Consider the following 230686-nt stretch of genomic DNA (forward strand, 5'->3'; position numbering starts at 1 on the left):
TTTCAATTCTTCAACAGATAAAACAACTGTTTTACCATCTTCTTGAAGTTCTGCACCATCTACATCTTTATAATCTGAAAGATCATAGTTACCTTCATCTTCAGCTGTTTCTGCGTCAAGAGCTGTGTTGAATTCAACAACAACTTCAACTAGGTTAGTAGCACTAACTGATTTCACAGAAAGTTCTTTAGCTGCTTCAGCTAATTCTTCTGCTTTTTCGTTAGCAACATAAGCACCTTCAACTAAAACTGTACGAGTAGCATCAACAGTGTAATCGTCTTGCTCAGCGATTAAACCTGCTTCTAAAGCAAATGCTACATATGGCTGCGCCCAAGCACTTACATTTTCGCTATCTACAGTTGCTTCCATGTCGATTTCCATGTCAGTCAATTCTGCATAACCAACTGCTATTAACTTAGCGAATTGCTCAACAGTTACATTTGCTGTTGGAGCAAAAGTACCGTCACCCATTCCTTCGATGATTCCAGCTGCTACAGCTGCTTCTACATACTCATAAGACCAACGATCAGCAGCTACATCAGAAAATGATGCTGTTGCTGGAGCGTCTAAATCAAGTTCAAAAACAAGTGCAATAATTTTTGCTGCTTGCTCACGAGTCATATTGTCTTCTAAATGCGGAAGACCATCATCATACCCACTAAAAATATCTTTGTCTTTCAATGCTTCAAATTTCTCCTCAGCTGTCATAGCTTCTTCAGCTGCTACTGCAGAAGCGAAAACTGAGAATACCATAGCAAATGCTAATAATATAGATAAACTCTTTTTCATAACCTTTGTTTCTCCTCCTCGGAATACGTTTGTTTGTTTAGTTTTACTAGATTGAGTTATTGAATCATTTGAGCTCTTTTCTCTCATCTCGATTCACCCCCTTCCTAGAGTTGAGCTGTCATTGTCTTATATTTAATGTCCGTAACATATAGTTACAGAAACTAGCAAATAATACTAGACAAGTTCGCCACTCTAAATATTATACATGGGTGGTGTCTTGTCGTAAAGATATTTTTTGGTAATTTAATTATTTTGTAGATTATGTATAAAACAATGTACTAGTAGTTAAACGCATAAGTTTTAAAAAAGTTGCGATACTTAAAAAAAAAAAAAAAAAAATATCAATATATAAAAAAACCCCGCGTTGTTAAACACGAGGTCTTTAATCATTTCAAAGTATTTATTTAATGATGAATTAATTTGCTGGGATAGCAGCTACATCGTCTGCCCCTTCAAATTTGTTGCCTTCTTCATCTTCAAGAATATCTTCAGCGATAGTAATTTCACCATATAGATCTTCAGTATCTTCTGAAGCTACTAATACTACTGTATTCTCATCTACAACATACGCATTAGTTGGTTGTTCTCCATCAATAGTGAAGTCACGTTTGTTTACTGAACTATCATCAATTAATTCCGTGAACTCAATTACTACGTTATTTCCATCTACAGTGATTTGTTCTACTTCCTCTGCATCAACAGCAATTTCTGGTGCGATAGCATCTGCTACAGTTCTTACTGGGTGTTCTGCATCACTTCCGTCAAATGCTACTGGAGCTTTACCAAATGCATTTGCAGTTGAAGCATCTTCATCAGCATCAACAAATGCTACTGTTACACCTTCACCTGTTGTACCAACGATATCATTTTCAAGAGTAAGCGTTACTAAAGTACCATCATCGTTATAATCAATTTCAACACCATCGATTACGATTACGTCACCTTGGATTACTGTGAAATCTTCTTGTTCAACATCAGTTAATTCTTGGTTGAATTGAACTGTGATTTCATTTTTGCTTATCATTTCAATATCTTCCGCTACTGCACCTACAGGCTCAGTAATTGTTGCAGAAATTTGGAACTCATCTAATTCATTTCCGTTTACATCTACAATGTTTGATGCATATAATTTAATTCCATCTTGTGTTGCCATAGCAGTAGTAATTGCAGTAACTTCTGCATCAGTTAATTCGATAGCAACTGTTTTATCATTTCCAAAGAACTCTAATTCACCTTCAAATTTTTCATTACCATAACGGTAGTTGTCAATATCAAGAGCAGAATCAGTTACTTCTTCATCAAAGATTACATATAACATATCATCATTAATTTCTACTCGATTTAATCCAGCAAAGCTAGAATCATCAATTGTTAATTCTGTTGAGTATTTTTCCATTTCGTTCTCATATAAAGTATCATCTACAAGATCAGAAATTTCTAATACGAAAGAGTTACCTTGTTGATCTTCGTCAAGTTCTAATGTTACAGATTCTTTATCAGTTGCAGGTGCTACAGTGATTTTAACGTCAGCTTCTTCGCCATCTTCATCTAATAAAGTATAAGTTCCATCTTCTAAGTTACCAATTGCTTCACTGAAAGTAACTTCGATTTCAGTTCCAGATTCAACTTCAACACCTGTTACAGTTGGAGCTTCACGATCTACAGATACGTTTAATACATAAGTTGTTTCTTCAAATACGTTACCCCAGTTATCAGTGATTTCATCACCATCATAGTCACCCATGATTGTGAACTCAACGTCACCAGATGGTAAAGCATGATCTTCATCAAATTTTACAAATACAGTTGTTACTTTATCGTCTGCTGTTACAGCATTTTGTAATGCAGAGTCAGTGTAAATACCTGCTGCTTCCCAAGAAGAATAAGTGTGGAAGAAGTGGTTTACTGATAATCCAGATACTGGCTTATCAAATTCTACTTCAACAACTTGTTGGTCAGCATCTACAACTGTTGCAGTTGGAGCATCAGTGTTTTCTTCATAAGTGTGAGTTTCTTTATAACTTACGTTTGAATATCCAGCAAAGTCTTTCACGTTGTTAATAGAAACTTCATAATCGTCACCATCGTCAAACTTAGAGTAAAGTTCGACATTTACTTCATTTTCATTATTCTCATCTACTACTGCACTTTTTACAGATAAGCTCTTAGAACCTTCTTTAACAGTTACATTTTCTTTGTCAGCTGTTTGAACTGGCTCAGTGAAAGTTACTACGAAAGATTCAGGACCTGTAAACTCGATACCTTCAACTTCTGGTAAATCTGCATCAAATACGTTGATTTCTGTAGAGTAGTCAGCTAATGTGCTTCCACCAACGCTCATTACACCATCAATTTCAAGTGTATAAGTTGTTTGGTTTTCTACATCAGAAACTGTTAATACTACTGTAGAACCATCTTCTTGAACTTCAGCTTTATCTACGTCAGCAGAATCTGAAAGATCATAGTTACCAGCATCTTCAGCTGTTTCTTCGTCTAATTGAGCGTTAAATTCAACTGTGATTTCACGTAAGTTGTCAGATGTTACAGAACGAACGTTTAACTCAGCGTTTTGATCGATAAATGCTTGTACGTTGTTATGAGTTGTATAAGCACCTTCAACTAAGATATAACGATCAGCATCAACAGTGTAATCTTCTTGCTCAGCTACTAAACCTTGCTCTAATGCAGCAGCAACATAATGTTGTGCCCAAGCACTGATGTTTTCAGTGTCCACTGTAGCTTCTTCATCTAAAGTAGTACCTGTGAAGAATGCATAACCTTCAGCTAACATTTTAACAAATTGCTCAATTGTTACGTTAGCAGTTGGATCAAAAGTACCGTCACCCATACCATCGATAATACCAGCATCTACTGCTGCTTCGATGTACTTAGTAGACCAGCGATCAGAAGCTACATCAGAAAATGTAGATTCAGCTGACTCATCTAAGTCAAGTAAAAATACTAAAGCGATAATTTTTGCAGCTTGCTCACGAGTCATATTGTCTTCTAAGTGAGGCAATCCATCTTCATATCCATCAAAAATTTCTAATTCTTTTAATTCATTAAACTTTTCTTCAGTTGTCATTTCCTCAGCTGATGCCACAGATGCGAACATTGAGAACACCATTGCGATTGCAACTAATAATGATAAACTTTTTTTCATAACCTTTATGTCTCCTCCTGGATGTTGTTTTTTTGTGTGGTTATTCAAATTACTGTCTTGAGATATTGAATCATGTGAGCTCGTTTTCCTCATTCACGATTCACCTCCTTTCCAGAGTATGAGCTTAATTATTAAAGTTAGGTAGAAAAACGATTGATACGAATACTAGTTGATATATCGTGTTATGCGATTTAGTATATCAATTGGTGTGTATTTGCGTCTATCAATCGGCTACAGGACTTAGTATATCTTAAATTATTCATGAAGTCATTGATAAAGATTTTCCAATAAAACAGCAAAAAAAACCACCTCATACTAAAATCCATATATAATGCTAGTTCTAGCATATTGATGAACCATAACGTCATTCTTAGAAACATATTTACTTCATTTCTGCCCTAAAATGTGAACAACATCACTCGCTCCCACATACTGGAATTGCAAGAATATAAATAAAAGCAAAGCACTATGAATAAGTGCTCTGCTTTTTTGAAACCATAATAATTATATTGAATTATAAATTCGGTATTTTCTTTTCGTTTAATAAAATACGCATAACGATGGCTGCTGCCTCTGCTCGCGTCATATTAGCTTGAGGATCAAAATAATACGTTTCATTGGCATTTGAATCAGAGATTACTTGTTTACCTTGAATGATCTCTTCTTTATATACACCTAAAACAGATGCCCTAGCATAGCTGTTTATATCTTCTGCATCAACAAACACTTTATTCAAAGCGGTGTTTACTTTACTTTCATTCGTATCTAACCTTAGATTCGCTGCTCGTGCAATTATTGTGGAAGCATCTTCACGAGTTAAATTGAGGTCAGGTAAAAACTGATCATCAATCTTACCTCGTACAATCCCGGCTCTCGCTGCAGTTTCAATATATTTGTATTCATACAAGCCATCCGAGGAAGAGGTTCGTTTCCTTACATCTGAAAACGTTCGATCACTTTCAGGGCCTGCATAATTTAACGGAAGATCAAATGCCTTTACAATTAAGGATGTAAATTCACCTCGACTGATTGGTTCATCAGGCTCAAATAGCTGCGTGCTTGAAGCCCTGTTAGTCATAATTCCTTTTGAATACAAAGTATCTAGATAATTTTTAGCCCAAGGATGACCAATTACATCATCAAAAGACTCGTTCATGTACATCACAACATAGTAACCAAATTCAGTAAATGGAACTGTGATTGTGTTTTTCTTCTCGTCAACTTCTCCTCCAAGATTAACCCATTCATATGACTCATTATCCATATAATCTACATTGTAACCATAATGGTATACTGTCACATATCTCCATGCAGAGTCCACTACATTTGGATCATACTTCAAAGTTAATTCACCAGGATTGGAAGGAACATATTGTTCGTCTATTTCTGATACATCTCTATCATAAAACTCTTGATCTCTTTCATATGGATACATACCGCTTCCATATAATATTTCCTCTTGATCTTCTATAGAAGATACAATTCCTCCATCAACCCAATACAAATCACTAATTGCTCTGTATCTCTCTGCAGGATCGTCAAATATTCTAATAAAATTATCACTCACTGAATCAAACCTAGAGTTTTCTCCAGAGAATGGATGTAATGTTTTGTTTACTCTACCATCCGTTGAATCAGCAATAGCTAATAAGATATCCCTTGTTGGAGATAATACCTGTACTCCACCGTCTGATGCATTGTTTTGCAGCAAAATCGTTCCTTTAGGAAAAGATAATTCAATCGCTTTGTCAAATGCATCTATTTTTGTTTTAGAAATACTTTCTTTATATTCCGCACCTGGTACAGGTGTATCTGCATTAATCAAAATAATTTCCACTTCGTCTTCTTGTGTCCCTCTAACTACAGTGAACTTAATTTTGTTGTCGCCTTTTTTCAAATCACTAATTTCAAATACGAATAAATCAAGTTCGTTATTATCGATCTCTATTTCTTCCGTAGAAGTCACTTCTTCTTTCCTATCATAAATAATTTTATCTGCATTTTCAGCTTCTACATAAATTCTTGTATAATTTCCATTTACAAAACCTGTTTTTGTTACAGGATCAATGGTAGGGTAGTGAACTACAAAAGTTGCCGGGTCTCTCCCAATTTCAATGGTTCTTGTATTTATTAAGTGATTGCTTGTATTTCTTGCAATAATTTCTACCGCAAAAGTTCCAGTGCCTTCAAGATCTAATTCTTCAGAAGTAAACGTAGCCCACCCACTTAAAGAACCACTCGGAGCAGAATCTTCTTCCACATCATCTATAAAATCATCATAATCATAATCAAGATCTTCCTCTTTGCCGTATTTATCTTCATAAACACTTAAACTCATCATGTCAAAATCCTCATGGGTGTCATCCCATTCATAGAGCACTCTCTTCTGTTCGTATTCTCCGTCTTCATTAATTCCGCTAAACCTAAATTCTACTTCATTAGCACTTGCTACAGATGTTATAAATTGAAGCTCAGTCTCCTGAGTATAGTATCTATAATCACTTTCCTGTACATAATGATGATCTTCTAAAAATTCACTCTCTACTTCCAATAGTAGAACCTCAGGCAATTCAGAAGTGTAATAAAACATTTCATATTTAAAAGAGGAGATCGGCTCTGCAGCACCAGGATCACCATCAGAACCTAAGGTACCTTGTGGATATATTTCAATGATTAATTCATTTAATCCATTTTGCAGCGCCCAGTCTTCACGATCATGTTTGTCAGTATTATTATTGCCAAAATAAAAACGAAATTCTTCAAAAATACTATTTACTTCATAATGATCTGTGTCTCTAATTTTATCTACTTGATCATTAAATATCACTCTAATATCATCCCACTGACTTGGAGGAATATTCACTGGTTTAATTTGAAAAACTGGACCCGTAAAAGTATCACCATCTGGTTCAATTCCACTTGGTTCATTAGCCGAATCAAAATCTTGAGCTTTTGAGATATTTGTTAAATATACATATGGAGAAGGATTATAATTAATTTCAAATTCCTTAGCCCCCACTTCGAAATCTGTTTGATCCCCGTTATCATCTTTGTACGGTACAAATTTCAAAGTGCTTCTACCTTCAGGCAAATCATCTTTATCTAAGGTTACAATGTATGTAATGGTATCTGTTCCATAATCATCCTCTGTATTTTTAGTTGAAGAACTTGCTAAAAAAGTTTCATCTCCAAAAGAATCTACACTATATACTTTGACACCATCTGCATCTTGTTCGGTAACAACATCTAACAATAAAGTTTCAGTTAAAACCGTAATTTCTATTCCACTAAATAACTTTGTGGAAGAAATGGTTTCATATACTTCTTTGACAAATGGTTGTGTTTCATTTATAAAATAAAAATCAAAATCAAGCGTATTTTGTGAATATCCAGTTTGACTTGGTAGAAATGATACAGTTAGTGTTTGTTCAGTATCACCTGGATTAATGGCAATTCCAGAAATACTTATATCATTAATGAGGTAGTATTCCTCTTCAATCTCAATATCTTCATCTTGGATACCCGTAACTACCCCTCCAATGGAATAACTAGACGTTCCATCCTCATCAACACTGAAAATCACATCATAAGACGTACCTGTCCCTTCTACCTCTACTTTCAAAGTACTATGCGTAGGCTCTTCTTCGTTCCTATTTATCTTGACATCAGTCACGAAATCAATTTCATAACCACCTTGACCATTGCTTGCACTAAATGTAGGCTGTTTGAACAGCATCGATTCAGTTGGCGTATCCAAGTTTGTATTCGCAAAAACCTCTGTGTTATATACGAAGTTGTCCCCATTATTGTATACAAAAGTTCGTTTTGTGTTATATGTAGTATCCGCACTTGAAGCTAGAATCTTTAATTCATTATCCCCTGGTCTTAAATGTAAATCTTCACTTTCATCCTCCCCAGCGGAAAATGAGAATTGACCTGTTCCAGAACGGAAAAAACTAGCATAAACTCCTAATGGATCTAACGTTGTATAACCTAAAAGGGAAGTAGCATTAGGTGCAATCCCTTCAATAAAAATCGTATTGTCATCAGTAGATGGATTCTCTAATGGAACAATCATCCCATTGATGAACTGTCTTTCATCTATTGTCAATTCGTTTATCGTTGTAATCTCTGTATAGTTCACCCATGCAGGTAAGGATTGCGGGTTTGTTCCTGAATCAAGTTTAACCGTGATTTTATTTAAACCTTCATATAATTGAACATCTGTGAATTTAACAAATCCTACTCCATCTATTTCAGGAGGATTGTTTTTCACTTCATTAAATACACCTGTATTCACTTCTTCAATGACATAATATAAATCAGATAAGTCCGCATCATCAATTTGAGTGTAACCTACTCTCAGTTCAATTAACTCTTGTATCGTTGAATAGGGATTTGCTGGTCTTTCGGCTGATATTGGGTAACCTTGAATCTCTAAATTGACTGCTGCAAAAGACGTACTTCCGAGTGGTGGAAGCAATGCAAGCAACATGGCAAAAATCATGATCACACTTAATGGACGTTTGAATGATTTCATCTGGGTTTCTCTCTCCTTTAAAGTAGCTCGTACAATTTACGTGTGGCAAAACACACAGATACTATGTATATCGGATAAATCAATTAAAAAATTTAGTGAAAAAAGTAAAATAATGATGGAATATGTTTGATTTTAAACATTCCACTTGCATACCCCGCAAAAGTCACTTATTAAAAGCAAACATATTCCATTGGTGAAAAAGAAAAAAGGTATGGAATTGGCTTGGTAAAGCCAAAAACCTATACCTTTAAATGAATAGATACTTCTTGTAAACATTCTCTCTAGGATTTAAATCCTAGAAGCTGAGTAGTCATATTCAACACTGAGCGAAACATGGTTCTTTCTCTTTGTTGAATTAGACCCAATTTTCGTGCAAGCATTGTTAATAGAATCGTTACAATTGCTGTTAATATAAGAACCCATAATACACCTTGCGATAAAACGATTGCACTGAAACCAAACGTCGTTGCTATTGCATAAATGGCAAGTACAGTTTGTCGATGTGTTAGACCCATTTGCAGCAAACAGTGATGCAGATGGCTTTTGTCTGCCATAGAAATCGGTGCTTTCTTCACAATTCTTCGTACGATTGCAAAGAATGTATCAGATAAAGGTACACCTAGAATTAACAACGGTACAACAAAGGAAACAATTGCTGCTTGCTTAAATCCTAATATGGAAAGAGTTGCCAACACAAAACCTAAAAACAACGCCCCTGAATCTCCCATGAAGATTTTAGCAGGATGAAAATTAAAGTATAAAAATCCTAGAATACTACCTAACAATAAACAGCTTAATATGATAACTGTCACATTCCCCATCATGATGGACAATACTAATAAAGTAGCCGTCGCTATCGCTGAAACCCCTGCTGCTAATCCGTCTAATCCATCAATTAAATTAATCGCATTCGTTACACCAATAATCCAAAACAAAGTAATAAACGTACTAAGCATACCGTTCACGTTGTACGCATCTCCAAATGGCAATGTAAGGAATGATACTTTTAAATCAAAAACAAAAACTACGATACAAGCCGCAATAATTTGACCTAAAAGTTTAATTTTTGGAGATAACTCTACTCTGTCATCCAAGGCGCCAACCAAAACGATGATAGACCCTCCGATTAAAATTGCAAAAACTGCATTATACTGTACATCCACGCCCATTTTTATTAAAATAGGCAACATCATTCCCAAGGTCATCACAAAAGCGAGATATATAGACAAACCACCTAAACGCGGCATTAATGATGTATGTACCTTTCGATGATTAGGTTTATCTACTGCTCCAACTAAAATTGCAAACTTTCGTACAAAAGGTGTCATCACAAACGATAATATGATAGCAATAACCAAAGCTGCAGCAAAAACTAAAATCATAAGTTGGTATTTCCTCCTCTCTCTCTTATCCAAATAAATGTAATCACTATTTTTTTTCTATAATGATATCTTTATCTCTTCTTACTCTAAACACAAATTTAGGTAAATCCAACATTCTTTTATACCGTGAGGGCTGTTGTAGCAAACGATAAAACCATTCAAGCCTTAACTTCTGCATCCATTTTGGTGCACGTTTAAGCTTGCCAGCAATAATATCAAAAGTTCCGCCTACACCCATCATCACAGGAATATTCAACTCTCGTTTATATTTATAGATCCAAGGTTCCTGTGTTTCAACAGATCTAGCAATAAATAAAAGATCAGGTGAAAGTTTACGAATATCCTCAACCACATCCATATCTTCTTTTTCCGTAAAAAACCCATCACGAGCTTTTACGAAATCAATATTGGGATATTGTTTTTTCAACTTCGTTGCACTTTCCTGAATCGCCTCAGCAGTCGTGCCTAACAAATACACTTTCCAACTTTTTTCATTTGCAACCTTTAATAAATCAAACATTAAGTCAAATCCTGGAACTCTTTCCTTTACTGGATGACCAACGTAATCCGCCGCCCACACTAATCCGGTACCATCTGGTACAACCAATTCAGCACTTTGCATCGCTTTTGCAAAAGATGCATCATTCAACGCAGCCATGAACATAATCGGATTCGCTGTAATTACTTGATGTGTTTCTTTATGCTGAACAGCTTCTGTTAAATATTGTACAGTTTCTTTCATATTCATCTTGGATACGTTAATCCCATACATTTTTACAGAAGGAAATTTTGTTTGAGGTTCATTCATTTCACTCACCATCTTTATATACGTAAAAGTTGCCAATATGTTGCGCTGGTTTTTGGGACATTTCCTTTAATTTGTTAATTAGAGGTTTTTTTTCTAATAACCAACCTTCACATTCTATCATAAGGTTTCTTACATTATCAATGACTTTATCTACATCCAGCTGATCTGTACTGCCAGCTGATTTCATCTTCAACTGTGCTAAAAAATGATCAATCTTAGGATCATAAGAAATGCCAACCACAGGTACGTGTTGATTTGCTGCATAGATTAAGGAGTGCAATCTCATACCAATTAATACATCACACGTACTTACCTCTTCCAACATTTTCTTTGGGCTGTCTCCATATACAATTTGAATATCCTCGGGTAATTCCTTTGTAGAAATACCCATTTGCTGAAGGATATATTGAGTCGCTTCTTGATCATGAGGCATATGGAAAGGCAGCATTTTCAATATTACATTTTCTTTTTCTCTAAGCAGCTTCAATGCCACTGCAATTTTATTTAAATCCGATCGATCCTCATTCCAAAAACGAACAGATACACCAATCGTTTTTGGCATAGAAGATGAGTTTTGTGAGTTTAAACCTTGATTTTCTTTTGCATGAGAATCTTCTTCTCTCAAAGAGAGTCCCATCACAGGATCTGGAACTTGATTTATTGCATCCTGTTCCAAGCCCATTTGTTTTAAAAGGTCAAAGGATGCGGCATCCCGAACAGAAATATAATCACAATGCTTGAAAACATTCCTCACCATTTTGTGAAACAATGGTTTATTTATCGGTCCAATTCCTTGTGCATAAATAAAGGTCGGTTTCCCCAACCATTGTGCTAGTTTAAGAATCCCTAAATAATAGGGAATCGTTTTATTACTCGTCACATCCTGCAGTAAACTTCCTCCACCACTAATGACACCATCGCTTTTTTGAATAGCCGTGTACACTTCTTTTGGTTTCATGCGATGTACTGCTTGTACACCATACATCTGAGATGTTTGGATTGGATCAACTGACAATACAACAGGTTCAATTTGTATATTTGTTTGTGAGGCTTGATCTTTTAAAGCTGTTAAAATCGATAACAATACCGCTTCATCCCCACTATTATTAAAACCATAATAACCTGAGATGACTAGTCTTCTAACAGTGGACTCCACTTTTTCCAACTCCTAACTAGCATTTCCCATACAGCAATCATTATCAGTCCGATCATAATTCCAAAAATCAAACCGTATAAAACACGAATGCTTGATATCACCATTGGTGTGTGTAAATGAGCAAATGTATCTATAATAGATAATTGTCCAATTACGCCTATGATAAGCAAGAACAATCCTTTTCTATATTTTAAAGCTAAAAACAATCCTAATAACAACATTGGATGGCCTAATCCAAATTCTTTCAAGCGTGGTCTAACGCCTAATACATTTTCCAAGAAATATCTAAAGAACAATTCAAGCTGTGAAACTTGTCCACCATTTCCCGTTCTAGTTAAATAATAAAAGGCAGTTCCTGCAATCAATACGGCTACGATCACATATCCTACTTTTAAATCCATCATGAATAGTTTTTTTACTTGCTTTAGAACATTTCGAAATCCGCCTTCTTGTCCATAAAACACGTAATAAACAAATGCAAGACCAATCGGAGCAAGGTGGAGCAAGCTGACGCCTCTAAACTGCTCAAGTACTACCATGTAAGTAGCAGCATTCAACATTCCCACAACATAAAAGGCACCGATTAACGAAATTCCAGTTGCAGTGATAAACAAAAGAAAAGTGGACTTAATTGGTGAGACTACCTGCAAAGACTCATCTCTTATTTTTTGAAAAGCAGTAATGATAGCTAATGTAGGTGCACTTATTGCTGCACCTAATGCAGCTGCCTGCAATAAGAGCGAGGAGTTTAAAACATATAATCCCGCTGAACCTATCATGCCAAACACGAATAGCGGTGTTAGTAAAATCGGTATAAATCTTGAAAAAGTAATCGCTATAAGTGCTACTGCTCCAAACCACATAATTAGCTTGGCAAATTTTTGCCAACCTGCGTTCTCATATTCAAAAGGTTCAGAAATTCCGATTTGAAAACCTTCGTTTTCTATTCGTTCTATAGCCCCATTATCTCCAGATAAACTTTCATATATGTTGCCAAGTGAATTTACAACCTCTGCTTTCATCACATCTTTTTGTATATTTACATTTAAATAAAGCATACGTATATTTCGATCTGTTACTGCGAGCAGCAATCGATCTGATATTTTAGTAGGTGCGAACACGGATTCCCCATCTAATAAGGAGTGAAGACGAACAACGTTATAATCTGTTAAATAGGCTAATTGATTTAATCCTTTTTCTTTTGCAGAAAACTCGTTGATTGCAAATCCAATGTTATATTTGTTCATGAGCTCTGACATATGTGTTAATGAAGCTTTATTTTCCTGTTCTTCATACCCAGTAACAGCACTTCCTGTAAAAATAATTCTAGTGACACCTTGTTCGCTGAACTCTTTCAATAATAGTTCCATATGTTCAGGATCATATGGTCGATTATCGGATAATCGGATGACAATTTGAAAGCCTACACTAATTAGTTGATCTATGATCATCGGATCAGGGTCCATTGGTTCTATTAAGGCTTTCTGTTTTGGATACTCAATGACCAATCCTTTTTGATCAAGAAGCTCCCAATCTCGTACATTGATCTCCAGCTGAGCAAAGGCTTGTTCAATAATGGGGCGAATTTTAATATCCGTTAATCGATCAGGGAATAATAAATATGTAAAATTCTCGTTTGGATCAGGTTGAATCCCTTCTACTAATGAAGCCTCATAAGAGGAAAACAACTCTACTCTCCCAATGGACTCTAAGTCTCCCAAACTGCTTTCAAACACAGCAATTGATGTAATACCCGCATCCTTGATTTGTGTTAACTGTTCTTCAATAAAGCTCTGTGGATTAGACTCATATTGTGCTATTTTCAATACATCGTTGTAATCTAATACAACCTCAACTTGGTTGGCTGTATTTTCTGCTGTATAACGAACCACGCCCAATGGAATTGCGGCGATCATCCCGATCACCACAAGAATCCATAGGGCTTTGTTCATGATGGGGTTCATGTTAGTAAGTGTTTTTAGCAAAGAACTCATCTCCCTGTCTAGCCCTTATTTCCGTCTACTTTGTTCATAATCGCTGCTGATAACTGATCTAAAATCGTTTGTGCTTCTTCTTTGGATTGTCTGTTTACTCCGACATATATTTTAATTTTAGGCTCAGTTCCTGATGGTCTTAAACAGAACCAAGAACCGTCCGCCAATTTATATTTCAATACATTTTCTTTTGGCAATCCATCTAAACCTTTTTCGTAATCTAACACTTCAGTTATAGACGTACTTATCAATTCTTCAGGTGGATTTGTTCTCCATCCATTCATAATAGACCCAATTTGTTCCATTCCCGCTTTTCCTTTTAGCGTGCGTGAATGTAATACCTCAAGAAACGTACCCTGTTTTTCATAAATTTCTAACAGCACATCGTACAATGTTTTTCCTTTTGATTTGTAGTAAGCTGCTGCTTCACAAATTAGCATGGAAGCAACGACCGCATCTTTATCACGAGCATGTGTACCTGCTAAATAACCGTAACTTTCTTCATATCCAAATACATAGGTCGCTTCTCCTGTTTTTTCGAACTGGGACATTTTCTCACCGATATATTTAAATCCGGTTAATGTATTTAGGGTTTTTAGACCGTAACTTCCTGCTATTTTTGCGCCCAACTCACTTGTAACAATCGTTTTGATCAATACCCCATTCGCTGGAATATTGCCTTGTTCTTTTAAATTGCTAAGTAGATATTCTAGCATGATTGCTCCTGCTTGATTACCAGTCAGAACTTCATAAGCCCCCTGTGTATTCTTCACAACCGCACCCATGCGATCACAATCTGGATCTGTCCCAACCATAATATCCGCTTGGATCTCATCCGCTTTCGCAATAGCTAATGCAAAAGCATCCTTCTCCTCCGGATTAGGTGATTTTACTGTCGAAAAGTTAGGGTCAGGCAGCTCTTGTTCTTTAACAACATGCACTTCATCAATCCCAATTTCCTTTAGAGCTTCCCTCACTGGAATATTACCTGTTCCATGAAGGGGTGTAAAAACAACCTTAAGTGGATCAGCCATTTGTTTGATTGTTTCTGAATTTAAACTTACAGAGGTAATCGCTTTAATAAATTTATCATCTATTTCTTTTCCAATGGAAACTAATAATTGATCCTTTTCTGCTTCTTCCTTTGAAGCCTTTTTCACTTGATTAAGGGAATCTATAAGTCGAATATGCTGAATGACTTTTTTAGCATCATCTGGTACAAGCTGACCCCCGTCGGAACCATAAGCTTTAAACCCATTATACTCTGGGGGGTTGTGACTGGCTGTAATGACAATACCTGCTGTTGCATTCAATTCACGCACTGCAAAGGACAACTCAGGTGTAGTACGCAAAGACTCATATAAATAAGCTTTAATCCCGTTACCTGCTAAAACTAACGCAGCTTCCAAAGCAAACTCCGGAGATTGATGTCTTGAATCATAAGCGATAACCGCTGATTTTTCTTGATTCGGCTTTTGAGATTCCAATATGTATTGTGCAAGCCCTTGTGTCGCCTTTCCAACTGTATATATATTCATGCGATTGGTTCCTGCTCCAATCACACCTCTTAATCCACCTGTACCAAACTCCAAGTCTTTATAAAAACGATCTTCAATTTCCTTAGGATCATTTTTAATCCCTTGCAGCTCCTCTTTTGTCTCATCGTTAATAAAGGGATCTTGCAACCAAAACTGGTAATTATTGATTGCCTTTGTTTCTAATCCTTGATTTGAACTCATTCTTTATTCCCTCCATCTGCTGGTTCTGGGTTGGATATAGCAAACATAATCTCCCCTTCAGCAACAGTTTTTCCGTCTACAGATGCAGTTGCTTTTCCTTTACCAATACTTCCCTTAGCACGAATGATTTCTACCTCAAGGCGAAGTGTATCCCCAGGTGTTACTTGCCCTCGAAAACGGAATTTATCCAGACCCGCTAGGAATCCGATTTTCCCTTTGTTTTCTTCCATCTTTAAAATAGCAACAGCCCCTACTTGAGCTAAAGCTTCTGTAATTAAAACACCTGGCATAACAGGATAATCAGGAAAATGACCTTCAAAAAAAGGTTCATTCATGGTCACATTTTTAATCCCTATCGCTTTTTTACCTTCTTGAACCTCTAATATGCGATCCACTAATAAAAATGGATAACGGTGAGGAATAATTTGTTGTATTTGATTGATATCTAACATTGTATAGTTTCCCTCCAATAATAATTATATGTTTACTCTTATGAGTTTTCATTGTTCTTGGATTAATGTATAAAAAAAGCTCAAAAAAGTGAAACTAAAAGTAATCCCCTTCATGATCTGCAGTAGTGAAGGTTGATATAACTTGAGCATATTTATAAAACGCAGCCAAATGCGATTGTAAATATGCTCTTTAATTACCAAAAACTTTCTTGGGTATATTCTGATTCAGTGACTTAAACTGAAATATGTAAATAATAGAAGTGATAAAACACATTCGCGGCTTGCCAATGAATAAGCTGTTTCCCCATTCATTATACCTAGCTAAACAAGAAAAGAAAACTCCCTGAGGGGGAGTTTATTTTAAATTTTACATTTTTCACGTTCTCATGCTGTAAAACTCTCTCTTCTTCAAGGGGACAGCATAATTTCACCTGATAAGGTCATCTAACTTTCAGCGGAAGATATAAAAACTCCCACTGAAAGCAAGATTCTCTTTATCTATCCGCAAAAATTAAATTAATTAAATGTTTCCATGTTTCAATATCCAAAACATCGGAGGCTGGTCCGTCCCCAATCGTAACATAACCGATCACGACACCAACATAAAGTGCAATGATACATAAAACAGGAACAAGAAAAAACCTTAATATTTTTAATGTTATTTTTGCAGGCTTAGGCAATGAAGTTTTTTTCTTTTTTTTTGCTGTTTTTGTTGTATTTGCATTCGTATCCATAGCTATTGCTTTATCTCCCTATTGTAGTGTGTTCAAAAAGTATATACTGCTACGGTCAAGACTGCTTTCTGAACGCCGACTATTATTATAGAACAAAAACTCCTATCGGAGTGTCTGAGGTCTAAGATCTTAAATTTGCAGCAAGTTTCATCATTGTTTCTGCATTGCTGTATGCTTTCGAAGTTAATTGGAATGCCCTCTGTGTCATCATCATCTCCGTCATTTCTTCGGAGAGATTTACATTAGACTGCTCCAAAAATCCCTGTAGAACTCTAATATTCGTTTTATCTTCAGGATCCTTAGTTAAATTACCATCTTGGTCGATCTGATATACAAGTGTTGGATCTTCCAATATGTCCTCAGGAAGTGTGTATAAGCTATTTCCCGCTGACTGCATGTACTGTGGGGATAAAATACGTACGACCTTCAATTGACCTAGCTCCAGAGGCTCCTCACCTGGATTTAAGTTATTGTATGCAAAAATCCTTCCCGTTTCATCAATTGTAAAATCATGATTCACAGGAATGGAAACAGGTTCATTGTCTAAGGTCTTTACCAACTGCCCACTGCTAGTTGCTAAATGCATCACTTCTGGGTTGTCAAAGGAAGGTACCAACTGAAATGATCCATTGCGTGTAAAGAGACGCTCATTTCCATCAAGTGTCCCTACTTCAAAAAAACCATCCCCATCGATAGCCAAATCAGTTGAAAGGTTTGTTTCAGTTAATACTCCTTGCTCCATCATAAGGATTGGATTAGAAACTCTAATCCCTACTCCCTCCTGAACACCCAAGGAGGTTTTTCTACCTTCTAGTTGAAAATCATCCACTTGATTTACTCTAGTTGTTAATAAATCTTGAAATGAGGTATCTAATTTTTTATATCCTGTCGTATTCAAATTAGCCACATTATGAGATTGAATATTCAATTTTTGCTGCAACGCCTGCATGGAGACCATAGCGCTAATCATGGAACTATTCATTCATTTCACCTCTAGCATTTACTGTACGCGTCCAATATCATTGACCGTTTTACTTAAGGTCTCGTCTAACATTTTGATCACTTGCTGATTTGCTTCGTACACTCTTAATGCACTCGTTAGATCCACCATAGACTGTGCTGCATCTACATTAGACCCTTCAGCAAATCCTTGAAGAACTTGAATCGGTTGATCTTGGAGTTCATCAAGGACGGTTACAGAAGCTTGATCTTCGTTTGTTATTACATATACACCATTTCCCTCTCGGGTCATATGGTGCGGATTGTTCACTTGAGAAAGTTGTAAAACAATCGGTTGTCCTACAATATCTGTTACCTCTTCCCCATTATATAATAATTGACCATTTTTTTGTATTTGAATTTGTTCTACAGATAAATCATCATCAAATAAAATGATAGGCTGTCCATCTTGACCTAAAAATTGAAAACCTTCCTGTGTTACCAATTGCTTCTGATCATTGATAAAAAGTTTTGCATTTTGTATGTATCTAGTCTCCTCATTTGCATCCCACAAGGTGAAGAAAACCTGAGGTTGATACACCTCTATTCCATCTGGCGTAAGGCCTTTTCCAGATGCATCAAACTGAATTTCAATCAGGTTACCATCCTCATCTGTAAAGGGATTGCCATCTTCATCCACTGGCTGAAGATTCGAGTTGATCATCAAATCTGATGGAAGTCTCGTTTCTATAAATTGTCCAGGTGTAAAGATATTGACCGTTTCTTCAATCATAACACCTGTTTGGAAGCTTCCAATTTCATTGGAAGAACCTTGGTTTATCATAGACATATAAATTTCAGGGAAAGAACGAGAGATGGGTACCGCTTGCTTATACCCAGGTGTATTTAAATTAGTAACATTATTTGTAATCGTGTCGTGTCTTTTTTGTTGTGTAAGCATGCCTGCGGCCGCTGTATAAAGTCCTTTTATCATATACGAAAGCTCCTGTCGCTATCTATCTTTATCTTATCCTAATTTCCTTTTTGATAATTTGTCAAGGTTGTCCAACATGATTCCTGTCCCTTTTACTACACATCCCATTGGATCTTCCGCAATGAGTACAGGTACCTTCAGCTCCTCGGCCATTAATATATCTAAGCCGTGTAGCATAGCACCGCCACCAGTTAGTATAATACCACGATCAATGATGTCTGCTGCTAATTCAGGAGGTGTTTTTTCCAATACATTTTTTGCAGATAAAATGATCGCTGAAACAGGATCCCATAAAGCCTCTTTTACTTCTTTAGCCGTAATTGTAACGGTTAAAGGCAAGCCACTTACCAAATCTCTACCTCGGATATCCATTTCCTCGTTACTTCGCTCAGGATCTAATGTACCAATTGTTACTTTTATATCTTCTGCAGTCCGTTCCCCAATTAATATTTTATATTTATCCTTAACATATTTCATGATTGCGACATCCAGCTTATCCCCTGCAACCTTAAGAGAAGAAGAGGCAACGACATCCCCCATGGATAAAACAGCAATGTCCGTTGTTCCTCCTCCAATATCCACTACCATGTTGCCACTAGGTTGAAATATATCCATTCCTGCACCAATTGCAGCCGCTTTCGGCTCTTCCATAAGAAATACTTCTTTTGCACCACTGCGTTGTGCTGCTTCTCGAATGGCCTTTTGTTCAACAGAAGTAATGTTCGTAGGGGCACAAATTAAAATTCGAGGATGGCTATACCACTTTTTTCCTCCAACTCTAGAAATGAACCTTTTGAGCATCACTTCTGTAATTTCAAAATCAGCGATCACTCCGTCTTTTAAAGGTCGAATGGCTATAATATTACCTGGGGTTCTACCTACCATTTTTCTTGCAGGCTCCCCGACTTCAATTACTTTTTTCGTTTCACTTTCCTGCGCTACAACGGAAGGTTCATTGAGAACTACGCCACGTCCTTTAACATGAATGAGAACATTTGCAGTTCCAAGATCTATACCGATATCTTTATTAAACATAGATAGCTTTTTCCCCCTATGAATTAGTCCAGTGTTTTTTTATTAGATAATATAAATATAATTACATTTTTTATAAAAATTCATGTAATATAAGAAAATCTCTTATCGCTGACTATTCGTAGAGGTTGTTGAATTCTTCATAAGGATAGATTTTCTTGAGGAAGAAAGTATGCCTAAATCTTTATACTTTACTGTCCTTTACAAACAATCGAGTGAATTATTATTTATTTTTTCGATATAGATCCATATAATTCCTTCAATTTTCTCATTTTTATTAATTTTTTTTAATTATTGACGTAATTTTCTATGAAGGTGAGGCAGATTTCGTTTTATTTTTTTTGTACTTGATCTTTGTTGCTTCACCTCCTCTTAAATGGCGAACTGATTTGTGGTACTCTAAAATCTCCTTTACTTGGTTGGCCAATTCCGGGTTTATTTCGGGCAGTCTTTCTGTCAAATCCTTGTGCACCGTACTTTTTGACACTCCAAATTCTTTCGCTATCGTACGAACCGTTTTTTTGGTTTCCACAATGCAACGACCAATTTTAATGGTTCGCTCCTTGATGTAATCGTGCACTCCCCTCGCCTCCCTACTCGAACTAGTTTGGTACATTATATGAGGGGATACCTTAGATATTCTTTGAATACAAGCATGACAAGCTGTTAAATTTACAAAACAGGGGATTTGAACAAAAAATTGAAAAACAGCTGCCTAACAAATTTACAGTCTCAAAGCTGAATACAGCAGGGAGTGTTCACCTTAAAAAATAAACTGATACTTATATTGTCAAAGCAAAAAAAATCCCATTCACTAAAATGGGATTTTTAAATTATTCATGGAAATAGGTTTTCTTACATTCTTTTCTTCATCAGTAATTAGCTTTGAATGAATTCTTCCGGATTTACTGCTACATCATTTTCATAAATTTCAAAATCAAGATGAACTCCAAAATCTTTATCGAGTTCATTTGTACCAGCCTTAGCAATCACATCTCCCTGCTCTACTTCTTGATCGACTTCAACCTGTACATCTGTTAAACTTTGATATACTGTTTTCATACCATCTTCATGCACGATCTCTACTAAGTTTCCAGTTACAGGATGTTTTTCAACTCTAGTAACCTTACCATTATTAGCAGCTAACACATCAAAACTTTCACCATCTGGATGTGCAATAGAAACCCCTACACTAGGTGTCACACTACCTTGAAACTCAACAACTGCATCTAATTTGCTTTCATTGTCGCCATTTTCATCATAGAAATGACGAATAATTTCTAAATCTTCTTTGTTTTCTACAGGCCAGACAATCGTTTCAGCTGTTACAACAACGGGTACATCTAAACCAGTTTCAGAATCAGTTGGTTGATTCATATCCTCAGTAAGCTCTAATCCTATCTCTGGTTCTGTTAAACTAGTTTGATCATTGCTCTGGAAATACACCATGAAACTTACAATTAAAACAACTGCAGCCATATACATGGCCGGAAATACCCACTTCTTACTGAAAAACCTTTTCCATGATCCAGCTTGAGTATGAGAAGCTCCTTCTTTATTTTCAGGAGTTTGTTCAAGCTGTTTCTCTTTATTATTCTCTTTCATATATACATCACCTCAGCAATCATTGTTGCCAGATGATATAGTTTTATACCTATTATTACTAGATTTTTTCTTTTAAAGAGTTGTATTTACCTTTTGAACCTCAATTCCCTGATAATAATGTAATAAAATCTCTTCTGCTGTTCTGCCTTCCTTAGCCATTCCGTTCGCCCCCCATTGACTCATACCAACCCCATGTCCATAGCCATATGATGTAATTTGAATCTCATTCCCTTGCAAATCCATTTCAAACTGTGAGGAAGAAAGACCTAATCTCTCTCTCACTTCTCTACCAGTTAAAACTATATCTCCAAATGCTATTTTTTTAATACGATGTCCTTCAGACCATTCCAGCACTTTAATCAATGTTTGACCTGTGGATGCTGGTTGTGCAGGATTAATGTTTAATTTGTTAAAAAAGTCCTGTGTGGACAACACGATTGTGTTTTTATACTTTGGAGAAATCTCAACATCCCATGGACTTTCTACACTACGTAAATAAGGGAGTTCTATACTCCAATAATCTTCAGAGTTCTCTGTATATCCATTGCTAGTGGAAAAAAAAGTAGAGTTTATTGGATGATTGTCATAGGTCGCAATTAAACCTTTCGTTTCGTTTACGGCACGGTTGATTTTATCCATATTATCCTCGTAGATTACACCTGACCAGCGCTGTTGAAGTTTTTCTTCAGATAAATATACTTGATGACTTACTGTATCTGTCACGTACGCACCTTTCCCTTCAGCAGGCACATTACTAAAATCTTGTTCTACCATTCTTCTAAATATGTAGGTTCTCGCAGCAATGGCTTGTGCTTTTAAAGCTTCCAATTCAAATTCTATTGGCATTTCTGCTGCAATCACTCCTTTTACATAGGTTTCAAGAGGAATAACTTCAACTTTTTTATCCTTTGTCATATAAATAGGAACGTATATGGGCTCCGTTTCTTCTATGACACCACTCTTTGATTCATCTTCCATAAGGCTTATACTCGGACTCTCTTCTTTTTCATTTACTAGAATGACAGGAATGATAAAACTAGCAACTAAAAGTACGCTTGCCCACAAAGCAAACCACAAAATAAAGTGATGTTTATTCATCTACTCTCCTCCGATTAACCAAAACTAACACTATCATATGTTTTCAATAGATAGGATAGAACCAAACGAATCCAAAGTTGAAATCAACATTTTCCATTGAAACCGATCACTTTCTGTGTCGTAATAATAAGTATGTAAATAAATTTTAAGGTGAAAATAAAATGTCAAGTGTAGGCTGAAAAGGAATATGATATTCTTAGTACAGACTTGTAAACATGAACTGGAAGTTAAGTTGTCTTTTAAGGAGGTGAAGTAACATTGGGTACTCGAGTAATTATTTATGAAAAACTCGAAAGTGGAGAGTTGAGTAAATTGGATGAACGTACTTGGACCGAAAACCTACTCAGATCATTAGAGCATGCAAATTACATTACGATTAATAAGACAGAGTATGAAATGGTAGAAGGACGTTTAAACATAGATGAGGAAGTGCTTGAAATTCTAGTCATCTCTTCTAAAAAACCTTAAAAGGAGGTGAATGTTAAATGAAGCAAGATCAAAAGATCGCAGAAAATTTATTTTATAAAGGCAAACCATTAAAAACATTGTCTACAACGTTAGGCATAGCCCTAGTTGCTAACTTAGCCATAACACCGTTTGTTTATGCTGAAGGAGATACAACTGGCGGTCCAGAACCTACGCTTGTAGAGTGGTCATCAGAAGATGTGAAACAATATTTTGATGCAAATATGGATTGGAATATTCCTTTGCTTATTTCGGAAGAACAACCTCTTGAAGAAGAGCAAGAAACAGGTGCTGAAGGCGGCAATCAACCGGTATACATTCATAATGGATTTGGATGGGACGATTTACTGCTTTACCATTTAATATTCAACAGCGGACGTTCCTATTCAACTAAAGGTTGGTATGATTCCAGACCTGTTTACGATGCAAGAACAAACAAAACATATAAACCAAAAGCATTTGAATCTGGTACATTCCAAAACAAACCAGTGGTCAATTCATCTGTAAGGCCAAAAACTGTAAGCAGTGAAGGAAACATTACAAAAAGAGATTCCAATAAGAGCACATCCACTTCATCAGGAAGTATTGGAAATAAATCCAGCAATCTGAGCTCCACGAGCAAATCAGGAGGAAGTTTCGGTGGATAAAAAAGTGTATCAAGTTGTTGGATCACCTCATTCGAATCGGCAAGAAAGAATAAATCAACTCCAAGAATTAGGCTTTACATGGGGAGATTTAGATCACTATTGGATTGATCAAGCAGTAGCGATGGATCATGATATATGGGACGAAATCAAATTGGCTTCCGAAAACCTATGGACTGTATTTGACAAAGCTGCACGATTTACAATCGGTAGAAGAGATCTGTACGCACTCATGTCTATACCAGAAATATTATGGGATGGTTTAGATTCATTGCTTCCTAATGAAGCAGGAAAAATGAGCAGGTACGCACGATTTGATTACTCCATAACAGAGCAAGGAGAAATCAAGCTGTTTGAGCTGAATGCAGATACACCAACTGGTTATGTGGAGTCTTCTGTTGTTACTCCGTGGGTTTGCGATCAAATCGATCTAAATTCTCCCAACGTGAAAATGAAGGATCATGTCCGATTATCATGGGAAAAAGAAAAACCAGAATACGCTACTTGTGTAACTTATGGAGAACATTTAGAGGATTCAGGCACGATAGAGATGCTAGTTAAACATAGCGGATTAGATGTGCAGTGTATTGATACGTTAGATTTGTCTGTAGATGAAGGTATCGTAAAAGATAAAAAACTTCGTCCCATTGATCGAATGTTTGCCCTATACCCCAAAGAATGGATGGCTGTTGATGATGGAGGAGAAGCTTTAGCTTATGCCATTGAATCCAAAAATATTGAGTTATTCAATCCCTTGCATGCGGTAATTCTTCAATCTAAAGGGCTGCAAGCCGTTATCTGGGGTCTGCACGAGCTTGATTCAGATATTTTTACGAAAGAAGAACATGATAGCATTGAAAAATATATGCTGCCAACATACAACAAGCCCATTTTTGATGGCAACTACGTATCCAAATCTATGTTTGGTCGTGAAGGTGGTTCAGTGAAAATTTATGATCATCAAGGCACCTTAGAAACACAAGATGAAGAAGGATATGATACAAGCGTATTATTTGATCGGGTATATCAAAAACGAATTGATCTTCCGAAAATAGAGCTTCACAACGGAACATTTCATTTATTAACAGGTGTTTTTATGATTAATGGAGAGCCATGTGGTCTGCTTGGTCGAGCAGGAGGGTTAATCACAGGTAATTCAAGTCATTTTATTGCGATGGGGGTGAAATAATTTGAATCGGTTATTACAATTTATCATTTTTGGACTGATTTTATTAATTGCGATAACATTAATAGGAAATTTATTTGATCGTGAACCTTCTGAATTTGAAACTAGTTCAAATTCAGAGTCAGCTACAGTTAGTTCTTCTGCAGTGGAAGAGCAGGAAAGTTCAAATACATTACCCTGGGACTATAGAGTGGAAGAAGGAACTGTTGGGGATCTAATCGGTGGAGACATGACCGTTTTACCTGACAATTTATTATTGCCTAATGATGAAAACTACGCAACAGGTGATAAAATTTGGACCCTTCAGTATATGAATGCTCAAATGAAAGTACTTGATAATGGGAGTAATGAGGTCCTTCTATCATCATGGAAAGGCATTAAATCATATAAATCATTAGAAGAAGCTGAAAAAGATTTAGCAGATCTAAAGGTTCAAATCAAAACAGAGGTAGATCTTGTTGGTGTTTACAAAACAGAATTTGAAGGTGAGTTTAGACAGTTTGCAATCCTTACTTTACCTACAGGTCACGATATTAAACAGCCAATTGATGAAGAAAGATACAATAATCTGAAATCTGAAAAAAAAGTAGAGGTATATTTAGAAGAAGTTCATAGTTATACGAATTATGACATGGCAATGGCCAAATTCCGGGGGTGGGTAGAGTGATAATCATAGATTTATTGATTAGTGTTGTTGTTATTACAGTGCTTCAATTGTTAGGCATGGTCATATTTGGTTTAATTACTCCTTTTAACGATTTAGAAGAATTGAAAAAAGGAAATACAGCCGTAGGTTTAGCATTTGGAGGTAAATTTTTAGGAACTGCTATTATTTTGGGTGTTGCTGCATATACAAATACTTCTATCCTTCATATGGCTTTGTGGTTCTTAGTCGGATATCTTTGTTTATTGTTCACGTATTTTATATTCGACTGGGTTACACCAGGCTTGAAGTTATCTGATCATTTGCAGAAAGGCAATGTTGCCATTGGCGTTTTGCTTGCATTTGTTTATATAGGTATAGGTTTTGCAGTGAGCAGTTTAATTATTTAATGTTTTTAATTGGAGGATGCCTCATCAATAGGCAACCTCCAATTTTAAAATGAACTCGTTTATGCAAAGCTTAAACACTGAGAATTTCAGGTGGAGACTTTATTCCATCTGAAATTCATTCAAAATGATTTATACAAAAGAAAATAGGGTGAAGAAAATGAATCTATTTAAACGGATTTCAAATCTTATGAAAAAGCCAGAACCACCAAAACCAGAGAAAACAATTCATACTGCCCAATCAGGCGACTTTGTTGAAGTTTCATTAGTGATGTATGAGATCATAGGAAAAACGACAAACTTGATGCGAAACGAAGCTATGCTCACATTAAAAGATGGAAAAGACATTCGTTACTTATATACAGAAAAACGAGAAAAACCTACTTTTATCTTATACACAGAGATAGATGGCAGGTTGGATTCTTATCATGAGGTTCCTTCAACCATTACGTTGGAAGATACAAAATATTACTTAGAGGAACAATATAACGGAAGGTCTAGTGTACAAGGAAATACGGCATTTCCTAGTGCAGGTGAGCAATCAGTGTGGTTGTTCCAATCAGATGATCGTAAATATTTGCGTATAGAATGGCAGGATGGAAGATTCATGTTTTATGAAGGCGAGGACGTTCTTAGCGGGGATATTGACTTTCTTCAAGGGAAGGAATAAAGTTATAACTAAATAGGTTGTTCAAACTTCCTAGCCACCAATAAGGGGTCATAGAGTTATTCTGTGATTCCTTTATTTTTGCGGGATGTAAAGAAAAATTAATTAGTTACAGGAATTATTATAAAAATATTATTAGTACCATGAAAACTATTTTCTCCTTCTTTCTCCATGGAATAAAGAGCAAATAGTATTGACTTTTCTTCAACAGAAAATTTTTCTGATTTTATTTCTTTTATTATTTTATCTTTATAAACAAAAAAGGGGCTGTTACTATAGTCATTTTTATTATAAATTTTACCCTCTTCAATAATTGAATTCTCTGGATAAATTACAAATTTATAATAACTATCATTTGATAAATAATTGATTAGTACAGAAAAATCAATTTCATCTAATTTTTTGAATAATTTATATAAATTCAAATTAAGATATTTATCTACTGATGTGTCAGATTTATATGTGACATTGGAACTATATATAGTATTATTTCTTAAAAAGATTTTATACTTTGATATCTGTTTATTTTCTTGAAAATTTATTTCATATTTAAAATGATTTAAATTTAATTTATTATCAAAATTAAAATACAAATCATTGTTCGTTAAATTTACAGGATTGTTTTTGCTAATACCATTTTTACTGGAAAATAATTCCCAAGATAATGCGAACTTTTTTTCTACTAAATTACTATATTCAACTACTTCAATAGAATTTTCAGGCTCATCTGTAAATCTTATTATTATTAAAATTAAAATCAATAAAAGTGACAATACTGATAAGAAATAAAATACCGGCTTATACTTCATTACCTAAATCCTCCTTCCAAATATAAATCTACGATGTCAAAAGACTTTCTTATCTTATAAGAAAAGTAGGAGTAATCCTCCAATCTTAGGTTTTATTTGGTCAATTAACCTATATAAAATTAGTGAATCACTCCCATTTTTATGTTACTTATAAAATTAGTTTATTATAATCTAAAATTGCATTAAAGGCGATATGTATTTCACTTTGAGTATTTTGATTACAAAACACTAAATATTAATTTATCTATTACAATTGTTTTTAATAAAAAAATAGCCGAATAATTAAACAGTGAAATAGGGATAATTTAAATTAATTACTTATTTATATATATTAGTATTATAAGATTTTGTTATAAGCTCATCATCGTGTCCATCAGGTTCATGCCAGTATCCATCATAAAAACGCCCAGAACGTTTATTATATATGGTAACAAAATCATTATTAGTAGATTCACTTTGGACAATTAGTGCCCAATTTTGAGTTGATTCTGCCTCAGCGTAATTACTAAACGCATCATATATAAACTTTACTTGATAAATTTCACTAGTACTAGATGTACCACTAGTACTGATTTCTAAGTCATTATCAGTAACTGTATAACTTGCTCCTATACTAGGGGTATTTCCTGAAGCTCCAATATTGAAAGTGATTTGATCTGAACTAGGTTGGTTTTTGGGTCCATACGAGAAAAGTTCATTATCTTGACTAACATCCGCTTCAGTTTTGATTAATAAATAATCCGAAGAAGCATACTTTGACTCATTTGGTATCATTTGAGTACTAGCTGCCATTGCATAATAGTCATCAGATCCATCATTATAGTGAAACTCTGCTTTCCACTCTGCTACATCACCATAAGATCCATACCATTCATATGAATCCCAACCATCGATTATGTCCCAGTCTGGATCTATTTCAAAATCGTCATAATCTGCCGCAGCTACAGTTGAATACAATATAGATTGTAGCTTATTATTTAGAATACCATTTGCGTTTTCATGTGATACTGGACTAGAAAAGTTTATATCATTTTTTCTATTCCATGCTGAACTCAAAATAGCTTCCAATTTTTCATTATCCAATAATTCTTCACTAAAATAACCTCTACCAATAAAGTATTCATCATTATTATTTTGAGTCACATACTGAAAATCTGGAGTATTCCCGTCAACCTCTTCCTCAATTACTTTACTTGATGGTTTAAATATTGAATGTAATAAATTCACATCCTCAGTTCCTATTATATATATTGAAACACCTGATTCTAATAACTTCTCCAACTTATTTTGGTTGTTTAAAAATTTATTCATTTCTTTACTTTCAATCCAGATTGTTTTTAAATCTTCATTTAAATCAACTTTATCGAGTGAATTAATGTTTTTAATATTTACCAATGAGTTTATTTCCTCTGTGACTTTAATATTACCAATAATATTTATTTTAGGTTTTTGACCATTGTTCTTTATAATATCCAATACTTCAGTTCGAGATTTATTCTTCTCAAAAATCTTTTCTGCATGTGCGAAGCCTCCACTACCTATTACAGGAATAAAAACTAGAGACAATACTAAAATACTAAAAAATAAATTACGTGCTTTTTTTAATAGCATAAAAAATCCTCCTTTTAATTTCCTCCCATTTCACTGTTTAATAATTAACTATTTATATTTAAAATAATAATTTACCAACCCCCTCCTTCTATTTCCAATTACTAACATTCAAACTCAGAATAATTGGCTCTTTCGAATATCCTTTTTAAGAAAGCCTATATCTTAAGTCATTTAGGGAAGATATTCGATCTAATCAATCATCCTAATTTTTCAATTAAAAGTAAAATATTTCTAATAATCAACAGAGTATCATTATTGTTATAAATTGTATATAGACATCACAAATTTGTAAAAATTATAAAATTTATGTCATTTTATTGAATAAAAATAAAGTCAAATAGAATATTTCTGATTCTGTTTGACTTTATTTTCCTTTTTTTGACACAAAAAAATCGCCGCTCAATTACAGAGAATCCGTAAACAAGTGGCGTATGTGTCACAACCTTATTTATTAAATTATGTGTAGATGTTAATGTTTTTTACAGTTATCTGATCATGAATTATGATTTCTTAATGCTTAAGCTTTTGATATAAACGAATTCACTACGTCTACTATCTAGTCTCAACCTCAAAACAGCTCTCTCCTGCCTTCTAGCGCCTTGGACAAGGTTACTTCATCCGCATACTCTAAATCTCCACCAACAGGCAATCCATGCGCTATACGCGTTATCTTAATGCCAAATGGTTTCACTAATCGGGAAAGGTACATTGCAGTTGCTTCACCTTCTATATTAGGGTTGGTTGCTAATATAAGCTCTTTTACACGCTCATCACTTAGTCTCGTTAACAACTCAGCAACCCGTATTTCATCTGGTCCAATCCCCTCCATAGGAGAAATCGCACCATGTAATACATGATAATAACCTTGGAATTCCTTCGTTCGTTCCATTGCAACTAAATCCTTCGGCTCTTGAATGACACAAATGACTGAGGAATCCCTATTTTTGTCACTGCATATTCTACATGGGTCAACATCCGTAATATTGCAGCAAACTGAGCAATAGTGCAGATTTCTTTTTACATTGACTAATGCTTTAGCAAAATCAACAACATCTTCTTCTTCCATACGTATCACATGAAAAGCTAGTCTAGCTGCTGTCTTCGCCCCAATTCCGGGCAGACGAGTAAATGAATCAATCAGTTTAGATACTGGCTCCGGATAATACAAACCATTTAACTCCTTTAATTGGTTTTGAACAGAACCCTTTTTATTGCAGACTAAAAGCGATGCAGGGGAAGGCATTGGTTCATAGTTTGACAACCAATCTGTTCATTTTGCCCATAAATAGAAGAAAAGCTCCTTAATGGAGCCCTTCGGAAAGATAAAAATAAACAATCAAATTAGACTTATATCCCAAAAAAACACTATACTTTTATAACAATCCTGGTGGTAAGCCACCTGCAAATTTACCTAAGTCTTCATTTGCCAGCTCATCTGCTTTGTTCAATCCATCATTCAAAGCTGCAACAACTAGATCTTGCAGCATTTCCACATCGTCTGGATCTATAACTTCTGGTTTAATCACTACATCTGTTACTTTTTTATCTCCAGTCACTGTAACTGTAACCACACCGCCACCAGCTGTTCCTTCTACTGTTTTTTCTTTAAGCTCCTCTTGTGCTTTCATCATTTGTGACTGCATTTTTTTTACTTGTTTCATCATTTGATTCATATTGTTTCTCATTGTATAACTTCCTTTCGATATAGTTCATTCTATAGTATTGATTTATTTCTATCGTATGTTTAAACCATGTTTATTTGTTCATTTTTTATTCATCTTCTATTTGTACCAAGTCACTGCCAAACAATTGAACAGCTTCATCCACCCAATCCTTCTGCTTTTGCTCACTTTCTTCATGATCAGGCACTAATTCTAAACTTTCTGGCTGCTCCGCTTTTGCATTAGCTTGAGTTTCGATAGAACCCAATTCATTCCAATCTTTTTGCATTACAGTTTTAAGTTGGATGGGTTCATTATATACCTCATGAATCACTTCTTCAATCATTTGTTTATTCGTCACTTTCTCTGTTGTTTCTCTATGGATTGTATTTTTAAAAGCAACCAATACGGTATTGTTTTTTACAGAAACAGGTTCACCATCAACTAACCATGCATGTACCGTAATTTTCTTCGACTTTACTTTATTTAAAACCTGACTCCATTTTAAAAGTATTCGTTTAAGTGCATCCTCTTCTTTATCTTTTATAAAACCAAGCAACTGTTCCTTTGATTGTGGATTCAATGTCGCTAATGATTGTCTAGGACTTGTCTTTTTTGACTCAAATGATGGTGTTGGTTTCTCTGCAACTGCACCAGATTTCATCCATTTTGCAATCTGTTTTTCCAAATCGTCAACCTTTTGACTTAACGCTAAAATCGTTGACTGGTTAGCATTTGCATGTCCTTTAACTTCTTTTTGGTTTACAGAGGGTTGCTGGATCTGAACTACATTTTGCTTCTCGACATCTAAGGTACATATCTTCATCAAAGCAATTTCTAATAGAGTTTGTGGATTGGAAGCATATTTCATTTCTACTTGGTATTGATTTAATGTATCTATAATATTAAAAATTTCTTCATTTTCATATACTTGAACAAGCTGCGAATAGCTAGATACATCTAACACACGATCCGTCACATCTTGCGCATGATTTACCATCTTTATGACCAATAAATCTCTGTAGTAATAAATTAAGCTCTCCAAACATTTGTCAGCGTTTTTTCCTTCTTGCATCAAATGATGGGTTAGTTCGAGTATTTCACTAACATTTTGTTGTTTTACGGCCTCAGCTAACTTTAAAAAATGACTAGATTCAATACCCCCTGTTGCTTCAATAACGATTTCATAGTTGATATGATCACTTGAGAAAGAAACAATTTGATCCAATAAACTCAGTGCGTCTCTCATTCCACCGTCAGATAATCGTGCAATATATTGAAGTGCATCATCATCTATTGATATATCTTCCTGTTCACATATCAGCTTCATTCTCTTTTCTTGTTCTTCTAAAGCAACTCTACGAAAATCAAATCTTTGACATCTTGATATGATGGTTGCTGGTATTCTATGAGGTTCGGTCGTCGCCAAAATGAAGATCACATGAGCTGGAGGCTCCTCCAACGTTTTTAAAAGGGCGTTGAAAGCTTCTGTCGTAAGCATATGAACTTCATCAATAATATATACTTTATACCGTACTTCTGTAGGAGCATATTTCACTTTATCACGAATATCTCGGATTTCTTCAACACCTCTATTGGATGCGGCATCGATTTCCATCACATCCATAACTGCCCCTTCACTGATTCGTTTACAGGCAGTACATTGATTGCAAGGCTCTTCACTTGGTCCTAACTCACAATTTAAGGCTTTAGCTAATATTTTAGCTGTACTTGTTTTCCCCGTTCCTCGTGGTCCGCTAAACAAATAAGCATGCGTATAGCGATTTTCTCTTAAAGAATTTTGCAGCGTTTGTACGATATGTTTTTGTCCTACGACTTCCTTGAACGTTTGTGATCTCCATTTACGATATAAGGCAATATGACTCATTATTTTCTCCGAGTGATTTAGATTTTTTCTGATTCCTACACTTTATCTCATTATACTATATATGCCTATAGAAGAAAAACCACTCTTAAAAGAACAAACAAGAGTGGTTTACATTTATAATTAAATTTACCCAGCCGGAAGGGGCATGCTAATAATAAAGGTGGTGCCGAAGCCTTTAGAAGAAACTCGTATTGTTCCACCAATATCATGAATAATTCTTTGACATACAGATAAACCTAAACCCGTTCCTTCTTGTTTTGTTGTAAAAAAAGGATCGAATATTTTATCCACTAAAAATGAAGGGATTCCAGGACCTGTATCATGAATTTCAATGCTGACTTGTTTATTTTTTTCATCTATTTTTTCGGTAATGCTTAATGTTCCCCCATCAACCATCGCTTCTATTCCATTTTTACAAATGTTCAAACAAACCTGCTTAATTAACTCTTTATTTGCTAGAATAAATGGAAGGTCATTTGCTGGGTGATAGTGAACCTCCACATCATGTAAGATCGCTTCATTATGTATTATTGGTTTAATCTCTTGCATCACTTTAGTTAAATCTACTTGTTCAAAAACAAAGTCCCGTGGTTTGCTTAACAAAAGAAATTCGCTGACTAAACCGTTAATTCTGTCTATTTCAGTTAACATGATATTCGTAAATTCAAATTCTTGGTTCATTTCATTTTCTTTAAGCGATTTTTTAATCACTTGTAAAAAACCTTTAATAGAGGTGAGCGGATTCCTTATTTCATGAGCTGTGCCTGCCGCGATTTGACCTATCATAGCCAAACGATCACTTCTCTGCACTTGCTCTTCTAGAGATCTTAGATTAGAAACATCTTTTAATATAATGTAAGCTCCCACAGTATCTCCGCTACTGTTCTTTAAAGTATTTGAATCCATAAGCAATTCATATCTTTGGGTTTCATTGATCAAAGATACTGCATGATTCTTCGTTACCATCCCTTCAAGTATGGTGCGCTGCACCAGCTGATACTCTCTTGGGACAGATTTGAAAATCTCATCTAATGATTTGTCGATGACCTCTTCCTTTTCCATGCCAAATATCGTACATGCCATATCACTAATATCGATCAGTTTAAAATCTGTATTAATTAGCAATACACCAAGATTGACATCCTTCATAAAAGTGCCAGAAAAGTGCTGTATTAAATTTACATGATGCAAGTCATATAACATAAATAAATAGCCTTGATTCTTATCATCATGCGTTTGTAATGATAATACTGAAAATGTCGATTCAATAGAGGTTTTATTTTTTGTATTAACCGTAAGTTTCTTGTTATTTTGCAGCGTTTGCGACAATTCATTTAAAGATTCAGTGAAATGAATAATGTTGCGAATTTTAATGCTGTTAAGTTCTTCAATATTACCAAAACCAGTAGCCGATAGAAATACAGAATTACAAAACGTAACCTCTTCTTTCTCATTTATAATCAAGATGGATGTACCTTTCACTTCAAGGGAGTTAAGTAGTTTTTCTATCGTATATGGGAACTTTAACGTAACTGGGGTAGACAAATACTTCAACCTCCCATTCCAACAAATTCCAAAGTATATCATTAGTTAATTCTACCTTAGTATAGAAAATTCCTCCTTATTCTTAAAAAAACCTCACATGGTAACATAATCCAATCTTGTGAAAAGTACTAGAAAACAAAAAAACCACCATTAGGTGATTTTTGCTTAAAGTTTTATGATGTTTTACCGCGCACCTGTTATTGATAATTGCGACATAACCGCTACTTTTATCGTTAGCTCAGGTCAGGCAACCCCTCGGCACATGGAACATCCTACTTACGGCTGCTTTCTTCCGAACCTGACCGGATTCGCAGGCATCCATTGCGAAGGACCTGACCGTCAACACTACGTGTAAAAGGCTGACATTACATCAACAATACCTCTAACAGGAATTCAACCCCGCTATAGCGGATTGCGGGTTACAGGGCACCGCTACCTCCCCGTCTAGCGCGGCAAGATTAAGTATATCTGATTCTGAAGAAAATATCAAGCATCAAGAAAGCATTACCAACTTAACCAGATTTATTACTGCGCACTGTTATGTTATATCTTGGAAGTTGTTTGAATGTAGCTTCATAAACAGATTTTTTTATTTTCTTTACTGCTTCATTGGATGAATCCTTCGGTACTTGAACTGTAATCAACATATTTTCACCATCTGTAATTGTGACCGTAGTACCCAACACACCCTTTATATCTTTTAAAGATTGCTGAACTAACTCTGTATCTTTTCTATAGTTATGAAAAGAAGGATTTGTTGGCAAATTCGGCATTGATTTTGTAAGTCCTAAATATCCATCGTTTTCATATTTCTCCATCTTAACATTGTTATTCTCTACTTGATTGCAACCTGTAAATACACTGAATGCGAATACTGCTATGATGAAAAGAAAGCATTTTTTCCACATAAAAAAACCTCCCTTAGTCATTATCATAACCAAAGAAGGTTTCTATATGCTGTAAAGATTAAACACTAATTTATACTGCTATTATTTCATGCCATATTTTTTCTTGAAACGATCTACACGTCCACCAGCATCAACAAACTTCTGTTTACCAGTGAAGAATGGATGACAGTTAGAGCAAATCTCAACACGAAGATTTTCTTTTACAGAACCTGCTTCGAAAGAGTTTCCACAAGCACAAGTTACTGTAGTTAATTCGTATTTAGGATGAATTGCTTCTTTCATTATGATTACCCCTCTTTCCGCCCTGAATATTTTGCAATCCAGAGTTAAATTGACACATACAAGATCATAACACGTTCATTCAAATGTTGCAACTCTATTATGAACAACCTTACTAATTAAAGGACTTCTTAAGATTTTGGTGTTGCATTCACTTTTCTTTTTGTATTTGAAGAAACAGGCTTCACTAAAGTGGATAAAAATTCTTGATTGGTTTTTGAATTTGCCATTCTTTTCAAGAATGCATCTGTGAAATCTGGGGCATCGTTCATATTTTTACGAAGCAACCATATTTTATCCAATTCTTCTTTTGGTACCAATAATTCCTCACGTCTTGTACCAGACCTACGAATATCGATCGCTGGGAAAATACGGCGTTCTGCCAGTTTTCGATCAAGATGAAGCTCCATATTCCCAGTACCTTTAAACTCTTCATAAATAACATCGTCCATTCGAGAGCCAGTATCAACAAGCGCAGTAGCCAGAATAGTAAGACTCCCGCCCTCTTCGACATTTCTTGCTGCACCAAAAAACCTCTTAGGTCTATGGAATGCTGCAGGATCAATCCCTCCAGATAAAGTACGACCTGAAGGAGGAATAACTAAGTTATATGCTCTCGCTAAACGAGTAATGCTATCCATTAGAATAACAACGTTTTTTTTGTGCTCTACCAATCTAAGTGCACGCTCTAAAACTAGTTCCGCAACTTTGATATGATTTTCTGGCAGTTCATCAAATGTAGAAGCTACCACCTCACCTTTTACTGAGCGCTGCATATCCGTTACCTCTTCTGGACGTTCGTCAACAAGCAATACGAATAATTCCATATCTGGACGATTTGTTGAGATACTATTGGCAATCTGCTTCAATAGCAACGTCTTCCCTGCCTTTGGAGGTGCAACGATCAGTCCTCTTTGACCTAACCCAACTGGAGATAACAAATCTATAATCCGAGTAGAAAGGTGAGTAGGGGTTGTTTCAAGAATGATTTTTTCTTGTGGAAATAGTGGAGTAAGTGCTGGAAAGTGAAGTCTTTCACTAGCTTTATCTGGATCTTCACCATTCACTGCTTCTACCTGCAGCAAACCAAAATATCTTTCATTATCTTTTGGAGGTCTACACTTACCAGAGACTAAATCACCAGTTCGCAAATCAAACTTACGAATCTGTGATGCAGATATGTAGATGTCTTCTTTACTTGGCAAGTAATTGATAGGTCGAAGAAAACCGTATCCCTCAGGTAAGACTTCCAAGACCCCCTGCATGAACATTAGTCCACCTTGTTCTGCTTGTGCACGTAAGATCGAAAATATGAGTTCTTTTTTTTTCATTTGACTATAATATTGGATTTGGAACTTCTTAGCTAAGGTATACAGGTCGTTCAACTTCAATTTTTCTAATTCTGCTAAATTCATGTCCATATAAGTACCACCACATTCTAAAATTATTAAAGCTACTGTTTCTTTACTATTATTCAAAAAACATAGTTTACTGAACTACATATTGTTTCCTTTTTTAATTAAATTTATACAACCGATTATGACTCGCGCCATACGTCTGCGCCTAATTGCTTCAAATTATCAACGAGGTTATCATACCCTCTGTCTATATATTCTACACCCGTAATTTCTGTACGCCCTGTTTTAACCGTAAGTCCTGCAATTACGAGAGACGCACCAGCTCTTAAATCCGTTGCTTTCACTTTGGCAGATTGTAAATCTGATTGCTCTATAACTGCGGAACGATCCTCAAGTTTAATTTTTGCTCCCATACGAATTAATTCTGGGATATGTTTAAAGCGACTGTTAAACACATAATCGGTTAATACACTTACACCATTAGCTTGGGTCAATAAGGTTGTCATAGGGGATTGCAAGTCTGTAGCAAACCCAGGATATACTAGAGCCTTAACATCTATACTATTATAAGAAGGTTTCCCAATCACTCTAATCCCTTCGTCTAACTCGTGGATCTCAACACCCATTTCTTCCAGTTTTGCTGTCAAAGCTTCCATATGTTTTGGGATGATATTATCAACAAGAACATCCCCTTTTGTAGCTGCTGCTGCAATCATATATGTGCCTGCTTGAATACGGTCTGGAATAATGGAATGACGACACCCTTTCAATTCCTCTACACCTTCAATGCGTATAGTGCCTGTTCCAGCCCCTTTAATTTTAGCACCCATTGCATTGAGTAAAGTAGCTACATCAATAATCTCAGGTTCTTTTGCCGCATTTTCTATTATAGTGGTTCCTTTTGCACGGGCTGCTGCCAACATAATATTAATGGTTGCACCATGACTTACTACGTCAAGATAAATCTTATTCCCAACTAATTGTTTTGCTTTTATATGAATGGAACCGTGTTCATTTCTAACCTCTGCACCAAGAGCCTCAAATCCTTTAATATGTTGATCAATAGGGCGAGGTTCAAAATCACAGCCACCTGGCAACCCAATCACTGCTTCACCAAATTTTCCAAGCAAAGCGCCCATTAAATAATAAGATGCACGCAATTGTTTAACGTTATCATCAATCATTTCAATAGATTGTAGAGATGAAGGGTCAATGACCATTTGATCCTCTGAGAAATTAACACGAGCACCTAAGTCTTCTAAAATACTTTTATAAGTTGTAATATCTCTTAACACAGGCATATTATCTAAAACAACAGTAGAATCAGCCATCAAAGCAGTAGGTATGAGAGCAACTGCACTGTTTTTAGCTCCACTGATACGAATAGTCCCTTTAAGTGGTTTGCCACCTGTAACGATCAGTTTTTCCATAGTTATGTATATCCCTCCAACAATCTAAAAAAACGCTAGTTAAATTTTGTAATGCGAACAATTTAGGAAAGGGAAAGTCACCTAACAGGTGAGTTCCCCCTTCTTAAAACATGTATAATTAAGCTTGGTTGTTGCTTCCAAACAATCTAATTTTGGATTTTACAACTTCAACCATTGCTTCTTTACCTGGACCTAAGTATTTTCTTGGATCATAAACACTATCGTTGCTGCTTAATACATTTCTAATTGCATTCGTAAGTGCAACTTGATTTTCAGTGTTAACGTTTATTTTACCAGCACCTGCTTGGATCGCTTTTTTAATCATTTCGTCTGGTACACCAGAGCCACCGTGTAATACAACTGGAACTGGGATATTTTTCGTCACTTCTTCAATAATGTCAAATTTAATATCAGGTTCACCACTGTACATTCCGTGAGCAGTACCCACAGCAATAGCTAAGCAGTCTACACCCGTTTCTTCGTAGAAACGAATCGCTTCATCTGGTTTTGCTAAACTAGCATCAGCCTCATCAACACTAATGTCATCTTCAACTCCACCAATTGTGCCTAGCTCACCTTCAACAGAAACTCCCATAGCATGTGCAGTTTTTACTACTTCTTTTGTTAGACGAACATTTTCTTCATAAGAATAATGAGATCCATCAAACATTACGGATGAAAAACCAGCACGAATACACTTCATAGCTACATCAAAGCTGCTGCCGTGATCTAAATGAAGTGCGATAGGTAATCCTGATTGTTTAGCTGCTGCTTCAGCCATAGCAACTGTGAATTCAATCCCCATATATTTAAGAGCACCTTCACTTACTCCGAAAATAAATGGAGAGTTTTCTTCCATTGCTGCTTGAACAATTGCTTGAGAAAACTCAAGGTTATTCATGTTAAACTGTCCTACTGCAAATTTTTTCTCTTTAGCTGCAGGTAAAAATTCATTCATTGATACTAATGGCATGGTTTCGAGCCTCCTATTTTTTTGAAAATCAATTAAACAACCGTAAGTCATTCTGCACTATTATAGCATTTAAAGGTACAAAAAGTGAAGTGAGCAATTTCACACACTAGAAGATTAAGATGATGAGAGCAAACCGCTTTTACTTAAACAAAAGCTCTTCGAGGTAGTATATTTCTAGCAGACTAAGAAACAAAAATCCTATAGTTTCTTTATTATGTGGTTAACTAAAATTCTTATGTTATGAAAAAAAAGATCCTTTTCAGGATCCTGTTGCACTATGATCGTCTCCGATTACATCATTCACAACCGCACGAATTTCATCAATATCAAACGGTTTGGAAAAATGCCTCATAGCTCCTGCTTCCTTTGCTTCTTTTATCATATCAAGCTCACCGTAAGCAGTCATCATGATCACTTTAATAGAGGCATTTATTTCTTTAATATGCTTTAATATTTCTAAACCATCCATTCCTGGAATTTTCATATCCAGCAATACAAGATCTGGAGGATCATTATTAACATGCTTTAACGCCTGCTGACCATTTGCAGCCGTCAGCGTGTAAAACCCATCCATCTTAAACACTTCTTCTAACAACACTCTAATTCCGTGTTGATCATCTACTATCAATAACTTCCCTTTTTCCAAACGGCTTACCTCCCCGAGCAACACAAATCCCTTTTATGGTAAATATTTATTTCTATGCACAGTCCTTAAATTCCTGCTTAATTTACCATAAAGTTGAAAAAAATCCAATTAAATTTGATTCAAAGCCGCTTTTACAAATCCTGTAAACATTTTTTGTGGTCGGTTTGGTCTTGATGTAAATTCAGGGTGAAACTGTGATGCTAAAAACCAAGGATGATCTGGAATTTCAATCATTTCAACAAGACGCCCATCTGGTGAAGTTCCAGAAACTTTTAACCCTGCATTTTCTAACATTTCTCTATAATCATTATTAAATTCATAACGATGACGATGTCTTTCACTAATTAAATCTGTTCCGTAACTCTCATATGCTAAAGTATCTTTTCCTAATTTACAAGGATAAGAACCTAATCTCATTGTTCCACCTAAATCTTCAATATCCTTTTGCTCTGGCAATAAATCAATCACTGGATAAGGTGTGTCAGGATTGATTTCAGAACTATTCGCACTTTGTAATCCTGCAACAGAACGAGCAAATTCGATCACTGCTACCTGCATGCCTAAACAAATACCGAAGAAAGGAACTTTGTTTTCCCGAGCATATTTAATCGCACTTACTTTACCTTCAATTCCACGATCTCCAAATCCACCTGGAACTAATATGCCGTTTACTCCGCTAAGAAGATCCTGTACATTTTCATCATTGACTTCTTCAGCATTAACCCAACGTATATTAACTTCAGCTTGATGCTCAAAACCTGCATGGCTTAAAGATTCCACAATGCTTAAATAAGCATCATGCAATGCAACATACTTACCTACAATTGCAATTTCAGTTTTATGTTTTAATTGCTTTACTTTGTTAAGTAAATGATTCCATTCCGTCATATCTGGGGATGGTGCTTCTAGCTTCAAATGATTAACAACGATATCATCCATATGTTGATCAAGCAGCATCAAAGGGATTTCGTACAATGTATCCGCATCTCGTGCTTCTATCACTGCATTTGGGTCAATATCACAAAACAGTGCCAGCTTATTTCTCATATCTTCTGATAATTCTTGTTCTGTTCGACAAACAATAACATGAGGTTGAATCCCTAAACTTCTCAATTCTTTCACACTGTGCTGTGTTGGTTTTGTTTTTAATTCACCAGCAGCATTTAAATAAGGAATCAACGTTACGTGAATATACATCACGTTATCTCTTCCGATATCACTTTTAATTTGTCGAATAGCCTCTAAAAACGGCAAACTTTCAATATCACCAACGGTTCCACCTATCTCAGTTATTACTACGTCAGCGCCAGATTCTCTGCCTGCACGAAAAACACGTTCTTTGATCTCATTAGTAATATGTGGGATAACTTGAACTGTTCCTCCTAAGTATTCACCTTTTCTTTCCTTGGTAATCACTGAAGAATAAATTTTTCCTGTTGTAACATTACTATTTTGTGTCAAGTTAATATCAATAAAACGCTCATAATGCCCAAGATCCAAATCCGTTTCTGCACCATCATCTGTAACGAATACTTCCCCATGTTGGTAAGGACTCATTGTTCCAGGGTCTACATTAATATAAGGATCAAATTTTTGGATCATTACTTGTAAACCTCTGTTTTTTAACAATCTACCCAAAGAAGCAGCAGTGATTCCCTTACCTAAGGAAGACACCACTCCTCCAGTTACAAATATATACTTAGTCACTGTGCCTTACCTCCTATAAATTTTAACAAAAAAATAAAGTGACTCTTCAATCAAAGAGGCACTTTTATTATTATTTATACTTTAATTATTTAAAAAAATCTTTAGCCCTTGCAATAGTTTACTCTGTACATAGATGGATGTCAAGAGACTGGAAATTGAAATATTTAATACTTGTCATCTTCATCATCGTTGTCTTCATCCATCTCTTTTTCCATTTCTTCATCCAGACTGATTTCATCGGCTTCTTCATCAAGATCTTCATTCTCTTCAAGATCTTCATCCTCAGCATCAATCGGATCTTCGACATTATTATTATTCACATAAGCGTCATCATCTTCATCCGAAAACATTTCTTTTTCGTCTTCAAGATCATCATCATCGTCATTAATCACTCTTGGTTTATTGGAGATCTCCTCGGCTTTGTCCAAAGTATACCAACGTTTTAATCCCCAAATATTGTTTCCAATACAGGCAAAACGACCATCAATGTTAATTTCAGTATACAGCTGGGCAACAACCTCTTCAACTTCTTTGTCAGATAGATTCTTGACCTTTGCAATTTCACCCATTAAATCACGATAGTAGAATTGTTTGTTTGTTGATTTAAAAATCATAAACGCCAAATCAACCATTGGTATTTCTTTTATTTCCTCAGCGGTAAGATTTATTGTATATTGACTGCTCACACCTAACACAACCTTTCACACAACATAAATCAAAATAATATGTATATTGAACTTTTTATCTTTATCATCATTAAGTAAAACCTATTTTACATAAAAATGCAAGAATACTTCAAATACAAGTTCAAAAAGTTCATGCTCATCACCCTCGATAAAACCTGCATCTAAAGTATCATGACATTGAACTCGGGAAAATGCAATTATCAGCATAACAAAACTATAAGCGAAGAGCAATAAACTCTTCGCTTATGACTGTATCCGCATAGTTACGAAATCGCGTTCATAACCCGGAATAATTAAAGAGAGCTCCCTCTCTTTACTTATCCTATGTCCATAATTTTTTTCTGACATCATCGAATGCCCAATTATTATAAAAAGAGGCATTCCCCCAACGCCAATAGAGCACAAATGACATAAAATAATGCAATATCCAAGTTAACTGCTTATTATAGGGGGGATGACAAATTGAATTTCTCCAGTTTTTTACATTATTTAGATCGTCATATCGTTACAAAGCAGCCTGTATCAAGACAAATCATTCGTTTTCAAAATCGAAAGGAATTTCAGAGCTGCTTGCGTCAATTAAAAAAGCTAAAGCCATCTTTATCTAAGTTGTCACATGTTCAACCCATCGGGATCATTCATGCTATCTCTTGTCCCATACAATCCAGTAAAAATATAATGAAACATCCTGCCATTCGATTTATTGAAAAGGATACAAAAATAAAAATGCATTCCCCAACAACATTTAATCCTGTGCATGTGCCAACTGACGAGTTAACACCTTCAATACCATGGGGTGTAAAAGAAATCAAAGCACCACAGGTTTGGAAGTTTACAAAAGGAGACGGGATTAAGGTTTCCGTTATTGATACCGGAGTTGACTTTAATCATCCAGACCTCAAAGAACAATTGCAAAGAGGATTCAATTTTATATATCCGCACATGCCTCCTTGGGATGATAATGGTCACGGAACACATATAGCAGGTACAATTGCCGCTTCCAACGAGGAAAATGGCATCGTGGGAGCAGCACCAAAAGCACTCTTGCATCCTATTAAAGCATTTGACCACAGAGGAACTGCTTATTCTTCTGATATCATCCAAGCCATTGAATGGAGCATTCGAAATCAGATGGACATCATTAATATGAGCTTTGGAATGAGCAACCGCAGTCAATCCTTGTTAGATGCCATTAAACAAGCTAATGATTTAGGAATCATCACCGTAGCCTCATCTGGAAATGATGGAAAGAAAGAGACAATAGATTATCCAGCAAGATTTACCCCAACTATTTCTGTCGGAGCTTCTTCTTCCAAAAAACGTCTAGCTTCTTTCAGTAATAGAGGAAAAAACATTGACATCTATGCACCTGGTGAAAAAATTTTTTCAACTTGGCCAAACCGAAAATACGTGGAATTAAACGGAACCTCTATGGCTACGTCCCATGTCAGTGGAATTATCGCACTTATGTTATCTATAAACCGAGACTTAAGCCCTGTAAAAATAAAAACCATATTAAAAAAGACAGGTACACCATTAGGCAGCACGAATAAAAAAATGATTGCAAAAGAAATCAATGCAGTGAAGGCTTTAAGATATGTTAAAAAGTTAAAACTAACAAACCACAAAAGCAAGAAGTAAGCTTTTGTGGTTTGTTGAAAAAACTCTTACCGGAGTACATCAAATATGTAAGTAACCGAATCCTTCGTGTAAATATGAAGTGGCTCCGAAAAGTGCCTGGAACTATCCCTTTGTTTCCTTTTCACTTTTTGGGGCAACTCATACATGAGCTGAACTGGGTCTGAACTACGTAGGCTTCCTTCACATTTGTGGTACTCTTTTTTGTTCCGGGGTCCCCAAAAAGTATTCGGATTAAGCTATAACACTTTTCTTCACTTTTTTGATCTCATTTTAATCAGGGCCCCGCAAAAGTAATCGGACTAAACTACGTTGATTGGCTTCACTTTTGTGGGTATTATAGTTACATTTTTTCCGGTGCAGAGATTCCTATGATTTTAAAACAATTTTCAAAAACAACTTTCAAAGCAGCCAAAATAGATAATCTCGCTTGAGTGAGTTTTTCATCATCCTCTAAAATGACTCTCTGAGCTTTATAATAGCTGTGGAAAAGCGAAGCTAATTCATATACATATCGAATGATACGATGAGGTGCATACTGTTCAGTTGCAACTTGAACCTCATTATACAAAGTAGCCACTTTCAACAATAGATTGTACTCCGACTCTTCATCTAGCAAATGTAAATCTACTTGATCTAATGGCATTCTTGCAATACCTTGTTCATCCGCTTGTCGAAAAATGCTGCAAATACGCGCATAAGCATATTGAACATAATAAACAGGATTTTCATTTGAAGTAGAAATAGCCAAATCAATATCAAAATCGAGATGAGAGTCGATTCCACGCATCGTAAAGAAATAACGAATTGCATCCACTCCAACCTCATCCATCAACTCTTTCATAGTGACAGCTTTACCTGTTCTCTTAGACATTTTTACTTTCTCACCATTTTGGTACAAGCTCACCATTTGAGAAACAAGCACCTTTAGTTGATCAGGCTCATAACCTAATGCAGTGATTGCAGCTCTCATTCTTGGAATATATCCATGATGATCGGCTCCCCAAATATTAATGAGTTGATTGAAGCCACGATTAAATTTGTCCTTGTGATAGGCTATATCTGGTGTCAAATACGTGAAAGAACCATCATTTTTGATGAGAACACGATCCTTGTCATCTCCAAATGGTGTAGTTTTAAGCCAAAGAGCACCATCTTGCTCATAAGTGTGTCCCTTCGATTCAAGCTCTTCTAAAACAGCATCTGTTTTTTTATCTTGGTAAAGTGACGTTTCGCTAAACCAAACATCAAATTCCACGCCAAAACGAGTTAAATCATTTTTCAGCTTTTGCATTTCTTTTTCTAAGCCGTAACGTTTAAAAAACTCATGTTTTTCATCACCTTCAAGAGATAGAAGACGATCATGTTCTTCAGCTGCCAACTCTTTTGCAAATTGAATAATATCTTCACCATGGTAACCATCTTCCGGCATTTCCGCTTCTTTTTCAAGCTGCTGCAAGTACCTTGCTTCAATCGATTTTGCCAAATTATCAATTTGATTGCCGGCATCATTAATATAATACTCTCTGGATACATCATAACCAGCAAAATCTAGTAAATTACACAGTGCATCCCCAACAGCAGCGCCACGTGCATGTCCTAAATGAAGGCTGCCAGTTGGATTCGCACTAACAAACTCGACCTGAATTTTCTCATGGTTACCTACAGTAACAGCTCCGTATCTTGCACCTTTCATCAACACATCGGATATGACTTCATGCAGGTACCTTTTATCTAAATAGAAATTTATAAAACCAGGTCCTGCAATTTCCACATTTTCAACACCTGCTTCTGCATAATCAAGCTGCTCTTTTAATTGCTCAGCAATTTGTCTAGGATTCTTTTTCGCAATTCGAGTTAACTGCATAGCAAGATTAGTTGAAAAATCACCAAAGCTTTTATCTTTGGGTACCTCCAAACTGATTTCAGGGAGCTCCTCAACTGAAACTAGTTCAGATTTAACAGCGGAATTTTTAACAGCCTCTATAAGTTTATCTTTTACACTCTCTAAAACACTCACGCCTCATTATCCTCCTGTATTTGGATCTTCAATGCAAAATCCCCTGAATGTTCATCATTTAAAAACAATTCATAAGACCAGGAGATTTGACCATAACCTTGAGGATCCAAATCGATTTTTATTTCCTTTGCTTTGTTTGAAATATTCATTTTTCCTGAAGCTGTATGGTAATAACCTGGCTGCAAGCTATCAAGCTGAAATAATTGCTCTGATTGAATATCTCCATGACGGACTACTTTAATCTCGTTTCCTTTAATTTTTAATGTAGTTGTGATTCTTCCCATATTATGATCAGGTTCTTCGTATCTATAATAAACGGCATCACCTTTATAAAAATATTCGGCAATTACATTTTGAATAATTTGCTGTTCTTCACTGATACTTTCAATGTGCATGGAAACTTTTTTGTTTTCAGACATCGTAAAACACTCCTCTTTTATTTGTTAGTTCATTATATCACATGCTACAGAACTCCCAATTCCTGAACAAAAACCACTATTAGAGTCTCTGGAGGATGTCGTCCAATCCTTTCATTACACTCCGGGTATCCAATAGATGAAGTATCTACAAATTTTAATTTGGGACAAATCCCAACAACATTTCACGAATAAGCTTGGACGCAACAATAGGTGTTTGTTCAGTTGGATCATATATAGGAGCCACTTCTACTACGTCTGCTCCAACGACTTGTACACTGGATCTGGATATTTCATGGATAGCTGCAATTAGTTCTTTAGAAGTGATTCCACCCGCTTCAGCTGTTCCAGTTCCAGGTGCGGCTGATGGATCCAAAACATCAATATCTATAGTTACATACACAGGTCTTCCTGATAAACTAGGCAGCGTTTTTTTCAATGGCTCCAATACTTCAAATGGATGAAAATTCACATGTTCTCTTCCAAATGCAAATTCCTCACGACTTCCTGAGCGAATACCATATTGATAAATGTTGTGCCCTCCCATAAGTTCCACAGCTTTTCTTACTGGAGTAGAATGAGAAAGAACTTCCCCTTCATACTGCTCACGCAAATCAGCATGTGCATCGATATGTATAAGAGCTAGATCAGGATACTTACTGTACATTTGACGAATTATAGGCCAAGTAACTAAATGCTCTCCACCTAAACCAATAGGGAACTTTCCGTCCTTTAGCAATCCTCTTACATACTCGTCAATCATATCCAAACTGCGCGCTGCATTGCCAAACGGAAGCATTAAATCTCCTGCATCAAAATAAATCATATCTTCGATGGATTTATCCAAATATGGACTATATTCCTCCAACCCAATCGATGCTTCGCGAATTCTTGCTGGTCCAAATCTAGAGCCGGGTCTAAAACTCACTGTAAAATCCATTGGCATTCCGTATATTACTGCACGAGCATGATCATAATCGTTAGAGCTGTTAATAAACACTTTTCCAGAATAAGCTTCATTTAAGAGCATGAAAAACACTTCCTTCATTTCATCTATTTCACTGTTATATTAATTCATTAATTTCTTACTTTTTAGGATTCACTAAATCTTCTACAAACTTTGGCAGTGCAAAAGCTGCTTTGTGTAATCTCGGTGTATAATATTTTGTTGGTAATTCAGGGATATTAGTTTCATCCACATTTAACGGATCCACCGTTTTACTACCCATTGTAAATGTCCACAACCCACTTGGATATGTAGGAATATTGGCTTGATATACTCTTACAATTGGGAAAATCTCTTTTACATCTTGATTTACTTTTTGCAATAAATCTCCTTTGAACCATGGGTTGTCTGTTTGCGCAACAAAAATGCCGTCCTCTTTCAACGCATCATAAATCCCTTTATAAAAACCTTTTTCAAATAATTGAACTGCTGGTCCTACAGGCTCAGTAGAATCTACCATGATGACATCATACGTATTTTTATTTTCATGAATATGCATATAACCATCATTCACGATAACTTCTACTCTTGGGTTTTCTAATTCCCCTGCGATTTCAGGTAAGAACTTTTTTGAGTATTCAATTACTTTTCCATCAATTTCAACCAATACTGCCTTCTCTACTTCCGGATGCTTTAATACCTCACGAATAACACCACCATCTCCACCACCAACAACAAGTACATGTTTCGGGTTTGGATGTGAATGTAAAACTGGATGTGCAACCATCTCATGATAAACAAATTCATCTTTTACTGTTGTCATTACCATGCCGTCTAACACTAACATGCGTCCAAATTCAAGTGTATCTATAATCGCCAAGTGTTGAAAATCTGTCTGTTCCTCCACTAGGGTTTTTGTAATTTTCGCAGTGATACCAAAATGGTCTGTCTGCTTTTCTGTATACCATAATTCCATCTGTTTTGTTCCTTCTTTCTCACACAATATTTTCATTCTAGATTGTATTATAGTTTATCCTTTTTAAAAAGCAACAAATTATCCACTTTTCGCTAATATTCATGAATCAACTGAATAGTTTATGTTAAGTTTTTCCATACTAGATAGTAATAGAAGTTCGTCATCTAATTTCATTTCCACAATATATGAACAACGTAGAAAGGAGCGAATTCAATTGATTAAAAAAATGGTATCATTGCTTTTCTCATTATTTATCGTTTGTGCGATTAGCTTGGGTGTATTCCTATTATATCTACGAACTCAAGCACTGCCAGCTACAAATGTGCCTCAAACCTCTCATATCTATGACCTGCAGGGAGAAATCATAGACAGCTTTTATACTGGTGAAAATCGTGAAATTATATCTCTTGATGACGTATCCACCTACGTCATTCAAGCAACCCTTGCTGTGGAAGACCATCGATATTTTGATCATTTTGGTTTTGACTTAAAAGGGGTAACACGTGCAGCCATCGTTAATTTACAAAACATGGATAGAGGTCAAGGAGCAAGCACCATCACACAGCAGCTTGCAAGAAATCTATATTTAACACATGAAAAAACATGGACAAGAAAATTGAAAGAAGCTATATATACAATTCAACTTGAGATGCAGTACAGCAAAAGAGAGATATTAGAGCTTTATTTGAATGAAATTTATTATGGACATGCAGCATATGGAATTCAAGCGGCAGCTCAGCATTTTTTCAGTAAGGATGCAAAGGATTTAAATCTAGCTGAAAGTGCAATTATCGCTGGTATCCCTAAGGGACCCGCTTACTATTCTCCTTTTTTGGATTTTGAAAACTCAAAAAACAGACAATATGATGTATTACAAGCCATGGTTAAGTCAGGATTAATTACGGAAAATGAGGCTAAGACAGCTTACGAAGAAGAATTAATTTTTAACTCTAATAAAAAAACGAGCAAAGCCTTTGCTCCTTATTTTGTGGATTATATTCGTCAACATGCCATCGATAAACTAAATATATCCGAAGAAGCCTTTAATCAAGGTGGATATCAAATTTATACAACTCTAGATGCCAATGCTCAAAAAATAGCGGAGGAAGTCATTGCAGAAAAAATGGAAGAGGAGGAAGAATTGCAGGTCGCATTAATTTCCATCGATCCGAGAAACGGATATGTAAAAGCCATGGTAGGTGGCTCTGATTATGAAAAAAATCAATACAATCGAGTATTTGCAAATACAAGACAACCAGGGTCCGCTTTTAAACCAGTTTTATATTTAACTGCCCTGCAGTCTAATGAACTTACCGCCGCTTCACAATTCAAAAGTGAACCTACAGCATTCACATATGATGATGGAAAAAAATTCTATATGCCTAGCAACTTTGGAGATAAATATCCAAATGACTATATAGATCTTCGTCAAGCCATCTCACAATCTGATAATATTTATGCAGTCCATACGATCATGCAGGTAGGTGCTGAAGAGGTGATTAATACTGCACGCACTTTGGGAATCACAAGTTCCATGCAGCCATTGCCATCCTTAGCATTAGGAACTTATCCTGTCAGTCCTTTTGAAATGGCTTATGCTTTTGGTACAATTGCCAATCAAGGAGTAAGAGCAGAACCCATTGCTATTCTTCAAATAGAGGATACATTCGGCAATGTCCTTTATACAGATGAGTCTTCAACTATGCAGGTGATTGATCCTACATATACTTATATCATGACCAATTTGATGAAGGGAATCTTTGATCCAGGCGGAACAGGCCACCGAGTTTCATACATATTAAATAGACCTGTAGCTGCAAAAACAGGAACTACAAACACGGATGCGTGGATGGTTGGGTTTACTCCTGAGTTATCCACAGCGGTTTGGGTTGGGTATGATAAAGATTTAACCATTAGCCCAGTAGAATCAATGCTTGCCTCACCTATTTTTGCAGAATATACGGAGCGAGCTTTGGAGGCGATCCCACCGAAGTTGTTCCCTGTTCCTGACGATGTAGTCAGCGTATATATTGATGCAGAAACCGGACTATTAGCCACATCTGAATGTCCAAATTCTCGCTTAGAAACGTTTGCAAAAGGAACAGAACCTACACAATATTGCTCTGTGCATCTGAATCATGACGATGATCCTGAACCTATTCAAAAGGAGGCAGAGACAGAGGAATCTTCCTGGTGGGGTGATCTGAAACGCTGGTGGAACAACTAGTATTATTTACCCACAAAAGTGAAGTGAAGCTAAAGAAGTGTATTCCTATTACTTTTGCGGGGCCCTGATTGAAATAAGATCAAAAAGTGAAGTGAAGCTAAAGAAGTATAGCCCTAGTACTTTTGCGGGGCTGATTGAAATTAAGATCAAAAAGTGAAGTGAAGCTAAAGAAGTATATTCCTATTACTTTTGCGGGGCCCTGATTGAAATAAGATCAAAAAAGTGAAGTGAAGCTAAAGAAGCGGAATCCGATTACTTTTGCGGGACCCAGAACTAAAACCCCAAAAAGTGAAGCCAAGCTAAAGTAGTGTAATCTTAGCTTTCAGCACAGGAAGTGCTGATCCTACGTTAGACTTGTACAGGATGTACTGATCCATCGTAGCTGGCTCATGAATGAGCTAGTGCAGGAATGCCAGTTCGTGGGTGAACTGGTGTCAGAATGATCACATGGAAGTGATTGAATAGGATTGACCCATAGGAAGTGGCAGTTAATGACGGCGCATAGTGACTATGAGCAGTTAAAACTCTCTCTTTATTTCTATCGTAAACTTATACCGATCCGCACGATAAGCCGATATTACAAATTCTAACGGGGTTTTATCTTCTAAAAAGGTTTGCTGCTGCATTAGCAACATCGGTGCCCCTTTAGAAATTTTCAAATAAACAGATTCGAATTCTGAAGCAATAGTAGATTCTATTGTCTGTATTCCATCTTGAATTTTATAGTTATATTGTTTTTCAATATATTGATATAATGATTGCTGTTCCATTTGTTCTTGCGTTAAATTAGGTATGAGCTGTGCTGACATATAAACGGTTTCAATGGCAACTGGGTCTTGATCCGCTAAACGAACACGTTTTATTTCATATACAGGGTCATTCTCTTCGATTTTTAAAAAACCAGCTACTTCATCGAAAGCTGGAATAATTTCAAATTGAATCCACCTACTGCTAGGTTCATACCCTTCTTTTTTCATATCCTCTGTAAAACTAGTTAGCTTTCCGACAAATTTATGCTCCAGCTTCTTATTTGATACAAAGGTACCTTTCCCTTTATGTCTATATAAATAACCTTCATTCACAAGATTATTAATAGCTTGTCGCACCGTCATACGACTGATATCATATTGCTCCGCAAATTGACGTTCAGAAGGAATCGCCTCGCCTGCTTGCATATCTCCGTTATCTATATTTAATTTTATTAATTCTGCTAATTGATAATAAATCGGTAGTGGAGAGTTTTTATTAATCATCTCAAAGATTCCTTTCTTACATTCAAAGACATTTTAAATATAACTTAAAGCCAAGGATAGCGCCTCCTCGTCTGCAATCACAGTCACATTGGGATGCAGTTGTAAAATAGAAGCCGGAAATTGCTGACTTACTTCCCCTTGTAACAATTTGTGTATAGCTACACTTTTTTGTCCTCCAGAAGCCAGTAATAAAATTTCTTTGCTTTTCATAATAGACTGAATCCCCATCGTAATCGCATGTGTTGGCACTTCATTCATATGATTAAAAAAATGTTTATTCGCTTGACGAGTAGATTCAGTTAGTCTGACAACATGTACTTTTGAACCAAATGGAGTTCCAGGTTCATTAAACCCAATATGCCCATTTTGCCCTATGCCTAAAATTTGCAGATCGATCCCACCGGAGTCCTGTATTAATTGGTCGTAACGAATACACTCCTCTTGCAATGAAACTGCATTCCCGTTTGGCAAATGTATATTTGATTTCAAAGTATTTATATGATTGAACAAACTCTTGTTCATGTAATAACGATAACTATTGGGATGCTCTTCCGATAATCCTACATACTCATCTAAATTAAAGGATGTTACGCGTCGATAACTCGTATTATTATGCTGAAAATCCGTCACCATGTTTTTATATAAACCTAGTGGGGTCCCCCCAGTAGCCAATCCTAAACGTATTTTGGAATTAGCTTTCACCTTTTCAATAATATACTCTGCTGCTTTTTCACTCATTTCATTATAATCCCTTACTTTAATAACTTCCACTTTCATCCTCTCCTTTTAGATAAAAATCATGATTTTCTTCATCATACAATATAGAATTCTAGTTGTCTATACAAGTTAATATAAATAGATGTTTTACCTTCTTTACACTATATAGTGGCAAACGTATGACAAAAAGAGTCTCATTTCTGAGACTCCTAATTAGGATTCTGAACCAAGCTTTAGATGATTTTGAATAATCACCATTGTTAATTCGATTAGCAATTCTTTTAAAAATCTTTTTCTTCATTCAATTTCAAATTATACAGCTTATTTAGGTTTACTCCACCTTATTTTTCACTTTTCAAACCTTCCTTCAGTTCATCCTTTGAGTTTTCCCACCACTCTTCATTGTGCTCAATCAAAGCTGTGCGCAAAGCTGTTTTTTCTGTATCATCAATTCCATCGAGGATAAATTTGCGTTTTAGCGCTTTATCCATCTTATTCACGTGATCGGCGAGAATCTTCCATCCTCTTTTAGCTTCTTCATCAATCAGCATCTCACAAACTGTAGCTCCTGCATAATAGGAATTACCCTCTTCATCACGATCTACTGCAACCCATGCAATCCAACACGTTCTTCCATTTGGCACATCAGCTTTATCTGTAAGAAATTTGATCCCTTTCTCAACCTTGCTCTTTGCATGAAGGGTACCGACATCTATATAGGCTTTATCACCGTCTATAATTAAACCGGACAACTGACTCAAATTGATTGTACCCGCTCCAAAACCTTTGTGTTCTTTATTGCTTACAACATTTAAGGACAAGTTCTTTTTCCCTTTTTTATCAAAATCCATTCTATTAAACACCGCCTATTCTTCTCTAAAAGTTACCTTCATTTAAGCATACAAAAAATACACAATAGAAACAAACTTTTTTCTTGAATTTGTACGAACACCCAGCATATACATAAACATGTACCCCTTTTCAAAGAAAATATCATTACATAGCGTAAAAGAAATACGAGGTGAAAAGACTTGATCCATATTGTTCGATTTTTAGGGTATTTTTTGCTTCCGGCTTTTTGTTTACTGCTTTTCTATTTCATATTTTTTAGTCAAAGTAATCTAAGCACCTTACAAGTGGATAGCAACAAAAGCTATTTTGAAGAGGAAGACACAATTAGCGCTAACGGAGCGTCTACTCAATTGGAGCAGTTATCTACATTAGAATACTCAGAACCACTTAGTCAACGAATCGTAGATTACAACATTGATGTTGAACTTGATGATAAAGAGAACCAGCTTATAGGATCCCAAACATTAACTTGGGTCAATCCAGGTAAAAAACCCGTGCAAGAATTATTTTTCCATTTATACCCCAATGCATTTCAATCCAAAAAAACAAGCTTCATTGTAGAATCTGGTGGCAGCCTACGAGATGACAATATGAAAAAAAACAGCTATGGAGAGATGATGATACACAAATTGTGGACAAACAATGGAAAAGAACTATCTCAAAACACTTATTTTATTAGACCTGATGATGGAAATCCTCACGATTTCACATTAATGGGAGTAAAACTTCCTGAGCCAGTATTGCCTGGAAAACAAATCACTTTAAATATGACCTTTTCAGTCCAAATGCCATATGTTTTTGCAAGAATGGGATATGTAGAAGACTTTTTTATGGCAGGACAATGGTTTCCGAAGGTTGCAGTCTATGAATTAAAAGGAATGCGTGGTCGAGAAGATGAAGGCTGGAACTTGCATCAATACCATGGGAATTCAGAATTTTATGCTAATTTTGGAACTTACGATGTGTTAATCAAAGTTCCATCAAAATATATTGTAGCTGGGTCAGGAACACTGGCAGGCATGCACGAATCTGACAATATGAAAACCTATCACTTTAGAGCTGCTGATGTTCATGATTTTGCTTGGTCTGCTTCCCCCCATTTCATTGTTGAAGAGGAAGTATTTCACTTAGAAAACGCGAATAATGTCAAAATTAAATTATATTTAGATCCGCTCCATAGTGAGTTAAAACGAAGATATTTCTATGCCGCAAAAGCAGCCCTAGAGAATTTTACTAAGTGGTATGGGGACTATCCATATGATACTTTATCCATCGTTGTTCCTCCTCAAGGAGGAAATGGAGCTGGCGGGATGGAGTACCCAACGCTAGTTACAGCATGGGCAGCTGCAGACAAAGAGCCTGACAGTTCATTAGAGAGAGTGATTATACATGAGATAGGACATCAATACTGGTACGGCATGGTTGCTTCTAATGAATTTGAAGAAGCTTGGTTAGATGAGGGATTCACCTCCTATGCTGAAGATAAGGTCATGGAAAAAGAATATGGCATACGATCAAAAACTTATTTCGAAGCTAGTTATATCACTTCACCCGCAGCGCTTAAACAAAATGCGTGGGATTATAAATACAAGAATGAATATGCTCAGAACGTTTATGTGAGAGGAAAATTAGTTTTAAATGACATTGAAAATATCATAGGAAAAAATCAGATGGATCATGTATTAAAAACATACTTTCAACAATGGAAATTCAAACACCCGTCCACTGAAGATTTTCAAGCTGTGTTAGAAGAAGTGACGAACCAATCATGGGCAGATTACTTCCATGAATTTATATATGGAGATAAGATGGTAGATTATGCGATTGAATCGCTTCAAATTAATGAAATAAGCAATCCAGAAGAACCACCACTATATGAACATAAAGTAACGATTAACAGAAACGGTGCAATACATTACGAGCCAGTATCCATTTTGTTTTCCTTTTCGGATGGCACTTTCATTGAAAAAGAATGGGAAGGAACTGATAAAAACAAACACTTTGACTTCATACATCCATCCACTTTAAGCTGGGCTGCCATTGACCCTGATCATACCATCATTTTAGAAAACCAACATATCAACAATTTCATAAATACATCTGTAAAATCTGATGCAAAAATAAGATGGAATCTATTATTGACCGATTGGATAGAGTCTGTAATAAACTCCATCATATGGTGAGGTGAAGTCATGTTTTTTAAAACGATAAAAGAAGGATGGGATACGACGAATCAATTGATGGGGTATATTTTGCTATTTTCAATGTATCAGCTCATTTGGGGCATTTTCTTGTATCGATGGATTCAATCCATTGTTCATTCCATATCACAACGCATCCCTATCTCCGAAATCAAAGATGCACAACAATTATTTATGATTGAAAGTGGATATTTAATCTCAAATGTAGATTTTATAATAAACCATCTCACCCCTCTCATCATTTTATTGAGTCTTAGATGGGTTTTGTCTCCCTTATTAAATGCTGGACTTTTTTACACCATCCATTATAAACACCAAGAATCAAGCCGTTCATTGTTTTTTCAAGGGATTGTAAAACAAGGAGCTTCGTTTCTGTTTATCTCCTTTGTTCATCTTGTTTTACTTGCTGTTCCTCTATATTGGTTCATTTCTTTCATAAAAAATAAACTTGCAACCCTAACGTCTCTAGAGTCCATCTTTTTTAATTTTGTACCTCTTGTCCTTGTTTTTGTTGTGTATGCTTGGTTCATTCATATTGTTGTTATTTATATGCAGTGGAGAAAAACAACACATAATGCGTTATTGCCTCCCATTTTCTTTATATTTAAACACTTCCTGTTCCTAATAGGTTTTAGTCTGATTATGCTGCTGCTTTTAGGATTGTCAAAAATATTATTTTCTTCAGTTTCGATCTTTTGGGCAGGATTGTTTGCCATTATTATGCATCAAGTCCAATACTATTTCAGCACTTATTTTAAAATTTTGGAGGTTAATATTCAGTACCATTTTTGGACAAAAAATAAGCCCCAATGAGCCATCGGAGCTATTCCAGGTCATTATAAAACTACATTTCGAATTTTTCAGTTAACCCTGGCGGTATTTTTAACATCGTTCCTGGTTCTAGTACAGCATTTAATGGCATATCATTATATTCTGACAGTTCTACCAAATCTGGATCTGTCAGACCGTATTGTATTGCAATACTCGTAAATGTATCGCCTTCTTGAACAGTGTAATAAACCTCTTCTGGTTCCGGCTCTGGTTCTGGTTCAGGAGCCGCCACTGCTTCAGGAATCAAGAGCACTTGACCTACATATAACGTCCTAGGGTCTGTAATGTTGTTTAATCTTGCTAAATCTCTTGCTCTAACATTATACATTCTTGCGATTTGCCATATATTTTCCCCTGGTTTGACAATATGATAAGCCAGACCTTCTTCAGGGAGAACTGGAACCAATAATACTTGACCTACATAAATCATATTGGGATCGCTTATATTGTTAATTGCCATTAAATCTTCTAAGGAAATGCCTGAACGTCTAGCGATTGCCCCTAATGTGTCTCCTGCTTTCACAACATAAGTTCCCATTTCAGGTTCTTCTGGTGCCATCGGGATCACAAGTGTTTGACCTACATATAAGACACTTGCATCTGTAATATTGTTCGCCTCAATTAGATCCGTCACAGACACTCCAAAGTTTTGAGCGATTTTATATAATGTGTCTCCTGGCTGAACTACATACGTTTCTAAACCTGGTTCCATTGGCACAGGTATTTTAAGCTGCTGACCTACATATAACATATTGGGGTCAGTAAGATTATTTAATGTAATGATATCGGATACTGAAACATTATAAGCAGCTGCGATTCCATATAACGTATCACCAGATTTGACAATATACGTGTCAGCTACTCCCCCCACAGGGATATAAAGCCTTTGACCCACATATAGAAAAGCAGGGTCTGTAATTCCATTTACATCAATAAGTTCTTGTACTGATACTCCGTGTTTTGCAGCAATTGCATAAAGTGTATCGCCTGGCTGTACAACATAATTCATAATGTAAAAAAACCTCCTAAATTTATAAATTTTAACCTGCATAAACTTTTCTCAATGATAAGATATGAAAACCCGTGATAAATTGCCCCTGTCAAATGCCCATTTTTTGTGACAAATGACTAGAAAATTCTCCAAACATACTTTTACATCAAACATGAACTGGAGGAGGCAGCTTTAATACTTGACCTACTCTTAATTGGTTAGCATCTTTAATGCCGTTGATTCTCATTAACTCATATCCATTGACTGTGTAATTCCCTGCAATTTTAGATATTGTATCTCCAGGTACAACAACATGATAATCACCTGTTTCTGGAACAATTGGAGCAATTAACATCTGACCCACATAAATTTGATTCGGATCTTCTAAATTATTGATTTTCAACAAAGTTTCCAAAGGTACATTAAATTGACGTGAAATGGAATTTAACGTATCCCCAGATTTAACAACATACACGTTCACAACCGGTGGTTCTGTCGGGAAAAGTGACACATCTGACACAGGTGGAATATACAACCACTGTCCTACATAAATCACACCTACGTCGCTTAAATCATTAGCATCCACGATCTCTTGGACCGTTACCCCATACCTGCGCGAGAGTGAATACAAAGTATCTCCTTTCTCTACTAAATGTCTCGTGCCTCCTGTAGGTATCTTTAATTTTTGACCTACATAAATGTTTGATGTAGTCAGTTGATTGGTCTCCATAAGAACTCGAATTGGAATATTATATAACTGTGCAATACTCCATAAGCTTTCTCCACTTTTTACGATATGATATCCTTCTTCCTCAGAGACTGTAGGTGCTGGGATAAATAGTTTTTGATTGACATAAATGACTGTAGTCGTTAAATTATTGGCTCTCATAAGCTCTTCTACTGTGATTCCATATGTTTGAGCAATTCCGTACAATGTTTCTCCTGATTTCACATAATGGGTTTGTTCAGAAGTTGGTATCTTCAATGTTTGACCTACATATATTACATCAGTACTTTCAAGATTATTTTCCTCTACAATGATATGCATGGGGACACCGTACATTTGTGAAATGTTATACAAACTCTCTCCACTTTTAACTACATGTGTAATCATATTGGTTACCTCCTAAAACTACTCTCTAAGTTAAAGTATGATAAACCGAGACATTTTGACCCCAGACATTCGCCTATATTTTGGGTGAATGTCTAGTATGATTTATTTATAAATTAAAAAATGAAAAATAACCTATAATAAGTTAAGACATATAAACATAGCAAAAAACCATCACAATGATATTTTGCAATGGTCTTTCTAATTTAGATTAGTTTAAATTAAGCTAATCATATTAATGACGTTGTTTACATCTATCATGATCCTATGTTTTTGTTTATCGTAAATCACTGTACCTTGCCCTAAGCTAATTTTACTACTAGAGCCCAGTGCAAAAAATACATCGTCTGTTAAAGTTTTAAGACATTCTTTCTGCTCTGATTCATCCAAACTCAACCAATCTTTTTCATTCATATCTAAGAAATCATAAAATTGCGGGATACCCCCAATCACTTTAGATAAATCTGAAATAATATCATCGTATTCTCTAGCAAATTTAACACCCATTTTTTATCAATCCTTTATTCTATGCTATCTCATGCTGATTACTCATCTATTTTTTTAGTGATCGATACTTCTACTCGTCGATTGGCTTCTCGCCCTACCGCTGTATCATTTGAAGCAACAGGTCTATACTCACTATGACCCGTATAGCTGAAATTCCGAGGATCCAAATGTTCATTATTGAGTAAAATTTTCATGTAATTCAAAGCCCTTGTAGAACTTAACTCCCAATTAGATTCAAATTCAGCAGAATGATGCGGGATATTATCTGTATGTCCAGCCACCAGCACTTGATAATCAGGATAATTTTCAAGCAATGTTGATATGGTCAATGCCAGTTTTCTAGATTCAAACTTTACAACTGCACTACCAGGGTCAAACAAAATATTATCACTAATCGTTAATTTTAATTCGGATTTATTCACTTCAATTTTCAATTGAGAGTTCAATTCATTGTTATTAATATATGCTTGCAGTTCATTTTTTAAGCTTTCTAAATTATATTCACCATAATGAGGTGTGAAATTAGTTTCATCAATCGTAGTTAAATCACCATTATCAAAATCATCGGCTGTTTTCACCTTTGTATCTCCCTCTAAGATGCTAGTACCCCCATCTAAATAAGCATTCAAGGAGCTTGCGAGCTTTTCCATCTTCTTCGCATCAATTTCACTTGAACTAAACAGTACAATAAACAATGCAAGCAACAAAACCAATAGGTCTGCATAGGGTATCAACCAAGATTCATCAATCTTATGACTGTCTTTATCTAATTTCCGCGTATGTCTCACCAGCTACACTCTCCTTACTAGCTTCCCCTTCCTTATTTCGTTCACTTTGAGGAAGAAAAACAGACAGCTTATACTGAATGGCAGCACTTGATATCCCTGATTGAATAGAAAGCAGCCCTTCTACCATCATTAGTTTTAAATCAATTTCTCTTTTTGATAAACGTCTTAATTTATTCGCAAATGGATGCCATAGTACATACCCCGTAAAAATCCCTAATAACGTAGCTATAAAAGCAGCTGCGATTGAACGTCCTAAAATATCCACATCATTTAAAGTACTTAACGCCGCAATTAAACCGACTACAGCTCCCAGTACACCTAATGTAGGGGCGTAGGTTCCTGCCTGTGTAAATATTTGCGCTCCAGTTTCATGTCTGTTTTCAGTGGCAGCAATATCCTCCATCAAAACTTCTCTCACAAAATCTGGATCGTTTCCATCAATAATCATCCTCATTCCGTTTTTCAAAAACGGTTCATCAACCTCATTCATTTTATTTTCTAGAACAAGCAACCCTTCTCTTCTTGTAGTCATCGCCCAATCTTTAAAAATAGCGATCGTTTCTTCTGGTGTCATAAATTTTTGTTCTGTAAAAAGAATCTTAACCAATTGAGGAATTCTTTTCAGTTCATACATCGGAAAACCAATCATAACGGAGGCAATTGTCCCCCCAACGATAATCAGTATAGCTGCTGAATTTACTAATGATGTAAGATTTACTCCTTTTAAAACCATTCCCAAAACTAATGAACCGAGTCCAATTAATAAACCGATAACTGTAGATTTGTTCATATGCTGATCTCCTTAATCTTGTGATAATCAATGTTAATCTTCGGTTTCGACATACTTCACTTTTATTAGTAAATTAAACCATGTTACAACATTCTTCGACAAGAATAAAATAAATTCCTGCATGCTTACATAATTAAAAGTATAGGAGTCCTTTCCTATTAAGGTCTCCTATACTTTCGTTTATAGTTCATATGATCTATGAATTTAATATGATAGCACTGAATTATCTACCTAACAAAATGGAAGCATACGGTGAGTTAATTGGCATCATAATGATCGGTTCACCTTGGAAGGTTGTAATGTAACTCTCCAGCGTACGATACAAGCTATAGAATTCAGGATCTTTTCCATAAGCTGCATTATAAATACTTGCTGCTTCTTGTTCTCCCTCAGCTATGATTTTCTTAGATGTTGCTTGTGCTTCTGCAATAAGCTCCTTCGCTAAACGGTCTGCATTAGAAGTGATTTTGCGATACTCTTCATCACCTTCAGATAGATATCTAGCAGCAATCGCTTTTCTGTCTGAAATCATTCGATTAAAGACACTTTCTTTATTTTCATTCGGTAAATCTGTTCTTTTGATACGTACATCCACAATTTCAATGCCATATTCATCACGTTCTAATACCGTTGCCACTTCATCTGAAATTAGCTTGTTCAAATCCCCACGAGCGGAACCCGTCTCACTAATAATGTCTCCATATTCGATTTCAGACAATTTACGTCTTACGGTATTGTATACTGCGTTGTCTATTCTTTTTTCACCGTTACTTATGATTTGTGCAGTTTGCAAAAATTTCTTAGGGTCTGCAATTCTCCAAACGGTATAGTTATCTACTTCTATTGGTTTTTTATCTTTTGTTAAAATGGGTGTAGGATTGCTGTCATACAACATTTGTCTTTTTGGCAGCGTAGTCACCGATTGGATAAATGGAATTTTAAATTTGATCCCAGGATCATCATAAATTTCAACCGCTTCTCCAAACTGTAATACGACTTTGTATTCTCCTTCATTCACAATGAATAGAGAGGTGAATCCTAAAACAATAATGAGTGCTACAACAATGATTCCTGTTATTAATCCTTTTTGTTTATTCATTGACCCTCTCCTCCTTGTGAAGATTTCGTTGTAGATTTATTCGAGTTTGTTAATTCATTCAGCGGTAAGTATTTTACAGTGTCACCTGAATCATCTGTAATCACAATTTTAGAATTCGGTAGGATTTTTTCCAACGTTTCTATTACTAAACGATTTTCTGTAATTACAGGGTTTTTCACATACTCAGAATGAATGGCATTAAATTTTTCAACGTCACCTTGTGCATTCAGTACACGGGATTTCTTATCAGCTTCTGCATTCTCGATTAAGGCTTGCGCTTCCCCTCTTGCTTTTGGCAAGCGATCATTCATATATTCCTGAGCGTTATTGATTTTCGTATTCTTCTCTTCCCTTGCATCTGTAACGGCTTTAAACGCGGCTTGAACTTCACCTTCCGGCGGCTCAATATCCTGGAATTTAATATCCATCACTTGAATACCTGTAGCATATACATCTTGCAAGTCGATTAATTTTTGATATACATCCGTTTGAATCTGAGTTTTACCTTCTGTAATCGCAAAGTCTAAGTTAGTGGAACCCATCACAGAACGAATGGATGCAATCGCTGAGTTTTTAAGAAATTCTTCTGGATTTTCTATGTTGTACAAATAATCTCTAATATTACTAATTCTCCACTCCACAACTGCGTCTGCGGAAACGATGTTTTCATCCCCTGTAATCATCAAAGCTTCTTCTTCTTTGGCTACAGTCTGTCCATTAATCACATCATAACCAATATAAATTTGCTGTGTTTTTTTAGCCGGTAATTTAATGACCTGTTGAATTGGGTATGGCGCTTTAAAATGCAGCCCAGATTCCTCTACAGTATCCGTATATTTCCCGAATGTTAGAATCGCAGCATGCTCCTGCTCCTCTACGGTATAAAACATAGTAATCCCCGCTAAAACAACTAGAACCAATACAAGCCCAATGACCGCTTTTCTTATTGTTCCAGGCGGCAACGGAGGCATTTGGGAATTAGACGTCTTCCCTTCCCCATTAATCACTTCCATTTAAATATCTCCCCTCTTTTTCTTTCCCTATTATGTATGATAAATGCATTCATTCTATACGTTATTGTAACAGTCTGGTTTCAAATAACCAATAACAATTTTAATTCCATTTATTTCAGTAAGTTAGATGACCTTATTTAATTGAAAACATGCAAGTATCTCCCTCTCAAAAGAGGGAGTATTTCAGAATAAAGAACGCAACAAAATTTACTGATAACTTTTCACATCTAATTCATCCATTCGTTTAAAAGTATATCCTTGCTTACGGGCATCATCAATAATATCACCCAAAGCTTCTGCATTGTCTTGAGACACGGAATGTAATAGAATCACCGCTCCTGGATGAAGCTGTCGCATGACATTGTCATATGCGTATTTCGATCCCTTTTGTGAGTTTGTTTCCCAATCCTTATAAGCTACTGACCAAAAAACATTCGTATAACCTAGCTTGCTGCTGATTTCTAAAACTCGATCATTAAAAATCCCTCTTGGGGGTCTCATATATTCCATTTGCCACTGTCCTGTCACTTTGGCTACTTCGATCTGCACCTTATCTAACTCTTCTTCAATACGATCATCAGAAATCGTGGACATATCGGGATGTCCCCATGAATGGTTACCGATCAAATGCCCTTCCTTCACCATTCGTTTCAATAACTCAGGTTCCTCTTTCACATATTGTCCTGTGACAAAAAAAATGGCAGGCACCCGTTTTTCATTTAATACATCAAGAATTTGGATGGTATTTCCATTTTCATACCCATTATCAAAAGTTAAATATAATTCTTTTTTAGTCGTATCTCCGAGAAAAACAGCACCGTGTGTTTTTAACAATTCCATAAAGCCTTCTTGGCTAATGGATGCTGGTCGTCCATCTCGACTTTTCTTTAATCCAAAATGATAGGCATCATTCGTATTCGCCAACGCACTCTCAGCAATGCTTGTACCCAACACCAAACCGAATATAACACATGTATACAACAATGACTGAATGATCTTTGTTCTCTTCATTGTCATTTCCTCCTAAGTTTGTAATCGTCCACTATAAGAAAACTTTTACATGTGTAATATTCCAAATACGGTCATTGTTTATGCCTATTTACGATGGGTCTCATTATTAAGTTATAAAAAACGTGCTAATGGCGTCGTCTACCACTAGCACGTTTACAATAGAGTTAGAGTATAATTCTTTATTTAGTATTATTTTTTAATTTGATGAACTCCGTGTCCTAACGCACCTTCCGCTGCTTCCATAACGATTTCTCCAAGTGATGGATGCGCATGAATCGTTAAAGAGATATCCTCTAAAGTAGAGCCCATTTCAACCGCTAAACCAAGCTCTGCAATTAGGTTGGAAGCCTCTTGCCCTACAATTTGCCCACCAAGAACAATACCTGTTTCTTTTTCCGCAATGATTTTTACAAATCCATCTGTAGCGTTTTTGGACATCGCACGTCCGTTTCCGCCATAATTGAATTTGTTCATTACGATCTCAATTCCTTTTTCTTTCGCATCTCTTTCCTTCAAACCAACACTCGCCATTTCAGGATCAGAGAAAACAACTTCAGGAATCGCTTTGTAATCAATCACACTAGGTTGACCTGCGATAACTTCTGCTGCAACCTTTCCTTCATAACTTGCTTTATGTGCCAACGCGTAACCTTCTACGATATCTCCAATGGCATAGATGTTAGGTACGCTTGTTTTACATTGATGATCAATTTCCACTAGTCCACGATCTGTCAGCTTGACACCAATATTTTCTAAACCTAATTGATCCGTGTTTGGACGTCGACCTACAGTAACAAGTACATATTCAGCTGTGACCTGTTTTTCTTCACCATTCACTTCAAAGGTTACAGTTACATCCTTGTCTGTTACGGCTGAGCTTTTTGCCATAGCATTGTTATAAACTTCTACGCCTGATTTTTTAAGATTCTTGCTGACAAAACGAGTCATTTCTTTTTCAAAACCAGGTAGGATCGTGTCTGCCCCTTCTAAAACCGTCACCTTCGTTCCGAATTTAGCATAAGTTTGGCCTAGCTCAACTCCAATATATCCGCCACCGATGACAACCATGCTTGTTGGAACTTCTTGCAACGTTAATGCTTCTGTTGAAGAAATGATACGATCTCCAAATGGGAAAGTTTTTAATTCAATCGGTCTTGTACCTGTCGCAATAATACAAGAGTTAAACTTTAATCGTTTTCCCTCTTCATCATTGCTGACACTAGCTACATTCTCTTCAATGAAAAAGACCTCGCCACTTAGAATTTGAACGTCATTTCCTTTAAGTAGAAAACCAACTCCACCCGTTTGTTTTTGAACGATTCCGTCTTTCCAAGCTTGCACTTTTGCATAATCCACACTTACATTATCCGCTTGAATTCCAATGTCCGCTCCATGGCTTAGTGATTCAAATTTCTCTGCTGCTGAAATTAAAGCTTTAGATGGAATACAACCACGATTCAAACATACACCGCCTAGTGCATCCTTATCTACGATCGTTACTTTTTTACCAAGCTGTGCCGCACGAATTGCCGCCACGTATCCACCTGGTCCTGCTCCTACAACTAAAACATCAACCTCTTCCACGAAATCTCCTACTACCATGTTTTACACCTCCATGACTAACAGCTGAGGATCTTCTAACAGCTGTTTAATGTAATTCATTGCAAATTGAGCTGTTGCACCATCGATAATACGGTGGTCAAAACTTAAGGATAATGCCATCATTTTTCCTACTGTAATTTCCCCATCTCTTACAACAGGTTTTTCTGTAATGCGACCCGTTCCTAAAATAGCGACTTCAGGGTGATTGATGACAGGAGTAAAGAACATTCCACCTGCTGAACCGATGTTTGTAATGCTCATTGTACTTCCTTTTAATTGATCAGGTGCAATTTTACCTTCACGAGCCCCTGTTGAAAGGTCTTTAATTTCCTTAGCGATTGTCCAAATGTTTTTCGCGTTTGCATTTTTAACCACTGGAACCATTAAACCATTATCTGTATCAGTAGCAATTCCGATATTGTAGTATTTTTTGTATACAATTTCTTGTTTATCATCATCAATCGATGTATTTAAAACTGGATATTCACGTATAGCTGCAACTAAAGCTTTTACGATATAAGGCAAGTAAGTCACTTTGATGCCTTTCTTCTCCATTAATGGTTTCACTTGCTCTCTGTATTCCACTAGTTTTGTAACGTCTACTTCATCCATAATCGTTACATGTGGTGCAGTATATACAGATTTCACCATCGCATTAGCAATGATTTTACGAACGCCTTTTAGTGGCACTCTTTCTTCTAATCCTTCTGTTCCTGCAGATACAGCTGCTGCACTTGCTGCTGGTGCTTCTGTTTGTCTTGGTTGTTCCGTTTCAACTAAAACTTCAATTGGTGCTGTTTCAGATTGTACTGCTGCTCCTCCACCAGAGAAGGCAAGTACATCTTCTTTTGTAATGCGACCATTTTTCCCAGTACCTTGCACTTGGCTGATCGTTACCCCTTTATCTCTAGCAAGCTTACGAACGCTTGGTGTTGCAAGTACTTCTCGGTTATTTACAGGTGCAGGAGCACTTGCAGATGCTGCGACTGGTGTTTCGTCAACAACAACTTCAACTGTTTTCCGCTCAGTTTCTGCAGGAGCTTCAGCTGCTGGTTCTTCTGCTCCGCCCTCTACTTCACCTTCTACTTCAATCGCAGCCAAAATATCACCTACTACAGCTACTGTTCCTTCTTCTACTTTCAATTCTGCTACTTTCCCGGTCACAGGGGAAGGTACTTCAACGACAGCTTTATCGTTTTGAACCTCCATTAGAATATCGTCTTCATTGATTGTATCTCCTGGAGCTACATTCCACTTTACGATTTCTCCCTCATGTAGACCTTCACCTAGCTCAGGCATTTTATATTGAAAAAGTCCCAACTTAAGAACCTCCTTTAGCATTTTAAAAACAATATATAATTGGATGTGATTGCTTTCAAAAAAGCAATCACAATTTTATCTTCATATTTAGAAATTGATAACTTGATTTACACCAGCAATGACTTTTTTCTCGTTAGGCAGCCATTCTTTTTCGATTTGTCCAAAAGCTACAACCGTATCTGGCGCTGCTACTCTAATGACTGGCGCTTCTAAGTGCAATATTGCTTTTTCGTTGATTTGAGCCATTATTTCCGCTGCTGCACCTGAAGTTTTTTGTGCTTCTTGAACTACAATCGCTCTGTTTGTTTTCTTCACAGACTCCACAATCGTTTCTATATCTAAAGGCATCAATGTACGTAGATCAATCACTTCCGCTTGAACGCCTTGTTTTTCTAATTCTTCTGCTGCTTTAAGTGAAGTATGAACCATTGCACCGTAAGTAATGATGGTTACATCACTACCTTCACGAACCACATTTGCTTTCCCAATCGGTACTGTGTATTCTCCTTCAGGTACTTCCCCTCTGAATGAACGGTACAATTTCAAATGCTCCATAAAGAAAACAGGGTCGTTATCGCGAATGGCAGAGATTAATAATCCTTTTGCATCGTATGGGTTGGATGGGACTACAACTTTGATTCCAGGTGTTTGCATCATTAGACCTTCTAAGCTGTCTGTATGAAGCTCTGGTGCATGTACACCGCCACCAAATGGTGTTCTAAATGTAATTGGGCTGTTGTATTTTCCACCTGAACGGTAACGCATACGAGATGCTTGCGCAGCAATGGAATCCATGACTTCAAATATAAAACCTATAAATTGAATCTCAGCAATCGGACGGAAACCTTGTATACCTAATCCTAATGCTAATCCACCAATTCCTGATTCTGCTAAAGGTGTATCAAAGACTCTATCTTCTCCGAATTGCTTCTGCAGACCCTCTGTCGCACGGAATACACCACCGACATGCCCTACATCCTCACCAAACAACAGTACATTTTCGTCTCTTTCCAATTCAACTCTCATTGCATCTTTAATTGCTTCAATCATTGTCATTTGTGCCATAACTTAATTCCCCTCTTTCTCTAAGTAAGCTTTTTTTTGTTCTTCAAGATGTGACGGTGTTGATTCGAACATGCTGTCTATTAGACCAGGTATTGTCATTTTTGCAGTAGATTCTGCTTTTTTAATTTGATCAGCTACTGTTTGTTTTGCTTCTTCAATTGTTTTTGTTTCATCTTCTTCTGTCCAAAGGTCTTTCGCTTCTAGATATTGACGGAAGCGTACGATTGGGTCTTTCAGTACCCACTCTGATTCTTCGTCTTTCGTACGATATTTTGTCGGATCGTCTCCAGACATAGAATGCGGTCCAAAACGATAAGTGATCGCTTCAATCAATGTAGCTCCTTCTCCATTGCGGCCTCTTTCAGCAGCATCTTGCACAGCTTTGTACATCGCTAGAACGTCCATACCGTCGACTTGCACTGATTTAATTCCCGCAGCCAATCCTTTCTGAGCAATCGTTTCTGCTGCAGTTTGTTTGGATGATGGTGTTGAAATCGCGTAACCGTTGTTTTGCACTACAAATATAACAGGTAACTTAAAAGCTCCAGCGAAGTTCATTCCTTCATAAAAATCGCCTTGTGAGCTTCCTCCATCCCCTGTATATGTAATGACTACATTTTTCTTGCCACGTTTTTTAAGCCCCATCGCTACGCCCGCGCTTTGTACAATTTGAGCACCGATGATGATTTGCGGCATGAGTACATTTACATCTTCAGGAATTTCGCCACCGTGTTGATGTCCTTTAGAATAAAGAAATGCTTGGTACATTGGCAAACCGTGCCATACGATTTGGGGCATGTCTCTGTAACCAGGACATACAAAATCTTCTTTATTTAATGCAAACTCACTTCCGATCATAGAAGCTTCTTGCCCAGATACAGGTGCATAAAAACCTAATCTTCCTTGTCTTTGCAAACTGATTGCACGCTGATCCCAAGTTCTAGTGAAGACCATTCTTCTCATTAATTCTCTAAGCTGATCGTCACTAAGATCAGGCAAAAGATCTTCATTTACTTTTCCATCCAAGGATAGGATCGATAAAGGCATTACTTTGTTTGTACGAACTTCATAGTTCGCTTTTTCCATTACTGAAACATTATCCATAGTGAATTTTCACCTCAACTAAATAATTTTATTGGAGCAAGCGGTACGATTTATCATACCTACTCCTCTTATCGAAATGTAGCAATTTGTATAAACAGACATCTACATCTTAAACTTTTAAACAAACATGATGACCTACAAGCTGCTAAATGGTTATTATTTATAACTGTTACATTAATATTAACAAACTGTTTCAATTAAATAAAGAGGATAAATTGACTATTTTTTAATACTTATCAACATAATTTTAATATAACAGCATATAGTATTATATAATACAGATATGAAATTTTCCATCTTTATGTTACAAATAAATTTAGTTGTTTATTCACATTGTAAAATAAGAAAACCAAATCATCATGTGATGATGGTAAGAACGATGTTGCTGCGTCTGTTTATAAATAGCCAACATCTCCAATGAGATTTCTTTCATCAGATTGTTGTTCCAAACAAGGAGTGTCCAAACAATTTTTACTTATCATGATCATTTTGTGCTGAAATAAATAAAATTACTCTGAATAAATGGAAGGTTGATGGTTATGAGCGATTCCCGATATTACAAAAGAACAATTATGAAGGAACAGATGAATTCCAAAATACTAAATGATACAAGAAATTTAAGAGTATATTTACCTCCAGGATATAACGAATTAAGTTCTTATCCTGTGATATATTGCCAGGATGGAGAACAATTTTTCAATTTTGGAAGAGTTGCTACACACGCAACTCGACTTATTTTAGATGAGGACCTAGAGCCTGTTATCATTGTTGGAATAGATGTGAAACTGGCCAATCGAACAGCGGAATATGCTCCAGATGGTGACCGTTTTCAATTGTACAAGCAGTTTTTCATTGATGAGCTCCTTCCATTTGTGGAAGAAAAATATCCCGTGAGAAAAGATGTAGACAATCGAATTGTTGCAGGGGATTCTTTAGGAGGAACGGTATCCTTGCACTTAGCTCTAGATCATCCTGAACTTTTTCGAAAGGTGATTTCGTTATCCGGAGCATTTTTGGATCGTACACAAGCTCGAGTAGAATTAGAAGATGATTTATCTTGGTTAGACCTCTATATGTTAATTGGCTTACAAGAAGACAAAGTAAAAACAGACCGAGGCACATATGACTTTCTTGAAGCCAATCGAGTAACAAAAGAGATTTTATTAGAGAAAAAAACAAAACTGGAATACGTAGAAAAAGATGGAGAGCATTTATGGGGTTTTTGGCAGAATGAGTTAGATGAGATTTTGGCATATTTTTTGAAGGGGTGAAACGTTCGAAGAAGAAATACGTAAAAGTAAATAAAAATAAACACATATTCTTATGTGTAAAGGAATGAATGACGTTTATATGATTAATCCAATTATTCTGGTAATCGGCACCATTGCCGTCATTTTATTTTGTTTTTTGAGTGCTGTATTATGGTATTCTTATAGCGAAAAATTTTCTTTGTCTGATCATTTAATATATTATGTAATAGGTTTTATAATTGCGATTTTCTATGTAATATTCTCTTCCTTAAATTCAGGCGATTCGTTTTGATGTGTTGGAATTGTTGAAAATGTTCACCAGATATGATGATATAAGGTAAAATCGTAAAGCCAATTATGACTTTAAAAATAGGGGGCAATAGGTCTTATCTTTATTGACCCCTCAAAATCCAACGAATTTCATCTCTTGCTATATACTACTACATGTTCAAGTGTTAACCCTCAAGCTCATTCAGCTCATTCTTTATATCTGGACTCAATCCGATTCATCATCTCTTTAATTTCACTGTTCATTTCGATTCCACTATGTTCAAAAATGTTTGCCTCGGATGAGATATATTTTTTCAAATGATTAACAAAATCTTGGACTGATGTTAATTTGGTTAATTCAGATAAACTAGCAGTACTAGTTGGTACAACCTGAGGATATTCTAATTGTTTAACTTGGTTAAACGCTCTTTTTGATTCTTCAATTTGAATATCACCAGAAGCTATATTATAAAAATCACGCACTAATGCCGCCCGGTCAGAACCGCTTCCTTCTATAACTACAAATGCATGAACGATAAATGATTTTGTTTGTCGTCTTTGTGCAATTCCACAAAACTTGAATCCATCAATACTTAAATCATAATCTCCCGGGCAGTAAGATCCTACTACTTCTCCCTTATTTATATGTTGAGAAAAGTCACGCATTGTATTTTTCATACACTGATACATAATTTCAAAATCATGATGAATGTTAATTTCACCCACTGGTTTGGGTAAGATAATAGAAATATTCAAAACCCCAGCATCTAATGGAACTGCTGCTCCACCAGAATGACGTACCATCACATCATACCCTTGCTGTTTCAACCAATCTACAGCTTGTTTAGAATAAGGCAGCTTCCAATCTCTCATCCCTAATACAAAACCTTTATGATGTCTCCATACATGAATCATTGGAGTTTGGCCGAGCCCAACTTTTTTGCAAGCCATTTCGTCATAGGCAAAAGGATAGATGATATGATCTCTAAGTATGTTTTCTGAATTATTGACTAGCAATAAATTCCCCGGCCATTGAAATACAGTGTTCATAATGATCTCCTTAAAAATAATTCTGAAAGAAAGTTTCTTTATTTTCATCTCATTATACACCAAAACAACATATACAAGTGACGAGGCATCTCCAATACGGACATCGTACAAAAGAAATACCAACATTATATAGAAACTAAAGGTATCAGATAGAACTAAAAATCAATAAATTCAACAGCCCATATAAAAAAATGAGACAGAATCAATTCCTCTGCCTCATTTTTAAGTATTTCTAAGTGAATTTATTTATTTCAATGCTTCAACCATTTCATCTAAATGTTCTAACTTTTTACCTAATGTTTCATTAAGGTCTTCCATTAGACTTACTGTTTGTTCTAAGTATTCTTTTACTTTCTCTGCATCATGATCTTGGTTTGCTTTAATCAAGTCCTTTTTTACAGCCATTAATTCTTTGTGAATTTCCATTACTTTTTTATGCTGTCCTTTTGCTTCTTTCCAATGTTTTTTGGCTGCTTTTAATTTATCTTTGTCATGATCATTTTTTATACATAAATCAATAAACTCATCTTTTTTTTCATTAATTTGCATGTGAAGCTCATGGCTTTGTTTTCTTAAATCATTCAGCTTATAAAGAATTTCTTTATGCTCATTCATTATAGAAGGGGAGTTACTCCCCGCGTTTATATTACTTTCATTGTGCATGCCTTTTTTTAGCTTTTTTTCTTTTTTTATGTCTTCTTCAGGTTTTATATCTTCTTTACCTTTTTTTTCTTCTTTGACTTCCTCAGGCTTTATGTTTCCTTTACCTTTCTTTTCTTCCTTCACTTCCTCTTCAGGTTTTATGTTACCCTTGCCTTTTTTCTCTTCTTTGACCTCTTCAGGTTTTATGTTTCCTTTGCCCTTCTTCTCTCCTTTTTTCTCTTCTTTGACTTCTTCAGGCTTTATGTTTCCTTTACCTTTCTTTTCTCCTTTTTTTTCTTCTTTCATCTTTGGTTTAACTTCTTCTTTGGGTTTTACTTTTTCTTCTGGTTTAACTTCTTCTTTCGGTTTCACCTTCTTTTCAGGTTCAACCTTTTCTGAACGATCATCATCTTTCTCAGTAGTCACCGTTTCATGATTATCTAATAATTGAGCAGAGCTCATGCTCGTCATGCCAAAAAACAGTAAAACAGCCAATAAAATAGCGCTAATTCTTTTCATATGCAATTCTCCATTCATCATAAGATTTGTTATAGTATAAGGATAGGTTGTGTTATTATCTTAAAAAAAATGTATGGATTGGAGAAATAAATGAGTCAGCAAAAGTTCGACTTCACAGAGGGAAGCATTCAAAAAAAGATGGTTTTATTTGCCGGTCCTGTACTGATTGGGAACGTGTTGCAATCCTCATACCAGTTAATAGACAGCCTTTGGATAGGAAATTTAATGGGCTCATATGCATTAGGTGCTTTAACCAATGCCGCTCCGATTTTTTTCGCTATCCTTTCTTTCATGATTGGAATCAACAGCTCTACCCTTACAATATTGTCTCAACAAAAAGGCAGAAATGATGAAGAAGGACTAAAAAAATCATTAAATGCCTTTGTAGTTATTTTAGGTTTTTTATCTATTTTATTTGGTATTATAGGTTTCTTTTCATCACAATTATTGTTACAACTATTAGGTACGCCTGAGGAAATCTTACCTTTAGCAAAAACTTATTTACAAATCCATTTCATTGGGATTATATTTTTGTTTGGATATAATTTCATAGGTACGATTTTAAGAGCATTAGGAGACAGTAAAACACCAATACGTTTTATCATATTAGCGGTGATATTAAACACCATACTTGATCCATTGTTTATTCATGTTTTTGGTTTAGGAATGGAGGGAGCAGCTTACGCAACGGTTATTTCTCAAGCTACGGCCTTCTTATACGGATTATGGTTTTCTATTTATAAAGCGAATGTTCCATTTACAATGCCAAAACTGCCCGAAAAGCGAGACATGACTACTGTCCTGAAATTAGGAATACCAGGCGGATTTCAAATGATCGCTATTTCCAGTGGATTAGTGGTTGTTGTAGGTTTAGTGAATTCTTTTGGAAACGATGTTATCGCAGGTTTCGGGGTAGCACAAAGGATTGAGAATATTATTTTACTTCCGGCTTTCACCTTAGGTTCTGTTGTAACTAGTATGGCAGGACAAAATATCGGAGCTGAGCTTTGGGATCGAGTCAGTGAAATTGCAAAAAAAGGCTCATTTCTCATTGTAGCTTTGACATTACTCATCAGTATATTAGTTTTTTTTGGTGCTGAATTTTTAGTTCGTTTATTTTTAAGAGATGGAAATGAGGAGACAATAACATTTGGAGCTTATTATTTAAAAACAATCGCCTTCTTTTATCCATTTATAGGGATTAATTTTGTACTGAATGGTGTTGCAAGATCTTCTGGTGCAATGTTTCAGGTCTTGGTGTTGAACATTATTTCGTTTTGGGTTTTACGTTATCCGCTTGCGTTATTGTTTTCTACCTTTTGGGGAGAAAAAGGAATCAGTATTGGGATTGGAGTCAGTTTTGTTATCAGTTGTGTGCTGGCTGTACTTTATTACTTTTTCGGAAAATGGAGAGAGGTTGAGATTTTTGAGGACGATAAAAAAGCTGTGGTGTCGTAAGGCGCTTGAACTGAACAGCAGATTAAAATATGAACGCAAGGGTGTTACTCTTATTCGTCCACTTGCATAATTCGCAAAACTCCTTACAAGAGTAACACCCTGCTTAACATCTCACTGGTGTTGATTGATTAATCTAAAAGGGCGCTCCGGAAGTTTTTGTAGTTCAACTGCTTAAACCACTGAGGAGAAGAATAGGGGTAGAGTCCCTCACAAGAGTAACAACCTGTTTTTTATTAACCTGAGCTTAGTTTTTCGTGGAGACTTTCAAGTACTTTGCTTAATAATATTAAGGAGGGGGAGGGAAGCGGGAAAGAACTTTTATTAGTTCCACCTACATACTTCTCACTTCCCCTTCTTAGACCACGTTTATAAAAACCTAAATTTAGACAAAGAGAATTTCTTACTAATATCAAGGTTATCATTAACGATATACGTCCAAGTTGCTGAAGGATGTTTTAAAATGTTCATCTCCAAATCAATTCCTTTTTTAGGATCAATACAATAAAATTGATTCATTATTCCTTGCTCAATCTTTTCGTCTAATTCATTAAAAGCTGAAATGAGTAATTTGTGGAATTCATCTAACGGATTTTTTTTAGCGATACTTTCGAGATGTATTCCTTCCTTAATATATTCAACATAATCTAAATAATCAGCCCAACACTGATCTATTTGGAGGAGTGTAATACGCTTTTCAATCTGATGCATCTTCTTTATTCCTAATTGCTTACATAGACTTTCATATATTTCTGGTTCTTTTGAGGCAAATAAATCCCCCATTGAACGATCCATTAATATTTCGTGACGTTTGTTATTGATCACACAACGTTGTTCTTCTATAATATCCGTATATTTATTTAACGTTTTTCGAATTTCAAAATTTTCTCCATCTATCCTTCGCTGTATATGTTCTATATTTTGAATCATCTTTGAACTTTCTATGGGTACATCTCGTTTCAATGTGTCAAATAGACAAGTCATTAGATTCCTCTACACTACTAGTCCCAATTAGAATAGGGCGGCCTGTAAGATAAACGGATTTAATCTCCTGTACCAAAGCTGTTTGTTTCGCTTCCTTATGTGTAAACACCTTGTATGGGTAATCAATTCTTAAACTTGTTTTATGAGGGCGGATGGTAACCACGTCTAAATTATAGATATCTCTAAATTCATTCATGGATGATTTAGCCGTTGCAGTCATTCCACTTATCTTCGGATATAGATTTAAATAATTGAACAAAGTGATCGAACCTAAGATTCTTCCACTTGAATGATTTGCTAATCCTTCCTTTGCCTCTACTGCAGCCTGCAATCCATCTGGCCAATGGCGCTTGTCTGCAACCCTTCCAGTGAGTTCATCAATTAACTCAACTCTGTCTTCTCGAACAATGTAATGTACATCCTGTTTTAATAAAACTTCAGCGTGAAGGGCAGAGTGGAGTGAAGTCAAAGTATTGACGTTTTCATTTCCATATAAATTTCCACAGCATAGTAATTGTTCAACTTTTTTCATCCCTATTTCCGTTAAATACACATTTCGTTGATCTTCGTCAGTATCATAGTCCAATCCATGTTGTAAATTTCTTGCGATTTGAGCCATTTGTCTCTGATCTTTCTGTAAAGCAGCTTTCTTGTCTGCGATGACAAGAGGAATTCTAGCTTCATCAATAAGAATAGAGTCTGCTTCGTCTACTAGTGCAAAATGAAAAGGACGATGTACTAACAAACTTTTGTCATACGATATGGAATCTTTCAAGTAATCAAACCCTGCCTCTTTAGCAGTCACATAAGTAATATCAGCAGCATACGCTTCTTTTCTAGTTTCGTTATCCATTCCTTCTTTAATAAAACCAACTGATAAACCTAAATAGTGATAAATAACACCCATCCATTCAGCATCTCTTGTGGCTAAATAGTCATTAAAGGTTAAAATGTGCACGCCTTTTCCATGCAATGCGTTTAAATAAGCTGGTAGAACAGCTGCAAGCGTTTTCCCTTCTCCAGTTTGCATTTCAATTATTTTTCCTTCATGCAGAGCAATCCCTGCTATGAGCTGTTCATCAAAAAGTTGAAATCCTAATACTCGTTTTACTGTTTCGTAAACTAATGAATAGGCTTCGACTAATAGTTCTTCCAAAGGTATACCGTTTTTCGCTTGTTGCATTAATGTTAAAGATCGTTGTTTTATTTGATATTTATCCAAGGGTTCAAATCGTGATGTTTTAATCTTATTTATCTTTTCATCATATTTTTTAAGTTTATGTTTATGGTAAGCAAAAGTAATTTTTTCTAAAACAGAATTTTTATTTTTACCCATACTAAAAAAACCTCCTAAATTTGTAACAGCTTTTAGAATAGTTAATTCACTTTTATCAGTTTCAGGTTTATAGCCTTTAATTTCCCTTAAAGAAGAGGGAGTCTTATAGCATGAGAACGTGATAAAAGAGAAGTATTGCTTAGTGCTGTTTGTCGTGATTAAACAGTTGTATACTGTTTTTCACAGAAGGTTTTCAGGTTCTTTATACAATTGATATTTCTTTACAATCATTTTATTATTGGAGCTTAACATGTTTAAGGATTGGACAAGGTGGTTTGAGACCATAATGAAATGGATCCATACTTGAAAATATACATACTCCAATCTTTCAGTCATCTTTTCCATTAATAAAATAAACAAACGGGAACTCTATATCGCAAAGCTCTTATCAAACGTTCAGAAGAACACGATGATATCATACTAATACTAAACATTAAAATGATTAGAGCAATTAGTAAGTTCATATTCTTCCTCCTTAAATGGATTGATGTCAAATTATATTCATCATAAGCGGATGGTTCCAATTTGGAAAATTCCGATGACCTAGTACAGCTAATTAAATGCTAAAGTATTAGATCACGAAAAAATTAATAACCACAAAAAACAAATATATTTGATAGTATAACATAACTTAACTAATACAATACAGATATGGGTATATTCCCCTCATTCAATTTTTGCTCTTCTTGTTAATCTATTTATTTAAGGTTTTCTCAGTAATAATTACTGTTTCGTTGATATTCAACTCTCTTTAAATGCAGTAGCTTCCTTCATTGGTACAACGTGCAAGCCCTCGTCTTGCTGCCACTCTGCAAAAAAGATCTCTTTTACACTGTTTTGGTTTATTTTTTTGAGTTCATCTTGCAACCAGTTTTCATCAAATCCAGTGGCTTTTAGGTTGTCTATCAATGGTTCCCCATCAATAATAAAGGTGACAGGCAAATATGATGGGCGGGGATGCATGTCTAGGTCTTGCTGAGTAGTAGTAGCATATAATGATTTCTTAAGTACTGAAAGTGTTCCATTTGCCTCTAATAAGGCATACTCCACTTCATGTACTGAAAAAACGTCTTTTTGGCGCAATAAGGTTTGAAGCTGATTGATGCTCATTTTGTTTTTTTTTAGTTCGTTTCGATCAACGATACCATTACGTATTACAATAGAAGGATTCCCTTCAAGAAATCCCCGCAGCTTCAAAAATTTCAATTCTAACATTTCTGCTATGTACATTAATAAACCCCACACAAATACAGCAAATAAAATATAGCCAAAACCAATATCCTCATCGTAAATGGCGTTCCCGACAAGTTCACCAAGAACTAAGGCAGATATGAACTCAAATGGAGTGACTTGGTTTATTGAGGTTTTCCCTAAAATTTTGGTCATTAAAAAAAGGAGGAGAAATCCAATGAATAACTCCACAGTAATATCAACAAAATTCATAAAACCCTCATTCTTTCGATCTGTCTTCTCGTTACTTCTGTTCCTAATTCGTGTATTTTCTTATAAATGCCGGACAAAACTGCATCATAGTCGTCATTTTCTTGATCATTATGATAGGCTAGCGCGGGAATAAACGATCTTATAAATGTGGCGTTCTCAGCATCTTCTCTAAAATTAAAAAGCTCTTCAAGCTCTGTTAACTCTTTATTCGATGCATAGATTTCAAACTCATATGAATCCGCTGTTTGATCTTCTAATATGGCACCAGATTGCACTGAAACATAATATTTTTTCCTTTCCATCATGATAGCTCCCCTCAAATATTATTGAAATACATAAATATAAAAGAAATAAGCACCAATGAACATCAAGATACCTATGAACACATAACTTAGCAAAACAGGGTTGAATATAATGGGATGTTTTGTAGATGATTCACTATCTTCTTCTCTTCTTTGTTCTTGAGCTAGTCTAAATGTATAAATTAAAGCTCCGATAGTGATAATTACGATGAGAATCAGCCCAATATTAATGTAATTGCTGTACATGGCATTCATTTTGTTTACCTCCTTTTTACCCTTATAGGCTTTCCCTTTTTAAGGTTTTTTATAAAATAATTGTGCTAAAGTTTGGAATGTAAAACTAATCCATTTTAAGTGCGTATAAACTTAATGATTATGCTTATTTTTAGGAGGTTTTATGGATTGATGAAGAAAAGATATTTGTTATTAACCTATTGTACTCTTATCTTGATCGTCATTTTTACAGGATGTTCTGAAGAAGTAAACAAGGGTGAGCAAGAAAGTCCCACGTTTGCTATTCCAGTTGAATTTAATGATGGTATCAAAGGTGAATATGTGCTGATCGGAGAAGAAGGAAAAATTGGATTTCAAGTTGGGGGTGGTATTGGAGAAGAAATAGAAGCAAATCCTGTTATTCAAGGTAAGGGAAATAAATACATGTGGTATATTTGGGAACAAGAAGACTTTAAAGGAACATTTAAAATTGTTGGTACGCATGAAAATGGAGAGGAGCATAAAATTTTAACCAAAAACGCAGGAACTGCCAGTGAAGAACAAGTGTGGGAATATTCATTTGATCGTATTTCGAGCAATAATAATTTCATACAATTTCCATCAAGTATGGAATTTCCCATAGCAGGTTTATGGAAGTTAGAGGTATTTATGGAAGAGAAACTATTTTCAGAAATTTTTGTGTTTGTAGAATCTGAATAGAGTTAATATTTCATGGTATATGTTATATATAAAAGAGCTAGAAAGTTTGAATTCCTAGCTCTTCTGTGATTGTTCATTTCATAACATAAATTGCGGAAATGAACTCGTCAATTACTCATCTATATTTTTATAAACTGGCGTAACATAGTCATCAAAATAATCAAAATAATCCAACCACGCTTCTAAAACTTCTTCCTCAGTCATTCCAAAAAACTTATTTGCAGCTTCATCTTTTTCACCTTGTGTAATAGTAGCCGATGCTTTGAAATGATCACTGATATATTCCATATAATCATAAATCGTTTCATATCCATACTCTTCTACCAAAAACCAATAAAATGAAAAATAAGCATTGTAATCATTACTACTGTAATCATATAAGTCGTCAAAAGAGTCTAAAGGAGCATCGTCATTCAGCCATAATTCAATACCATAAAGTCCAATTTCATTTTCATCATAACCTTCAAAGGTAGTTTCTGTTCTTAAAGTCGTAGTTTCAGCAAAGTTTTGATAGTTTTCTGATTCGTCATAATCATAGAAAAAATAAGATCCATACTCTGCCCCACCTTCAAACAACCAATTCAAGTCTGATGCATCCCAATAGTTTTCAAAAATCGGCATATTGTCAACTTCATAAAATTCATATTGAAGATCAAAATAATGGACTAATTCGTGTGTTAAATCTACTCTAAAGTCTCCAAATTCAGCTAGTTTAGATCCATTGATTAAAATTTCGCTATATCGATCATCCCAATTGCTAAATGAACCCCATTCATCTGTAGGCAGTAAATCAGAATCATCTGTATAGAAAAATATATCAAGTGTCTTTTTTGAATCTAAATGAGGTGCGATATCTTTATATTGGGAAATAGACTCAATCATATCTCCCACTTCACTATAGGCAAATCCTTCTCCAAATTTTTCGATATAATCATCCGTTACATAAACATCAACTGGATTGCCTTCATCAAAATTAAATTGAAAATGATTTAAATCTCGTATTAATTCATAATTTATAATAAGGGCTCTTACACTTGCCTTTCCTAACTCTATCATTTCGGGACCTTCAACATCTTTAATTAGCTTAGGAGATAGGGGAGTATCAGTTGATTCTGTGGTTTCACTTTGACCCTCTCCAGCATTCCCGATCAATATCGCCTTGGATTCAGCATCCCATTCTACTTCATAATCAAGCGCTTCTGAAACATATCTCAATGGGACATATGTTGTACCGTTATAAATAAATGGTTCTTGTTCTGGCATACTAGATTCATTATTTATCTTTATATCTTTTATACTATAAAATACTTCTATTAAATTACTCCCACTAGCGTACACGCCAATAGAACCAAAAAGCAAAGCCCCAAGTACAAATCCTGTTATAAATTTAAACTTCATTCAAACACCCTTTCTATCATTTAAATAATATAGGAAATAAATTCATACCTTAAAATAACAAAAACTCCTATCGGAGTCTCTCGGAGATGTCGTCGAATCCTTCATTAGAGGTAGTTTTTGTTCAAACTTAGAATTTGAGAATTTTATAAATTCTTAAGTTATAAAGAAAACCGTCCAAAAACATAGGACGATCCTTTGATGTGCAAACCCAAATTTTAACGCCTTATTCAAGAAATAGGTATTGGTCAATAAAAATCACTAATAAACTTATTCCAATATGTAAGCCAGTGCATCTACAGCTTGATCTAATGTCTCTACTACAACCTGTGATTTATTGGATAATTCCTTTAAAGCATGATGGAATTCTTCAGGTCTCACTAAAATAACCGGCTTGCCTAATTGAATTGCTGTTGCAGCGTCCATCGCCGTGTTCCACTGTCTATATTTTGTTCCAAATAATGCAACAACTACATCTGCTTTATTCATTAATACAGACGTTCTTAAATTATTCAGTTCTGAAGCCGCTTCATCTCGATAAATGGCATTAGGCTGTGTTCCTTTAATCAACTCACCTATTTCATCAGAACGATCATGATTTTCCTGCGGTCCTACTGTTTGGATAGAAAGTTTCTTTTCTTTGATTTTATTTCGAAACTGCTCTCTCCAATCATCATGAATTTGACCTGCTAAATATACGACTAATTCCATAATCAAATGCCTCCTTATAAAATACAAAAGTGATTGTTTGAACAAAAGTTGTTATCCTCGAAAATACAGCTAAATCTTGCTATATTGATCATCAAAAATGAAAACATATTGAATATCTTATTTATCACGTTCTACAAGATGTAAAGCTCCCTCTTCTTCAACGGGGTGGTTACATCTTGATCTCACAGAGTTTACATCCCTTCTAAAACTGCCACGTCCATGTGGTAAAAACAGGATCAGTGCATTCTGTACTAGTCTGAAAGCAAGATTCTCTTTAAAAAAATCTCCAATCATAGTATAACATAAGTAAAGGTCTTACCAATATTCAATGCCTTTTTATGGATTCTTCACTCCAGTAAAGGATTTGATCCACATTTGTCGAAATAGGTAGAGAGGATCATGAAAGGAGATTTCATCATGGCTTTTGAAATTCGTCCATATCCAGAGTGGTCTTGGTCGCAATCACGCGATCAAATCTTTAAGGATTGCCAAAGAAAATATTACTACCATTATTACGGTTCTCACAACGGATGGTTAAGAGATGCCTCTGAAGATCAACGGACTATGTATCGGTTAAAACAAATTACAAATTTATATATGATTTTAGGGGATGGCATTCATTTGATGGCAGAAGCCTCACTGAAACAATGGCAGCTTGAAAAATCCCTGCCCGATCAAAAGGAAATTACTGAGGATGTTCGTTTTCATCTCAATCAAGCTTATAAGGATTCTCAAGATATCATGCGTTGGAAGGTTGCACCCAAAAAGCTGAAAATGCTGCATGAACTTTATTACGGTGATGAACTTCCTCCAAAACGAGTGGCACAAATCAAAGAGCGCCTTAACCTTTGCATAACTCATTATTTTGAAAGTGAAACTGTTCAGGATATGATGAACTGCGATGAAATTGAAATCAAGGAAATTGAGGAATTAAACACATTTTTCATCCAAGATCAAAAGATTTATGTTAAATTAGATTTACTATATAAAAAACAGGATAAATGGATCATTGCGGACTGGAAAACAGGAAACGAATCAGAGCAAAATGACAACCAACTTCTCCTGTATGCATTATTTTTACATGATAAATACAATGTTCCTTTTGAACAGATGGAGATTCGGTTAGAATACTTATTATCTGGACAAAGCAAAACAATCTCCATTGATGAAGATGAATTAAACCAGCTTAAAGTTGATATAGTAGAAAGTATGGATCAGATGAAACAGCTGTTAGAGGACGCTGCAATAAACAAACCTAAGCCTATGTCCAGCTTCCCGACTAATCCAAGCAAACTAAATTGCTGGGGATGCAACTATAGAGAATGTTGTGAAGAAATAACGCTTCAAAAGCGGGAAGCATAAATGGAGATATCTAGTTTGCTCACATAGAAGTGATCACTTATGATCGGCTTATACTATAATAAACCGTTGTACCAAACCGTAGGCGAATACAACACCTGCGGTTTCTTTTCATGAAAACAATATTTTTTATATAAACAAGGAGGACAGGACATCATGGAAACTTTACAGATCCAAGATATCATTCATGCTAGTCGGGTGCTCAATCCCGTCATCGAAACTACCCCGCTGCAATACAATGAGCTTTTATCTCAACTGTATGATTGCAACGTATATTTAAAACGTGAAGACTTACAGGTTGTACGTTCTTTTAAAATTAGAGGGGCTTATCTAGCAATACAAAGCTTATCTGAAGAAGCTCGCGATCGAGGCGTTGTATGCGCCAGTGCTGGAAATCATGCGCAAGGAGTAGCCTATTCCTGCAACCGATTAGGGATTCAAGGAAAAATCTTCATGCCATCAACAACACCCAAGCAAAAAATTTCCCAGGTTAAGTTGTTTGGAAAAGAATATGTTGAGGTTATTATGACAGGAGATACATATGATGATGCTTATTCAACAGCTATGCAGTATTGCAACGAACATGACATGGCCTTTATCCATCCCTTTGATGATCCATTAACTGTTACCGGGCAAGGAACGATTGGTATGGAAATTATGAATCAAACGTCAGAAAATATTGATTATGTGTTTGTAACCATTGGCGGAGGGGGATTAGCTGCAGGAACAGGAAGTTACATCAAAAGTGTGAGTCCTGACACAAAGCTTATTGGAGTTGAACCTGAAGGGGCTCCTGCAATGAAACAATCCATCGAGCAGAATCAGGTAGTCACTCTTGAAAATATTAATAAATTCGTAGACGGTGCTGCAGTACAAAAAGTGGGTGAGCTGACCTTTGAAATGTGCAAAAAACTCCTTGATGATATTGTATTAGTGCCGGAGGGAAAAGCATGCACAACTATTTTACAAATGTACAACAATAATGCCATTGTTATTGAACCAGCAGGAGCACTGCCGATCACAGCTTTAGATTTTTATAAAGACGAAATAAAAGGGAAAAATATAGTCTGTATCATTAGTGGTGGAAACAACGACATTGACCGTATGCAGGATATTAAGGAAAGATCTTTAATTTACGAGGGTTTAAGGCATTATTTCATTATCAACTTCCCTCAAAGATCTGGTGCTTTAAGAGAATTCTTAGATGATGTATTAGGTAAAGACGATGATATTATTCAATTTGAATATACAAAAAAAAATAATCGCGAAAATGGTCCTGCACTGGTAGGAATCGAGTTAAAACATAGGGAAGACTATGATGCACTCATTGAACGTTTAGCTAAAAAAGATTTTAAATACATTGAGATTAATAAGGATGAGAAATTGTTTAATTTGTTGATTTGATCTATAGAGAAACTGAAGATATGAAATGACCTTTGGAAATATTATATCCATTACATGAATCCAAAGAGAAAAAACCGTCCTTGCATAAGAAATTGCAAGGACGGTTTCATATTTCTAAAATAACATTACAATTAGTTCATAAATCCTACAAACTGTAAGAAACGTGCTATCATGACTGCAACTTCTGCTCTCGTTGCATTTGCTGAAGGTTCAATCGTATTTTCCGTTTTCCCTCCAATAATACCTGCTTGCGTCATAACTTCTAGTTCATCTTTTGCCCAATCACTCACTGCGTCATAATCGGCAAATTGATTTTTTGCAACTAAGTTTTCGTTCAGCTTCGATTTATCATATTGAACCAATTCCATTGCTCTATAGATCATTGCAGCAGCTTGTTCACGTGTAATCAAATCATTTGGTTTAAAGGTGTTATCTTCGTAACCTAAGATGATTCCTGCTTCTACTGCCGCATTTAATTCATCTACAAACCATTCGTTTCCTTCAACATCTATAAAGGTACTAGAGTAATCATTATTTGATTTTAAATCCAAGCTTCTAACCAGCATAGCTGCCAATTGAGCACGGGTAGTGACATCATTTGGTGCAAACTCAGTTTCACTTACCCCATTCACAATATATTTACTCGCCAGTTTTTCAACTGTCGTCTTATACCAACCCTCGCTATCTTCGAAGGATACTTTATTTTCAACAATTACATATTTACTATTGGAGTTACTTTTTATAATCGCTTCGTTTCCGTCAAATATCGTTGGAATTGGAGAGAATGTTCCGTCTTCATTTAATCGAACTGCAATGGAACGAATAGGGTCAAATCTCTTCTCCCCAACAATCACGCGCTCCACATATTGACCAAATTGTTCAACTTCTAAAGTTTCGTCTCCTGAAGTGACTTCAAAATGAAAATCGTATACATCGGATTCTAAATCTAACTCATTTTGATCCTCAGTTAGTTCAGTATCCTTTACCTTGTTGATCTGAATTGAAACTTTTAATTCATCTGCAGATACACCTAGTTTCTCAGATATATCTTTTAGATCAATCTCTTCTATTGGTAAGCGGTATGCTGCTTCGTCCATCACGATCTCAATCACTGTTTCATCATTTTTATCAGTTACAGAATCGATAATGTCAGAGCTAAGCTCAATATCCAATCCATCCGTTTCAACATTAGATAAATCTATTACAAGCTGCTCCACTTCGTCCACATCATCTAATGCTTCGTTGATGGTTTGTTCGTCTAATTCAAACTTGGTTTTCGTTGATCCATCGGCTTGCTCTTCTGTTTTTGCATCTTTTGAAGCATCTACTTCTACACTCTTAGGGTCATCTGACTCTTCTTCAGATTCTTCTTGTTCAGTTGACTCGGTTTCTTCGTCGTCAGCTGGAGGGGGGGCTGAGCCTCCACCGCTAGGGGAGTCGCCACCGCCGCTTGGAGATCCGCCGCCTGAGGTTCCGCCGTCAGAACCTCCGTTTTCTGGCTCGTTGTCTTCGTCATTGTCTTCTGTATCAAGTTGAAACCAAGCTGATTCTATTAATGGTTCATGACCTGGAACATGAATCGTTACATTATATTCATAATTTCCAGAAGGTAAAGAATCATAAGGAATTTCATAAAAAACTCCATTTGGATTTTCAAAGTTTAGTTCATCTGTAAATACAATTTCTTTATTTGCATTTTTGACTTCTATTAAGGAAGTGATAGCAGACTCACCATTATGCTTATGAACTACATTTTGAAGGTTTAATTGCCCACCTCTTATTTTATGTTCAATCTTCACTTTATCAGATAAGTTAGCAAAATATAGTCCAATTTCAGTTAAATCTGTTGAATACAACTGAGTATCTTCTACAATATCTATGCGTTTATACCATTCCCAATAATATTCCTCTTGACGTTCAACAATGCTAAACCTAACATAATCAGGTGTCATCAAGATTATATTTTCATTTGAAAAAGTAATCTCTGACGATACATGGTTATCCACATTCAAGAATTTAATATCTAATGGCTGATCATTTCTATAAAAAGATACTTCAACAGCTTCTTCTAATTCATGATCAAAAGTAATAATTGGAGTTTGAAGCTCATTCATATTAATTTCTTTGGAAAGCATGACTCTTCTATAATTATCCTCTTCAATCTCTTTTAGAGCTAAGTATCTCAATTCAACATTAAAAATATCTGAAGGCAGCCACAATGTAGCCCCAGAATCATTTATTTGTGTAGTAAATAAAAAAACTTGATCTGGAAAAAATGTAATTTTATCATTCATAAGTTCATCGAGAGATTCAATTTGTAGTTCAGTTAATTCTGTTTCGCCTACCGTAATTTCGGTTAAACCTAAAACTTCATCTCTAGTTAATTTAGCTCGATATAAATATACAATAATATCATCATCATTTTTTAATTCGAATGCCATTTGTAACCAATTTTCATCAGTATCTATTAATTCGGCACGAATATCATTAAATTCATCAAAAGATCGAAATTCAGTTCTTATTAATTGATCCTCATAACTGCTATATAACATTCCTGATTTTAAAAATACCTCATACTGCTCAAACCCATTCGGTAAATTAATTTCAATTGCCTCTACTTCATCATTATCTATTGTAAATTCAACTGATTGTTGCATTAATTGCCCACCAAAATCAACCTCTACATCGTATATATAATTACCAGGTGAAAGCTCTATATCGTCAATGAATAAATGACTACGCCACTCTTCTTTAACTTCAACTAATTCATTTGTATCTTTGTTTTGCAAGGTAAATGAATGTGATATATTTTGCGAATCTGCCCAATCGAGTTCAAAATCTCCACTCTGTAAAATATTTTTTAGTAGTAGTGTTTGTTTTGAATAGTTGTAATTCACATCTACTTCCAGATTGATATCATTTGAAAAAGATAGTTCTGTCTGGGATTGAAAATCAATGAAATCAGTAGACCATAAGTTTTGATCAAGCTCCACGGCTACAAATCTTACTCCTGGTGTTATGGATACTCTATCAACATTTCTAAAAGTACCTCCTGATCTACCGTAATCAATAATGTGAATATAGGGAAAATCTCTATCAAATACTACATCTACTAGATTATCTATTTCTTCATCAAATGTAATTGTAGTGTTTGAACCAATATTTCGATTATTAATTTCTTTTACTATATAAAATGCATCAGAAATCTCATTTGAGTCATCATTACCTTCATATTTAACTAAAAAATTGTCTAGATCAGATGGCAACCATAATTCTACTTTTGATTCGTTGTTAAAATCGTAATTATCAACAACAACTGTATATTCATCCGAGTCTAAAACAACTACGCTTATTAATTCATTGTTGAAATCAGGATTCATTTGAATCTGAAGTTGATTCACCTCATCTCTTGACACATTGACATTATTCAAAATTTTAATTTCATTACCTTTTAACTTTTCACGAAATAAATAATTGATCTTATTTCCTTCATTGTTTTTTAACTTAATAGTAATATTTAAAATATAGTTTGTATCATCATTTAAACCAGTTTTTAAATTTGAAAACTCTTCTATAGACCAAAACACATTATCTTGTTCACTATCTAGCAAATTAATTTCACCAGAAAAATGATAAATCTCATAACCTTCTGGGACTTGAATCTCAAACCCCTCAACTATATCCTCCTCAGCTTGTACATGAACCAAAGGAACTACAGAAGAAAAAATAAGCAAAAAAGATAATAAAGGCAATAATATGTACCTATTGCTAATCGTTCTCATGCTGTCAACCAACCCCATCTTCTTTTTTTTGTAATTTCGTATATATTTTACTATAAATACATCATTTAATTAACTTGTGCATAATGCCAATCTATCCTTATTTCTCCTTCTTTTGTTTAAAAGGCAGTATTAAATAATACCCAAAAGGTTTACATTGTTCTCTCCTTTTTCCTTCACGTAAATTTGTTAAAGCCGCATTAATTTCACCACCGAGAATAATCGTAATGTTAATCAGATACATCCAAATGAGTAAGGCGATTACCCCACCGATACTTCCATACGTTTTTGCAAAGTTGCCAAAATTATTGATGTAAATAGAAAATAACAATGAGACCACAATTAAACCTGTGGTTGTAAAAATAGCCCCTGGAAAAACCTCTTTATATTTAAGTTTTCGATTCGGTGCACTGTGATACAAAAAGACAAAAACAAAAAAGATCACCACTAAAGGAATCAAGTATTGCATCATTCCCCATACCGTGCCAAAATATTGTGGCAGCTCAAAAAAGCTGAACACTTGCCTCCCTATAACCTCTCCAAATACAAGCATAATAAATAAAACCAAGAGCACCAACGCAAGATACAATGTATACAAGATGGAGATGCCTCTTACTACAACATAATGCCGATTTTCTGCTTCATCATAAGCTTTATTAATTCCACGAATGATCGCCATCACCCCTCTAGAGGCTGTCCAAATGGTGGCGATCATTCCTAAAGAAAGTAAGGTCTCACTTCGACTGGATACAGTCTCTGTGATTAAGTTTAAAATCATTTGATCTGTATTTTCGGGTAGTATCCCTGTAATTTCATCCAAAACATCCTGTCTTGAGATCGTAGTGTATGAAAGCAAAGTGATAAGAAAAATAAGAAAAGGAAAAAACGATAAAATCTGATAGTAGGTTAATTGAGCTGCGATGGCATTGACTTCATCGTCTTGAACTCTGCATATCATTTCGTTGAAGAAGGGTTTGATTTTCATGTTGGTCACTCCGGATTTATTTGTAGAAGTTAATTTACAAGTTTGAAAATTTAGTTTTCTTTTCTAAATTTATTGTCATATATTGGAAATTCGATTCAGATATATGTTAGAGCTATTAAATCAAGCCCATTTGTTAGTATGTGGAATTTTTAAAAGGTCTATAACGAAATGTGCGAATAAAATATGATTAATTTAGGTAACTATAATTTTGTCTTTTTGAAGCTTTCTTCTTATTTAAGACTGCCCCTATAATCGTTGCACCTGTTTGTTCAAGTAACTCCTTAGCTTTCTTTACCTGACTTTTATCGGTTTTTCCACTTCTCACGACGAGTAAGGCACCACCACATAAATTAGAAACAATTTGTGCATCTGTAACCGCTAATACTGGTGATGTATCAATCAAAACGATATCAAATTTTTGAAGTGCTTCTTCCATAAAATTCTTCATGTTTTGTGAACCAAGTAATTCAGCTGGGTTGCTTGGAATAGGTCCACATGGAACAATAGATAAATTGTCTACCCCTGTCCCATAAATAATATCTTCGATAGAGGAATAAAAACCAGCTAAATAGTTAGTTAATCCATTTAACTCGGAAATCTTAAATATATTGTGCAATACTGGTTTGCGAAGATCTGCATCAACAATAAGCACACTTTTTCCTTGCTGAGAAAAGGAGATTGCTAAATTAGCCACCGTAGTAGATTTCCCCTCATTTGGAATAGATGATGTTACAACAATTGATTTCTTTGACTGCTCATTAAAATTGAACTGGATATTTGTCCTTATGGATCGATATTGCTCAGATACAATTATTTTTGGTTTGAAAAAAGTTACCATACTGCGCAATCTATTTTTCTCCCTTTTATTTTCACGATTCAAGCGTAATCCCCCTCTCATTTCCCACTTCTATATTTTTCTTTTTTGATGTTTTTTTCTCTTTTAATTTCCCAATTTTATTCACCGTGCCTAGCACCTGTAGATCTAAATGATCAATATCTTGCTCTGTTTTAACTGAATTATCAAAAAATTCTATCAAAAATATAAGTACAAGAGACACTAAAATTGCTGCTGCAATTGAAAGGGCTATATTTAGAATAGGATTAGGACTTACAGGAGAACTTGACTCTTTGGCTTCGGCTAATATGGTTACATTATCAACATTCATTAAATCAACCATATTTTCCTTAAAAACTTGCGCAATTGTATTAGTAAGTTTCGCTGCCATATTACTGTCTTCATCAAGTACCTCGATGGTAAATACTTGTGATTGACTAGCAGTCTCTAAAGTAATTAAACTATTTAAATATCCAGTAGAGTATTCTATCTCTAAACGCTCCACTACTTGTTCTAATATAAACGGACTTTTAATGATATCTCTATACGTGCTTATTAAATCTAAACTAAATCTAATGTCACTTGAATTAAAGGGCTGTAAATCAGAATTTGTAGGTGCCACCAAGATCTGCGCTGAAGATTTATAAGTAGGTGTTAAAACATAGTAGCTAATTAATCCACTGATCAAAGCAGCCACTAAAGTAATGCTAATGATAATCCATAATTTTTTTATAATGATTTGAAGTATTTGTTTTAAATCAATTTCTTCTTCCATATTTTCCTCCTAGGATATTTTTCTATCAAGAAAGATTTATTCTCTATATAAAACTATCTTCATGTCCAGAAACAGCTAAATTATACATTTTGTACTTACTATAACGTGAAGGAAAGTTATGCTCCATATTCTCACCTATGCAAATTCTCACTGGATGCATTGTAAATTGTCCAATTGCAACCTTTTCAACCAATCTGTTATTAAAGTAAATACTAAAGAATCCATTTTCTTCCCATTCAAATATTACTTCTCTTTTACGCTTTGCTTTAAAGCGATTTGTGCTTATTATAATATTGTTACTTTTTCCATCTGTTGATAACCATGTCTTCAACCTTCTCTCACTTACGTTATAAAAACAAAGGAAAAAATTATCTTCTAAACTATCATGAATATTTTGATCCCGAATCATAAGAAAATATATATAGTTGGAATGAGCTAAACCTCTCATCGTTTTCGTATCTATTGTAAATTTAATAGCACCGTTTCTTTTATCTAATTGAATATAGTCAATCGCCTTTCGATTAGGATTATCTATAGTGACACTTTCGAATTCATCTATATTGTATAGTGTTCCATTAAATGGTTTAGCTTGTTGGAAGAAACTAAATAGTTCAACCACCTTATCTAATTGCAGCATACAATAAGTATATAACCGTCGTAAAAATCTTAAATGCTTTCTCATCTTTACATCAACAACCTTTTATTTATTCATACTTTCTCTTTGATCATGATTCGCTCCATAATAGCAAGAAGTGAAGTACTCAAAGATTCGTTCTGCAATGCAAACTCCAATGTAGTTTCAATAAATCCTAATTGATCCCCAACATCATAACGCTTCCCATCAAAATCATATGCAAATACTCGCTGTATTTCATTTAATTTTTGTATTGCATCTGTAAGCTGTATCTCCCCTCCTGCACCAATCATTTGATCATCTAAAAACATAAAAATTTGTGGAGTCAAGATATATCTTCCCATAATAGCTAGCCTAGAAGGTTCCGTACCTAATTTTGGTTTCTCAACAAAATTTCTCACTTGGTAACGTCGACCATTTTGAGAGATTGGATCAATAATTCCATAACGTTCAGTTTCTTCTTCTTGAACTTGCTGAACACCAATAATAGAGGTCTGAGTTTCTTCATATTCATCCATCAACTGGCGTAAGCAGGGAGTATCAGCTTGTACGATATCATCCCCTAACAACACTGCGAAAGGCTCATCCCCAATAAATTTTCTTGCACTCCAAACAGCATGACCTAAACCTTTAGGTTCTTTTTGCCTAATGTAATGAATATTAGCCATATTGGAGGAGAATTGTACCTTTTCTAGCAACTCTAGCTTCCCTCTTTTTAAAAGATTCTGTTCCAGCGCAAAAGCATTGTCAAAATGATCTTCAATCGCACGTTTACCCTTGCCTGTCACAATGATAATATCTTCAATACCAGAAGCTACGGCTTCTTCAACAATGTATTGAATTGTTGGTTTATCTACAATAGGTAGCATTTCTTTAGGCATAGCCTTTGTTGCTGGCAAAAATCGGGTTCCTAAACCAGCTGCAGGTATAATTGCTTTTTTCACTTTTTTTTTCATGTATTCTCTTTCCCTTGTTTTTAATTTAATAGATATAAAATTCTATGTGAGAGTCTATAAGAATATTCCAACATTTTTTTGAAATAGATTTTAAAAACATTACTAGTATCACTTCAGAAAACTCCTATCGGAGTCTCTCGTAAATGTTGTAAAATTCTTCATGTAAAAGATTGTTCAAAATTTGTTATAAAATAAGGCAAGTTTCTCTTAAATGACGTAGAGAATATTTAAACTCAAAAAAATGATCCTCTAGATTTAAGAAGACCATTTATTATATGTAATTCATATTTATTTAAATACTATTTATGATTCGTATAACCCTTTTTCCGATTGCAGGCGATAATTTAAAACCTCCTCCACTCCACCCAGCTGCTAATATCAGACCATCCATACCTGGTACGGCTTCTATTATTCCTTTTTCATGTGGTGTATATCCATCAAAACTTAATCTCCCTCCTGAAAACATGGATTGATCCATCCAGTCAAAACGTTGCTCAGCTATCTCTTTCACTCTTTTTGTTTCATTAAAATGGATAGCTTTTGACTCATCAGGATTGATGTCCCATTCATTCATGGGATAACCAATTAATTGCAGTCCACCTTGCTCTGGTTTACTGTATAAGTCAGTTACATTATCAATAAAAGCTGGAGGGGTGGAGCTAGATTCAGGTCTTTTAAAATATTGAATTTGAATGTGTTTACTTCGAATACTATAATCTAACCCCAGTTGTTTTACAAACTTATCACTCCAAGCACCCGCTGCTAAAATAACGACGTCTGCTTGAATAAAACCAATAGATGTATCAATTCCTACTATTTTTTTATTCGTATGCATAATTTCATTTACTTCAATACCTTCTAGAGCCATGGCTCCTAAGGATCTCCCCTTTTGAATCCAAGCTCTCGTTGTAAGTAAAGGATCAGCATAACCACCATTTGGTTCATGTACTGCGGCACCAATACCATCCCATTTTAGAGAAGGAAATCGCTCTTTTCCTTCTTCAAACGATAAGAACTCTATATTACATCCTTGTTTCTTTAATTCTTCTACCTCATAAAATACTTTTTCCATTCTTGAAGAAGGAACTAGATTTAATAGTCCTGTTTTTATGTAACCACAGGAGCAATCAAACTCTTCATTAAAATTTACGAAAGTCTGAAAGCTATTTCGTGCTAATTCAGTTAAATAAGAGTCTGTATGATAGATCCTGATAAACCCGCCAGATTTAGAGGTTGAGCCACTTGCAAACTGATTTTTTTCTAATAAAGTTGAACTAGAGTATCCGTTTTTAGCCAATTGATATAAAATTGATGCCCCTACTACTCCCCCACCAATCACAACGATATTTCTTTTCATACTTTATTTACTCATTTCGTATTGTGCCAGCTGTTCTTTTATCGGAGTAAAGTAATTGAACCCTTCTTTATTTACTACCAATTCCCCTGACATTAAACTCGGCACATCTTCCCATTCCATTTGCTCTTTTAAACCTAAACTTTCCCATATATGTTTAGAAAACTGAGGCATGATTGGTGTGATTAAAATAGCTAACGTTTTAGCAGCTGTTAATTCAAGAGCTATGCTTGTTCTGAAATCATCGTACTGTGAAGATATTCCTTTATAGCAGGATTCAGCTATTCCAAATGCAGATGCTCTACGAACTAATTCCGAGCATTTTCTAGTAACCTCTTGAAGTGAAAAAACTGCAGGTTCATAAGATAACGATACTTCTTTCACAATGTTCTTCAACATTTCATAAAAAACACGATGTCGGTTTTGCCAGCCTCCGGTATGAGGTGTATTACCTTCAAAATCCACATTGACTTTATCTATTAGTTTTGAAATCCATCCTTGCCAGCAATGAATTAATTCATCATCCACTGTTTGTTCAAATTCATCAATGGAAAAGTTCTCTTGAACCGTTTCTGCTCTTTTATAGGATAGATAAAATCTCAGGACATCAGAAGGTACTTCCTTCAGTAAGTCTTGCCCCCAAATTGCATGCCCCCTACTCGTGGAAAATTTCAACTCTTCTAATCTTAAAAATTCATTGGTTACAAATGCAGTAGGCAAGTTTATTTCTTTATCAAACGCCATATATAAAGCCGGGAAAAGAAGTGCATGGAAATAACTATTATCAAATCCGAAGAATTGAATCACTTCAGCATTTTTATTTTTCCAATATTTTCTCCAATTTGTATCTATCTCATGATTTTTAACAAAATCATCTGTGGCTGCTATATAACCTGGACACATCTCAAACCATACGTATAAAGTTTGATCTTGGTATTGATCTAGTGGAACTGGAATCCCCCAATTCGAAGTATGTGTTACCCTTATATCAGGCAAACCTTGCTCCAGCATCTTTTCACAAAGTGCTCTATGATGAGACCTCATAGAGACATTTTTGATATATCCTTTTAACTCGTTTTCGTATTCGCTAAGAGGAAAATAAATATGTTTTGAATTTATCGTGGAAGGTGTTTTTTCACAATGCTTACAAACAGGTTGAATTAAATCTGCGCAATCATTTGGTTGACCACACTGTTCACACGCATTTCCATCACTATTTTCAAGGCAATGTGGACATTTACCTCTAACATTCGCTTCATGCAAATAAAGATCACAATTATCACAATATAAAGAAGGAGCTTCTTTTTCAAGCAGCTTTCCATTTTTATATAGTGTCATAAAAAAGTCTTGAATAAATTGAACATAATTTTCTGAATTATTTGGACGCAAACAATTCTCTACATTAATATTGTTTAATTTAAAAGTATCTTCTATGATATCTGCAAAATAATTAGATGTTTCTAAAGCTGATTTTCCTAATTGCTTTGCTTTTAAAGATACATAACTTTGATAATCATCCATATAGGTAATATAATGACTTTCCTTGTTTTTTAATTTTAGATAACGATTTAAAATATCTGCTCCAGTATATGGACCAGAAATATGGCCTAAATGTAAATCTCCATTCGGGGTAGGAGGAGAAGCAAAAATTAATGTCTGTTTTGATTCTTGTTTTTGTTTTAAACGAAACTCCTTTTCTAATAATTTAATATCTTCCCACCAAATACCTAGAAACACTAAGTCTTGATCACAAGAACTGTTTTTCAATGTGTGGACTTTAAACGCGGGTAAATAAATTACATCTCCACTTTCTACCTGTTGCTCATCATTATCAACGGAAATCATTCCTTCACCACGAATAATTACAAAAATTTCGCCTTCATGATGGTTATGAGGATCTGTAAAATGACTTGGTTTTACCACACCTAAAATTGATCCAAATGGTGGTTCTTGCAGGTTTTTCCATGGGGATAATCTTTTATAATATGTTCCTGTTACATTAGACAACTCTTTATTCTCTAACTTTTTCACTAACAATTAAAATTTCCTCCCATCCTTATTTTTGAGCAAAAGTGTAACCTTCATGTGTTTCCGTCTTGGATGCTCTGTTTGTAATATCCTCGATAATATCCCTCGCTCTAAATGGAATTGTGGAGAGAAGAGTATCACTTAAACCATGTGTCCTTTCATTGAAACCTTGTAAATAAATTGATGGAGAAAAACTCTCCTTTGTGAACACCCTATGATTTCTCTCCACCTTTAGACTTCCTTCTTCGTCTTTTTCTAGATACGTAAATATATTGTTAAGGACTGATGGGGTTTTTCTTTTATAACCTGTGGCTAAAAAATAGGCGTCTGCATTCAATTCCTCGTACTCATCTTCTCTATTTAAAAACCTGCCTCTAACACCAAGCTCAGTTTCTTCTAATGTCTTAAGTTCCATAAACGGTAATATTTCAAATCTTTGTTCGCCAGATACCTTTTGAAGATATGTTTTTTTATAAATTTCTTTAATCAAATCCAAATCTACTACAGAATAATTCGTATCTTGATAGTTTTTAATAAATGAGCTTCTTTCATCAACCGGCAAATCGTATACAAAATTTGTAATTTCATTATGAAAAATTTCATTTACAAAAGGACTATCATCAGATTGTTTAAATGCGAACTGCTTCATTACTGATTTTATCTTTGCATTTTTATAATGCTCAATTAGATAATTGAAAATTTCAGCAGCACTTTGACCAGATCCTACAACAACAAAATGATAGAATTGGTTTTGATCCGGAAAATTTGTTCTTAGTTTATGTAAAAATTGTTTTGTATGAATAATTTTATTGGATTTTAAATTAATGTGAGCAGGAGTATTAGGTATCCCACCTGTGGCTACAATCACATTTTTAGCTAACACTTCATTAATTGAACCATCCTTCAAATTTTCTACGACCACTTTTGCATATTTTATAGAAGACGTCCCATCAAGAAATTCTGGCTCTATAGATATAACTTTTGTTTGATACTGTACTTGATTAGAAAATTGTTCAGCTACCCAACAAAAATAATCATTGTACTCTATTCTAGTAGGATAAAAGTCTCTTAAATTAATAAAATCATTCAATCGATTTTTAACCTTTAAATAATTTAAAAAAGAATAATAACTCTGTGGATTTCTTAATGTTACTAAATCTTTAAGGAATGAGACTTGCAGCTGCATGTTTTCCATCAACATGTTTTCATGCCATGCAAAATTATTTTGTGTTTCAAAAAACAAACTAGAAAGTTCTAGCTCAGATTCCTCAATTGCAATAGCTAAGGCTAAGTTTGAAGGACCGAACCCTATGCCCACAACATCATAAACCTCAGTGTTTCCATTAAATTCCACACCTTTTTCTATCACTAACTTTCCTCCTCATACGTGTTCATATTATTGAATTGTATGTGATTTTTGGATATATATTCTGAACTATCCTATTTAATCTCCTCTACTATTTTATATGAAATATAATATTTGGATTCAACTCGTAGGAGTTCTTCAATTATTTAACATAGCCAATGGTTTTAATGACTCTTTACCATACAAAATCTCTTTTAACAACTCAATTCTTAATAAATTACAATTAAACCTACAATATTCACCTTCATCAAATACCCATTTTCCACCTACATGTACATATCGCCCTGGAACGCCATTTATATACATTTGACTTGGAGATATGGTTCCAAAACAGACTTGCATTTCATTAATTAAATATTCTCCGTCCATATCTTCAAAAATATCAAAAGACATCGTGGAGATGTTTAATCTTTCACACCATTCTTTTACTAAATTTAATATTTCTTTTGGGGGATCTGTCCAATCACCACGCGATCCAGAACCGCTTCTCAGCCCATTTTTTCCTTTGGCTTTTCTCAAACCAAAATATGATTCACCAATTTTAATAATTCTCCATTCCGTTTTCATTTGTAGAAATTCTTGAATATGAATATAACCTTGACTTCTTTCTGAATAAGGGTAAAAAGACCTTCTCATTTTTTTAAAATACATCCATAAAGGTTTTATGTAAGTTTTAATATACACATTAAAATCAGCTGGACTATGAAAACCTCTAAAAATATTACCTGTAAAAAATGATTTATAAATTTGAAAGATTAGATTTGATCTAGAATTTATTTTCTTTACACCCAGACTGCCACTTCCACCATCACTTTTGACCATCTTAGGAAATGTTTTTGTGCTTTTAGCATATTTTAGCGCTTCTTTTAGATTAAAAAATGTGTTTGATGGTACATGTGGAAGCTCGTTCAATTTATAAAAATCCAACATCATAATTTTTGATTCATAATATAAAATACTTTCTATATCTGGTACACATTTATTTTCAATTCTATCTTTTATTAAAAGGATTCTATTTAGGAACGTAGCTCTCCATAAACTTGTCTTTGTTGGTGGCCTTATAATGTATCCATCACAATCCGCCTTTTCAAATTGCTGAATCCAATCATGGGAAAAAATACCTATAATTTCGTACTGAACATCCAGCTCTTTACAAGCCTCTACTATAGATCTCTCATAGCCCTCAGGAGTTGCAAAAATACCAATTTTCACTTTTATCACCTCTCTCATATAAATACATCTTCTTAATCACTAACACTTCATCATGACTCTGGTAATTTCCTAGAAGTAGTATTAGAACATTTCGAGGGAATTAAAATAATAAAATATTTTATGTTAATCACAATTAGATTATGCTGATATTTTAATATACTGTGTAAATTCTCTTGTGATATATATACATGTAAGTTAAAATCTTAATTTTGAATGTTCTGAATTATTATCGAAGTACTTATCATTCATCCTGCTCACTTACATCACAAGCTATTAATGCAAGAAGTATCCAAATCAATGTATTTCTAATGCCATTATGAGTTAGTCCATAAATCATAATTCCGACAAATAAATAAAACTCTTCCCACTTATTATGTTTAAATACACTAATAATAATGAAACAGAACAAAATAATCCCTATCACACCGTAGCATAATGCTAGATTTCCTAATGTAGAATGAAATTCGTATGTTTTATTGTATCTCCACCATGCCCCTTCTCCTCCCCCAAAAATTAAGTACTGTGGGTACATGATTAATCGGTCATAACCTCTATTTGATAGTTCTTGATCAGAATCTATATTTTTCCCTATGACTCTATTTTTAAATCCATTATAAATATCAGAATTAGTAATCAAACTGCTGCCAGAATCGAACAGTACAGAAAAGCCAGTAACAATCACAATAGAGGTTAAGATTATCCAAATTAATTTCTTCCTCGTAAAATGAATTTTTCTGTTATGCTTCAATATATACCAGATCATAATTAAAATAGAAGCTGCAATAGCTGCCCTCGATAGAGAGATTAATGCAAGGAATAAACATGAAATCAATGCAGAATTGAAAAATGGACCCTTGCTGTACATTTTTTTATTGCAAAAAATTAGAAGACATAAGGAAACAACACTGTAGTAGCCTAATTGATTTGGGTTATTGAAAAAACCAGTGTCTCTTCCTACAGACACTCCATTAAGCAACAGTATAAGTACTGTTTGGACTAATACCGAAATTAATATACCGAAATAAACCGTTTTATATAATCGATCTCCAACTTTTTTATATAAAATAATTACTAGAAGACAGGCCAAAAAGTTAAAAATATAATATAATGTTGGTTTATAAATTGATTCATCTAAAATGATTGTCCAAAGTATATTAATAATAGCAATGTATGAAATTAAAATTAAATTTAATAATAAGAAGCTGTGATGGAATTTATTTATTCTCACTTTTAATCGATTGACAAGAATTGATAGTGAAAGTGCGGCTAGTAATAACATATCACCAATTTGGAGGGTACCACTTGGAAAAACATAAAAAGGTTTTGTAATAAAATATAATATAAATATCCCTAAAATAACTTTATAAGAAGATAAAGTTTTATTATTTCTGCTCTGTATTTCATTCATTACTGTTTCCATTCTAATGTTCCACCTTTTTTATTTAATACGTAGTGATTTGAAGCACCGTTCATTCGACTACATACTTAAACTCCTTCATGGTATCTTGCTTAAATTTGCTTAAAAAGTAACTTCTCCTAATATCTAGCTCCTGCTGATTATATTTTTTTGAAGTATTAAAATTTGTTCTTGCTTGACCACTCATTTCTTCCTTATCAGTTAATAAATCAATCATTTTTATAACTAAGTCATTGACACTTCCCTTACTAAAAATATACTCTTTGTCTACTAACTCTGGGATACCCCCTGCATTTGATCCAATAACAGGGCATGCTCTGCTCATAGCTTCTAACACTGCTCTAGGTAACCCCTCTTGTTTACTAGGCTGTATATAGACATCAATATTGTCCATCCATGAAAAAATTTTATGGTGTGGCACTGCCCCTAAAAACACAAGCTTATCTTCTATTCCTAGTTTTTGAGCGATAGATCTTAAGTAAGTATGATCTCCATTCCCTGCCAACTGATATTCAACATCATACCCCTGTTTACTTAATCTAGATAAAGCTTCTATCACATATTGCTGCCCTTTAAACTTCACATTTACAGCTGCTGCAGTCCCAAACACAATTTTATTCGTTATGCTAAAGGAATTAATTTTCTCTAATCTATCCTTAAACACCTGATCCTCGAAAATATCAATCTTTACATTTGAGCAGCTTATATTCATCCCATTTGTAGGGTATCTATTTTGAAGGAACTGATTGGTTACATACAGTACATAAGGGGCATTTTTGACTATTTTTTTTAATTTATAATATGAAAATGGAGCTAACATTTTTCCTGTTATACGTCCATAATTCCATAAAGCATCCCAAGGACAAGCAACCACTTCAATGACATAAGGTTTGTTTGTTTTCTTCGCATACTCTACCGCAATCGATCCAATTGAACTTGATCTAGCAATGACACAATCTGCTTTTTCTACTTCGCTTTTAATGATTTTCCTAGCCTCAAAAATCTTATGGACTTTTTTAATAGATTTAAAATTTGGAATATTTATGAATTCCACATTTTCCGTAGTAGATAAAGACATTTTATTCGTTTGTTTATTCACTACCTGTTGTCTTGATATGAAATGAACCTTATCAAAGATACTTGTATATCTTAATAAAACATCTTTAGGAAAACTTCCATTGCTATAATAGTCACCATGAAATTTATAAAAGATATGATCATGTGCAAATAGTAACTTCATATCTACTTCCCTCCCTCATACTATAAAGTTTCTGCCCTTTTTTCGTGGTATGTATTTCTGTGTGGGATTTTAAGTAATGTTTCATAATACTGATGAATTCTTTGTGCTACAATCGCTTCTGTAAAGTGATCCTCAATTCTTTTCCTTGCATTTATCCCATATTCCATTAACTTACTTTGAGATTGTTCTTCCATCCACTCACTCATTCTCCGTGCTAAAGTACTAACATCGTTCAATTCAACCAATTCACCTGTTTCTGAATCTGTAACTAATTCTTTTGTCCCTAAAACATTCGTTGCCAACACTGGCTTTAAAAAGACCATAGACTCCATTATGATTCTAGGAATCCCTTCCTTCTCAGAGGTCAATAACACAGCATCTGCAATCTGAATGTAATTGTAAATATTTTCTGTATAACCTAAAAAAATAATTTTGTTTCTAATCCCTAATTCATCAGCCAAATCTACAATGCTTTGTTTAAGAATACCTTCTCCTGCGAGTATTACTTTAAAATTAAGATCTTGATTCATTTGATTCACAGCTTGGATCAACATTTTATGGTTTTTTACGGGTTCCATCCTAGCACCCATTAAAAAAATGAACTCATTTTGTGAAAGGCCCATGCTCTTTTTTAAGCTTGTCTTTTCCGAATCATTCAACCTTGGGATAAGATCGAGCTTTTCTAAAGGAACACCATTTCCTTCATAACCAGTTAACAATTTTTTGGGTACAAATTTTTGTATGGTTTTCAAATCCTCAACATTTTGAGAAAAGTATGCATGGCTAAACCAACTAGCTGTTTTCTCCAACCATTTATATAAGTGATAAGACAACGTAGATTGACCTTTATAGAATGGAAGCCCATGGCTAGTATGTGCTACAATTTTTTTCCCTGCTAAAAAAGCTGCAACTCTACCAATAAACCCTGCTTTTGCTGTATGTGTATGAACAATGTCATAATTGCTGTTTTTTAACAATTTATAAACTTCCAAGATACTTTTAATATCCTCAATGATGTGAATACTGCGAGAAATATGGACAGGAATGTGCTTAAAGCCCTCTAATTCAATTTCAGCTGCTAGACCAGTATCTGTAGACATAAAATCTACTTCATATCCGAGTTTCTGCAACTCCTTCATTTTATCCATCAACATTTTGGTTATCGTAATATCAATCGTGCTTATATGAAGGACTTTATGGTTCTCCGAACTAACTATCGATTCATTATTCATCATATTCAAAAGAGTATTTTGCACATATAATCTCCTTTACTTAAATCTAGTTGGGACAAGTAATGTTCTACTCTTCCATATGTATGAAGGACGTTCTTTCTTTATTCCAATCTATTTATATTTGGTTCAAATATTTTACTAGATATACAAAAAGGAAGAGGAGTTATGAACTGTAAATGTTCATAACTCCTCTTCCTTTTTATACATAATATAACTTTATTTATTATATTTAAATACATTTTCGTAGTAATTTAAATGTTAGAATGACATAATCCAACTTTTATGATTTAAATACCAATCAATTGTCTCTTTTATTCCTTCTTCAAAAGTATAGGAAGGTTTCCATCCCAACTGAGTCGTGATTTTAGTATTATCAATAGCATATCTCCGATCATGACCTGGTCGATCCTCTATATGTTTTATTAAATAGTCTGGTTTATTCAATGTTTTAAGTATTTGTTTTACAATATCTATATTCGTTCGTTCATTATTTCCGCCAATATTATAAATCTCTCCAATTACTCCATAATGTAGTACAGTATCAATTGCACGACAATGATCAAACACATGCAGCCAATCTCTTACCTGCATTCCATCACCATAAATAGGTAATACTTTATTTTGAAAAGCTTGACAGATCATTAAAGGTATTAATTTTTCAAGAAACTGATAAGGGCCATAATTATTACTGCAACGGGTTATATTTACTGGCATTCCATACGTTTCATGATAAGCTCTCACTATCATATCTGCACTTGCTTTTGAAGCTGAATAAGGACTATTCGGCATTAATGGAGTGGTTTCAATAAACTTTCCTGTTTTCCCCAGTGTCCCATAGACTTCATCGGTAGACACTTGTAAAAACTTCACTCCATCTTTATATTCTTTACAATATTTATTGCTGGGGTTTATTTTCCAATGTTTTTTTGCCACAGCTAACAATACTTGAGTTCCTATTATATTCGTGGTCAAGAACAATTCTGGTTCATCAATACTTCGATCCACATGGCTTTCAGCAGCAAAGTTAATCACGGTATCAATTCCAAATGAAGCAAATACTTGATCCATCTTGGTTCTATCCCTTATGTCTGCTTTTACAAATGTATAGTTTGGATTATCCTCTATAGACTTTAAGTTCTCTAAATTCCCTGCATAAGTCAAAGAATCAACATTAATCACCTGATAATTAGTGTATTGCTTTAACATCATTGTGATAAAGTTGCTGCCTATAAAACCAGCACCGCCAGTAACTAATATCTTTTTCATAATTTCCTCCTATGCTTTAATAAATAACTTTGCATGTTTCATCGTACCCATGAGTTCCTCTTTCTTTATAAGCAAATAAGTCAAATAAGCTCCTCCATATACTAAAACGCTAACCCAAGAGTCGATGAACCAGCCAGATAAAACAAAAATGAATACAATTATGATTTCCAATATAATATCTTTATTAATGGAAATCTCTAAGATTTTAGCGAGTAACAATTCTGCTAGTACAGATCTAAATACTAGAAGCAATACGATCGAAGAAATCGCTAGATCTAGATTTTTCAACAGTATAGTAGTGATGATTGTGAGAATACAACTTAAAACAAAAGAGATAAAATTAATTATTAACATTAGCTTTTCTTTTCGCAAAGTTTTCAAGTATGTATTAATCAACAGTGACATCTTACCTTCATAAACAAACAATGGAAACAGCAAGGCCATGTAATTCAAACTATCTGCATATTGGGGGAGCCAAACCTGCAGGACTACTTTTAAAGGAAAATAGAAGATTAAAACAGCTAATTCAGTGGTCATCAACAAATTTCTCATCGTTATATATACTTGGCAGCCTCTCCTCATCCGTCCTTCTTAAAACCGGAAACATAATAATACCCATAGCATTTATAAATAACATCATAAGATTCGATATACTTAATGTCAGAGATACTTTTCCAAAGGTGCTTACATCCCACGTACGTTCAATTCCGAATCTCACATTTCCTATAATCAACATACTCGCTATGTTAGAAAACATTAACTTGATCCCAACACTGACGTTTATGACCGTTTCTTTAAAACTAAAATAAAATGTAGATATTCTATGAATAACTAGGTCTCTACAGCAATAGATTGCATAAAGTAATGATATAAATTTCCCGATTATATCTGCGATAATCATAAACTTAAAGTCTCTAATTCCAATAAGCAGAAAGGTAATAATCAGTATCATATATAAGAGTTTATCCATGATTGTAATTTGAGCATATTCTTTAATTCTATTTGTGCTTTGAAGTATTAACTGCAACATGACTCTTGCATTTACAATCAACAAAACAAAAGCAATGGTCTGAAATATAAAAACTTTATTGATATTGGATACAAACAAGGAAGAATATACAAATATAAATGATGTAAAAATGGCTTGTGACATCATTAACATGATAAATTGTGAATAAAATAATGGCTTATCAAGCTTTTCATAATCTTTACCGCCATATCTTAAATAGATTCCATCATTCCAACCAAAATGAAGGAAACCCACATAAGAAACATAAAAAATATATAGCTGCCAATAACCATACTCTTCTACACCGATTAATTTAGGTATAATTAGAACGATTAAAATCGATATGATGAATGAAACTAAATTCGATGTTAATGAATATGAGAAATTTTTCATAAAATGAATGAATTTTTTATTCAATATTCCATCCCCAACACTCTACTTATTTTCTCTCTCTGAATTCAAATAACGTTCCAAAGCCAGTTTCCAATCAGGTAATAAAGAAAAGCCATTGTTAATTAAATTCTGTTTAGACAATTTTGAATTGTAGGGTCTTTTTGCCCTCGTTGGATAATTCACAGATGGAATAGGATTCACCTTCACACTTATTTCTTCTCTCTTCATTATCTCCAAAGCAAATTCATACCAGCTGCAATAACCTTCATTTACTCCATGATAAATTCCATAATGTTTCGTTTGAATCAAATCGCAAATCAAAGCTGCCAAATCTTTTGTGTATGTTGGTGCACCTATTTGATCATTCACTACACTAATTTCATCTTTATTCGCTGCTAACTTCATCATCGTTTTAACGAAATTTTTTCCATTTCTACCATAAAGCCATGAGGTCCTTACGATAAAGTATTTATCTAATCGTTCTTTTACAACCTCCTCACCCTTTTCCTTAGTATAGCCATAATAGTTAACAGCATATGTAGGTTTATCCTCAGAGTGGGGTTCTGTTCCTTCTCCGTTAAAAACATAATCTGAACTGATGTACACCATTTTTGCATCATTTTTTTTACTAGCTATTGCTAAATTTCTTGTACCTTCTACATTAACTGCATAACAAGTTTTCCTATCCTCTTCAGCCTCATCTACTGATGTGTAAGCAGCACAATGTACGATGACGTCTGGTTTGATTGAAGTGATATATTCTAAAGTCTGTTGTTCATCCGTAATGTCAAAGTCATGACGACTGACACCTATACACTCAATTCCAATAGATGAAAATTTTTGTACAACGTCATAACCTAGTTGGCCATTTGCACCTGTAACAAGTACTTTGATGCTAAAATTTGCATCACATTCATCGAATAATGAAGCCCTTAAATCTTTGTCTGATAAAATCGGATGCTTATGACCCCACTGAATGTTCAACTCGGGATCATTATATTTAATACTCCTGTCATGCTCTTTGGAGTAATATTCATCTACTTTATACTGAACTTCTACATTGTCTGTCATGGTTAAGAATGCATGTCCAAACCCCTTAGGAATGAGTAGCTGTTTTTTATTTTCTTCTGAGAGTTCTATGCTAAACCATTGCTTGTAAGTATCTGAACCTTTTCTTAGATCTACAACTGTATCTATAATGGTTCCTTTCGTACATCTAATCATCTTTGTTTGAGCTTTCGGATTAGTTTGAAAGTGAATTCCTCTTAAAGTCCCTTTTTGAGAAGAATAAGATTGATTGTCTTGAATAAAATCGATATCAATACCCTGCTCAACAAATTTATTTTTAGTATAGGATTCCGTAAACCAGCCTCTATGATCTCCATAGACATCCGTTTCTATAATCAAAAGCCCTTTAAATCTAGTTTTCGTCACTTTCATAGTATGTCTACTCCTTTGTCACAAAATGCTTTCAAATTTAGTATCGTATTTTCCCCTCTGCAACCCGCTTTAAGTGTTTTCCATATGGAGATTTCCCGTAAATCTCAGCGGATCTTAAAATGGTCTCTTTGTCTATCCACTTGTTAATGTACGCAATTTCCTCAGGAGCGGAGATCTTAATCCCTTGTCTTTTTTCAATCATTTGGACAAAATCCGTTGCTTCAATAAGGCTGTCCACAGTACCACTATCTAACCAAGCATATCCTCTTCCTAAAAGTTGTACATTTAGACTTTTATTATTTAAGTACGTTTGGTTTAAATCTGTAATCTCCAACTCTCCTCTCAAGGAAGGTTGGACTTTTTTTGCATATTCTACTACTCTATTATCATAAAAATATAAACCTGTTATGCAGTAATTAGATTTAGGTTCCTCGGGTTTTTCTTCCAAAGATATGACTTTTCCATCCTCATCAAATTCCACTACACCAAATCGCTCAGGATCTTGAACATTATACCCAAAAATAGTTGCTTCCCCGTTTTCAGCTTTATCAACAGCTTCTTTCAGCTTGTTTTTTAAACCGTTACCATAAAAAATATTGTCTCCTAATACCATGGCACACGAATGGTTTTCAATAAATTCCTCACCAATAATAAAAGCTTGTGCAAGTCCATCAGGAGATGGCTGTTCCTTGTAAAATAACTTAATGCCAAATTGACTACCGTTTCCCAACAATTTTTCGAAATTAGGAAGGTCCTGCGGAGTTGATATAATTAAAATTTCCTGTATACCAGCCAGCATTAAAGTAGAAAGAGGGTAATAAATCATTGGTTTATCATAAACTGGAAGTAACTGTTTACTTATCGCAGATGTTAAAGGGTATAATCGTGTACCTAACCCTCCTGCTAAAATGATGCCCTTCATAATAACTTCCTCCAATATAAACTTACATAATCATGTCGAGTTAACAATCTGATAATACGACCCATATATATCAGATACAAATCACCTGAACTTCTTTTTAATAAATATTTTTCATATTTAGCTACTTCTTTATTGATCTTTTTATATTTATGAAAACATTCAGCAGATGATTTGAAAAAATCTGTCTTTTCTGTGTAATTATTTTCATGTACCCTATAATTAAATAATGGTTCTTTAATATATTTTATTTTCTTGCTTTTCCGATTCCAAAATAAGTCAATGAACAAATAAGCGTCATCTGAGCCCATCGTTTCTGTTTCTATAAACTCCGAAAATGCTTCTTTTTTAACAATTAGCTGCCCAATTGTTTTGAAAAAATTACCATACTTAAACATTTGTTTGGGTGATAATATTTTGATGTATTGTGAAAATAATAGATTATAACCTGTTGTAAGTTTATTTTTTTCACATAAGTTATAGTTAAATATAATCGCATCATAACTCTTTTGTATGTATGAGTATACCTTCTTATAAAAGTTCTCCTCTATCCAATCATCTTGATCTATAAAGTGTAAATGTGAATAATTTGCTAGTTTCTTACCCTTATTTCTGCTATAAGCGATACCCTCATTTAATTGGTTATTAATAATTCTTAATTTACTGCTTAATATCAAATATCTAGATATATCTTCCTCAGGGCTGTCGTTTATAATAATGATTTCATAATTCATACTACTTATTTCTAAAGCACGGTTCACAGTTTCAATTGTTTCCTTTATATATTTTTCCCCTTTATAATATGGTATGATAACACTAATTCCCTTCACTCCACTCACCTCATGAACTCAAAATTAACAATAAGATTTTCAATCATTTCTAGTAATACTATTTATACTTATTACCACCCTATTACTAATATGACTAAATATGAAAACTTAATATCCTGTTAATTCAATCCAACTCCCTAATAAATGATCATCCTCGTGGTTATCAAATTCTACAAAACCAGAACCATCAAAAAACGTGATTTCACCAAAAAAAAGTTGTCCTTGTACAACAAACCAATCAATTCTAACATGTCTCATATTCGATGCTAATTTTTCTGATAACTGAATCATTTTATTAAGATGTTCTGGTCTTTCTAATAACGTATTTGATGTTGAACCTTCTTGCGAAATCTGAGTTCTTCTCCAATTTCTATCATAAAAATCTTGTTTATGATTAGCGAATCTATTTGTATGCACTTGAATTAATTTTACTGTTCCATTAAAGCACAAAACCTTGTAATCATCCGGTGCCTTCCCTGTGTCTGAAATAAATTCCTCACACGTAATCCTTGCTTTAATATTTTTGTAAGGCCACTCCCTACCGTACCAATAATGATTTCTCTTCAACCACTTATTTAATTTCCGTTTAGACTCTTTAATATCTAGTCTATCTTTGTTTGTACAAATAATATTTCTACCTGAGCTGTGTGTGCATTTAAGTACAAATTGATTAGGAAGGGCATTCCAATCAATTTCTTCCACAGTATTATAAATTCCAATATGAGGAATAAGATATTGCTCTCCAATCGATTGTTTAATATATGAACGAACCTCATATTTATCAACATATCTAGTATATTCAGGTTTCCTATCATGTAACTTTAGCCATTGCAGTTTTTCATTAAATGTAGAAGGATTTGCTGTATTTAGTTTTTTCCCTGTTTCACACCAATAGACTAACTTCAAATAAAACTCATCTGACAACCAATTCAATAATCCAGAGCCACCCATATGTTTAAAAACTTTTAAAGGAACTTTTATGAAACGAAAAAAAATAGGTCTTAATTCTTTCACGTGATTTCTCCTTAATATATAAATATTTTTCTATTCTCTAACTCTACTAATTCTCATCACTATTACTAGAACTAATCTCTACACTCTACTAACTAGGATATTCATCTCGATTTTTTTTATTACAAAATCATTAATCATCTTTCAATTTCCCAGTAGAATTAATGATCATAAAGTGACAGTTAATAGAGTACATATATTAAATGAACTTAATAATTGGAGGTTATTAATAATGAAATATTCAAAAAACCTATTACTTCTTCTTTGTTTAGACCTACTTATCTTCTTATCCTTGATCACAGCAGGACAGTGGGTGAGTTCTGTAACAACCACAATATCCATCTCATTTACTGTGTTATCCTCACTCGTTTTTATCACCCTTCATTATTTCTTTTTTCGAAGGATGCTTTTAAAGTACTTAGAAGATCAATATCAAAAGAAAGGTCATGAATTAACTTCAAAAATAGCTTTTGATGTTCCAGCAGCGGAATTATTAGAAAGAGAACCTGTTCAATTAAATGATCGTGGGATTATGGAATCTATACATCATCAATGCATCTTAGTCACAGGTGCTGGGGGATCGGTAGGCTCTGAAATTTGCAGACAAATCAGCAGCTATCATCCGGATAGTGTTGTTTTATTAGGTCATGGTGAATATAGTATTTATCTAATAGAGAAGGAATTAAAACAACGTTACCCTAGTATTCAATTTTTCACAGAAATTGCCGATGTCCAAGATCGATCAAAAATGTTTAATATATTTAAAAAATATAAGCCTGCAATTGTTTATCATACTGCAGCTCATAAACATGTTTCTTTAATGGAACGCAATCCTGAAGAAGCTGTAAAAAATAATATCATTGGAACAAGAAATGTTGCTGAAGCAGCTGATTTTGCTAAAGTTAAAACATTTGTCATGACCTCTTCAGATAAGGCTGTTCATCCTACCAGTGTAATGGGAGCCACAAAACGAGTGGCAGAAATGGTGATTCAGCATATGAATACAGTGAGTAAAACAAACTTTATTGCCGTCCGTTTTGGAAATGTGCTAGGAAGCAGGGGAAGTGCCATTTCACTATTTAAGAAGCAAATTCAAGAAGGAGGACCTATAACCATAACTCACCCAGAAATGGAACGGTATTTTATGACAGTATCTGAAGCAGCCCGTCTTGTCATTCAAGCTGGCACTTTAGATAATGAAGGAGAGCTTTTTGTGCTTGATATGGGGGAACCAATCAAAATTGTAGATCTAGTACATAAATTAATTAAAAAATCCGGATACACACAAGATGAGATAAAGATCAAATTCACTGGGATTGGACCAGGAGAAAAATTATATGAAGAGCTTCTAAGCCCTGAGGAAACAAATCATCAGAAAGTATTTGAAAGTATTTATATTGGCCATTCAAACTATATGGAGTATAACCTATTAATCCAAATTATAAATGAAGTAGAAAATATGATGCCAGAACAAATAAAGAGTAAATTATTTGCTATTGTAAACCATAATGAGACAGCTAAAGTATAGTATTTAACTTGATATATATTTATACATAAATAATTGTTAAGCATTCAAACTTCACATTTAATATTATCCTCTAACTAAAATAGCCTCCATTATGGAGGCTATTTTAAACTATATACACAATTCCTTTAATCTAGTTTACCAATGAATAGTTTTTGTAGAAATCAATTGTTTCCTTTAAACCATTATCAAGTGAATGTAATAAATCCCAATTTAAGTACTTTTTTGTTATATCATTACATAAAAGACTATCAATAATTTCACCTTCTCGTGCTTTTTGATAAATAGGTGCTTGATTATTATTCAATAAATTTGTCATCTTGTTAAATAAATCATTAATTGTTACTTGAGCAGAGGAAGAAACATTAAATATTCGTCCATCTCCATAATGTAAAGCTTGAATATTTGCAGTGGCTACATCTTTAACATAAATAAAGTCTCTAGTCTGTTCACCATCACCATAAATAATAATATCCTTATGATTAGTCATATTATTAGCAAATATGGAAACGACTCCTCCTTCTCCTAAATGATTTTGGCGTGGACCATAGACATTACTATATCGTAAAATAGTAGATTTTACCCCATAATACTGTGATGCAAATTTCAAATATTCCTCTACTGTACATTTAGATAGTCCGTAAGGTGATTGAGGATTAGTTTGGTGGTGGATATCAATAGGCAAATATTGAGTCTCACCATATACCGCTGCTGATGATGCAAATATAATTTTTTTGACCTTGTTTCTTTTTGCTGCTTCAATTACATTTAAAGATCCCTTAATGTTTATTTCTGCATCGTGCATCATATCTATTGTAGAATTCACAACAGATACATGTGCAGCTTGATGTATGATATAATCAGGTCTAGTTTTTTGTACAATTTGCTGAAATTCTTTACTAGAAATATCACATAAATAAAAATCAATTTTATCTAAGATAATATTATTCAATTTACCTGTGCTGAGGTTATCCACTACAATGACTTCGTATTGTTTTTTAAGCAATTGCTCTACTATATGAGAACCTATAAAACCACATCCACCAGTTACCATAATTTTTACATTCATCATTGTCCTCCCTTTATCTTGACCCTATTCCAGAAAAAATAATGAAGATGGTTTTATAAAAAATTTTAAATTCAAAATATAATTTCCTGTTGTTAATATAATGTAAGTCAAGTGATAATTTCTCTTTAGCTGTCAACTCATATCCACCATTAACCTGTGCCCATCCTGTAATTCCAGGTTTTACTTGTAATCTATCCGTAAAGTTAGGCACTTCTTTTAGAAATTTCTTTGTAAAGGTAGGTGTTTCAGGTCTTGGTCCAATAATACTCATGTCACCTTTTAAAACATTAATAAATTGAGGAATTTCATCAATTCTTCGTTTTCTTATAAATCTACCTACTAAAGTAATACGTGGATCATTTTTGCTTGTCCATAATATTCCACCATGATCAGATCTCATTGAACGTAGTTTAATCATCTTAAAGTGTTTTCCGTTACGTCCAACTCTATCTTGTATGTAGAATGCAGGCCCAGATGTTTCTAGTTTAATTAATATTGCAAATACTAGGATAATAGGAGCGCTAATTAGCAACCCAAATACTGATAACAATATGTCTAATGTACGTTTGATAAATGAAAATACCACCATCTTATACTTTGAGTGCGTGAATTCCTTTTGTGTCATTAATGAATCACTATGATTCGGTTGATACTCTATACTTTTTTCAATCATTGTCTCACCTTTCCATATTTTATAGATACACCATCCTATGCGGATCTATTTTATATTATGTTTGTCAAAAGGATATTTTTAATAAAATATAAATGATCTTATTCTGTAAGAATTAATCTCGATTAAATAAATCCCGAGTATACACCTTATCTTTAACATCTTGAATCTCAGGACTGAGTCGATTCGAAACAATTACATCCGATAACCTCTTAAACTCACTAAGTTCCTTGATTACCTGTGAATGAAAGAATTTTTCTTCTTCTAATCCAGGTTCATACACTACCACTTCAATGCCTTTGGCTTTAATTCTCTTCATAATCCCTTGTATGGAAGAGGTTCTAAAATTATCCGAATTTGATTTCATCGTTAACCTATAAATACCTACAACTTTAGGTTTGTGGGCAACTATCATTTCTGCTATATGGTCTTTTCTGGTTCGGTTTGAATCCACAATTGCACCTACAATATTATTAGGTATATCAGCGTAATTAGCTCTTAACTGCTTAGTATCCTTTGGTAAACAATACCCTCCATATCCAAATGAAGGATTGTTATAATGTGTCCCAATTCTCGGGTCCAATCCCACACCTTCAATAATTTCCTTTGTATTTAAACCTCTAATTTCAGCATACGTATCTAATTCGTTAAAATAAGCCACTCTCATAGCAAGATATGTATTTGAAAAAAGCTTTACAGCTTCGGCTTCAGTTGCATTTGCAAATAAAATATCGATGTCCTTTTTAATGGCTCCTTCCGCTAATAAATTTGCAAACTTCTCTGCTCTATGTGATTTCTCACCGACAACAATTCTCGAAGGGTATAAATTATCGTATAGAGCTTTTCCTTCTCTCAAAAATTCTGGTGAAAAAATGATATTATCTGTCTGGAACATTTCTTTCATTTTTTCTGTATAGCCAACGGGCACTGTTGATTTAATCACCACTACTGCATCTGGATTTATTGTTAATACATTCTGAATTACATCTTCTACAGAGCTAGTATTAAAATAATTTTTCTCAGGGTCATAATCTGTTGGTGTTGAAATAATAACAAACTCTGCACCTTCATATGCCTTATATGGATCTGTAGTTGCTGTCAAATTTAATTCTTTTGTTGCTAAAAACTCTTCAATCCCGGTATCAGCTATGGGAGACTTCCTGTTATTAATCAGCTCTACTTTTTCCTGATTAATGTCCAGTGCCACTACTTCATTATGCTGAGACAATAATATGGCTATGGATAGCCCCACATATCCTGTCCCTGCTATTGTGATTTTCATTACTAATGATTTCCTCCTCTGCTTCGCAATATATGTACATTCAGATTAGTATTAATCTAGTAATGTTATAGATTATTTGTATGCTGATGGATAAATAATAGTACTGGAGAGGAAGAAATTCATAGAAAAAAAACTATCTGAGTCTTTCGGAGCAGTCGTCGAATCCATCATTAAAGGTAGTTTTTGTTTAAACATTGGATTTGTTAACTTATTAATTCTGGTGTTATAAAAAAATAGCTCTTACCTTCCACATAAATCGTGGAAGGTAAGAGCTATTTAAATAAGAAGGGAAATTAAGAAGTGTTAAATAGGAAAGCAGCTTGTAAGGTTGTGGGAATCTATTTAACCCCGTAATACCCTACATACCAATCCGTAAACTTCTGAAGACCATCTTGAATCGAGGTTTTCGGTTTAAACTCTACTGCCTCCTTCAATAAGTCTGTTGAAGCATATGTAGCGGGAACATCTCCTGGTTTGATTGGTTCAAAACTCTTCTTAAATACAACTTCTCTACCCAATGATTGACTAAGTGCTTGCTCTAATGTTTCTATAAAGACCATTAATTTCTCTGGGTTATTGTTTCCAATATTAAATACCTTATGCTGAACCCCATCTCCTTTAGGTGGTTGGCTTATCAGTCGTTCAATTCCTTCTACAATATCATCAATGTAGGTAAAATCACGGTAAAGGTCATTTTTAAAGTCACCATTGTTAAAGATTTTAATGGGTTTACCTGCAAAATGTTGATCTGTAAAACCAAAATATGCCATGTCTGGTCGCCCCATAGGACCATAAACCGTAAAAAAGCGTAGTCCCGTAGCAGGAATGTTGTATAGATGGCTATATGTATGTGCCATTAATTCATTGGATTTTTTCGTAGAGGCATAAAGGGATACAGGATTGTCTACAAAATCCGTTTCTTCAAAAGGCACCTTTTTATTGGCTCCATAAACAGAACTAGAGGAAGCATACACTAAATGTTCAACAGGATGGTGTCTACACGCTTCAAGAATATTGTAAAACCCGATAATGTTGCTTTGAATATATGCATCGGGATTTTCTATTGAATATCGTACACCAGCTTGAGCTGCTAGATGGACTACGAAACTTGGTTTGTACTCTTCAAAAATATGTAACATTTCTGCCTTATCAGATATATCTTGCTTCAAAAACGTAAACTGCTCAAAAGTCTGCAGTTGTTCTAAACGTGCCTGTTTAAGATTCACATCATAATAATCATTGATGTTATCGACACCAATTACTTTACATCCCTGCTCTAATAGCTTTTTAGATACATAATAGCCAATGAAACCTGCTACTCCTGTAATGACATATACTTTTTTGAGATGAAGTGATTTATCATTCAATTATTATTCCTCTCCTTTACTAACCTTTAAATCTACAACCAATAACAAGCTAGTTATTCATACGTAAATTTTAAATCCTTGAAAGTATTTCTATCCTTTTATTATGATCTAAACTTACTGTCTCAGCCATCTTTTCCACTACATCATTATATACAGGAGCATAATTCATCTACTCCTTCACAATACTCTTGTCTGAAAATTTATATCATCATAATTTAAACAGTAGTTTGTCTACAAATCTAAGTATATTCTGATCAGGAGTGAATTATGCTGCTATAGTTGTTTCTAAAACTGAAGAGATTAAAAGATTAAGAGATTATCTTACAGTATATCAATTACCCTTGTTTAATATATTCTTCACCCAATCTGTATGATTTAAATACCATTCAATCGTTTCCCTCATTCCTTGTTCAAAAGTATAAACAGGTTTCCATCCTAATTGAGTTGTTATTTTCGTATTATCTATACCGTATCTTCTATCATGTCCGAGACGATCCTCAACATATTGAATAAGGTCCTCTAATTTCCCTAGCGTTGCAACTATTAGTATAACAACTTCTATGTTTGATTTTTCATTATGACCACCAATATTATAAACCTCTCCAACCTTTCCTTTGTTTAAAACAATATCAATAGCAGAGCAATGGTCAGATACGTGCAACCAATCTCTTATTTGCAATCCATCGCCATACACTGGGAGAGGCTTTTCTTCCAAACAGTGATGAATCATTAATGGAACAAGTTTCTCTGGAAACTGATAAGGCCCATAATTATTACTACACCGAGTAATGTTCATCGGCAAACCATAAGTCTCATGATATGCCCTAACAAGCATATCAGCACTCGCCTTTGATGCTGAATAGGGACTATTTGGTGCGAGGCAAGTTTTCTCTGTAAAATAACCTTTTTCTCCTAAAGTACCATACACTTCATCTGTTGAATAAATTTTACTCCTTTTTTAAATTCTCTATCATACTTGTCAGATGATACTTTCCAATTCTTCTTAGCTGTATCTAATAATGCTTGTGTACCTATAACATTTGTTTTTAAAAAGATTTCCGGGTCATCAATACTACGATCAACATGAGATTCTGCCGCAAAATTAATAACTACATCAATGTTATACTGACTAAAAATATCATTTAGAAGATCTCTATTACATATGTCACCTTTAATAAAGTGATAATTTTCATGATCTACTCTGTCTACTAAGCTTTCTAAATTACTTGCATAAGTTAATAAATCTAAATTGATAATCGTATATTTATACTTGGAAAGTAAAAATTTAATAAAATTAAAACCGATAAATCCCGCCCCGCCTGTTATTAAAATGTTCATTTTAAAACTCCTTTTTACGTATAAATTTGTTAAGTTGTTTGATAAGTGACATATGACATTTTATTCCTCAGTTATATGATTTCAAGACTTTTTTCGTTTGTAATACCTTTGTATAAAAAAGAGCATTGTTTATAATATGTGCTTTTCAGATACCTCCACAGAAATTTCTGTCTATTGTTACTATATGACCATAGTTTTAAAAAAGTGAACAATGAAATATTAAGTTATGTATTATTCTTTCACTTTATAAGATACTTATTTAAGACAAACTATTTATTGATACCATAGTTAAATTAAATATTAAAATAAATAATTTGGGAAACTAGTTATTATCAAAAAAGAGGTTAGAATTAACTTATAATAATAGGATTAGTGGAAAATGAATAAAAATTTTATAATTTTGGGAGAGGGGTCAAGCACAAGTAGATTCGATATTAGCGGTTAAAAACTAGGAATGAGGATGCTGGTTCTTGTTATTCATAGGGATGCAGTTCTCTTTGAATATGCGGATTATAAGGAAATTGTTTGTACCATCCGTGTGTAATATCAATGATAAATTAAACAGATCAAGTAATATTGACATCATAATAGATTAGAGAAGGGACAAGAAATTAAAGCTATTAAATCTAGCTTAGATGTATATAGTTATGTTATTTGTTCAGGTTCTTCTGCATTATTTCTGAAAGGAAGTGTAGTGAATTATCGAGTTTAATTAAAAATCAAATAACCCCGTAGAGGTAATTTAAGTAGACAATGTTTTGCCAATAACTGATTACCCCAATAGACTTATACGAAGAGGTTATTTGTTAATTCTCCTAGAGTTAAAACTTCTTTTGTTTTTGTATTCCAAACAAAGTTAACAAGTAGTACATACTTATTCCTACTAAAGAGCCTAGACTATCTATCAAGACATCCCTTACCTCAGGACCTCTCCCAGGTACGTATAGTTGATGAAATTCATCGGAAATTGCGTATAGGATGCATATTGCAAAAGCCAAAGTATAAGATTTAAATCCAATCATATCACTTCTTCTGATTGCAATAATAACTAATAACCCTAACACTAAGTATGTAAAGAAATGAGCATTTTTACGTACAAAATGATTCATTGTATTGATATTTATATCATGTTTTGGAGTAATGTTATCTACGGTTACTATGACAACTTCTGAAACATTTCTGCTAAGATTGTCTGACTGGCTAGCAACTTGAGATGATAAATAAAATATGAGCAGCATCCATAGGAATACTACTGCTAGAGAGGTTATGAATTTTAATTGTTTTCTTTTATTAGACATCATGTGTCGTTCCTTTTAGTATTAGTAATTAATAATATTACTCAGCTAAAATTGCTTTGGAAGAGCAAAATAATGATTTAATTATACAAACCAATCGTTTTTTTTAACTATAAATTAATATTCTCAGTATGATCATTTACTATACGTGTCTATTTATGATTCCTTATAAAATAGAAAAACAGTGGATCAACTAGCTACCACTGTTTTGTATTTTAGAAATTAAACTGTTCAATATTTTATTGCTTGTTTCATCTTTTACATTCTGGTAGGTTTGTCTCCATTCCTCAATTGTAATTGGATCAAAACCTCCTGTTTCAAATTCTTGTTCTGCTTGGGTCATTAACCCTTCGAATTGATTATTACATTCATTTTCAGCTTGTACAAATTTTTGTAAGAAAGTAGCTTGCAAGTATTGAACTGTTACTTGTTCACCATCTGCTAATTTATTGTCAATGTCTGAGTTGATTTCAACAGCTAGGTCGTTGACTTTTCCTTCGCAGGTGTTTTGTAGTGATTCTATCTCAGTTTGGTATTTTTGTTGTACTTCTTGGGTTACTGGTGTTAATGTAGGTACAATTTCTTGTTGAATTTCTTCTGTTCCATCTTCAGTTGGTACATTTTCTTGAGTTGGTTCGGTTTGGACTTCTATTGACTGGATTCCAGTTTCAGTTGATTCGCTTTCTTGGTTTACAGATGTATCCTCTATGTTTTGAGACACTTCCGTTGTTTCTTCCTCTAAACCTTTTATTTTTACATTCGGATCTAATATATCTAACGTTCTTCCATAGTACCTAGCTATTTGACGTAATGCATCAATTTCTTCCTGTGTCAGTTTTGCTAAAAGAGTGTCTCTTATATGCTTTAGTTCCTCCGGTGATAAACCTTCTTTTGCCTGACCCGTTAAGTATTGCATTTCTTTTAAACTTAATCCTGAGTTTAACAAGATAGAGGTTACATCTAGCGCATCTTCCATTTCAATTGGTTTGTCTGCAAATTCTTCAGCTTTTTCTAATTGACCTCCGACACTGGAAGGTAAATCATCAGGGTCTGCTTTTTCTATTTCTATACCTTGTCCCTGATCCCTTTCATATAACCGTTCTTGAATGTCTACTATGTCCTTTGATTTGAGATCTACATATATCCAAACGACTGAAATTAATAGGGTAATTAATATAAAAGTAAAAATGCCAATTGTCCAACGTTTCCAAGGTTTTAAGTTTTTGAAGTGGGTTCGCATAACGTGGATACTCCTCTTATTTTTATAATTGAAACATCATAGAATGACGAATATTATAAGTATAATACATAGTGCACAATCAAGAATGTTAGAGACAAAAAAACTGAATATTAAACTTACTATGTTGTTAAAATTTTAAATCTTTCTTAAATTATATATAATTTAATATATTATCCAATTTTAGTAAATATTAAATTAGTAAAATATACCACACGAAAGACAAATTACTGCTATTCAATTGCAGCATATATAATAACCAAAGGGGTAATTAAATATATAGCTTCTATATTCGATCCATAAACTAGTGTTTCTTTGTAAACAAAAGGATGTCTAAATACTAGAATAGCAAAATTGATTGAGAGATACTACTAAAGAAAGTTTTATAATATCTTTAGTTACTTTCTGTTCAGTAGGAAGAACATACCCAATAGGGTAAGTTCCCGGCTTGCCTAAAACGCTCCTACATCATAAAAAGCTTCTGGATCATTATTGGTGAATCAATAATTTAAAAATTAATTGTATACAAACTGTTCCTGAGTACTAAGGTACAATAATACCAAGAGAAAACTATCGCTAGAAAAGAAGAATACTCACTAAGAATATGACAGTTTTGTAGAATATGTATCCTTAGCTCTTTGACGGGTTTTCCATATACTTGCTTAGCTTCCTTTTATTACTTTCACTTAGATAAAATGCAATAGTATCTTCATCATTCTTTGTTACGATTCTTGCATGAATTGTTCTTTTGTTCATGCCCTTTGGTAGCCTCGTAGATTAACCACTATTTTCCTCAAATAAGTCCGTTGACAGAATGGGTTATGTTTTGTTGAGCAAACTCACACAATAACACTTATCCTTTTATGAAGTTTGTATTCTCATACCGGAAGTTTGCCACTCGCTTCCTTCAGATTCTACATCACGACGGAATTAAGCTAACAGCTACATCTGCCTTTTCAGTTTGGGACTTTCACCCTATAGATTGCTTATTTTCGCCTCCTTTCGATATCCTCTAACTTTTTCATTTGATGTTTAATTTTCTATTCTGAAGTTAGCTTAACTTCTTCTTTCTTATTTACCATGTTTATCTTTCAGCGCTTCATCTCCGCAGTTTTCATACTGCTTAATCCAACTTCTGAGGACAGATGCATCTGATATTTCATATATTGTAGTATTTCACGTATAGAGTAATTACCAGCTGATAGCTTTCTGCAAAATATGATCTTTTAGACATAAAAAACACTCCCCAAAAAGTATCCAGATTTTTACTTTTTAATCTATCTACCTAAAGGAGAGCATATCACAGACTCAGTGGGTAATTGTATCTATTCCTTCAGCTTATAATAATCTACATACCAATCAGCAAATTTCTGCAGCCCCTCTTCAATTGAAGTCTCTGGCTTAAAACCAACAGCTTTTTGCAATTGATTTGTCGAAGCATAAGTAGCAAGTACGTCACCTGGTTTAATAGGTTCAAAGATTTTTTCAAATTGCACTTCTTTACCTAGAGCTATACTTAATGACTTTTCTAACGTTTCAATAAACATCATCAGTTTCTCAGGGCTGTTATTTCCGATATTGTAAACTTTATGTTGAACTTTTCCTTTAGGTGGATTACTTAATAATCGTTCAATGCCTTCAACGATATCATCTATATAAGTAAAATCGCGATAAAGGTCATTTTCAAAATCACCATTGTTAAATACTTTAATTGGTTCACCGGTAAAATACTTATTTGCAAATCCAAAATAGGCCATATCTGGTCGACCCATTGGACCGTAAACAGTAAAGAATCGAAGCCCAGTAGTTGGAATCTTATATAGATGACTATACGTATGTGCCATTAATTCATTTGATTTCTTAGTAGATGCATATAGAGAAACTGGATTATCAACAAAATCTGTTTCCTCAAAAGGAACCTTTTTATTGGCTCCATAAACAGAACTAGATGATGCATATACAAGATGATCCACTGGATTATATCTGCAAGCCTCAAGGATATTATAAAAGCCAATGATATTACTTCGAATATAAACATCCGGATTCTCTATTGAATTTCTTACTCCTGCTTGAGCAGCTAGGTTTACTACAGCATTAGGTTTGTACTCTTCAAAGGTCCTTATTAGCATATCCTTATCTGATATGTCACCTTTAATAAGGGTAAACTTTTCATAAGGCTCTAAATTCCCTAAGCGAGTATATTTAAGGTTCACATCATAGTAGTCATTGACGTTATCAATACCAACTACCTGGCAACCCTGTTCTAGTAGCTTCCTAGATAAGTAGTATCCAATAAAACCAGCTGCTCCAGTAATCAGATATGTTTTACTAGGATTAAGAGTTTTGTAATTCAAGATTCTTCGACTCCTTAACAGTTGCACTAAATGAAGGTTTTCTTCCGATTGAGTGATACTCTATTCCTGCTTCTTGCATATCCTCGACATCAAATATGTTTCTACCATCATATACTAATGGTGTTCTCATTAACTTCTTATAGGTTTCAGGTGTTAATGCTTTTATTTCTCCCCATTCGGTAAAGACAAAGCAGACATTCGCACCTTCCAAAGCATGCTTTATGGTGGAAACATAGGTGATGCTACCTTTTCCATTCTTGCCCTCTGGATGAACTTTTGCAAAGTTACCTGCTCCAACGGGATCATAAGCGTAAATATCTGCACCTTGTTCTAATAATAAGGGCACATTCTCAAGAGATGCTGCCTCTCTTAAATCATCCGTTCCAGGCTTAAATGTTAAGCCTAACACCGCCACCTTAAGACCGTTAAATGTAATGAGTCTTTTACTTGCTTTCTTATAAAGCATTGTTTTTTGTTCTTTATTTACATCAATAGCCGCTTTAACCGTTTTGAGTTCATAACCGTTCTGTTTAGCAATATACTCAAGCGCTTTTGTATCCTTAGGAAAGCATGATCCACCAAAACCAATCCCTGCATTTAAGAACTTACTTCCAATACGCTCATCAAAGCTCATTCCCTTAGCTACATCCTGAATATCTGCTCCAACCAATTCACAAAGATTAGCTATATCGTTCATATAAGAGATTTTTAATGCAAGGAAGTCATTGGAAGCATATTTTATCATTTCTGCCGATCTTCTATTTACTGAAACAATCGGTAAATGAAACGGTTCATAGATTTTCTTTAATAATTCCTCAGCCCATTTACTTTCAGTTCCTATAATGATTCTCTCAGCATGAAGAGTATCATGAACAGCAGATCCTTGTGCTAAGAATTCAGGGTTCGATGCTACTTCTACTTTCACGTCCTTGACTAAAAAGTCCTGAATAAACTGTTCCACTTTATCATTCGTGCCAACTGGAACTGTCGATTTAACTACTACTAGACAATCTTTTTCTACTGATTCAGCAATTTGTCTAGCAACTGTAGCAATGTATGACAAATTTGCAGAACCATCAGGTTGTTCAGGTGTCCCAACACCAATAAAAATTGCATCAGCATCTTTGTAGGCTGATTTGAAGTCAGCTGTATAGGCAATTCTTCCAGTAGCATAATTTTTTTTCATCAACTCTTCTAAACCTGTTTCATAAATTGGAGAAACTCCAGATTTCATTAAATCTATTTTTTTTTCATCTATATCGACACAGGTTACTTGATGACCAATTTCAGCAAAGCAAACACCAGCTACTAAGCCGACGTAACCTGTTCCTGCTACTGCTATTTTGTACATTTACACGCCTCCCTTCACTCTTTGAAAAATAAATTAAAGCAATACATCCTTCTGACCTTTTTATTTTAAAGTATTTCCATTGTGTACATAGGGTGTCCATTATATTATTTCCCCCAAACAACCCTGTTCACATAATCAGTATAAGACATTATAATTCTAAGCACTTTATCTGATACATTCGACATACTATAGTCAGCTACTTTTCTCAACGTGTCGTTTTTCTGAAATTCTAATATTTCTAGCCCCTGCATTATTCTATCTTTATGCAAACCTACCATCATAACCGCTGCTTCTTCCATTGCTTCAGGTCTTTCATGAGTTTGTCTAATATTTAGTGCCTTAAATCCAAGAATTGAAGACTCTTCACTAATCGTTCCACTATCACTTAGAACTGCCTTTGCTTTACATTGTAGTTTGACATAATCATTAAAACCTAATGGTTTCATTACTCTTACTAAAGGGTGAAACTCTATACCTTTTGTATCAATCATCTTTCTAGTTCTAGGATGTGTACTCACAATAATAGGTTTATTGTACCTTTCAGCAATCGAATTTAAACTATCAACTAAATCAAAAAAATTAGTCTCTGAATTTATATTTTCGTCCCTATGAGCCGATACAACAAAATACTTCTCTACTTCAAGGTTTAATTTCTCCAATACATCTGATTTCTCTATGTCGTCTTTTCTAGAATTAAGCACTTCTAACATAGGGCTACCAGTTTTGATAATTCTATCTGATGGAAAGCCTTCTCTGAGAAGATACTCCCGTGCAATATCACTATAGGTTAAATTTATATCAGACACGTGGTCAACTATTTTTCTATTTGTTTCTTCAGGTACTCTTTGGTCAAAACATCTATTTCCTGCTTCCATATGAAAAATAGGTACACCTTTTCTTTTAGCTGCTAGAGCACATAAACAACTATTAGTATCCCCAAGAACCAGCAATGCATCTGGTTTCACTTGATCCATAATTGGGTCAACTTTAATGAGAATTGCTCCTATGGTTTCTACTGCATTTCCAGTAGCTGCATTTAGAAAAAAGTCTGGTTTTTTTAAACAAAAATCTTTAAAAAACACTTCATTTAATTCATAGTCATAATTTTGTCCGGTATGGACAAGCGTATGTTCTATTGCGTTTGAATTTTCTAACTTATTAATAACAGCCGACAATCTAATAATCTCTGGTCTAGTACCTACGACTGTCATGACTTTTAATTTCTTCATCAGCTATACCTCCAAGAAGTAAGTATCCGGCTTCTCTGGATCAAAGAGCTCATTAGCCCACATTATTGTGACCATGTTTGTATCCCCGAGATTCTCAATATTGTGAGTATACCCAGTAGGTATGTCCACTACTTCCATTTTATCTCCACTTACAAAATACTCGATTATTTCATTTGTATTAATATTTCTAAATCGAATAACTCCTTTTCCATTTACCACAAGGAATTTTTCATTCTTAGTGTGATGCCAATGGTTACCTTTTGTTATACCGGGCTTGGATATATTAACTGATACCTGGCCCCTGTCATTAGTTTTAATAAACTCCGTAAAAGAACCTCTATCATCTATGTTCATCTTAAGGTCATAACTGAATTGAGTTTCTGGTAAATAGCTCAGATAGGTACTATATAGCTTTTTCGTAAATACATCAGACATATCAGGAATAGACCGTTCTTCTCGACTCATCTTGAATGAATAAATCAAATCAACTATTTCTCCCAGGGTAGTAGTATGAACGATTGGAACTTCACAAAAGTCCCCTTTAGTGTTTTCATTACCATTTAGAGCACTAATCATCTCTTCCACAACATCATCTATATAAAGTAAGTTCATTACAACACCGGGGTCATTGACACTTATTGGCAAATCACGCGCAACGTTATAGCAAAATGTCGCTATTGCACTATTATAATTTGGTCTACACCATTTACCAAATACATTGGGGAAACGATAGACAAGTACTTTTGCATCAGTTTCTTTGCTATACCTAAAAAGCAAGTCTTCTCCTGCTTTTTTACTGATACCATATGGGTTTTCAAGATTAGCTTGAACGGATGAAGAAATCATTACTGGGCAAGTGTTATGGTGTTTTTTTAGTGTTTCTAGTAAAACTGATGTTAATCCATAGTTACCATCCATGTATTCAGACTGATCTTTAGGACGATTCACCCCTGCAAGATGAAATATAAAATCCGCTTCTTTACAATATTCGTCAAGTAAAGATGGATCTGTTTCCCTACCGTATTCAAAGATATCAGTGTAGTTTCTGTTCCTCAATTCTGCCACAAGATTTTTACCAATAAACCCTTTTGAACCAGTTACAAGTATTTTCATTATTGATTCCAGCTCCTCAACTCATCTTGAACGTAGTCTAGTGCTAATAACTTATCTTTAATTTGTTCAATAGTTAATCTTAATGTATTGTCAGAATTATATTCTTCTTGTGATGATAACTTTTGATCACCTTCAATAAAGTATTTATCGTAGTTAAGATCTCTTTTGTCAGCTGGGACTCTATAAAAATCACCATAATCCTCAGATGCTACATACTCTTCTTTAGTGAGAAGAGTTTCATACCTTTTCTCTCCATGACGTGTACCAATAATCTTAATTTCATTATTTACATTAAATAACTCCTTAATAGCTTGTGCTAAGTCTCCAATTGTGGAAGCAGGTGATTTTTGTACCATGATATCTCCAGCCTGAGCATTGTAAAATGCAAAAATGACGAGTTCAACCGCTTCTTCTAGACTCATTAAAAATCTAGTCATATTTGGGTCAGTAACAGTTAAAGGTTGTCCATTTTTAATTTGTTCAATAAAAAGCGGGATTACGGAACCTCTAGAAGCCATAACATTGCCATAACGAGTCCCACAAATTAGAGTGCTGTCATGATCTACAGTCCTGGATTTTGCAACAAACACCTTTTCCATCATTGCCTTGGATATTCCCATAGCATTAATTGGATAAGCTGCTTTATCCGTAGATAAACAAATTACTTTCTTTACTCCACTTTCAATAGCACCTGTTAAAACATTTTCAGTCCCGATTACATTTGTTTTTACAGCTTCTAAAGGAAAGAATTCACAAGATGGAACCTGTTTAAGTGCCGCTGCGTGGAAAATATAGTCTACACCATGCATAGCATTCTTAACACTTCCCAAGTCCCTTACATCACCTAAATAGAATTTAAGTTTATTATTTTTATACTTTTGTCGCATATCATCTTGTTTTTTTTCATCTCTTGAGAATATTCGTATTTCCTTAATATTAGTGTCCAAGAATCTTTTCATTACTGCATTTCCAAAAGAACCTGTACCACCTGTTATAAGTAACGTTTTGTTTTCAAACATAATCATTTCTCCTTGTAATTTATATAAAAAACATTCAATCTATTAAACTAATTAAAGGGTATAATTAACCCGAATGAACAATACTATTTTTTTCCTCAGCAGACTCTATCCGCCTTCTCAGTAACTTTATAATTATAAATGGTTGTCCAAACACAGCTGGTATCATGATAATTATATTAACAATTATTATACTTACCCAATTATCCAAATAATTAGCAAGAATAAATGCAAAAGGAAACTTTGCCACTGCAGCTAAAGTGTTAAAGAATAATTGACTTTTCAATTCACCTATCCCGTTAGCAACACATGTAACTGAGATAATATACAACATAACAATAACAATAACAGCAAAGGCAATAGAAGTAGTATAATTCACTGTAATGGCCCTATCTCCTAACCAAACATTAACTATCTTTTGCATAAATAGAACTAATGTTAAGCTCCCTATACTACATACAAAAGCAAACACATTTAACAATTTATATGTCTTTAAAATCCATGCAAACTTCTCTTCTGCATATGCTTTTGTGATTGCAGACCATATCGGGTTAGTTATTAGTGAAAATATGGTCACAAACAAATAAAACAGCCTTTGATAAACTTGATACTCCACTACATATTCAGTTCCGTATAACCAAGTAATCAAAATTTCATTAGTTGAGCTGATTACCATAAAAGATATCTGAACCCCGAAGAACGCTCCTCCTAATTTTACTACTTCTAATGCGTACTCTTTTTGGTAATACTTAAGGTTGGGTCTAGCATCTTTCAATACTGTAGAAAATATAACTATCGTTGCTATTAAAAGTGGGATATTTACTGTTAATATATTTACTGTTGCGAGACTGATTAGATTATTAGAAATATCGTCACCATTAAATAGCAACACAAAAATTAATATTAATATACTTGATAAGAGTGTTAAAAAATTTGTTAAGGCAGTTTTTTGCAATGCATTTAGAATAGAGGCAATTAACTTTAAAAAGAATTGCATAACTATACCTGTAAACATTAACCTCATTGTCGTTACAAGTACATCATTAGATATTGTACTTTCTGGAATATTAAGTATTATATTCCAGTTACTTAACCCTATAAAGATATTTCCTATACATAAAATAACCAGCGATACAATACCTATAATTCCATATGCTGAGGAAATATATTTTTTTGCTTTAATATAATTATTTTCAACAAGTGCCTTTACAAGATTATTCCTTAGACCATTTCCTATTCCAAGATCAAAAGTAAGTATCCATGTTAAAATTGAGAGTAATGTAAACCAAAGACCTAATACTTCATGATTTGAAAAATATCGCATATATGCAGGCATAGTTAATAACATAACTATTATAGATGAACCTTTGACAATGTATGAACCCATGATATTGTTAAAAAGTTGCTTATTATCTACACTCAATCTAGCATATTTTTTAATTATATTTTCTACTATCATTTTATACTCCCTGTTAGATTGTTGCTTTTACTTATAAATGCTTCTTTTAAAAAGAAAAACATTATACAGTAGGTAACTACAATCGAAGTATGAGGTTCTTTGTTCAATATCATAAGAAATATCGAAATTATTATAATTTTACTTAAATTATTTTGATTCCTTAATTTCATAATTCCATATACCCAAAACAAGGTATATAGTACCCCCCAAAAGCCAAATGCAGCCAGAAAGTAAGTGCTCGTTGAAGTTTGATAAATATCAGTTAAACCACCATAAATATAATTAATGTTTCCAATTCCAGCACCAAAAATCGGATAAGATAAGAAAATACTAAGATTTGTAATTGGGGAATCTAAGCGATCAACATATGAACCTTCCTGATTTATTATTTTCCCAAATACATCTGGATTTAACGTCCATAAGTAATGCAGTATATTCCCCATATTTATATAAGCCAATAATGCGATTATAATAAATAAAGCACTAAAAAAATAACTCCTTCCAAATTTAGCATTTTTATTTAGTAATAGGAGGAGTATCATAGGCAAGAAAAAATATCCAGCAGTCGATTGCGTGCTTAATAACCCTAAAAATAAAATGAGTAAATTGAAGTAACTTATATTTTTTTTAAATGAAATTTCAAATATCATAGAGATAATAATAAAACTAGCAAAAAGACCAGGCTCCCAAAAGACCCCTGTATTTCTTAAGGTTGAAAATACAAAGACAAAAAAGAAAATACCATTATAATACGCAGCACCGTTTATGTTATATACTACAGGTAAATTAAAAGGTAGATTAAGATAATTTATCCATATATATATAATAAGGGAAATTATTACTATACACTTCATGGATAATGTAAAGTACTTAATAAAATCTTCAAATTTAATCAATCTTGCTAGACAAAAAGCAAATGTTAAAATTAATAACGTTTTTATATTAGTGCTAAAATATGGGAAGTTAAAGTTTACAATAAAAGATACAATTACCATTAGACATAATATAAGATATGAAAATGTGAATATATCAATTTTCAAGAAGACTTTTTGTTTCACCAGTAAAATTACTAACATAATAAACGTGGGTATAATTAGAACATACGCTCCTATGCTTGTTTCTACTGTTGACATCGCATACCCGCTTGTATAAATTATTATAAAAGCTAATAGTAATATTTCTATACTCTTTAATATATTATGGGTAGGACGAGTTCCATATTTAGTTTTAATCATATTATCCTCCCAAATCAAACCATTTATCTAGTTTGACAAACCAATTTTAGATTTAAGGTTTTTAATTCTATTTTTTAGTGTTTTTGTGAAACTTTCATATTTCCCAACCTTGAATAATGGCTTTAATAATCTAAAGAACTTGGAACCCACTCTAACATACAAAGGGTACAAAATTATATTACCTACTTTTTTCTCATATTCTTTATCAGCCATCACAACTTTAGGATGTTTTAGTGGGAATTTTATTGGAATAGAATCCATACCACAAAAGCGAGTTGTCATTGTGCTTTTAAATGAATTACCACCGTGTGTTGAAAAATTATCAACTCCAATATTCTTTATTAAGTTAGAACTAGGAGAAATACCATAAACACCGTTTATTCTTAACGAATATGCAATTTGAGAGTCCCAAGATGCTAAATTAAGTTGATTACGCAGTAAATAATGAGTTCTTTTAAAAGCATAAAGTTGTTGTCTATATAAGCTTTTGCTCTCGTATTGATCATAAAGCCTCTTATATAAATATTCGTCGTATAACAAATCCATTTCTCCATCGTACATGTCTAAAAATTTATCTGACCATGAGGCCCATCCACATGGCAATAAATGTTTTGTGAAAACATAACTAGATTTATCTTCTGGTTGGTAGTTTTCCAAATAGTTAGTACCGCATACCCATAAAACTCGCTTATCAGTTCTATACCTTTCAAGCATTTCTTTACAAAAATCAAAGAAAGTAACTTCTGGCAGGTTATCATCTTCTAAAAATATTGCTTCTTCTTCTTTACTAAACACCCATTTGGCTCCTAGTCCAATTCTGTCGTAGACACCTTGGTTAGTTTCTGCATAATATTTGACTATTTCACATTCCCAAGTGATATTCTCTTCAATAGTTTTTCTGCAATGTAACACTTCTTCTTTTTCTGTTTCATTCCTAGGACCATCTGAAATTATATATAGTTTTTTGGGCTTTACCTCCGCCAGCCTTTCTAAAATACGTAAAACAGTATCTACTCTTCGAAAGACAATGAGTACGACCGGTATATTAAATTGATTCATTTTCATCTACGCTCCTTAAATTAGACTGTTTAAAAAACAATTCAATTGATTCTGAAAGTGTTTGAAGTAAAATAAATTGTTCTCACGACAATGTAGCTTCATTTTGTTTATACTAACTCTATCTGTACGTAAAATCTCAATAATTTCCTTAAGGTTTTTCTCTTCATTATTTACACTTAAAAAGTAACCATTCTTCCCATCAACAATGTAGTCTTCTAAGTCACTTGTTTTAGTAGTAATAACTGGTGTACCAGAACTTATACTCTCTGAAACTTTAGTAGGAAAACCAGCTGAAGTATCTCTATTTACATCCCTAATTAATATTGTAAAATCAGAATTAATTACACTATTGACAACATAATCATTTGGCTTATGACCATGAAATATTATGCTCTCTCCAAGTTCTTCTACGTATTTTTTTTGCATAGGGATAGCCTCTAAATACTCATCTTTGGAAAAGCCATATATATTAAAGGTAAAATCACAACCACTCTTTTTTGCTCGATAGAACAATTTGATAGTTTTATCAATCCTATCTTTTAAGTTGTTAACATCTTTAACTTGTTTACCTCTTCTAAAGGGAATACCCGCATAAGTAATTATTTTTTTATCATTATTTAGAACTGCATTACTTGTAGGTCTACAATTTTCGGGAGATAATGGCGGTATTATCACAGTCTTACATCCGTATTTATTATAGTAATTTGATAAATACTTACTAATCGCAATTATTCCATCTGCTTTTTTATTTGCATAAGCTTTTTGGTAATTATTATCAAACCATTTGACAATATTAAATAAGGAATTATTAGTTTTAACTGTGAGCCAATCAACACAATCAGCTATTACTTTTATTTTTTGTTTTTTACAAAAGTCAATAAGTTTAGTATTAAAAAATGAGAGTCTAGGACTACCGTAATATATCACAAAGGATAGATTATCAATTATATATTGATCCCTAAGAAGACTTTCCAACTCATCAAATACTTTTCTATAATTCATCCAATCAATATTTTTATTGGGGTACGGAAAGTTGTAATATACAAAATTGTCATATACTTTTTTGGTAGATTCTAAAGATTGTGATTGGTCTATTTCTTTATCCATACCGATAAATATTACCTCATATCCAAGTTGATTTAGAAGTTTACCATTTGCATATACTCTTTTTCCAGCTGCATTCCCTACAGGAAATGAGAAATTACCTATATATAATACAATACTTTTTTTCATGACCTATTCACCTTAATTTCTTAGGAAGTACGAACTGCTCACCCAAAATAAAATCAAATTCATCAGGTATAAAACTTGTATAACCACCTGCATTGTAAAAAGTCAATTCCCCAAATATTATTTCTCCATCCAAGTTATAAAAATCAACACGTACATGAGGGAAATCTTCTGATAATTTTTCTGCAATCTCTACCATCTTTTTAAAGTTCTTAGGTTTTGGCAAATTCACAGTTATCTCACCATAATCATTTCTTCGATATGGCATTTTATTAAAGTCTGCATCATAAAAACCTAATTTACCGTTAGCATGATTATCAATATAATCAATCATTGTATATAAACAAAAAACTTTACCATTAAAGCAAAAGAATTTGTAATCAGGTAAATCATTATTTGAATCTCTTTCAAGTAATTTTTCAATTACTATTTTAGGCTTAATGTTATAATACCCCCACTCTCTGTATACAGTTCGCTTTTTGGGCCTTAGCCAAATTTCAAGTTGATTTTTAACTGCATCAATATCCATTGATGCTTTATCTTGTATAAAGATATTTGTACCAGATCCATCATTGACCTTAATTGCAAAAGATGAAGGAAGAGAATCGAAATCAATTTCATCGACATTTTCATAAACCCCATACAAATCATTTAGAATATTAGAATACCCTTTTGATGTCACATAGTCCCTAACCTCAAACTTATCGGAACATTTAGTTATTAGTGGGTCATGGTAGTTTAACTTGTACCATTGTAATTTTTCAGTATATCTTTTAGGACTAATTAAATTTGGCATCCTTCCTGTTTTTATCCTATATATTAATTTAATCATCGCATTGTCAGGAAGGAAATTAAATAAACGCATAATTTTAAATCTCATAGATTGGTCTTTTATTACCTTTTTATAAAACTCCATTAAAAATCTCCTTATCTATGGTTGCTTTACTTCAATTTAGGTTCTATTACATAATTCCCATTATTTCAAGCATCTGTTTATTAACAATATTTACATCATATTTATCTTTACACAGACGCATACTATTTCCCCCCATGTTTTTTACCACTGTAGGGTTTTCAATAGTATATTTCATCTTCTGGGCTAGACTTTCATAGTCATGCGGCTGAACTAAAAAGCCATTATATCCATCAATAACCGCATCACGACAACCTGGCCAATCAGTTGTAATTACCGGACGTCCCATCGCCATTGCTTCTAATATTGTGCGAGGTAGCCCCTCTCTGTAATAAGTAGGCAAAACAAAAACTCTTGCTTTTTCTAAAAATGGAATAACATCTTTAGTCTCTCCTGGAAATTCAATTGACCCATCTAAAATATAAGGTTCTAAATCTTCAGGTTTAATAGCACCTAGTGATTTATCATATCCACCTAATAAAATAAACCTTGCTTCTGGAAACTCTTTTTTCACAAGTCTTGCTGCTTTTGCAAATTCAAATACACCTTTTTCTTTTATAATTCTGGCTATCATTAAAAAAACAGGCTTCTCTGGTAACTCATTAGATAGAAATCTAGACAAATTAACACCAGAACCATTCACATGGGTTGCTTTATCTTCTGTAAGATATTTCATGTCTACAAATTGCTTTAGATCGTCCCTATTTTGAAAAATCACTTTGTTACAACCTTTAAAAGCTCGTTTATATAATTTCCCTGTAATTAACTTTAATAGGCTCGCTTTAAAACTTTTAGAAGCATACACACGTCCCAAACCGGTAACCATTGGATAAATCCCCTTTACTCCGGCTCTTTTCGCTGCTAAACTGCCATAAATAACTGGTTTAATAGTATAACTAAAAACTAGATCTGGTTTTTCAAATAAAATAATGCTCTTAATTTCTTTGTAGTAATGTAAGTCGCCTAATATACTTGTATTATCTTTAATAAATGAGACTTCTTTAAACTCTACTCCCAATTCAAGAACATCTTCTAAATAATTTTTGTCGGGGCCAATTGCTATAACTTCATGTCTTTTGGCTATGATTTCTTTAATAAGGTCTCCCCTAAAATTAAACAACGTTTTATTTTTTGGTGAAATCACCATTACTTTCATTGAATTTCATCCTTTGTGATTGTTGATTTTATTTATTATTAAAATAAAGAATTCAGTTCAAAAAATATTCTTTCTAGCAAAATCCTTTTTTTATTTTTCATCGCATTATTATTGCTTATGTTCATTTCAAAAAGTTTTGGATTTAAATCTCGGATTATTGTTTGTTGCAACTTATCGGATATTCTATCTTCTAAAGGGAATCTAAGATACATTTCTAAAAGCTTTCTATTATTATATATAATTGTAGTTTCGTGGGAGATATCAAAACTTTGTATAGCTAGGGCACCCCAAGCAGGCATACGGTTCTCCCAATAAAACATATCTGATTCATCGAACCCTTTTGGAAAATCACCAAAACTTGTAACATCAATAAAATGCATGAATGAATTATCCATAAACTTCAAAATATCTCTCTGAAAAAAGTTCCGTTTAGAAAGATTACTCATGTTTCTTGGAGTCAGAGGATAACGAAATCTTTTTTTACCAAGTTTTTTATAGTAAAAAGCTCTGCCAACTTCTGATACATTCGACCTAATCTCCATTTTAATGTTAGTATGATTAGCAAAATAGGCTCTTTTTCTAGCATCCTGATTGTCTTTTCTTCTAATGTAAGCTTGATTGTGATCCATAATGCTAGCCACTATATTAAAGTCTCTAATCATAGAATTTTCCTGAGGAATTTCATATATTGTATGTTCCAATCCTAAGTTTGAACAGATTTCACTTGCAGCTGTAGCATCCTTACTTTCAGCTTCAGAAGATATATAACTAAAGTACTTTAGTTTTCCATAACAGTCATTGGCTGCCGCAAGAGTCATCTTACTATCTACACCGCCAGTTAGTGAAATACTACAATCCCATTTTTCCGTACATAATTTAATACTATTTTTTAATACATCTTCAATATTAGATTTAGTACCCAAATCAGCTGGAGACAAAGCTAATTTAGGATAAAAACGTTCTACAAGCAAATTATTCAAGTTTAAGGTGGTATTAGGTGAAAGCATCGTTAATTCACTAAATGGAGAATTTAGTCCACACAATTGAGTTATTCCTATTTTGTAAAATGAGGCTTTTGTATAATTTTGAATTTCATTTGACATGCTCAACCCACAAATATCTGCCACTAGTTGACCATGTGACGAAAGATAAAGTTCTTCGTTTACTTTCCCGTAATACAGAGGCATCATACCACAACCATCTTGTAAAACTATAATTTCATCTTTACTACTTAACATAATTAAATGTGATCCAGTTAACTCACTAACTTTCTCAAAAAATGCATTTCTACTTTTTTTATATGAATCAATGCAATCTTTAATGATTTCACTCTCTTGATACTTCATATCAAATGGATTATATGCATGTCCTATTAAAGCAATAGATATATCGTCTTCTTTATGAGAGTAGCATTGTTGCCAATTGTGTAAGTAGATATTTAAATTCACTTTATTGGTTTCATTACAGAATTCAAACTTATCCCATTTACCATAAAACGGATATCCTGAATTATAGCCTAATTCTTTTGTTGTTATTATATAACCCCTACAAAATAACATCTCTTTATATTTCGGATATTCTTCCAATAAGCTCATTAAATAATGATCCTTGTTACTCATACCTTTTACCCCCATAAATTAGCTATTGAGTTCACTATAATCTCCAAGATTTTTTAATATTAGCCTAAATATTCTTTCACCTACTCTATCTGACACAAATGAATTATGAGGTGTAACAATTACTCTATCAAATTTCCATAATTGATTTTCAGCCCGCAATGGCTCCTCTATAAATACATCAAGAGCAACTCCAAGAAATTTATCGTTATTAAGAGCCTCTATTAAAGAGAACTCATCTATTATGCCACCTCTAGAAACATTAATAAGAACACCGTTATCTTTCATTTTTCTAATCTTTTGAGTGTTAATTAAACAACTTGTTTCATTTGTCAGAGGAAGAGTCAAGATTATAATGTCACTCTTTTCTAGTACTTTATCTAATTGATCTATTAAGTAGAACTCATCAATATATTGAGATTTTGTTTTACGCCTACCCACACCAACAACTTTTACATCGAATGCCTTAAGTCTTTTAGCAACCTCTGATCCTACATCGCCAAATCCAATAATGGTAGCAGTTTTACTTGTTAACTCAAGTAAATCCCGTTGTTTTTCCCATTTATGTTCACGCTGAGCATCATAAAACATCCTACTCTTTTTATAGATTTCTAAAATCTTAAGTACAATCCACTCAGCCATTGGAACACTATACACTCCTTTGGCATTAAAAAGTTTTATACCTTGATCCTTAATATAATCGAGCGGTACTCTATCTAGGCCAGCACTAGTTAGTTGTATGAATTTCAAATTCTTGAACTTTTTGATGTCATTGTATAGGAATAGCCCATTACAAACTACAGCGTCAATATCTGAAACATCCACCTGTAGAGGAACCCTCTCATCCTGAATAAATAGAATCTCATATCCAAGTAACTTTAAACTACCTAGCTGCTCTTCACTATATTTAAATGCCCCGGTAAGTAATAGCTTCATATTTTACATCCCTTTTTACTAACTAATATTTCGTAATGGTATAGACAATCTCCATGACTTTACCCTTAACAAACTCTTGGTTTTCTGCAAAGAAACTTTTATCTTTCCACATTAATTGATCTTCAAAGTCTCTTAACTCATTTATCCCGATTTTAAAAATATCTTCAATCAAACCAAAATCAGTACTTTTTTTAGTATTACAAAAACTCCTAGATAAAATGGCCATGTTAGAGCCTAAACGATAATGCTCTGCAATAATATTCTCTGCAGGAAGAGTTCCTTGGCCAAGTTGTGCTATCCCCCCAAAACCAAAAAGGATTCCTCTAGACTCAAACTTTTTACAGAGCATTTCAACTGTTCCATCTACCAAAAGTTCAAACATAAACTTCTTATTATAACTAAGGTGTAGATCATTTAATCCGATATGAATGTAATCAATGCCTTGAACAGTTAGAATAGAGTCTATATTTTTAACCGCCTCCGAAGTTTCACACAAAAGACAAACCTTCACTCGACCATTTACATAATTAACAAAAAGCTCAACTTCTTCTTTTGTCTTAAAAAACGGGAGCATTACGATGTCTGCTCCGTCTTTGATCACTTTATCTATCTCTTTTTTTGACCCTTCATATATAGGATTTACTCGAACTAGCAATCTAGAATTGGTTAGTACCTTTTTTATTTTTTTAACATCTTCTATACTATGTCTGGATATGACTGTATCTAAATGGCCTTGCCGTGCGTCTTTCCCATTAATCTCAAGATCAATAAAAATCCAATCTACCCCACTATTTTCCGCTATCTTGGCTATTTCTTCTTGGTTTGTAATATACATCAATTTTAAAGCCATTTAGTTTTTCCTTCTTTCTTCAATGGTTGCTGCAACTTCAGATTCCTGTCCTTTGCCTGTTGCTTTCTTAGCAGTTTCACCAACATTGACATTATCCTGCATTGCTAAAACCCTGATTATGGTTCTGAAAAATATCTTTAAATCAAAACCAATTGAAAGGTTCTCAACATATTCAACATCATACTTAATCCTTTTATCCCAAGGAACCTCTTTCCGTCCGTTTACCTGTGCCCATCCTGTCACACCTGGTCTAACATTGAATCTTCTTTTTTGTAACTCTGTATATTCTTCAATAGGCCAAGGATGGTATGTTAAAGTAGGCCGAGGTCCAATAATCGACATATCACCTTTAATAATGTTTACAAACTGAGGGAATTCATCGATGCTTGTCTTTCTAATGAATTTACCAACTTTAGTAACCCTGGCATCACCTTTAGTTTCGTAAACTCCGCTTTTTTCTGCCCCTACGCACATTGAACGAAACTTATATATTTTGAATACTTTTCCATTTAATCCAAGGCGTTCTTGCTGAAAAATTACTGGCCCTTTTGATTCCAGTTTAATTGCGATAGCTACTATTAACAAAATAGGCGAAAGTATTGTCAGTCCAACCAGAGATAAAACAATATCCAATAACCTCTTAACCATTTTATAAATCATAATTAGTTCAAAACTCCTCTACTCTAATTTATTTTCAACATAATTAAACTCTATTTTTTAAAACTATACTTTAGTAGATTAGGACTTAATTGGAATCTGTTATACTTCTATTCCACACCAACTTCTAAACCACTAAATTTGTTATCTACTTTTAATAGCCACCTCGTAATATCTATTCAATCTACCAAACAAATACGAAATAGATATTCACTTTAAAATGACCCTAAACCAAGTTTCTTCCTATTGTATATACCATTCAATCAATCTATAAATCTCACTAAAAACGTCTCATATCCTTATCCCGCGATGTTTCTAGCACTCAATCTAACTACGATACTCAGTTCCATATGTGTATTCAAACTATTTTAACTTTTTTATCATCAAAGATGGGGCACACCATCTTCACCACCTCCAGAATCTTGATCCAAATGCTCACTACAAACCACTTCCCCATTTAAGTAAGCATACACATCCTCATGTGGACACATCTTTAACTCATAGTTGACAAGAAACTGGCTAAACAACATTTCAGAGTGTTCAAAATGTTCTGTCTGCAATTGCTTTGTATATTTACTCTCAAACTCATGCCTACTATACTCACATACACTCTCTGCAGTCTGTTGCAAGAGATCAGTTATTTTAGGTACAGAAATAGCTGCCAAAACACCTAATATAACAACAATCATTAATAACTCAATTAGTGTTATTCCGTCCTGTTTATAAATCAATCTGTGAACCTTAATCATTCAGAATCCTCTCTCCTTCTGAAAGATAAAGCATGTTTATATAGATGTTTGGTGTTTTGAACAATCATATATCTCTCAAAACATAACCCCCCCCAGCCCCAAACAAAAAAGTCTACCCACGAACACCCAAGGGGCTGGAGCACCAAAACTAATCTACCACCTAACTATTCACAACCAACTTCTCTTCCCTAATCCGTCCATGAGCAACATCCAACAATGTTAGTCTCAACTCATCCACTGGCAGATTATCAAGCCCATTAATAAACCTGTACAAAAACTCCCCATCCATAGCTGTCGCCTTCCCTATATGGATCTTAGGAAACACCTGTTTATGATGAACTTCGTTTTCATTCAACAACTCTTCATATAATTTCTCTCCTGGACGAACGCCAGAAAATTCAATTCCTATTTCCTCAACAGAACAACCAGAAAGTTCTATTAAGTTCTTAGCTAAATCTACTATTTTTACTGGATCACCCATGTCCAACACAAAAATTTCCCCACCTCTTGCCAATGAGCCTGCTTGAATGACAAGTCTTGAAGCTTCTGGAATCGTCATGAAATACCGTTCCATGTCAGGATGTGTTACTGTAACAGGGCCACCAGCTTTAATTTGTTTTTTAAATAAAGGAATGACACTACCTCGACTTCCTAAAACATTCCCAAATCGAACCGCTACAAATCTAGTATTACTAATTGTATCCATGTGCTGAACTACCATCTCAGCAATACGTTTTGTTGCTCCCATCACACTTGTTGGATTCACAGCTTTATCTGTGGACACCATGACAAATGTGTTTACTTTGGCATAATTAGCTGCTTCAGCAACATTTTTCGTCCCTATCACATTATTTTTCACAGCTTCTTCAGGATTTCGTTCCATTAGAGGAACATGTTTATGTGCAGCTGCATGATAAACTATGCTTGGTTTATGTTTTAACAGAATTGCAAACATTTTTTCTTTATCCTGCACATCCGCAATTTCAGTGATGAAATCGATTGTATTATATGTATTGAGTAATTCTTGTTCGATGGTATAAATACTATTTTCACCATGACCAAGCAGTACTACTTTTGCAGGTTTATATTTTGAAATTTGACGACAAATCTCAGAACCAATCGACCCACCTGCGCCGGTTACTAATATGGTTTGGTTTTGGATCTTATCTAATAAATTTCCATCATCCAGCTTCACCGGTTCTCTTCCTAATAAATCCTCTATTCTCACATCTCTAAAGTCATTTACGGACACCTTCCCTAACACTAAATCTTCAATTAGAGGAAGGATTTGAGTTTTTGCACTGGTTTTATTACTTTCTTTTACAATTTTATTTAATTCTTTTTTATTAAGAGATGGTATAGCGATCACAATATTTTTAATGTCAAATTCTATTACTAATTTCTCTATATCCCTTACTCCACCAAGCACGGGTATACCCATAATCTCCAACTGTTGTTTATGGCAATCGTCATCAATGAAAGCTACTGGATAAAGCTTGGATTGTTTATTATTTTTCAATTGTCTTGCTATCATTGTACCAGCAGAACCCGCACCAATGATTAGTGTACGTTCTCCTTGGTTTTCTACTTTCAAATAAGTGTCTCTGTACAATCGCCAAATAAATCTCGATCCACCGATAAACATCATCTGCAGCATCCAGGTAATCACAAGGGCTCTTACATAAATATCTTGATAAAACAAAAACTGTACTACTGCAGTCATCAATACAGCATAGCTAACTATTTTCGATATTGATACTAATTCCCCAATACTTGCATATTCCCACACTCTTCTGTAAAGCTTATAATATGCAGCCAAAGCATGATGTCCTAATAACAACGTTAGAGAACTAATAAGTAAAAAGGGTGTAAAATAATATTTTGTACTTAATACTAAATGACTTAAATAAATCGCAGTAAATACAAACAACGAGTCCAATAATATTAGGAGTAATAATCGTTTTCGGTACGTCACAAACGAACCTCCTATCTTTTTATTTTTTTATTTTTTTATTTTTTTATTTTTTAACTTTATTTTCATTTTGAATTTCATTCATGAAGGATAAAAGCTTGGATTTCAACTCATCATCCTGCATCGCAAATTCTATCATGGTCTGAATAAACCCTAATTTCTCTCCAACGTCATATCTTTTTCCTTCAAAATCATGAGCAAATACTCTTTGGATTTCGTTCAGTTTAGAGATTGCATCTGTTAACTGAATCTCACCACCTGCACCAACATTCTGTTCTTCTAAAAACATAAATATTTCTGGTGTTAAAACATATCTTCCCATGATGGCAAGATTTGATGGTGCTGTGCCTTGTTTTGGTTTTTCTACAAAACTACTAACTTGATAACGTCGATCAACTTGTTCTAAAGGTTCGACGATCCCATAACGGTGTGTATCTTCATCAGATACTTGTTGAACTCCAATAATTGGAGCTAATGTTTTTTCATATTCATTAATCAACTGACGGAGACAAGGAACAGCAGATTGAACAATATCGTCACCTAATAGAACAGCAAATGGTTCGTCTCCAATAAATGTTCTAGCACACCATATTGCATGCCCCAATCCTTTTGGTTCTTTTTGTCGAATATAATGGATATTTGCTAAATTTGAAGATTGCTGTACTTTTTCAAGCAGATCCTCTTTTCCCTTTTCCTTTAGATTTTGTTCAAGTTCAAAAGCATGGTCAAAATGATCCTCAATCGCACGTTTTCCTTTTCCTGTTACAATCATAATATCCTCAATGCCCGAAGCTACTGCTTCCTCTACTATGTATTGAATGGTTGGTTTATCTACAATGGGCAACATCTCTTTAGGCATCGCTTTTGTTGCAGGTAAAAAACGTGTACCTAATCCAGCAGCAGGTATAATCGCTTTTTTTACCTTTTTTGTAGTCATTTCTCTTCTCTCCTCCATGCTTTTTAATTAAAGAATCTAATAATAAAATCCCTAACTATAGACTCTCTCCCATAAAAATCTATAGCCAGAAGTTTTATTTAATCATGGGCATCTAACCCACCCTCACATCACACTATTGACGACTAGCGTCTAAGGCATAGAATAATACCCACAATGTGACCGAGTACCTCCATTGATAACGGTAAGGAGGTGTCACCACAAGCAACATATTGTTTAAACTAAAAAAGAATAGAGTTTGTTCTATTCCATTCACTAAAAAATACCAAATATCTTTTTTCTTTTAATTCGTTGTGGTTCTTGATAATGAATCATTTTCCCATCTATTAAACGTTGCGAATTATCTAGAAGTAAATCTCTCCAGTTCGATCCAAACTCTTGATTTATGTATTCACAAGCTTCTTTTAAGTAAAATCCCCTTCGTGTAACATGATGGACATCAGAAGCAATAAAATGAGTTTGGTGATTTTCAATTAATTGGTTTGAGAATTTTTGAATTTTTTTGCCGAACTTTCCAATCACACTTGCAGCGGTGACTTGTGTTAGCGCTCCATTCTTCACCAGCTTATAAAGTATTTCTGGATGTTCGATCAACTCTTGATTTCTTTCAGGATGGACAATAATCGGTTTTAATCCAATTAACTGCATATCAAATAGTAATTGGTTTGTATACCGTGGAACGTGGTTCGAGGGAAGCTCCACAAATATGTATTTGTCATCGTCGTTTAAGGTTAATAGTTCGCCTTGCTTAACATCTTGTACCATTTCTCCGTAAATACGAGTTTCTTGCCCAGGACATATTTCTAGCTGTATATTTTCTAAATCCAACTCTTCGTTTAGACGTTCTACTGCTGTTAATATCTCTTCTCTTGAATTGTAATAAGAGCCATTGCGATGATGTGGGGTTGCAATCATTTTCGTAATACCTTGTTTCACAGCTTCTTTAGCAAGCTGCTTGCTCTCTTCTAGGTCTTTTGCCCCATCATCTAGTCCAGGTAAGATATGACTATGTAAATCTATCATTTTTTCCACCACCTTAAACCTAGGAACTTATATTTTTAGAAATAATATACAAATAAAAACGAGAAAATAGTCGAATAGAATCATATTCTGTCCTATTTTAGCATGTTTTTCAAAAATTGAGAATAGAAAATAGTGCTAAATTACTAAATCGTCAATATTTAAAAATTTTCTTAAAATACTCTTTTTACTAGATTTAAAATATATTCCCTAAATACATATTAGAATTTGTTTGTGAAGACACTGTGAAATCAAGAAAAAATAAAATAGGTGTTCAAAAGCAAATGAAACACCTATTAATTAAACCAAGTAAATTTAGTTGTATTAACTTCCATAATAGTAATAATACCCTTGTTTCTTAGAAGTTTTCTTCTGATTTAAGACGGTTCCTAATATTTTCGTATTCGCTTGTTGGAGTAGTTCCTTGGATTTCTGAGCAGCTTCAACTTCCGTTTTCCCACTCTGTACAACTAAGATTACTCCATCACTTAAATTCCCTAATATTTGTGCATCTGTGACTGCCAAAACTGGAGGACTGTCAAACAGCACGATATCATAATTTTGCTTTGCCTCTTTTACAAATTGCTTCATTGCATTAGAGCCTAACATCTCTGCAGGATTAGGGGGGATAGGTCCACTTGTAATGACTGATAAATGTTCATTATCGGTTTTACTAATAACCCCGTTCATAGCAGCTTGACCAGCTAAAACATTGGTTAAACCATAAGTATTCAATAATTGAAAAGTATAGTGCATCGTTGGCTTACGAAGGTCTGCATCTACTAACAATACTTTTTTGCCTTGCTGTGCAAACACAATCGCTAAATTAGCTGTTGTTGTTGATTTTCCCTCTGATGGTGTTGAGGAAGTAACCACGATAGATTTAATATCCTGATCTACTGCTGCAAACTGGATGTTCGTACGAATCGTTCTATATTGCTCTGAAATTGGAGATTTTGGATTAGTTAATGTTACTAAACTACGTTGACTGGATTGATTTTGTTTTTTACGATTCAATCGTAACACTCCCAACCGGTTGATTTTGCTGGCTAGAAACAAAAGCATTTTCTTCTTGTTCTTTGATTTGACTTATAGAGCCTAATACAGGCAGCTCTAATAATTTCTCTACATCTTGTTCTGTTTTTACTGTATTGTCTAAATACTCTAATAAAAATGAAAGCCCTACCCCTGACATTAATCCTACTACAATGGCAATAGCGATATTCAAAGTAGGATTTGGTTTTATTGGTGATGGTTTTTCAGAAACGGTTGCTTCTGCTAAAACACTCACATTATCCACGTTCATTAGTGCTACAATCTCGGTTTTAAATACTCTAGCTATCGTATTTGCTATTTCTGCTGCTAGTGTTGGATTTGCATCTTGCACAATAATCGAAACCACTTGTGAATTATTTTCAGGTTTAACGTTTATTTGACTACTCAAAACTCCAGAGGAGCGATTCAATTCTAATTCTTCAATTACAATATCCAATATAGCTGGACTTTTAATGATGACACTATATGTACTGATTAATTCTGTATTCGTTCGAATATCGTTAATATCAAATCCACTAATCTCTGATTCAGAGTTATTCACTAATATTTGAGTGGATGACTGATAAATTGGAGTTAAAACAAATAAACTCACTAGAGCACTGATCAGTGCTGCAATAATCGTAATCGATAAAATTAACCAAATTCTTTTTTTTACAATCTCGTAATTTTCCTTTAAGCTAATCGTTTCTTCCATTACTTTCCTCCTGATAATAACCCTACAATGGTATGAATAAATGTATTATAGCATAATTCGTCAAAATTTTTATAAATATTCATGCACAATTATATGGTGAATGTTGTAAAGCATGCCAGAATATACGGTTACTATTTATTTGGAAAAGATTCATCAATAGTCTCAATTAGCTTATTTACAACTGCTCTAGGTTGACTTGATGCACTAATTGCGGAAATAACAGCAACACCGTCAGCTCCTGCTGTTATCACTGGTTTTAAGTTAGTTTGGTTGATTCCTCCTATGCCAACAATGGGGATATTAATACTATTTTGTCGAAGATGTCGAATCATGTTTGGCCCAGTCACTTCACTCGCATCTAACTTAGTTTTGGTTTCATACATAGGACCAACGCCTATATAATTTGTACCTAAGTTCACTGCTTCTTTCGCCTCAGCTAAATTATGGGTAGAAACTCCTAAAATTTTATTACCTACTAACTTTCTTATTTCAGATATATTTCCGTCCTCTTGACCAATATGTATTCCGTCTGCATCCAATTCAAGTGCCAGGTTTATATCATCATTGACTATAAATGGGATGTTATTTTGTTTACAAAAGGATTGAAGTTTTTTTCCAAGTTGGAGTTTTTCGTAACCTTCTAAGGCTCCATCACCTTTTTCACGATACTGAAAAATGGTAATCCCACCTTCTATCGCTTCTGACAAAACTTCGACAGGATCTTTTTTGCAGTTGACGCTGCCCATAACTAAATATAGTTTTAAATGTTGTTTCATTAATTGAGGCGTAATATTTTGAAATAGATTAGACATTATGATTTACTCCTACTGTTCTATGTGCAGCATGATTTAAAGGTCCATGACCGCTTCCAATTTGCATTGAATTTACAATAGACATATGGACAAATCTTTGTGCAATACCTACAGCATCTATTATTGTTTTTCCCTTTGCAACTTGACTAGCCACCGCGGCAGCAAAAGTGCAACCTGTTCCATGTGTATTGTTTGTATGGATTCTTTTACTTTTGTATGTTGTAAACTCTGTGCCATCAAATAAAAGGTCAACAACTTGGTCGGAATTTAGATCATGCCCACCTTTAATCACAACATTTTGAGCACCTAATTGATGTAATAACTTTGCCGCTTCTTGTCGATCTTCCATAGACTGAATCGTTTTTCCTGTTAAAGCTTCCGCCTCAGGTATGTTTGGAGTAATGACTTTGCTAAGTGGGATTAACTTCTCTCTCATCGTTTTTACAGCCTCTTCTTGTAATAAAGAAGCACCACCTTTTGCTATCATTACTGGATCAACAACAACATTATCCCACTGATATTGTTGTATTTTGTCACAAACAAGCTGAATCATCTCACTATTAAACAACATGCCTGTTTTCACAGCATCTGCTCCAATATCCGTTCCAATAGAATCAATTTGATTAGCAACCGCTTCTAGTGATAAAGGATATACCCCTTGCACCCCTAACGTATTTTGAGCCGTAATCGCAGTAATAGCAGACATACCAAACACTTCAAGCTCTTGAAACGTTTTGAGGTCAGCTTGAATACCTGCCCCTCCACCACTATCCGAACCTGCAATGGTTAAAACTTTGATTGGTTTCATGTTCGTGCTCCTTTCTAATATAAAAGATTTAAAAATAAAAACTTTGTTAGCATAGTCAGGTTAAGTGTTTGTTCTTATTCCTTCCACTTGCAAAAGGCGCAAAAGTCAGTCACAAGAACAAATCACTTTTTGATGTTTTAAATAATTTCATATGAGTAAATCACACTTTTAGAAGTCTATAAGTTCAAAGAATAGAACATCCTTGAAAAACAATGCAGCATATTTATTTGAAGATAATCTCACTCTCCTCCACTTGCATAAACCGCAAAAGTCGTCAGAGGAACAACTAATAAAAATCTACATTGTTTTAGCTTCCATATACTTTTAATTTAACTCCGAAAAAAAGACCCCAAACCTGGAGCCTTCAAACCTTTAACAATTGTCTATCCCAAATATCGATGATACAAACTCTTAGCCTCAGCAATATCCTTAGTCCCATGAACAAGCACACGCCCATCCTGAAAAATAACCATTCGATGCTCATCATTGATACTAAAGTTCACCAAAAAAGGATTTTGATCCACTTTTCCACCTTGATTCTGCAAGGTTTCAGCCAACTGCTCTAAGTTTATCTCCTTAGGCTCTGGTGGACGAATCTGCACAGTATCTCTTCCACATAAAACAGCCGTTTTCGTATGGCTGCCCGCGGACAGATAAGGATAAGTTGGTTCTGATCCACACGATTTGCATGATTCCTTCTTAGCTTTACTCACATTTATCGCTGTATGTTGGTTTTTCCACAAGTCAAAGGATACCAACTTATTTCTTAAAGCCTCGTCATCCTCAACTAAAATCTTTAACGCTTCTGTCACCTGATAAGCCACAACCATCTGAACCGCAGGACTGATAATTCCCACCGTATCACAGGTTGCTCCACCTAAAGGAACCGTTTCTAACAAACAATTTAAACAAGGCGTTTTCCCGGGAAATATAGTGTAAGATAACCCGTAGCTACCTACACATGCCCCATAAATCCAAGGAATTTGATGTTTTTGAGATATATCATTCACTAAAAGACGTGTATCAAAATTATCCGTTGCATCTAAAATTAAATCTACACCTTCAACTAACAGTTCAATTTCTTCAGTAGTAACATCCATCACATGTGCCACAACGTCCACTTCAGAATTGATTTCTTTAAGTCGTTTTTCCGCTGCGATAGCCTTAGGCATTCGATTTGTTGCATCTGCTTCATGGTACAACTGCTGTCTTTGCAAGTTGCTCCATTCCACATAATCTCTATCTACAATGGTCAGTTTACCAATACCTGCTCTTACTAACGCTTCAGCATTTCCTGTCCCTAATGCTCCTGCGCCAATCAAAAGCACATGTTTCTGGGAGATTAGTTCCTGCCCTTTTTCTCCGATAGGTGCAAATAACGTTTGTCTTGAATATCTGTCACTCAAACAGTGCTCAATCCTTCCATTGGGCTGCTGGCTGTTGCATAACGTTTTTTCGGGATGCGTCCAGCTTCATATCCTAAACGACCCGCTTCGATCGCTAGCTTCATTGCCTGCGCCATTTTTACTGGATCCTTCGCTCCAGATACTGCTGTATTTAATAATACACCATCCGCACCCATTTCCATTGCAATCGCAGCATCAGATGGAGTTCCGATGCCTGCATCTACAATGACAGGTACAGTGGATTGCTCAATGATAAAGCTTAAATTTAATGGGTTGATGATCCCTTGTCCTGATCCAATTGGTGAAGCACCTGGCATAATGGCATGTACACCTAAGTCTTGTAATCTTTTTGCTAATAAAACATCATCAGATGTGTATGGCAGTACAATAAAACCTTCTGCCAATAATTCTTCTGTTGCTTTTAGTGTTTCCACTGGATCTGGTAATAATGTTTTTGGATCACCAATGACTTCCACTTTGATCATATCACATAGACCTGAAGCTTTTGCTAGTTTTGCGATACGCACAGCTTCTTCTGCTGTGGATGCACCTGCTGTGTTTGGTAATAATTTATATTTTTCTACTTCAATCTTCTCTAAAAAGTTTGGTTGACTTGGTTCAAAAATGTTCATTCTTCTTACCGAAAACGTTAAAATTTCAGTTTCTGAAACGTCTACGGCTTGTTTCTGAATATCAAAATCAGGGTATTTTCCTGTCCCTAACATAAGTCTAGAATGAAATGAATAAGGTCCAATGTTTAACAAATTAACCGCCTCCTACAAAATGTACAATTTCAATACGATCCCCATCAGTGACTGTGGTTAACGCATGATTTTCTTTTTCTAAAATATGTTTGTTTAATTCAACAATGACTACTTTATCCTGCAATTGAAAGTGTGTAAGCAACTCCGTAACAGAATCTACTGAGTTTGGCACTTCAACGCTTTCTCCATTAATATGTAGCTTCAATCCTATCACCTCAGTTGATTTGAATAAATATCTTACTACTAACAGCGAAATGAACTTGAAGCATGTTCTCCTAACTCAACAACATTGAGTATTGATATACTTCAGTGAATAAAATGGAAGTGAAAGGGGATACCGGAAGAGTGAAACGCTCGCCTTTAAAATCGTAAATGTACATTAAACACCTTATTCTAATTTACGATTTTAACAGCGACTGGAGGTACCCCTTTCACTGGAATGTGCTTCCAGCCACCCTTTGTCTTGTTCTAAATAGATCATCTTTACCGTTGAATGCGAAACGGAGTAAGATCCACATCATCATACGGTTTCTTTTCTACTAAATCTGCGATAATTTCACCAGTAATTGGACTTAAAAGAATCCCATTACGATAGTGACCTGTTGCAACGAACAACCCCTGCCAATCCGGATGTTCACCAAGATAGGGAACACCGTCAGCCGTTTGCGGACGAATCCCTGCCCACGTTTTTTCCCATTCGGCTTCAACAATACCCGGCATTAACCTCTTTGCTTTTTCTAATAAACTAGCAATGCCATCCACGGAAACCTTGCGATCATACGTATTCTCTTTCATGGTAGCTCCAACGATAAGGCGACCACCTTTTTTAGGGACTAAATAACAGCCATGTGAGAAGATAGTAGATTCTAAAATGGGTTTTTCAAAAACAACAGAAAAACACTCCCCTTTTACGGGGTAATCCGTGGATTCAATACCAGTTTCCCGCAGCAATCGCTTGCTCCATGCACCTGTGGTTACAATAACATGCTCACTATGTAAATCCCCTCGATCTGTTTTCACACCTTGTACTTTCCCATTTTCTAATATAAAGGATGAGGCTTCAGTGTATTCTTGAATTGTAGCTCCAAGCTGTGCAGCTGATTTTGCTAAAGCAATGGACAACTCTGGTGCCAATACATGCCCGTCATTCGGAAGATATAATCCTCCAAGAGCAACCTCAGATAAAGCTCTTTCCTTTTTACGAAGTTGTTCTCCTGTATACCATTCTACTTGCTCCCCTGCTTCACGCTGGAATGAAATCATTTGCTGATATTCCTTCACCTGCTCCTCAGTTACAGCAATTTTAAACATGCCTTTATTCGTTAAAGCAATGTCTATGCCACTAAGCTCCTTTAACTCCTCAGCTAGTTTCGGAAACATATTGCGGCTTTTTCTAGAAAGATCAAATAAAGAACCTGCTTCAGTCATTTCTGCTTGAGCCGCTAACATGCCAGCAGCCGCTTGTGATGCTTGGGACGCGAGTCGCTCTTTTTCTAAAAGAATGACCTTCAAACCTCGTTTTGCCAAACTGTAAGCAACAGAGCTGCCAATGACCCCTCCGCCTACTACAATGGCATCATAATTTTTCCCCATGTTTTCCCTCTCCATCTCTCCGGTATTCACTTCAACAAATGATGATATTGCCTCACTGCCTCAAGAGGATTCTCTGCTTCCAATAATCCTGACATGACCGCAATCCCTGAAGCGCCGGCATTCAAAACTTCCTTAATGTTAGAAGGTTTAATTCCTCCGATCGCAATCACGGGAATTTGCAGCTTTTGTGTTATAACCTCAAGTTCTCTCAATCCTCTTCCTGGCAATCCAGGTTTTGAATCCGTCTCATAAACATGACCATAAAAAACATAATCCACTTGTTTTTGTTCCATGGACAATGCCTCCTCCAAGGAGTGGACAGAACATCCAATACGAATATTAGGAAAGGTTCGTTTAACTAATTGTGCATCAAGGCTATGATATGCCAACTGAACACTGGATACACGACTGACAACAGCTACATCAACTCGATCATTGATCACGATTTTTGAAAGCGGAACCCCTTGTTCCTCTAGTAAGGTTACACCTGACATAAGCTCTCTAGCACTCTTTTGTTTTTCTCGAATATGAATCGCAGTTACGTAGGAATGGATCTGTCCTGCAATTTCAGCAAAACGTTGTAAAGATAATTTCCCATTAGAAATCAAATGCAATTGTCGATCAAGCACAAAAAAATCCACCCTTCATACGTAAAGAGTGGATTGATGTGTAATAGTTAAAAAGTCCTACATCGTAATTTCCACTTCCCTACGCTGGAATAACCCAGATCAGGTACAAAGGGTCCAGAATTGATTCTATCTCAGCCAAACGGCTCCCCTAGTGTATCTTTCAATATTTTAACATGAATACTTGTGACGAAGCAATGAACGATTATTGACGATTATATGTGTTGATCTTGTGTTAGAGGCAGAATAACATTCACTTGGGTTCCCTCATTTTTGACACTCTTAATCTGAATGCTCCCCTTATGGTTATGTATCATTTTTTCACTTAACATAAAACCTAATCCTGTTCCTTTTTCCTTTCTGGAAAAGAAAGGTTCACCTAACTTGCACACTTCTTCTTCATCCATGCCGCAGCCATCATCTTGAATGCTGATTATGACTTTTTCATCTTCCATCATCTTTACAACAATGTTTATATTCCCTCCAAACGACATGGCTTCAATTGCATTTTTCAATAAATTTATAAATACTTGCTTCAGCTGATTCTCATCACAATCAATATGAGGGATCTTTTCTTCTACTTGCATATGTATTTTCACATTGTTTTGTGTTGCTTGAATATCGATTAACGTAAGAACGTCTTTTAAAAGCTTATGTATGTTTATTTTTTTATATGATATTTCTTGCGGTTTAGCCAATATCAACAATTCACTTAAAATTAATTCGATCCTGTGAAGCTCTGAAGTCATAACGTCCAAAACTTCCTTATTCATTTCTTTCCCATGTCTGATTAAGTTCAAAAATCCAATTAAAGAAGTCAGCGGATTTCGAATTTCGTGCACTACCCCTGCGGACAACTGACCTACAACGGCTAGTTTTTCTGATTTGATCAGCATCTCTTCTGATTGTTTGTATTTTTTTAAATTCAGAGATAATGCGTTGACTCTTTCCCCTAATAAACCTAGTTCATCTTTTCGAATCACATCCACTTGAACTCCATACTTCCCATTATGTATATCATTTAATTTTAGTAGAATCTGCTGTAAAGGTTCTACGATATATCTAGCAAAGAAAAAGCTGACAATCACAGCAACACATATAGCTAGGAACAAAATCGTAAAGTTATACAACAGCTGTTGATCTAGTACGTTTTGAATACTGGTATAGTCTAGAACAATACTGATGACATATGGACTCTCCGATGTGATAGGAACGAATACTTTCATTACTTTTTCTTTCTGGTGTGTAGATATAACACTAATCGTTTGATTAGACTCTAATACTTGTTCAATATATTCAATATCTAATTCTTCATGATAGTCTAGTCTAGCATACTGATTAAAATCGTTTATCGTAGGGTGATCACAATGATGATCTAATTCAGTATCAATGATCAATATAGGATTTTCTTGATGGGATTGGGGTTCAAATCCGGAAATCTCTAATATATTTTCATTATTACTGAACATTTTTTCTACAAAATGAGCTGGAGCATCAATATAAAAGGTTTGATCATCATATTGTAGAAACTGGGCTATCCGTTGAGCAACCGATTCCATGTCTTGCTCTCTATCTTCATGTAAAACCTCTTTACTTGAAAAATAGTTAAACGTCGTGCTTAGTAATAGAATGGAAACCACAATTGCAGAAAAAATAAGTGATAGTTTTATTTTCAGCTGCAAAATTTTCATCCCCCCTCTTCCATTACATATTTAAGGAAGAAAAAACCAATATTTATAATTATAGCTTGTATTGATTCATTAAGAAACACTTATTCGACAAATATTTTGGAATTGGGACTATAGGAGCAATTAGGGATGAATAACATTAATGCAAATATCAAAAAATAAAGAATGTATTTCAATCTTAGAGATGGGAGTGAGTTCAATTGTCCAGAAATATCAACAATAAAGCTAAACAAATGCAGCAAGGCAATGACCACGATGATGATACGGCAAAATCAAGACACAGAAACTCGACAAATGGTGAAAAAGCGGAGAAAAAGACGGTTACTAACACTTATTAATAAAATAAAGGTGAAAGCAAAGACGTTTAACTCCAACGTCTTTGCTTTCCATTTTTACTCAAGTCTATTTTAAATCTAAAGAGTTATTATCTCCCATAGTTCGTTTCATTCTCAGCTTCCTTAAGTTCATTAATTTGCTGTTTGATTCGCTCTTCGATTCTTTGTACAGGTTCTTCATTTTCGCTACCTCTAGCTTGATCTAGTGCATGTTCTGCTCTGTTAATCGCATGTTCAGCCTGCTGGAATGTGGTTTGATTCGGATGTGTTTGGGCTTGGTTTACTGCATTTTCTGCTCTTTGTGCAGAGTTTTGAGCCTGGGAGATTGGATTTTGCCTTTGCTTGCTAGTATTTTCACTTGGCATGGAAAAACCTCCAATAATTTTGGTTGTTTATTTCACTCTTTATGGTGGGGAATTCGAGGTTTTTTTATGCATGAATTTGTGTTTCCTTTATGCACTCATTTGCTGTTTATGATATATTTCATCAAGCCAGGAGGCTTTAATTTGATTATTTTCCACTAAATGAAGTTCCTTCAAGCATTTTACAATGTCTAATCCCGATATTAACTTAATGGATGATTTGCTGGAACTTAATTGTTGCTGCGCACGTTCTGTAAAATAGGAAGTTGTTATATAAACACCTATCTGACCCCGGTTCAGCTTTGTTAAAATTCGATTGATGTGTTTCATCTCTACAGGTACAGGTTGAACTGATTTTCTAACTTCTCCAATATAACTCATATGCAAAGGAAGCAGCCCATCTATTTTCATCACTCCAGAAAACAAAAACGATGTTTTTATAGGGCTCATATATTCTTTAAAAGAGCTCTCCATATTTAAAACCCTTTCACACACAGTCATAATCACTTCCTGAAATACCTCATTAGGTAGTGCATTCAAATGTTCTAATAAGACTTGTTCTCCAGTCAGTTCTTGTGGTGACATTTGTTGTATATTGTGATGAGGATTGGGACTTGTAGTAGCGATCTCTTTTTCTTCTTCCGGTGTGATTTGCTCGTGTCTAGTCCATTCATGTCTAGGTGCTCTTGAGCTCGATGCTGGTTTGACTTGATCCCAATTTTTCGTGACAGGCGTTTGATCTTTTACTACTCGTTCATACTCCGCTTCTATATCAAAGGGTTTATAGGTATAGGACTTGTTTATTGTGATTTGATCTTCGTTTGGATGGATCATCATTATTTTTATAAAGGAGTAAATGATAAATATACCTATCAGTGTAAAAAACAAAACGGTTAATTCCGTATCCATAATAAAACCCTCCTAAATGGTATAGCTTGTACTATTCACTTGAATTTAGTTAACTATATGAATTCAGGAAGAGATTTATGCTTTTATTTTCAAATTAATGATCCCTACAAAACTTAGGTTTTAGCACATCTAAAAATGAATGCTGTGGATAAAAAGAGTTATGCACAGCTGTATTTACCTATTTGCATCTATTTAAATCAATTGGATTGTATTTCAGTAAATGCTCTATTTTATACTGCAATCACCTCAAAAAAGTTGATTTCATGCTATATTGAAGCTTGCAAACACATTTGGTCACATTACGATTAGTAGAAAAAAATGAATGATCCCACACTTCTTCTGTGGAAAACCGATCACTTATCCACACTTTATCCACAAACTGTTAACAACAAATATATGTTCTCTTATCGTAAACGATGTAATGTTCATATTTAAACATGGGACGGGAGTAGATAATCAGAATACACTTGGATTAAAACAGTTATTGAGGTTTTGAAAAGAAGCTTGGGATTGAAGCAAAAGAGGAATTGTTTCCAATACAAATGGGGGATTTGCCCTAAAACATATGCAGATGTGGAGTGAACTAAAACAGCCCTTATTCAGCCAAATAGGTTAACGGTCTATTCTTGTAAGATCCAAAGCCTTCCGCCTTTCAGGCTATTGTATGGAACCGTTAGATGTTGGTAGCATCTGATGGTTACTTTTTAGTATATCATTTCTTTATTTGTTATCCTATTTTTAGCAAAAAATATACAATGCGTATTACAATTTTTTACATAAAAGAACATATGTTTTGGGAAATTATGCTATACTATCCTTGTACGATAGTTGGCTAAGGGTGGTAGGCTAATCCCTCAATAAAGGGGGTGAGGCCATGACAGTATATCAAGCGTTGTCACTTATGTTGACGTTTGGAATGCTCATTGTAGCAATTCTGTCTTTCCATAAAAGGAAATAGACCGCCCTTGTTCAGCCAAATAGGTCGCGGTCTACTTTAGTAGTATCTAAGCCTACCGCCTTTCAGCGGCTATTGTATGGAACCGTTAGATGTTACCAGCATCTGACGGTTTCTTTTTAGTTTATGCTTTCTTTAATTATTATACTATTTTTACCATGAAATATACAATAGTGTCTCCATTTTTTCACAAAAAAGAGCTTACAAAAGCAAATCAAAATGAAAGGTCGCGCTTCCATGCATCAATGATGGTTCAGAACGTTTTGTTCAGAATTCCCAACACATCCATTTGACGAACGTCAGCAATAGTTCATCCATGAACTGGGGTGGTGGCAAGCTAATCCCTTAAAAAGGGAGTGAGCCCATAACAGTATGTCAAGCGTCCTTTCACTCCAAAAAGTGAACTTTATTAATGATGGGTATGTCCGATTATTTTCCGGGAACCCTGATAAAACCATATTGTTCTACGTTTGGAATGCTCATTGTAGCAATTCTGTCTTTTCACAAAAAGAAATAGACCACCCTTATTCAGCCAAATAGGTCGCGGTCTACTCTAGTAGTATCTAAGCCTACCGCCTTTCGGCGCTATTGTATCCACTTGCCCTTTATTTACGATTTCTCCAACTTTCACAAGAATGGAATTTTGTTTTAAATGTGCAAGCATACTAAACTCACTATTTTTGTGTTCAATGATAACGCAATTCCCTTCAGGTTGATTCTCGTTCATTTCACCTGGTACATTATCCTTAATTCCATCTAGTATTTTAACTACCCTACCATCAGCTGGGGCTAATATCTCTTTATTAAAAGCGTAATAATTTTCATTCTTGTTTTTAAAACCCTTATATGATTGAGCATCTTTCTTAATGATTAAATCATATGCATATCTTTGGTTCTCATATACATAGTGATAATTTAAGAACTGATTTGTCCCGCCCCAAAAAAACAAACCATTCTTCTTTAATTGGCATGATATAAGTATTCTGTGTATACTGGCGGTCACTTTCTGGATAAGAAACGACATGATTAATCAATAACCCATGTATTATGTTACTTTCATCGAAAGAAACAGTAATTGCTTTTTTTCTTTCGCTGTCCAACCATATATAGTGCTTTATATTATTATCTAAATTGCTACTCATTTCTAAATTATATGTTTCAATCCCATGATTAAAGGATTGCCCTAACTCTATAAATTCGTCGATAGTGACTAATTGTTTTAACTCCTCAGTTGTTTGATGGTATATAGTAGAAAACCCTCCATTTAAAAAAACATTTCCGAAATCTTCTGGAGTAACCTTTATGGCTTTTTTCTCTTTCAAATATAACACCTCAACTTATATATATTTTCTTTATTTCAAATTCATCGAATATAAGTGTTTTATTTATTCTACTTTAAAAGTGACATCTCCGATCCCTAGATCCATGTTGAGTTTTATATGTTGATTAGAAGCATCATACGCATCATTAACATAAACACCTTCACCAAGCGATTTTAAATTGATATAATCAGCAGATACAATTCCTTTGTCAGTTTCTATGATGACACCAAAATCTGACGGGAGAGTAATGGTAGAACTACCTACACCTGCAGAAAAATGTGTATTGAAGCCTTGCTCCCAATCCCCACTAAGATCTAGTGTAATATCACCTACACCTGCGTCTATTTTTAAGTTATTTAATTGTAACCCTCGTAAATCTAATTCTGTGTCTGAAACTCCTGCATCTATTTGTAAATCAATAGGGATTTCATTGGTTAATTTTATATCCCAGTTATTTTGAACATCACCAATATTGTTGATTCCAAATTTGCCATCATCTTGACTAATCACAACATGACCCTTGTGATCTATAAGTTCATAAGAAACTTTCGGATCTAGTTTATCCACATTATATTCAATGTTTCCTTCCACCCATTCATTTGCTCCTTCAGATACTCGCAGCTCACCTACACCAACTTCTAAAGCTACCTCTAGTTCCGTTGAGCTATCCTTCTTAATTTCTATTGCATCCTGTTCTAAACTTCCAGAAACCGTAGTCAGACTACATGCGCTTAAAATGAGTAAGGCTGTAATCATCATTCCTAAAAACATCTTTTTCATAAAATGTCCCCCTATAATTACTTTTTCATAAATTTATTATAGACTTTTACCATATATTCTCAAAACATACTTACGACCAGTTCCAACCTAGACTTTGGTCTAGAGCTGTTTATTCATGATCACTGTTTTCACAGGGAATCCATTTGGATTTAATACTGTTTCTTCTTTTACTACTTTATAACCAATCGCTTGATACAATTGTATATTGCTAGCCAGTGCTAACCTAACTCTACAGCGCACTTCCTTCTTTTTCAAACCTTTTGCGTACTTCTCAATCCATTTAATCATCTTCTTTGCGATTCCTTTGCCTCTTGCTTGAGGTGGGACAGACAATCTTGCGAAATATAACGAGGTTTCGTCCAATTGAAGTCTTGAACAACCTAACGCTTCCCCATCTTGGTAAAATAGTATCGCTTGTTCTTTCCCCGTTTTTATTGCATTTTGAATGGAAGTTAAAGGTTCATTGATCGCACTTGAAGGAACTTCGAGGTTTCGATACTCTTCAAATGCTTCGAGCATGATTTTATGTACAATAGAAGCTTCTTTTTCTTCTGCTAGTTTAATTTCAAAGGTCATAACTTTTTTTATCTCCTTGTGGTTTTCTATTCTTCTATACTAACTGTTAAAATAATGAATACTAGTGTATAATATGAATATAATAAAAAGACCGCAGGTGCTGGAACACCTACGGTGTAACTACAGATTCGCCTTTTTTAAGGGCCTGATAGCTCATTGAACAAAGATGTAAACCGCCTCTACTAATGACAAGGGCGGTTTACTTTCGTTTGTGGAACGATAAAATCAACACAACTAACATTGAAAAAGAAATCATCAATGAAAGTGCCTGATATATTTTCATTAGCAACACCTCCTTCCTTCAAAGAAGATAGAGAAGGTGAGCTATTCCCGCCCTTGTGAGCTTTCTAATTATTTCCTACCCCAATCAATTTCCTCTTTCCCCATCTCTCTCAAAAATTCATTCACCTTTGAAAAAGGCTTACTGCCAAAGAATCCTCGATGTGCAGATAATGGACTTGGATGTGGAGATGCAATAATATGATGCTGTGGTGCAGTAATCAATTTTCGTTTCATTTGCGCTGGTCTCCCCCATAAAATAAATACAACAGGTTCCTGCCGCTCATTTAATGAAGTAATCACTTGATCCGTAAATGTTTCCCAACCCTTGCCTTTATGAGAATGAGCTTGTCCTTCTCGAACGGTTAATACAGTGTTTAATAACAAAACACCTTGCTCAGCCCATTTTTCTAAACATCCATGTTCAGGTATTAGACAATCTATATCACTACTCAGTTCTTTAAATATATTTTTCAAAGATGGTGGCGCTTGTATGCCATGCTGCACAGAAAAACTTAGACCATGTGCTTGATTTGGCCCATGATAAGGATCTTGCCCAAGAATAACCACCTTCGTATTCCCGTAAGAAGTATACTGCAGCGCATTCAAAATATGTTCTTTTTTAGGATATATCACCTGTGATGACTCATATTCTTCTCTTAAAAATTGCATTAACTGCTGATAGTAATCCTTTTCAAATTCCTCTTTTAATACATTTGTCCAATCATTGTTTAGATTAGGTACATTTATATTCATATCGCAAAACCGCTTTCTAGTCATAATTTAAGTTCGAATTTTTTTATTTGCATTATATCATACGAAAGTTGTAGTTCGTTTTAAAGCTTATTGATGAGGTGATATCTTCTAATGAAGCTTATAATTTACATATAGAAAATACAAATCAAGGAGAGGAGCCACCCCTCATGACTTCCATTTTTCAAGATCGACGTTTTATCAAAATATTAACTGCAAATGTGTTTTCCTCAATTGGTTCGGGGATTACCATGTTTGCTATTCCATGGGTTTTTGTTTCTAAGGAAGGCGGAGCAAATGCTTTTGGTTATGTCACATTGATTACAACGATCGCTTTATTTTTGGCAGCACCCCTCATCGGGAATTTAATAGACTACCACTCTAGAAAAAAATTATTGTTGTGGGGTCAATTGATTGGTTTTACTATGGTAGGATTTTTTGCATCGATTGGATTCTTAGGCATGGAATATCAAACCTGGCACTTAGTACTCTTATTTTTGACGGGATCTTTTTATTTTTCACTATTTTATCCAACGATGTTTGCTATGAATCAAGAGATATTTGACCGCAGTTTATACAAAAGCTTAAACGGCATGATGGAGATTCAAGGTCAGTTGTCTACTTTTATTGTAGCTGGAGGCATAGCGAGTATTTTACTCGAAACTGTAGATTTGCACTGGATTCTACTTATTGATGCTGTTACCTATACGATTGCTTTTCTCATTCTTTCTACTATCCCTTATATTCACTCTAAACAAACCAGTTCTAAAAGAAAATCTTTTTGGGGAAAAATGCACGAGGGATATGTCTATTTAAAGGATCAACCCTTACTTTTCTTCTTTTTATTGTCTGCGTTCATTCCATTCATTACTGTGATGGTAACCAACTATGTTTTCCCAATTTACATTGAAGCCACACTGCAAGCTAGCGGCAGTATTTATGGGCTTCAAGGAATGTTGTTTGGCTTCGGGTCCCTGCTTGCCGGCATATTCATCCCAGTGTTTATTAAAAAGTTTGGAAACGTGCAAATCATTTTGATCGGCATTTTAACCTTTACAATTTCTATGATATTCATTTCCATTTTCCCATTTACTCTGTTGTTTTTAATTCTTTCCATATTGCGTGGTTTTGGAAATGCCAGTACTAGAGTGGCTAGAAATACACTTATGATGGAAACCATTCCAAATGAAAAAATGGGCAGAGTGAACAGTTTATTTGAAACAATCGGACTTATGCTTCGAATTACGTTGATTGGCAGCTTTACTGTTGTGATACCTACTGTTGGAACTATACTACCTGTATCTATATTAAGCTTAATACTCGTTATGGCTGTTATTGTAGCATGGGTCAGCAGACGTTATTTCTCTAATGCTTCAAAGGCAAAAGTAAAAGCTAACATTTCCGATATTTCTTTACAATAAAATAAGAAAGAGAATTTTGCTTTCAGTAGGAGTTTTTATAAAATTGTAAAACCAATAGAATTCATAAATTTCAAAAAGGAAGGTGTGTTAAACATGAGCATTATGAATGTAAATGATTATTTAAAAAGAATAAAACTTCCGTCTAGCAGAACTGGAGATGCTTTCGAAGATTTGAAAAAAATGCAAATACAACACTTATATCATGTCCCATTTGAAAATCTGGATGTTGTAAACAAAGTGCCAATCGAATTGGATCTTACTCGAATTTATAAAAAAATTGTCCTTAATCAAAGAGGAGGTTTCTGCTACGAGATTAATGGATTATTTCATTGGCTGCTAAAGCAGCTTGGTTATGAAGTAAAAATGATCTCTTCCACGATCGCAAAAGACAAAAATCATTGGTATAAAGAGAATACACATTTAACGAGTATTGTAACAATTGAAAATGTAGAATATTTAGTAGAAGTTGGGGCAGGGGATACAGTACGTACTCCCATTCCTTTGAATGGAGAAATCGTAGAAGACATAAGCGGGAGATATAGAATTGACTCGGATGGGGATTTATTACAATTACAAAAATACGTTGATCATGAATGGATTCCAGTTTATCGATTCACAACAACACCTAAAGCTTATTCATTCTTTGAAGAGGTTTGCAAGTGGAATCAGACGAGTCCTGAATCTCACTTTACACAAAAAATGATTACAACAATGGCTAATGAAACAGGGAGAGTGACATTAACTAATCAAGAGATTATCACAACCATAAACGGTAAAAAAACGAAAAGAGAATATAGTCCAAATGAGCTTTCTGAATTATTAATCGATCTATTTGGCATGGATATTCCTATTATAGGTCAATCAGAATTAAACTCTTCCATATAACTCAATGCTTTTTAGTTCATGTATAAAATGTTCAGACCCAGTACTTGCTAGCAAATTCTTTGTCCATCAAGTCCTTCATCATTATCTTAACAATTCAATGTAAATAAAGTCACAAATCACCTCCGTTCCTCGTTATATTTATAAAACATATAGGAGAGTGGTTATAATGATTAAAACTGAACAGAAATGGGATGTCATCATAATAGGCGGAGGAATTGCCGGACTTACCGCTTCTATTATATTAGCCAAAGCAAACAAAAAAGTACTTATTCTTGATAAAGGAAAACACGTTGGTGGGCGTGCTATTACAGCAGAAAAAGCCGAAGGGTTGTTGAACTTAGGTCCACATGCCATCTATCCAAACGGACCTGGTGTACAGATTCTTAAACAATTAAATATAACATTACAAGGTGGATCTCCTGCGCCAAAAGGAACTTTGGTATATCAAAACAAATCTTATCCACTTACACTAAGTCCGTTCGCTCTACTCACATCAAAACTGTTAAAATGGAAGGACAAACGAGAATTCATCAAACTCATTAGCGGATTAAGCAAAATAGATACACAAACGATTCAACATACAAGTTTATACAATTGGGTCGAAACGCATCTAAAAGAGGAAAAGGTCAAAGAACTATTTTATATGCTGTGCAGACTTTCATCTTATAGCAATGATCCAAAACGTTCTAGTGCAGGGCGAATTATAGAACAAGTCAAACTAGGATTAACAGGGGTAACCTATTTAGATGGTGGTTGGCAGACACTTGTAAACCAACTGAAAGAGCAAGCCATAACTCATGGAGTATTCATTCAAGAAAACAAGCATATCATTGAAATCAACGGAACACATCCGAATATGACACTAATAGAACAATCGGGCCAAACCTACACGGGTAGTCATGTCATTTCTACATCCACACCAGCGAACACTTTAGCTATGGTGAAAACAAAGCAACCATCTAGCTTAAAAAAATGGAGCGAGAAGTGCATTCCTGTGAAAGGGGCATTCTGGGATATTGTATTGAAAAAAAACTCCAACCTAAAAGTTAAATTTGCCCTAGGACTCGATGAACCCCTTTATTATTCTGTTCATTCCGCAGTAGCCAATTTAACAACGAAACCTGACCTTCATGTCATACATTTAGGCAAATACTTATCTATAGATGACAAAATAGATCCTAAAAAAAATCAAAATCAACTAGAGCGTTTTCTAACCTCTGTCGAACCTAACTGGGAAAAGGAATTGGTATTTCAAAGATACTTCCCTTCCTTAACCGTTTATCATGCACTCCCAACAACTGACTTACCTGTCATCACACCGGAAGTTCCAGAAATTTCAGGGTTATATGTAGCAGGAGATTGGGTCACTGCAAAAGGATTGTTAGCAGACGCATCCATAACAAGTGCTAAAACTGCTGCTAATGCTGTTTTAACACCAAAAAAAGAGCTTCACCATGTAATATAGCAACATTTATTCTAAAAGTTGAAAGGAGAAATTCATCATGAGAGAGCTTTTTGATTCCTATCGCCCTTTATTATTCTCCATTGCTTACCGCATGTTAGGAACAATTGTAGATGCTGAAGATATCGTACAGGATACCTACGTAACGGCTAGCAAAACCAACCTAGACCATATCGAAAACATTAAAGCTTATTTATGTAAAATGACTACAAACCGCTGCTTGGATGTTATAAAATCTGCCCGAAAGAAAAGAGAAGTGTATGTAGGTCCATGGCTACCTGAACCGCTTGTCATGGATAACACGCATAAAGACCTTGCTGAACAGATCATTGGAAAAGAATATCTATCCACTGCTTATTTATATATGATGGAAAAATTGACTCCAATAGAGAGAACGATATTTATATTACGGGAGGCACTAAGTTTAGATTACAAAGAAATAGCTGAGATTACAGAAAAAACAGATGCAAATTGCCGAAAGATATTTAGCCGCACAAAACAAAAAATTAATATAGATCAAAATGAAACCCACTTCACATATGAAGAGAATGAACATATCGTTACCAATTTTTTGAAAGCTTTATCCACTGAAAATACACAGATGTTAACTCAACTCTTATCAGAGGATGTAATTCTTTATTCCGATGGCGGAGGGAAAGCCATTGCTGCTACAAACCCAATCCCAACTCGTTCAAAAGTGATGATTTTTTTACTTGGTATAGCCAAAAAAGGACCAAAAGACGCCGAAGTTAAATTATCGAACATCAACGGTCAGCCTGGAATCATCATTTATGAGAATAAAGTACCTGTCAGTGTCACAACCTATCGGATTGAAAACAATAAAGTAAAAGAAATCTATATTATTAGGAATCCAGATAAATTAACGAATGTTTCATATGGTCTAGGTTAGATTTGCTGAGCAATTTTGGGAAAAGTCTCATTTCCCATATCCATAGAGGATCAAGCTCTATTCAACTACTAATAATTAAAACCATTTATATAGAGGTGATTTTATTGACAGTAGCTCAAGATGAACTAAAGGTTGTCATTGGTGCAGGGGAATACAATAATAACCCTGGTTGGATTCATACACAAGAATCTGAGCTTGATTTACTAAATAAAGAGACTTGGAATCATAGATTTAAACCGAACTCGCTGAAATCCATATTGGCTGAACACGTGTGGGAGCATTTAACATTAGAAGAAGGAATCACAGCAGCAAAAATCTGTTATGATTTCTTAAAGCCTGGTGGTCATATACGAATTGCTGTACCTGATGCATTTTTCCCAGACGAATCTTATCAAGATTTTGTTAAAGTAGGCGGTCCGGGTCCCAAGGACCATCCGGCTGCAAGTCATAAAATCGTATACAACTATCATACATTGTCTGAAGTATTTAAAACATCTGGTTTTAAGGTCGTTTTACTAGAATATTGCGATGACAAAGGGACTTTCCATCATCATGAATGGCTAGCAGAGGATGGTGTTATTTTTCGTTCAAAAAAATACGATCCAAGAAATCAGGGTGAACAGATTGTTTGTCCTTCCTTAATGATTGATGCTATTAAAAAATAACTTTTTCAAGCCTAATTCGTTTTTTAATTCTCTATATTAAGCATAAGCATTACAGACACCACTTTTTTGGGCAATCACTCAAAAATGTGGTGTAACTCTTCTTTTCACTTCAATTCTTACATATACGATCAAACCGGCAATAATAAAGATACATGATGTTAAATACATGAAGCTATATCCTATTGTACTGGCTAGATATCCAAGCAAAAAAGAACCGATGGAGATCCCAATATCAGCAGACATAAAATAAGTAGCTGTTGCAGCTCCTCTTCTTTGAACCTCAACCTCCTTTATAACCAATGCATGCAAACTAGGTTGAATGAGTCCAAAACTAAATCCACCTAAAGTAGCTGCTGTTATAAAAGTAATAAGTGACCCTGCAAAACTTAACACAACCATACTTAAAATCATAAGTATTAACCCTGGGACGACAACATAAGCCGCCCCATATCGATCAGACATTTTTCCAGAAACAGGTCTAGATAAAATTAACGCAAGTGAAAATACGCCTAAAAACGTACCTGCCCACTGAGCCTCACCTATCTTCATAGCATATAAAGCAATAAAAGATACAATCCCCCCATAAATAACGTAAATAAATGATGACACTATAGATATTGGGATCGCTTTCTTTTCTATTAGTTGATCCCAATGAAATTCCTTTTTTTGTGGTTTCTTTTCCTTCCCATTTTCAGTGAATTGTATAAAATAACCTAACACAACACTGATTGCTGCAATAAATGTACAAACAATAAACATATTAGTATAACTTGTATAACTTAATAGCCACATCCCTACAAAGGGACCCACAATCATGGCTAAACTTGCAAAGGAACTATAATACCCCATTCCCTCTGCCCTTCTTTCCTGTGGAATAATATCCGCTGCGATTGTGCCTGCACTGGTTGTAGCCATACCAAAACCGAATCCATGTATTATCCTTAATAAAAATAAAATATAAATGCAAGAGATGCCTAAGTAAAAAAACATACTGATAACAAACACGATTCTACCAATTAAAAATATACCCTTCCTTCCGAATTGATCAAGCCACCTCCCTGTTAATGGACGTGAGAAAATCTGTGCCATTGAAAAAAAACCTATGATCAATCCTACTTGATTTTCATTCCCTTTTAGCACTTCTACAATAAATAAAGGTAAGGTCGGTAAAAGCATATAAAAACTACCAAACATAAAAAAATTACTAAGAGACAATAACAGAAAATTCTTACTCCAAAGTTTTGACATGTTTTACACCTACTATATTCATATGAGTTTAAAATCCAGATACAAAATCAAACCAAAAAATAAATCCCAATACATTATATGATTCTATCATACTTTATTTTCCATTGATCAAAACTCTACTGAAATAAACAATTCAAAAATTTGAAATGAAATGATTTAAGTGTTTTAATGTAAGAAAACACAGGAGGATAAACCCATATGAAATATAAAACCGCACTCATCACAGGTGCTTCTTCAGGTATTGGAGAAGTGTTTGCAACTAGATTGGCTGAGCGAGGTGTAAATCTTATACTAGTCGCACGTTCTCAAAAGAAATTAGAGGAACTTGCTAAACAATACCACGAAAAATATGGGATCGAAACGTATGTTATCGTTTCAGATCTAAGCAAAGAAAACGCTGCTAAAGAAGTTAAATCTTCGGTGGACGAGCTTAACCTTCAAGTCGATATGCTCATTAACAACGCTGGTTTTGGACAAGTTGGAGAATTTATTGAGAACGATCCTGATATGGCACATGGACAAGTCATGGTGAACATCAGCGCTCTCGTTGATATGTCCTACCTTTTTGCAACAGACATGGCAGCTAGAGGTAAAGGGGCTATCATTAATTTAGCTTCCGTTGCAGCTTTCCAACCGCTTCCGAAAATGGCTGTTTACGGTGCAACAAAAGCCTTTGTACTTTCCTTTTCTGAAGCACTATGGGGTGAATTGAAAAACAAAGGAGTAAAAGTACTTGCCATTTGTCCAGGTCCTACAGCTACTAAATTCTTTGATGTTTCAGGTGAATTTGGCGCAAAAAATTTAAGAACTTCTGAACAGGTTGTAGATACAGCAATGAAGGCTTTAAGCAAAGGAAAAAGTTATGCCATTGACGGGTTTGGCAACTACATCCTTGCCAATATAACAAGATTCTTCCCTCGTGAATGGATTATCAAAGTAGCTGGCAGTCAAGTTAAACCTCCAAAGAAGTAAACTAGATTAAGCAAAGCTTAAACATTGGGAAATCAGAAGGATACTCTACTTCACCTAATTGGAAAGATACCATCTATAGAGGTGGGCATCTTAACGCTAAATAAAACAGCACGATAAAAGATGCAACCTCAAGAAATGTAACCCTTTACTCCAATGACTTGAAACACGTAAGCGCTATTGATAATCTGAACATATACTTTTTAATTCGTAACAACATACATATACTAGGCAAGTAAAATCTTTTATGAAGGTGGTATTTATTATGAGTAACTTAGAACGAAATTTAGAAAAATACGCTGAAGTTACGCTAAAGGTTGGCGTGAATATTCAAAAAGGACAAAAGTTATTAATTCGCTGTGGTTTAACAGCTGCCGATTTCGTTCGTTTATTAACGAAAAAAGCATATGAACTAGGTGCTAAAGATGTAATTGTAAATTGGGTAGACAGTGAAGTTACTCGAATTAAATACGATAACGCTCCGCTAGAGTCTTTTCAAGAATTCCCTGCTTGGATTGCTCAAGGTTATACTGAGCTTGTTGAAGAAGGTGCAGCAGTTCTTTCCATCTATTCAGACGATCCAGATTTATTAAGAGGGGTTGAAACTGCAAAAATTGCCTCAGCTCAAAAAGCACAAGGGCAAGCGTTAAGCAAATTCCGTGAGTATATCCAGTCTGATAAAACGAGCTGGAATATCATTGGTGTTTCCTCAAAAGTTTGGGCAGCCAAAGTATTCCCTGACGTTCCAGAAGAGGAGCAGGTTGAAAAGCTTTGGGATGCGTTCTTTAAAATCGCAAGAGTAGATCAGGAAGATCCGATTCAAGCTTGGAAGGATCATGATAAAAAATTGCATGACAAAGCAGACTTTTTAAATGAGAAAAAATATAAATTCTTACATTATGAAGCACCAGGTACAAAACTGACGATCGAATTACCTGAAAAACATTTATGGTTAGGCGGTAGCTCACCGAACGAAAAAGGCATTGACTTCTTTGCCAACATTCCAACTGAGGAAGTATTCACTGCTCCTTTAAAAACAGGGGTGAATGGTTATGTTTCCAGTACAAAACCATTAAGCTACGGTGGAAATCTAATCGACAACTTTAAAATTACTTTTGAAAACGGAAAAATTGTAGATTTTGAAGCAGAGCAAGGTTATGATACATTGAAAACTTTAATTGAAACGGATGAAGGTTCACATTACTTAGGTGAGGTTGCGCTTGTCCCTCATAATTCACCAATTTCAAATTCCAATCTTATTTTCTACAACACTTTGTTTGATGAAAATGCTTCTAATCATTTAGCTATCGGAAGTGCTTATGCATTCAGCTTCGAAGGCGGTAAGAAAATGACAAGAGATCAGCTTGCTGAGTTAGGTGCAAACAACAGTTTAGTACATCAGGATTTCATGGTTGGATCAGCAGAAATGAACATTGATGGTGAAGCAGCAGATGGAAAAAGAGAACCATTGTTCCGAAATGGAAACTGGGCGTTTTAATAGACTGAATAAAGGGGGATGACCCTCTCTAATCTAGAATTGTATGTTCAACTTTGTCCACCTGGATATGGACAATAGAAGTAGGATGATTTATGAACACCCCCCACTTCGAAGATCTCACTTGAAGTGGGGGGTAATTTACTATTATAGAAATTAGATCTTCAAAAATTGAACAAAATATCCCAGAATTACAAGAAGGCTTCCGCGACATCTCCGAAAAGTCACCAGTAGGGGATTTTTTTATAGTAAAGGTGGCATTCATTCATGACTCATTTTGATAGTAATTTAGAAAAATACGTTGAAGTGATCCTAAAAATTGGTGTGAACATCCAAAAAGGACAAAAGCTTTTAATAAATAGTGATTTAGCAGAAGCCTATTTTGTTCGTGTCCTTGCAAAAAAAGCCTATGAGTATGGAGCAGAGGATGTTGTTGTCAACTGGAGAGACAATCAGAGCATTCGCATCAAATATGACCTTGCACCTGTAACATCATTTCAGGAATATCCTACATGGAGATCTGATGGCCATACTAAACTTGTAGAAGAAGGTGCAGCCGTAATTTGGATTGAATCAGATGACCCAAATTTACTACAAGGTGTTGATACTTCAAAAATTGCTGCATTTAAGAAATCAATAGGTGAAGCTTTTAAAGAATTTGGTCAATATATCCAAGCAAATAAAACAAGCTGGAATGTCATTGCCACACCTTCCAAAGCATGGGCGACCAAAGTCTTTCCACACGTTTCAGAGGATAAGCAGGTTGAAAACCTTTGGGATGCTATTTTTAAAGTTGCTAGAGTTGATCAAGAGAATCCAATTGAGGCCTGGAAAGAGCATATTAAAAACCTCCATTCCAAAGCTGACTTTTTAAATAAGAAAAAATATAAGTATTTGCATTATGAAGCACCAGGTACACAACTGACAATAGAGTTGCATGAAAAGCACCTTTGGACAGGTGGAAGTGCTGTAAATGATAAAGGGATCAGATTTTTGAACAATATTCCTACAGAAGAAGTATATACACTACCACTAAAAACAGGTGTCAATGGTCATGTTTCCAGTACAAAACCATTAAGTTTTGGCGGGAACTTAATCAACAATTTCAAAATTACTTTTGACAATGGAAAAATAATAGATTTTGAGACTGAGCAAGGTTATGATACTTTGAAAGCGTTAATCGAAACAGATGAAGGTTCACATTACTTAGGTGAGGTTGCACTTGTTCCTCATGATTCACCAATTTCAAATTCCAATCTTACCTTCTACAATACTTTGTTTGATGAGAATGCATCCAATCACCTAGCCATCGGTAGTGCTTACTCTTCTAATTTAGAAGGCGGCACACAAATGGCTAAAGAAGAACTTGATAAATTTGGAGCTAATCATAGCTTAACACATGTAGATTTCATGATTGGATCAGCAGAAATGAATATCGATGGCGAAACTGCAGATGGAAAAAGAGAACCGTTATTCCGTAACGGAAACTGGGCAATTTAAATATTAAACCTTTCTCGCTCGCTTCATTCATTTTAAGTAAAGGAAAACTATTAATGAAGGTAGGACTAATCTATGACTAATTTTAACGAAAATCTACAAAAATACACGGATGTCATTCTTAATATTGGTGTTAATATTCAAAAAGAGCAAAAGCTTGTTATCAGTACTGATTTGAGAGATGCCTTTTTTGTACGTATACTTACAAAAAAAGCATATGATTTAGGAGCAAGCGATGTTATCGTCAACTGGAGAGACAGCATCATTAACCGTACTAAATATGATCTAGCTCCTTTAGAAGCTTTTGAGGAATTTCCTCGTTGGATTGCAGATGGGTCAACGAAGCTTGTAGAACAAGGTGCAGCGTTTCTTTGGATTGAATCTGAAGATCCAGATTTATTAAAAGGCGTAGACACCGCAAAAATAGCTGCCCACCAAAAATCGGCAGGACAAGCGTTTAAAAAATTTAGTGAATATATCCAAGCAGATAAAACAAGTTGGAATATCGTAGCAGCACCATCCCAAGCATGGGCAGCCAAAGTATTCCCTGACTTACCAGAAGAAGAACAGATGGAAAAACTATGGGAGAGTATTTTCAAAATCTCTAGAGTGGATCAAGAGGATCCCATTAAGGCTTGGAAAGAACATGATGAAAAGCTGCATTATAAAGCAAACCTATTAAATGAGAAAAAATATAAGTATTTACATTATGAAGCACCAGGTACAAAGCTTACCATTGAACTACATGAAAAGCATCTATGGACAGGTGGAAGCTCTGTAAATGAAAAAGGCACCAGTTTCTTTGCAAACATGCCTACGGAAGAAGTATTCACAATTCCATTGAAAACAGGAGTTAACGGATATGTTACAAATACAAAACCTTTGAGTTACGGCGGCAACCTCATTGATAACTTTAAAATTACTTTTGAAAATGGAAGGATTATAGATTTTGAAGCAGAGCAAGGTTATGAAACTTTAAAAGCGCTAATCGATACAGATGAAGGTTCACATTACTTAGGTGAAATTGCCCTAGTACCTCATCATTCACCAATCTCAAATTCCAATCTCATTTTCTACAATACTTTATTTGATGAGAATGCATCTAATCATCTCGCAATTGGCAGTGCGTACTCTTTTAACCTTGAAGGCGGAACACAAATGACAAGAGAAGAACTTGATGCATTAGGAGCTAACGATAGCATAACGCATGAAGATTTTATGATTGGATCAGCAGAAATGAATATCGATGGCGAAACTGCAGATGGAAAAAGAGAACCTTTATTCCGTAACGGGAACTGGGCTTTTTAATCAAAACTCAATCAAACACAGCCTCCAAATCACAATTTGTGAATTGGAGGTTCTTTATATTGAATATAAGACCTCTATCTAGTAAATCATAAGAAAATATGTATAAATTCGTACATTGCAAAAAAATTGATGGTGTTATGATACAATATATACCTATCCCATGAAGAGTAGACATTATTGAAATATTCTTTAGATGAAACTAAAAAAGTTTATCTACATACAAAATTACAAAGGAAGTACATATTATGGACATATTACAATGGATTACCGCTTTAATGCCTGTACTATCTGTTTTTATTTTTCTCGTTATTTTACGCATTCCAGCTGCAAAAGCGATGCCGATCAGCTTTCTAGTCACGGCTGTTTTTGCCTTTTTGTTTTGGGAGGTGTCCTTTCAGCAAATTGCTGCATCCTCTTTAGAGGGAGTTATTGTCGCTTTTTCAATTTTATATATTGTGTTTGGTGCCATCCTACTTTTAAATACGCTTAAAAACAGCGGTGCGATGGATTCCATTCGTACTGGTTTTATGAACATTAGTCCAGATGCCAGGGTGCAGATTATTATTGTAGCTTGGTTGTTTGGAGCGTTCATTGAGGGAGCTGCTGGGTTCGGTACACCTGCAGCCATCGGAGCACCTCTATTAGTAGCGCTTGGATTCGCTCCATTACCTGCTGTTGTATTAGCTCTTGTAGCAGATAGTGCACCTGTAACCTTCGGAGCTGTGGGTACACCTATGATAGTAGGGATTGGACAAGGACTTCAAACTGAAGGTGAAATTGCACTAAATGTAGCTGCATACTTGCAAAATGAACAGCTAACATTAATGGACCATGTAGCAAATGTTGCTGTTCAAGTCGCGTGGATCGATCTATTCGTTGGTTCATTTATTCCGCTTTTATTAGTTTTAATGTACACTAAATTTTTTGGGAAAAACAAAAGCTGGAAAGATGGATTGGCTATTTGGAAGTTTGCGTTATTTGCAGGGTTTAGCTTTTCTCTCTCATCACTCTCTGTAGCCATTTTATTAGGGCCGGAATTCCCATCTATTATGGGAGGTTTCATTGGTTTAATTTTAGTAATCCTAGCAGCTAAAAAACAATTGTTTTTGCCAAAGGTTCCTTATGTATTAGATTCTCACGAAATTGAAAATAAAGATTCAGATTCTACACATCAACAAGAAGAAAGAGCAAATCAACCCTCACTGCTTATGGCATGGGTACCTTATTTAATTGTTTTAATACTGCTCGTTATTACTCGAATTGAGATCTTTCCATTTAAGGAATGGTTACTTTATTATAAAATTACATGGACTAACATTTTAGGTACGGAAATCAGCACAAAGCTTGAACCATTGTATTTACCAGGTACGATTTTTATCTTTACGGTGTTGATCTCGTTTGTGATGTACAATTTCACCAGAAAACAAGTGTTCTCTACAATCAACACTTCCTTAAGTACCATGGTGGGCAGCTTGATCGCGTTAGGGACTGCGGTGCCTATGGTTCGTATCTTTATCAATTCAGGTGTCAACGAATCTGGTTTAAACAGCATGCCGATTGAGCTAGCCAACTCCGCTGCGGAAACACTTGGGCAATCTTGGCCATTATTCGCTCCATTTGTGGGTGCGCTCGGTTCCTTTATTTCAGGAAGTGCCACCTTCAGCAATATGATGTTTTCCTTATTTCAGTTCAGTGCTGCGGAACAAATTGGGTCTAATCCGGATATCGTTTTATCCTTGCAAGCACTTGGTGCCAACGGAGGAAATATGATCTGCATCTTAAATGTTGTCGCTGCTGCTTCTGTAGTAAACTTATACGGTAAAGAAGGAACGATTATTAGATATACGATGGTGCCAATGTTGTATTACTGCCTGTTGAGTGGTGTGATCGGGTTGATTGTTTTAGCGGTATTGTAAGTCTGAAATGGCGCAATATGCGGTAGTTTGTGAAGGATACATATTAATTAATTAGTTTAGACAATGCTGGCTGTGTTGATTCTTTGATGCTAAAACTTTAAAGGTCGAACGATACATTTTATACATGGTTTGAAACGAAATAAGGGGAAATTTTCCCCTTATTTCGCTACATCTTAACTGTTATAAATAGAGGACTTTCATTCCTTTATTTATATGATTTTCGCAACTTTTCATAATATGAAATAAGACCCTCAATTCCCTCTATTTTCAACGTTTTTCAAGCATTATCTTCTCGGTTATTTTTTATAAACATATAAAATGCAGCACTGAATATAACGATATAACCTACAATACTAAATACATCTGGCGTTTGACTGAAAATAATCATACTAATGACCGCGGAAAATACAACATTCATATAGAAAAAGATCGAAATCTCATTTGCCGGAGCAAATTTATATGCTAGGGTAATTCCAAACTGGCCAATTGTAGCAAATACGCCTGCCAACAATAAATATACAAGCTGCACAGTACTCATCGGTTCATAATAGAAAAATAATGGCGGCAGCAGAATAACAGTTGAAAATGCAGAAAAATAAAAAACAACTGTATAAGATTTTTCCTTAGCACCTAATACTCTTAATGTTGTATAAGCTCCTGCTGCAAAAATGGAAGACAACACACCCATCGCATATGGAAAAACATCCACCGAAAATTGTGGTTTAATGATAAACAAAGTTCCAATAAAAGCAATAACAATCGAGATGACCTGATAAGACCTTGCTTTTTCCTTTAAAAAGATCGCACAAAATATAATCAATAAAAATGGACTCAGCTTATTCAACATGTCTGCATCCGAAAGCACGAGATGGTCAATGGAGTAAAAGAAAAACAAAATACCTAAAGTACCTAATACAGATCGCAGTAATAATATAGGCTGATTTTCACGTTTACCGAAAAAACTTTCTCTATAATAAACCACCATGCCAAACGATATGATGGCTGAAATTAGATTTCTAAAAAATGTTTTTTGGGTTGTAGGCAAATCCCCTGAGAGCTTAACGAACATCGCCATAAAAGAAAAACCTAACGCTGATAATATAAGAAGTAAGATTCCTTTATTTTTATCTGTCATCTAGTTGATGCACCTTTCACAAGTTGAATGATATTAAGTCATTGTTAAATTACAATGCATGTATTGTATCATACATATGTTCCAACTAACTATATCTCACAGAGGTTACGAAGACAAATATCCTGCAAAAGAAGCAGTAATGCAAAAAACCGATTCCTACCCATAAAACATCCTAATACTGGAGTGCTCCATGGACACATCGGTTTTTGTAATAATAAAAACTATCAGTAGAATTTAAATCTCCCACTGATAGTTAGATGACCTTACCCTAGTTTCTACAGTCCGTTATCTCGCCTTTGAGAAAAGAGAGTATTGATATGAGATAAATAGTGCGTTGCTTTCAGTTACAATATTAAATTCCATATAGATTAATGAAATATGCAAACAGATTGTGTTGACTTCTTTTTATGATTGTTTTTCAATTGGCATTTTTGCGGTAATTGCAATACGATTCCAACCATTGATTGTCACAATCGCTGCTAAAATATCATTCAGTTGTTTACTGTCAAAATATAAACTTGCCTCTTCAAAAGCCTTATCCAATTTTTCATGGTCATTCATATGAGTTGCTGCTTCTGTCAGTGCCAGGACTGCCTTCTCTTCATCAGTAAAAAAGGCAGTTTCTCTCCATGCGGACAGTACATATAAGCGTTGACTCGATTCTCCTCCTTTCAAGGCATCTTTCGCATGCATATCCATACAAAATGCACATCCATTGATTTGCGAGGAACGCATTTTAATTAATTCTATCAATGATTTAGACACCGTACTTTCACTTAAATACCCTTCCAACCCCATCATCGCTTTATATAGACCTTGTTCTATTTGTAATCTTTGACTCATTTTAATTCCCTCCAATGATTTATTTTGTTTATGTTTCTCATTCATTAAAACGAGATAGACATCAACATTGTGACAATCATATTATCTTATAACAAAAAAACGTGAGGAAAGATACCTAAACACCGGTACTTTCTTCACGTATCATTATATAATAACCTTCAACATATCAAATTGACTTACACACATAAAAAACTCATTTCCACCAATTCTCTACCTACATTTAAAACAATGTCATCATTTCAGACCAGTTTGCAATTACAACAATGAGCGCTAATACAAATAATATAAATGCTGGCAATGCTTTAGACACAGGATCCTTTACTTTCACCAGGTGAGTTAACACGGCAAAAAACATCGTAACTGCAAGCAATAAGGCTCCCCAACCACTGAAGGAATCCAACCAAATCCCAATGATAATGGCTACAGCTCCCAGCGCTTCTACAAAACCTGTAAAAGGTAAAAACCATTGTGGAAGCTGATAACGTTTAAAATCCTCTACCATACCCTTTGCACCAAAAAGCTTTGAAAATCCAGCACCTAAAAAAGCAAGCCCAAGTATCACTTCCAAAATCACAACAAGTATATCCATCTGCTCATCTCCTTATGTTCAGAGTGATTTCCGCTATGCTCAAAAGTGAAATAGACAAAGGAGGAACACAGCCTTAATACATGATTATGCTTTAGAACTAGATAGTATTTCAAATATGTGAAATTAAAAGAGGATTTTAGCGAAATACTAAATGAGTACATATAATAATTTCACAGCTCGTATAATGAAAAAAAGGATGTTTGAAAGGAAATTAAAAAAATGGAAGTAGACAGCTGCTTATTACCCCTGCCCCTTATGCTTTATCCATTTGGGGTTTGATCTATACATTACTCGGAGGCTTCATCATCTATCAAGCACTGCCAAGAAACTTTCAAAAATCTTCAACGTATCCTGCTATTAAATATTCAGCTTACCTCTTGTCCATTTTTTTATTTATCTACAGTTATTTTTTAGTTAGCAGGAAAACAAAAGTTTAATAACGTTTATGATGAACTCAGTACAAAAAACTCATTGGAATTTCTCAGAGGTGCGTCAAATCCATCATGTAAATATGGGGTTCCCTAGTCTTAAGTATCAACTAGAAATTTTGGATCTTTTTGAAGTAGACAATTTACGAAGTTTCATAAGTGAACGCTTTTCCAGCAGCCCACTTAATTTGGTTAAAATAAAGGTAATGATCGTTGCAAAAATAACAATGCCGTAAAACCCAGCACCTATACCGACACCAACACCACCTGCAAAAAAGATCATTGCTGCAGATGTTAAACCTTTTACGTTTAATCCATCCTTTAAGATCACCCCAGCACCCAAAAAACCAAGTCCAGTTATAATCTGTGATGCAAGACGCATCGGATCCATCATAGTCCCGCTATTAGGACTGCTCAATATTTCTGCACTATAAATCGATACAAGTGTAATGAGTGTACTCGCCACGGTTACATAGGTATAGGTTCTTAATCCGGCAGGTTTGTTTTTAGACGATCTATCCAAGCCTATAAAAAAGCCTAATACTGCACTGATTAAAATGCGAAAATACATTTCATATGGTAAAAAAATCTGATTATAAGTAAACGATAATATGTCCACTATATTCATTACCAACTCCTCCATTTTTCAAAATAATTAATAAGATGTAAACATGACTATTGTATTTACAAATAAAATACAATGAATATAAACAAGAAAGTATCAGAACAAAAACACCTATCGGAGTCTCTCCGAGATGTCGTCCAACCCATTTTTAATCTCTTAAAGAAAGCGCTTACCTTTATTTTAGTTTAGTTTTACCTTTTTTTCAAGATTAGATTAGATTAAGTTTAATTTGTCGGTTTTGTGAAATATACTCATTTTGATGTGAAATTATGCTGATTTTTTCATTTTTTTGTTGTTATTATGCCAATTATTACTTTATGATAGTAGCTGAAGGTTATTTATGGATAAAAAAAGCTTAATCAATGTAATCCATTACATTAAAAACAAATCACACTTTAAACTGCTTTAATTTAAATATATAGATTAAGCGCTTTCCTTTAGTGGTGATTCATTACTCTCATCTTTATACTCCCGTTTCCTACCATCCTGATTTTATCCTCATCGATAATCGAACAAAAACTCTTAAAAGAGTCTCTCGGAGATGTCACCCGAGTCCTTCATTCTAAAAAAAGAGCAGAAAGAAATGATTTATTTATGTATCCAAAGTTTCATGGACAACTTTCAGACAGAAGTATCAATGTAATAGCGAAAAAACTGGACACCTCAATACAGGAGCTAGATCATACCTTTCATCACCTTCATCAAGAAATAGGTTCATTAAAAGATAAATATAATGAGCATTATATTTGGGCATTACAAATGTCTGATAAATTAGGAGATTTAATTCAAAGAGCAGAGATGTTGAAAACACGAGCAAAAAACAAGAAAACTAACGATCGATGAATTTTCTAACTGAAAGTTAGTTGACCTATCAGATGAGTTCTCCTCTTGAAGAAGGGGGGGCTTACAGCAAGTAGAAAGGGATGAAATTAGGGGAGGATATAATCTTCCCCTATTTGTTAATGTATTTTTGATGAGTTTTCTCAAGTTTACTACTCCTCTATCGTTGATAAGTCCCCTGTAGGCAAATCTAATTCCCATGCTTTTAATACGCGCCTCATAATTTTGCCGCTTCTTGTTTTTGGAAGCTTATCCTTAAACTCAATTTCCCTAGGTGCTGCATGAGCTGAGAGTCCTACCTTCACGAACTTCCTAATCTCTTCCTTTAATGCCTCTGTTGCTTCGTATCCTGTTCTTAATGATATATATGCTTTAATAATTTCCCCCCGCACAGGGTCTGGAATTCCAATCACCCCTGCTTCAGCCACAGATGGATGTTCGACAAGCTTGCTTTCCACTTCAAATGGCCCTACTCTTTCTCCCGCTGTATTGATGACATCATCAATCCTACCTTGAAAGAAAAAGTAACCATCCTCGTCTTGATAAGCAGAATCACCTGAAACATACATTTTTCATCATAGAAGGATAGCTTGTTTTAATAGCTAAGTTCCCCATATGATAAGGAGGAACTTCATTGCCGTTATCGTCTATAATTGCCGCTTCTACCCCTGGAATAGGTTTACCCATAGAACCCGGTTTCATATCCATGCTTGGATAATTGCAAATGAGCTGACCTCCTGTTTCAGTCATCCACCAAGTATCATGAATGCGCTGATCGTAGACCTTTAAACCCCAACGGATCACTTCTGGATTCAGTGGTTCTCCAACACTTAAAATGTGACGCAAACTAGACAGCTCAAACTGGTTAACAATCTCATCACCTGCTCCCATCAACATACGAAATGCAGTTGGAGCACTATACCAAACTGTAATTTTGTATTTTTGAATTGTTTCATACCAATCCTTTGGACTAAACCTACCTCCCCGAATGACATTGGTTGCGCCATTCAACCAAGGTGCAAAAACACCATACGATGTACCTGTTACCCACCCTGGATCTGCTGTACACCAGTACACATCATCCTCTTGTAAATCCAATACTATCTTGCCTGTATAAGCATGCTGAATCATCGCATTATGAACGTGTAAAACACCTTTTGGTTTCCCTGTAGAACCTGAAGTGTAATGCAAAATCATGCCGTCTTCACGATCAACCCACTCTATATTAAGCTCTTCAGATGCTTCTAATATTTCCTTATTCAGATCAACTAAATCTGATGGTACTGAAAAATGAGGGTCACAAACTAAGATATGTTTCAACTTGGAAAGCTCTTTTGCTGGAATGCGATGTAATAATGGACTCATTCCTTGTTGAATCACTATAGTATAATGCAATCTTATCTTTTAAATTGGATTCAGCATGTTTATCTATGGCTTCATAAGCCATATTCACACTACCAGTATTGTACCAAGAAAATTCTTTTTCTATATGGGTCCAGTCAAATGATGACCGTACCGTTTCGTAATTCAGCATGTTTGGATTCTCCGCATTTGCTTTTATCATTTCTTCATTTATTATTTTCACATCATTTCTCCTCCTAAATCAGAAACCTATATCACTCTAATCACTGTATACTCAGATCAGAGCCTTTTTAAAGTAAACGTTTTCAAAAATGGACATAGAAATTCTATCAAATGTGACAATGAAACATCTTCAATAATTATGAAACCAGAATGAACTGGTAAATCGAACAATGATGATGCTCTTGAAAAAGAGGGAGTCTGTCAGCATGTATGTAGTACGTGATAAAAAATACCAAGTTGTGCAGTAATCAAAAGCCCTTGAACTACACAACTTGCTGATTTCATCCAGAGAAAAAAATAGGATTACCAGTACAACTCCCAGTTTTTCACTAAACGAATTAATGCTTCAAAATAATAATAATCTCCCCAAATACAGCTCTCATCTACACCTCTTGGTCCGTTTTTATTGTATACCGCATGAAGCAATATACCATTGGCTTCACTATTCATTTCTGTTCTATAGTTTTCATACAAGGATTTCACTGTGAACAATGCTGCATTTTCATACATTTCTTTTTCTGGATCTGTTAAAGGCAATGATTTAACAAGCTCTAACAACCCACAGGCTGCAATGGCTGCTGCCGAACTATCACGTTCTTGATCATCTCCATCTGTAAATACTAGATCCCAATAACATATATCATCTGCTGGAAGTCGGTTTAAATAGTAATTCGTTACTTTTTTAGCCAGCTCTATTAACTCTTCATTATTTGTATAACGGTAACTTAATGGAAAACCATAAATCCCCCACGCCTGTCCTCGTGCCCAGCATGAATCATCCGCATATCCTTGAAAAGTAGTGCCTTTCACAGGTTCACCTGTTTCTGAATCCATATAAAAGGTATGGAATGTTGATGCGTCTTCCCTCACGATATATTTTGCAGCTTGTTTTACATGACTTTCTGCCATATCCCGATATTTCGAATCTCCTGTCACTTCTGAAGCCCAATACAATAAAGGGAGGTTCATATTACAATCTATAATCATGCGTCCACGCTGTTTAGGGTCATTTAAATCTCCCCAGGCTTGAATAATGCCCGCTTTATCAAGGTAACGAGTGATGAGATGATCTGCAGCCATAAGCGCTGCTTCTTTAGCAGCTTCATTTCCAGTTAACTTATAAGCGCTAACGCAGGACAAAGAATACAAAAACCCTAAATCATGATGATCCACTTCTATTTTTTTTTCCATTCTTTCCTTATAACTCAATACTTGTTTTTCAGCGACCCTGCGATACTTTTCATCACCTGTCCACTCATAAGCTAACCACAACATCCCAGTCCAAAAGCTGTTTGTCCATTCTATATTATCTATCGGCGGATAAACATTATTTACACTGCTGGAATCAGGATATTGATCTGTAAATAAATCTAAGCTTTGGTCTATCTTCGCTAAAACATGTTCAATGGCTTTTTCCACGAATTCACGATCAACTGGTGGTTTTTTTTGAAAATAATCCTTATTATTTATTTCTTCTTTATTCACCGATTTCACTGCTACTGTCATATGACCTCTCCCTTTCATCCACCCTTTTTGAAGTTTAACTTTATTCAAATTGTAAAGGGTTTCATACATGTTTATAAGATGAAAATTTTTTACCCCTCTATTTCATACACTTTAAAATCTGCATATTCTGCAATTAATGGTGCCATTTGGCGGAATCCAATTCTACCTCCCTTGATCAAAGGTCCCCATGTTTCCCCATCATCCTGCCAATCAAATATAAGCAGCTCATTTATATAAAATTTGATATTTCCATTCCTTTTCAATAACAAAAGCTGATACGGTTCTTGTACATCTTCACAACTAGGTATAGGATCAGCCCCTTGGCAAACTAGGTGGAAACCATAACTTTTTCGCAGATTGCAAGTATGAAATTTTCGATCCACATCTTTGTATCTACGTCTAAAATAACTAACATGATAAGCATGAATGTCTCCATGATGATATTGTCTGTACATTCCTTTCCTTACTTTTAGCTTTGAATCAAACAAATCCTCACCGTTCATTCCTGCAGCTCCAAAAAAAAGAATAGCCAACCCTGGTTCTCTTAACGGTTTAAACTCCCAAGAAATTGCTATGTTTTCTGGAAAGCTCTCTGGACACCAATAAACAAAATTCGATTCCTGTCCCAATGACGGATCAAGCAAATTTTCCATTCTCATTTTACCTTCTGGAAAAGTTACTTGTGCTTCCCCTTCCATTTTAAATCCAGCTACATCAGTTTCAGATTGAAGTGGATTCTCATAAATTAAACGTGCATTTGTAGGTAACATGAGCTTTTCTCCTCCCTACTCCAATTCATACACTTTAAAATCTGCATACTCAGCAATTAGTGGTGCCATTTGGCGAAATCCGATTCTCCCACTTCCAATCAAAGGTCCCCACGTTTCCCCGTCATCCTGCCAATCAAAAATAGGGAGTTCGTTAATGAAAAACTTGATATTCCCATTCTTCTTGGTCAGTAGAATTTGATATGGCTCTTGTATATCTTCAACATCTGGTATAGGATCTGCTCCTTGGCAAACAAGATTGAAACCGTAACTCTTTCTCATATTGCAGGTATGGAACTGCCGCTCTACTTCATATCTTCTTCTAAAGTAACCAACATGATATGCATTGATGTCTCCATGGTGATATTGTTTATAGATTCCTTCTCTTACGTTAAGTTTTGGATCAAACAAATCTTCACCCTTCATTCCTGCTGCGCCAAAAAACAATATGGCTAACCCCGGCTCTCGTAAGGGTCTAAATTCCCATGATACGGCAATATTCTCTGGAAATATTTCTGAACACCAGAACACAAAGTTAGATTGTTGGCCAAGTGCTGGATCAAGTACATTTTCCATTCTCATTTTACCCTCTGGAAAAGTTACTTTTGCTTCCCCTTCCATTCTGAAATCATCTACATCATTGTCAGATCGCAGTGGATTATCATAAATTAAACGTGCATTTGATGGTAGCATTCCTATATCCCCCTTTTTGGTTAAGGTAATACTTCACTACTAACCTCAATTGAAGCATTATTTTGGAAATTATATATTTATGATTGAAAAACTTTGATCTCATGTTTTAACCAGCTGTAGCATAACTTTGTCCATTGACCCACATGTGGCTCATCCTCTGCTAATTTCAGACCATGTTTCCCCGTCGGAAATACATGCAGTTCAAATGGAATATTGTATGTACTTAACGCTTGTGAAAAATACAAGCTATTTTCAACAGTGATATGATCCTCGGCAGTATGCCACATAAAGGTTCTTGGCGTATCTTTACTCACATGTTTTTCTAAAGAATGATGGTCCCTTTCAAATTCCGTCCCAGCCGCTCCAAGCAAGTTTGTCCTTGAACCATAGTGCCCCATCTCTGTAAATGTAATCACTGGATAACCAAGAATCATAAAATCAGGGCGACAGCTCTGCTGATCAATTTCATCCTGAGGGTCAAAAAAGTTTTGGTTAAAGTGAACCCCTAACGAAGCTGCCAAATGACCTCCAGCTGAAAAACCAGCTGTACCTATTTGTTCTTGGATTACGTTCCATTCCTTTGCTCTTAATCGAATTGTTCTTATTGCACGTTGCGCATCGATAAACGGACAAGGATGACGATATGGAACTACTCGATAATCCAGTACAAATACGTGAATGCCTAATGGAGTTAACCACTCTGCAATCCTTACACCAACATCAGTTTTGTTCTTGTATCCTCCTCCAGGTATGGCTAACACCGCTGGTGCTGGTTGGTTAGACTTACTTGGATAAAATATCATTTTAGGCATTTCTTTACTCTCTCCATCTAAAAAAGGAACCTTACCTTGTTCCCACAAAGGAATTTCTTGATTTATGTCCATTTAATTCACCTTTTTCATAATTTAAATTCTCGGATAAAATGCTCTTTATTATAAATTGTAAGGGTTTTCAAAAATGTTTTTAAGACGAAAATTTTTTACCCCTATTTAATAATAAAAAGAGAGAGGTGAGATAGACACACCCCTCTTTCATCATATACTTTTCACACTTTATCCGTTTATTAAGAAACTCTTTTATTCGCTTGATACTCTGTTTCGATACCTTAGCTTCAATATATTTACGATATTAAATTTGTTTGTCCTAGTTTTCGTCATCTTTTTTATTTGGTTTATTTCCTTTATTTCCATCTCCATTGTTTCCATTTCCATTCCCGTTATTTCCATTTCCATTCCCATTAGAAGTTTTAAGTAACTCTTTAAATTGATCTAATGCTTCTTGCAAACTCAAAACTGCCTGATCAATATTTCCTTGCGTAAGGTTCACAGCATCATCTAATATTCCTTGGACTAATTGAATTTCCCCTTGCAATATTTGTTTACTCCCTATAGGATAGGTGCCCGCTGCATGACCTTCTTCAGCTTCATCATGGAATAATTGTGCTTCAATGATGATCGAACTCAACTCACTAAGATCTCCAGCAGCTTGAATAATGCTCGCTTCAAAAGTATCTATGGCTGTTCGAAGCTGCAATTCAGTGGAATTAATCACTTCTTGTGATGAATTGTCTGCATCATCTAAAACAACTTGTGCACTTGCTAGTTCTACTTGCAGTAGTTCTTGGTCAGGGGCAGAGACATCTCCTACCCCTGTGCCTATATCATGATTTAATAACAATAGATCCGCTTCTTCTATAGCTTCACTTAAAGCCGTTGTATCTACTATTTCATTAACTGGGATTAATTCAATTTCTATCGGCATTGCATGTTGATTATCAAATTCGATGACAGTAAATCCATTATTGTTTGATACAATACGATAGTTTCCACCCTGCTCCTTTACATTCCATTCACCAACGATTGTTAACTGCATCGTATGCACGATGCTTTCATTTTCTTCCCACCAACGATCATAAGGGCCTTTTGCAACAAAATTACCATCTGCATCATAAACATCAGGATCTAATCCCTCGTACAACCTTAGATCAGGATCAACAACGGAAAGCACTAATTGATTCCCATTTTCTCTAATCATCACCATGGAAGGAGTATCCACAGCTGCTACATGACCAACATGGATAGCATCATTTGCTTCAAACAATGCATAACCTGTAATTCTTGTTGCTAAATCCTTAACTATATGTGCGTCATAATCCTTTTGTAATACTTCATATGGCTGATCTTGTGCCTGACTCATCTGTTCTATAAATGTCTGCATTTCATTGGCATCTGCACCAACGATGATTGCATACTCATACTCTTCACCTGTTGGAGCCTTTCCATGATCTAACCATGCTGTAGTAAAATCACCCTGAGTCTCACTTCCATCTTTTTGATCTTTAGAATTCTGTGTTTTTCGATGCAATCCAACATTCTGATCTTCCGGTATATAGTATCCATTCTGCTTATTATCTACCATCCACATGGGTTCGGTTAATAACAAGTTATCCTCATATGGGAAGGTTGTGATTGCTTTTGTATCACTCAACCATATTGGCTCATCTTGACTTTTCATATGATTTTGGAAAAGTGTCGTTTCTGTTGAATGTACATCATCTGTATTTTCAATATTTGATCCTAATGCAATGATTCGGTCATCAAACATAAAGACGGATTTTCTTGCACGATGGCTTTCGTCATATCTAGGTATCTCGTGCAGCTTCATCGCAAACATGCCATTTTCACCTTCAATATTCAATCCACCAGCAAACGTTTCATCATTTAACATATTTTCAGAAAATTGACTTGCTTTAAGCTCATCAAAAGGTAAATGAATTGTTGTTGTACCCGACCAACGATTCCAATCATAACCTAGATCTGTATGACCACTATCATAACTATTTACGGGATCTCCTTGACCTAGGATTTGAATCTGTCCATATGAGATATATCTTCCATACCAATTGGCATTCGTATAGATTTCTGTAGACCATACATAACGATTATGTCCTTTGACCCCAACTAACCAGTTATCCCTACGATGAAGCTGCAGTGCACCGTAATTCATGGTCCAACTTCCATTTGGATCAAGCTCTGCTTCATAACCTAAATCAAGCAAGGATTGTGTTGTATCGTCAAAATTGAGAGGCTCTATTAATCTTAAATAAGCCGCAGCCATGTCTGGATCAATCGCCTCTAATCCATCTGGTGTTCCAGCTAAAGCCATATATTTGAACGGAAAACTGCTAATTCCATAAACTCCAGTTGGATGTCTCCCTGCAATACTAACTAACCAATTATATTTATTTGAATACAATCTAGTGGCAAGCAAGGCATGTTTAACTGATTCATGTGCCTCTTCTGAGATCCCAAATTCAGTTCCTCCAAGCATATAAACCACAGGTGTCATCCCTATAAAAGCATCTCTAGTATAATGTGGATAAAATCCTTTATGATGAAATCCAGATCCATCGACTTTAAAGGCCGGCATTAAACCAGGAGCAGGTGTCAAACCTTCACTTAACCATTCTGTTAATCTACGCATATATTGCACTTGACGTTCTTCATCATCAAGGATTAAAATGCTGGCAACCATACTCCTCAGTAACGTATTCAACGTATCTATATTGGCATAAATTCGATCCACAGGCTCATACATTCGTCCAACTCCACTGTACCAAACCATCATATCCTGAGCCCATGGAAGCAATCCAGCCTCCTCTAATTCATCCTTCATCAGCCACATTGCTGGGGCAAGAGAACGATTGTTGTATCCAATGTGATGTAGAATTCCCTGACTGCTACCCCATGCCCATCCTTGGTCACGGAAATGATCCGCAAGATCAATAAACATCGTTTTTAATTCTGTTTTTTCAGTTGGATCTGTTGTTATATGATAATACTGTGCGACATTAAACATGAAGTCCGTATAGTCTCTTAAATCAAGTGCGTTAACCACTGCCAACATTTCCTCTTGCATACTGCTTGGATAAATATCTTTTAAGTGTTTAAAATTAACAGGTCTTCCTTTTATACTTCCATTCTCCCGAACAATTTCATAGGTTTGGAATTCAGCACGCAATTCCTCCATGCCTTCAATAACCGGTTCCTCGCCCTTTAAACTAGCATCCACTCTCTCCATATCTTCCATCACATACTTACGATAGTTTTCCGCAATAGTAGTAAGAGAATCCAATTCTGCTTGTGTTGGGATGATCACTTCATTAGATGCTTCTTTCAGCCATTGATCAAACAAAACGACAGCATTCCAAGTATACATATCCTGCTCGTCTTGTTCTGGGTTTACAAATGGAACCTGTATATCTCTAGTTGGATATCTAGTATCCACAAGATCGTTCATCACAAATTGATCAAAAAACAATGTTCCTTGACCTAAACTGCTAGGTGCACTTATGACTAAATGATCCATTTCAACTACAGGATTACCCGTCATATCATGATAAGGCACCCAGGCGGTTCTCCAGCCCTCAAAATCTAAACCAAAGGTGAAAGATGCATCCACTTGACCGTTATGTCCAAATTCAAAAAGAAGTTCATCTTCAATCGGATTTTCATTGTATATCCATACGCCAAAAGTATCTGTTTCTTTGCCGCTAAATCCTGTTGGGTGAGATAGAATGACTTGTGAGCCAGCAGAGTAATCCCATCTTAGTGAAGAGGTTCCATCCTTGAAATGTTCTGTGCTAAGTGTCAATTCGGAAGCGTCATTGGTTTCAAATTGTGTTGGGACTTCACCTGTTTCAAACATGAAAACTGGTCCATACACTGTGATTATACTAGTGGCTGTATATATAGTCCCATCCAAGTTGGTTGTTTCAGCACTTATTTCTACAGTACCAGTATCTAACCCTGCCACTAACCCATTGTTATCTACTGTAGCAATACTTGGTTCACTTGAACTCCAAGAAACATCTTGTGCTGAAATATCAGGACGAATATGAACCTGTAACTGAGTGGTATCTCCTTCTCCTAAATAGTAATTTGCTGGTGTTACTTCAATAGGGTTCAAATCATAGGAGTGTATACTAATATCATCAAACCAAACGCTTCCAGTTCCTTCTTCTAAAAACAATTGAACCTTCATTTCCACTGCACCAGCTGGAGGTATGGTATTTAAAACGACTTGCTTCCAATCATTTGTTCCTTTAAATTTATCTGTATTTGTTGCAACGCCTACTTTATCCCCATTTGAATCTATATATAAAGCTCGGTAAGAGGCTCCACCTGTAGCATTATCCGTTTTGATCCAAGCTGATAAAGTATGTTTTTGCAATTCCGAAATCGGTACAACTTGAGTAACAGAAGCCCGTCCGTTATCCATGGAGGTGATTTGAAGAGATTTTGATCCACTATGGAATTGATCTTCTGTCACACTAATACTTGGATTTCCTACAGGTTTCCATAATAATGGCCAATCCGCTGCTGCTAAATCCGTCCATAAATCATAAGCAGGTTCTGTAATTTCAAATCCCGAGTTCAACACTTCTGTATGAATCGTATGATCACCAGTTACATGAACTTCAACAAATGCAGATATACTTCCATCTGTATTTGAGGCTGTTATATTCGAAGTTCCAGGTCCGATGGCTGTTAGATGTCCATTATGATCAACAACAGCAACACTAGGAAGTGATGATTCCCAGATGATGGACTCCGTAGCATCCATTGGATCCACTTGCACATTTAATGTGGCCATTTCCCCAGATACCATCTGTATAGTTGATTCATTCATAACAATGTTCTGTATCTCAATGGTTTCTATAAGTTCAATGTCATCAAACCATACGGTTCCTGTACTTAAGTCTGCATTTAATTGCACCTGCATGATTGCAGCATCCAAAGGGCTTTCTACATTTAATTGTAAAAGAGTCCAATCTGTATCCGCTTTTATCTTTTGAGAAGTGACTGTTTCACCCGTTATTTTCTGATCATTGGCATCGGAGTATATAATTTGAAAAAAAGCACCCGATCCTGATATATTTTCTGTTTTCACCCAGATATTAATTTCATACTTTTTAGTAGGATCCACACTAACCTTTTGGGACACAGTACCTCTTACAGCTGTTTCTCCTGGTTCAAACACTGCGCCAGCTGCAGATATTTTTAAAGCCTTGCTGCCACTATGAGCTTGAGCTGGATCTATCTCAATAATAGGATCTCCTCTATCTGTCCATACAATAGGCCAATCTTCCGGTATGAGTCCATCCCAATCTGAATTTGCATCATCTGTATACGTGAATTCAAATCCTTGATTTATTACTTCCGTGGCATAGGTCGGTTGTCCATCACCCGGAGTTTGGTCATTCACAGTAACTGCTACAGTGTCAGATATCGTTCCATCCATATTGGAAGCTGTAATTGTCGTTGTTCCTGGAACAACTGCTGTAACAATTCCGTTAGCATCTACAGTGGCTACACTAGGATTTAATGATTCCCATTTTAAACCCTCAGTATGATCCATTGGGTGTACTTCCATTGACAAATTAGTAGAATCCCCGCCATTTAACGAAATCGTATCTTCTATAATGTTAATACTAGAAATAAATATTTCTTGAACCTCGGTTAATTCCACATCATCGAACCATACGGTTCCTATACCTGTATCCATTATTAATTGAATTTTTAAATTGGCCGCTTCTGCAGGTGGGGATAATTCTAACTGGACACTACCCCAATCCATAAAATCATTGATCTTATTTGTGGATACACCAGCACCATTTATTTTATTCCCAACAGTATCATAATAAGTAATTTGAATATATGCTCCTTTACCTGAGGTAACATCCGTTTTTATGTTTGCATTTAAATTGTACTTGTTAGAACCAAAAACCAGCACTTGTTCTTGTGTTACCATCGCTCGAATATTGCCCTCAGAATCGCTAGGATCTGCAGTTACTGATGAGATCATTAAAACATGATTTGTAGGATCTGCATCATCTTGGACAACATCAAAGGTTGGGATTAATTCTGAGTTGTTGGGATCAACGTACGTTTTCACCCAACCACTTACTGGTTCAAAATTGTCCCAAACTGAATCAACATCAGACGCTATTATAGCTTCAAAATCCCCGTTCATAATTAAATTTGAAGTTTGAGCTTCACTTGTTATCTCAGTTGTAAAACTAGGAATAAAACTAAACAACATTGTAAAAATAATCATGAATGATGTCGCTTTGTTTAATTTTTGATGTTTCATGCTTCCACCTCTTTTTTGAGTTATTTCTTACCTGTCATTTCTTCAATCTGTAACGTGTTATGCATTTTATATGATTCAGATTTTTTTGGCATAAGATTAAATGAATTGAAAACGCTTACAAATGTTGGTATTATCATTTCTTATTTTTCTTCATAACACCTCTCCTATCTATAAAATTATTATATCAATCAAATATATTTACAATTGTAAGGGTTTTCATTTGTGAGTTTAAGGGGAAAACAATTTACCCCTATTGATGATCGTTACACTGTCACTGAATTTTTTTATAAAGAGGATCTTAAGCATTTTTATCTTCCACTGAAATAGATGACCTTATTAAGCAATTCAAGTTGTGAACTCCCTCTTGAAGGAGGAAGTTTACAACATGGAGGTAAGTATAATATAAAATTTATAAATGTTGGATGATAATTTTCTATTAATATTGAAATAAGGAACTTTCGTTCCCCTATTTATAGAATTTATCACAATGCATAAAAATAGAGGAAATTCGTTCCCTTATTCTATTGATTTTCTCATTACTCTTTGAAAAAACTATGAATAAGACCCTCATTTTGCTCTATTCTGTTAGAAAAACATAAAAATCTCGAAATAAGACCCTCATTTTACTCTATTTTTAATTGGGGAAGCAGTGGAAGCAGCGATAGACACATTGACTTGCTAATACAAGATAGATTCTCTAAGAAAAAAATTCCGTAAAGGTGATTGATGAACCTTTTCCCTTTTAAAATATTTGAGGGAGGTTAAGATTCATTATTCATTCTATCTGATTATTTACTTAAATACTAATTAGATAATAAGGGGTAATGACACCCCTTATACCTATACTTCTATCTCTTTATTTTTCCATTTGTTAGCTTCAACTGTTTATAATCTATCACTTGATCATTAGAATCTACTAAGTAAACTCCTAGATAGGTTTTATTTTTTACATAGTTGGGAATCAAAATCTCCTCCCCTATTGTATAAGGATCAATTACACCTTCTCCAACAGGTAGTACCGTTCGATCCACCTCAAAACTTGTCTCATCTTCTTCATTAAAAATAAAAATGACCAAACGATAAAGACTTTCGTCTATTTCCGCTTCAACTCTTGTAGTTCCCTCTAGTTCACCTTTTTTAGCTTTAGGATTAAACTGAACGTTGTTAGGAGTTTTCACAGACGCTTTAAATGCTTGTAATGCTTCATGAAGTGTTTCTACAGATTGATCAACTACAGCTTGTGTCTGATTTGCTGCATCATTTAGCAACATTTGAACCTCACTTATCACATTTTGCAATATTTCCTTACTTCCTTCAGGGTATTGCCCCACTGCATTTCCTTCTTCCGCTTGATCGTGAAATTGTTGCGCCTCATCTATGATTGCAATTAATTCACTTACATCATTAGCCGCTTGTATAATGTTTTCTTTAAAGCTTTCAATGGCTGATAGAAGATTTGCTTCCGTTTCATTTATCACTTCTTGTGATTGATTTACCCCATCATTTAAAATCACCTGAGCATGATCCAGCTCCACTTGCAGAAGCTCATGGTCAGGGGCGGAGACATCTCCTACCCCAGAACCAACATTGTGATTAATTAATAATTGCCCAGCGTTATCAATTGCTTCACTTAAACCACTTAGATCACTCATATCAAGTTTAACCTTGGCTGTAAAGCTTTCACCTGCTGCACCAGTTACATCCACAGTAAGCCTTATAAATGGCTCTAAATGTTCTACTGTAATATTGTTATCTGCCTCTAAAAGCTGTAATCCCTTTTGTTGAATTTCTATTTCAATAACACTACCTACCTGTGTTGGATCAGACACTGAAATTTCAAGTTCACCATTCAACTCTTGCATCATCACTGAAGCTTGCTGATACACGGTCAAGTCTCCAACGGTTTCCCCACCATTGTTCCAGAAGTTAGCTCCGAGCAGACCGAGTGAATGATTTTGAACCGCTTGTACCTCTGCATCATTACGCAAGACTTCAATATCTGGATTTGTTGCGTATGAAGCTACTTCCTGTGTAGAGTAATTTGGCAACAACACGTATGCATACGTATCATCTTGAGGTTGTATACCATGATCAAACCACATTGTCATATAGGACCTTGTAACTGGATCATCCGTTTCACCTGCATTTATATCCTGCCAGCTTCCAGTACGTGATTCTTTTTTCACTTGTACACTAGGTAATTCTGGAAAGTAGTATCCAATAGCTGAACCTTCTACATTCCCTTCTAAATGCACCCATTCCACATGATCTAAGGTTTGCTCCCAACCTAATTGTTCTGGTTGTATTTGCCCGTTAATGACAATTTCATTTGTGCCATCATCACGAATTTTACGGTTCTCAACAATCGTTTCTACTGAAGTGGATCCACCACTTGTAATTCCAGCTCCAACAGCTACAATTTCATCATCAAACATAAACCAGGATTTTTTCGCTTTTACATCCAATGCATGATAAGACATTCCAGTTGCTCCATATTCATCTTGGAATGTGACTCCGCCTACCCAAGGTTCAGGAGATCTTTCTTCACCCAGTCCATCTTGCATGTTCACCGTATTTATTGTTGTTCCTGGTATTCGATAAGGATCCACAGTTGGCCAAAAACCATCGCTATAATGACCCAAATCATTGTTATACAAATAGGTCATCCCTGATCCTGTATGCCACCCTTTCACATTTTCATCTAAAATAGATTCAAAGTTTTGTATACGGTCAGAGTACATACTAATGCCAAACGCATAACCCTCTTTATGATTTACGACTCTATTCATAGCGGAGAAGGTTTTATGCAAGTCGAGTTCTCCACGAGGTTGGATGCTATTATCTGCTATTAAATCATCATATAACTTAAAGTCACTGAAATCTGAAATATATTGTTCGTAGTTTAAATACGTATCTTGCTCAATCCAATATTTTGCCAAACTTTTAAATTGTGTAGCATATGGTTCATCTACAAACTCAGCATAACGCAGGAGTGAGTTGGTTAAATAATAACCTGAATCATGATCTTGTAACCCACTTTTTGCAATAGACCTTCCTCTCACCATGTCCATCATGGCACCTTTATACATTAATGGCTCATATGCATTGCTTATTGCCTCATAAATGATTTGTATTTCTGGTCCTGTTACTTCCCAAGAAGTATTATTCAATAAACTTAAAATTTCTGGAGTAAATCTGATGATTTCCATACCATATGTTCCTGTGTACGGAATATCATCATGCTGTATGAACGATCCATCCTCATAAAATCCATTTACTTCAGGGATATGGTCTACATATTCTAAATGGTCAATGATGGCATCTCTAACGCCTTCAATTTTTGACACACTTTTCTCAATGCTTCCTGCACCTGCTACCGTTACACTATTCGTAAGTACATTCGCTAAGCTTGCATCCAGCGGAGCGCCACTTGAATGAGAACGGAAAAACTCATGTGTATTTGGAGCAAATTTATCTACCGTTGCCATGTACTTGTCTATTTGATCTTGTTTTAAATAATCGTGCAGGAGAATCACTGTTCTAACTAAATGTTTGGCAGCTCCTCTTTCATAGTGCCACCAATTTCCTGTTACTATAGTATTTTCATTATACTTATTATCATACATCCATTCTAAACCGGACATGATGTCACTTAATAGCTGTTTATTTTGATAAACCTCTGAATCTTCATAAGAAAACGCTTCAGCCATCGAATAGAGCTTGCTGTAATTCGTTGTTATATCCTCTGATAGTGATAACGTGTGAGGATCATACAACCATAAAAAAGATGTGTTTTCATTTTTATTCATAGACTCCCAATTCGTGATGCCACTTGAGATTTTTTCATTAAATAGGTCTTTCATTCTAGGGTCATTTGGATCTAAAGCAGAGGTTTGTAATACTTGTTCCTTTAATTTCATACGCAAATCATCAAATTCATCCCAAATATAAGGCTCTATAGTAACTGTACTAACTGCGCTACGAACACCGTCTTCTGTTTGGACTGTAATTTCTACTGTTCCTGGCTGAATTGCATGTACTAAGTCGTTCTCAACTGTAGCTATAGAAGGATCAGATGAAGTCCAAATAAGCGAGGACACATCCGCCCCTAGAGGTTGAACAACAGGATTTAACAATCGATAACGACCTTCAAACATATTCATCTGTGAATCTAATTGAAGTGTATCTATTTGAACAGGATCAGCATTGGGATTGTCAGTGACATGAACGATAACTGTATCATAAATTCTTGATTCTTCACCATAAGCAGTAATGATCGCTTTTCCTTCTCTAACTCCTGTCACTACCCCATTAGGATCAACAGTTGCAACAGATTCATCTGAAGAAATCCAAATGGTGTTTTCTTTAGCATCTACTGGTTGTACATTCAATTGTAATGATTCTGTTTCTAATTGTTGGATCGTTAATTCATCTTCAACAATGTCTAAACTCGTAATAGAAATCCAGCCGCTTATTAAAGATACATCATCAAACCATACCGTTCCGGTTCCTTTATCCAAATAAAGTTCAACTAGGATTTGTGCTGTACCAGGTGGAGGATCTAAAATTAAATTATGTTTCTGCCAATCGTTCGTCCCAGTTACACTTAAAATGGATGGTATACCTGAATCCGCTACTTTATCTCCGTTTGCATCTTTGAATTGGGCACGAAACATAGCACCCTTGCCAACTACATTTTCTGTTTTGATCCATGCGCTTAATTGATAGGCTTCATTGTCATCAATACCTGATACATGTTGAGTCACCGCCACTCTTACATAGTCATTGTTGATATCATTTCCTACCGATGATATTTTGACAGAACTATTTCCAGAATGATACACATCTTGAACAACTGTAGTTGATGCTGTCCCTAAGGAATTCGCTCCATTAAACCATGCTTTCCAGTTCGTTGCGCTTGTCGAATCAGCATCCCAGTTTCCAATGCCTCCTCCCATTTGTTCAAAACCTGCATTTAGGACATCATTTAAATTTTGGAGCACAGAAATCTGTATTGTATCTTGAATATCACCTTTCTCATTGGAGGCTGTTATTAAGGCAGTCCCTGCATTCATTGCTGTCACTGTACCTGTATCATCAACGGTAACAATTGAATCATCTGATGAAGACCAAACCATCGTTTCTGTTGTATCTAAAGGCTGTACATGCCATTTTAGAGAATTAGTATCTCCCTCTACTATTTCTAAATCTGTTAATTCAATATCTATAGACTGAATAGGTATCCGAACGATTTCAGTGAGTTCAATATCATCAAACCAAACCGTTCCAACCCCTCTATCCAAATAAAATTCTACTAAAATCTGTTCTGTACCAACTGGAGGATCTAATTGTAAACTATAGTTTTTCCAATCTGTTGTTCCAGATATAGCTTGCGTAGCGGGAATGGTAGAATTCGCAATTTTTGTCCCCGCACCATCTTTAAATTGAGCACGGAACATCGCACCTTTACTAGCATCTATACCCATTACTTGATCTGTTTTCATCCATGCACTTAAGTTGTATTGCTTTTGATCATCAACGCCTACAGCATGTTGTGTCACTGCTACTCTGATATAATCACTACTAATATCATGTCCTACAGAAGATATTTTCAAAGCACTGCTGCCAGAATGGTACACATCTTGAACAACAGTCGTTGATGCCGTCCCTAAAGAATTTGCACCATTAAACCATGCTTTCCAATTCATTGGACTAGTCGCTAAATCATCCCAATTCCCAGTACCGCCACCCATTTGTTCAAAGCCTGAGTTATCTACTAAATTCAATGTTTGTGCACGACCTTGCTCAACTGCCGGTAAAAAACTAAGTAATAAAATAACGATAAGTGCCTGTGAAATCCACTTTTTATAATATGACTGATTCATAAGTACACCTCTTTTTGAATGTTAGTTTGGATTGTTGAAAATTTGAATAGATAAATCTCTGTAAGCATGACATGTTTTAAAATCTATATATCTTGAATTAATCAATAACTGTATTTAAATATTGTATTTACTATTATTTTTATATTATATAATCTTTTAGAAAACGCTTACATTTTTTCTTAATTTAATCTCTCCCCCTTTCTTATTATTAATCTATTTCTTAGCGTGTATCTATTGTAAGTGCTTTCATAAAAGGGTAGAAGGGGAAAAAATATTACCCCCTATTTACAATAGGGAGTGTTAAAACATCATATCTTAGAAAGGATCATAAAGAAATACAAAATGATTTCCATTCTAAATAAGAAACTAGGACTAGTCCTTTTGGCAATGAACCCTACATGAACAGTCCTAGTATATTCATTCAATCAAATTTCACATAAAACTCACTTTATTTTTCCATTCGTTAGTTTAAGCTGTTTGTAATCTACTACTTGATTATCTTCATCTACTAAATAAACGTTAAGATAGGTATTATTTTTATCATAAGCAGAAATAACGATATCTTCTCCTATTGTGTATGGATCAATGACTCCTTCTCCAGCAGCAGGTAAAACGTCTGGATCCATCTCACTGCTTGTCTCATCTTTTTCGTAATCAATCTCTATCACTAAACGATATTTACTTTCATCTATTTCAGCTTCAACTCTTGTAGTTCCTTTTCGTTCACCTTTTTTAACCTTAGGTTTAAACTGAACGTTGTTAGGCTCTTTTACAGAAGCTTTAAATTCATCCAAAGCTTCTTGTAATGTTTCAACAGATCGATCAACAGCAGCTTGTGTCTGATTCGCTGCGTCATCTAGCAGGATCTGAGCTGCATAGATCACATTTTGCAAAATCTCCTTACTACCGTTAGGGTATTGCCCTACAGCATTCCCTTCTTCCGCCTGATCATGAAATTGTTGTGTTTCATCTATGATTGAAATTAATTCACTTATGTCATTGGCAGCTTGAATGATGCTTTCTTTAAAAATCTCAATAGCTGAACGAAGATTAGCTTCTGCTTCATTTATGGCCTCTTGTGGTTGATTGGCTGCATCATTGAAAATGATCCGAGCGTTATCCAACTCCGTTTGCAAAAGTCCATGGTCAGGGGCGGAGATATCTCCAACCCCAGTACCAACTTCGTGACTAAGCAACAGCTGTTCAGCCTCATCCATTACTCCACTTAAACCACTTAGCTCACTTGCTTCTAGCTTAAACTTCGCTGTAAAACTTTGACCTGCTGCATCTGTTACATCCACTATGAGTTTAATAAAGGGTTCAAATTGTTGGACTGTGATATTGTTATGTGCTTCTACAAGCTGTAAAGCTTTTTGATTTAATTCTATCTCAATGATATTTCCTTGCTGAGTGGGGTCAGAAATAGAAATTTCAAGTTCCCCATTTGACGTTTGCATCATCACTGAAGCTTGCTGATAAACGGTCAAGTCTCCTACTGTTTGCTGCTCATTATTCCAGAAGTTCGCTCCTAGGATACCTAACGAATGACTCTGAACCGCTTGTACAGTCTCATCATTTCGTAAAATTTCAATATCTGGATTAGCTGTGTAGGTTTCTACTGCTTCTGCTGAATAATTCGGCAACAAGACATATGCATACTTATCCTCCTGAGGTTGTACACCATGATCAAACCACATCGTCATGTAGGATCTAGTCACTGGATCATCTGACTCCGCTTCATTGATATCCCTCCAACTTCCTGTCCTCTCTTCTTTTTTCACTTGTACAGTAGACGGATCTGGAAAATAATAGCCAATAGCTGAACCTTCTACATTCCCTTCTAAATGCACCCACTCTACTTGGTCTACAGTTTGCTCCCAACCTAATTGTTCTGGCTGCACTTGACCATTGATGACAATTTGGTTCGTTCCATCATCACGAATTTTACGATTTTCAACGATGGTTTCAACTGGGGTAGTTTCTCCACTCGTAATTCCCGCTCCAACAGCTACGATCTCATCATCAAACATAAACCAAGATTTTTTCGCTGTTAGTGAACTTTCCCATGCATCATATGACATTCCAGCTGTTCCGTATAAGTCTTGGAAAGTCACGCCACCTACCCAAGTTTCTGTAGATGTATCCTTGCCCTCTTCATCTTGCATGGTCTGAGTATCTATCGTTGTACCTGGTATTCGATATGGATCCACGGTCGGCCAAAATCCATCGCTATAGTGACCTAAATCATCGTTATATAAATAGGTCATCCCTGAACCTGTATGCCATCCTTTTAAATTATTTCCATTATTCTCTTCATAGTTTTGAATTCGATCAGAATACATACTGATTCCAAAGGCATATCCTGTCTTATGGTTAACAACTCTATCCATTGCAGAAAAAGTTTTATGCAAGCTCAGTTCTCCACGGGGTTGGACATTCTCATCCGCTATTAAAGCGTCATATAAATAAAAGTCGCTAAAACTAGAAAGGTTTTGTTCATAGTTTAAATAGGTGTCCTGTTCAATCCAATATTTTGCCAAGCTTTTAAATTGTTCTGCATACGGAGCAGGAACGAACTCTGCATAACGAGTAAGTGCATTCGTTAAATAAAAACCAGAATCATGATCTTGCAATTCACTTTTAGCAATGGATCGCCCTCTCACCATATCCATCATGGCACCTTTATACATTAACGGTTCAAAAGAATTGAGAACAGCATCATAAATCATATCAATTTCTGGACTGGCCGCATCCCACGAAGTATCATTCAGTAAACTTAAAATATCAGGAAGATTTCGAATGATTTCCATACCATACGTCCCGGTGTATGCTATATTATTATGAAATACATAAGAACCATCCTTATAGAATCCGTTAGTCTCATTAGGTACATCGTCTGCATATTCAATACGATCAATAATCGCATTTCTAACTCCAGCTATTTTTCCAGCATTTTTTTCTATACTCCCTGCACCAATCAACGCTACACTATTCGAAATTGAATTTGCTAAAGTTGAATCAAGCGGGCCATCTGGATGAGGATAATTATACTGAATTGTATTGGGTGCAAATTTGTCTATAGTTGCTATATATTTATCCATTTGTTCTTGATTTAAGTAGTCATGTAGTAAGACAAGAATCGGAACTAAATGCTTAACTGCACCCCTTTCATAATTCCAATAATTACCTATTTCAGAGGTGTTTTCGTTGTATTTATTTTCATACATCCATTCTAAAGCAGATATGAGGTCCCCTAATAATCGTTCATCTTGATAATAAGGGGAATCTTCATAAACAAAAATTTTAGCCATCGTTGACAATCTTGAATAGCTGTTTGTGATGTCTGCCGCTAATGAAAGATCATGGTCGTCATATAGCCATAAAAATTGTGTATCATCATTTTTGTTTATGGATTCCCAATTTGACACTCCAGCAGATATGATTTCGTGAAACAAATCTTCCATTCTAGGATCATGGATATCTAAAATCGTTCTTTGCAGCAATTGTTCTTCCAATTTAACACGCAAATCATCAAATTCATCCCATTCATAGGCATCAATCGTAACTGTGCTAACTGCACGAAGCCTTCCATCTTCTGTTTCAACGGTGATTTCTACTTCCCCTGGTTGAATTGCTTTAATTAACCCCTTTTCTACAGTTGCTATATTAGAATTCGATGAACTCCAAACCAATGAAGAAGTATCGGCTCCATCAGGCGCAAACGTTGGATTCAACAAATGATATCGACCTTCAAACAAATGTATTTGTGAGTCTAATGCTAAAGATTGGATATCAATAGGATTAACATCAGGATTTTCAGTAACATGAACAATAACTGAATCATATGCCTTTGAAGTTTCTCCATAAGCAGTGATGATCACTTTACCTACTCCTGTACCTGTCACGAATCCATTTTCATCCACTGTTGCCACAGTATTATCAGAGGAAACCCAAATGATTTTTTCTGTTGGAGTTTCTGGAATCACATTGAAATCAATCGGTTTTGATTCTTGCACTAATATTGTCAATTCTTCCTCTATGATTTGCAATTCTTCAATTGAAATCCAATCACCCTCAAGTAATACATCATCGAACCAAACCGTTCCAGCTCCAGTATCTAAAAACAATTCAACTTTCATTTGCTCCGTTCCAACAGGTGGATTTAAAATTAAACTGTAATTTTGCCAATCCGTTGTTCCAGCAACACCTAAGCTATATGGAGTTTCAGAATCAACAATTTTTGTACCTGCTCCATCTTTGAATTGAACACGGAATTTCGCACCTTTTCCAGAGACATCCTCTGTTTTTATCCACGTGCTTAAACGATAGGTTTCATTCTCATTTATACCTAATGCATGTTGATTCACAATCACTTGAACTTGTTCTATATCATTAGGATCAGCTGTATTGGAAGATATCTCTAATGCACGGCTTCCTGAATAGAACATCCCTTCTACTATTTTTATGCTTGGATCAGACAAGGTATTGGATGTACTGACCCATGCTTCCCAACCTGCTGCCCCACCATCGGACCACTGACCTGTCCCACCTCCAATTTGTTCAAATCCTGAATTTGCTACATGATTTAAGTTTTCTATGACCGTAATCCGAACTGTATCTTGTATATCCCCATTGACATTGGAGGCTGTAATCGTTGCATCTCCTAAACTAACCGCTCTTACAATACCTGCTTCATCCACAGTAACTACAGATTCATCAGATGAAGTCCAAATGATTGCCTCGTTTGAATCTAAAGGCTGGATTTGCTTTTCCAGTGAAATAACATCATACTCAAGCATCTCTATATCTGTTTGTACAATATTAATATCTTGAATAGCTATTATCGGAATCTCTACAATTTCAACATCATCAAACCAGACCGTCCCTGCGCTATCATCAAAAATCAATTCCAATTTGATTTTTGATGTATCTGGTGGGGTTTGAATCTCAAAGGAATATTCAGTCCAATCACTGGTTCCTTTCACTTTATCAATGGAATGATTTACAGAACCTACTACTTTTCTTGAATTTGAATCTAGATATTGTGTTCTGATATACGCTCCATCTCCAACCACATGATCCGTTTTCATCCATGCCTTTACTTCATATTTAGCTAATTCTTTTGCATTATTATTTTGATAAACAACAGCATAGGATGACAATACCGGATCAGGATTAGATAACTTCAGTGCATTTGTTGCCATTCTACCCTCACTGTTCACCACATCGTACACTGCCGTTGTCTGTGAATTGCCTCCCTCCACTGCAATCCAATCGGATGCTCTATTATTTCCCCACAAACCATCTGCATTCTCAGTTACTTCAAACCCTCCATTTCGTATTAAACTATTTGTCCCGTTCCCAATTACATTTACATCAATACTAGCAGAAATAGTACCTGCCTCATTGCTTGCTGTAATCACTATACTACCTGCTTTTATTGCTGTAACTTCGCCATTTCCATTTACAATTGCAGCGTCCTTATTTACTTCAGCCTCCCAGTTCACATTTTCGGTTGTATCTACCGGATTGATTCCCAATAAAGAAGAAAGAGAGAAGGATTCGCCAACGTTCATATCTATGGAATTCTTAGTAAACTGAAGGTTCGTTATTGGATTCCAAACGATCTCTACAATTTCAACATCATCAAACCATACCGTCCCTGCGCTATCATCAAAAATTAATTCTAATTTGATCTTTGCTGTACTTGGTGGGGTTTGAATCTCAAAAGAATATTCAGTCCAATCACTGGTTCCTTTTACTTTATCAATGGAATAATTTACAGAACCTACTACTTTTTTTGAAGATGAATCTAGAAATTGTGTTCTAATAAACGCTCCATCTCCAACTACATGATCTGTTTTCATCCATGCCCTTACTTCATATTTTGCTGATTCTTTTGCATCATTATTTTGATAAACAACAGCATACGATGACAATACTGGATCAGGATTAGATAACTTCAGTGCGTTTGTTGCCATTCTGCCCTCGTTATTGACCACATCATACACAGCTGTTGTCTGTGAATTGCCCCCTTCCACTGCAATCCAATCGGATGCTCTGTTATTTCCCCACAAACCATCTGCATTCTCAGTTACTTCAAATCCAGCATTGTTGATTAAATTTGTGTTAGCTGCAACATTTGAATTTTGAGCATCGTTTACTGGAATAAAACTTAACATTAAAGTGATAATAAGTATTTGTGAAATTATTTTTTTCAAACTAGTTTGTTTCATAAACACCCCTCTTTTCTGAATGTTAATCTAGAATAATGGACAACTTGATTCACGTAAGTTTCAAATCATGGAATAGATATATCATTGTTAAAGAGAATATAACTGGATACTTACTAATATTTCTAAATAATGTCATTATAGAAAGCGCTTACATTTTTTTCAATCCAAATCCCTCTCTTTCATAGTTTTATTTTTCTATTATTCTTATCGTGCATTTATTGTAAGTGCTTTTATGAAAGGGAAAAAGGGGGAAAAATATTACCCCTTAAAAAGGAAGTGTAAAAACATCATATCTTATACATGTGAATAAAGACATGTGAAATGTTTTCCATCACAAATACATAGGAAATCCATAGACAATAGATTAAACATGTACTAACGATGAATATCCCTTTAAAGAAGTAGGGGGATTCTCTCCTTTAGAGGGATATTAATAATCTCTTTCATTTATTTAGATCGACTAGCTGCTAACCCTTAACACCCGTATTAGATACTCCTTTTATAAACTGTTCTTGTGCTAAGAAGTACACAATAATCGTTGGGATAATGGCCGATACGGCAGCCGCCATAAGCAAGCTGTATTCTGTATCAAATTCATAAACAAAAAATTGCATCCCAAGTGTTAAGGTATATAATTCTTCTGAAGTAATATAAATGAGTGGTGCTAAAAAGTCATTCCATGCATGCATGAATTGAAAAATAATCAAAGTTGCAATAGCTGGCTTAGATAATGGCAAAATAATTCTGAAATAGATACCAAATTCACTTAAACCATCAATCCTAGCTGCCTCCAATAACTCATCTGGAATAGATACAAAAAACTGACGGAACAAAAACACTCCAAATGCACTGAATGAATTGATAATAATAATAGGCCAATGTGAATCTACTAATCCAATCTTACTCATCAACATGTATTGCGGAATCATCATGACCTGAAACGGAACCATCATTGTGGCCACATATAAGAAAAAGATTTTATCTCGTTCAGGAAACTTTATTTTTGCAAAGGCATAACCACCTAATGAACTTGTAAACAGAAGCAATACGGTTGATATAAGTGCAATTTTAAAGGAATTCAAATAAAATACATGAAAGGGTACTCTAGTCCAAACTTCAACATAATTACTCCAATAAAATACTTCTGGAATCCATTGAATAGGAAATCCAAAAATTTCAGACTCTGCTTTTAAAGATGCAGATAACATCCAAAGAAAGGGTAAAACACAAATTGCTGATAAACCAACGATAATAAGATATCTAGTAACTTTATTCATATTGAATTTTAGTCTCGACTTTTTAACATTTTTCTCTATCACAGCATTTTTCTCAGTCACATAATCCATAATTCAATCTCCTCTCTGTACCTACTGTCACCATACGATGGCTTAATAATTTACCCACTTCTTTTGACCTTGAAATTGTATATATGAGATTACGAGTATGACTAAGAATAAAATGAGTGCCATTGCTGAAGCATATCCATATTCATATCTTTCAAAAGCAGTATTGACAATAGAATACACTAATACATTGGTTGATCTGCCTGGACCACCTTCAGTTAAAACATATACAAAATCAAATACTTTAAAAGATTGAATCAATGCAATGATGCTAGTAAAAAAGATCACAGGGGATAACATAGGTATCGTTATTTTGAAAAATTTGACGATAGGTCCTGCACCATCTATATCTGCTGCCTCGTATAATGAATCTGGAACATTCTGTAACCCAGCTAAATATATAATCATGTAATAACCAATGTTGTGCCATATAAAAACAATAGAAACAGAAATCAATGACCAATCCGGTGAGGATAACCACCCAGGAGGATTATCTATTCCAACACTTGATAAGAAACCATTTATTGGACCCATCGAAGGATTAAATATTAATTGCCATACAACAGCTACAGCTACTGGTGCAGTTACATAAGGTAAAAATACAGCAGTTCTAAATATTTTAATAAATTTAACTCCCTTATTTAACAACACAGCAACCACAATAGCCAAAAATAACGTAATGGGTACTGAGATCAAGGTAAACAAAAGTGTATTTACAAATGAAATTCTGAAACCTTTATCTTGAGCTAAGTCAATAAAGTTCTCTAAACCTACAAATTCGATCTTTCCAAAACCATTCCAAGAAGTGAAGCTCATAAAAAACGAGGCAATGACTGGAAAGAAAATGAATACGAAAAAACCGAGCAAATTAGGAAGCAAAAAAGTGTACGCAATGATTCGATTTCTCTTTGTCAGTTTTGATGTTTTTTTCAATGTGTGATCCATGCTTTTCAATCCCTTCTATAGCAGCAGGAGGGCACCTAAGAAATTGGCGCCCGCTGCCATATAAACTGTCTAATTCCCTAATTTATATAGACCTTCAAACTCATCTGCCCATTCGTCTTGTACACGTTCTGTAATGATTTCTATCGTTTCATCAATCGTTTGTTGGCCAATAAGTGCTAGCTCACCTTCTGGAACAAAGATGGTTTTAATGATGACATTTCTTACACCTGGCAGCATCGGATACTCTGAATATTCTTTCGTTTCAAGGAAATATTGAATATTTTCAGGTTTTTGTGAACCGTCACCAATATAAGCTTCTTTTACTTTGTCACTCATATAACCTGTTAATATACCAGATGAAGCAAAATGCTCAGCTCCTTGCTCACCCGTCATAAATTGTACAAATTCAAATGCTGCTTGCTGTTGTTCTGTCTCTTTATTGATCATTAACGTTACAGGCAATGCTAAACTTGTATTCTTAGCTACATCTTCTGGATGTGGAATGGGTGCAACATCCCAATCAAATGAAAGCTTTCCTTCTTCCTCCGCTTTACGAAGTGAAGCTACTAACCAATCTCCATAAATATTCATTGCCAAAGTTCCCTTTTGGAAATAGGAACCGCCACTAGTCTTAGTAGACTTAGACTCTGTCCATGACATAATAGATCCATCACTTTCTAAATCCATACGATACTGAAGTGCATCTTTAAACGGTGTTAAATCTTTATCGATAATGGTTGCACCAGTTTGAACTGCAGGCAAATACCAGGCTTGTGCCCAATGTGGGAAATAGGCTCCATAAATTTTGTCAACACCTTCCCCACTGGTCATTTGTTTTGCTAACTCACGAAAATCATCCCAAGTCATATCATCACTAGGGTAATCTACACCCTTTGCATCAAATAAATCTTTATTGTAAAACATCATCCAATTGGATTTACGATATGGTAATCCAACTACATCACCGTTAACTCTCATAGAATCATACAATGTGCCGTATCCTGATACATCTGTATTGTTCTCGTTTATTAAATCGTCAAGAGGTAGAAGCATGTCGGAATCTACCATAGAATCAATTTGGCCTGCAAATACGTCATATCCAGACCCTCCACCTAATTCAAGTCTAAGTTTTTCATAGTACTTGTCTATTGGGAATGAATCGATCTCGACATTGATGTGTGGGTATTGTTTTTTAAAATCTTCATAAGCTATTTTAAAAGTTTCCTCATCTCCCGGGAAAACAGCAGCTCTAATTGTTACTTCCTCAGGCTTTTGTGATTCACTGTCACTAGTCGTTCCTTCTGATCCAGATTCACTACCTGTTGTAGTGTTATTTTCTGAAGCACCTCCACTCTCATTTTCAGCGCCACAGCCTGCAACAAGTCCCAACAATAAAATTATCGCTGACATCACAACTATTATTTTTTTCAAAATCATTACTCCCCTCTTCTTGTTCATTTTTTTGATATGTTTAGATTGTAAGGGGTTTCAAAGAGGATTTTAAGATGAAAGTTTTTTACCCCTTTTTTGTTATTATTCCAAATAAAAAGCAAGACATTGTTCAAATAAAACTAGATGATGATCCAAAATCTCTTCATGCGTGTATACATTGTCTGCAAAATTAACTCCCCTACTAACAAAAGTATGGTCTCCATAATTGATTCCTTGATTGGTTTCATATGTCATACTTATTCCCCCACAAAGATGGTGGATGGCTGAGGTTAAATTAAAAGAGCTAGGTGATCGTTCCGATTCATTATTGAATGCCTTCATTTTTTTAGATTTCAACTCTCTATTAGCGCAAGCCTCATTCCATTGCAAATCAAATTGCATCATTTGATCCATTGTTTTTTCAGGAAGATAAGGAATTGGCATAAATGTATTTGTACAATTACCGCCACCGTGGAGCTGTACAGCAAGATCAGGTGCTTCCTGATCTACTAGTGACATTAATATCTTCGTTTCTTTTGCCATAGGTAAGAAGAAATTGTCGTGCATCATGTTGATACCATCATCATTATAATAACCACCAAGGAAATCTACGTGTTCCTTAATTGGATGTACAGCTTTACATTGAGGCCATTCACATAAAGAACCATCTTTCCATGTTCCCTGTGAATAATATCTAAATGTTTCATATTCCATTCCTACTAAGCTATCTACAGGAACTCTCGCTCTTCCATCTGGATTCATGCATGGGATCAATAATAATCGGGCTTTCTTCCAATTTTCATAAATAAAGTCCCATTGCTTCCCTCGATAGTCTTTCCCTGTTTCAATCACATTCATTAAATTCATCAACCCTGCAATACCTTCAAACTCTGCTCCATGTATTCCTCCAATAAGAAGAATTACAGGTTTTTGACCTTTTGATTTATCTGCATAATGTTTTACATTTTGTGCACCACAAGCAGAGTTATAGTTCGCTTGGCGATAAAAATCTTCTTTTTCCCCATATTCTACAAGTTGAATGGATCTGTTTCCTGCTGAATAACCCAAAGTACTGATTGTACCTTGACTCACTTCATCTAAAGTTTGTTTAATGTCATCTAATGTTGTTCTCCAGTAATTCGGTTTTTGTTGCAATGCCCTTAGCCCCCTTTATAACTCTTCTAATTTACCTCTCATTGTAAAAGGTTACTGTTATCTATTTAAGTGGATAATTTTATACCCCCTAAGTTACCCACAAAAGTGAAGCATAATCATAGTAGCGTATATCGAGTACTTTTGCGGGGCCCAGAACAATACCCCAAAAAATCCAAAAGAAAAGACACCACATAAGCAGTGTCTTTGCCTTACAAATTTATTTAATACTTTTCATAATTAAGCTCCATGGTTGAAAATCCACAAAATGCTGGGAAGTTTTTCGCTATTTTCTCTCTTTCTTCTTTCGTTGCTGCAGCACCTAACTCTTCTAATCGTCTCATTTTCATTCTTTGCGCCATTTCTGCAGATTGAATAAGATCGTTGATTTGTTTGTATAACTCAGGACCCCATTTTTTACCGTAGTCGACGTGCATTCGTTCATCTGCCATATCAAACTCACAATGTATTGCGGAAAGATCATCCCCATACTCCCAAAACTTCTCTGCACTTTTACGTTTTTTAATAAAGGAACACGGTTCACCGATCATTGTTAATCTGCAATACATATCGGGAAACCACTCTTTGGCAAGCTTCTCAAGATCTTTACCCGGAGAACCACTTGGAAATTTAAATTGCTGTGTTGAATATCCCATTTGCTCTAAACGACGAAAGCCCATCTGACTATGTCTTACTTCATCCCATAAATGACGAGCCAAGTCATAATAAAACGCTAACGGCATTTTCCTAACTCCATAGTATAAATAACATAACATTTGTGCCGCTCCAATTTCTGTAGCATTGATATAGTGCATTTGTTTGATACTATCATGCAGTGGCGACATGTCTGGATCAGAGTAGTTTTTGACAGGGTGTTCAGGTGTGGTGTATATGGGTAATTCTTCAGCATTCCATGCCGATTCTGCAGGTGCAGGACCTACAGGTTGTTGAGTAGGATGCTCAGGCCAATTTATTTGAGTAGGTAATTTATCAGCATTTAACCCTTCCATAAACAATTGCCAAACCTCTTTTATATAAGTCAGCCACCTATCATTTTCTTCTAAAGTCACTGAATTCTCAATATGGGCAAATTGGATTTGCTGATGAAGCCACTCTTTTATTTCTTTTCGTTCCATAAATACAATATTAAGTTGGTCTATCGTGGGTGCATCTAAAATTGGGTCTAGTTTATCTCTTAGCTTTGCATATTGCATATCTAGATTTTTCAATATAAAGTCATAACTAATATAAAACGCAATATCTGAAGGTGCTAACGACAACCTTTCATACACATGTTCAATTAAAGGGGGTGTCCCTTGACTTTCTTTAAGATTACCAGGCAATTCTTTTACCCTTTCATATAAACATTTTGAATTTTTACTGTGTATATAACCATATCTACCTAAACGAGATTTATTATCATAATCAGGAACACCAAGCAGCCAGCCAAACCCCATTCTTGATAACTCAAATTCCTGCCACATAAAATTTTTCAAAAGGCTTGCCGTGTCAATAGGTCGTAAAAAACGACTCGTTAACTCTTGATCTGCATGTTTATTTAATACCGTCCTCCGGTCAATAATATTCTCCTCTACTGAATTCCCCATCATAACCCCTCCTAAATTTGCATGGTTAAATTGCCATCATTTTAGCTCTGTGTATTCTGCATGTTTCCATCGAGATTTATCAGATACTTTGAGCTGATCTCCTCTTGGTTGCAAACATGCCCATTTCACATTCCTTTGCAAAATATAATTCCATAATCTCTCTATATCTTGATAAGACAACATCTCTACTGAAGGAACAACTTTCATATTTTTCATATCCTGCACGATAAATAATAAAGAAGATACACAGGATTCTACAATTTGTTTCCCATATGCTGCTGAAGCCTCTAAAGCACTAGTATCCAATGCAAATCGCTTTCCGTTATCCTTATAAATTTCCTGTTTTATTGTAGATAGATCGACTAGTTCAGGTCGAATATACATCAACATTGAAATTTCATACTTTCCTGCATGGTCACCTGTCATTCCTTGTTCTTCAACAAGCTCAGCATCTGTTCCATACCAAATCGGTATGTCAAAATAGTCACTGAATAAACCAGATACTTTTTTTAAATCTTTTTTATGAGCTCCTGCATGACCTGATAAAATGACAATCTTCTTAAATCCTGCATTATAAAAAGCTCTCAATTGATATAGAAAAAAATAAAAAAATGCTGAAGGTGAAACAGAAGTCATATGTGGATTCATTTCCCCAATTTGCTCTTCCAACCATTTTGCAGAAGGGCCACTTTCATGAATGTGATATGACTGAGACGGAGCCAAAACTCCACCATTTTTTTCAGCTACTTGTTTACAAATTTCCTCCGCTTTAAACATATCCAGCCCAAATGCACTGATTTGACCATGCGGTTCACACAAACCTAGTGGAAAATAAACAACTGGATTTTCCTCTAATCGATTCTTAAACTCCAATGGAAACAGCTCTGACCAGAGTACTTTCAATGTCTCTCCTCCCTTCATTCTTCAATCCATATGCCTTCTCGCTTGAAGGAAGTTTCGAATCCAACGATGTTTAATGAACAAAGTTTCAAATATATCATCTGGCAATCTTTCTTTTTGTACCGCTTTGATATTATTCGCTGCAAATTGTTTCACTTGCATAGAAGTTATAGCTGTAGTTACACCAGGATGGTGAAGAACAAACTTTATGGCTAATTCAGCTAAGCTATCAGCATAGCTAGGAATAAACTGTTTTAAAGCTTCCACTTTTTCAATGTAAATGGATCGAGGTAACACATCGAAATATTTTCGTCGGAAGTCTCCCTCTCTAAACGTTGTATCTTCTTTTAAAAAACCTGTTAATCCACCTTCGTCTAGTATCATGCGTGCAATCACCGCCACTTGATTTTCCTCGCAAATGGGTACAAGACAGTCTAATGCAATTGGATCAAAAATGTTGATTACTGCTTGCACACAGTCTATTTTGCCTGACCGAACTAATGAGAGAATTAATTCAGGACGATGATCAGGGACAGAAACCCCGATATGTTTGATTTTCCCTTCCTCTTTCAATTGAATTAATTCTTCCATCCAATCCTCTTGTGTATCCCACATCGGCCAATAATTGTGTAACTGAATTAGATCAATGGACTCAATATCCAATTGCTTCAACGATGTTTCTACACTTTTTCGAATTGAACCTTGAGGATAAACAATTTTCACTGGTGCTGGATGATGCCAGCCTGACATCACTGGATAAGAAGATGGTGGACGAGTCGGACTTACCTTGCTAGCAATAAAAGGTCGTTCTCCTGTCCATTGTTTTAATGCTTTACCTATTAGTTCCTCAGACCTTCCATAACCTCTAGCAGTATCAATAAAGTTAATTCCTTGGTCTAAGCTAAATAAAACAGATTTTATCATTTGTTGATCATCAAGTTGATCAAACACGCCATTCAATCCCATGGCACCAAAGCCAAGTCTTGAAATTTTTCGATCTGTATGTGCAAACTTTGAATAATCCATGACTACTGTTCTCCCTCCAATCTTCAAGTGAATTCATTATAGTTGTGATGTTATTCATTGAGATATTGTTGTGTTAATATGGATTATAACAACATAATTAGCCTACAAGTATAGATTTAGTGCTATAAAATGTTGTTCTGTTGTGATGAATTCATAGAGGAGGGTACAGCATGAATCTTGTTGAAAATATTAATTTAAATCATAGACCCTTTTTATTTTGGCATCGAAATATAACAAGTGATAAACATCGTGATTTTTTCCATGCACATCAAGGGATGGAGTTTTTATGGATCGAACGTGGAGAGGGGCATGTTATTATTGATCAAAAGGTTTATGAAATAAAGCCTGATTCCCTTTTTTATTTCCAGCCTTTTCAGCTCCATCGAGTAAAGGTTGAAGTGAGCTTGGAAACACCTTATATACGCTCCCTCATCGTTGTGGAACCAAATGTTATGGAGCCTTTTTTAAAGCCATTTTCTAATCTTTTAGATTTTTTCCATCAACTTCGCAAAGAGAAACTACAAATACAGAACTTAGATGTTTCATCAGACCGAATATTTTTAAACTATTTATTTGAATCTTTACATTTAAAAAAAGACAGATTTAATTCAGACTCCTTTGTTGAAAATGATGCCGTGTTTATGCTTTCTTTTCTTCAGTATTTGCAAGGAAAATGGGATACACTAAAAAAAGAAAGCAACATATCAGAGGAAAGAACATCCCACCACACAGAAAATATAATGGAATGGTTAGAGCAGCATTATCACGAGCCCTTTCAATTAAATCAACTAGCTAACGATCTACACCTGTCACCATCACATATATCACACTTATTCAAACAAGCCACAGGTTCTACAATCTCTGACTATTTAAATGCTAGAAGAATACGTGAAGCTTGTCTTTTATTAAAAACAACCAATATGCCGGTAAAGGACATTGGACCAAGAGTAGGTCTACATAACGAATCTTACTTTGTCCATTGGTTTAAAAAGCACATCGGAGAAACACCATATCAGTATCGGAAACATTTAAAGAAGGTATTTGATTTAAATAAATAACAAAACTCACCAATTGGTGAGTTTTAGCTTTAAGTCAACAATCATCACAAAGTAGGAATACTGATTTGACATTTGTTTTTATCGATAACGTTGTTCATTACTTCTGCTTGAATATCAGTTGAGATTCATTACTTCAACTCGATCTTTATCAAGCTTTGAATACGAATAAATGAATAACTCCATACTGCTATCTTGATAATCAAAATACGTTTCTTTCACTGTATTGATCTGCTTGTTAAACAAGCCTATATCTTCTTTTCTTGCAAACTGTCGTTTATCTTTTTGATCTATATAATACGTCTGTAAGCCTTGATAGGTTAAATTTGAACTAGAGCTCTCTATTATCACATCTCCGTCTATCATATGATATGTAAATTCAACTGGATAATCAGCTACATTAGAAGTGACCGTTTGTTTTTCGTTGCTTATGTTTGTCAAAACTAGTGATGGAGAATCAGGATATAAAATAGTCTGTACACTTGCATCATTAAGCTTTAAAGATATATCTTCTATTATAGGTGGCAATGGCTGATCAATTCTAAATTGGAACTCGAACTTTGATTTATTGGATGGAAAGTAGCCTCCTTCATATGTTTGATCACCTATCCTCAAGCTAATTTCATCATAACCTACAATCTCGATCCCATTTTTTATTTGATTTTTCTTTCCTTTAATTGAGATTAATGTAGGTGTGATCGTTAATTGCTCAAGATGTAATTTATCTGTCCAATATATGATATTGTCGTCTAATTCTTTCACTATCGTCGCTTGATCTGCCTTCGTTTTATCTAAATCAAAGGAAACCTTCCAACTTCCATCAACTTTTGCAACTCTTTCAGAATAAGTGACAAATACGTCTAATTCTTGAACACTAACACCATTTAAGTTATACGTTAAAGTAATTGGCACACTTCCTTTCTCTAATTCTTTTCCAACCACAGACGTTCTTTTCAATAAAGTCCCTTCATGTATCATTTCCAACATAGGAGGCTCAAAAGTATTTTCTTCATCCAGATATTTTGTTTCGTATTGAATTAGAAGCTCTTCTCCTTCTATTCTTACAGATTGAATTTCCAGCTTTTCTACGCCTTCCAAAGACTCGCTCATATCTTTAAATTCTACTTCATCCCAATTCAATTCAAATGGATCTCGTTTATTTTGATATAAAAAAATATCTTCAACAGATATATCTACGTTTTGCAAAGATGACTTTATCCCCTCTTCAGATACATAACTACCTACAAGTTTCCTAGATTCATCATCATAATAAGCATACTCTCTTCCGTTCATGAGATTCACATTAAATTTTGAAAATAAAGCTTCATCATAATCTAAGCCCGAATTGATATCAAAACTAAAATTAATGACCGTTTGGTTGTCATCAACAAAAGCATTTAATACAGTAAAATTTGTACCATTATACTCGTCAGACTGTGCAATTTCTTGTCCTATTCCATCCTCAAATGCACGAATTACTGCGTTGGAATTAATATTTTTCATCCAATCTGTAATTGAAATCGCCATACTTGCAATTGTCGGACTAGCTGCTACGATTAACAAACAGATAGATGAAACTAGAATAATAGAAGATCTTTTCCTTTTTTTCAATTTAAAAATATGTACATTTTTCTTTTTATTATTGATTTGTAATTCAGCTTCAGCAATCCCATTTTGAATAGCTGAACGAACTTGTTCTTTAGGAAACTCATTTAACTGATTGTGTGATTTTTCCATATATTCCACTACTCCTCTCTATATCACTTTTCAATTTTTTCTTTGCTCTGCGCAGATAAGTTTTTATTGTCCCAACAGGCTTCTCCATGATTTCGGATATTTCCTGAATTGTAAGGTCATGATAGTAAAATAAAATGATAGAGGTTTGATAAGAAGAGTTAAGTTTAGAAAATGCTTCATTCAAATGAAAAGATTCTATTTCTTTGTCTTGTTGACGCTCTATTCTCTTTAGAAGTTCCTTTTCCTCGTAAGGAATAATTTGATCTCTCTTTTTTAATAACTTATAGCATTCCCGTATAAGAATTCTAAAAAGCCAAGTTGAAAAATACTCTGGATTTTGCAATTGACCTATTGAAAGAAACGCTTTGCATGACGCTTCTTGTATAGCATCCAATGCATCTTCTTTTTTACCAACATAAGAAAGAGCTTTGTAATATAACATTTTCTCTTCTAAGAACAACAATTCTTCAAATGCTTTAGCGTCTCCACTCATTGCTAGTTTTACTGTTTGTATATTATGTTTCACAGTGTAATTCCTCCTTTCATTAATTAGAGATATCCGACTATATAAAAAGTTTCAACTTCTACAATTTTTGTAAGGAGGTGATTTAGAAATGTTTGGAGAATGATCAAATAACATGATTTATCAATGATTGAAAGAGGGATGACTTTATGGATTTAACCGAGGCTTATTATAAATTATTTTTAGGTTTGTTTTTATCTTTTACTATATTAACTTTCGGAGTTTTAAAACATATCCTTTACAAATTTGAAAAGAAAGGTAGAAAAACAAAAAAGCATAAAATTATTTTTATATTTCCCTACTTGTTTTATTTATGTGTGATTGCAGTTTACTTATTTTTAGATCCAACTATAGCATACAAAGAGTTAATGTGGTTAAAAACTTCAGCAGTATTGATATTTGCTTTTATATCTATCTTTCAAATAGTTAGATTTTGGAGAAATTAGATAGGTTCGGACATTTAGAACATTTAAATTAAATTTAAAAGGCGCCTTCATAAAGAAGCACGCCAGTTTGTTGAGGGTTGTTCGATTCTCTTATAGTATTTCCATTTGATAAGAAACTTTAAAAGTTTTACCCGCTTCTAATCGTTGAATCCCTTTTTTTTCTTCAAGAACTTGATTAGCATCTTCCATGTCAGGAAGACCAACCCACGGTTCAATACACACAAATGGAGCTGGTTTTTTTGGTGTCCAAACACCTACATAAGGAAAGCCGTCCATTGTCATTTTTAAAATAGTGTTTGCTTTTCTATCCTTTAAAATTATTATATTGGATTTTAATTTTTCAAAAACAAGAGTTCCATATTCAGCAAACAAATCATTTGTTAATAAAAGCTGTTTTTGAATAAGAGGAATTGATTTCTTTTCATTTTTCATTAATCCAACTTGTTGATTAACGATACCAATTTCTACTCGTTCATCCTTTTCAAATTCCAAAACAGTATTTCCTTCATTTAAGTTGCAGTTGAAAGCTGGATGGCCTCCAATGGAAAAGAAAATTGGTTTGTTATCACTATTTATAACTTCATAATATATATCTACCCTGTTATCTTTTATTTCATAAATGATGAACAACTCAAATAGAAAGGGATAATGTTTTAGCGTCTGCTCATTACTTTGATATTTGTACACTAGTCTATTCTGTTTCTTTTCAATGCATTGAAATTCAGCATCTCTAGCAAAACCATGACCATTCATAGCATATGTTTTACCTTGATAGGTGTATTCATTTCCTTTTAATAACCCAATGATGGGAAATAGTATCGGTGAGCTTCTTCCCCAAAAATCAGGATCAGCTTGCCATACATATTCCTTTTCATCATTTTCAATGGTACACAGACTGCTAAGTTCAGCACCTTTTTCTTTCACAGATATACGCAAGAAAGAATTTTGAATGGTATTCAATACATTCATCTCCTCTGCTTATGAATTTACAGGTTCATAATGAATCAATTCATCTACTGAAATATAGCTTTTGCCTAGTGCATCCGCAACAGCTTTGTAGGTTAGATTCCCTTTATAGGTATTGACCCCTAATTTTAATGAAGGGTTTCCAACAATAACATGATCAAAACCTTGATTTACTAACTCCATTACATAGGGCATGGTCACATTTGTTAATGCTATGGTTGAAGTTCTTGGTACAGCACCTGGCATGTTTGCTACCGCGTAATGGACTACCCCATATTTTTCATAGGTTGGATGACTGTGTGTAGTTGAATGATCAATCGTTTCAATGGAACCCCCTTGATCCACAGCCACATCAACGATGACCGAACCTTTTTTCATTTCTTTCACCATATCCTCTGTTACTAATCTAGGTGCGCGTGCTCCTGGGACCAATACGGCTCCGATTAATAAGTCCGCTTTTTTTACAGCACTTAAAATATTATGTGAATTGGACATTATAGTCCGTAATCGCCCATTAAATAAATCATCTAATTCTCTCATTCGTTGTGCACTTTTTTCTACAATGACTACACTTGCTCCCATTCCTAAAGCGATCTTAGCTGCATTCGTGCCGACAACACCACCTCCAATAATACACACATCAGCTGGTGGTACACCTGGAACTCCACCTAATAGCACGCCTCTTCCACCATAATAGTTTTCTAAAAATTGTGCTCCGACTTGAACAGACATTCTTCCGGCCACTTCACTCATTGGTGTTAACAATGGTAATTCACCATTTGGCAGCTGAATCGTTTCGTAAGCGATAGAGGTTACGTTTTTTTGCAATAAATGATCTGTAAGATTTCCTGCTGCAGCTAAATGTAAATAAGTGAAAAGAAGTTGATTCTCTTGAATTAATTCATATTCTGAAGGGATAGGTTCCTTTACTTTCAGGATCATCTCTGCTTTTGACCAGACATCAGAGGCAGTTGTTAATATCTGAACACCTTCCTGAATATAATCTTCATCTAAAAATCCACTATTCTCCCCAGCACCTTCCTCCAATAAAACTTGATGACCTGCAGCTATTATCATGCCTGCTCCTGCTGGTGTTAAAGATACTCTATTTTCGTTTACCTTAACTTCTTTTGGTACGCCAATAATCACTACGATGCACTCCTCACATATACAATATATTTAATTTAGTATCTGATTCGAATCATAACCAAATTGTAGAATGAGTACATCATGAATATAAGATGAAAATTATATACCCCTTTTGTTTTAAATGAATACGAAAAAAAATACACAAGAAATTATGAAATCATTCCGAAGGCCTTCACACTATCCGTATAACTCCCAGTCTTTCATCATACGGATTAATGCTTCAAAATAATAATAGTCACCCCAGATACAACTTTCGTCTATACCACGACCCCCAGCTTTGAAATAAACAGCATGGCGCAATACACCTTCCTCTTCACTGGCAATCTCTGTCGTATAGTTTTCATATAGTGATTTTACTGTTAACAATACTGCATTCTCATAGTAGCGGCGATTTGGATCTGCAAGTGGTAAATATCGAACCATTTCTAACATTCCACAAATGGCGAGAGCTGCTGCTGAACTATCTCTTTCCTCATCGCCATCGGTAAAAATTAAATCCCAATAACTGATAAAATCTTCTGGGAGACGGTTCAAATAATAGTGGGTTACTTTCTTTGTTTGTTCGATTAAACTCCAGTCTTGTGTATAGCGATAACTTAGTGGAAAACCATACATTGCCCACGCTTGACCTCGAGCCCAGCAAGAATCATCAGCATAACCTTGAAAAGTTTTTCCTCTGATCGGTTTACCTGTATCAACATCCATATAAAAAGTATGGAAGGTGGAAGCATCCTCACGAACAATGTGTTTAGCTGCTTGTTGTACATGACTTTCCGCAATATCTCTATAAATCGATTTCCCAGTGACTTCAGAAGCCCAATACAATAAAGGAAGGTTTAATGTACCATCAATAATCATTCTCCCTCGTTGTTCTGGATCATCTAGTTCACCCCAAGCTTGAATGATGCCTGGCTTTTCATAAAATCTTGTAATTAATAAATCTGCTGCTTGTAATGCTGCATCCTTAGCAACTTCATTTCCTGTTAATTTATACGCACTGATACACGATAAACAGTATAAAATTCCTACGTCTTGGTGATTCACTTCAATCCGTTGCTCAATTCTTTCTTTAAAACTCAATACTTGTTTTTCTGCAACAGTGCGATATTTTTCATCACCAGTCCACTCATATGCAAGCCAAAGCATCCCTGTCCAGTAACTGTTTGTCCATTCAATATTCCCAATTGGATTATAAATACCATCTTCAGTATTGCTGTCAGGAAAGAGATCTGTGAATTTGTCCAAGCTTTGATCTATTTTTGCAATGATTTGCCCAATGGCCTTTTCGATAAAAGCGCGATCGACATCCGGTCTATTTTCAAAACGCTCTAATTGCTTAATTCCTTCATCATATACTTGTTCTACTTGTACTTTACCCATTGTTTACCTCTCCCAGTTATAAATAATTTTATTTTTGATTAGTTTGTAATCCATATTTGTTTCTTTTTTCAGAATGACTTTACAAAACCCCAAGCTCTTTATATACTTCTTCTGTTGTAACCCCTTCTAAAAGCTTTTCTCTAACTTTATCTTCTGCTTCTAATTTTTCCAAAGCCTTTTGAATCACTAACGATTCTACTTTTTGTGGAACAACTACGATTCCATCACGATCTCCAAACATTAAATCATCAGGTTGAATTTTGACACCCCCACACTCAATAGGTACGTTATAATCAATCACTTCATTTCTTCCCTTTGAATCAATAGGAATAAACCCCTTTGTAAAAACAGGGAACTTCATCTCTATGATTTTAGCTGTGTCTCTAGTTAACCCATCTACAATAGCTCCTCTAGCACCTCTTGCTCTTGCTGAAGTGGATAATAACTCGCCCCAAAAAGCAGATCTCGTTGAACCATTTGTTGTGACTACAAACAAATCCCCTTTTTTCAAGTGGTCTACCGCTTCCATTTGTTTTTGATATGGCGATTCAGGTTGTTGGTACACATCTACAGCTAATACAGTAAATGCTCTTCCCATCACAACAGAATTACTATCTAATCCTTTCAAACCTGAATGTACCACTTGATTCGTATATCCTAAATCGTCCAATACATCTGAAATGACAGCTGAATGGAGTATAATAGACAATTTATCAAATTTTGAAACTGTTATTCTTTCACTCACTATAAAACCCTCCTTATAAAATTTTATATATTAAATTATCGATAATATTATCGATAATTTAGTGCGCACTAAAACGCAATACATTTTTTATGAATGTGGAACAACTTTAAACTGACACCCCCTTCATCTTCCACCAAACAGCCTTCATATGTTTTAAGAATAATTCCTCTGCCTTTTGTCCATCCCCTGAAGCAACCACTTCAATTAAAGGAAGATGAGCATCCGCTACACGGTCTAAGCTAGGAAAGTAAACCTGATTTGTAGTATAAATAAACCGCATGATTTTCAGCTCAATTTCATTCCACGTTTTTAAAATCATTGGATTGCCACATTTTTGGTAAAAAAGACGGTGGAACTCCATATCTTTTTCATTTAACAATATTAAATCATTCTTTAGACTGGCACTTTTCATTTCCTCATAAATGATCTTTAATTCACCAATATCCTTTTTCGTAATTTCCTTCATTGTTGTTCTTACAGCATGACCTTCAATTAATGAACGAAGCTCATATATGGCTTCTACCTCTTCAATAGATACATCTGTGACAATAGCACTTTTATTAGGTCGTCTTTCGATCAACCCATCTTGATTTAATCTTTCCAATGCCTCTCTTACAGGGGCTTGACTAACATTTAACTTGTCGCAAATTTCCAATACTAGCAGAGGATTTCCTGGTTTAATCTCCCCAGTAATAATTGCATTTCTTAAATGTGTATACACACTTTTACTTAATGATACATTCCTTAACTTTTCCATTATGAATCCGCCTTTACATCAAACTTCTCAAATGCATGATGAGTAATCCACATCCATCCAAACGCCAACAAGCTCACATTTAATATTGGTAATAAACCGGGCATAAATCTGGTCCATAAAAATAAAACAATCACTAGTACAACTAATCCAATTGTATGAAATGGACGTATAACAGCGATCCAAAAAGCTTGCTTTAATACTTTGAAACCCTTTAATTCAAAATGAACTAATACAGGTATCCAGTAAGCAGTAATAACAACCATAAATAGTAAAAGTAAAAACGTAACATATATCAATATATTTGCCCAAACTCCTCCGATTTGCATAAACCAATACACATATAAAACAAGAGAGGTCGAAACAAAGCATATGATATATCCGATGATGTTAGCCTGAACAAAGTACGCTCGAAAATATTGACGATAGGTTGAAAAAAGAGGAAGATCTGTACGTCCTCTTATCCATTGACGAACAGTTGCCATTAAAGCAGCTGTGGCAGGAAAAAGTCCACCAAAAAATAGACCCAAAATAATAAATCCAGCATATAAAAGCTGTAGATAGGTTAGTTTTACAAACCAATCCAAACCTGTGTACAACTTCCCCATAAATGTTCCTTCCACCATTGTGCTCACCTCAATTTTCAATATCGTTTTTTATATTTAAATCATTATCTCAATTGATCCATTGGAACAAATTCCATGTCTGTAAATGTATAATTTTCCCCTGCCATTCCCCAAATAAAGGAATATCTTCCTGTGCCAATCCCAGAGTGAATAGACCAACTAGGTGAAATCACGGCTTGTTCATTTTTCACAACGAGATGACGAGTTTCATCTGGTTTACCCATGAAATGGAATGTACGAGTTTGCTCCTCCATATCAAAATAAAAATAAACTTCCATACGTCGGTCATGAATATGAGCTGGCATTGTATTCCATCTGCTGTTTCCTTCTAATAATGTCATACCCATCATCAATTGACAGCTCTGAACCCCGTCTGCATGAATATATTGATAAATCGTTCTCTTATTAGACTCTTCTTCAGAACCAAGTTGAACTGGTGTTGCATCTTCAATGCTCAGCTTTGTTGTTTCAAGCACTGCATGTGCAAGTGATGAAAGAAAATAGAATCTAGCCTGATTTCCACCTTCTCCATTTATGAACTGAACTTCCTTTGTCCCCTTTGCCACATACAAACAATCTTTTGTATCTAACTCAAACTCTTTACCATCTGCAATAACCGTTCCTCTGCCCCCAACATTAATGATGCCTAACTCACGACGTTCTAAGAAATATTCCGTTTTTAATGTATCGGCGTCCTCAAGCACTAGAGGGGAGTCTGTTGGGCATGCCCCACCTACAACCATACGATCTTCATGGGAATACAACATGTTTACCTTGCCATCTTCAAATAATGATTCTATTAAAAAGTTCTCTCGTAATTCTGTCGTATTAAACCTTTCTATTTCTTCATAATGTCTTGCGTGACGTATTTCCATTTCTTCTCCTCTTTCCCTTTACTTTTATTATCTAACCCTCAAATTACTATTTTCTAAAAATTCATCCATCCACCATCAACACATAAGATATGTCCATTGACATAATTGGAAGCATCTGAAGCTAAAAATACAGTGGGACCTGCTAAATCTTCTGGTGTACCCCAACGACCTGCTGGAATTCTAGATAAAATAAATTCATTGCGTTCAGCATCATTTCTTAATGCTTCTGTATTATCTGTTGCCATATATCCAGGAGCTATTGCATTAACGTTGATCCCTTTTGAAGCCCATTCATTTGCAAGTGATTTGGTTAACCCAGCTACACCATGTTTACTTGCAGTGTACGCAGGAACTCGAAGTCCACCTTGAAATGAAAGCATGGATGCAATATTTATAATTTTCCCTTGTCCACGCTTAAGCATATGTTTACCAACAATGGAACACATTAAAAATACAGCATCTAAATTAACGTCCATTACAGCTTTCCAATCTTCTTGTGTAAATTCAGCTGCTGGAGATCGACGAATAATTCCTGCATTATTAACAAGAATATCAATATGACCTGCTTGTTCAATCGCTTCCAAAGCAGCTTTTTCCACCTCAGCTGACTTAGAAAAATCAGCCTGAATACGATAAAACCTTCTATTTAGTGACTCTACTTCTGATTTTGTATTCTCCATACCGCTTACACCAATACCTACAATGTCTGCTCCTGCTTTAGCAAGTGCTAAAGCCATTGCTTTTCCTAAACCTCGACTAGCACCTGTGACAATAGCGACCTTTCCCTCTAGCTGTATAACTGACATACGTTTCCCTCCTTACACTTATGTTTATTGAAAAGACATCAAGCCTCTCTCCTTTAAACATGAATCATTTTGTATTTAAATTAATTTTAAACGCTTTCAAGAACGGATATAAGATGAAAGATTTATACCCCTACTTCACTTTAAAAATATAGAACTTCTAAAACAACAACAATACTTTAGGGAAAGCGCTTCCCCTTAATAGTATACATTATTCATTATGATATAACAAAAATTTATAGTAATATAGGAAACGTTTACATGTACTTGTGTTTTTTAAGATACCTACTCTTTAAACATGATTCGTTTTGTGTATAATTGATTTAAGCGTTTTCAATATAGAGATTAGACTATAAAACGGAGATGAAGAAACATGTTGTATATCGCTATTATTTTTCTATTTATTACTGCTCTTTTCACTTATAAAAATATGAAAAGTGATTCTATTCGTTTTTTGTACGGCATGATTATTGGGTGGGTTATTTCATATATTGCTTTGATATTGTATTTAAGCAAGTTTAACTATTACTACAATATTGTGAGTCAATTTTTCAACTTTAGTCCTGATACTTGGAATTACCTTGTCCTACAAAATTTTGATCCGATTGTGCTGCTTCGTTTCTTAAACCTTGGCATTGTACTCTTTTATTTTTCTTTTTTAGGATTTTCAATTTCTTTTATCAACAGTCGTGCCAAATCAAAACGAATATACCATTGGTATATATGGATGAGCATTATCGCTTTTACTCAAATTTTATTTTACGATCCTAAATTTAATGTTTTTCTACAGGATATATCTCTATACTGGGATAGATTATCTTTATATCACCTTTACTCAACAATAGGCGATTTTGTTTTCAAATCGATTAATTTATTATATTTAGCCATTGGTTTATCATTATTAGCTATATACTATTTTAAACACAGACGTATTCGATTTATACGAAATTATACTTTGTTTAACCTATTAAGCCTTTTACCTGTTACCTTCTTGTTTGTCGCTATGTTTTCATGGGCACCAGATATTCTAATTAAAACAACCTTTAGCCATATTTATTTAAACTACTTACAGCCACAAATCAATTTACAGCTGATTGAGCTGCGTTTATTTCCAATCATCGTCCTGATTACGCTTGGTTTTATGACTTTTAATGTGTATAAGTATAATTCTATTGAAACTTATTATCGCAATATGAATGTGTCCATCAATCGTAAAATTAAAACGGCTTCAACCGGAGTTCGAGCTTTTACTCACGCTATTAAAAACCATCTTCTGGCGATTCAATCGGAAACTGAATATTTGAAGGAATTACATGAAAAGGATAAAGAAACAAGTTATAGTTTAGATCTTATTCTGAAATCTACCGATCAGGCTTTTCACAGCATTGATGATGCAGCAAACAAACTAAAGCAAATCACATTAAATATGAAACCAATACGACTTCATGTTCCGATTCAAAGGGCATTAAATCGAATCAGTTTATCAACAACACACGTCAATATACAATATAAACAAGCCGAGCAACCTCTAATTGTTTATCAAGATGAGGAACACATGAATGAAGTAATATACAATATTGTAAAAAATGCAATAGAAGCCATTTCAGAAAAGAAAGGTTCTATTACAATCGAAGCAAAGGAAATCGATGAGTGGGCCGTCATTTCAATTAAAGATACTGGACCAGGGATTCCAAAAGAGAATTTGGAAGAAGTCTTTGCTCCTTTTTATTCAACAAAATCACCTGTGGCAAACTGGGGTGTAGGACTTTCTTATTGTCATCAAATTGTAACGGGACATGATGGAAAAATTGAGGTAGAGAGTGATCTAGGAAAAGGGACTCAATTCAATATTTATTTACCTTTGTTTAAAAAAGGGGAGATGAAAAGCTAGTATCACTTTATTGAGGGGCTTTAGTCTGAAGCAGTTTCAGTCCCATCCCTATAAAAACAATGACTGTGATTTTGTTTAATATATTGGCTAACCAAATGCGACTAACAAAGTGTGGATGATTGAACCCGTTATAATGCCAAGGACTGAATATATACCTGCATTTTTTCCTTGAGATACACTTCTTCCAATAATATACATCCTATCTGTACCAGGGATTAAATTTAATAAAATACCTGAAAGAATAAATACCTCGTAATTGATGATTCCAAACATTTTATCCCTCCCTCATAATCATGTTACTAAAATTTTATTTTATAAAGGAAAAAATTACAATAAAAATTGTTTCTAATCAATATTATAGTTTGTTTGTTAGGACCTTCCATCCAGATTTAACTAAACAAGATGGAATATTGAAGTGGCATTCTTGCAGGGGTTTCTTTATTATTTTCTTTCATTTTCTTCCCTCTTTGAGCAAATTTTCAATCTGTAAATTAATGCTTATTTTACTATTAAATTTATTTCTGAATAACCAAGATAGAAGTATCAATATTTTCCTGATTACAACCATTTAATAGGTAATGCTTGTAATGATTCATCTCTTCTGTTTCTTCTATTATGATTGTTTTACATATAAAAGTACTTACATGTCTTTTACCATAACGATCTCTTGTAGTATCAATTGTTGTAATAATATTTTCCCCATCATACTCAAGATCTCGTAGGATTGCATCTCCTTCTATAGTATATCTTACAATTTTGATTTCATCCTTAATTCCTTGGTTAATATTTTCAATAAATCGCATAAATATATCAATATTGGTTATTTCACCATGTATATCAACAATATCTTCATCTGATGGGTTGTATTCGCTAATATCAACATCTTCGCTAATATCATCATGTGATGGATTATATTCGCTACAACCAGATATTCCTATTATTATCAATATTGCTATAAGGAATTTTAACTCTTTCATTTATAATCCTCCTATAAAATTCCAATTTTATTAACCATTCATCTAAAAAAAATATTAATCATTTTTTGATTTTAATTCATCTTTAATTTCTTTTAGTATAGCGATCTTTTTATTATTTTGCTTTATAATTTGGTAAGAGTTCGACAACAGTAATAAACCACCAAACAATAAAATTACTACTAACATCAATAAAAATAAATCGAGCATAACAATCCACCTCTATCCTGTAAAATCCGAATTTTATTGATTACTTCTTCTATTTTAAATTTCACTTTATTTTATCTTTAACAATTATTAATATGTTCTTTAAAATATCCCAAATTAGAAAAAGCCCTAATGCAATACTGAAAAAACTTATAAGTAAATACGATGGGTGCGTTATTATTGAATCTGCTCCTGTTCTTACTGACAATCTGAATTCTCCTAAAAATATTGAAATAGTACCTTTATATATAAAATATAAAGCAATAGAAGCCTTGAATAAGTTCACTATAATTTTAGGTAATATGTCCACATTATCTTTCCTTTCAATAAAATTACCGTTTTACCCAGTCTGGAACTAAGTGTTCCTGTTCTTGTAACACAACTTTCTTTTGACATCATGATAGATTTTTAGTTTCTCCATAGTTAAAAAAACATCTTCCTCATTCTTATTATGTGCATGTGTATTCATAACAAGGCTTAAGCATTCACTTTCTCTCGAGGCAAGCCCAACTTCAGCATATCTCATTGCTGCTTCCAAATAACAATTTTTGCCTTCAGTTAAAATATAATAATCTCCTTTGAGTTTAAAATAAAGAGCCAGATTAGACATATCAAATGGTTTTTTGTATGTAATAGAAAATAATTTCTCTTCTTGTTGGATAAACTCCTGAATTCCTAAAACATTGTTCATTTTTAAGTATAACTTGATCAAAAGATTCATATCGTGTAATAAAGTATTGGATTGTTCGTTTGATCCATTCTTCATAAGGAATGTTCAGAGCAGTTACTATTTTCTTTATATTATCCAAAGATGGACGTTTAATTAGCCCTGATTCGATTCTAGAGATATTGGATTTGTCAACGCCTGTCAATTTCTCTAATTGTACGATGGTCTTCCCTTCTAAATGCCTGTGGTGTTTAATAAGTTCTCCTAATAACAAATTTTCCTTAATAGTAATCATTGAATTATTCTTCCTTTTTCATAAGATGTATTTACTTCAGTACAAGAATTACTACTCTACCTATTTGGATAAAATTCTTGTTTTATTTACACATTTCAAACATTTTTAATACTCCTTTTCCTAAATCTTCTTCGGTAGCATCGAGATTAAGGTTAAGTTCAGGGGTATCTTTATAAGTAGTATAACCTCTTTTTTCTCGAACCCATGGGTTAACTACATATCCTTCTGATGGAAATAATGCAACTGAAACATATTTATAAAGTTTAACAAATTTAGAGAAACTCTTTGTACCCGTGACCTTTTCATGTACAAGTCCGCCCTTCTCCTCGTCAGTGTACTCATTATTTATAAGAATATTTAAACACTCTTTGATCGTTATTCCTACATCTTTTGCAGTATATGGTACATCCATCAAATATGGCTTGTTTATTGGTACACCATATCCTACTTCATGTTTCCCTATAGGATACATAAGCATGCTGTCATCCTGTTCATTTTTATAAATAGACATACTATAATATTTTTTCAAAAATATCGCCTCACATACATTATAATTTCATTAAAATTAGAGTTTTATGGGAGGACAATTATTGAATTCTCGTCCAAGTATCAGCCATTTTATCTGCTTTCCATTCATTAAAATATTTTCCTACAACTTCTTCTTCCTCTTCTTCTGATAAGCCTTCCAACTCCTCATCAGGTATTTCGAAAACTTCTTCTACTGTTGAATTTACTGCATTTGTAGAAACATGAAAAATATATTTAGCCATTGAGTCATTCTCCTTTTCTTTGTTATTTAAATATCAAATAAAACAGGTATTTTATCATTTATTAATTATCAAACCAAAATACTATACGTATATCCTCAGGTCGAATTTCTTCTTGAGGACAATTATTTGAACTTTCTTTTAAATAGCTCTTCATTTTTTTAATAGTTCCATCATAAAACTCTGAACATAATTCTTTTAATGGCGCTATATAAAATAAATCATATCCTAATATATGTTTTTCTGATCGAATGAAATTGTCTAATACTCCATTATTTCTATAACATCTTCTTTATTTTTTACAATGTGGGATCCATTTAGAAGGGTATCCCAATGCTCATAATTGGTGATTTCATCAAGATTTAGATAGGTATGAGAATGCACTTCATCACCCCAAAAATCACTCTCATTCTTCACCATATCTGAAACATCTTCTGGAAGTCCTTTAGGTTCACTAATATAAGGCAAATTATTATTGTTTCTAACATTAGCTAATATAGAGAACAATTTATAATTTCTTCCGTCATAGATTCGATCTTTATCTTCAACTTCAAACCTCGTATCGTCATATCCAAAATTATATCTATCTTCAGTCCATTTATCCGCACTGACCCAAACTCCCTTTTCTCTTTCAACATCATCTTTGCTAAAATGTCTTACTTCTAGATACATATGTATGTCACAACCCATTTTCATTTCTCCTCTTAATAATCACTCATTGTTGTATTATTTATTCTGTCTAACACTCAATTACAGCAAACACAATTTGCAGTTTATTACACAACATTCATTTCGTTAAAATCACTCTTTTATCGTGTGTTTTAAAAACAATTCTAGTACTTTCTAAAATCAAAAATAATATCATCAAGTGGATTCCATCCGTCTTCTATCATTCGAACAACAATTTTTTCAATATTTTTAGTATCATCAAATGCACGATGATGAGTCCCTTCGATTTTCATGTTAAGTTGCTTTAAAGCACCGCCCATGCCAATCCCCTTATTAGGAAGGGTTTTAGTTTGTAGTTTCCCATTTTCGTTATAAAACCTTGCAAAAGCAGCTTTAATATTAATATGTTTCATACTAAAAGGATAAGAAAGATTAAACTTTTTAGCTTGCCTTAAAATTTGTCTTGCATCATATGCTCCCCATGAGGCTAATACAGTTGTTCCATCTTGATATATCCTTTTATATCCTTCAAAAGCTTCTCTAATAGTTATACCCTTCTTAACATCATCATTTGTTATACTGGTCAATTCAGTACAAAATGAACTTAAATTAGGAAATAAAACTGGCTTAACAAACGTTTGATATTCGTCCTCTCTTCTCATTTCCTTAAAATTATATAAAGTAGCACCAATCTCAATTATTTCAGAAAAAAAGTGAACTGGCTCCTTCCCTCTTTCAAAACAAGTACTTTCTAAGTCAGTTATAAGCATTCTTTCAATCATTTTTAATCCCCTTGATTTCTTTTATTTGAATATAATTATATCTAATCTATTAAATCTTTCCTTTTATCCATTATATGTAATGTATTTAAATTGAACAAGCTAACAATTTTACTATATTTTCTCATCCAATAAAATCGCACTTTTATCGAATTAAAAATAGCCGAGCTTACTGGCTTGGCTATTGATCATCACTATTATTAAGTTACTTTAACCAAAGATTTTTTTATCCACGTAAATCGAAAAAACATTCATTTAATATAATTTTGTCTAAAGTGAGTAATTTTTTTCTTTTCATTGGATGAAATTATTTACATGAGATGGAGTTGAAATTAACCAATAGATAGATTAAAAAACCTTTAGGAATTACCCTAAAGGGATAGAAATAAATAAGATTTTATAAAACAATATAATAAAGTAATATAATAGGTAAAGTAATTATAATAATTACTTTTGAACTTTAACTATAGACTAATTAAAATATAAAACCTCACTCATGTAAATAAATTCCACCATTTTCATTATGATATGCAAAATGATTAGAAGTTGACGAACTAGTAACAGAATAGCTTACTGTCCAAACTTCACCAATCTTTGCTGATGCTCCAGATGTATAAGAAATAGAGGTGCTTCCATTATCAAAAAAATCTCCATTAACTATCCAAAATATTTCATTTCCACTAAGTAGCTGTGCTTCAGCAACACCACTGAATTGTTTAGTAATTGAGCCGTCTTTACGATCTAAACTAACATGTCTAATTTCTTCCCACTCTACAAATGATCCATTACTATACGTCCAAACAAATACATCTAAAGTTGGTTCATATGAATCAAGAAATATGATCCCTACCTTAGGTTGTTTGATATTTATTTCATACAATTCATAGCTAGCAGCAACAGCAGTCTCTAGAGACTCTGTATTACTTTTAGTTTCTTTAGAGGGTCTTTGATCATTAAGATTAGGATACTTTTCTTTCGCTTTTTCAAACCATCTTTGGAGTATCTTACTCCTTAGATGGTTTGTTTTCTATTCGTACTTATTAATTCATGAAACCTACAAGCTTTAAGAAACGTTCAATCATGATAGTTACTTCAGCTCTAGTTGCGTATGAAGAAGGTTCGATTGTATCTTCTGTTTTTCCACCAAGAATACCCGCTTGAGCAACAACTTGCATTGCTTCTCTTGCCCAGTCACTAATATTTGTATAATCAGAATACTTATGGCTTATTTCTATATTTTGATTTAATTTACTCTGTTCATATTGCACTAAGTTCATAGCTCGATAAATGATTGCAGCAGCCTGTTCTCGCGTAATGTGATCATTAGGTCTAAAAGTATTATCATCATACCCTTGAATAATTCCAGCTTCTACTGCAGCATTTAATTCATCTACATACCATTCTGAACCACTCACATCTGTAAAGTTAGCTGAATAATCTTTGGTGGTTTTTAAATCTAAACTTCTAACTAACATGGCTGCTAACTGAGCACGAGTCGTAACTTGATTGGGAGCAAACTCAGTTTCACTAATTCCATTGACTATATATTTACTTGCCAACTTTTCTATCGATTGTTGATACCAGCCATCAATATCTGTAAAAGAAACTGAGTTTTCTACGACCACATATTTACTATTTGAGTTACTCTTAATGATCGCTTCTTTTCCATCAAATATTGTTGGAATCGGTGTGAAAGTGCCATCATCATTTAATCGAACGGCTATTGATCGATTGGGGTCAAAATACTGTTCTCCAATAATGCTTCTCTCTACATATTGATTAAACTGATCTACTTTCACTTCATTATCTCTTGATGTTACCTTAATTTCAAATTCGTAAATTTCTGATGTCATATCAAGCTTATTCTGCTCATTAGTTAATTGGATATGACTCACTTTATTTATTTGTATTGAAACCTGAACACCCTCTGCACTAGTACCGCCTAATTGTCCAATTATCTGATCTAGTTGAATCTCTTCTATAGGAAGTTGATAAGAAACTTGATCAACAACCATTTCTAAAACCGCTTTTTCATTTTTATTTATCATTGCTTCAAAACTTTGTCCACTTAACTGAATATCCACTGCCTCTGATTCAATACTAGATAAGTCAATTATAAATTGATTCACTTCTTCCGCAGTATTTAAAGCCTCCTGTATCGCTTGATCATCGACTTGTACAATTTGTGTTATTACCCCTTCATCATTTTCTTTCGTTGTAATACTTTCTGAAACGTCTATATTTGTAGATTGCAGTTCAGCTTCTTCTCCCTGTAACTCTTCTTCTGTTTGTTTATTTGTGACTGTCTCGGGGTCTGATTCATCATTAGTAGGAAAGCCTCCACCACCAATCGGAGGATTACCGCCTCCGTTATCAGGAGAATCAGAATCACCATTTCCTGTATCTCCACCATCTGTATCTCCATCACCAGAGTTATCATTATCCTCTGATTCAATCATAAACTGTTGATCCATCATAACTACTTCATCTGTACTAACTTGAACCGATACAACATACTCATAAGTACCCAAAGATAAGTTTAATTCCTCAAGGGACTTCTCTGAACCCATGAAGTACCCTTGATATGAAGCTACTTCTTCTTTTCCTCCGTCATCATTGATTTTATTTATTGTAATTTTAGGGTAATATTCATCTTGTGATTCCCAAGAAAATATTTCGTATAAGTAGAAATCTCCTCTATAGAGGCTATATTCTGATTGCAGCATTTCATCTGAAATAGTTACCTCTACATTACTTTCTATTTCATTAGATAAAGTCAATGTTAAATTTGCATCTAACTCTACTAAATCTATTAAATCTGAAGACCAATTCCAAAGTATAAGATCTGATTCATTAGTTTCCCTTGAAGATATCATAAATCTATATTGATCAGGAGTAACAGATACAGTAATATCTGAACTCATCCAGTCTGCGAAGGAAGATAAGTAATAACCCTCTTCATTATAAATATTTAAACCATTAACTTCACCTTCCTCACTCTCAATGGTTACTTCCAAAGCATCATCAAATTGAGAAGTAAAGTCTAGTGGTGAATTATAATCTTCCATATAGATATCTTTAAATAAATAAAAACCTCTATCTCGTATATTACTGCCAGAATACCTTACATTCATTAAATTTGATTCGTCAGGGAACCATAATGAAAAGTTCTCTTCTAGATCATAATAATGAAAACTTAAACCTTCAAAGTTAAATGTCATTTCTTGTTCATCATATCCACTAAAAGTAGAAATATCTATTTGGTTCATGTTGTTACTCGTTAATTCAATTTCTTCTAAAGATAAAATCTGCTCCCCTGTCAAAGTATCCGTATAATAATAAAAAACAGAACTATTATTTTCATTTCTTAGTTGGAGAAGCATGTCTATTGAATAGCTCTCATGATTGTTTTGTAATTCTACAAACTCCATTAATTCATTAAAAGAATAAAACCATTCGTAAGTACCTTCATTGTCCAATGAACGAATGACTCCATCTTTAATATGTTCAAATTCATATTCTTCAAGTGTCACATCTACATTGTATATTGTAAATGAATCACTCAATACAATCGATTCATTTTCAGACAACGTAATGTCTAGTACATACTGGTATGTCCCGGATTCAAATTCAGAAATATCATGATTTTGGTACTTAAAGAACCTATTAGTTCTTTCATTTAATACCATATCACCTTTTTCATCCATAATTTTAATTTGTATATTTTCATTCCAATTCCATAAATTTTGTACTTTAAAATGGCTATTACTTAATATTGTTTCTACGTATAAAGTATTATCATTAACATCAATTTCTAACTCACCTGTGTAATCATCTGTAAGTGATAGAGTCATGTCCTCTGAAAAATTTAAAGTATCAGTTGCCACTCTCCAATCCTGACCTTCTTTATAATAACTTATGTGTATCTCGTCTGCTGGTCGATCCTGTGTAATTAAGAAACGATCGATATCTTTTTTTATACGCATACTAACTCTAGAACCGTCATCAAAAAGATCTATTTCCTCTATTACTTCCTCATTAGTTTTTTCTAATAAAACTTCTATCGTATTCTCATTTGAAAAATCAATAATAGAATCAAAATCTTCTTCTACAATATTTTCGGATAGTATAAAAGGCACATTATCACTATTATATCCTGTATAGTGAACTGTAATTTCGGTTAAATGATGTGGAACCCATACTTCTGCTACTCCTGTAAATTCATTAATCTCCGTCCCAATATCATCAAAGATAGGAGCAAAGTACCCTATTTCCTCTCCTGTAAATGAAAAAGAAATTGAAGGATCATCATCTCCTTGATTGATTTGTGCTTGAACCTTTTTTACATTTTCACCTGACAGTATAATACTTTCAAAGTTAAACAACTCTTCTCCAAGTACAGTACCTGTATAATAGTACAACATTTGCGAATCGTCATTAGCATGATTAAGCTTAACAACTAGATCTAATACATATTCTTCTTCATTTTTTAGTTCTTCAAGTTCCAGCAGCTCACTAAAAGTATGAAACCGATCATATAAATGATTATTATCTTTTGACCTAATTACCCCTTCATAAAGATAGTCAAATTCATAGTTCTCAGGTGGAGTTATAGGATCATAAAAAGTAAATGAATCTTCTACTATCATAAACTCTCTAGAAAAAAATGGGATTTTCATCTCATATGAATAAGTTCCTGATGGCAGTTCAGAAATATTATGAAATTGATAGGTATCTAACTGAAAAATTTCTTCCTTTAAAACCAAATCTCCTTCTGTATCCGTGATAGTAACTTCTATAGGATTATCTAAAAACCAAGTATCTATTACTTTAAAATGTTCATTATTAATGATTGTTTCTACGTACAGTGTTTTATCATTAACATCAAATTCTAACTCACCCTCATATCCATCTGAAAGTGATAAAGTAATGTCTTCTAATAAATTTATTTCTTCGGACAATAAATTCCATTCTTGATCTTCTTTACTAATCGAAACTTCTATCTCTTCTACCTTCTGATTCCGTGTAATTAAAAATCGATCCATACCTTCCTTTAAGTACATCCATACTTCAGAATTTGGATAAATAATTTTTATATCATCAATCGTTGTATTGTCACTTTCAAGTGGAATTTCTACTGTTTCTTCATCTTCAAAGTCAACTATTAAATTAGAGTTGTCTTCGAACTCAATATCTTTTGTTAATATGAAGGCAATATCCTCACTGTTATAACCAGTGTAATGAACAGAAAGTTGATTCAAATGATATGGTAACCATAACTCCTCTGCTCTTTCCTCATCATCAAATATATGTCCTCTAACATTATCAAATACCTCATAATTTCCATTATCTGTTTCTACGGGAATAGAGAAATAAATAAAAGGTGATTGATCCTCTGGATTTATTTGTGCCCGTACAATTCTTAAATCCTCATCTGGAAGCGAAATTTTTTCCTCAGAATATAGGTCTTCTCCTGTTATAGTATCTTGATAAAAATATAAAACGCTCGAATCATCTTCTATATTTTTAAGCTGAAGAAGCATACTAACCGTATAATTTTCTTCATCTTGAAATCTTTCCCTGTCCTCCCATAGATCAACAAAAGAATAAAAAGGATAAGACGAACGTTCTGAAACAATTTCTCCTTCGATTAATTGTTCAATTTCATAATTTTCTGGAGGTAATACTGGATTGAATATTGTAAGATAAAAGAAATCTTCTAATATAATAGATTCGTTAGCTGCAACTGGAATTTCAATCTCATAATAATATCTCCCTGAGGAAAGAGAAGAAACATCATGTATAAAAGTTTCATCTGGAGATATGGAATCATTTTCAAATGTTTCCGTTAAGACAGGATTTCTTCCTGAATCTTTAATGGTAATTTGTATAGGTTGCTGTAAACCACTTATACTTATGAAATTAAAATCATAATTTGTTAATTCATACATTTTTACATATAGTGAGTTATCTTCTTCTAAGGTGTATTGAAAATTACCTCTAATATTATCTTGGAGGGACAAATATCTATCATTATTTAAATAACGTTTTCCGGTTTCCACATACCATGTTATATTATCCTTATAATAAACTGCATGAATATTTTTCCATTGATTTGATGTGGTTAATAACTTTTCAATATATTGATCAATATCTAAAATTACTTTTGAATTTAAATATTCAATCCCTATTTCTTGTATAAATTCATTATCACTTTCAAATGTAACCTCTTTTATTTCCTCATCTTCAAAATTGATATAAAAATTAGTATCTTCTTCTATCACAATTTCTTTATTGAATATAAAAGGAGTGCTCTCACTTTTATAACCAGAATAGTTAATAATTATTGATCCATTTAAATTGCTAGGTATCCATATTTCTGCTATATCTA

Annotated in this window: 191 protein-coding genes, 1 other RNA gene, 4 pseudogenes and 1 riboswitch (1 of these 197 cut by a window edge); of the genes and pseudogenes, 33 read left to right on the forward strand and 163 right to left on the reverse strand. The window is 34.7% G+C overall.

The window, feature by feature from the left end:
* The 16 genes from Q5Y73_RS10955 to spoIID form a co-directional block, all read right to left on the reverse strand.
* A partial coding sequence (locus tag Q5Y73_RS10955) for an S-layer homology domain-containing protein (RefSeq protein ID WP_305991943.1) occupies positions 1–876 on the reverse strand: 876 nt, incomplete at its 3' end.
* A 328-nt stretch (positions 877–1204) separates the two neighbouring features.
* On the reverse strand, positions 1205–4045 hold the full coding sequence (locus Q5Y73_RS10960; protein WP_305991944.1) for an S-layer homology domain-containing protein: 2841 nt from the start codon (positions 4043–4045) through the stop codon (positions 1205–1207).
* A 421-nt stretch (positions 4046–4466) separates the two neighbouring features.
* Positions 4467–8492 carry an S-layer homology domain-containing protein gene (locus tag Q5Y73_RS10965; protein ID WP_305991945.1) on the reverse strand — a complete coding sequence of 1342 codons (4026 nt, stop codon included), beginning with the start codon at positions 8490–8492 and terminating at the stop codon, positions 4467–4469.
* 281 nt (positions 8493–8773) lie between these two features.
* Positions 8774–9874, reverse strand: coding sequence for an MraY family glycosyltransferase (locus Q5Y73_RS10970; protein ID WP_305991946.1), 1101 nt, complete (start codon positions 9872–9874; stop codon positions 8774–8776).
* A 46-nt stretch (positions 9875–9920) separates the two neighbouring features.
* On the reverse strand, positions 9921–10682 hold the full coding sequence (locus Q5Y73_RS10975) for a WecB/TagA/CpsF family glycosyltransferase (RefSeq protein WP_305991947.1): 762 nt from the start codon (positions 10680–10682) through the stop codon (positions 9921–9923).
* 1 nt (position 10683) lies between these two features.
* Complete coding sequence (gene csaB / locus Q5Y73_RS10980; protein WP_305991948.1) at positions 10684–11838, reverse strand: polysaccharide pyruvyl transferase CsaB; 1155 nt, start codon at positions 11836–11838, stop codon at positions 10684–10686.
* Positions 11814–13823: a DUF5693 family protein gene (locus tag Q5Y73_RS10985; RefSeq protein WP_305991949.1), complete on the reverse strand. Its 2010-nt coding sequence runs from the start codon at positions 13821–13823 to the stop codon at positions 11814–11816. The genes csaB and Q5Y73_RS10985 overlap by 25 nt, the downstream gene beginning before the upstream one ends.
* 17 nt (positions 13824–13840) lie before the next feature.
* Complete coding sequence (locus tag Q5Y73_RS10990; RefSeq protein WP_305991950.1) at positions 13841–15571, reverse strand: phospho-sugar mutase; 1731 nt, start codon at positions 15569–15571, stop codon at positions 13841–13843.
* The gene (gene fabZ / locus Q5Y73_RS10995) at positions 15568–16023 is read right to left on the reverse strand and encodes a 3-hydroxyacyl-ACP dehydratase FabZ (RefSeq protein ID WP_305991951.1); all 456 of its coding nucleotides are present in this window, start codon (positions 16021–16023) and stop codon (positions 15568–15570) included. The genes Q5Y73_RS10990 and fabZ overlap by 4 nt, the downstream gene beginning before the upstream one ends.
* Before the next feature lie 494 nt (positions 16024–16517).
* The gene (locus Q5Y73_RS11000) at positions 16518–16757 is read right to left on the reverse strand and encodes a DNA-directed RNA polymerase subunit beta (RefSeq protein ID WP_305991952.1); all 240 of its coding nucleotides are present in this window, start codon (positions 16755–16757) and stop codon (positions 16518–16520) included.
* Between the two features lie 121 nt (positions 16758–16878).
* On the reverse strand, positions 16879–17739 hold the full coding sequence (locus tag Q5Y73_RS11005) for a flagellar hook-basal body protein (RefSeq protein WP_305991953.1): 861 nt from the start codon (positions 17737–17739) through the stop codon (positions 16879–16881).
* Positions 17740–17757: 18 nt separating this feature from the next.
* Positions 17758–18690 (reverse strand): flagellar hook-basal body protein, encoded by a 933-nt coding sequence (locus Q5Y73_RS11010; RefSeq protein ID WP_305991954.1) that lies wholly within the window; start codon positions 18688–18690, stop codon positions 17758–17760.
* Between the two features lie 33 nt (positions 18691–18723).
* Complete coding sequence (gene mreB / locus Q5Y73_RS11015; RefSeq protein ID WP_305991955.1) at positions 18724–19725, reverse strand: rod shape-determining protein MreB; 1002 nt, start codon at positions 19723–19725, stop codon at positions 18724–18726.
* 304 nt (positions 19726–20029) lie between these two features.
* Positions 20030–20302, reverse strand: a complete 273-nt coding sequence (gene spoIIID, locus Q5Y73_RS11020) for a sporulation transcriptional regulator SpoIIID (protein WP_305991956.1) — start codon at positions 20300–20302, stop codon at positions 20030–20032.
* A 299-nt stretch (positions 20303–20601) separates the two neighbouring features.
* On the reverse strand, positions 20602–21327 hold the full coding sequence (locus Q5Y73_RS11025) for a M23 family metallopeptidase (protein ID WP_305991957.1): 726 nt from the start codon (positions 21325–21327) through the stop codon (positions 20602–20604).
* Positions 21328–21399: 72 nt separating this feature from the next.
* On the reverse strand, positions 21400–22425 hold the full coding sequence (gene spoIID / locus Q5Y73_RS11030) for a stage II sporulation protein D (RefSeq protein WP_305991958.1): 1026 nt from the start codon (positions 22423–22425) through the stop codon (positions 21400–21402).
* A 258-nt stretch (positions 22426–22683) separates the two neighbouring features.
* Here spoIID and Q5Y73_RS11035 point away from each other — a divergent pair, with 258 nt between their 5' ends.
* From Q5Y73_RS11035 to Q5Y73_RS11060, 6 genes are all read left to right on the forward strand, one after another.
* Positions 22684–22893 carry a hypothetical protein gene (locus Q5Y73_RS11035; RefSeq protein WP_305991959.1) on the forward strand — a complete coding sequence of 70 codons (210 nt, stop codon included), beginning with the start codon at positions 22684–22686 and terminating at the stop codon, positions 22891–22893.
* Positions 22894–22910: 17 nt separating this feature from the next.
* Complete coding sequence (locus Q5Y73_RS11040) at positions 22911–23537, forward strand: hypothetical protein (RefSeq protein WP_305991960.1); 627 nt, start codon at positions 22911–22913, stop codon at positions 23535–23537.
* Positions 23530–24723 carry a glutathionylspermidine synthase family protein gene (locus tag Q5Y73_RS11045; protein ID WP_305991961.1) on the forward strand — a complete coding sequence of 398 codons (1194 nt, stop codon included), beginning with the start codon at positions 23530–23532 and terminating at the stop codon, positions 24721–24723. Before Q5Y73_RS11040 ends, Q5Y73_RS11045 begins: the two co-directional genes overlap by 8 nt.
* 1 nt (position 24724) lies before the next feature.
* Positions 24725–25387, forward strand: coding sequence for a signal peptide protein (locus tag Q5Y73_RS11050; RefSeq protein ID WP_305991962.1), 663 nt, complete (start codon positions 24725–24727; stop codon positions 25385–25387).
* A complete protein-coding gene (locus Q5Y73_RS11055; protein WP_305991963.1) occupies positions 25384–25773 on the forward strand; it encodes a DUF350 domain-containing protein in 390 nt (129 codons plus the stop codon). The genes Q5Y73_RS11050 and Q5Y73_RS11055 overlap by 4 nt, the downstream gene beginning before the upstream one ends.
* A 157-nt stretch (positions 25774–25930) precedes the next feature.
* Positions 25931–26440, forward strand: coding sequence for a DUF4178 domain-containing protein (locus Q5Y73_RS11060; protein ID WP_305991964.1), 510 nt, complete (start codon positions 25931–25933; stop codon positions 26438–26440).
* Between the two features lie 98 nt (positions 26441–26538).
* On the opposite strand, the gene Q5Y73_RS11065 is transcribed toward Q5Y73_RS11060, so the two are convergent.
* The 15 genes from Q5Y73_RS11065 to rpoE form a co-directional block, all read right to left on the reverse strand.
* Entirely contained in the window at positions 26539–27246 is a 708-nt protein-coding gene (locus Q5Y73_RS11065; protein WP_305991965.1) for a hypothetical protein, read from the reverse strand.
* Positions 27247–27564: 318 nt separating this feature from the next.
* Complete coding sequence (locus tag Q5Y73_RS11070; protein WP_305991966.1) at positions 27565–28857, reverse strand: hypothetical protein; 1293 nt, start codon at positions 28855–28857, stop codon at positions 27565–27567.
* Between the two features lie 568 nt (positions 28858–29425).
* Positions 29426–30025 (reverse strand): recombination mediator RecR, encoded by a 600-nt coding sequence (gene recR / locus Q5Y73_RS11075; RefSeq protein ID WP_305992167.1) that lies wholly within the window; start codon positions 30023–30025, stop codon positions 29426–29428.
* 205 nt (positions 30026–30230) lie between these two features.
* On the reverse strand, positions 30231–30542 hold the full coding sequence (locus Q5Y73_RS11080; protein WP_305991967.1) for a YbaB/EbfC family nucleoid-associated protein: 312 nt from the start codon (positions 30540–30542) through the stop codon (positions 30231–30233).
* An 85-nt stretch (positions 30543–30627) separates the two neighbouring features.
* A complete protein-coding gene (gene dnaX / locus Q5Y73_RS11085; protein ID WP_305991968.1) occupies positions 30628–32406 on the reverse strand; it encodes a DNA polymerase III subunit gamma/tau in 1779 nt (592 codons plus the stop codon).
* 126 nt (positions 32407–32532) lie between these two features.
* Positions 32533–33951 (reverse strand): ATP-binding protein, encoded by a 1419-nt coding sequence (locus tag Q5Y73_RS11090; protein ID WP_371320192.1) that lies wholly within the window; start codon positions 33949–33951, stop codon positions 32533–32535.
* A 186-nt stretch (positions 33952–34137) separates the two neighbouring features.
* Positions 34138–34404, reverse strand: an RNA gene (gene ffs / locus Q5Y73_RS11095) — signal recognition particle sRNA large type.
* A gap of 59 nt (positions 34405–34463) precedes the next feature.
* Positions 34464–34859 carry a hypothetical protein gene (locus Q5Y73_RS11100; protein ID WP_305991969.1) on the reverse strand — a complete coding sequence of 132 codons (396 nt, stop codon included), beginning with the start codon at positions 34857–34859 and terminating at the stop codon, positions 34464–34466.
* Positions 34860–34940: 81 nt separating this feature from the next.
* A complete protein-coding gene (gene rpmE, locus Q5Y73_RS11105; RefSeq protein ID WP_305991970.1) occupies positions 34941–35141 on the reverse strand; it encodes a 50S ribosomal protein L31 in 201 nt (66 codons plus the stop codon).
* 128 nt (positions 35142–35269) lie between these two features.
* Positions 35270–36559: a transcription termination factor Rho gene (rho, locus tag Q5Y73_RS11110; RefSeq protein WP_305991971.1), complete on the reverse strand. Its 1290-nt coding sequence runs from the start codon at positions 36557–36559 to the stop codon at positions 35270–35272.
* Positions 36560–36675: 116 nt separating this feature from the next.
* Complete coding sequence (gene murA, locus Q5Y73_RS11115) at positions 36676–37926, reverse strand: UDP-N-acetylglucosamine 1-carboxyvinyltransferase (RefSeq protein WP_305991972.1); 1251 nt, start codon at positions 37924–37926, stop codon at positions 36676–36678.
* Between the two features lie 118 nt (positions 37927–38044).
* On the reverse strand, positions 38045–38899 hold the full coding sequence (fba, locus tag Q5Y73_RS11120) for a class II fructose-1,6-bisphosphate aldolase (protein ID WP_305991973.1): 855 nt from the start codon (positions 38897–38899) through the stop codon (positions 38045–38047).
* 259 nt (positions 38900–39158) lie between these two features.
* A complete protein-coding gene (locus Q5Y73_RS11125) occupies positions 39159–39545 on the reverse strand; it encodes a response regulator (RefSeq protein ID WP_305991974.1) in 387 nt (128 codons plus the stop codon).
* Between the two features lie 108 nt (positions 39546–39653).
* Complete coding sequence (gene pyrG, locus Q5Y73_RS11130) at positions 39654–41252, reverse strand: CTP synthase (RefSeq protein WP_305991975.1); 1599 nt, start codon at positions 41250–41252, stop codon at positions 39654–39656.
* 164 nt (positions 41253–41416) lie between these two features.
* A complete protein-coding gene (gene rpoE / locus Q5Y73_RS11135) occupies positions 41417–41938 on the reverse strand; it encodes a DNA-directed RNA polymerase subunit delta (RefSeq protein WP_305991976.1) in 522 nt (173 codons plus the stop codon).
* Positions 41939–42400: 462 nt separating this feature from the next.
* Between rpoE and Q5Y73_RS11140 the strand changes: the two genes are divergently transcribed.
* Positions 42401–43579: a S8 family peptidase gene (locus Q5Y73_RS11140; RefSeq protein WP_305991977.1), complete on the forward strand. Its 1179-nt coding sequence runs from the start codon at positions 42401–42403 to the stop codon at positions 43577–43579.
* 340 nt (positions 43580–43919) lie between these two features.
* Here the strand turns inward: Q5Y73_RS11140 and argS are convergent, their stop codons facing one another.
* The 4 genes from argS to speE form a co-directional block, all read right to left on the reverse strand.
* Positions 43920–45596: an arginine--tRNA ligase gene (gene argS / locus Q5Y73_RS11145; protein ID WP_305991978.1), complete on the reverse strand. Its 1677-nt coding sequence runs from the start codon at positions 45594–45596 to the stop codon at positions 43920–43922.
* On the reverse strand, positions 45593–46015 hold the full coding sequence (locus Q5Y73_RS11150) for a YwiB family protein (protein WP_305991979.1): 423 nt from the start codon (positions 46013–46015) through the stop codon (positions 45593–45595). Before Q5Y73_RS11150 ends, argS begins: the two co-directional genes overlap by 4 nt.
* A gap of 154 nt (positions 46016–46169) precedes the next feature.
* Complete coding sequence (gene speB, locus Q5Y73_RS11155) at positions 46170–47042, reverse strand: agmatinase (RefSeq protein WP_305991980.1); 873 nt, start codon at positions 47040–47042, stop codon at positions 46170–46172.
* Between the two features lie 55 nt (positions 47043–47097).
* Entirely contained in the window at positions 47098–47934 is an 837-nt protein-coding gene (gene speE / locus Q5Y73_RS11160) for a polyamine aminopropyltransferase (RefSeq protein WP_305991981.1), read from the reverse strand.
* 214 nt (positions 47935–48148) lie between these two features.
* Between speE and Q5Y73_RS11165 the strand changes: the two genes are divergently transcribed.
* A complete protein-coding gene (locus Q5Y73_RS11165; protein WP_305991982.1) occupies positions 48149–50161 on the forward strand; it encodes a transglycosylase domain-containing protein in 2013 nt (670 codons plus the stop codon).
* Positions 50162–50679: 518 nt separating this feature from the next.
* On the opposite strand, the gene Q5Y73_RS11170 is transcribed toward Q5Y73_RS11165, so the two are convergent.
* The 3 genes from Q5Y73_RS11170 to Q5Y73_RS11180 form a co-directional block, all read right to left on the reverse strand.
* Complete coding sequence (locus tag Q5Y73_RS11170) at positions 50680–51414, reverse strand: GntR family transcriptional regulator (protein ID WP_305991983.1); 735 nt, start codon at positions 51412–51414, stop codon at positions 50680–50682.
* A gap of 33 nt (positions 51415–51447) precedes the next feature.
* Entirely contained in the window at positions 51448–52185 is a 738-nt protein-coding gene (gene nagB, locus Q5Y73_RS11175) for a glucosamine-6-phosphate deaminase (protein ID WP_305991984.1), read from the reverse strand.
* 287 nt (positions 52186–52472) lie between these two features.
* Positions 52473–52982: a YwhD family protein gene (locus Q5Y73_RS11180; protein ID WP_305992169.1), complete on the reverse strand. Its 510-nt coding sequence runs from the start codon at positions 52980–52982 to the stop codon at positions 52473–52475.
* Positions 52983–53162: 180 nt separating this feature from the next.
* On the opposite strand from Q5Y73_RS11180, the gene Q5Y73_RS11185 reads away from it, so the two are divergent.
* Entirely contained in the window at positions 53163–55166 is a 2004-nt protein-coding gene (locus tag Q5Y73_RS11185; RefSeq protein WP_305991985.1) for a M1 family metallopeptidase, read from the forward strand.
* A 9-nt stretch (positions 55167–55175) separates the two neighbouring features.
* The gene (locus Q5Y73_RS11190; protein WP_305991986.1) at positions 55176–55997 is read left to right on the forward strand and encodes a hypothetical protein; all 822 of its coding nucleotides are present in this window, start codon (positions 55176–55178) and stop codon (positions 55995–55997) included.
* A gap of 31 nt (positions 55998–56028) precedes the next feature.
* Here Q5Y73_RS11190 and Q5Y73_RS11195 read toward each other — a convergent pair whose 3' ends face one another.
* The 12 genes from Q5Y73_RS11195 to pdhA form a co-directional block, all read right to left on the reverse strand.
* Positions 56029–57024 carry a LysM peptidoglycan-binding domain-containing protein gene (locus Q5Y73_RS11195; protein ID WP_305991987.1) on the reverse strand — a complete coding sequence of 332 codons (996 nt, stop codon included), beginning with the start codon at positions 57022–57024 and terminating at the stop codon, positions 56029–56031.
* Positions 57025–57172: 148 nt separating this feature from the next.
* The gene (locus Q5Y73_RS11200) at positions 57173–58120 is read right to left on the reverse strand and encodes a LysM peptidoglycan-binding domain-containing protein (RefSeq protein WP_305991988.1); all 948 of its coding nucleotides are present in this window, start codon (positions 58118–58120) and stop codon (positions 57173–57175) included.
* A gap of 213 nt (positions 58121–58333) precedes the next feature.
* Positions 58334–58624: a hypothetical protein gene (locus Q5Y73_RS11205; RefSeq protein WP_305991989.1), complete on the reverse strand. Its 291-nt coding sequence runs from the start codon at positions 58622–58624 to the stop codon at positions 58334–58336.
* Between the two features lie 38 nt (positions 58625–58662).
* Positions 58663–59412 (reverse strand): flagellar motor protein MotB, encoded by a 750-nt coding sequence (locus Q5Y73_RS11210; RefSeq protein WP_371320193.1) that lies wholly within the window; start codon positions 59410–59412, stop codon positions 58663–58665.
* Complete coding sequence (gene motA, locus Q5Y73_RS11215; protein ID WP_305991990.1) at positions 59387–60202, reverse strand: flagellar motor stator protein MotA; 816 nt, start codon at positions 60200–60202, stop codon at positions 59387–59389. The genes Q5Y73_RS11210 and motA overlap by 26 nt, the downstream gene beginning before the upstream one ends.
* A 223-nt stretch (positions 60203–60425) precedes the next feature.
* Positions 60426–61301, reverse strand: coding sequence for a protease modulator HflC (gene hflC, locus Q5Y73_RS11220; RefSeq protein WP_305991991.1), 876 nt, complete (start codon positions 61299–61301; stop codon positions 60426–60428).
* Positions 61298–62314, reverse strand: a complete 1017-nt coding sequence (hflK, locus tag Q5Y73_RS11225) for an FtsH protease activity modulator HflK (protein ID WP_305991992.1) — start codon at positions 62312–62314, stop codon at positions 61298–61300. The genes hflC and hflK overlap by 4 nt, the downstream gene beginning before the upstream one ends.
* A gap of 207 nt (positions 62315–62521) precedes the next feature.
* Positions 62522–63325: a delta-lactam-biosynthetic de-N-acetylase gene (gene pdaA / locus Q5Y73_RS11230; protein ID WP_305991993.1), complete on the reverse strand. Its 804-nt coding sequence runs from the start codon at positions 63323–63325 to the stop codon at positions 62522–62524.
* A 189-nt stretch (positions 63326–63514) separates the two neighbouring features.
* Entirely contained in the window at positions 63515–64927 is a 1413-nt protein-coding gene (gene lpdA / locus Q5Y73_RS11235; protein WP_305991994.1) for a dihydrolipoyl dehydrogenase, read from the reverse strand.
* A 3-nt stretch (positions 64928–64930) separates the two neighbouring features.
* On the reverse strand, positions 64931–66247 hold the full coding sequence (locus tag Q5Y73_RS11240) for a dihydrolipoamide acetyltransferase family protein (RefSeq protein ID WP_305991995.1): 1317 nt from the start codon (positions 66245–66247) through the stop codon (positions 64931–64933).
* Between the two features lie 87 nt (positions 66248–66334).
* A complete protein-coding gene (locus tag Q5Y73_RS11245) occupies positions 66335–67312 on the reverse strand; it encodes an alpha-ketoacid dehydrogenase subunit beta (RefSeq protein WP_305991996.1) in 978 nt (325 codons plus the stop codon).
* A 3-nt stretch (positions 67313–67315) separates the two neighbouring features.
* Entirely contained in the window at positions 67316–68398 is a 1083-nt protein-coding gene (gene pdhA / locus Q5Y73_RS11250) for a pyruvate dehydrogenase (acetyl-transferring) E1 component subunit alpha (RefSeq protein ID WP_305992171.1), read from the reverse strand.
* Positions 68399–68955: 557 nt separating this feature from the next.
* On the opposite strand from pdhA, the gene Q5Y73_RS11255 reads away from it, so the two are divergent.
* Positions 68956–69687: an alpha/beta hydrolase gene (locus Q5Y73_RS11255; RefSeq protein WP_305991997.1), complete on the forward strand. Its 732-nt coding sequence runs from the start codon at positions 68956–68958 to the stop codon at positions 69685–69687.
* A gap of 456 nt (positions 69688–70143) precedes the next feature.
* Here Q5Y73_RS11255 and Q5Y73_RS11260 read toward each other — a convergent pair whose 3' ends face one another.
* Both Q5Y73_RS11260 and Q5Y73_RS11265 read right to left on the reverse strand, forming a co-directional pair.
* The gene (locus Q5Y73_RS11260) at positions 70144–70986 is read right to left on the reverse strand and encodes a lipoate--protein ligase family protein (RefSeq protein WP_305991998.1); all 843 of its coding nucleotides are present in this window, start codon (positions 70984–70986) and stop codon (positions 70144–70146) included.
* Between the two features lie 246 nt (positions 70987–71232).
* Entirely contained in the window at positions 71233–72147 is a 915-nt protein-coding gene (locus tag Q5Y73_RS11265; RefSeq protein ID WP_305991999.1) for a hypothetical protein, read from the reverse strand.
* 90 nt (positions 72148–72237) lie between these two features.
* Here Q5Y73_RS11265 and Q5Y73_RS11270 point away from each other — a divergent pair, with 90 nt between their 5' ends.
* On the forward strand, positions 72238–73605 hold the full coding sequence (locus tag Q5Y73_RS11270; RefSeq protein WP_305992000.1) for an MATE family efflux transporter: 1368 nt from the start codon (positions 72238–72240) through the stop codon (positions 73603–73605).
* Between the two features lie 366 nt (positions 73606–73971).
* Here the strand turns inward: Q5Y73_RS11270 and Q5Y73_RS11275 are convergent, their stop codons facing one another.
* From Q5Y73_RS11275 to Q5Y73_RS11295, 5 genes are all read right to left on the reverse strand, one after another.
* The gene (locus Q5Y73_RS11275; protein ID WP_305992001.1) at positions 73972–74586 is read right to left on the reverse strand and encodes a preprotein translocase subunit SecA; all 615 of its coding nucleotides are present in this window, start codon (positions 74584–74586) and stop codon (positions 73972–73974) included.
* Complete coding sequence (locus Q5Y73_RS11280; protein ID WP_305992002.1) at positions 74570–75922, reverse strand: preprotein translocase subunit SecA; 1353 nt, start codon at positions 75920–75922, stop codon at positions 74570–74572. The genes Q5Y73_RS11275 and Q5Y73_RS11280 overlap by 17 nt, the downstream gene beginning before the upstream one ends.
* A 741-nt stretch (positions 75923–76663) precedes the next feature.
* Positions 76664–77365 carry a DUF421 domain-containing protein gene (locus Q5Y73_RS11285; protein ID WP_305992003.1) on the reverse strand — a complete coding sequence of 234 codons (702 nt, stop codon included), beginning with the start codon at positions 77363–77365 and terminating at the stop codon, positions 76664–76666.
* Entirely contained in the window at positions 77362–77667 is a 306-nt protein-coding gene (locus Q5Y73_RS11290; RefSeq protein ID WP_305992004.1) for a hypothetical protein, read from the reverse strand. The genes Q5Y73_RS11285 and Q5Y73_RS11290 overlap by 4 nt, the downstream gene beginning before the upstream one ends.
* A 21-nt stretch (positions 77668–77688) precedes the next feature.
* Positions 77689–77922, reverse strand: coding sequence for a hypothetical protein (locus Q5Y73_RS11295; RefSeq protein WP_305992005.1), 234 nt, complete (start codon positions 77920–77922; stop codon positions 77689–77691).
* A 150-nt stretch (positions 77923–78072) separates the two neighbouring features.
* On the opposite strand from Q5Y73_RS11295, the gene Q5Y73_RS11300 reads away from it, so the two are divergent.
* Positions 78073–78600, forward strand: a complete 528-nt coding sequence (locus Q5Y73_RS11300) for a DUF4871 domain-containing protein (protein WP_305992172.1) — start codon at positions 78073–78075, stop codon at positions 78598–78600.
* Positions 78601–78711: 111 nt separating this feature from the next.
* On the opposite strand, the gene Q5Y73_RS11305 is transcribed toward Q5Y73_RS11300, so the two are convergent.
* Positions 78712–79998 carry a copper amine oxidase N-terminal domain-containing protein gene (locus Q5Y73_RS11305; RefSeq protein WP_305992006.1) on the reverse strand — a complete coding sequence of 429 codons (1287 nt, stop codon included), beginning with the start codon at positions 79996–79998 and terminating at the stop codon, positions 78712–78714.
* 267 nt (positions 79999–80265) lie between these two features.
* Positions 80266–80706, reverse strand: a complete 441-nt coding sequence (locus Q5Y73_RS11310; protein ID WP_305992007.1) for a YtoQ family protein — start codon at positions 80704–80706, stop codon at positions 80266–80268.
* A gap of 417 nt (positions 80707–81123) precedes the next feature.
* On the opposite strand from Q5Y73_RS11310, the gene Q5Y73_RS11315 reads away from it, so the two are divergent.
* Together Q5Y73_RS11315 and ilvA are read left to right on the forward strand one after the other, a co-directional pair.
* Positions 81124–82068, forward strand: a complete 945-nt coding sequence (locus Q5Y73_RS11315; RefSeq protein ID WP_305992008.1) for a PD-(D/E)XK nuclease family protein — start codon at positions 81124–81126, stop codon at positions 82066–82068.
* 153 nt (positions 82069–82221) lie between these two features.
* A complete protein-coding gene (gene ilvA, locus Q5Y73_RS11320; protein WP_305992009.1) occupies positions 82222–83469 on the forward strand; it encodes a threonine ammonia-lyase IlvA in 1248 nt (415 codons plus the stop codon).
* 131 nt (positions 83470–83600) lie between these two features.
* On the opposite strand, the gene Q5Y73_RS11325 is transcribed toward ilvA, so the two are convergent.
* The 20 genes from Q5Y73_RS11325 to Q5Y73_RS11425 form a co-directional block, all read right to left on the reverse strand.
* Positions 83601–87251, reverse strand: coding sequence for an S-layer homology domain-containing protein (locus Q5Y73_RS11325; RefSeq protein WP_305992010.1), 3651 nt, complete (start codon positions 87249–87251; stop codon positions 83601–83603).
* A 97-nt stretch (positions 87252–87348) separates the two neighbouring features.
* Positions 87349–88233, reverse strand: a complete 885-nt coding sequence (locus Q5Y73_RS11330; protein WP_305992011.1) for a YihY/virulence factor BrkB family protein — start codon at positions 88231–88233, stop codon at positions 87349–87351.
* 187 nt (positions 88234–88420) lie between these two features.
* On the reverse strand, positions 88421–89113 hold the full coding sequence (locus Q5Y73_RS11335; protein WP_305992012.1) for a CpsD/CapB family tyrosine-protein kinase: 693 nt from the start codon (positions 89111–89113) through the stop codon (positions 88421–88423).
* Complete coding sequence (locus Q5Y73_RS11340) at positions 89103–89843, reverse strand: YveK family protein (protein WP_305992013.1); 741 nt, start codon at positions 89841–89843, stop codon at positions 89103–89105. The genes Q5Y73_RS11335 and Q5Y73_RS11340 overlap by 11 nt, the downstream gene beginning before the upstream one ends.
* A gap of 43 nt (positions 89844–89886) precedes the next feature.
* Entirely contained in the window at positions 89887–90525 is a 639-nt protein-coding gene (locus Q5Y73_RS11345; protein WP_305992014.1) for a hypothetical protein, read from the reverse strand.
* A 26-nt stretch (positions 90526–90551) separates the two neighbouring features.
* Positions 90552–91433 (reverse strand): UTP--glucose-1-phosphate uridylyltransferase GalU, encoded by an 882-nt coding sequence (gene galU, locus Q5Y73_RS11350; protein WP_305992015.1) that lies wholly within the window; start codon positions 91431–91433, stop codon positions 90552–90554.
* A 292-nt stretch (positions 91434–91725) separates the two neighbouring features.
* Positions 91726–92790, reverse strand: a complete 1065-nt coding sequence (locus Q5Y73_RS11355; RefSeq protein WP_305992016.1) for an NAD(P)/FAD-dependent oxidoreductase — start codon at positions 92788–92790, stop codon at positions 91726–91728.
* Positions 92791–92793: 3 nt separating this feature from the next.
* Positions 92794–94818, reverse strand: a complete 2025-nt coding sequence (locus Q5Y73_RS11360) for a class I tRNA ligase family protein (RefSeq protein WP_305992173.1) — start codon at positions 94816–94818, stop codon at positions 92794–92796.
* Between the two features lie 25 nt (positions 94819–94843).
* Positions 94844–96184, reverse strand: coding sequence for a lysine N(6)-hydroxylase/L-ornithine N(5)-oxygenase family protein (locus Q5Y73_RS11365; RefSeq protein ID WP_305992017.1), 1341 nt, complete (start codon positions 96182–96184; stop codon positions 94844–94846).
* Positions 96185–96319: 135 nt separating this feature from the next.
* Positions 96320–97393 carry an ATP-grasp domain-containing protein gene (locus Q5Y73_RS11370; RefSeq protein WP_305992018.1) on the reverse strand — a complete coding sequence of 358 codons (1074 nt, stop codon included), beginning with the start codon at positions 97391–97393 and terminating at the stop codon, positions 96320–96322.
* A gap of 241 nt (positions 97394–97634) precedes the next feature.
* Positions 97635–98813 carry an O-antigen ligase family protein gene (locus Q5Y73_RS11375; RefSeq protein ID WP_305992019.1) on the reverse strand — a complete coding sequence of 393 codons (1179 nt, stop codon included), beginning with the start codon at positions 98811–98813 and terminating at the stop codon, positions 97635–97637.
* A gap of 49 nt (positions 98814–98862) precedes the next feature.
* Positions 98863–100050 carry a glycosyltransferase family 4 protein gene (locus Q5Y73_RS11380; RefSeq protein ID WP_305992020.1) on the reverse strand — a complete coding sequence of 396 codons (1188 nt, stop codon included), beginning with the start codon at positions 100048–100050 and terminating at the stop codon, positions 98863–98865.
* A 20-nt stretch (positions 100051–100070) separates the two neighbouring features.
* Positions 100071–101306, reverse strand: coding sequence for a glycosyltransferase family 4 protein (locus Q5Y73_RS11385; protein WP_305992021.1), 1236 nt, complete (start codon positions 101304–101306; stop codon positions 100071–100073).
* Positions 101307–101540: 234 nt separating this feature from the next.
* Positions 101541–102548, reverse strand: coding sequence for a dTDP-glucose 4,6-dehydratase (gene rfbB, locus Q5Y73_RS11390; RefSeq protein WP_305992022.1), 1008 nt, complete (start codon positions 102546–102548; stop codon positions 101541–101543).
* Between the two features lie 9 nt (positions 102549–102557).
* On the reverse strand, positions 102558–103085 hold the full coding sequence (locus Q5Y73_RS11395; protein WP_305992023.1) for a hypothetical protein: 528 nt from the start codon (positions 103083–103085) through the stop codon (positions 102558–102560).
* The gene (locus Q5Y73_RS11400) at positions 103075–103974 is read right to left on the reverse strand and encodes an MATE family efflux transporter (protein WP_305992024.1); all 900 of its coding nucleotides are present in this window, start codon (positions 103972–103974) and stop codon (positions 103075–103077) included. Before Q5Y73_RS11400 ends, Q5Y73_RS11395 begins: the two co-directional genes overlap by 11 nt.
* Before the next feature lie 18 nt (positions 103975–103992).
* A complete protein-coding gene (gene rfbD, locus Q5Y73_RS24840; RefSeq protein WP_371320194.1) occupies positions 103993–105390 on the reverse strand; it encodes a dTDP-4-dehydrorhamnose reductase in 1398 nt (465 codons plus the stop codon).
* Between the two features lie 37 nt (positions 105391–105427).
* The gene (gene rfbA, locus Q5Y73_RS11415) at positions 105428–106312 is read right to left on the reverse strand and encodes a glucose-1-phosphate thymidylyltransferase RfbA (protein WP_305992025.1); all 885 of its coding nucleotides are present in this window, start codon (positions 106310–106312) and stop codon (positions 105428–105430) included.
* Complete coding sequence (locus Q5Y73_RS11420) at positions 106309–107139, reverse strand: glycosyltransferase family 2 protein (RefSeq protein WP_305992026.1); 831 nt, start codon at positions 107137–107139, stop codon at positions 106309–106311. Before Q5Y73_RS11420 ends, rfbA begins: the two co-directional genes overlap by 4 nt.
* Positions 107140–107247: 108 nt before the next feature.
* The gene (locus Q5Y73_RS11425) at positions 107248–108153 is read right to left on the reverse strand and encodes an ATP-grasp fold amidoligase family protein (RefSeq protein ID WP_305992027.1); all 906 of its coding nucleotides are present in this window, start codon (positions 108151–108153) and stop codon (positions 107248–107250) included.
* Between the two features lie 469 nt (positions 108154–108622).
* Between Q5Y73_RS11425 and Q5Y73_RS11430 the strand changes: the two are divergent.
* Positions 108623–109678, forward strand: a pseudogene (locus tag Q5Y73_RS11430) (UDP-N-acetylglucosamine 4,6-dehydratase family protein); the annotation flags it as partial.
* Between the two features lie 130 nt (positions 109679–109808).
* Here the strand turns inward: Q5Y73_RS11430 and Q5Y73_RS11435 are convergent.
* The 37 genes and pseudogenes from Q5Y73_RS11435 to Q5Y73_RS11610 all read right to left on the reverse strand — a co-directional run bounded on the left by Q5Y73_RS11435 (position 109809) and on the right by Q5Y73_RS11610 (position 150244).
* Entirely contained in the window at positions 109809–110744 is a 936-nt protein-coding gene (locus Q5Y73_RS11435; RefSeq protein WP_305992028.1) for an NAD-dependent epimerase/dehydratase family protein, read from the reverse strand.
* 13 nt (positions 110745–110757) lie between these two features.
* Positions 110758–111417 (reverse strand): sugar transferase, encoded by a 660-nt coding sequence (locus Q5Y73_RS11440; RefSeq protein ID WP_305992029.1) that lies wholly within the window; start codon positions 111415–111417, stop codon positions 110758–110760.
* A gap of 112 nt (positions 111418–111529) precedes the next feature.
* Positions 111530–112696, reverse strand: a complete 1167-nt coding sequence (locus Q5Y73_RS11445) for a nucleotide sugar dehydrogenase (protein WP_305992030.1) — start codon at positions 112694–112696, stop codon at positions 111530–111532.
* A 338-nt stretch (positions 112697–113034) separates the two neighbouring features.
* Positions 113035–114063, reverse strand: coding sequence for an SDR family NAD(P)-dependent oxidoreductase (locus Q5Y73_RS11450; protein WP_305992031.1), 1029 nt, complete (start codon positions 114061–114063; stop codon positions 113035–113037).
* A gap of 331 nt (positions 114064–114394) precedes the next feature.
* Positions 114395–115401: pseudogene (gene rfbB / locus Q5Y73_RS11455) on the reverse strand (dTDP-glucose 4,6-dehydratase).
* 821 nt (positions 115402–116222) lie between these two features.
* The gene (locus Q5Y73_RS11460; protein WP_305992032.1) at positions 116223–116699 is read right to left on the reverse strand and encodes a VanZ family protein; all 477 of its coding nucleotides are present in this window, start codon (positions 116697–116699) and stop codon (positions 116223–116225) included.
* A gap of 190 nt (positions 116700–116889) precedes the next feature.
* Positions 116890–117936 (reverse strand): hypothetical protein, encoded by a 1047-nt coding sequence (locus Q5Y73_RS11465; protein WP_305992033.1) that lies wholly within the window; start codon positions 117934–117936, stop codon positions 116890–116892.
* A gap of 1068 nt (positions 117937–119004) precedes the next feature.
* Positions 119005–119100, reverse strand: a complete 96-nt coding sequence (locus Q5Y73_RS24845) for a helix-turn-helix domain-containing protein (protein WP_371320201.1) — start codon at positions 119098–119100, stop codon at positions 119005–119007.
* Positions 119101–119258: 158 nt separating this feature from the next.
* Positions 119259–120287 (reverse strand): GDP-mannose 4,6-dehydratase, encoded by a 1029-nt coding sequence (locus Q5Y73_RS11470; RefSeq protein ID WP_305992034.1) that lies wholly within the window; start codon positions 120285–120287, stop codon positions 119259–119261.
* A complete protein-coding gene (locus Q5Y73_RS11475; protein WP_305992035.1) occupies positions 120268–121638 on the reverse strand; it encodes a UDP-glucose dehydrogenase family protein in 1371 nt (456 codons plus the stop codon). The genes Q5Y73_RS11470 and Q5Y73_RS11475 overlap by 20 nt, the downstream gene beginning before the upstream one ends.
* A gap of 104 nt (positions 121639–121742) precedes the next feature.
* Positions 121743–122867, reverse strand: a complete 1125-nt coding sequence (gene wecB, locus Q5Y73_RS11480) for a non-hydrolyzing UDP-N-acetylglucosamine 2-epimerase (RefSeq protein WP_305992036.1) — start codon at positions 122865–122867, stop codon at positions 121743–121745.
* Between the two features lie 3 nt (positions 122868–122870).
* Positions 122871–123980, reverse strand: coding sequence for a capsular polysaccharide biosynthesis protein CapF (locus Q5Y73_RS11485; protein WP_305992037.1), 1110 nt, complete (start codon positions 123978–123980; stop codon positions 122871–122873).
* Positions 123980–124999, reverse strand: coding sequence for a nucleoside-diphosphate sugar epimerase/dehydratase (locus tag Q5Y73_RS11490; protein WP_305992038.1), 1020 nt, complete (start codon positions 124997–124999; stop codon positions 123980–123982). The genes Q5Y73_RS11485 and Q5Y73_RS11490 overlap by 1 nt, the downstream gene beginning before the upstream one ends.
* Positions 125000–125063: 64 nt before the next feature.
* Positions 125064–126455, reverse strand: a complete 1392-nt coding sequence (locus Q5Y73_RS11495) for a lipopolysaccharide biosynthesis protein (RefSeq protein ID WP_305992039.1) — start codon at positions 126453–126455, stop codon at positions 125064–125066.
* Positions 126452–127690: a hypothetical protein gene (locus tag Q5Y73_RS11500; protein WP_305992040.1), complete on the reverse strand. Its 1239-nt coding sequence runs from the start codon at positions 127688–127690 to the stop codon at positions 126452–126454. Before Q5Y73_RS11500 ends, Q5Y73_RS11495 begins: the two co-directional genes overlap by 4 nt.
* Before the next feature lie 27 nt (positions 127691–127717).
* Positions 127718–128749 (reverse strand): hypothetical protein, encoded by a 1032-nt coding sequence (locus tag Q5Y73_RS11505; RefSeq protein WP_305992041.1) that lies wholly within the window; start codon positions 128747–128749, stop codon positions 127718–127720.
* A 15-nt stretch (positions 128750–128764) separates the two neighbouring features.
* Positions 128765–129982: a glycosyltransferase gene (locus Q5Y73_RS11510; RefSeq protein ID WP_305992042.1), complete on the reverse strand. Its 1218-nt coding sequence runs from the start codon at positions 129980–129982 to the stop codon at positions 128765–128767.
* Positions 129983–129989: 7 nt separating this feature from the next.
* Entirely contained in the window at positions 129990–130895 is a 906-nt protein-coding gene (locus tag Q5Y73_RS11515) for an ATP-grasp fold amidoligase family protein (protein ID WP_305992043.1), read from the reverse strand.
* 46 nt (positions 130896–130941) lie between these two features.
* Entirely contained in the window at positions 130942–132048 is a 1107-nt protein-coding gene (locus Q5Y73_RS11520; RefSeq protein WP_305992044.1) for a glycosyltransferase family 4 protein, read from the reverse strand.
* A gap of 38 nt (positions 132049–132086) precedes the next feature.
* Positions 132087–133667: an asparagine synthase-related protein gene (locus Q5Y73_RS11525; protein WP_305992045.1), complete on the reverse strand. Its 1581-nt coding sequence runs from the start codon at positions 133665–133667 to the stop codon at positions 132087–132089.
* Between the two features lie 18 nt (positions 133668–133685).
* The gene (locus tag Q5Y73_RS11530; RefSeq protein WP_305992046.1) at positions 133686–134600 is read right to left on the reverse strand and encodes an NAD(P)-dependent oxidoreductase; all 915 of its coding nucleotides are present in this window, start codon (positions 134598–134600) and stop codon (positions 133686–133688) included.
* Between the two features lie 22 nt (positions 134601–134622).
* Positions 134623–135450: an aldolase/citrate lyase family protein gene (locus tag Q5Y73_RS11535; protein ID WP_305992047.1), complete on the reverse strand. Its 828-nt coding sequence runs from the start codon at positions 135448–135450 to the stop codon at positions 134623–134625.
* Positions 135451–136110: a sugar transferase gene (locus tag Q5Y73_RS11540; RefSeq protein WP_305992048.1), complete on the reverse strand. Its 660-nt coding sequence runs from the start codon at positions 136108–136110 to the stop codon at positions 135451–135453. It abuts the gene before it with no gap.
* 380 nt (positions 136111–136490) lie between these two features.
* Positions 136491–136856, reverse strand: a complete 366-nt coding sequence (locus Q5Y73_RS11545; protein ID WP_305992049.1) for a type II secretion system protein — start codon at positions 136854–136856, stop codon at positions 136491–136493.
* A gap of 160 nt (positions 136857–137016) precedes the next feature.
* Positions 137017–138831 carry a polysaccharide biosynthesis protein gene (locus tag Q5Y73_RS11550; protein WP_305992050.1) on the reverse strand — a complete coding sequence of 605 codons (1815 nt, stop codon included), beginning with the start codon at positions 138829–138831 and terminating at the stop codon, positions 137017–137019.
* 43 nt (positions 138832–138874) lie between these two features.
* Positions 138875–139765 carry a UTP--glucose-1-phosphate uridylyltransferase GalU gene (gene galU / locus Q5Y73_RS11555; protein ID WP_305992051.1) on the reverse strand — a complete coding sequence of 297 codons (891 nt, stop codon included), beginning with the start codon at positions 139763–139765 and terminating at the stop codon, positions 138875–138877.
* A 273-nt stretch (positions 139766–140038) separates the two neighbouring features.
* Positions 140039–140806, reverse strand: a complete 768-nt coding sequence (locus Q5Y73_RS11560) for a tyrosine-protein phosphatase (protein WP_305992052.1) — start codon at positions 140804–140806, stop codon at positions 140039–140041.
* A 321-nt stretch (positions 140807–141127) separates the two neighbouring features.
* A complete protein-coding gene (locus Q5Y73_RS11565) occupies positions 141128–141868 on the reverse strand; it encodes a CpsD/CapB family tyrosine-protein kinase (RefSeq protein ID WP_371320195.1) in 741 nt (246 codons plus the stop codon).
* On the reverse strand, positions 141810–142553 hold the full coding sequence (locus Q5Y73_RS11570) for a YveK family protein (protein WP_305992053.1): 744 nt from the start codon (positions 142551–142553) through the stop codon (positions 141810–141812). The genes Q5Y73_RS11565 and Q5Y73_RS11570 overlap by 59 nt, the downstream gene beginning before the upstream one ends.
* A 131-nt stretch (positions 142554–142684) precedes the next feature.
* On the reverse strand, positions 142685–143365 hold the full coding sequence (gene thiE, locus Q5Y73_RS11575) for a thiamine phosphate synthase (protein WP_305992054.1): 681 nt from the start codon (positions 143363–143365) through the stop codon (positions 142685–142687).
* Positions 143358–144173, reverse strand: a complete 816-nt coding sequence (gene thiD, locus Q5Y73_RS11580) for a bifunctional hydroxymethylpyrimidine kinase/phosphomethylpyrimidine kinase (RefSeq protein ID WP_305992055.1) — start codon at positions 144171–144173, stop codon at positions 143358–143360. Before thiD ends, thiE begins: the two co-directional genes overlap by 8 nt.
* A gap of 383 nt (positions 144174–144556) precedes the next feature.
* A complete protein-coding gene (locus Q5Y73_RS11585; protein ID WP_305992056.1) occupies positions 144557–145579 on the reverse strand; it encodes a thiazole biosynthesis adenylyltransferase ThiF in 1023 nt (340 codons plus the stop codon).
* A complete protein-coding gene (locus Q5Y73_RS11590; RefSeq protein WP_305992057.1) occupies positions 145576–146343 on the reverse strand; it encodes a thiazole synthase in 768 nt (255 codons plus the stop codon). Before Q5Y73_RS11590 ends, Q5Y73_RS11585 begins: the two co-directional genes overlap by 4 nt.
* A 1-nt stretch (position 146344) precedes the next feature.
* On the reverse strand, positions 146345–146548 hold the full coding sequence (gene thiS / locus Q5Y73_RS11595) for a sulfur carrier protein ThiS (protein WP_305992058.1): 204 nt from the start codon (positions 146546–146548) through the stop codon (positions 146345–146347).
* A 278-nt stretch (positions 146549–146826) separates the two neighbouring features.
* Entirely contained in the window at positions 146827–147936 is a 1110-nt protein-coding gene (gene thiO / locus Q5Y73_RS11600; protein WP_305992059.1) for a glycine oxidase ThiO, read from the reverse strand.
* A 26-nt stretch (positions 147937–147962) separates the two neighbouring features.
* The gene (gene tenI / locus Q5Y73_RS11605) at positions 147963–148565 is read right to left on the reverse strand and encodes a thiazole tautomerase TenI (protein ID WP_305992060.1); all 603 of its coding nucleotides are present in this window, start codon (positions 148563–148565) and stop codon (positions 147963–147965) included.
* A gap of 59 nt (positions 148566–148624) precedes the next feature.
* Positions 148625–148725, reverse strand: a riboswitch (TPP riboswitch).
* Positions 148726–148777: 52 nt separating this feature from the next.
* Positions 148778–150244: a sensor histidine kinase gene (locus Q5Y73_RS11610; RefSeq protein WP_305992061.1), complete on the reverse strand. Its 1467-nt coding sequence runs from the start codon at positions 150242–150244 to the stop codon at positions 148778–148780.
* 206 nt (positions 150245–150450) lie between these two features.
* On the opposite strand from Q5Y73_RS11610, the gene Q5Y73_RS11615 reads away from it, so the two are divergent.
* Positions 150451–150588 carry a hypothetical protein gene (locus tag Q5Y73_RS11615; protein WP_305992062.1) on the forward strand — a complete coding sequence of 46 codons (138 nt, stop codon included), beginning with the start codon at positions 150451–150453 and terminating at the stop codon, positions 150586–150588.
* Positions 150589–150674: 86 nt separating this feature from the next.
* On the opposite strand, the gene Q5Y73_RS11620 is transcribed toward Q5Y73_RS11615, so the two are convergent.
* Complete coding sequence (locus Q5Y73_RS11620) at positions 150675–150950, reverse strand: hypothetical protein (RefSeq protein ID WP_305992063.1); 276 nt, start codon at positions 150948–150950, stop codon at positions 150675–150677.
* An 87-nt stretch (positions 150951–151037) separates the two neighbouring features.
* Positions 151038–151856: a hypothetical protein gene (locus Q5Y73_RS11625; protein ID WP_305992064.1), complete on the reverse strand. Its 819-nt coding sequence runs from the start codon at positions 151854–151856 to the stop codon at positions 151038–151040.
* 874 nt (positions 151857–152730) lie between these two features.
* Between Q5Y73_RS11625 and Q5Y73_RS24850 the strand changes: the two genes are divergently transcribed.
* Positions 152731–152814, forward strand: a complete 84-nt coding sequence (locus Q5Y73_RS24850; protein WP_371320202.1) for a putative holin-like toxin — start codon at positions 152731–152733, stop codon at positions 152812–152814.
* Positions 152815–153364: 550 nt separating this feature from the next.
* Here Q5Y73_RS24850 and Q5Y73_RS11630 read toward each other — a convergent pair.
* The 6 genes from Q5Y73_RS11630 to Q5Y73_RS11650 form a co-directional block, all read right to left on the reverse strand.
* A complete protein-coding gene (locus Q5Y73_RS11630) occupies positions 153365–153760 on the reverse strand; it encodes a M23 family metallopeptidase (protein WP_305992065.1) in 396 nt (131 codons plus the stop codon).
* Positions 153708–154133: a hypothetical protein gene (locus Q5Y73_RS11635; RefSeq protein ID WP_305992066.1), complete on the reverse strand. Its 426-nt coding sequence runs from the start codon at positions 154131–154133 to the stop codon at positions 153708–153710. The genes Q5Y73_RS11630 and Q5Y73_RS11635 overlap by 53 nt, the downstream gene beginning before the upstream one ends.
* 63 nt (positions 154134–154196) lie before the next feature.
* Complete coding sequence (locus Q5Y73_RS11640) at positions 154197–154913, reverse strand: toast rack family protein (RefSeq protein WP_305992067.1); 717 nt, start codon at positions 154911–154913, stop codon at positions 154197–154199.
* A 99-nt stretch (positions 154914–155012) separates the two neighbouring features.
* Positions 155013–155489, reverse strand: a complete 477-nt coding sequence (locus Q5Y73_RS11645; RefSeq protein ID WP_305992068.1) for a GNAT family N-acetyltransferase — start codon at positions 155487–155489, stop codon at positions 155013–155015.
* Between the two features lie 199 nt (positions 155490–155688).
* A complete protein-coding gene (locus Q5Y73_RS24855) occupies positions 155689–155772 on the reverse strand; it encodes a putative holin-like toxin (RefSeq protein WP_371320203.1) in 84 nt (27 codons plus the stop codon).
* Between the two features lie 68 nt (positions 155773–155840).
* On the reverse strand, positions 155841–156524 hold the full coding sequence (locus tag Q5Y73_RS11650) for a uracil-DNA glycosylase (RefSeq protein WP_305992069.1): 684 nt from the start codon (positions 156522–156524) through the stop codon (positions 155841–155843).
* Positions 156525–156691: 167 nt separating this feature from the next.
* Between Q5Y73_RS11650 and Q5Y73_RS11655 the strand changes: the two genes are divergently transcribed.
* The 5 genes from Q5Y73_RS11655 (at position 156692) to Q5Y73_RS11675 (ending at position 161864) form a co-directional block, all read left to right on the forward strand.
* A complete protein-coding gene (locus Q5Y73_RS11655; protein WP_305992070.1) occupies positions 156692–157942 on the forward strand; it encodes an MFS transporter in 1251 nt (416 codons plus the stop codon).
* Positions 157943–158035: 93 nt separating this feature from the next.
* The gene (locus tag Q5Y73_RS11660) at positions 158036–158827 is read left to right on the forward strand and encodes an arylamine N-acetyltransferase family protein (protein WP_305992071.1); all 792 of its coding nucleotides are present in this window, start codon (positions 158036–158038) and stop codon (positions 158825–158827) included.
* 166 nt (positions 158828–158993) lie between these two features.
* Positions 158994–160292 carry an FAD-dependent oxidoreductase gene (locus tag Q5Y73_RS11665; RefSeq protein ID WP_305992072.1) on the forward strand — a complete coding sequence of 433 codons (1299 nt, stop codon included), beginning with the start codon at positions 158994–158996 and terminating at the stop codon, positions 160290–160292.
* Between the two features lie 37 nt (positions 160293–160329).
* Positions 160330–161199 carry an RNA polymerase sigma-70 factor gene (locus Q5Y73_RS11670; RefSeq protein ID WP_305992073.1) on the forward strand — a complete coding sequence of 290 codons (870 nt, stop codon included), beginning with the start codon at positions 160330–160332 and terminating at the stop codon, positions 161197–161199.
* Between the two features lie 104 nt (positions 161200–161303).
* Positions 161304–161864, forward strand: coding sequence for a class I SAM-dependent methyltransferase (locus Q5Y73_RS11675; RefSeq protein WP_305992074.1), 561 nt, complete (start codon positions 161304–161306; stop codon positions 161862–161864).
* Between the two features lie 78 nt (positions 161865–161942).
* Here the strand turns inward: Q5Y73_RS11675 and Q5Y73_RS11680 are convergent, their stop codons facing one another.
* Positions 161943–163112, reverse strand: a complete 1170-nt coding sequence (locus tag Q5Y73_RS11680; protein WP_305992075.1) for an MFS transporter — start codon at positions 163110–163112, stop codon at positions 161943–161945.
* A 198-nt stretch (positions 163113–163310) separates the two neighbouring features.
* Between Q5Y73_RS11680 and Q5Y73_RS11685 the strand changes: the two genes are divergently transcribed.
* The 5 genes from Q5Y73_RS11685 to Q5Y73_RS11705 all read left to right on the forward strand — a co-directional run bounded on the left by Q5Y73_RS11685 (position 163311) and on the right by Q5Y73_RS11705 (position 170297).
* Positions 163311–164084, forward strand: coding sequence for an SDR family NAD(P)-dependent oxidoreductase (locus tag Q5Y73_RS11685; RefSeq protein ID WP_305992076.1), 774 nt, complete (start codon positions 163311–163313; stop codon positions 164082–164084).
* 262 nt (positions 164085–164346) lie between these two features.
* Entirely contained in the window at positions 164347–165579 is a 1233-nt protein-coding gene (locus Q5Y73_RS11690; RefSeq protein WP_305992077.1) for an aminopeptidase, read from the forward strand.
* A 264-nt stretch (positions 165580–165843) separates the two neighbouring features.
* Positions 165844–167076, forward strand: coding sequence for an aminopeptidase (locus Q5Y73_RS11695; protein ID WP_305992078.1), 1233 nt, complete (start codon positions 165844–165846; stop codon positions 167074–167076).
* A 72-nt stretch (positions 167077–167148) separates the two neighbouring features.
* Positions 167149–168381, forward strand: coding sequence for an aminopeptidase (locus Q5Y73_RS11700; protein WP_305992079.1), 1233 nt, complete (start codon positions 167149–167151; stop codon positions 168379–168381).
* Positions 168382–168626: 245 nt separating this feature from the next.
* Positions 168627–170297, forward strand: coding sequence for an L-lactate permease (locus tag Q5Y73_RS11705; RefSeq protein WP_305992080.1), 1671 nt, complete (start codon positions 168627–168629; stop codon positions 170295–170297).
* A 277-nt stretch (positions 170298–170574) separates the two neighbouring features.
* Here Q5Y73_RS11705 and Q5Y73_RS11710 read toward each other — a convergent pair whose 3' ends face one another.
* The 3 genes from Q5Y73_RS11710 to Q5Y73_RS11720 all read right to left on the reverse strand — a co-directional run bounded on the left by Q5Y73_RS11710 (position 170575) and on the right by Q5Y73_RS11720 (position 172864).
* A complete protein-coding gene (locus tag Q5Y73_RS11710; protein WP_305992081.1) occupies positions 170575–171432 on the reverse strand; it encodes a DMT family transporter in 858 nt (285 codons plus the stop codon).
* A 405-nt stretch (positions 171433–171837) separates the two neighbouring features.
* Positions 171838–172275, reverse strand: a complete 438-nt coding sequence (locus Q5Y73_RS11715; protein ID WP_305992082.1) for a carboxymuconolactone decarboxylase family protein — start codon at positions 172273–172275, stop codon at positions 171838–171840.
* 220 nt (positions 172276–172495) lie between these two features.
* The gene (locus Q5Y73_RS11720) at positions 172496–172864 is read right to left on the reverse strand and encodes a DoxX family protein (RefSeq protein ID WP_305992083.1); all 369 of its coding nucleotides are present in this window, start codon (positions 172862–172864) and stop codon (positions 172496–172498) included.
* 239 nt (positions 172865–173103) lie between these two features.
* Here Q5Y73_RS11720 and Q5Y73_RS25030 point away from each other — a divergent pair, with 239 nt between their 5' ends.
* Positions 173104–173301 (forward strand): TspO-related membrane protein, encoded by a 198-nt coding sequence (locus Q5Y73_RS25030; RefSeq protein WP_503366722.1) that lies wholly within the window; start codon positions 173104–173106, stop codon positions 173299–173301.
* 97 nt (positions 173302–173398) lie between these two features.
* On the opposite strand, the gene Q5Y73_RS11725 is transcribed toward Q5Y73_RS25030, so the two are convergent.
* Positions 173399–173920: an MgtC/SapB family protein gene (locus tag Q5Y73_RS11725; protein WP_305992084.1), complete on the reverse strand. Its 522-nt coding sequence runs from the start codon at positions 173918–173920 to the stop codon at positions 173399–173401.
* A gap of 591 nt (positions 173921–174511) precedes the next feature.
* Between Q5Y73_RS11725 and Q5Y73_RS11730 the strand changes: the two genes are divergently transcribed.
* Entirely contained in the window at positions 174512–174760 is a 249-nt protein-coding gene (locus Q5Y73_RS11730) for a hypothetical protein (protein WP_305992085.1), read from the forward strand.
* Positions 174761–174909: 149 nt separating this feature from the next.
* On the opposite strand, the pseudogene Q5Y73_RS11735 reads toward Q5Y73_RS11730, so the two are convergent.
* The 15 genes and pseudogenes from Q5Y73_RS11735 to Q5Y73_RS11805 form a co-directional block, all read right to left on the reverse strand.
* Positions 174910–176321, reverse strand: a pseudogene (locus tag Q5Y73_RS11735) (AMP-binding protein).
* Between the two features lie 323 nt (positions 176322–176644).
* Positions 176645–177847, reverse strand: coding sequence for a glycoside hydrolase family 88 protein (locus Q5Y73_RS11740; RefSeq protein WP_305992086.1), 1203 nt, complete (start codon positions 177845–177847; stop codon positions 176645–176647).
* Positions 177848–177936: 89 nt separating this feature from the next.
* Positions 177937–178617: a DUF1961 family protein gene (locus tag Q5Y73_RS11745; protein ID WP_305992087.1), complete on the reverse strand. Its 681-nt coding sequence runs from the start codon at positions 178615–178617 to the stop codon at positions 177937–177939.
* A gap of 15 nt (positions 178618–178632) precedes the next feature.
* Positions 178633–179307: a DUF1961 family protein gene (locus Q5Y73_RS11750; protein ID WP_305992088.1), complete on the reverse strand. Its 675-nt coding sequence runs from the start codon at positions 179305–179307 to the stop codon at positions 178633–178635.
* Between the two features lie 77 nt (positions 179308–179384).
* Positions 179385–180191, reverse strand: coding sequence for an alpha/beta hydrolase (locus Q5Y73_RS11755; protein WP_305992089.1), 807 nt, complete (start codon positions 180189–180191; stop codon positions 179385–179387).
* A gap of 259 nt (positions 180192–180450) precedes the next feature.
* The gene (locus Q5Y73_RS11760) at positions 180451–186462 is read right to left on the reverse strand and encodes a chondroitinase family polysaccharide lyase (RefSeq protein WP_305992090.1); all 6012 of its coding nucleotides are present in this window, start codon (positions 186460–186462) and stop codon (positions 180451–180453) included.
* Between the two features lie 848 nt (positions 186463–187310).
* Positions 187311–192347 carry a polysaccharide lyase family 8 super-sandwich domain-containing protein gene (locus Q5Y73_RS11765; RefSeq protein WP_305992091.1) on the reverse strand — a complete coding sequence of 1679 codons (5037 nt, stop codon included), beginning with the start codon at positions 192345–192347 and terminating at the stop codon, positions 187311–187313.
* Between the two features lie 443 nt (positions 192348–192790).
* Positions 192791–198583: a polysaccharide lyase family 8 super-sandwich domain-containing protein gene (locus tag Q5Y73_RS11770; protein ID WP_305992092.1), complete on the reverse strand. Its 5793-nt coding sequence runs from the start codon at positions 198581–198583 to the stop codon at positions 192791–192793.
* Positions 198584–199050: 467 nt separating this feature from the next.
* A complete protein-coding gene (locus Q5Y73_RS11775) occupies positions 199051–199929 on the reverse strand; it encodes a carbohydrate ABC transporter permease (RefSeq protein ID WP_305992093.1) in 879 nt (292 codons plus the stop codon).
* A gap of 42 nt (positions 199930–199971) precedes the next feature.
* Positions 199972–200871: a carbohydrate ABC transporter permease gene (locus Q5Y73_RS11780; protein ID WP_305992094.1), complete on the reverse strand. Its 900-nt coding sequence runs from the start codon at positions 200869–200871 to the stop codon at positions 199972–199974.
* 69 nt (positions 200872–200940) lie between these two features.
* Positions 200941–202308 (reverse strand): ABC transporter substrate-binding protein, encoded by a 1368-nt coding sequence (locus Q5Y73_RS11785; RefSeq protein WP_371320196.1) that lies wholly within the window; start codon positions 202306–202308, stop codon positions 200941–200943.
* 96 nt (positions 202309–202404) lie between these two features.
* Positions 202405–203457 (reverse strand): M14 family zinc carboxypeptidase, encoded by a 1053-nt coding sequence (locus Q5Y73_RS11790; protein WP_305992096.1) that lies wholly within the window; start codon positions 203455–203457, stop codon positions 202405–202407.
* Positions 203458–203678: 221 nt separating this feature from the next.
* Positions 203679–205061, reverse strand: a complete 1383-nt coding sequence (locus tag Q5Y73_RS11795; RefSeq protein ID WP_305992097.1) for a DUF455 family protein — start codon at positions 205059–205061, stop codon at positions 203679–203681.
* A gap of 36 nt (positions 205062–205097) precedes the next feature.
* Positions 205098–205964 carry a creatininase family protein gene (locus Q5Y73_RS11800; RefSeq protein ID WP_305992098.1) on the reverse strand — a complete coding sequence of 289 codons (867 nt, stop codon included), beginning with the start codon at positions 205962–205964 and terminating at the stop codon, positions 205098–205100.
* 21 nt (positions 205965–205985) lie between these two features.
* A complete protein-coding gene (locus Q5Y73_RS11805; RefSeq protein ID WP_305992099.1) occupies positions 205986–206987 on the reverse strand; it encodes an aldo/keto reductase in 1002 nt (333 codons plus the stop codon).
* A 170-nt stretch (positions 206988–207157) separates the two neighbouring features.
* Between Q5Y73_RS11805 and Q5Y73_RS11810 the strand changes: the two genes are divergently transcribed.
* Positions 207158–208045: an AraC family transcriptional regulator gene (locus Q5Y73_RS11810; protein WP_305992100.1), complete on the forward strand. Its 888-nt coding sequence runs from the start codon at positions 207158–207160 to the stop codon at positions 208043–208045.
* Between the two features lie 114 nt (positions 208046–208159).
* On the opposite strand, the gene Q5Y73_RS11815 is transcribed toward Q5Y73_RS11810, so the two are convergent.
* On the reverse strand, positions 208160–209779 hold the full coding sequence (locus Q5Y73_RS11815; RefSeq protein WP_305992101.1) for a DUF4179 domain-containing protein: 1620 nt from the start codon (positions 209777–209779) through the stop codon (positions 208160–208162).
* On the reverse strand, positions 209751–210305 hold the full coding sequence (locus Q5Y73_RS11820) for a sigma-70 family RNA polymerase sigma factor (RefSeq protein WP_305992102.1): 555 nt from the start codon (positions 210303–210305) through the stop codon (positions 209751–209753). The genes Q5Y73_RS11815 and Q5Y73_RS11820 overlap by 29 nt, the downstream gene beginning before the upstream one ends.
* A gap of 146 nt (positions 210306–210451) precedes the next feature.
* Between Q5Y73_RS11820 and Q5Y73_RS11825 the strand changes: the two genes are divergently transcribed.
* Positions 210452–210748, forward strand: a complete 297-nt coding sequence (locus Q5Y73_RS11825) for a hypothetical protein (RefSeq protein ID WP_305992103.1) — start codon at positions 210452–210454, stop codon at positions 210746–210748.
* A 90-nt stretch (positions 210749–210838) separates the two neighbouring features.
* On the opposite strand, the gene Q5Y73_RS11830 is transcribed toward Q5Y73_RS11825, so the two are convergent.
* The 8 genes from Q5Y73_RS11830 to kduD all read right to left on the reverse strand — a co-directional run bounded on the left by Q5Y73_RS11830 (position 210839) and on the right by kduD (position 218049).
* The gene (locus tag Q5Y73_RS11830; RefSeq protein WP_305992104.1) at positions 210839–211708 is read right to left on the reverse strand and encodes an aldose 1-epimerase family protein; all 870 of its coding nucleotides are present in this window, start codon (positions 211706–211708) and stop codon (positions 210839–210841) included.
* Between the two features lie 18 nt (positions 211709–211726).
* Complete coding sequence (gene ald / locus Q5Y73_RS11835; RefSeq protein WP_305992105.1) at positions 211727–212863, reverse strand: alanine dehydrogenase; 1137 nt, start codon at positions 212861–212863, stop codon at positions 211727–211729.
* A 177-nt stretch (positions 212864–213040) separates the two neighbouring features.
* Entirely contained in the window at positions 213041–214243 is a 1203-nt protein-coding gene (locus Q5Y73_RS11840; RefSeq protein WP_305992106.1) for a glycoside hydrolase family 88 protein, read from the reverse strand.
* Positions 214244–214322: 79 nt separating this feature from the next.
* Entirely contained in the window at positions 214323–214988 is a 666-nt protein-coding gene (locus tag Q5Y73_RS11845) for an RraA family protein (RefSeq protein ID WP_305992107.1), read from the reverse strand.
* A 106-nt stretch (positions 214989–215094) separates the two neighbouring features.
* Positions 215095–215745: a GntR family transcriptional regulator gene (locus Q5Y73_RS11850; RefSeq protein ID WP_305992108.1), complete on the reverse strand. Its 651-nt coding sequence runs from the start codon at positions 215743–215745 to the stop codon at positions 215095–215097.
* Positions 215745–216365, reverse strand: coding sequence for a YesL family protein (locus tag Q5Y73_RS11855; RefSeq protein WP_305992109.1), 621 nt, complete (start codon positions 216363–216365; stop codon positions 215745–215747). The genes Q5Y73_RS11850 and Q5Y73_RS11855 overlap by 1 nt, the downstream gene beginning before the upstream one ends.
* A gap of 47 nt (positions 216366–216412) precedes the next feature.
* Positions 216413–217243: a 5-dehydro-4-deoxy-D-glucuronate isomerase gene (gene kduI / locus Q5Y73_RS11860; RefSeq protein WP_305992110.1), complete on the reverse strand. Its 831-nt coding sequence runs from the start codon at positions 217241–217243 to the stop codon at positions 216413–216415.
* A 53-nt stretch (positions 217244–217296) separates the two neighbouring features.
* Complete coding sequence (gene kduD, locus Q5Y73_RS11865) at positions 217297–218049, reverse strand: 2-dehydro-3-deoxy-D-gluconate 5-dehydrogenase KduD (protein WP_305992111.1); 753 nt, start codon at positions 218047–218049, stop codon at positions 217297–217299.
* Between the two features lie 370 nt (positions 218050–218419).
* Between kduD and Q5Y73_RS11870 the strand changes: the two genes are divergently transcribed.
* A complete protein-coding gene (locus Q5Y73_RS11870; RefSeq protein WP_305992112.1) occupies positions 218420–219937 on the forward strand; it encodes a sensor histidine kinase in 1518 nt (505 codons plus the stop codon).
* Between the two features lie 90 nt (positions 219938–220027).
* Here the strand turns inward: Q5Y73_RS11870 and Q5Y73_RS11875 are convergent.
* The 9 genes and pseudogenes from Q5Y73_RS11875 to Q5Y73_RS11915 form a co-directional block, all read right to left on the reverse strand.
* A pseudogene (locus Q5Y73_RS11875) lies at positions 220028–220210 on the reverse strand (LysE family translocator); the annotation flags it as partial.
* A 242-nt stretch (positions 220211–220452) separates the two neighbouring features.
* Positions 220453–220914, reverse strand: a complete 462-nt coding sequence (locus Q5Y73_RS11880; protein ID WP_305992113.1) for a DUF4362 domain-containing protein — start codon at positions 220912–220914, stop codon at positions 220453–220455.
* An 815-nt stretch (positions 220915–221729) separates the two neighbouring features.
* The gene (locus tag Q5Y73_RS11885; RefSeq protein WP_305992114.1) at positions 221730–222080 is read right to left on the reverse strand and encodes a helix-turn-helix domain-containing protein; all 351 of its coding nucleotides are present in this window, start codon (positions 222078–222080) and stop codon (positions 221730–221732) included.
* 82 nt (positions 222081–222162) lie between these two features.
* Positions 222163–222609, reverse strand: a complete 447-nt coding sequence (locus tag Q5Y73_RS11890; RefSeq protein ID WP_305992115.1) for a hypothetical protein — start codon at positions 222607–222609, stop codon at positions 222163–222165.
* Between the two features lie 58 nt (positions 222610–222667).
* A complete protein-coding gene (locus Q5Y73_RS11895; RefSeq protein ID WP_305992116.1) occupies positions 222668–222850 on the reverse strand; it encodes a DUF7167 family protein in 183 nt (60 codons plus the stop codon).
* Between the two features lie 258 nt (positions 222851–223108).
* Complete coding sequence (locus Q5Y73_RS11900; protein ID WP_305992117.1) at positions 223109–223537, reverse strand: hypothetical protein; 429 nt, start codon at positions 223535–223537, stop codon at positions 223109–223111.
* A 143-nt stretch (positions 223538–223680) separates the two neighbouring features.
* Positions 223681–224298 (reverse strand): 3'-5' exonuclease, encoded by a 618-nt coding sequence (locus tag Q5Y73_RS11905; protein ID WP_305992118.1) that lies wholly within the window; start codon positions 224296–224298, stop codon positions 223681–223683.
* Positions 224299–224785: 487 nt separating this feature from the next.
* Positions 224786–225175, reverse strand: a complete 390-nt coding sequence (locus tag Q5Y73_RS11910) for a hypothetical protein (RefSeq protein ID WP_305992119.1) — start codon at positions 225173–225175, stop codon at positions 224786–224788.
* A gap of 160 nt (positions 225176–225335) precedes the next feature.
* Positions 225336–230686 carry the 3' portion of an S-layer homology domain-containing protein gene (locus Q5Y73_RS11915; protein ID WP_305992120.1) on the reverse strand. Its footprint extends 1366 nt past the window's final position, so the window shows 5351 of its 6717 coding nt (coding positions 1367–6717); its start codon lies beyond the right edge, outside the window — the gene reads right to left on this strand; the stop codon is at positions 225336–225338.

The organism is Chengkuizengella axinellae, assembly GCF_030730905.1.
Classification (GTDB): Bacteria; Bacillota; Bacilli; order Paenibacillales; family KCTC-33759; genus Chengkuizengella; species Chengkuizengella axinellae.

What these genes read in the sequence shown, in the direction of transcription:
- Q5Y73_RS10960 (WP_305991944.1), bottom strand. Translation starts at nt 4,045, where the DNA reads ATGAGGAAAACGAGCTCACATGATTCAATATCTCAAGACAGTAATTTG.
- Q5Y73_RS10965 (WP_305991945.1), bottom strand. Translation starts at nt 8,492, where the DNA reads ATGAAATCATTCAAACGTCCATTAAGTGTGATCATGATTTTTGCCATG.
- Q5Y73_RS10970 (WP_305991946.1), bottom strand. Translation starts at nt 9,874, where the DNA reads ATGATTTTAGTTTTTGCTGCAGCTTTGGTTATTGCTATCATATTATCG.
- Q5Y73_RS10975 (WP_305991947.1), bottom strand. Translation starts at nt 10,682, where the DNA reads ATGAATGAACCTCAAACAAAATTTCCTTCTGTAAAAATGTATGGGATT.
- Q5Y73_RS10990 (WP_305991950.1), bottom strand. Translation starts at nt 15,571, where the DNA reads ATGAGTTCAAATCAAGGATTAGAAACAAAGGCAATCAATAATTACCAG.
- fabZ (WP_305991951.1), bottom strand. Translation starts at nt 16,023, where the DNA reads ATGTTAGATATCAATCAAATACAACAAATTATTCCTCACCGTTATCCA.
- Q5Y73_RS11000 (WP_305991952.1), bottom strand. Translation starts at nt 16,757, where the DNA reads ATGGATACGAATGCAAATACAACAAAAACAGCAAAAAAAAAGAAAAAA.
- Q5Y73_RS11005 (WP_305991953.1), bottom strand. Translation starts at nt 17,739, where the DNA reads ATGAATAGTTCCATGATTAGCGCTATGGTCTCCATGCAGGCGTTGCAG.
- Q5Y73_RS11010 (WP_305991954.1), bottom strand. Translation starts at nt 18,690, where the DNA reads ATGATAAAAGGACTTTATACAGCGGCCGCAGGCATGCTTACACAACAA.
- mreB (WP_305991955.1), bottom strand. Translation starts at nt 19,725, where the DNA reads ATGTTTAATAAAGATATCGGTATAGATCTTGGAACTGCAAATGTTCTC.
- Q5Y73_RS11025 (WP_305991957.1), bottom strand. Translation starts at nt 21,327, where the DNA reads ATGAAAGAGAATAATAAAGAGAAACAGCTTGAACAAACTCCTGAAAAT.
- spoIID (WP_305991958.1), bottom strand. Translation starts at nt 22,425, where the DNA reads ATGAATAAACATCACTTTATTTTGTGGTTTGCTTTGTGGGCAAGCGTA.
- Q5Y73_RS11040 (WP_305991960.1), top strand. Translation starts at nt 22,911, where the DNA reads ATGAAGCAAGATCAAAAGATCGCAGAAAATTTATTTTATAAAGGCAAA.
- Q5Y73_RS11060 (WP_305991964.1), top strand. Translation starts at nt 25,931, where the DNA reads ATGAATCTATTTAAACGGATTTCAAATCTTATGAAAAAGCCAGAACCA.
- Q5Y73_RS11065 (WP_305991965.1), bottom strand. Translation starts at nt 27,246, where the DNA reads ATGAAGTATAAGCCGGTATTTTATTTCTTATCAGTATTGTCACTTTTA.
- Q5Y73_RS11070 (WP_305991966.1), bottom strand. Translation starts at nt 28,857, where the DNA reads ATGCTATTAAAAAAAGCACGTAATTTATTTTTTAGTATTTTAGTATTG.
- Q5Y73_RS11080 (WP_305991967.1), bottom strand. Translation starts at nt 30,542, where the DNA reads ATGAGAAACAATATGAATCAAATGATGAAACAAGTAAAAAAAATGCAG.
- dnaX (WP_305991968.1), bottom strand. Translation starts at nt 32,406, where the DNA reads ATGAGTCATATTGCCTTATATCGTAAATGGAGATCACAAACGTTCAAG.
- Q5Y73_RS11100 (WP_305991969.1), bottom strand. Translation starts at nt 34,859, where the DNA reads ATGTGGAAAAAATGCTTTCTTTTCATCATAGCAGTATTCGCATTCAGT.
- rpmE (WP_305991970.1), bottom strand. Translation starts at nt 35,141, where the DNA reads ATGAAAGAAGCAATTCATCCTAAATACGAATTAACTACAGTAACTTGT.
- rho (WP_305991971.1), bottom strand. Translation starts at nt 36,559, where the DNA reads ATGGACATGAATTTAGCAGAATTAGAAAAATTGAAGTTGAACGACCTG.
- murA (WP_305991972.1), bottom strand. Translation starts at nt 37,926, where the DNA reads ATGGAAAAACTGATCGTTACAGGTGGCAAACCACTTAAAGGGACTATT.
- fba (WP_305991973.1), bottom strand. Translation starts at nt 38,899, where the DNA reads ATGCCATTAGTATCAATGAATGAATTTTTACCTGCAGCTAAAGAGAAA.
- Q5Y73_RS11150 (WP_305991979.1), bottom strand. Translation starts at nt 46,015, where the DNA reads ATGTCTGAAAACAAAAAAGTTTCCATGCACATTGAAAGTATCAGTGAA.
- speB (WP_305991980.1), bottom strand. Translation starts at nt 47,042, where the DNA reads ATGCTCTTAAATGAAGCTTATTCTGGAAAAGTGTTTATTAACAGCTCT.
- speE (WP_305991981.1), bottom strand. Translation starts at nt 47,934, where the DNA reads ATGGAATTATGGTATACAGAAAAGCAGACAGACCATTTTGGTATCACT.
- Q5Y73_RS11170 (WP_305991983.1), bottom strand. Translation starts at nt 51,414, where the DNA reads ATGATTAATAAAAACTCTCCACTACCGATTTATTATCAATTAGCAGAA.
- Q5Y73_RS11180 (WP_305992169.1), bottom strand. Translation starts at nt 52,982, where the DNA reads ATGGATTTTGATAAAAAAGGGAAAAAGAACTTGTCCTTAAATGTTGTA.
- Q5Y73_RS11190 (WP_305991986.1), top strand. Translation starts at nt 55,176, where the DNA reads ATGTTTTTTAAAACGATAAAAGAAGGATGGGATACGACGAATCAATTG.
- Q5Y73_RS11195 (WP_305991987.1), bottom strand. Translation starts at nt 57,024, where the DNA reads ATGAATTATGTTGTACAGCCAGGCGATACACTTTATGCAATTGCTGCA.
- Q5Y73_RS11200 (WP_305991988.1), bottom strand. Translation starts at nt 58,120, where the DNA reads ATGATTACACATGTAGTTAAAAGTGGAGAGAGTTTGTATAACATTTCA.
- Q5Y73_RS11205 (WP_305991989.1), bottom strand. Translation starts at nt 58,624, where the DNA reads ATGGGTGTTAAATTTGCTAGAGAATACGATGATATTATTTCAGATTTA.
- motA (WP_305991990.1), bottom strand. Translation starts at nt 60,202, where the DNA reads ATGAACAAATCTACAGTTATCGGTTTATTAATTGGACTCGGTTCATTA.
- hflC (WP_305991991.1), bottom strand. Translation starts at nt 61,301, where the DNA reads ATGAATAAACAAAAAGGATTAATAACAGGAATCATTGTTGTAGCACTC.
- hflK (WP_305991992.1), bottom strand. Translation starts at nt 62,314, where the DNA reads ATGGAAGTGATTAATGGGGAAGGGAAGACGTCTAATTCCCAAATGCCT.
- pdaA (WP_305991993.1), bottom strand. Translation starts at nt 63,325, where the DNA reads ATGAAGAGAACAAAGATCATTCAGTCATTGTTGTATACATGTGTTATA.
- lpdA (WP_305991994.1), bottom strand. Translation starts at nt 64,927, where the DNA reads ATGGTAGTAGGAGATTTCGTGGAAGAGGTTGATGTTTTAGTTGTAGGA.
- Q5Y73_RS11245 (WP_305991996.1), bottom strand. Translation starts at nt 67,312, where the DNA reads ATGGCACAAATGACAATGATTGAAGCAATTAAAGATGCAATGAGAGTT.
- pdhA (WP_305992171.1), bottom strand. Translation starts at nt 68,398, where the DNA reads ATGGAAAAAGCGAACTATGAAGTTCGTACAAACAAAGTAATGCCTTTA.
- Q5Y73_RS11255 (WP_305991997.1), top strand. Translation starts at nt 68,956, where the DNA reads ATGAGCGATTCCCGATATTACAAAAGAACAATTATGAAGGAACAGATG.
- Q5Y73_RS11260 (WP_305991998.1), bottom strand. Translation starts at nt 70,986, where the DNA reads ATGAACACTGTATTTCAATGGCCGGGGAATTTATTGCTAGTCAATAAT.
- Q5Y73_RS11265 (WP_305991999.1), bottom strand. Translation starts at nt 72,147, where the DNA reads ATGAAAAGAATTAGCGCTATTTTATTGGCTGTTTTACTGTTTTTTGGC.
- Q5Y73_RS11270 (WP_305992000.1), top strand. Translation starts at nt 72,238, where the DNA reads ATGAGTCAGCAAAAGTTCGACTTCACAGAGGGAAGCATTCAAAAAAAG.
- Q5Y73_RS11275 (WP_305992001.1), bottom strand. Translation starts at nt 74,586, where the DNA reads ATGACTTGTCTATTTGACACATTGAAACGAGATGTACCCATAGAAAGT.
- Q5Y73_RS11280 (WP_305992002.1), bottom strand. Translation starts at nt 75,922, where the DNA reads ATGGGTAAAAATAAAAATTCTGTTTTAGAAAAAATTACTTTTGCTTAC.
- Q5Y73_RS11285 (WP_305992003.1), bottom strand. Translation starts at nt 77,365, where the DNA reads ATGAATTTTGTTGATATTACTGTGGAGTTATTCATTGGATTTCTCCTC.
- Q5Y73_RS11290 (WP_305992004.1), bottom strand. Translation starts at nt 77,667, where the DNA reads ATGGAAAGGAAAAAATATTATGTTTCAGTGCAATCTGGTGCCATATTA.
- Q5Y73_RS11295 (WP_305992005.1), bottom strand. Translation starts at nt 77,922, where the DNA reads ATGAATGCCATGTACAGCAATTACATTAATATTGGGCTGATTCTCATC.
- Q5Y73_RS11300 (WP_305992172.1), top strand. Translation starts at nt 78,073, where the DNA reads ATGAAGAAAAGATATTTGTTATTAACCTATTGTACTCTTATCTTGATC.
- Q5Y73_RS11305 (WP_305992006.1), bottom strand. Translation starts at nt 79,998, where the DNA reads ATGAAGTTTAAATTTATAACAGGATTTGTACTTGGGGCTTTGCTTTTT.
- Q5Y73_RS11310 (WP_305992007.1), bottom strand. Translation starts at nt 80,706, where the DNA reads ATGGAATTAGTCGTATATTTAGCAGGTCAAATTCATGATGATTGGAGA.
- Q5Y73_RS11315 (WP_305992008.1), top strand. Translation starts at nt 81,124, where the DNA reads ATGGCTTTTGAAATTCGTCCATATCCAGAGTGGTCTTGGTCGCAATCA.
- ilvA (WP_305992009.1), top strand. Translation starts at nt 82,222, where the DNA reads ATGGAAACTTTACAGATCCAAGATATCATTCATGCTAGTCGGGTGCTC.
- Q5Y73_RS11325 (WP_305992010.1), bottom strand. Translation starts at nt 87,251, where the DNA reads ATGAGAACGATTAGCAATAGGTACATATTATTGCCTTTATTATCTTTT.
- Q5Y73_RS11330 (WP_305992011.1), bottom strand. Translation starts at nt 88,233, where the DNA reads ATGAAAATCAAACCCTTCTTCAACGAAATGATATGCAGAGTTCAAGAC.
- Q5Y73_RS11340 (WP_305992013.1), bottom strand. Translation starts at nt 89,843, where the DNA reads ATGGAAGAAGAAATTGATTTAAAACAAATACTTCAAATCATTATAAAA.
- Q5Y73_RS11345 (WP_305992014.1), bottom strand. Translation starts at nt 90,525, where the DNA reads ATGAGAAAGCATTTAAGATTTTTACGACGGTTATATACTTATTGTATG.
- galU (WP_305992015.1), bottom strand. Translation starts at nt 91,433, where the DNA reads ATGAAAAAAAAAGTGAAAAAAGCAATTATACCTGCAGCTGGTTTAGGA.
- Q5Y73_RS11355 (WP_305992016.1), bottom strand. Translation starts at nt 92,790, where the DNA reads ATGAAAAGAAATATCGTTGTGATTGGTGGGGGAGTAGTAGGGGCATCA.
- Q5Y73_RS11375 (WP_305992019.1), bottom strand. Translation starts at nt 98,813, where the DNA reads ATGGAAACAGTAATGAATGAAATACAGAGCAGAAATAATAAAACTTTA.
- Q5Y73_RS11380 (WP_305992020.1), bottom strand. Translation starts at nt 100,050, where the DNA reads ATGAAGTTACTATTTGCACATGATCATATCTTTTATAAATTTCATGGT.
- rfbB (WP_305992022.1), bottom strand. Translation starts at nt 102,548, where the DNA reads ATGAAAAAGATATTAGTTACTGGCGGTGCTGGTTTTATAGGCAGCAAC.
- Q5Y73_RS11395 (WP_305992023.1), bottom strand. Translation starts at nt 103,085, where the DNA reads ATGACCACTGAATTAGCTGTTTTAATCTTCTATTTTCCTTTAAAAGTA.
- rfbD (WP_371320194.1), bottom strand. Translation starts at nt 105,390, where the DNA reads ATGAAAGTGACGAAAACTAGATTTAAAGGGCTTTTGATTATAGAAACG.
- rfbA (WP_305992025.1), bottom strand. Translation starts at nt 106,312, where the DNA reads ATGAAGGGCATCATTTTAGCAGGAGGGTTAGGTACACGATTATACCCT.
- Q5Y73_RS11435 (WP_305992028.1), bottom strand. Translation starts at nt 110,744, where the DNA reads ATGAATGTAAAAATTATGGTAACTGGTGGATGTGGTTTTATAGGTTCT.
- Q5Y73_RS11440 (WP_305992029.1), bottom strand. Translation starts at nt 111,417, where the DNA reads ATGATTGAAAAAAGTATAGAGTATCAACCGAATCATAGTGATTCATTA.
- Q5Y73_RS11445 (WP_305992030.1), bottom strand. Translation starts at nt 112,696, where the DNA reads ATGAAAATCACAATAGCAGGGACAGGATATGTGGGGCTATCCATAGCC.
- Q5Y73_RS11460 (WP_305992032.1), bottom strand. Translation starts at nt 116,699, where the DNA reads ATGTCTAATAAAAGAAAACAATTAAAATTCATAACCTCTCTAGCAGTA.
- Q5Y73_RS11465 (WP_305992033.1), bottom strand. Translation starts at nt 117,936, where the DNA reads ATGCGAACCCACTTCAAAAACTTAAAACCTTGGAAACGTTGGACAATT.
- Q5Y73_RS11475 (WP_305992035.1), bottom strand. Translation starts at nt 121,638, where the DNA reads ATGTACAAAATAGCAGTAGCAGGAACAGGTTACGTCGGCTTAGTAGCT.
- wecB (WP_305992036.1), bottom strand. Translation starts at nt 122,867, where the DNA reads ATGAAGAAATTAAAAGTCATGACAGTCGTAGGTACTAGACCAGAGATT.
- Q5Y73_RS11485 (WP_305992037.1), bottom strand. Translation starts at nt 123,980, where the DNA reads ATGAAAATACTTGTAACTGGTTCAAAAGGGTTTATTGGTAAAAATCTT.
- Q5Y73_RS11490 (WP_305992038.1), bottom strand. Translation starts at nt 124,999, where the DNA reads ATGTTTGAAAACAAAACGTTACTTATAACAGGTGGTACAGGTTCTTTT.
- Q5Y73_RS11495 (WP_305992039.1), bottom strand. Translation starts at nt 126,455, where the DNA reads ATGATAGTAGAAAATATAATTAAAAAATATGCTAGATTGAGTGTAGAT.
- Q5Y73_RS11500 (WP_305992040.1), bottom strand. Translation starts at nt 127,690, where the DNA reads ATGATTAAAACTAAATATGGAACTCGTCCTACCCATAATATATTAAAG.
- Q5Y73_RS11505 (WP_305992041.1), bottom strand. Translation starts at nt 128,749, where the DNA reads ATGAATCAATTTAATATACCGGTCGTACTCATTGTCTTTCGAAGAGTA.
- Q5Y73_RS11510 (WP_305992042.1), bottom strand. Translation starts at nt 129,982, where the DNA reads ATGAAAAAAAGTATTGTATTATATATAGGTAATTTCTCATTTCCTGTA.
- Q5Y73_RS11515 (WP_305992043.1), bottom strand. Translation starts at nt 130,895, where the DNA reads ATGGAGTTTTATAAAAAGGTAATAAAAGACCAATCTATGAGATTTAAA.
- Q5Y73_RS11520 (WP_305992044.1), bottom strand. Translation starts at nt 132,048, where the DNA reads ATGAAAGTAATGGTGATTTCACCAAAAAATAAAACGTTGTTTAATTTT.
- Q5Y73_RS11525 (WP_305992045.1), bottom strand. Translation starts at nt 133,667, where the DNA reads ATGAGTAACAAGGATCATTATTTAATGAGCTTATTGGAAGAATATCCG.
- Q5Y73_RS11530 (WP_305992046.1), bottom strand. Translation starts at nt 134,600, where the DNA reads ATGAAGCTATTACTTACCGGGGCATTTAAATATAGTGAAGAGCAGCTA.
- Q5Y73_RS11535 (WP_305992047.1), bottom strand. Translation starts at nt 135,450, where the DNA reads ATGGCTTTAAAATTGATGTATATTACAAACCAAGAAGAAATAGCCAAG.
- Q5Y73_RS11540 (WP_305992048.1), bottom strand. Translation starts at nt 136,110, where the DNA reads ATGATTTATAAAATGGTTAAGAGGTTATTGGATATTGTTTTATCTCTG.
- Q5Y73_RS11545 (WP_305992049.1), bottom strand. Translation starts at nt 136,856, where the DNA reads ATGATTAAGGTTCACAGATTGATTTATAAACAGGACGGAATAACACTA.
- galU (WP_305992051.1), bottom strand. Translation starts at nt 139,765, where the DNA reads ATGACTACAAAAAAGGTAAAAAAAGCGATTATACCTGCTGCTGGATTA.
- Q5Y73_RS11560 (WP_305992052.1), bottom strand. Translation starts at nt 140,806, where the DNA reads ATGATAGATTTACATAGTCATATCTTACCTGGACTAGATGATGGGGCA.
- Q5Y73_RS11565 (WP_371320195.1), bottom strand. Translation starts at nt 141,868, where the DNA reads ATGCTTTTGTTTCTAGCCAGCAAAATCAACCGGTTGGGAGTGTTACGA.
- Q5Y73_RS11570 (WP_305992053.1), bottom strand. Translation starts at nt 142,553, where the DNA reads ATGGAAGAAACGATTAGCTTAAAGGAAAATTACGAGATTGTAAAAAAA.
- thiE (WP_305992054.1), bottom strand. Translation starts at nt 143,365, where the DNA reads ATGTCTAATCTATTTCAAAATATTACGCCTCAATTAATGAAACAACAT.
- thiD (WP_305992055.1), bottom strand. Translation starts at nt 144,173, where the DNA reads ATGAAACCAATCAAAGTTTTAACCATTGCAGGTTCGGATAGTGGTGGA.
- thiO (WP_305992059.1), bottom strand. Translation starts at nt 147,936, where the DNA reads ATGGGGAAAAATTATGATGCCATTGTAGTAGGCGGAGGGGTCATTGGC.
- Q5Y73_RS11620 (WP_305992063.1), bottom strand. Translation starts at nt 150,950, where the DNA reads ATGCCAAGTGAAAATACTAGCAAGCAAAGGCAAAATCCAATCTCCCAG.
- Q5Y73_RS11625 (WP_305992064.1), bottom strand. Translation starts at nt 151,856, where the DNA reads ATGGATACGGAATTAACCGTTTTGTTTTTTACACTGATAGGTATATTT.
- Q5Y73_RS24850 (WP_371320202.1), top strand. Translation starts at nt 152,731, where the DNA reads ATGACAGTATATCAAGCGTTGTCACTTATGTTGACGTTTGGAATGCTC.
- Q5Y73_RS11640 (WP_305992067.1), bottom strand. Translation starts at nt 154,913, where the DNA reads ATGAAAAAGATGTTTTTAGGAATGATGATTACAGCCTTACTCATTTTA.
- Q5Y73_RS11645 (WP_305992068.1), bottom strand. Translation starts at nt 155,489, where the DNA reads ATGACCTTTGAAATTAAACTAGCAGAAGAAAAAGAAGCTTCTATTGTA.
- Q5Y73_RS24855 (WP_371320203.1), bottom strand. Translation starts at nt 155,772, where the DNA reads ATGAAAATATATCAGGCACTTTCATTGATGATTTCTTTTTCAATGTTA.
- Q5Y73_RS11650 (WP_305992069.1), bottom strand. Translation starts at nt 156,524, where the DNA reads ATGAATATAAATGTACCTAATCTAAACAATGATTGGACAAATGTATTA.
- Q5Y73_RS11655 (WP_305992070.1), top strand. Translation starts at nt 156,692, where the DNA reads ATGACTTCCATTTTTCAAGATCGACGTTTTATCAAAATATTAACTGCA.
- Q5Y73_RS11660 (WP_305992071.1), top strand. Translation starts at nt 158,036, where the DNA reads ATGAGCATTATGAATGTAAATGATTATTTAAAAAGAATAAAACTTCCG.
- Q5Y73_RS11665 (WP_305992072.1), top strand. Translation starts at nt 158,994, where the DNA reads ATGATTAAAACTGAACAGAAATGGGATGTCATCATAATAGGCGGAGGA.
- Q5Y73_RS11670 (WP_305992073.1), top strand. Translation starts at nt 160,330, where the DNA reads ATGAGAGAGCTTTTTGATTCCTATCGCCCTTTATTATTCTCCATTGCT.
- Q5Y73_RS11680 (WP_305992075.1), bottom strand. Translation starts at nt 163,112, where the DNA reads ATGTCAAAACTTTGGAGTAAGAATTTTCTGTTATTGTCTCTTAGTAAT.
- Q5Y73_RS11685 (WP_305992076.1), top strand. Translation starts at nt 163,311, where the DNA reads ATGAAATATAAAACCGCACTCATCACAGGTGCTTCTTCAGGTATTGGA.
- Q5Y73_RS11690 (WP_305992077.1), top strand. Translation starts at nt 164,347, where the DNA reads ATGAGTAACTTAGAACGAAATTTAGAAAAATACGCTGAAGTTACGCTA.
- Q5Y73_RS11695 (WP_305992078.1), top strand. Translation starts at nt 165,844, where the DNA reads ATGACTCATTTTGATAGTAATTTAGAAAAATACGTTGAAGTGATCCTA.
- Q5Y73_RS11700 (WP_305992079.1), top strand. Translation starts at nt 167,149, where the DNA reads ATGACTAATTTTAACGAAAATCTACAAAAATACACGGATGTCATTCTT.
- Q5Y73_RS11705 (WP_305992080.1), top strand. Translation starts at nt 168,627, where the DNA reads ATGGACATATTACAATGGATTACCGCTTTAATGCCTGTACTATCTGTT.
- Q5Y73_RS11710 (WP_305992081.1), bottom strand. Translation starts at nt 171,432, where the DNA reads ATGACAGATAAAAATAAAGGAATCTTACTTCTTATATTATCAGCGTTA.
- Q5Y73_RS11715 (WP_305992082.1), bottom strand. Translation starts at nt 172,275, where the DNA reads ATGAGTCAAAGATTACAAATAGAACAAGGTCTATATAAAGCGATGATG.
- Q5Y73_RS11720 (WP_305992083.1), bottom strand. Translation starts at nt 172,864, where the DNA reads ATGGATATACTTGTTGTGATTTTGGAAGTGATACTTGGGCTTGCTTTT.
- Q5Y73_RS11725 (WP_305992084.1), bottom strand. Translation starts at nt 173,920, where the DNA reads ATGAATATAGTGGACATATTATCGTTTACTTATAATCAGATTTTTTTA.
- Q5Y73_RS11730 (WP_305992085.1), top strand. Translation starts at nt 174,512, where the DNA reads ATGTATCCAAAGTTTCATGGACAACTTTCAGACAGAAGTATCAATGTA.
- Q5Y73_RS11740 (WP_305992086.1), bottom strand. Translation starts at nt 177,847, where the DNA reads ATGACAGTAGCAGTGAAATCGGTGAATAAAGAAGAAATAAATAATAAG.
- Q5Y73_RS11745 (WP_305992087.1), bottom strand. Translation starts at nt 178,617, where the DNA reads ATGTTACCTACAAATGCACGTTTAATTTATGAGAATCCACTTCAATCT.
- Q5Y73_RS11750 (WP_305992088.1), bottom strand. Translation starts at nt 179,307, where the DNA reads ATGCTACCATCAAATGCACGTTTAATTTATGATAATCCACTGCGATCT.
- Q5Y73_RS11755 (WP_305992089.1), bottom strand. Translation starts at nt 180,191, where the DNA reads ATGGACATAAATCAAGAAATTCCTTTGTGGGAACAAGGTAAGGTTCCT.
- Q5Y73_RS11760 (WP_305992090.1), bottom strand. Translation starts at nt 186,462, where the DNA reads ATGAAACATCAAAAATTAAACAAAGCGACATCATTCATGATTATTTTT.
- Q5Y73_RS11765 (WP_305992091.1), bottom strand. Translation starts at nt 192,347, where the DNA reads ATGAATCAGTCATATTATAAAAAGTGGATTTCACAGGCACTTATCGTT.
- Q5Y73_RS11770 (WP_305992092.1), bottom strand. Translation starts at nt 198,583, where the DNA reads ATGAAACAAACTAGTTTGAAAAAAATAATTTCACAAATACTTATTATC.
- Q5Y73_RS11775 (WP_305992093.1), bottom strand. Translation starts at nt 199,929, where the DNA reads ATGGATTATGTGACTGAGAAAAATGCTGTGATAGAGAAAAATGTTAAA.
- Q5Y73_RS11780 (WP_305992094.1), bottom strand. Translation starts at nt 200,871, where the DNA reads ATGGATCACACATTGAAAAAAACATCAAAACTGACAAAGAGAAATCGA.
- Q5Y73_RS11785 (WP_371320196.1), bottom strand. Translation starts at nt 202,308, where the DNA reads ATGATTTTGAAAAAAATAATAGTTGTGATGTCAGCGATAATTTTATTG.
- Q5Y73_RS11795 (WP_305992097.1), bottom strand. Translation starts at nt 205,061, where the DNA reads ATGGGGAATTCAGTAGAGGAGAATATTATTGACCGGAGGACGGTATTA.
- Q5Y73_RS11805 (WP_305992099.1), bottom strand. Translation starts at nt 206,987, where the DNA reads ATGGATTATTCAAAGTTTGCACATACAGATCGAAAAATTTCAAGACTT.
- Q5Y73_RS11810 (WP_305992100.1), top strand. Translation starts at nt 207,158, where the DNA reads ATGAATCTTGTTGAAAATATTAATTTAAATCATAGACCCTTTTTATTT.
- Q5Y73_RS11815 (WP_305992101.1), bottom strand. Translation starts at nt 209,779, where the DNA reads ATGGAAAAATCACACAATCAGTTAAATGAGTTTCCTAAAGAACAAGTT.
- Q5Y73_RS11825 (WP_305992103.1), top strand. Translation starts at nt 210,452, where the DNA reads ATGGATTTAACCGAGGCTTATTATAAATTATTTTTAGGTTTGTTTTTA.
- Q5Y73_RS11840 (WP_305992106.1), bottom strand. Translation starts at nt 214,243, where the DNA reads ATGGGTAAAGTACAAGTAGAACAAGTATATGATGAAGGAATTAAGCAA.
- Q5Y73_RS11850 (WP_305992108.1), bottom strand. Translation starts at nt 215,745, where the DNA reads ATGGAAAAGTTAAGGAATGTATCATTAAGTAAAAGTGTGTATACACAT.
- kduI (WP_305992110.1), bottom strand. Translation starts at nt 217,243, where the DNA reads ATGGAAATACGTCACGCAAGACATTATGAAGAAATAGAAAGGTTTAAT.
- kduD (WP_305992111.1), bottom strand. Translation starts at nt 218,049, where the DNA reads ATGTCAGTTATACAGCTAGAGGGAAAGGTCGCTATTGTCACAGGTGCT.
- Q5Y73_RS11870 (WP_305992112.1), top strand. Translation starts at nt 218,420, where the DNA reads ATGTTGTATATCGCTATTATTTTTCTATTTATTACTGCTCTTTTCACT.
- Q5Y73_RS11880 (WP_305992113.1), bottom strand. Translation starts at nt 220,914, where the DNA reads ATGAAAGAGTTAAAATTCCTTATAGCAATATTGATAATAATAGGAATA.
- Q5Y73_RS11885 (WP_305992114.1), bottom strand. Translation starts at nt 222,080, where the DNA reads ATGATTACTATTAAGGAAAATTTGTTATTAGGAGAACTTATTAAACAC.
- Q5Y73_RS11895 (WP_305992116.1), bottom strand. Translation starts at nt 222,850, where the DNA reads ATGGCTAAATATATTTTTCATGTTTCTACAAATGCAGTAAATTCAACA.
- Q5Y73_RS11900 (WP_305992117.1), bottom strand. Translation starts at nt 223,537, where the DNA reads ATGGGTTGTGACATACATATGTATCTAGAAGTAAGACATTTTAGCAAA.
- Q5Y73_RS11905 (WP_305992118.1), bottom strand. Translation starts at nt 224,298, where the DNA reads ATGATTGAAAGAATGCTTATAACTGACTTAGAAAGTACTTGTTTTGAA.